Source organism: Streptomyces sp. NPDC094147, from assembly GCF_044764265.1.
Lineage (GTDB): Bacteria > Actinomycetota > Actinomycetes > Streptomycetales > Streptomycetaceae > Streptomyces.
On sequence record NZ_JBIWHT010000002.1, the window covers coordinates 223,607 to 413,171 of the forward strand.

Consider the following 189,565-nt stretch of genomic DNA (forward strand, 5'->3'; position numbering starts at 1 on the left):
GCCGGAAACGCTCACCGCCGCCGCAGTGGCCCCACGGGTGGGCGCGGTCCGGGTCGCGGAGGGCGAGGAGCTGCGTTCCGTGAGCCTGCCGGGGCTGACGCTGACGGTCCGCTCGCGCCCCGGCAGCCGGCCCGGCCTCGAACCCGCGCTGTACGTCCACGGGCTCGGCGGTTCCTCGCAGAACTGGTCGGCGCTGATGCGGCTGCTCGCCGACCGGGTGGACGGCGAGGCGCTCGACCTGCCCGGCTTCGGGGACTCCCCGCCGCCGGACGACGGCAACTACTCGGTCACCGGGCACGCCCGCGCCGTGATCCGTCTGCTCGACTCGGCCGGCCGGGGCCCGGTCCACCTCATCGCCAACTCGCTGGGCGGCGCCGTCTCGACCCGGATCGCGGCCCTGCGCCCCGATCTGGTGCGCACCCTGACGCTCATCTCGCCCGCGCTGCCGGAGATCCGGGTCCAGCGCAACGCCTGGCCGACCGCGCTGGTCGCGCTGCCGGGCGTGGCCTCCCTGTTCGCCAGGCTGACCCGGCACTGGAGTCCCGAGGACCGCACCCGCGGGGTGATGGCGCTCTGCTACGGCGACCCCGGGCGAGTGAGCCCCGAGGGGTTCGAGGCCGCGGTGGAGGAGATGCGGCGGCGCCTCGAACTGCCCTACTTCTGGGACGCGATGGCCCGATCCGCCCGGGGCATCGTGGACGCGTACACCCTGGGCGGCCAGCACGGACTGTGGAGGCAGGCGGAGCGGGTGCTCGCGCCGACGCTGCTCGTGTACGGCGGGCGCGACCAGCTCGTCTCGTACCGGATGGCCCGCAGAGCGGCGGCCGCCTTCCGCAACGCACGACTGCTCACGCTGCCCGACGCCGGGCACGTGGCGATGATGGAGTACCCCGAGACGGTCGCCCAGGCCGTACGGGAGCTGCTCGACGCGAGCGGTGACGGACACCGCGGTGACGACCGAGAAAACAGGAGCTGATCCGGGGCGTGGGACGACACAGCCGACCCAAGGGCTCCAGCGGGCCAGCACCCACGGCCGAGGCGCCCGCGGCGCCGCGCGCCGAGCAGACCGTCACCGCGGGCAGCGGCCGGCGCCGGCGCCACACCCCGGGCGACGGCCCCGCCGCCCAGCACCAGGGCGGCACCCCCGCGTTCGGCACCCCGCAGGTGCGCGGCGGACACCCGCAGCACCACGAGGGCGGGGGCGGCTGGGGCGGGCCCGAGTATGACGCGTCGGCCCACGGGCCGGGCCCGGTGCAGCAGAGTCCGCACGCCGAGGTGCCCCGCATACCGGGCCCGCGCCGCGAGTACACCGAGGCCTTCGAGGACCGGCCCGCCACGGACACCGGGGCGCGGCGCACCGTCGGTCCGGCCGCCCCGTTCGTCCCGGCGCAGGACGAGCCGGGGACGCCCGAGCCCACCGCCAAGGGCGGCAAGGGGTCCAAGGGGCGGACGTTCACCGGGATCGCGGCCGCCGCGGTGACCACCGTCCTTGCGGTCGTGGTCGCCGGGCAGGTCGCCTCCGACGGCCAGGGTCACGATGTCGCGGGCAGGTCGGCGGGCGACAACGGCCGCGACGGGCAGGGCGATACGGCCTCCCGCGGCAACGGGCGGGCCACCCCGTCGGTCGAGCCGGCTGCCGCGACGTACGAGCAGCAGATGGCCCGGCAGTTCCCGCTCGACGCGAAGCTCACCGCGTCCGGCCGGTTCGACGCGGTGCCCGGGTTCGAGGCGGCGCCCGGCAAGGGGCGCAAGTACCGCTACCGGGTCGACATCGAGCAGGGTCTCGGTCTGGACGGCGGGCTGTTCGCCGAGGCCGTGCAGAAGACCCTCAACGACGACCGGAGCTGGTCGCATTCCGGCGCGATGACCTTCGAGCGGATCTCGTCCGGCAAGCCGGACTTCGTGATCACCCTGGCGAGCCCGGGGACCACCGGCACCTGGTGCGCCAAGTCCGGGCTCGACACCACCGAGGACAACGTCTCCTGCGACTCGGCCGCCACCGACCGCGTGATGATCAACGCCTACCGGTGGGCGCAGGGCTCGGTCACCTACGGCGCGCAGGCGATGCACACGTACCGGCAGATGCTCATCAACCACGAGGTCGGCCACCGGCTCGGGCACAACCATGTGAGCTGCCGCACGCCCGGCACCCTCGCCCCGGTGATGCAGCAGCAGACCAAGTCCCTGGACATAGAGGGGATCAAGTGCCTGCCCAACCCGTGGGTGTATCCCGAGGGTTGATCCGGCCGGGGAGCGGCCTGTTCACGATGTGGGACGGCTGTCTCATTCTCGGTTGACAGTGAACAGCGGGTCGTCCATATTTCTCGGCATGTCGCACCGTCACGCCGCCTCCGAACGCGCCGCCATTGAGCTGGCGCTCATCGGCGTGACCGGGCACAGCGTGGCCGACATCCTCTGTCGCTGACGCCCGCCCGCGCGCGTTCGACTTCCCCTTTTCCCATTTTGCGCCCGGGTATTTCCGTGCTTCCGCACGGATTCCGCACGCGGGCGCAGCCACCCCCCTTTCTTCCTTTCGGTGCTGTGCGCGTGCTGTGGGCGCCCGCGATTCCCGCTCTGCCAGAGCAGTCACCGAGAGGTCTACTTCCGATGCGTCACACGTCCATTCCGTCGGGGAATGTCGCACGAGCGGCAGCGATAGCCGTGGTTCTCGCCGTGGGCGCCGTCGCCTGCGGCCCCGAGGGCGGCGGCGCCAAGGACGCCGGAGCCGGCGCGTCCGGCACGCCCCACAAGGGCGGCACGCTCAGCGTCCTCAACAACGAGGCGCAGACCGCCTTCGACCCGGCGAGGCTCTACACCTCCGGTGGCGGCAACGTCCCCTCGCTCGTCTTCCGCACCCTGACCACCCGCAACCGCGCGAACGGCGCCGAGGGCACCAAGGTCGTCCCCGACCTCGCCACCGACACCGGAAAGCCCAACGCGGACGCCACCGTGTGGACGTACACGCTCAAGGACGGGCTGAAGTACGAGGACGGCAGCCCCATCACCACCGCCGACATCAAGTACGGCATCGAGCGCTCCTTCTCCGCCGAACTCTCCGGCGGCGCACCGTACTTGAGGGACTGGCTGGTCGGCGGCGCAAAGTACGAGGGCCCCTACAAGGACGGCGGCAAGGGCCTCGACTCGATCCAGACGCCCGACGCCAAGACCATCGTGTTCCACCTGAACAAGCCCGAGGGCGAGTTCCCCTTCCTCGCCACCCAGACGCAGTTCGCGCCCGTCCCCAAGGCCAAGGACAACGGCACCAAGTACGCGGAGCACCCCGTCTCCTCGGGCCCGTACAAGGTGGTCAAGAACGAGAACGACGGCGAGCACCTGGTGCTCGACCGCAACCCCAACTGGTCCGGGGCGACCGACACCCAGCGCAAGGCCTACCCCGACACCATCGACGTACGCTCCGGGCTCGACCAGGCCGTCATCAACCAGCGGCTCTCCGCGTCGCAGGGCCCGGACGCGGCCGCCGTCACCACCGACACCAACCTGGGCCCCGCCGAACTCGCCAAGGTGACGAGCGACAAGCAGCTCGCGGCCCGGGTCGGCACCGGGCACTTCGGCTACACCAACTACATCGCGTTCAACCCGAACGTGAAGCCGTTCGACAACCCGAAGGTCCGCCAGGCCATCGCGTACGCCGTCGACCGCACCTCGGCCGTCAACGCCGTGGGCGGCTCCTCGCTCGCCGAGGCCGCCACCACCTTCCTGCCCAACCAGAAGGCCTTCGGGTACACCCCGTACGACCCCTTCCCGGCGGGCGCGTCCGGCAACGCCGACAAGGCCAGGGAGCTCCTGAAGGAGGCGGGCTTCCCCGACGGTCTGACCGTCACGCTCACCCACTCCAACGCCAAGGGCGGCCCCAAGGGACCCGAGGTCGCCACCGCCCTCCAGGACGCCCTGAAGAAGGCGGGCATCACCGTCAAGCTCCAGGGCCTGGAAGGCAACGACTACAACGACACCGTGGCCAGCGTGAAGAAGGAGCCCGGCTTCTTCCTGCGCGGCTGGGGCGCCGACTGGCCCTCCGGCGGCCCGTTCCTCGCGCCGATCTTCGACGGCCGCCAGATCGTCCAGGACGGCGCCAACTTCAACACCGGCTTCCTGAACGAACCCTCGGTCAACAGCGAGATCGACCAGATCAACAAGCTGACCGACCTCGCCGCGGCAGCGCCGCGCTGGGGCGCGCTCGACAAGAAGATCGGCGAACAGGCCGTGGTCGTGCCGCTGTTCCACCCGGTCTACAAGCGGCTCGTCGGCAAGGACGTCAAGAACGTCGTCATCAGCGACTGGACCGGCGTGCTCGACGTCTCCCAGATCGCGGTCAAGTAGCCATGTCCGAAGCCCTGTTGGCCACCGGGGCGGGGGCCGTCGCGCCCGCCCCGGGCGGCCGTCTGTTCTGGCGGCGGCTGCGTGCCCAGCGCGCGGTCACCGCCGCCGCGGCCGTCTTCGCCCTGCTCGTCCTCGTCGCGCTCGCGGCGCCCCTGCTCACCGCCCTGGAGGGCCAGGACCCCAACGCCTTCCACCCCGCGCTCGTCGACTCGGCCAGCGGCGGCGTCCCGATCGGCTCCTTCGGCGGGGTCAGCGCCGAGCACTGGCTCGGCGTCGAACCGCAGACCGGCCGCGACCTGTTCGCCCGGATCGTGTACGGCGCCCGGGTCTCGCTCGGGGTCGCCTTCGTCGCCACCCTCATCCAGGTCGCGCTCGGCGTGGGACTCGGCTTGTTCGCGGCCCTCGGCGGCCGCTGGGCCGACCAGATCGTCAGCCGCGTCACCGACGTGGCGGCCGCGCTGCCCATGCTCGTCATCACCCTCGGCCTGCTCGCCGTGGCCCCCGCCTCGATCCCGCGACCGGTCCTGATCACCCTGATCATCGCCGGGCTCGGCTGGTTCGGCACCTCGAAGATCGTGCGCGCGGGCGCCCTCACGCTCAAGACGCTCGACCACGTCTCGGCGGCGCGGCTCAGCGGCTGGGGCACCTGGGCGATCGCCCGCCGCGAGCTGCTGCCCGCGCTCGCCGCGCCCGTCATCACGTACGCCGTACTCCTTGTCCCCACCAATGTGGTGGCCGAGGCGGCACTGTCCTTCCTCGGCGTCGGCATCAAACCGCCCACGCCGTCCTGGGGGCAGATGCTCACCGACGCCAACACCTGGTACCAGGCGGCCCCGACGTATCTGCTCCTTCCGGCCGGGCTGCTGTTCATCACGGTCCTCTCGCTGACGGTGATCGGCGAGGGAGTGCGCACGGCACTGGACCCGCGGGCGGCCTCGCGGCTGCGCGTCGGCGTCAAGTCGCGCGCCGGCAGCAAATCCCTTAAGGAGAAGGCAAGTTGACAGGCTTTCTGCTGAGGCGGATCGCCGGAGCCGCCTTCGTGCTCCTCGCCCTCTCCGTCATCGTCTACCTCGTCTTCTACGTGGCCCCCGGCAACGTCGCCCAGATCGTCTGCGGCGAACGCTGCTCCCCGCAGCAAGTCGCCCTGGTCCACGACAAGTTGGGGCTCGGCGACCCGCTGTACGTCCAGTACGGCCACTTCATCCAGGGCATCTTCGCCGGCCGCGACTTCTCGTCCGGCACCGGCACGGTGCACTGCTCCGCGCCCTGCCTCGGCCAGTCCTACCGCACCGACGAGCAGGTCACCGGCCTCATCCTCGGCAAGCTCCCGGTCACCGGATCGCTGGTCGTCGGCGCGTTCGCGCTGTGGCTGCTGCTCGGCGTCGGAACCGGGCTGCTGTCCGCGTGGAAGCGCGGCGGAGTGATCGAGCGGCTGCTCACCTGGCTGACCCTGGCGGGCACCTCCACGCCGGTGTTCGTCATCGGCCTTCTGCTGATCATCATCCTGTGCTCCACCCTGCAATGGCTGCCCTTCCCGCAGTACGTGCCCTTCACGGACAGCCCCCAGCAGTGGTTCTGGGGACTGCTGCTTCCCTGGTTCTCGCTCGCGCTGATCGAATCGGCCAAGTACGCCCGGCTGACCCGCAGTTCGATGCTGGAGACGCTCGCCGAGGACCATGTGCGCACCTTCCGGGCGTACGGACTGACCGAGCGGGCCATCGTCGGGCGCCATGCGCTGCGCGGCGCGGTCGCCCCCGTGATCGCGCTCACCGCGCTGGACGCGGGCACCATGTTCGGCAGCGCGGTGCTCACCGAGACGCTCTTCGGCATCCCCGGCATCGGCCGGCAACTCGTGCAGTCCGTGCGCACGGTCGACCTGCCGGTGGTGGTCGGAGTGGTCCTGACCACCGGATTCTTCGTGGTGCTTGCCAATGCGGTCGCGGACGTCCTGTACGCGATGGCGGACCGACGGGTGGTGCTGTCATGACCGACGCTCCGATGAAGCCCGGGGTGGATTCTCCGGTGGAAGCTCTGGTCGAGGTCACCGACCTCGGGATCTCCTTCGGGGAGGTGCGGGCCGTCGACGGGCTCTCCTTCACGCTGGCCCCCGGCGCCGCGCTCGGCGTCGTCGGCGAGTCCGGCTCCGGCAAGAGCGCGTCCGCGTACGCGCTGCTCGGACTGCACCGGGGGACGGGCGCCCGGGTCACCGGCTCGGTACGGGTGGCCGGGGTCGACGTGGAGGCCGCGTCCGACGCCGAACTCCGTTCCCTGCGGGGCGGGTTGGCGGCGATGGTCTTCCAGGACCCGCTGTCCTCGCTCGACCCGTACTACACGATCGGCGACCAGATCGCCGAGGTGTACCGGGTGCACAAGGGCGGCTCGCGCCGGGCCGCCCGAGCCCGCGCGGTCTCCGTCCTGGACCGGGTCGGCATCCCGGACGCGGCCCGCAAGTCGCGTTCGCGCCCGCACGAGTTCAGCGGCGGCATGCGCCAGCGCGCCCTCATCGCGATGGCCCTCGCGTGCGAGCCGCGTCTGCTGATCGCGGACGAGCCGACGACGGCGCTTGACGTGACCGTCCAGGCGCAGATCCTCGACCTGCTGCACGAACTGCGCCGCGAGACGGGCCTGGGGCTGCTCCTCGTCACCCATGACGTGGGGGTCGCCGCGGAGAGCGTGTCCGAGGTGCTGGTGATGCGGGCGGGGCGGGAGGTGGAGCGGGGGCCGGTGGGCGCCGTGCTGGGCTCTCCGAGGGAGCCCTACACGAGGGAGCTCTTGGCCGCGGTCCCGAGGATTTCCCCCACCCCGCCCCTTCCCGAACCGGGGCTCCGCCCCAGACGGGGGTCCGGGGGCGGAGCCTCCGGTGCACGGTCCGCAGGCGACGTCGTGCTGGAGGCGAACGGGCTTCGCAAATCCTTCGGGCGCGGCCGGGCCGCGTTCACCGCCGTCGACGGGGTCAGCCTGAAAGTGCACCGGGGCGAAACCCTCGGCATCGTCGGCGAGAGCGGCAGCGGCAAGACCACCCTGGGCCGCATGCTCGTCGGGCTCCTTGAGCCGAGTGCGGGGGACGTGAAGAACACCGGCTCCGTGCAGATGGTCTTCCAGGACCCCGTCTCCTCGCTCAACCCCCGCCGCTCGATCGGCGAGTCCGTCGCCGATCCGCTGCGGGCGGCCGGCCGGCGGGACGAGGCGGCGGTCCGGGCCCGGGTCGGCGAGCTCCTTGAGCGGGTCGGGCTCGATCCGGACCGGTACGACAGCTACCCGCACGAGTTCAGCGGCGGGCAGCGCCAGCGCGTCGGGATCGCGCGGGCGCTGGCCGCCGAGCCGCAGCTGATCGTGTGCGACGAACCCGTATCGGCCCTCGATGTGACGACCCAGGCCCAAGTCACCGCGCTGCTCGCCGAGTTGCAGCGCGAACTCGGTCTCGCGCTGGTCTTCGTCGCGCACGACCTCGCCGTGGTGCGGCAGGTCAGCGACCGGGTCGCCGTGATGCGGCAGGGGCGGATCGTGGAGGAGGGCGAGGTGGACGCCGTGTACGGGGCGCCCCGGGACCCGTACACCCGGCAGCTGCTGGCGGCCGTGCCCTCGCTGGATCCCGCGCTGGCCGCGGAGCGCCGCGCGGCCCGCCGCGAGCTGCGCGAGACGCCCCGCCAGGAGGTGGCAGCAGCATAGCCGTGCGTAACCGGATCGACCCGTAGCGCGACTGAACGCCACCAGGTCGGGAAAGTTACGTGCATTCACCCCTTCCGGTGGCGCGATGGACAACCGTCCGTCGCGCCACCGGCATGTCCGCATACGTTCTTCCCGCTGCGAGTCGCCGTTGCCAACGGTGGCCGCCCACAAGGGAGATCGGGGGTGTGCACATGCGGATCGGACTGCTCACGGACGGTGGTTTTCCGTACCCGACCGGTGAGTCCAGGCTGTGGTGCGACCGGCTCGTGCGCGGGCTCGCGCGGCACGAGTTCGACATATACGTGCTGAGCGGCAGCGCGGACCAGGAGGAACAGGGCCCGGCCGACCTGCCGTCCCAGGTGCGCCGGGTGCGCACCGCCCCGCTCTGGTCCGGGCCCGACGCGCGGCACCCGGCCCTGGGCCGCTTCGGGCGCCGTGAACGGCGCGAGTTCGCCGCGCACTTCGGGCGGCTCGCCAGCGCGATCTGCACCGAAGACGCGACCGGCGCCGAACCCGACGGCTTCACCGAGGGGCTCTACGGACTGGCCGCCCTCGCCCGGGAGCACGGCGGACTCGGCGGCGAACTGCGTTCGGAGACGGCCGTCCGCATCCTGGAATCCGCCTGCCGCGCGCCCGGCGCGAACCGCGCCGTACAGGCCGCCCGGGTCCCCGACCACCTCGCCTTCGCGAGCCTCCTGGAGCGCACCCTGCGCCCGCTGTCGCTCGACTGGTACGGCGACGACGCGCTCGGCGCGGTCGACCTCAGCCACGCCGCGTCCGGCGGCCGCGCGGCCCTGCCGGGCCTCCTGGCCAAACGCTTCTGCGGAGTCCCCCTCCTGGTCACCGAGTACGGCGTCCAGGTCCGCGCCCAGTACCTCGCCAACGCCCGGCTCCCCGTTCCCGTACGGGCCCTGCACGCGGCCTTCCAACGCCGCCTCGCCGCCGAGGTGTACGCGCAGGCCGCCCTCATCACCCCCGGCAACACCCACGCCCGGCGCTGGCAGGAGCGCTGCGGAGCCGACCGCGCCAAGCTGCGCACGGTCTACCCCGGGATGTCCGCCGACCGGTTCCACGCCGTGGGGGAGGGCGCGTACGGCGGCGACCCGAACACCCTGGTGTGGGTGGGGCGGATCGAGCCCGCCAAGGACCTCATCGCGCTGCTGCACGCCTTCGCCGAGGTCCGCAAGGCCGAGCCCGAGGCCCGGCTGCGACTGATCGCCGCGCCCGTGCGGGGCCCCGAGGCCGTCACCTACCTCGCCCACTGCCGCGCGCTGGCCGCCCAGCTCTTCCCCGACGAGGCCGCCGACGCCCACGCGGTCGGCGACAACCCCGTGTCGTTCGAGGAGATCGGCGGCCCCGAGGCCCCCGAACTCGCCGACGCGTACGCGGCCGGAAGCGTCGTCGTCCTGTCCAGCGTGGTCGAGGGCTTCCCGGTCAGCCTGGTCGAGGCCATGTTCTGCGGCCGGGCCACCGTCTCCACCGACGCGGGCGCCGTGGTCGAAGTCATCGGCGGTACCGGCCTGGTGGTGCCGCCGCGCAACCCGCGCGCCCTCGCCGATGCCTGCGTGGCGCTGCTGCGCGACCCCGAGCGCCGCGCGCGCCTGGGCGCCGCCGCCCGCGCCCGCGCGCTCGAACTGTTCACCGTCGAGCAGAACCTGGCGGCATTTCGCGGCATTTACCTGGAGCTCATGTCGCACAACCCGGTCCACCGCGAGAGCGGGGACGACTCCGGCGGGCCCCAGCCCTTCGCACACCCCGCCGAGGCCCATGTGCCGGGACGCTGGGCGGCCCCGACCGCGGCCCGCGTACCGGCCGCCCCTGGCAGCCCGGGACCGAGCTGGGCGGGCGGCCCGCTCGCGGTCCTGACCGAGAAACGCGCCAAGGCGGAAGATGAGGCGGGCGCATGACCGACATCCCCGCCGCCCCGGCCACCGGCACCGCCTGGGGCGCACGCTCGAAGGACGCCCTCGCCTCCGCACCCGCCGCCGCGAGCCGCCCCACCACCCGGCGCGGCCCCGCCGATCCCGTCAGGGCGCTCATGCACCGCCACCGCGAACTCTGCGAGCGGGCCGTCGACCCGCTGGAGATCGCGGCGGGCCTCGAAGCGCACGGCGTCACCGACCGCACCGCCGCCCGCTTCCGGCACCGGGACGTCTTCTCCCTCGCCGAAGAGCTGTACGCCCGGGTCCCGCGCGACACCGAAACACCCTCCCCCGTACGGGAGTTGACCCGGCAGCCCGCCGGATGGGCCCTGCTCGCACTGCTGCCCGGAGCCGTCTGCGCCCTCGCCGTCACGGGCGTACGGCTCACCGACGGCGGAGCCCGCCCGGCAGCTGTCGCCCTCGGGACGGCCGCCGTCGTGGCGGCCCTGGCGCTGGCCCTGCGGCGCGGCCCCCTGCGCGCCGAGCCGCACACCGGTCCGGCCGGGCGGCTCTGCACCGCCTGGCTCGTGGCGTACGCGATCGGCGGCGACGGGCTGCTCGGCGAGGCCGTCCGCGGCGGCCCCGACGGGGCCTGGGCGCTCGACCCGGCGGCGGCCACCGGCCTCGCGTTCGCCGTCGCCCCCGCGATCTGGTGCGCCCACCTCTTCTCCGTACAGGCCCGCAAGACGCTCGCCTCCAGCCGGGGCCTCGCCGAGTTCGCCGGGCGCTCGCGGCCGCTCCTGATGGGGAGCGTGGTGCTGTTCCTCGGCGGGCTCGCCGCCTGCCTGGCGGCGGCTCAACTGGCGTACGGAACCGGCCTGTTGGTGTCGGCCGCCGCGCTAGGGGCGCTGCTCTGGACGGCCCGGCTGCTCGCCGTGCACGGGTTCGCCGGGGCCGCCGCGAAGGTGCTCGCCGCCGCCTGCTGCACCGAACTGTTCGCGCTCGCCTCCGTGTTCGCGGGCCGGCTGCCCGGCTGCGGCTTCCTCGCGCGGCCCGTCAAGACCGCCGTCGAGACCTGGGGCGCCGCAGCCGTGCCGGCCGCCGTGTGCGCCGCCGCCGCCCTCGCCCTGCTCGTCCGCGCCACCGCGGTCCTGGCCCGCGCCTCGGCCCACTCCGACCAGTGAGGCGTCCCACGACGGAGCGCCCACCCCACCGAAGCACCGACCTCGCCCGGTCACGTCACGAGCGGGCGACAAGGCATTGAAGGAGAACGACACATGACCGCCCTGCCACCGGCCACACGCCGCCCGCACGGAAGGATCGCGCGATGAGGGTGCTGCTGCTCGGTGCCAATGGATACCTCGGCCGGTTCGTCGCCGACCGCCTGCTCGCCGACCCCGCCGTGCAGCTCACCGCCCTCGGGCGCGGCGACGACGCCGACGTGCGCTTCGACCTCGCCACCGGCAGCCCGGGAGCCCTCACCCGCTTCCTGGACGCCGTGCACCCCGGGGTCGTCGTCAACTGCGCGGGCGCCACCCGCGGCGGCGCCCGCGAACTGACCCGGCACAACACCGTCGCCGTCGCCACCGTCTGCGAGGCCCTGCGGCGCAGCGGCTGCGGCGCCCGCCTGGTGCAGATCGGCTGCGCCTCGGAGTACGGGCCCTCGCAGCCCGGCTCCTCGACCGCCGAGGACGCGGTGCCGCGCCCCGGCGGACCGTACGGCGTCTCCAAGCTCGCCGCGACCGAACTGGTCCTCGGCTCCGGGCTCGACGCGATCGTGCTGCGCGTCTTCTCGCCCGTGGGACCCGGCACGCCCGCGGGCTCCCCGCTGGGCCGGCTCGCCGAGGCGATGCGGCGGGCGATGCAGTCCGGCGACGGCGAGCTCAAGCTCGGCGGACTCGGGGTGCAGCGGGACTTCGTGGACGTACGCGATGTGGCGCGGGCCGTGCACGCGGCCTCGCTCTCCGCCGCACAGGGCGTGGTCAACATCGGCACCGGACGCTCGGTGAAGCTCCGCGACGCGGCCGCCGTCCTGGCCAGGGTCGCGGGCTACGCGGGCGCCCTGCACGAACTGGACGGCCCGCCCGTGATGCGGCCCGGCCTCATCGGATCCCCACGTTCCGGTGACGCCGCGCTGGAGCACCTCGCCGCGCCCGCGCCGTACCCCGACGGCTGCGGAAGCTGGCAGCAGGCCGATGTGCGCACCGCGCGGGACCGGCTCGGCTGGCGGCCCCGGATCAACCTGGAGGAATCCCTCGCGGACATCTGGATGGAGGCGGCATGCCGAATCTGACCCGGCTCGCGGGACAGCGGGCGGCGACCGGCGCAGCCCGGCTCGGCCTCGGCGTCCCCGGCTACGCCCACCCGCTGGTCGCCCCCGTCGAATGGGCCGAACTCACCCGCCCCGGAACGCCGTTGCACTGGACCGTGCTCAACGTGTCCGGCGGGGTTCCGGGCGGCCCCGGCAGCCGGCCCGACCCGCACTGTCTGGAAGCCGCCGGAAAACTGCGCAACGCGGGCATCCGGGTGCTGGGCCACCTCGACACGGCGTACGGCACCCGCTCCTTCGCCGAGCAGATCTCCGAGGCCCACCGCTACCTCGACTGGTACCGGGTCGACGGCTTCCTCCTCGACCGATGTCCCACGGAGCGAGACGACCTGCCCGAAATGCGGAAGACCGCCGGAACGCTGCGGGCCCTGTGCGATGACGCCCACCTGGTGTTCGGGCACGGGACACATCCGTACCCCGGCTACGCGGAGGCCGCCGACCAGCTCGTCACCTTCAGCGGGTCGTGGGTCGACTACCGCTGGTCACAGGTGGCCGAATGGACCGCGGACCACCCGCCCGAGCGCTTCTGCCACCTGGTCCACGGCGTGCCCAGAACCCGTCTGGAAGAGGCGCTGCGGATCGCCCGCTGGCAGGGCGCGGGCACGATCTACTTCACGGACCGCGCCGACCACTCCCGCCGGGGAAGCGGACAAATCAACCCGTTCGAGGCGCTGCCCGGCTACTGGGACGAAATCGTCTCGCGGATCGGACCTGGTATCTCGGAATGAGGGGACGCGTGGCAGTGTTACGCAGAGAACAACCGTACTGACTTACCGACCAACGGAGTATCCGTGTCGCTGCCACCCCTGGTCGAGCCAGCAGCTGAGCTCACCGTAGACGAGGTCCGCAGGTATTCGCGCCACCTGATCATCCCCGACGTCGGGATGGACGGGCAGAAGCGGCTGAAGAACGCGAAGGTGCTCGCCGTGGGCGCCGGCGGTCTCGGCTCTCCGGCCCTGATGTACCTGGCCGCCGCCGGTGTCGGCACGCTCGGCATCGTGGAGTTCGACGAGGTCGACGAGTCGAACCTGCAGCGGCAGATCATCCACAGCCAGGCCGACATCGGCCGTTCCAAGGCCGAGTCGGCCCGGGAAAGCGTGCTGGGCATCAACCCGTACGTGAACGTGATCCTCCACGAAGAGCGGCTCGAAGCCGAGAACGTGATGGAGATCTTCTCCCAGTACGACCTGATCGTGGACGGCACGGACAACTTCGCGACGCGCTACCTCGTCAACGACGCCTGCGTCCTCCTGAACAAGCCGTACGTATGGGGTTCGATCTACCGCTTCGACGGCCAGGCCTCGGTCTTCTGGTCCGAGCACGGCCCCTGCTACCGCTGCCTGTACCCGGAGCCCCCGCCGCCGGGCATGGTCCCGAGCTGCGCCGAGGGCGGCGTGCTCGGCGTGCTCTGCGCGTCGATCGGCTCGATCCAGGTCACCGAGGCGATCAAGGTCCTCACGGGCGTCGGCGAGCCGCTGGTCGGCCGTCTGATGATCTACGACGCCCTGGAGATGCAGTACCGCCAGGTCAAGGTCCGCAAGGACCCCGACTGCGCGGTCTGCGGTCCGAACGCGACCGTCACCGAGCTCATCGACTACGAGGCCTTCTGCGGTGTCGTGTCCGAGGAGGCCCAGGAGGCGGCCATGGGCTCGACGATCACTCCCAAGCAGCTCAAGGAGTGGATCGACGCCGACGAGAAGATCGAGATCATCGACGTCCGCGAGCCGAACGAGTACGAGATCGTCTCCATCCCCGGCGCCAAGCTGATCCCGAAGAACGAGTTCCTGATGGGTACGGCCCTTGAGTCGCTGCCCCAGGACAAGCGCATCGTCCTGCACTGCAAGACGGGCGTCCGCTCGGCGGAGGTCCTCGCGGTCCTCAAGGCCGCGGGCTTCGCGGACGCGGTGCACGTGGGCGGCGGCGTGATCGGCTGGGTCAACCAGATCGAGCCGGAGAAGCCGATCTACTAGCCGGCACTGCTCACAGCTGACCGAGGGGCCGGCCCGCACGGAAGGTGCGGACCGGCCCCTTTGCCGTCGCCCTACTGGCAGACCGCTCCGGCCGCCGGGACCTTCCCGTCCAGCAGGTAGGAATTCACGGCACCCTGGACGCATTTGTCGCCGCTGTTGTACGCGCCGTGGCCCTGGCCCTTGTACGTGAGCTCCACGCCGACGCCCGGACCGAGCTTGTCCACCATGTTCTTGGCGCCCGCGTACGGGGTGGCCGGGTCGCCGGTGTTGCCGATGACCAGGATGGGGGCGGCGCCGGGCGCGCTCACGTCGGGGGTGTCCCACTGTCCGGGCACCGGCCACGAGGAGCAGCCCATGAGGCCCCAGGCCATGAAGGTGCCGAAAACGGGTGAGGCGCGCTGGAACTCGGGGAGCGCGGCCTTCGTTTGCTCCAGTGAGTAACGCTCCTTGAAATCAGCACAGTTGATGGCGGCGTTGGCCGCCTGGATGTTGCTGTACGTGCCGTCCTTGCCGCGCCCGTTCATGGCGTCCGACAGGGCGAGGAGCAGGGCGCCGTTGCCGCCCTCCGCCTCGTCGACGCCCTGCTCCAGGAGTTGCCAGTAGTCCTTGGAGTAGAGCGCCTGGGCGATGCCGTTGGTGGCCTGCGTCCGGGTGAGCGTGCGGCCGCTGTTGCCGGCCGGGATGGGCTTGTTGTCGAGCCCGGCGAGCAGCTTGACGATGACGTCCTCGACCTCCTTGACGTCGGCGCCGCGCAGCAGGCACTTGTCACCGCGGTTGACGCAGTCCTGGGCGAAGTTGTCGAGGGCGAGCTGGAAGCCCTTGGCCTGGCCGAGCGCGCCCTGCTTGGCGTTGCTCGTGGGGTCGACCACGGCGTCGAAGACGGCCCGCCCGATGTTCCCCGGGAAGAGGTGGGCGTAGACGCCGCCGAGCTCTGTTCCGTACGAAATCCCCATGTAGTACAGCTTCTTGTCGCCGAGCACGTGGCGCAGCAGGTCCATGTCGCGGGCGGCTTCGGTGGTGCCGACGTGGGGGAGCACCTTGCCGGAGTTGTCCTGGCAGGCGGTGGCGAACGACTTGAGGCCTTCGACGTACGTCTTCTCCTTGGCCGCGTCGTCGGGGGTGGCGTCCTGGGCGAAGTACGTGTCGAGCTGGGAGTCGTTCTCGCAGCGCACGGGGGCGCTGGCGCCGACCCCGCGCGGGTCGAAGCTGACCAGGTCGTAGCGGGCGCGCAGGGCCTCGTAGTCGCCCGCGGCGGCGGGCAGCGTGGTCACGCCCGAGCCACCGGGTCCGCCGAAGTTGAAGATGAGCGAGCCGATGCGCTGGGCCTTGTCGCCGGCCTCGGTGCGGATCAGGGCCAGGTCGACGGTGCCCGCCTGCGGGTTGCCGTAGTCGAGCGGTGCCTTCATGGTGGCGCACGTCCACTGGGCGCCGCCGGGCAGCGGGGAGGGCGCGGAACCACTGCCCTCCGCGGGGGTGGGCGCGGGGCACGCCTTCCAGCTCAGCTTCTGCGTGGCGAGCTCGGCCGGGTCGGCGGCGGCGGAGCCGACCCCGTTGTCGTCCTTGCCCCCGCCGGAACAGCCGATGGCGGCGAGCAGTACGGCAGCGACGCTGAACGCGGCGGCCCGGGTCCGCCTGCGCGGGTCAGGGTGGTGTTCCATCCCCCCATCCTGCGGGGGCTGAGCGCGGGCTGCGCGAGTGGGACGGCCAACCGGGGGCTGCGCCCCCGAAGGGGTCTGGGGCGGAGCCCCAGGCAGGGGGCCCGGACGCTTACCCCGCTCGGAGCGCTCGCCTGCCCGCCGCCACCCCCATGGCGGCCGCCGAGTGCGGCCGCCGAGTGCGGGCGCCGAGTGCGGGCGCCGGGTCGGACAGGGCCGCGGCGCCGGTGGACGACGTACGGGCGGATCGGGCTGGAGGGTGAACAGCGGGCGGAACCAGATGGAGATGCCCTCGCGGTAGTTGTAACCGCCCGTCGCGCCCGTGGAGTTGAGGGCGGTCGCCGTCAGGTCGAGGACGACGGCGCCGAGCAGGAACGCGTACATCAGGCGGTCGCCGCGCAGGGTCGCCCTGCGCACCGCCGCAACCCGGAGGCGCCGGCAGACCAGGATCGCGATGCCGACGGCCGCCACGGCGCCCGCGACCGCGCCCGTCGACACCGCCATCAGGTGGTACGTGTGGTCGCTCACGCCGACCGCGTCCGTCCAGCTCCGCGGGATCAACAGGCCCACCACATGGCCGAGTACGACGAAGAGCATGCCGAAGTGGAAGAGCGGCGAACCGATGCGCAGGAGGCGGGACTCGTGCACCTGCGAGGAGTGGGTGGTCCAGCCGAACCCGTCGTGCCGGGCCCGCCGGACCGTCCCCGCTATCAGGAGCGCGAACGAAACATAGGGCAGTGCGCCCCACAGGAGCAGGTCCATCAGGATGCCTTCCGCTCGGGGAAACCCGGCCAGGCGAGTTCGACGCCGGGGCCGAAGGGCTCCGGGCCGATGCTCGCCGTCCCCTTCCTCGCCGGTACGTTCCTGGGGCACCCCGGGTGGTCGCACGCGCCGCTGCTCGTGGCCTGGTGCTCGGCTACCTCGCGACCCACCACGCCCAGCAGTGGCTGCGGCTGAGCAGGATCTCCCGCAACCCGAAGGCGCCGCGCCGCCACGCCCGCCCGGCGCTGTGCGTCGCCGCCGCGGCGGCCTTCGGCTTCTCGCTCGCCGTACCGCACCCGTGGCTGCTGCTCGCGGCTTGCTGCGCGGCGCCGTTCATCGCCGTCAACACGCTCTACGCGTACCGCAATCGCGAGCGGGCCCTGCTCAACGGGCTCGCGGCGGTGGCGCCGGCCTGCGCGATGCTGCTCGTGGCCCTGCTGGCGATGGTGCCGGCGGTGTTCCAGCCGGGCCGGGAACGGTGCCGGCTGCCTTCCGGGCGGTGCTGCCCGCAGTCGAACCGCAGCCCCCGCCCGCAGCTACAACTGCCCCTTCCTGGTGAGGTAGTTGAAGCACAGCCACCCCGGCAGCACAGGCAACCAGAACGTGAGCAACCGGTACAGCAGCACCGCGGACGTGGCGGTCTCGGCCGTCATGCCCGCGATGGTCAGCGCCGTGGACAGCGCCAGCTCGACGGCGCCGACACCGCCCGGGGTCGGCGCGGCGGATCCGAGCGCGTTGGCGGTCAGGAAGACCACCGCGACGCTCGCATAGCTCAGGGTGTGCGGACTGCCGGTGCCGAACGCCCGGATCGACGCGTCCAGACACATCACGAACACACCGGTCAGGAGCAGCATGCCGCCGATCCCGGTGAGCAGCTTCTGCGGCCGCTGGAGCACGTCGAGCATGCGCGGCACCACACCGGCGAACAGCGAGCGGACCCGGCTGACCACGAACTTCCGCAGGAACGGGACCGCCGTCACCACCAGGATCAGCACGGCCGCGGTGAGCAGGCCCGCGATCACCGTCCGGGACGGCGACAGCTCCGAGGTCTGCTCGGTGCCGGTCACATAGCCGAAGACCAGCAGCAGCGAGATGTGCGAGGCGAGCCCGAACAGCTGCGACGCGCCGACGCTCGCCACCGCGAGCCCCGGACGCACCCCCGCGCGCTGGAGGAACCGCGTGTTGAGGGCGACACCCCCGACCGCCGCGGGCGCCACCAGCTTCACGAAGGACCCCGCGACCTGTGCGACGACCGCCCGCCGGAACGGCACCCGCTCGGGTACGAAGCCGAGCAGGCTGGCCGCCGCCGCCGGGTAGGACAGCGCGGAGAACAGCACGGCCGCCGCGACCCAGCCCCACTGGGCGTTCGCGATCAGATCGCCGAACTTGATGTTGGTGAGCTGCACCAGGAGGAAGTACGCGGCGAAGGCCCCGGCCACGAAACTGATCAGCGTCTTCACCTTGATGCGTTCCAGGCGCACCGGCTCCACCGGGGCCTGCGGGCGGATCAGCAGCACCTGGTGGCGGATCTGGGTGAGCAGATCGTCCTCGTGGGCCTGCTCCAGGGCCTCGTCGATGGCCAGCTTCTCGGCCTTCTTCCCGGCCCGTACCGCCTTGCGGTCGTCGGCGGGCGCGACGGCCTCGGGATGGGCCGCGGCCTCCTTGGCGGCGGCCGCCTCCGCCGCCTTCGCCTCCTTCGCGGCGTCCGAGGCCTCGATGACCGCCTCGCGTTCGCGCTGGGCCTGCTCCCGGCCGAGCTTGCGCAGCGTCGCGCGGGTGGAGCGGGGGAGCGCGATGGGCTGGAGCAGCGGGAGGCTGTCGGCGACCGCGTCCGGGCCGAGCACGTCGAGGGCGGACGCCACCGAGCGTTCGGCGCCGACCCGCAGGCCGAGCGTGGTGAGCAGCTGGGCGATGTCCATCCGGAGCACAATGTCGCCGGCCGCGATCTCACCGCCGCGCAGATCGGTCACGATCACGCTGCCGGAACGATCCACCAGGATCGCGTCGCCGGCCAGCCTGCGATGCGCGATCCGCCGCGACTGGAGCGCCTCCACCTGCCGCCAGGTCTCGCGCAGCAACTCGTCGGTGATCTCCTTGTCCTCCAGGGAGTCCAGGGAGCGGCCGCCGGTGTGCTCGTACACCAGCATCACGGCGTCCGGGCCGAGCTCGGAGGTGGCGATCAGCTTGGGCGCGTTCGCCCCGGCCGCGATCGCCGCGTACGCGAGGAGCGCCTCCTGCTCCAGGGCCTGCCTCAGCGACTGGATGGAGCGGCGGGTGGTGATGGAACGCAGCGTCAGACGGCGCCACACCCGGTAGAAGAAGCCCTGCGCCTGCTGCTCGCGGTCGACCACCGTCACATCGAGCGGCGGCCCGTCCTCCAGCGTGACCAGATAGCGCCGGCCGCGCTCGCCCTGCTCCATCGAGTCCGGTACGTCCTCGGCGCGCATCGCGGTCACCGGGTTGAAGCCGACGTGCCGCAGCCCCGCGAGCAGGGTCTGCCCGGTGGGCCGCACATTGGGCGAGCCGACCGCGTAGAGCGTGCCGTACGCGACGGTCCAGCCGATCAGGATCGTCACGACGATCGAGAACGGCGTGGTCTGCCCGCCGACGAGCACCGCGAAGGAGTTGAGCAGCAGCACGCCCCACAGCGCCACCCGCCACCGCGGTCTGCGGGCCATGCCGACGGCCGTCATATAGGCGATGACGGGGGCGAGATAGCCGTGCACGGGGTCGGTGAGGGCGCCCGAGGCGGCCTGCCGGGTCAGCGCCTGGGTGATCGAGCCGGGCGCGGACTTGGCGACCCACAGGTCCGTGGCGAGGGCGACGCCGTGGGCGAGGACCGCGGCCAGCACGCCGTCCGCGATCCGCAGCCCGTCACGTTTGATCAGCCGCTCGATGGCGAAGGCGACGGGCAGCACCAGGACGGCGATGCTGGAGGTCAGCCCGGCGAGGCGGATGAGGACGTCGGGGGTGCCGACGGTCCCCTTGGTGATGTCGTCCTCCAGACCGGAGGTGGTGCCGTGCGCGAACGCGGCGACGGCCAGTACGACGGCGATCGCGAGCACACCGGTGAGCAGCCGGAGCAGGTCCGAGGGGCGGTGCACCCGGGCCGGCAGCAGCGGCTCGTCGACGGAGACGCGCTCGACGGATCCGGAGGTGTCCTCGCACCGGCCGTCGGGGGACTTCTCACCGGGGTCGGTGCTGCTGGGCTGCGTGCTGCCGGGCTCGTCCGGTTCTTTGGGCTCGTCGGGGCAGTCCCGGCCCTCGTGGGCGTTCCGCTCCTCGCCGCCCTCGGGGTCCTGGGCGCCGGTTCCGGTGGGGCCGTCGGTGGTGGGGGTCCCGGCGTCGGCCGTCGGCTCGGGGGCTTCGGGTGCGGCGGGGCGCCGCCCCGACCCAGGGGTGCTGCTTGCCGCCGCGTCGGGTGGCTGCACGCCCCGCTCCTTCGCTGTCTCGTCCGTCTTGTCTCTGTCTCGTATCACCGGTCACCGCCCGCATGATGGTGGCATGACCAGACGCCCCCGGGGGGCATCAGGGTGCATTGCTCGGGCACGCGCGGTGTGAGTTGCGCCCCTTTGCCGCCGCGAGACGGGACCCGGGGCCGCTGTCGGTGGCGTACGGCAGGATGGAGCGGATGAGCGAGGAGCATACGGACCGGGCGGGCGGAGCGCTCCCCGAGGTCCCGGAATACGCGGAACGGGTGCTGGACGTCGCCGAGCGCATCCCGCCCGGTCGGGTGATGACGTACGGGGACGTTGCCGAATGGCTGGGCGAGGGCGGGCCGCGCCAGGTCGGCCGGGTCATGGCGCTCTACGGCGGCGCGGTGCCGTGGTGGCGGGTGGTGCGGGCGGACGGCGCGCTGCTGCCCGGCCACGAACTGCGCGCCCTGGAGCACTACCGGGACGAGGCCACGCCGCTGCGCGAGGCGGGCCGGTCCGCCGAGGGCCATCTGCCGCGGCTCGACATGAAGCGGGCCCGCTGGGACGGCTCCGGCGGCGGGCCCGGCGGCGCAGCGGCTCATGTGTGACAGCTTCCGGCATCCGGCGCCGCCGGGGGCGGCCTGAGGACCGTACGGATGACTCGCTGCGTTCCCGGTGCGGTTCGGCGTACCGTCGAGGGCCCGCACCCGCGGCGCGGACCTCGTAACCACCATCACGACCAGCACACCCACCAGGACCGGCGATCCACGTGAGCTCCTCCTCTTCCACCGGGCGTACGGCGTACCAGCAGGTACGCCGGGCGACCCCGGGCGCGTACCGACTGGTGCGTACCCCGCCGGACCCGGTGGATCCCCCCCTCCTTGACGCACCCCAGCGCAGGGTGGTTGACCACCGGACGGGTCCCCTTCTGGTGCTCGCGGGGCCCGGCACCGGCAAGACCACCACCCTGGTCGAGGCGGTCGCGGCCCGGGTGGCGGCCGGTACGGATCCCGAACGCATCCTGGTCCTCACCTTCAGCCGCAAGGCCGCGGTCGAGCTCCGCGACCGCATGGCGCTGCGGCTCGGCGCCGGCGCCAAGGGCCCGCAGGCCACCACCTTCCACTCGTACTGCTACGCGCTCGTGCGCGCCCACCAGGACGCCGAACTGTTCCGCGAGCCGCTGCGGCTGCTGTCCGGTCCCGAACAGGACGTGGCGGTACGCGATCTCCTGGCCGGCCAGCTCGATCTGGAGCGCACCGGCCTCGCGCAGGTGAGCTGGCCCGACGAACTGCGCGCCTGCCTGACCACGCGCGGCTTCGCCGACGAGGTGCGCGCGGTGCTCGCCCGCAGCCGCGAACTGGGCCTCGGCCCCGACGCGCTGGCCGACTTCGCGCGCCGGGCCGGGCGCCCGGACTGGACGGCGGCGTCGGCGTTCCTCGCCGAATACCTCGACGTCCTCGACCTCCAGGGCGTCCTGGACTACGCGGAGCTCGTGCACCGCGCGGTGCTCCTCGCCGAACGCATCGCGCTGCCCTCCTATGACGCCGTGTTCGTCGACGAGTACCAGGACACCGACCCGGCACAGGTACGGCTGCTGCGGGCGCTGGCGGGCGGCTCGGGCACCCTGGTCGCCTTCGGCGACCCCGACCAGTCGATCTACACCTTCCGCGGCGCCGACATCAACGGCATCCTCGACTTCCCCGACGCCTTCGCCCGCGCGGACGGGACCCCGGCGCCGGTGGAAGTCCTTACCACCTCCCGCCGCTCCGGCAAGACCCTGCTCGAAGCGACCCGGCTGCTGACCCGCCGCATGCCGCTGCCGCGCCTGCCCGCCGAACAGGTCCGCGCGCACCGCGAGTTGACGCCCACCCGCGCGGGCGGCCGCGTGGAGGCCCACACCTATCCCACGGCCTCCACCGAGCTGGACAACATCGCGGACCTCCTGCGCCGCGCCCACCTCGAAGAGGGCGTCCCCTGGCGGGAGATGGCGGTCCTGGTCCGGGCGGGCACCCGCACCATCCCGGCGCTGCGCCGCGCCCTGACCGCGGCGGGCATCCCCCTGGACACCTCGGGCGCCGACACCCCGCTGCGCCACGAACCGGCGGTGGGTCCGCTCCTTGTGGCGCTGCGCGCGGCAGCACTGGCCGGCACAGCTGCGGTCCCGGCCGAGCCCGAGCCGTCGACCGAGCCGGCCGAACCCTCCGCGGACCGGGCCGCACCCCCCGCCTGGCTCGACCCCGAGACCGCCCACACCCTGCTCACCTCCCCGCTGGGCGGCATGGACACCGCCGACCTGCGCCGCCTGGCCCGCGCCCTGCGCGACGAGGAGCGGGCCGCGGGCACCCGCCTCCCGGCCCCCTCGGACGTGCTGCTCGCCCGCGCCCTGGCCGAGCCCGAACGGCTCGTCGCGCACGACCCCTCGTACGCCCGCGGCGCGCAGCGCCTCGCCGCGCTGCTGCGCAAGGCCCGCGAGCTCCTGGCGGGCGGCGGCACCGCTGCCGAGGCCCTGTGGGAGCTGTGGAACGGCACCCCCTGGCCGCAGCGCCTGGAACGCGCGGCGCTGCGCGGCGGCGCCGGCGGCCGGAGCGCCGACCGCGATCTCGACGCGGTGTGCGCCCTGTTCGACACCGCGGCCCGCGCCGAGGAGCGCACCGGTGGCCGGGGCGCGCTCAACTTCCTCGAAGAGGTCGACGCCCAGGACATAGCGGCCGACACCCTGACCCGCGGGGCCGCCCGCCCGGACGCGGTACGCGTCATGACCGCCCACCGCGCCAAGGGCCTGGAGTGGAGCCTGGTCGTGGTCGCCTGCGTCCAGGAGGGACTCTGGCCCGATCTGCGCCGCCGCGGCTCCCTCCTCGAAGCCGACCGCATCGGCCGCGACGGCCTCGCCGAACCGCTCACCCCGGGCGCGCTCCTCGCCGAGGAACGACGCCTCTTCTATGTCGCGGCCACCCGCGCCCGCGACCGCCTGATCGTCACCGCCGTGAAGGCCGCGGCCGACGACGGCGATCAGCCGTCCCGCTTCCTGACCGAACTGGGCGTCGAACCGCGCGACACGACCGGCCGCCCCCGCCGCCCGCTCGCCATCGCCCCGCTCGTCGCCGAACTGCGCGCCACCACCGTCGACCCGCAGGCCTCCGACGCGCTGCGCGAGGCGGCCGCCGAGCGCCTCGCACGGCTGGCCGCGCTGACCGACGACGAGGACCGGCCGCTGGTCCCCGCGGCGCATCCGTACCGCTGGTGGGGCCTGTACGAGCCGACCCGTTCGCAGGTTCCGCTGCGGGACCGCGACACCCCGGTCGTGCTGTCCGGCAGCGCCCTCGACCAGCTCGCCAACACCTGCGCGCTCCAGTGGTTCCTGGGCCGCGAGGTGAAGGCGGACGCGCCCGCCACCGCCGCCCAGGGCTTCGGCAACGTCGTGCACGTCCTCGCCGACGAGGTGGCGTCCGGCCGCACGCCCGCCGACCTCGCCGTCCTGATGGAGCGCCTCGACTCCGTATGGGACGCGCTCGCCTTCGACGCGCCCTGGAAGTCCGTCCAGGAGAAGCAGAACGCCCGCGCCGCCCTGGAGCGCTTCCTCCAGTGGCACACCCTGGACCGCGCCGGGCGCACCCCGGTCGCCACGGAACACGACTTCGACGTGACCCTGGAGGCGGGGGAGTACGAGGTGCGCATCCGGGGCTCCATGGACCGGGTCGAGCAGGACGTCGAGGGCCGCGCGTACGTGGTCGACTTCAAGACCGGCAAGCAGGCGCCCACCGCCGCCGAGGTCGCCGCCCACCCGCAGCTCGCCGTCTACCAGCTCGCCGTCCGCGAGGGCGCGGTGGACGAGGCCTTCGCGGGCCGCCGCCCCGACCCCGGCGGCGCCGAACTCGTCCACCTGCGCCAGCCCGCCCCCAAACGCGAGGGCGGCGACGCCCATCCGAAGGTCCAGGCGCAGCAGCCGCTGGCGGGCGAGTGGGTGGGCGACCTGCTGGCCACCGCGGCGGGCCGGGTCCTGGACGAGCACTTCACCCCGACCCCCGGCACCCACTGCACCCACTGCGCGTTCCGGGCGTCGTGCACGGCCCAGCCGGAGGGGCGGCAGGTGGTGGAGTAGAAGGCTCCGCTTTCGGCCCGGGGGACTTCGCCCCGCCCCGCTGTCAGTGCCCCCGACTACCCTTCCTGACGTGCCCACCCACCTCAGCGACCCCGAAGAGCTCAAAGAGCTCCTCGGCATCCCCTTCACCCCGGAGCAGACGGCCTGCATCACCGCCCCGCCCGCCCCGCAGGTCGTCGTGGCCGGAGCCGGCTCCGGCAAGACGACGGTCATGGCGGCCCGGGTCGTGTGGCTGGTGGGCACCGGCCAGGTCGCACCCGAGCAGGTCCTGGGCCTGACCTTCACCAACAAGGCCGCGGGCGAGCTCGCCGACCGCGTGCGCACCGCGCTGATCAGGGCGGGCATCACGGACCCGGACGCCCCGGAGCCGGAGCAGGGCGAGCCCGGCATCTCCACGTACCACGCCTTCGCGGGCCGCCTCCTGACCGACCACGGCCTGCGCATAGGCCTGGAGCCCACGTCCCGGCTGCTCGCCGACGCCACCCGCTTCCAGCTCGCCGCCCGCGTGCTCCGCGAGGCCCCGGGCCCGTATCCGGCGCTGACCAAGTCGTTCGCCTCCCTGGTCAGCGACCTCCTCGCGCTGGACGCCGAGCTCGCGGAACATCTCGTACGCCCCGAACGGCTGGCCGCGTACGACCAGGAACTGCTGCGCACCCTCGCCCACGCCAAGCTCACCAACGCCGAGCTGCGCAAGGTCCCCGAGGCCGCCGGGGCCCGGCTCGAACTGCTCGACCTCACCACCCGCTACCGGGCCGCCAAGAAGAGCCGCGACCTGCTGGACTTCGGCGACCAGATCGCGCTCTCCGCCGAGCTCGCCCTCACCCGCCCCGAGGTCGGCCGGATCCTGCGCGAGGAGTTCCGGGTGGTCCTCCTGGACGAGTACCAGGACACCTCCGTCGCCCAGCGCCGCCTGCTCGCCGCGCTCTTCGGCGGCGGCACCGGCCACGCCGTGACCGCGGTGGGCGACCCCTGCCAGGCCATCTACGGCTGGCGCGGCGCCTCGGTCGCCAACCTGGACGACTTCCCCCGCCACTTCCCGCACGCCGACGGCCGCCCGGCCACCCGCTACTCCCTCTCCGAGAACCGCCGCAGCGGCGGCCGCCTCCTGGACCTCGCCAACTCCCTTGCCGCGCCGCTGCGTTCGATGCACGAAGGCGTGCAGGCGCTGCGCCCGGCCCCCGGCGCCGAGCGGGACGGAAGCGTCCGCATCGCCCTGCTCGACACCCACGAGCAGGAGATCGAGTGGCTCGCCGACTCGATCGCCCACCTGGTGCGCACCGGCAAGGCGCCCGGCGAGATCGCCGTCCTGTGCCGTACGGCGGGCGACTTCCCGCAGATCCAGGGCGCGTTGGTGGCCCGGGACGTCCCCGTCGAGGTCGTGGGCCTGTCCGGGCTCCTCCACCTGCCCGAGGTCGCCGACCTCGTCGCGGTCTGCGAAGTCCTCCAGGACCCGGGCGCCAACGCCTCCCTCGTACGGATCCTGACCGGCCCGCGCTGGCGCATCGGCCCCCGCGACCTGGCGCTGCTCGGCCGCCGCGCCCGCAACCTCGTACGCCGCACCCCGGGCGGCTCCGACGATGCCGACCAGCGCCTCGCCGACGCCGTCGAAGGGGTCGACCCTGCCGAGGTGATCTCGCTGGCCGACGCCCTGGACACCTTCCTCGAAAGCACCGAGGACGACGAGCTCCCCTTCTCCGCCGAGGCCCGCGTCCGCTTCGCCCGGCTCGCCGCCGAACTGCGCGACCTGCGCCGCTCGCTCGCCGATCCGCTCATGGACGTACTGCACCGCGTCCTGACCGTCACCGGCCTCGAAGTCGAACTGTCGGCGTCCCCGCACGCGCTGGCCGCCCGCCGCCGCGAGACGCTCTCCGGGTTCCTCGACACGGCGGCCGGCTTCGCCGCGCTCGACGGCGAGGCCTCGCTGCTCGCCTTCCTCGGATTCCTGCGCACGGCCGCCCAGTACGAGAAGGGCCTGGACAACGCGCTGCCCGGCGGCGAGAACACGGTCAAGGTCCTCACCGCCCACAAGTCCAAGGGGCTGGAGTGGGATGTCGTCGCCGTCCCCGGCCTGGTCACCGGAACGTTCCCCTCCACCCAGTCGCGCGAGGCCTGGACCGCCCAGGCGAAGGTCCTCCCGCACGCCCTGCGCGGCGACGCCCCGACGCTGCCCGTCGTCGGCGAGTGGGACGCGAAGGGCCTCAAGTCCTTCAAGGAGGACATGAAGGAGCACCAGCACACCGAGGAACTGCGCCTGGGATACGTCACGTTCACCCGTCCCCGCACCCTGCTGCTCGGCTCGGGCCACTGGTGGGGCCCGAGCCAGAAGAAGCCCCGGGGCCCCTCCGCCTTCCTGCACGCGCTGTACGGGCACTGCGCGGCTGGCCACGGCGAGATCGAGGCCTGGGCGGACGAACCGGCCGAGGACGCCGAGAACCCGGCCCTCCACGAGTCCGCGACCACCTACGCCTGGCCGCTCCCGCTCGACCCGGAATCCCTGGCCCGCCGCCGCGCGGCGGCGGAGCGCGTCCTGGCTCACTTGGCGGCCCCGGCGGCGGAGGCCGCGTACGAAGAGCATGCCCATAGCACCGACCAGGAGGCGCCCTATGGCGACGCCTCTTATGACGCCTCTTATGACGCCTCTTATGAGGAGGCGGCCTCTTACGACGACGCCCCTTACGACGACCCCTCTTATGAGGAGGCGGCCTCTTACGACGACGCCCCTTACGACGACCCCTCTTATGAGGACGAGCCGTTCCCTCCTGACGATGAAGAGGAGTTCGGCGTCCATGCCGACGCGGCCGACGACTGGGACCTCCTGCCCGCCGAGCGCCCGGCCACCGTTCCGACCGACGAGGCCCGGGTGGAGCACGCCCGCAGCGAGCCCGGCAGCGACACCGGGGCGCGCGGTCATGCCCCCGCTGCGGTGTCCGTCCCCGCCCCCCGCCTGACCCCCGAGGACCGCCGCACCCTGCACTCCTGGGACCGCGATCTGGAGGCGCTCACCACCGAGCTCCGGCGGGCCCGCGCCACCACCCGAGACGTTCCGCTGCCGGCCTCGCTCACCGCGTCCGAGCTGCTGAGGCTGGCCGCCGACCCCGACGGCTTCGCCAGGGACCTGGCCCGCCCCATGCCGCGCCGCCCGCAGCCGGCCGCCCGCCGGGGCACCCGGTTCCACGCCTGGGTGGAGTCCCGCTTCGAGGAACTCCCGCTGCCCATGCTCGGCCCCGACGAACTGCCCGGGGCGGACGACATCGAGGCCGACATCGCGGACGAGCGGGACCTGGCCGCCCTCAAGGAGGCCTTCGAGCGCACCCCGTACGCGGCCCGCACCCCGTTCCGCACCGAGGCCCCCATCCAGCTGACCCTCGCGGGCCGGGTGATCCGGGGCCGGATCGACGCGGTGTACAAGGAGGGCGACGGCGCCTCGGCGACGTACGAGATCGTGGACTGGAAGACCGGCCGGGAGGCCACCGCCGACCCCCTCCAGCTGGCGGTCTACCGGGTCGCCTGGTCCGAGCAACTGGGCATCCCGCTGGAGGCGGTGGGGGCCGCGTTCGTGTACGTACGCACAGGTGAGACGGTCCGTCCGACTCGGCTGCCGGGCCGCGCCGAGCTGACGGCGATCCTGCTGGGGGAGAGTCCGAGGAGCGGACCGGAGGACGAGCCACCACCCCCGGCCGGATAGGCTCAAGGACATGAGCGAGACCCCGGACAGCGCCGTCCAGACCGCCACCGCGACGGTGCGCACGTACATCGAGCAGCACCGCGCCGCCTTCCTCGAAGACCTCGCGGAGTGGCTGCGCATCCCGTCCGTGTCGGCCCAGCCCGACCACGACGCCGACGTACGGCGCAGTGCCGACTGGCTCGCCGCCAAGCTCAGGGAGACCGGCTTCCCGGTCGCCGAGATCCTGGACACCCCGGGCGCCCCCGCCGTCTACGCCGAGTGGCCCTCGGGCGAGCCGGGCGCGCCCACCGTCCTGGTCTACGGCCACCACGACGTGCAGCCCGCGGCCCGCGAGGACGGCTGGCACACCGACCCGTTCGAGCCGGTGATCACCGACGGCCGGATGTACGGGCGCGGCGCGGCCGACGACAAGGGCCAGGTGTTCTTCCACACCCTCGGGGTCCGCGCGCACCTGGCGGCCACCGGCCGCACCGCCCCCGCCGTCAACCTGAAGCTCCTGATCGAGGGTGAGGAGGAGTCGGGTTCGCCGCACTTCCGGGCCCTGGTCGAGCAGCACGCCGAGCGCCTCGCGGCCGACGCCGTGATCGTGTCCGACACCGGCATGTGGTCCGAGGACACCCCCACCGTGTGCACCGGCATGCGCGGCCTCGCCGAGTGCGAGATCCGGCTGTACGGACCCGCCCAGGACATCCACTCCGGTTCGTTCGGCGGCGCGGTCCCCAACCCGGCGACGGCCGCCGCCCGCCTGGTCGCGGCCCTGCACGACGCTGACGAGCACGTCACCGTGCCCGGCTTCTACGAGGGCATCGCCGAGCTGACCGACGTCGAGCGCGAGCTCTTCGCCGAGCTGCCCTTCGACGAGGCCGAATGGCTGCGCACCGCCAAGTCGGGGGCGACCCTCGGCGAGGCCGGGTTCTCCACCCTTGAGCGGATCTGGGCCCGCCCGACCGCCGAGGTCAACGGCATCGGCGGCGGCTACCAGGGCCCCGGCGGCAAGACGGTCATCCCGTCCTCGGCGATGGTGAAGCTGTCGTTCCGGCTGGTCGCGGGCCAGGACCCCGAGCGGATCGAGAAGCTCGTCACCGCCTGGGCGGCCGAGCGGATCCCCGCCGGGATCCGGCACGAGATCACCTGGAGCGCGGGCACCCGCCCGTGCCTGACCCCGCTCGGCCACCCGGCACTCCAGTCCGTCGTACGCGCCATGGCCGAGGCCTTCGGCAAGAAGGTCCGCTTCACCCGCGAGGGAGGCTCGGGCCCCGCCGCCGACCTTCAGGACGTACTGGCCGCGCCCGTCCTGTTCCTCGGGATCTCGGTCCCCTCCGACGGCTGGCACGCGCCCAACGAGAAGGTCGAACTGGACCTGCTGTTCAAGGGCGTCGAGACCACGGCCCACCTGTGGAGCGACCTCGCCGCCACAACAGCCTGATCCACCGGCTGACAGACATCGCTGAACACACCATCCACCCGGGGGAGTTGGAAGCACCTGTGAGCACCACCAGCAGTGAAGCCATCACGGACCGGCCGATCGGGCTCGCCACGCCCATCGGCCTCACCGAGCGCAGCGGCATCGACCGCGCGGCCCACCACCGCCTCGACGAGGCCTGGCTGGCGGCCGCCTGGAGTCACCCGACGACCCGGGTCTTCGTGGTGTCCGGCGGCCAGGTCCTGGTCGACGACGCTTCCGACGGCCGCACCGAGATCGTCATGACCCCGGCCTTCGAGGCCCCGGTCACCGAGACCCACCGCTACTTCCTGGGCACCGACGAGGACGGCGTCAGCTACTTCGCCCTCCAGAAGGACGCCCTGCCCGGCCGCATGGACCAGTCGGCGCGGCCCGCCGGGCTGCGCGAGGCGGGCCTGCTGCTGTCTCCCCGCGACGCGGGCCTGCTGGTGCATGCCGTCGCCCTGGAGAACTGGCAGCGCCTGCACCGCTTCTGCTCCCGCTGCGGAGAGCGCACCGTCATCGCGGCGGCCGGCCACATCCGCCGCTGCCCGGCCTGCGGGGCCGAGCACTACCCGCGCACCGACCCCGCGGTGATCATGCTGGTCACCGACGAGCAGGACCGCGCGCTGCTAGGCCGCCAGGTGCACTGGCCCGAAGGCCGCTTCTCCACCCTGGCGGGCTTCGTGGAGCCCGGCGAATCCATCGAGCAGTCGGTCCGCCGCGAGGTCTTCGAGGAGGCCGGCGTCACGGTCGGCCCGGTCGAGTACGTCGCCAGCCAGCCCTGGCCCTTCCCGTCCAGCCTGATGCTCGGCTTCATGGCCAAGGCCACCTCGTCCGAGATCAACGTGGACGGCGAGGAGATCCACGAGGCCCGCTGGTTCTCCCGCGAGGACCTGACCGCCGCCTTCGAATCCGGCGAGGTCCTGCCCCCGTACGGCATCTCGATCGCGGCCCGCCTCATCGAGCTCTGGTACGGCAAGCCCCTGCCGAAGCCGACCCACTGACCCGGCCTCGCACATACGGAAGGCCCCCGTCCGGGATGCGGACGGGGGCCTTCCGGCACATTGAGGGCGACCGGTGTCAGACGCCGATCTTCTGCTTGACCTGCGCGAGCGACGGGTTGGTCAGCGTGGAGCCGTCGTGGAAGAGGACGGTCGGCACCGTCTGGTTGCCGCCGTTGGCCTTCTCCACGAACGCCGCCGACTCCGGGTCGTGCTCGATGTTGACCTCGGTGTACGCGATGCCCTCGCGGTCCATCTGCTTCTTCAGCCGCTGGCAGTAGCCGCACCAAGTGGTGCTGTACATCGTCACAGTGCCCGGCATGTCTCTCGCGCTCCTCTGTATCGCTGACTGGCGTGCGCGCCCCGCCCAATGCGGTTCCGCACCGCCTAGAACGTACGGGACCCGACCGCCATTCCCGCATGTGACCGAATCGCCACGGACGGCCGCCGGGCCGTATCGCGGCCGTTCGGGCCGGGGCGTTGCCGCGTCCGGCCCGGCGTCCGGCCGGCATTAGTACGACTTCTGGCTCCCCCTGTGGACAACGCGGCGCATCCGTCCCGGCCGACCTGGCAGCATGGCGGGGTGACAGCAGCAACGCACTCCACTCTCTTCCCGCAGGTCCCCGACACGGCGGACGCGGTGCTCGACGGGCTCGACCCCGAGCAGCGCGAGGTCGCGACGGCCCTGCACGGGCCGGTGTGCGTGCTGGCCGGCGCCGGCACCGGCAAGACCCGCGCGATCACCCACCGGATCGCCTACGGGGTGCGCGCCGGGATCCTCCAGCCGTCCAGCGTGCTGGCCGTCACGTTCACCAATCGCGCGGCCGGCGAGATGCGCGGCCGGCTGCGCCAGCTCGGCGCGGGCGGCGTCCAGGCCCGCACCTTCCACTCGGCGGCCCTGCGCCAGCTCCAGTACTTCTGGCCCAAGGCGGTCGGCGGCGAGCTGCCCCGGCTTGTCGAGCGCAAGGTTCAACTGGTCGCCGAGGCGGGCGCCCGCTGCCGGGTCCGGCTCGACCGCAACGAGCTGCGCGATGTGACGGGCGAGATCGAGTGGGCGAAGGTCACCCAGACCGTCCCGGCCGACTACCCGGCGGCCGTCGCCAAACTGCACCGGGACGCGCCCCGCGACCCGGCCGAGATCGCGCAGATCTATGCGATGTACGAGCAGCTCAAGCAGGACCGTGGGGTGATCGACTTCGAGGACGTGCTGCTCCTGACGGTCGGCGTGCTCCAGGACCGGCACGACATCGCGGACCAGATCCGCCGCCAGTACCAGCACTTCGTGGTGGACGAGTACCAGGACGTCAGCCCCCTCCAGCAGCGCCTCCTGGAGCTGTGGCTGGGCGACCGCGACAACCTGTGCGTGGTCGGCGACGCCAGCCAGACCATCTACTCCTTTACCGGCGCCACCCCCGACCACCTGCTGAACTTCCGCACCCGCCACCCGGGCGCGACCGTGGTGAAGCTGGTCCGGGACTACCGCTCCACCCCTCAGGTGGTGCACCTCGCCAACGGACTGCTCGGCCAGGCGAGCGGCCGCGCCGCCGAGCACCGGCTCGAACTGGTCTCGCAGCGCGAGGCGGGCCCCGAGCCGGTCTACACGGAGTACGGCGACGAGCCCGCCGAGGCCGAGGGCGTCGCCCGGCGCATCCGCGACCTGATCGCCTCCGGGGTCTCGGCCGGCCAGATCGCCGTGCTCTACCGCATCAACGCCCAGTCCGAGATCTACGAGCAGGCCCTCGCCGACGCGGGCGTGCCCTACCAACTGCGCGGCGCCGAGCGGTTCTTCGAGCGCCCCGAGGTGAGGGAGGCGGGCATCGCGCTGCGCGGCGCCGCCAGAGCAGGCGGCAACGACTCGCTGCTCGACGACGCGGTGGACCTGCCCTCCCAGGTGCGGGCGGTCCTCGGCACCAAGGGCTGGACCGCCGCGCCCCCGGCGGGTTCGGGCTCGGTCCGCGACAAGTGGGAGTCGCTCGCCGCCCTGGTCCGCCTCGCCGAGGACTACGAGCGGGCCAGGCCGGGCGCGAGCCTCTCCGACCTGGTGGCCGAGCTGGACGAGCGGGCCGCCGCCCAGCACGCCCCGACCGTCGAGGGCGTCACCCTCGCCTCGCTGCACGCGGCCAAGGGCCTGGAGTGGGACGCCGTGTTCCTGGTCGGCCTCACCGAGGGCATGATGCCGATCACGTACGCCAAGACGGACGAGCAGATCGAGGAGGAGCGCCGGCTGCTGTACGTCGGCGTCACCCGGGCCCGGTTCCACCTCGCGCTGTCCTGGTCGCTCTCCCGGTCTCCCGGCGGCCGGGCCTCCCGCCGCCCCAGCCGCTTCCTGAACGGCCTGCGGCCGGGCTCGGCGGGCCGCGGAGCCCGCTCGGCCCCGGCCGGCGCCGACGGCATCGAACGCGGGCCGGCCGCCCGCAAGCGCACCCGCCGGGGCCCGGTGCTGTGCCGGGTGTGCGGGAAAACACTCACCGAAGCCGGCGAGATGAAGCTGATGCGCTGCGAGGACTGCCCCTCGGACATGGACGAGGCGCTGTACGAGCGGCTCCGCGACTGGCGCTCCCACCAGGCACAGCGGCAGGGCATGCCGCCCTACGTCGTCTTCACGGACAAGACGCTCATGGCGATCGCCGAGGCCGTGCCGTCCACCGGCCACGAGCTCGCGGTGATCTCCGGCGTCGGCGCCCGCAAGCTGGACCGCTACGGCACCGATGTCCTGGCCATCTGCGCAGGTGAGGAGCCTGGAGGAGACGACGAGGAGACCTCATGAAAACTCGTCGAAAAAATAGTTTGCGCCCGCCCCAGGAATCCCCATAGGTTCTTAACCACGGAAACAGGAGCTTCTCCGAAGCCCGGTCTCCGTGCTGTACTTAGCTGTACTTATCCGAATACGCATGGGATCAGGCCCCCGGGCCGAAGTCCCCGAGACGCCGAGAGGAGGCGAGACCAGTGGCCAGCTACATCGAGATCAACACCAGCTTCATCAGCACCAAAGTGACGGACCGCTCGGTCGTCGCCACCTGCACGCTCGGCTCCTCGTTCCAGGGCACCGGTCTGTCCACCGGCGTCTCCGGTCTGCTCGGCCTCTCCGCCGTCATCCCGGCCGCTCTGGCGAGCCTCCCCGTGCGTGATGAGCGCAATGAGCGGCCGATTGAGGCGCCGGGAGCAGCAGTAGCGAAGGGACGGGCTCAGGCCCACGCCTTTGCCGCGACCGGTGCCGGAGCCGAGAAGCAGACGAAGCAGTACCAGCACCACACGATGTGGGCCTTCCGTGGGCTCGAACCCTGGAGTGATCCAGCCTGATCCAGATCAGGCAGGCGCCTTCAGGGCCGCGGAACCCCACCCGGGATCCGCGGCCCTTCTGTTTGTCCCGAACGGGACGGATGGAGCGAAGGGGGCCTCGGTGCCAGCCGAAACCCGGCCGACCGGCCGGACCGACACAGCCGAACAAGACGAGGAAGAGAAACCACCGTGCAACTCGAAGCGCACGCCCCGTCCGTACCGCCCGCCCCGACTCTTCCCCCGCCCGGTCTCACGGAGGACCCCGCCTTGACTCCCCTCACCGCGCTCACCGCGCTCGACGACGCCATCGAGAACCTCGGCGTACCCGTCCCCTGCCGCTCCTTCGACCCGGAGGTCTTCTTCGCCGAGTCGCCGGCCGATGTCGAGTACGCCAAGTCGCTCTGCCAGACCTGCCCCCTGATGGCCGCCTGCCTCGCGGGTGCCAAGGAGCGGCGCGAGCCGTGGGGCGTCTGGGGCGGCGAGCTCTTCGTCCAGGGTGTTGTCGTTGCCCGCAAGCGGCCGCGCGGCCGTCCGCGCAAGAACCCGGTCGCCGCATGAACCGCCCCGGCACCATCGACCATCCCCGAACGAACGACCCCCAGAAGCAGGCCCCGATGACGACGTCCGCCAGCGAGCCCACCGGCTCCGCGACCCCAGACTTCACCACCACCGGCGCGAACGAGTCGCGTCAGAACAGGACCCTCGAAATGCAACTCATGCCAGAAGCCCTGGCTCGTGCGCATATGCACCAGCTCCGGCAGGAAGCCGACGCGGAGCGCCAGGCCCTGCGCCTGGTCGCCGCCCGGCGCATGCAGCGGCGCGCCGAGCGCGCGTCGATGCGTGCCCGCCGTGCCCTGGCCATGGCCGTCATGCACTGACGGCCGGTGCCGGTCGGCACGACCGGGAAAACGGAAACGAGATGCGGGGGCCGGTCCGAACGGACCGGCCCCCGCGGTGCGTTGTGCCCGGCAAAGCGCCGGGCGCGGCGGTATCGTCGCGAGGTGGACGACCAGAATCGGCCGATGGCCGAAACCATCGTGTGCGCTCACTGCGGGACCCCGGCCCCTGCCGGGGGCCCACCGCCGACCTGGACCTACTCGGTCGAGAACGGCACCGGCCGCTACTACTGCGACGACTGCGCCCGCGCCAACATCAGGGCCATCGAGGGCCGGCTCGACGCCGCCTGGTGGTAGCGGCCGGAGCTGCCCCCGGTCACGCCTCCTCGGCCGCCTCCTGTTCCTGAGCCGCGTCCGCCAGGAACCCGGGCATCCACTCCTCCAACTCGTCCCGCATCCGTACCGTCGCGTCCAGCTGGCACAGCACCCCGATGGTGGACAGCGTCACGCGGTGTATCAGCAGATACGACGGCGGCAGGTTGAGCTGCTTGCCCAGCTGGTGCGCGGGGGATCGGGGATCGGCGATCCGGGCCGCCTGACCGCGCATCCAGCCCCGGCTGAAGGTGAACTCGTCGGCCTGCGCCGGCTCGATGATCGGCAGCAGGTAGTCGAGGACCGCGTCCGGGTCGAGGTCGATGGACTCCTTGACGAAGCCCTCCCCGCGCAGCAGCTCGTACACCGCCTCGGCCCTGCCCTCCAGCGTCATCCGCAGGGACTCGCCGATGGTCCGGGGCAGCCCGCCGGGCAGCCGGTCCACCGTGCCGAAGTCCAGGACGCCGAGCCGCCACGGGCCGCCCTCCTTCTGCGGCGGGAGCAGCCGGAAGTTGCCCGGATGCGGATCCGCGTGCAGCAGCCCGGTCCTCGCCGGGCCCGAGAACAGGAACCGGGTCAGCAACTGCCCTGCCCTGTCCCGCTGTTCGGGAGTGCCGTCGTTGATGACCTCCGACAGCGGTATCCCGTCGATCCACTCGGTCACCAGAACCTGGTCGCTCTGGTGCACCACGTCGGGCACCACCACATCGGTGTCGCCCGCGAACTCCGCCGCGTGCTCCCGCTGGGCCCGCGCCTCCAGTTCGTAGTCGAGCTCCTCCGAGACCCGGTCGCGCAGCTCGGAGATGAGCGGCTTGATGTCCATCCCCGGAATCAGCGGCCCGAGCAGCCGGGCGAACCGGCTGAGCTGGGTCAGATCCGACAGCAGTGCTTCACCCGCCCCCGGGTACTGCACCTTGACGGCCACCTCGCGACCGTCGTGCCAGACCGCCCGGTGCACCTGCCCGATCGAGGCGGCGGCCGCCGGCTTCTCTTCGAACTCCAGGAACAATTCCCGCCAGTCCGCGCCGATCCGCTCCGCCAGTACGGCATGGACCGTGCGGGTCGGCATAGGTGGCGCCGCCTCCTGGAGCTTGGTCAGGGCGGCCCGGTAGGGACCCGCGACCTCCTCCGGCAGGGCCGACTCGAAGACGGACAGCGCCTGCCCGAACTTCATCGCACCGCCCTTGAGTTCGCCCAAGACCTTGAAGAGCTGCTCGGCGGTGCGCTGCTGGAGCTCGCGGGCGACCAGTTCCGCCGACTTCCCGCCGATCCGCTTGCCCAGGCCCCAGGTGGCCCGGCCCGCGAAGCCGAGCGGCAGCGCGGCCAGCTTGGCGGTCCGGGTGACCGCCTTCCGGGGAAGATCAGACATGCGCCCCTCCAAATCCCAGACAGCCGCGCCCTCACGGGCGATACCCGGCCATTGTGTCCTGTGGCCCGGCAGCCCCCGAGGCCTGCTCCCCCTGAGTGTTCCCAACGGCGCCGCAGAAGCAGTCGCGGTGCGGCTCGACCGGCCTGGCCCGCCAGTCGAGCTGCGGCAGCGAGGCCTCCCAGCGGCTGCCCGTACTCGCGGGCAGGTCGCCGTCGAGGAACGCCAGCGCGTGCGCGGCCGCTAGACCCGCCACCGCGGTCGCGAGCGCCAGGTCGCAGGCCGGAACGGCGCTGCGCTGCCGCCCCGAGCGCCACTGCGCCAACAGCCGCGGCCAGCCCGGATCGCGCTCGGCGCGGCCGAGCGAGAGGCACCCCGCGCACCCCGTGCCGCCCGGCAGGACCAGCGGCCCCACCACCCCCGTCGCCTCCACAACTCCCGCATACAGATGGGGGATTCCGGCGCCGACCCAGTCCTCGGCGTCCGCCGTGTTCGGCGCGTACACATCGAGTCCCTCGCGCGGAGCCACGACGACAAGGGACAGCCCGGCCGGCTCCGTGTCCTGCCCCTGGCGCGGCGGACCGCCCGGCGTGGTCTGCCGCACCAGGTGGCGCGCCGCGATCGCCCGCCGCTCGCCGACGGCCCGCTCGGGCAGTCCGCCCGGCGCCACATCGCCCGGCCGTACGACGCCGCCGTCGAGGACATCGACCTGCCCCACCCCCGCGCCCGCCAGCAGGGAGGCGATGGTCGCGCCGACCCGCCCGGCGCCCCGCACCTGGACCCGCATCGCCCGGCGGGCCGCCAGCCGCCCGGTCGCGCCGCCCGGCTCCGGATGGACCAGGGAGAGGGAAGCCAGATCCGGCCGTAGTCGCTCCAGCGTGCCCGTCCGATTCCGTAACGCATCGGCCGCCGGACCGCCGGCCGTCGGATCGTCCACCACGCCCGCCGCCGTCAACCGCTCGACCAGCTCGTCCACTTGGGCGGGCGGCATGTTCAGACCGCGCGCCCGCTCGTAGAGGAAGGGCAGGCCCTGTGCGCCGTCGAGCAACTCCAGGAAATGGCCCGTCGCGGGGTCCACCGGCGAGACGACCACCGCCTGCGCGGGCGTGATCCCGAACTGCACGGTCTGCCGGTCCCGCCAGGCCCGGCGCAGTGCCGGCTTCAGCATCGGATGCATCGTCGAACCCCCGTCGTCGTGCGAGCCCGCACGTTCCTGAGGCCTGCTCGATCGCGGGCCGTCGTGCGGCATGGGGTCAGAATGCACGGCCCCGCCGAGCGGCGTGAAAAGTTGTCCACAGGCGAGGGGTATTAGTCATTCGAATGCTGCACACCAGCGGATGGATCATGGCTCAACCGTCCCGGAGGCGGGACTTCGCCCACTGACAGCGGGTAACGTCGGGGCGTGCCCGCCGACCCCCTGCAGAGTGCCGGAAGCCCGCAGCGCAGCCCGAACCGCCTGCCGCCACGCGGTTCGGCGACGAGCGCGGTCGAGGTCCGCCGCAGCACCCGGCGCAGCAGAACGGTCTCCGCGTACCGCGAGGGCGACCGCACCATCGTGCTGATCCCGGCCCGGATGTCCGAGGCCGAGGAGCAGCGCTGGGTGGGCGTGATGCTCGACAAGCTGGCGGCGCAGGAGAGCAAGCGCATGCTGGGCGATGCGGAACTCACCGAGCGCGCCGAGCGTTTGTCCGAGCAGTACTTCGACGGCCGGGCCCGCCCCGCCTCGGTGCGCTGGGTGACCAACCAGAACACCCGCTGGGGCTCCTGCACTCCCGCCGAGGGCAGTATCCGCCTCTCCCACCGGCTGCAGGGCATGCCGGAGTACGTCGTCGACTATGTGCTCGTCCACGAGCTGGCCCACCTCCTGGTGCCCGGTCACGGCCCCCGGTTCTGGCAGCTCCTCGACGCCTATCCGCGCACCGAGCGGGCCCGCGGTTACCTGGAGGGCGTGGTGGCCGCCGACCGCCTTCCGCATCTGCCCGCGGCCCGCGACGAGTAGAAGACGAGTAGGACTCGGCGGTTCTGTACCTAATGTGTACCGGCTTGGCCGATTGTCCGAGGCAGCCGTTAGCCTGGCGCGACGCATTCACCTCGGGATGGGGGACGGTCGGTACGCATGGCCAGGGAATTCCAGCGCGGCCACAAGGCCAAGGTCAGTGATCTCACGGCGGGGACGGATCTGTACGTAGGCGTGCAGATCGGTGCTGCCGGGCTGACCTTCGACATCAGCTGCTTCGGCCTCGACGCGAACGAGCGGCTGTCCGACGACCGTTACTTCGTCTTCTTCAACCAGCCGAAGTCGCCCGAGGAGTCGATCCAGCTCCTCGGCGCCCAGGCCGGTGACACCGAGTCGTTCCGCGTCACCCTGGACCGCGTCCCGCCGAGCGTCCACAAGCTCTCCTTCACCGCGACCATCGACGGCGCGGGACAGATGTCGCAGATCGGCCCGGGGTACATCAGGGTCGTCGCCGGTGGCGAGGAAGTGGTCCGGTATTCCTTCACCGGTGCGGAGTTCAGCACCGAACGGGCCCTCATGCTCGGCGACTTCTACCTGAAGGACGTCTGGCGCTTCGCAGCCGTCGGCCAGGGGTTCGACGGGGGACTCGAAGCGCTCCTGAAGAACTTCGGCGGTGAGGTCCTGGAGGAAGAGGAGCCCGCGGCGCCGCCGCAACAGCCGCAGGCCGCGGCCCCCGGTTTCGCTCCGCCACCCCAAGTCGCCGCGCCCGCCCCGCAGTTCGGGGCTCCGGCGCAGGCCCCACAGCCCGCCCCTTCCTTCTCGGCGCCCGTACCCGCCCCCTCCTTTCCGGCTCCCGCCACCCCGCAGCACTACGCAGCGCCGCCGCAGGGATCGCCGCCGCCCCCGCCCCCCGCGCCCAGCCAGCAGATCCACGCCGCGCCGACCATTGCCGCGCCGATGCACCTGCCGCCCGGCACCATCCCGCATCCGCCCGCCCCGACGCCGTACGCGCAGCCGCACGGACAGCCGCCGCAGCAGCCCCAGTTCGGCCAGGTGCCCGGCCCGATCCCGGGTCAGGTGCCGCCACCGGGCACCCCCGCGCCGTACGGTCAGCCGGGGCCCTATGGCCAACCCGCCCCCTACGGCCGGCCGCAGGGCATGCCGCAGGCCGGCGGCGGCCTCCACAGCGCCATCCAGATGTACAAGGAACTGCCCACCGGCCGGCGCTGGACCTCGCAGAACAAGCAGCTGGTCCGCGTCGACCTCGGCGCGGGCGGCCAACCGGTCCTCGCCCGCCAGGGCAGCATGGTCATGTACCAGGGCAAGGTCGACTTCGGCTACAAGGGAGCCGGATTCGCCGGCCGGATCGTCGGCAACGCGACCGGCCAGGAAATGCAGTTGATGCGCTGCACCGGCCGCGGTCAGGTCTTCCTCGCCGAGAACAGCGCCTATCTGCACCCCATCGAGCTCCAGGGCGACGGCATCTGCGTCTCCTCCGAGAACGTCCTGGCCTTCGACGAGTCCCTCCAGTACGAGGTCCGTCGCATCGAGGGGCACGGCATTCCCGGCGGCGCCCTGTTCACCATGCTGTTCCAGGGCACCGGCACCGTCGTCGTGATGACCCACGGCACCCCGGTGGTGCTGCCGGTCACCCCGACCACGTTCGCCGACAGCGACGCGATCGTCGCCTGGTCCGCCGCGTCCCAGGTGATCGTCTCCAGCCAGGTCAGGATGCGCCGCAACGCCTATCCGGGAGACAGCGGCGAGTCCGTCAACCTCCAGTTCCGGGGCGCCCCCGGCAACTTCATCATCGTCCAGCCGTACGAGGTCTGAGGGAGCCCGAACAATGAACCAGCAGCTCGCGGGCTATGCCCCCACCCCCGTCGCGGCCCGGATGGAGAACCACGGCAGCGCCATGCTGAAGGTGGCCATGGCCACCGGCCAGGACCTGCTCGCCCGGGTCGGCTCGATGGTCGCCTACGAGGGCTTCATCCAGTACGAGCCCAATCCGCCCGCCGTGCGCCAGATGGCCCGGGACTGGATCACCGGCGAGGGTGCCCCGTTGATGAAGTGCACCGGCGACGGGCTGCTCTACCTCGCCGACTACGGGGCCAACGTCGTGATCGTCCACCTCGACAACGACGCGCTCTCCGTCAACGGCACCAATGTGCTCGCCTTCGACGCGAGCCTCCAGTGGGGCGTCGAACGGGTCAAGGGGCTCGCCAAGTTCGCGGGCCAGGGCCTGTTCAACGTGAAGATCTCCGGCACCGGCTGGGTCGCCCTGACCTCGCGCGGCACCCCGGTCGTCGTCGACTGCGGCAGCGGCGAGGACGAGACGTACGTCGACCCGGACGCGCTGGTCGCCTGGTCCCCGAACCTGAAGGTGAAGGGCAAGCGCAGCTTCAAGGCGTCCTCGCTGATCGGCCGGGGCAGCGGAGAGGCGTACCAGATGGCCTTCTCGGGCCAGGGCATCGTCGTCGTACAGCCGAGTGAGGACAGCACGGACCGCCTGCGGGCCCGGGGCTGAGGGGGAGACACCAATGCAGAGCCCGCTTTTCAGCCACACCGAGCAGCAGTCCCAGGAGCGGTACACCGCGCAGAACCCGCAGTTGCTGCGGGCCGTGCTCACCGGCCACGACGACATCCTGGCCCGCAAGGGCTCGATGGTCGCCTACCAGGGGCTGATGGAGTTCGACGGCGAGTACCAGTCGCAGGGCCGGCAGAGCGCCCGCGCCCGGACCGGCGAGGGCCTGGACCTGATGCGGGTGTCCGGGCAGGGCACGGTCTACCTCGCCAACCTGGCCCAGCACGTCCACATAGTGGACGTCGACCGGGACGGTCTGACCGTCGACAGCGGCTACGTCCTCGCCATGGACTCCTCGCTGCACTACGAAGTCATCGCCGTGGACAGCCAGTACGGGATCTCCGGCACCGGCAAGTACCAGCTCAACATCACCGGCACCGGCAAGGTCGTCCTGATGACCTCGGGCCAGCCGCTGATGCTCCAGGTCACGCCCGACAAGTACGTGAACGCGGACGCGGACGCGATCGTCGCCTGGTCGACCTCGCTCCGGGTGCAGATGCAGGCGCAGACCCACTCCACCGGAGTCTGGCGGCGCCGCGGCACCACGGGCGAGGGCTGGGAACTGAGCTTCCTGGGCCAGGGTTTCGCCCTCGTCCAGCCGAGCGAGGTGCTGCCGCCGCAGAACGCGGTGATCGGCCAGGGCCTGCGCGCCCAGTACGGCATGGGCCAGCAGGGCGCCCACGCGCAGAACCAGGGCAACGTCTGGAGCTAGCCCCCGGCGGGCACGAGGAAGGGGCATGAGTAAGGGGCGCCCGCAATGGCGAACGCCCCTTACTCATAAGGCAGTTACGGCCGGACCGTAACGCCGTTACAGCCGGGCGCGGGTCGCCTCCACCAGCCGTACGACCGACTCGTCGGCCACCTCCGCGACCTCGTCGTAGCCGAACCAGCGCAGGTCCAGGGACTCGTCGCTGATCGCCTCGACCGCGCCGGCCGGGGCCAGCGCCGCGTACTGGACGTCCAGGTGCCAGTGGCAGGGCGCCGGGATGGCGTGCCGGTCGAGCCGTACGGGACCGCCCGCGAGCAGCGTGAGACCGGTGACGCCCGACTCCTCGCGGGCCTCGCGCAGGGCGGCGGCCGTCAGCGAGGTGTCCTCGGGCTCGCAGTGGCCGCCCATCTGGAGCCACATGTTCAGCTTCTTGTGCAGCGTCAGCAGCACCCGGCCCCGCTCGCGGTCCACGACCAGCGCGCTGGCCGTGAGGTGACCGGCCCCGCAGGCCTTCCACATCCCGTCCGGATGCGCCGACAGATGGTCCAGGTAGACCTGGCGCAGCTCGGGCTGGCCCTCGTACGCCTTCAGTACGAGGACCGCGTCGTCATGCAGGCTCACTTGTTCAGATCGCCCTTGCCGTCGCTGTCGGTGCCCGCCTGGTCCTCGCCGGGCTTGTCCTTCTTGAGCGACGGGCCGTTCTGCTCGGCGGCCTCGCCCAGCATCTTGTCCAGCTCCGAGAAGTCGAGGTGCTCCCGGTGCACGAAGCCGTCCGGGTCGTCCAGGTCGGAGGCGGTCGGCAGCATGTCCGGGTGCTCCCACAGGTCGTCCCGGCCGTCCACGCCGCGCGCGTCGGTGAGCGAGGCCCACAGGCGCGAGGCGTCCCGCAGCCGGCGCGGACGCAGCTCAAGGCCGATCAGCGTGGCGAAGGTCTGCTCGGCCGGGCCGCCGGTCGCCCGGCGCCTGCGCAGCATCTCGCGCAGCGCGTCCGCCGAGGTCAGCCGGGGCTTCGCGGCCTCGTGGACCACCGCGTCCACCCAGCCCTCGACCAGCGCGAGCGCCGTCTCCAGACGGGCCAGGGCGGCCTTCTGCTCCGGGGTGTCCTCCGGCTGGAACAGACCCTGCTGGAGGGCCTCCTGCAACTGCTCCGGGTTGGACACGTCGAGCTGGCCGACGGCGTCCTCCAGCTTCGCCGTGTCTACCTTGATGCCGCGCGCATAGCCCTCGACCGCACCGAACAGATGCGAGCGCAGCCACGGCACATGGGCGAAGAGCCGCTGGTGGGCGGCCTCGCGCAGGGCCAGATACAGCCGGATCTCGTCCTTGGGGACGCCCAGGTCCTTGCCGAACGCCTCGATGTTCAGCGGAAGGAGCGCGGCCTTGCCCGCCGGGCCGAGCGGCAGCCCGATGTCCGTCGAGCCGACGACCTCGCCCGCGAGCACGCCCACGGCCTGCCCGATCTGCTGGCCGAACATGGCGCCGCCCATGGAGCGCATCATGCCGATCAGCGGGCCCGCCATGGCCTGCATCTCCTCGGGCAGGACGCCGCCCATGGCCGCACCGACGCGCTCGGCGACCGGGTCGACCAGTTCCTTCCAGGCCGGCTGGGTGGCTTCGACCCACTCCGCGCGGCTCCACGCCACGGCGGTGGTGGAACCCGACGGCAGCGACGTCACGCCGTCCAGCCACACGTCGGCGAGGCGCACGGCCTCCTCGACGGCGGCGCGCTCGGCGGGACCGACGCTCTCGTCCTTGGTGCCGTCGGCGGTGCCCTGGGCGACCGTCTGGCGGGCGATCTGCTTGGCCATGTCCCAGTTCACGGGACCGCCCTCGTAGCTCAGCATCTGGCCGAGCTGCTGGAAGGCGGCGCCCAGGTCGTTCGGGTTCATCGAACCGAACATCGCGGCGAACGGATTGTCTCCGCCGCCCGCACCCGGGAAGCCGAAGGGGTTGCCGCCCTGGCCACCGGCACCCTGGCCACCACCGGCAGGGTCCTTCTTCTTGCCGTCGCCGTTCTCCGGCTCCTCCGGCGGAAGGCCGAATCCGAATGGGGTGTCACTCACGGGTTTCCTCGGCTCGTTAGGCCGTCGGCTCCTGCCGACGGCGGCTGCCCCACAACACCACCAGCGTAGACATCCGAGCCGGATAAGGGCTCGGTGCTCCGCCGCCTCGCGGCCTGCGGCAGGATGGACGCCACCTGGTACGCACGCGTCATTAACGTACGTACTGAAGACAACCGCTGGAGACGCCCGGTGAGTTCCCCAGATCCGCAGGTTCGCGCAGCGCGAAACCTCTCAACCTCCACATCGCGCGGTCCCGTCGTCGCCGTGACCGGTGCCGCGTCCGGGATCGGCGCCCTGCTGACCGCGCGGCTCGCCGCCTCCGACGAGGTCAAGCAGGTCGTCGCCATCGACGAGCGCCGGGGCGAGGTCTCCGAGGCGACCTGGCACATCCTGGACGTCCGGGACCCGGCGATCGCGGAGAAGCTGCGGGGCGCGGACGTCGTCGTGCACCTGGCGCTCGACCTCGATCTGGAGACCGACTCGGCGGCCCGCACGGCGTACAACGTGCGCGGCACCCAGACGGTGCTGACCGCTGCGGCCGCCGCGGGCGTGCACCGGGTGGTCCTGTGCACCTCGGCGATGGTCTACGGGGCGCTGCCCGACAACGACATCCCGCTCTCCGAGGACGCCGAGCTGCGGGCCACCGCCGAGGCGACCGGCGTCGGCGACCTCCTGGAGATCGAGCGCCTCGGGCGGCGCGCACCCCGCGCGCACCCCGGTCTGAACGTCACGGTGGTAAGGCCCGCCGTCCTGGTGGGCGGTACTGACACCGCGCTCACCCGGTACTTCGAGTCGCCGCGTCTTCTGGTGGTCGCCGGATCCCGTCCGACCTGGCAGTTCTGCCATGTCGAGGACCTGTGCAGCGCCCTGGAGTACGCCGCCCTGGAGAAGGTCGACGGGGAGTTCGCGGTCGGCTGCGACGGCTGGCTGGAGCAGGAGGAGGTCGAGGAGCTCAGCGGCATCCGCCGCATGGAGCTGCCCTCCGCGGTGGCCCTGGGGGCCGCGGCCCGGCTGCACCGGATCGGGCTCACGCCGTCGCCCGCGGGCGACCTCGCGTACACGATGCACCCGTGGGTGGTCAGCGTCGGGCGGCTGCACGACGCGGGCTGGCGGCCCCGCTGGACCAACGAGGAAGTGCTCGCCGAACTCCTCGAAGAGGCCGCCGGCCGGCACACCGTCGCGGGCCGCAGGCTCGGCCGCAAGGACGCCACCGCCGCCGGGGCCGCGGGCGCGACCGTCGCGCTGCTCGGCGCCGCCGCCGTGGTGCGCAGGGCCCGTAAGCGCCGGGGTCTGTAGGACCCTCCTACGGAGGGCCCAGGCACCCGGGCGAAAGAGCTATTCCGGGATGTCGGTCCCGTGCGGCACGATGGGACCATGGCACGCACGTACCCCGACCACCCCGGCGAGCAGCCGGCGCAGGACCCCATCCGGCTCCTCGCGATCCGTGACACACCGCTCTCCGTGGACGAGGTCTTCGCCGCCGCCGGTGATGCGGCGGCGGGCGGCACCACGCTCTTCGTCGGCACCGTGCGCAATCACGACGGCGGTTCGGACGTCGACAAGCTCGGGTACTCCTGCCACCCCTCCGCCGAGGCGGAGATGCGCCGGATCGCCGAGAAGGTGATCCGCGACCACCCGGTCCGCGCGCTGGCCGCCGTCCACCGTGTGGGCGAACTGGAGGTCGGCGATATCGCGGTCGTCGTCGCGGTCTCCTGCCCGCACCGCGGAGAGGCCTTCGAGGCCTGCCGGATGCTGATCGACGCCCTCAAGCACGAGGTCCCGATCTGGAAGCACCAGACGTTCTCGGACGGTACGGACGAGTGGGTCGGCGCGTAGCGCCGTCGTTGACGGGCGACGGCGGGCGGGCCGGCGCGCAGCACTGCCGTTGGCCGGCAGCACCCGCTCGGCCGCTCGGCCGATCTGAAACCCCGTCGAGTGGCATGCGCCCCGATTTGCGTAACCGGCCCCCTGGCGTGAGCGTTGAACCGGCGGATGACTAATCTGCTGATCTGTCAGTTGCGGTCGCTCATTGGGGACGGGAGGTCGGAATGGCTGCACTCGTCTGGCTGCTGATTCCGCTTTTCGCTGCTGTCGGCGCGGCGATATGGGCGCGGTGGGTCGCCCGCGATCGCACTTCCGGCGATGTAGCTGAACTCGCCGGGTACAGCCGGTTCCGTGAAGCGATGGAGAAATCCCACTCCGGATCCGACGCCGCCTGAGCGTTTCCGACCGGCGCCGAGCGCCTCGCGCTCGTACGCGGTCGCCAACAACCCCGTACGGACCGGCCCCAGGGGTGGGCGCACAGAACGGTCCCGTACTGTCGTTCCATGCCACGCCGCACCGCGACGATGCTCGCCTCCACCCTCGTCCTGATCGCGCTGCTCTGCGCCGGCGTGCTCATCAAAGTGCCGTACTCCGAGATGTCTCCCGGGCCCACCGTGAACACGCTCGGTGACTCCGGCGGCGAGCCGGTGCTGCAGATCTCCGGCCACAAGACGTACCCGACGACCGGGCACCTCAACATGACGACGGTCAGGGTCACCGGTGCGGACTACCGGATGAACCTCGTCGAGGCGGTCTACGGCTGGCTGGCGCACGACAGCGTGGTGGTCCCGCACGACACGCTCTACCCGGGCGGCAAGACCGACGAGCAGTCCAACCAGGAGAACGCCGAGGAGTTCAGCCAGTCCCAGGAGAGCGCGAAGGTCGCGGCCCTGAACGAGCTGGCCATCCCGGTGAAGAACTGGGTCATCGTCTCCTCGGTCGTCAAGGGCAGCCCCGCCGAGGGCAAGCTGCACGCCGGTGACGCCATCAAGGCCGTCGACGGCACCGGGGTCACCAAGCCCGCCGATGTCGCGGCCCTGGTCACCAAGCACAAGCCCGGCCAGAACGTGGTCTTCACGATCATCCCGGCCAAGGAGGCGGAGGCCGCCAAGAAGGCGGGCAAGGAGCCCGAGGGCGGCGAGAACCTCACCATCACCACCGAGAAGGCGTCGGACGGCGACCGCGCGATCGTGGGCATCCAGGCCGGGACCGACCACGCCTTCCCGTTCTCGGTCGACATCAAGCTCGCGGACGTCGGCGGCCCCAGCGCGGGCCTGATGTTCTCGCTCGGCATCGTGGACAAGCTGACGCCCGAGGACCTGACCGGCGGGAAGTTCGTCGCCGGCACCGGCACGATCGACGACGCAGGCAAGGTCGGCCCGATCGGCGGCATCGAGATGAAGCTGATCGGCGCGCGCCAGGCGGGCGCCCGCTACTTCCTGACGCCCAAGGACAACTGCGCGGCCGCGGCGTCGGACATTCCCGCGGGGCTCACCCTGGTGAAGGTGGACAGCATCCACGACGCCCGGCAGTCCCTGGACAAGATCCGCACGGGGGACACGGCCGGACTGCCGAGCTGCTCGGCCAAGTGACGCCGGCCGCGCCCCCGCACGGTCGCTAGGCGAAGGTCGCGGCCAGTGCCTCGGCGAGGCCCGGCACCAGATCGGGGCCGGTCAGGACCTCCGTGGGGGAGTCCTTCTCGCGCAGCCGGATGGCGGACTCGCGGGCTCCGCCGCGCAGCACCGCCACCGTCATCCGCACCTCCTGGCGGTCGGGGTGGGCGGCCACCCACTTGGCCAGCTGCTTGTCGCTGAGGCCCTCGGGCACGGAGGCCTCGGCCGACGGGGGCAGCATCTGGCGCTCCACGGTGATCGCGCAGCCGGCCACCGAGTCGGGCCACTCAATGGTGCCGAGGAACCTGTCCAGCGGCTTGTTCGCCGGGATCTCCTCCTGCTCGATCGGGGTGAGACCGGAGACGGCCGCGTCGTCGGCGGGCGAGACCAGGCCGGGCGCCTGGGCGCGGAGCTTCGCGGTGTCGACGAGCGCGAAAAGGCGGGCCGGCTTGTCCCAGCCCAGACCGGATGCGTACTCGTCGATTTCGAGCACCGCGCGGGTGAGCGGGCTCGCGGCCATCGGGGGGCCGGAGGGGGAAACGTTGGACATGGACAACATCCTGCCCTCTTTCACCCCCCGATCGGGAACTGAGTAAAGCCTCAGTAAGTTGCATGAGTGGGCTCTACGATCGCGGGGCCCGCCCATACGACAGCGAACTTCGAGGTGCGCACCTTGGCTTTCCAGATGCCGGACCGCGGCTCAGGCCCGTCCGGGCCACGGATCAGAGTCGGCCGGCCGTCCCGCCGGGTCCGGACCCTGCTCATGACACTGGGCATTCTGGCCGTGCTCGCCATGGCCTTCGTCATGTTCGCCGGGTTCTGGACCGACTGGCTCTGGTACCGCTCGGTCCACTACTCGTCGGTCTTCACCACCCAGCTGTGGACCAAGATCGGTCTGTTCTGCGTCTTCGGACTGCTGATGGCGGTCGCCGTCGGCCTGAACATCTGGCTGGCGCACCGGCTGCGGCCGCCGCTCAGCGCGATGTCCCTGGAGCAGCAGAGCCTGGACCGCTACCGGATGGGCATCGCCCCGTACAAGAAGTGGATGCTGCTCGGGATCACCGCTCTCGTCGGGCTCATCGCCGGCGCCTCCGCCTCCGGTCAGTGGCGCACCTGGCTGATGTGGGTCAACGGGGTGCCGTTCGGTCAGAAGGACCCCCAGTTCAAGCTGGACGTGTCGTTCTACGCCTTCGACCTGCCCTGGTACCGCTTCATGCTCGGCTTCGGTTTCGCCGCCGCCGTGCTGTCGCTGATCGCCGCCGCCCTGACGCACTACCTGTACGGCGGTCTGCGCGTCACCAGCCCCGGCGCGCGCGCCACCGGAGCCGCCACCGGGCACCTCTCGGTGCTGCTCGGCGTCTTCGTGCTGCTGAAGGCCGTGGCGTACTGGCTGGACCGGTACGGCCTCGCGGTGAAGTCCAGTGACTTCAAGGCGACCAACAACTGGACGGGCCTTCGGTACGTCGACGCCAACGCGTATCTGCCGGCGAAGACCATCCTGTTCTGCATCGCGGTCATCTGCGCCGCGCTCTTCTTCGCGACCCTGTGGCGCCGCACCTGGCAGCTGCCCGTCATCGGCTTTGGCCTGATGGTGCTGTCGGCGATCCTGATCGGCGGGCTCTACCCGGCGATCGTGCAGAAGTTCCAGGTCCAGCCCAACGAGCAGGCCAAGGAAGCCCCGTACATCCAGAAGAACATCGATGCCACCCGCAAGGCGTACGGCATCGACAGCGCGGACGTGACGGACTACAAGGGCACGACCGACGCGAAGGACAACCCCAAGCTGCGCTCGGACGCCGACTCGGCGGCCAGCTACCGGCTCATCGACCCCAACGTTGTCTCGCCCGCCTTCCAGCAGCTCCAGCAGGAGCGGAAGTACTACCAGTTCCCCTCGACCCTGGACGTGGACCGCTACACGGACAAGGACGGCAAGGAGCAGGACACCGTCATCGGGCTGCGCGAGCTCAACCTCAAGGGCATCGACAAGCGCAACTGGATCAACGACCACTTCACCTACACCCACGGCTTCGGCGCGATCGCGGCCAAGGGCACCAGCGTGGACGTCAATGGCGCGCCGGACTTCACCGAGTCCGGGCTGCCCACCAGCGGCCAGCTCAAGGACTACCAGCAGCGCATCTACTACGGCGAGAAGACCGATCAGTACTCGATCGTCGGCGGGCCCCAGAAGGAGCTCGACTACGAGAGCGAGGGCAAGGGCCAGGAGACGACGAGCTTCGCCGGCAAGGGCGGGGTCAGCCTCTCCAACCCCTTCAACCGGGCCGCGTACGCCGTCACCCTGAACGAGCCGCAGATCCTCTACTCGGGGGCCATCGGCAAGGGCTCGAAGATCCTCTACAACCGCACCCCGAAGGAGCGCGTCGAGGCGGTCGCGCCCTGGCTGACCATCGACGGCGACGCCTACCCGGCGGTCGTCGGCAAGCGCATCCAGTGGGTGGTCGACGCGTACACGACGACCAACGGCTACCCCTACGCCTCGCGCACCACGCTCGGCGAGACCACCACCGACTCGCTGACCGACAACCAGCGCGCGGTGATGGCCCAGCAGAACCAGGTCAACTACATCCGCAACTCGGTGAAGGCGACCGTCGACGCGTACGACGGCACGGTCACGCTGTACCAGTGGGACGACAAGGACCCGGTCCTCAAGACCTGGATGAAGGCGTTCCCCGGCACGGTGAAGGCCAAGTCCGAGATCCCCTCCGAGCTCCTCGCGCACCTGCGGTACCCGCAGGACATGTTCAAGGTCCAGCGCGAGCTGCTGACCCGATACCACGTCACCAACCCCGCGCAGTTCTACAGCGGCAGTGACGCCTGGCAGGTTCCGGACGACCCGACCAACAAGGACAACAGCGCGGTTCCGCCGTACTACCTGTCCATGAAGATGCCGGGTGCCGAGGCCGAGGGGAAGAAGTTCTCGCTGACGACGACGTTCACGCCCAACGGCCGCCCCAACCTGGGCGGTTTCATGGCGGTCGACGCGGACGCCGCGAGCAAGGACTACGGCAGGATCAGACTGCTCCGGGTCACCGACAACGTGCAGGGCCCGCAGCAGGTGCAGAGCAAGCTGAACGGTCTGCCCGAAGTCGCCGAGTTCGTACGGAACTTGAGAGGAACCGACTCCGAGATCGACTACGGCAACCTGCTGACCGTGCCGCTCGGCGGCGGCTTCCTCTACATCGAGCCGGTGTACGCGCGCGGCGGCAGCGCCAACTATCCGCTCCTGAAGAAGGTCGGCGTCTCCTACGGTGACAAGACCGTCTTCAAGGACAACCTGGCGGACGCGCTGAGCGCGGTCTTCGGCGCGGACGGGGCGACACCGCCGCCCACGACCACGCCACCGACCACCACACCGCCGGCCACCACGCCCCCGGCCACCGGGAACGCCACCGTGGACCAGGCCATCAAGGACGCCCAGAAGGCGTACGACGACGGCCAGAAGGCGCTCAGTGCGGGCGACTGGAAGGCCTACGGCGACGCCCAGAAGGCGCTCCAGGACGCCCTGAAGCACGCGGCCGACGCGGAGGCGAAGGCGACCAAACCCAAGAGCTGACCTGGTCAGAGGGCCACCCCGCGCCGTGGTAGCGTTGTGTTTACCGACGCGGGGTGGAGCAGCTCGGTAGCTCGCTGGGCTCATAACCCAGAGGTCGCAGGTTCAAATCCTGTCCCCGCTACTCACTGACGAGGGCCCGGATCCTTTCAAGGATCCGGGCCCTCGTCGCGTGCTGCCCTCCGGCCGGGCGGGGGCTGCCCGATTACCACCGTCTGGAACCGGCCGGTGTGAAAACTGCTCTACCCGGGGGGAGTTGGGCGCAACGGGTTTGGCTTGTCTCTCTGTGGGCATGTCGACAAAACGCTGAAGTGACCTCACTGGCTGCGGTATACCAGGTGTACGGCGGTTGCGGGTGGTGCGACGATGGTATTTATGGGGGACAGGGCAACTCTGTTGGAGACAGGGCGGTTTGTGCAGACACGCTCCGATGAGGACGCTGACACCGCTGACGCCGAGACCGAGGCGCGGCACCGGCGTGCCGCCGACAGCGGCGACGCCGAGTCGATGAGCGTCCTCGGCTCGCTGCTGCTGCGCCGCGGCGACCTGGACGGCGCCGAGCACTATCTGCGCGGCGCCACCGCGGTGGGGGACCGGGCCGCCGCCAACAATCTGGGTGTTCTGCTCCACCAGCGCGGCTACGCGGACGAGGCCGCCGGCTGGTGGCGCATCGCCGCCGTCGCCGGATCCGCGGCCGCGGCGCACGCGCTGGGCCGGCACTACCGCGAGCGCGGCGACGAGCCCGCCGCCGAGTACTGGCTGCGCCAGTCCGCCGAACAGGGCCACGCGCTCGGCGCGTACGCCCTCGCCGACCTGCTGGAACACCGCAGCGACGTGGGCGCAGAGCGCTGGCTGCGCGCCGCCGCCGAGCAGGGCCACCGCGAGGCGGCCTACCGTCTCGCCCGCCTCATCGACCACCGTTCGGAGGGCGAGGCGGGCGGCGAGGGCCCCGGTGACATCGCTGTCGCGGAGGCGCCGGAGAGCGAGGGGGCGGCCGAGGAGGCCGAGCCCTGGTACCGGCAGGCCGCAGCCCGCGGCCACCGCCGGGCCGCGCTGCACCTCGGCGCGATCCTGGAGAAGCGCGGCGAGCTCAAGGAGGCGGGCCGCTGGTACCTGACCTCCGCCAAGGACGGCGAGGCGAAGGCCGCCTGCGCGCTCGGCTTCCTGCTGCGCGACGCGGGCGACGAGGAGAGCGCCGCCGTGTGGTGGCTGCGCGCAGCCCAGGACGGCGACGGCAACGCCGCCAACGCGCTGGGCGCGCTGCACGCAGCGCGCGGCGAGCAGCAGACCGCCGAGCGCTGGTACCGGGCCGCGATGAGCGCCGGGGACGTGAACGGGGCGTACAACCTCGGCCTGCTCTGCGCCGCCCAGAACCGGACGGCGCAGGCCGAGCAGTGGTACCGCAGGGCGGCGTACGCCGGGCACCGCGAGGCAGCCAACGCCCTGGCCATCCTGCTGCTCCAGGCCGGCGACGCGACCGGCGCCGAGCCCTGGTTCTCCAAGGCCGCCGAAGCGGGCAGCGTGGACGCCGCCTTCAACCTGGGCATCCTCTTCGCGAGCCGCGACGACGACCGTACGGCCCTGAAGTGGTACGAGCGGGCCGCGGCCGCCGGGCACACCGACGCGGCGCTCCAGGTCGGCATCGCGCTGCTGCGGGACGGCGAGGAGCACGCCGCCGAGCGCCACCTGCGGTGCGCGGCCGGCGGCGGCAGCGCGGAGGCCGCCTTCCGGCTCGCCACCCTGCTCGACGCGCGGCAGCCGCCGCCGGGGCCGCCCGCGCTCGGCGAGCCGATGGCCGAGAAGACCGAGTGCGAGGAGTGGTACGAGCGGGCCGCCCAGCAGGGCCACCGCCGGGCCCAGGTCCGGGTCGGCATGCTCGCGGCGGCCCGGGGCGACCTGGAGGCGGCCGCGCGCTGGTACGGGGAGGCCGCCGACGCGGGCAGCCGCAACGGCGCCTTCAACCTCGGGCTGCTGCTCGCCCGCGAGGGCCGTGAGCGCGAGGCCGCCCTGTGGTGGACCCGCGCCGCCCAGGCCGGACACGGCCGGGCCGCGCTGCGCCTCGCCCTGCTCGCCGCCCGCCACGGCGAACTGACCGAGGGGCAGCGCTGGTGCGCGAAGGCGGTCGAGCTGGGCCCCGCGGAGGTCGCCGAACGGGCCGCACGGCTGCGCGAGGCACTGCACCAGGAACTCACGGCTTAGGGGGTGTCCGACCCTGCCCCACCGGACACCCCTGGGTGAACGCCCCGGTCGGGCCCGGCCGGGAACAGATTTGCGCTGGTCCACACCGTCCCGTAAGGTTGGGTTCACCGACGCGGGGTGGAGCAGCTCGGTAGCTCGCTGGGCTCATAACCCAGAGGTCGCAGGTTCAAATCCTGTCCCCGCTACTTGCAGGCCGAGGCCCGGATCCTTTGGGGGATCCGGGCCTCGGTCGTTTTCCGGATGCGGTCACATCGGACACGGGCGCATCATGCGCATATGGAGAAGCCCCCGGCAGGAGCCGGGGGCTTCTCCATATGCGTTCGTGCTCAGGCCGCCGCGCAATTCGGGCACGTTCCCCGGTAGGTGACCTCGACGGCCGAGATCGTGAAGCCGAAGCGCTCGGTGTCGGGGAGGTCGGCCAGCGGGTTGCCCTGGGGGTGGACGTCGCGGATCGCGCCGCACTGGGCGCACACCAGGTGCTGGTGGGGGCGGTGCGCGTTCGGGTCGTAGCGCTTGGCGCGGCGGTCCGTGGAGACCTCCAGGATCTCGCCCAGCGTCACCAGCTCACCCAGGGTGTTGTACACCGTCGCCCGGGAGATCTCGGGCAGTCGCTCCACCGCGCGCGCGTGCACCTCGTCCGCGGTCAGGTGCACATGGTCGCCGTCGAGGACCTCGGCCACGACTCGCCGCTGCGAGGTCATGCGCCAGCCGCGTCCGCGCAGTCGCTCCAACAGGTCACTCATGAACACCAGCCTAACAGGAGGAGGGGCCCAGTCCCGAACAGGTGTGGGTTTGGATGCTTACTTGACTTAGACAATGTCCATTGTAGGATCGGGATCGGCAAACGCCAAGGGACAGGACTCGCAGGAAATGACGCAGGAGGCGCACGTGACGCAGGGACCGCTCACCACGGAGGCCGGCGCGCCGGTGGCCGACAACCAGAACAGCGAGACCGCGGGCGTCGGCGGTCCGGTTCTGATCCAGGACCAGTCGCTGCTCGAAAAGCTCGCCCACTTCAACCGCGAGCGCATCCCGGAGCGCATCGTCCACGCGCGCGGTGCGGGCGCGTACGGCACGTTCACCCTCACCCGTGACGTCTCGCAGTGGACGCGCGCCAAGTTCCTCTCCGAGGTCGGCAAGCAGACCGAGACGTTCCTGCGCTTCTCCACCGTGGCGGGCAACCTCGGCTCCGCCGACGCCGTGCGCGACCCCCGCGGCTTCGCGCTGAAGTTCTACACGGAGGAGGGGAACTACGACCTGGTCGGGAACAACACGCCCGTCTTCTTCATCAAGGACGCGATCAAGTTCCCCGACTTCATCCACACCCAGAAGCGCGACCCGTACACGGGCAGCCAGGAGGCTGACAACGTATGGGACTTCTGGGGGCTGAGCCCCGAGTCGACGCACCAGGTGACCTGGCTGTTCGGTGACCGCGGCATCCCGGCGACGCTGCGCCACATGAACGGGTACGGCTCGCACACCTACCAGTGGAACAACGAGGCCGGCGAGGTCTTCTGGGTCAAGTACCACTTCAAGACCGACCAGGGCATCAAGAACCTCACCCAGGACGAGGCCAACAAGCTCGCCGGCGAGGACCCCGACAGTCACCAGCGCGACCTGCGCGAGGCCATCGAGCGCGGTGACTTCCCGTCCTGGACCGTGCAGGTGCAGATCATGCCGGCGGCCGACGCGGCGGCCTACCGCTTCAACCCGTTCGACCTCACCAAGGTGTGGCCGCACGCGGACTACCCGCCGATCGAGATCGGCAGGCTGGAGCTCAACCGCAACCCGGAGAACATCTTCGCCGAGGTCGAGCAGTCCATCTTCAGCCCGGCGCACTTCGTGCCCGGCATCGGTCCCTCCCCGGACAAGATGCTCCAGGGCCGTCTCTTCGCGTACGGCGACGCGCACCGCTACCGCGTCGGCATCAACGCCGACCACCTGCCGGTGAACCGCCCGCACGCCACCGAGGCGCGCACCAACTCCCGTGACGGCTACCTGTACGACGGCCGCCACAAGGGCGCGAAGAACTACGAGCCGAACAGCTTCGGCGGCCCCGCCCAGACGGACCGGCCGCTGTGGCAGTCGTCCTCCGTCACGGGTGGCACCGGCAACCACGAGGCCCCCGGTCATGCCGAGGACAATGACTTCGTGCAGGCCGGAAACCTCTACCGGCTGTACTCGGAGGACGAGAAGACCCGTCTGATCGACAACCTGGCGGGCTTCATCGCCAAGGTTTCGCGCGACGACATCGCAGAGCGTGCGATCAACAACTTCCGTCAGGCGGACGGTGACTTCGGCAAGCGGCTCGAAGCCGCGGTCCAGGCCCTTCGCGGCTGATCCACGGATCGCTTGCCGAGGATGGACAGGAGGCCGGCTCCCTTACGGGGGCCGGCCTACTGGTGTTCAGTTGGCCATGGCGCTCTCGCGCCGGGCCGGAGCCCAGCAGCGGATGATGTCCCGCACCGAGACGACGCCGACCGGGCCGTCGCCGTCCAGCACGATCAGATGCCGGAAACCGCCGTGCGTCATCGCCTCGGCGGCCTCCTGGAGGGTCCAGGACGGCGCCGCGAAGACGACGTCGGTGGTGGTGTGCTTGCTCGCCGTCTCAAGGTCGGGGTTCTGGCCCAGGCCCACGGAGTTGAGGATGTCGCGCTCGGTGAGGATGCCGAGGCCGCTGGTGTCGGGGTCGAGGACGATGGCCGAGCCGACCCGGCGCGCGGCCATCAGGCGGGCCGCCTGGCGGAGGGTGTGCGCGGGTCCGATGGTGAGGACCATCGTGCTCATGGCGTCACGGACGAGCATGGATGGAGCCACCTCCTTGGTGAATCCCGGTCCCGGAGCGGGCCGCCGCGGTCCGCTCAGGAATGAATTCACAAGTTCACAAGTGTGGGGACTCCTAGAGTCGCATCCAGACCGGCCGTCAACAAGGGGGTCGTAGAGGTCAGCCGTGGGGCGCGTAAAAGTACGACTCACGCCCCTCGTGAACCCCAGCCCCGCCGCGCGCCCCGGCGAAGCCCGCCGTGGCTACGCGCCGCCGTCCCCGAGGTAGCCGAGCAGCTCTTCGTGAAGCAGGCCGTTGGAGGCCGCCGCGTTGCCGCTGTGCGGGCCCGGCCGGCCGTCGAGACCGGTGAACGTGCCGCCGGCCTCCTGCACCACGATCACGTTCGCCGCCATGTCCCACATGGAGAGCTCCGGCTCCGCGCAGAAGTCCACCGAGCCCTCGGCGACCATCATGTACGGCCAGAAGTCGCCGTACGCCCGGGTGCGCCAGCACTCGCGGGTCAGGTCCAGGAAGTCGTCCAGCTTGCCCCGCTCCTCCCAGCCGCTCAGCGAGGAGTACGAGAACGACGCGTCGGCCAGCTTCGACACGCTGGACACCCTCAGCCGGGTCGCCGAGGTCAGGCTGCGGCCGGTGAACGCGCCGTGGCCCTTCGCCGCCCACCAGCGCCGGTTCAGCGCGGGCGCCGAGACCACTCCGACCACCGGCTGGAAGCCGCCCTCGCCCGCCTCCATCAGGGAGATCAGGGTCGCCCACACCGGCACGCCCCGGACGTAGTTCTTGGTGCCGTCGATCGGGTCGACCACCCAGCGGCGCGGACCCGTGCCCTCCAGGCCGAACTCCTCGCCGAGGATCGCGTCCCGCGGCCGGGCCCGCTGCAGATGACCCCGGATGAGCTCCTCGGCCGCCTTGTCGGCCTCGCTCACCGGCGTCATGTCCGGCTTGGTCTCGACCTTCAGGTCGAGGGCCTTGAACCGGTCCATGGTGGCCGCGTCGGCGGCGTCCGCGAGGACGTGGGCGAGACGCAGATCATCGTGATAGTCGGGCATGGCCCCACCGTAGCGATCGTCCGCGGTACGGACCACAGCGCCCGCCCCGCGGAACCGTCCGGGTGACCGCCCGCAGCGGCTCTTGACAGTGCCCCGGAGCGAGTCAACTCTGATGTCGGACCCACCGGACGCCCCCAGGGAGGCGACCATGCCCACAGCGCGGGAATCCTTGCTGGACGCCGCTCTCTCGGCGCTCGCGGGACTGCCGTGGTCGGGGGTGCGCATGGTGGACGTGGCGTCCGCCGCCGGGGTCTCGCGGCAGACGCTCTACAACGAGTTCGGCAGCAAGGAAGGTCTGGCCCGCGCGCTCGTGCGCCGGGAGGCCGATGTTTATCTGCGGGGCGTCGACAGAGTGCTCGCCGAGCACGCCGACCCCACCGACCGCCTGGTCCGCGTCGCCGAGTGGACGGTCGGCTCGGCCCGCTCCAGCGCTCTCGTACGGGCCCTGCTCACGGGCTGCTGGAGCGAACGGCTCCCGGCGCCCTCCCGCCGCACCACCGCCGCCGTGTCCGCGGTGCCCGCCCAGCGCCGCGCCGACGCCGGGGTGCCGGGCCCCGCCGAGCTGCTGGCCGCGGTACGGGACCGGGCGTGCGCGGCGCTGGAGAAGGAGGCGCCGGGCGCGGACCCGGTGGAGCTGTGGCGGTTCTGCGAGACGGCGGTGCGGCTCGGGCTCTCCTACGTCGTGGCCCGTGCCACGACGGGCGAGGGGCCCGCGGCTCACATCCGCGCGGTCCTCGCCGTCGTGCCCGTACGGCCAACGGGCTGAAGCGGAGCGCTACTTGACCCAGCCGACCTTGGCGTAGTCGGTGGCGGCGAGGCCGAACGCCCCGTAGTTCGCGAGCCCCTTGCGGACCGCGTCGATCTCCGGGCGCTGGTAGAGCTCGATGGAGTGGCCGAGCTTCCAGATCTCCTGGTCGGCCTCGTTGTAGAGCTTGATCGACTCGGCCTTGTCGGTGGTCTGGCCGGCCTTGGTCAGCAGCGCGTCGATCTCCGGCGAGCCGACCGAGCCGAAGTTCTGGAAGAGGTTCTTGCCCTCAGGCTGACGGAACACCGGCGTGAGCAACGTCTGGTAGACCGCGTCGGTGTTGCGGAAGCTGACGAGGTCGAAGTTGCCGGTGTTGACGAACTTGTTGAAGTAGTCGTTGGCCGGGACCTTCTTGATATTGACCTTCACGCCGACCGCGCCCAGCTGCTGCTGGACCAGCTGGGCCTGGTCGTCCTGGGCCGAGGTCCCGCCGGCGCTCAGCGTGTAGTCGAGGCTGAGCTCCTTGCCGTCCTTGGTGCGCGTCTTGCCGTCACCCGGGCTCTTCCAGCCCGCCTCGTCCAGCAGCTTGCCGGCCTTGGCGGGGTCGTACTTGTCGAACTCGCTGGAGTTGTCCTGGTACCCCTCCTGGTTCGGCATGAAGAAGTGGTTGTTCAGCGGCGCCAGTTGGAAGGAGAGGTCCTTGGCGAAGCTGGCGTTGATGCCCTTGCGGTCGACGGCCGCCTGCACGGCGTTGCGCACCTTGACGTCCTGGAGTGGGCCGTGGCCGGCGTTGAGGGTGATGTGCACCTCGTCCCAGCGGGCGCCGCGCCGGATCTCCGTGGTCGGGTCCTTCACCAGGCGCTTGTAGTCCTCGGGCAGCAGCGCGGGGGCCTCGTCGATCTCGTTGTTGAGGTACGCCTCGGTCTTGGCGGCGCTGTCGAGCACCCGGTAGACGATCGTGTCCAGCTTCGGCCGCTCGCCCCACCAGGCCGGGTCCGGCACCAGCGTGACGGTCTGCGCGGTCTTGTCGTACGCACCGACCTTGAAGGCGCCGGAGGTGACCACCGCCTTCTGCGACCAGCCCTTGTTGAACTTCTCCGGGGTGTCGATGTACGCGGCCGGGTACAGCGGGCCGAAGAGGCGCTGCCAGTCGGCGTACGGCCTGGTGAAGGTGACCTTCACGGTGTGCTCGTCGGCGCCCTGCTCGACCTTGGACACCTGGTCGTAGCCGGAGGTGTCGGCGGCCTCGTACGCCGGGTTCGAGCCGTTCAGCGCCTTCCACTGCGCCTCGAAGTCCTTCCAGCCCAGCGGTGTTCCGTCCGACCACTTGGCCTTCGGATTGAGCTGGTACTCGACCACCTGCGGGCTGGTGGAGACGACCTTCGCCGAGACGAGGAAGTTCGGGTCGAGGTGCTGGACGCCCTTGGCGTCGGGGTCGAACAGGTCCGGCATCACGGCCTTGATCAGGTCCTGCGCGTCGCCCTGCTGGCCGTCCACCTGGTTGATGTTGTACTGCGTGATCCACTGGTCGATGCCGAACCGCAGCGACCCGCCCTGCTTGAGCTCGCCCGCCGGGCGGACGTTGATGCTCTGCCCGTCGGCCTGCGGCGCCGCCTGCTTCTTCGCGGGCTTGTCGTCCTTGCCGGAGGAGCCGCAGCCGGACACCACCAAGGTGGCCGACAGGGCCGCGGCGATGGCGATGACGGTGGATCTGCGCATCGGGATACTTCCTCCGGATCGGGGCGGCCTGATCGAGGCCACAGCTTGCGCCGACGGTAGGGCGATCACACAGGTTGCGGCGAGGGGTGCCGGAACGCCGCCATACTTTCTTAGCATGTCCGCAACAAACAAGGGCCAAGCTGGATCAACAAGCCGACGCACAGCACCGATTGAGCCTGCCGCGGCCGTGATCCCCTGACGATCCCCTGCGGAGGCCAACACCCGTGGCTGCCTTCCTGGCGAAGCGACTCGGCTACTACGCCGCGCTGTTGCTCGCCGCCGTCTGCCTGTCCTATCTGCTCGCCTCGTACGCCCTCGACCCGCGCGCGTACTACGAGGGGCGCCAACCCCCCTTGTCCGCGGCCTCCGTCGACCACCACCTCACGGCCCTCGGCGTCAACGACCACACCCCGCTGCTCTCCCGCTTCACCACCTGGGCCGGGCACGCGCTCCGCGGCGACCTCGGGCAGACCATCGACGGGACCTCGGTGGGCGCCGAGTTCGGTCGGCGGATCGGGGTGAGCCTCAGGCTGCTGCTGCTCGGCACGATCGCCGGAACCGCGATCGGAGTGCTCGCGGGGGCCTGGACGGCGGTGCGCCAGTACCGGCTCTCCGACCGGGCCGTGACCCTGGCGTCGTTCGCGCTGCTCTCGACTCCCGTGTTCCTGCTGGCCGTTCTGCTCAAGATCGGCGCCATCTGGTTCAACCAGCAGACCGGCACCGAGGCCATCCAGTTCACCGGCGAGAGCACCCCGGGGGTGAACTCGGGATTCTGGACGGTGCTCAAGGACCGGGGCGTCCACCTCCTCCTGCCGACCGTCTCCATCGGGCTCGGCACCATCGCGAGCTACAGCCGCTACCAGCGCTCCACCATGCTCGACGTGCTCGGCTCCGACTACCTGCGCACGGCCGCCGCCAAGGGTCTCGGCCGGCGGACCGTCCTGCTCAAGCACGGCCTGCGCACCGCGCTCATCCCCATGTCGACGTACTTCAGCTACGGATTCCTCGCCCTGTTCACCGGCGCCACCTTCACCGAGACGATCTTCGGCTGGCACGGGATGGGCGAGTGGTTCATCTCCTCCATCGGCAAGAACGACGTCAACTCGGTCGTCGCCGTCAACGTGTTCGCCGCTGTGACGGTGCTCCTGTCCGGCTTCCTCGCGGACGTGCTGCACGCCGCGCTCGATCCGCGTATCCGCAACGCCTAGGAGTGCGTCGACCATGACCGCCGTCATCGAGAGCGCCCTCGGCGTCGAGCCCGCCCCCCGACCGGCCGGGCGGGCCACCGTCGTCCTGCGCCGCTTCGTACGCAACCGCGGCGCCCTGACCGGCGCGGTGCTGCTGCTCCTGCTCTTCCTGCTGGCCTTCGGCGGGCCGCTGATCAGCCCCTGGGACTACACCCACATCGACTACACCGCGCTGCGCGAGGCGCCGGGCGCCGACCACTGGTGGGGCACCAACCGCATCGGCCAGGACGTCTTCGCGCAGACCGTGCGCGGTCTCCAGAAGTCCCTGCTCATCGGCCTGCTCGTGGCCCTGTTCTCGACGGTGCTCGCCTCCCTGGTGGGCGCCTGCGCCGGGTACTTCGGGGGGTGGCCGGACCGGATCCTGATGTTCCTGGTCGACCTCCTCCTCGTCTTCCCGTCCTTCCTGATCATCGCGATCGTCTCGCCGCGGCTGCGCGGCGGCGGCTGGTTCGCCTTCGTCGGGCTGCTCGCCGTGTTCGGCTGGATGATCACGGCGCGGGTGGTGCGCTCGATGACGCTCTCCCTCAAGGAGCGCGAATTCGTCAGGGCCGCCGTCTACATGGGGGTCGGCCCCTTCCGGATCATCTGGCGGCACATCATCCCCAACCTCGCCTCGTTCCTCATCATCGACGCGACGATCGCGGTCGGCGGGGCCGTGATGAGCGAGACCGCGCTGTCCTACTTCGGGTTCGGCGTGCAGTCGCCGGACGTCTCGCTCGGCACGCTGATCGCGAGCAGCACGGGGGCGGCCGTCACATACCCCTGGATGTTCTTCTTCGCGGCCGGGCTGCTGATCGTGTTCGTACTGGCGGTGAACCTGGTGGGGGACGGGCTGCGGGACGCACTCGACCCGACAAGTCGCCGCAAGAACAAGGGAGTTGAGCGATGAGCGCCGATGTCCTCACGGTGCGGGACCTGGAGGTCGACTTCGACGGGGCGCCGGCCGTGCGCGGGGTCAGCTTCTCGCTGGCACGCGGCGAAGTCCTGGGCCTGGTGGGCGAGTCGGGGTCGGGGAAGTCCGCGACGGCCCTCGCGATGGTGGGGCTGCTTCCGTCGAACGCGACGGTACGGGGCTCGGTGCGGCTGGGCCCGGCCGAGCTGGTCGGTGCCTCGGACCGGGAGCTCTCGGCGGTGCGCGGCCGCCGGATCGGCATGGTGTTCCAGGACCCGCTCTCCGCGTTCACCCCCGTGTACCGGATCGGGGACCAGATCGCGGAGGCGGTCCGCGCGCACCAGGACGTGTCCAGGGAGCGGGCGCGGGCACGGGCCGTGGAACTGCTCGACCTGGTCGGTATACCCGAACCGGACGTACGGGCTGCGGCGTTCCCGCACGAGTTCTCCGGCGGGATGCGGCAGCGGGCCATGATCGCGATGGCGATGGCCAACGACCCCGATGTGCTGCTCGCGGACGAGCCGACGACGGCACTGGACGTGACCATCCAGGCCCAGATCCTCGACGTGCTGCGCACGGCCCAGCGGGAGACCGGGGCGGCGATGGTCCTGGTCAGCCACGACCTCGGGGTGATCGCGGGGGTGGCCGACCGGGTGGCGGTGATGTACGCGGGGCGGATGGTGGAGACGGGCCCGGTGGACGCGCTGTTCCCGGGGCCCGCGATGCCGTACACGATGGGGTTGATCGGGGCGGTGCCGCGCCTTGACCGGGCCGGGTCCGCCCTCGTGCCCATCCCGGGCTCGCCCCCCGGGGCGGGGGCCATGCTGGAAGGCTGCGCCTTCGCGCCTCGTTGCCCGCTGGCGGAGGACCGCTGCACGGAGGCGGTACCGCAGCTGCGGACCGTGGGCGCACCGGACCGAGATCAAGCCCGTCATGGGGGTCCCTCCCTGGCCCTCAAGGCCTTGGGGGAGATTGAGGACGCAGGGTGGGGGCGCACATCCAGCGCCGGTTCGGCAAAGAACCAGCCCCTCCGGCGATTGAGGAGCGGGGGTCCGGGGGCGGAGCCCCCGGGTGGGCTGGAGCACCTTGCGGCGTGCGTGAGGGCAGGGGAGATCGCGGAACAGGGGCTGGGCGTGCTCGATGTGTACCCCGTACCGCAGATACCCGAATCAGCCCAACGCGCCGCAGGCGAACCCGTGTTGAAGGTCGAGCGCCTCGTCAAGACCTTCCCCGTACTGAAGGGCGGCGCCTTCAAGCGGCGGGTCGGCACCGTGCACGCCGTCGACGGCGTGGACCTCGCCATCCGCGCCGGGGAGACGCTCGCGCTCGTCGGGGAGTCGGGATCCGGCAAGTCCACCACGCTGTTCGAGCTGCTCAGCCTCGAACGGCCCGAGGGTGGCGCGATCGAGCTGTTCGGGAAGGCGCCCGCGGGGCTGGGCAAGGCCGAGCGGCGGGCGCTGCGCGGGCAGGTGCAGATCGTGTTCCAGGACCCGATGGCCAGCCTCGACCCCCGGATGCCGGTCGGCGACATCATCGCCGAGCCGCTGCGCGCGCAGGGGGCCGACCGGGCGAGTGCCGCGCGGCGGATTCCGGAGCTGCTCGAACAGGTCGGACTCGACCCGGCCGCAGCCGAGCGCTTCCCGCACGAGTTCTCCGGCGGGCAGCGCCAGCGCATCGGCATCGCCCGCGCGCTGTCGGTCGAGCCGAAGCTCCTCGTACTGGACGAACCCGTATCGGCGCTGGACGTCTCCGTGCAGGCCGGAGTGCTCAACCTGCTGCGCCGCCTCAAGTCCGAACTGGGCCTCGCCTACCTCTTCGTGTCGCACGACCTGTCCGTCGTACGGCACATCGCGGACCGGGTGAGCGTCGTCTACCTGGGCCGGACCGTCGAGGCCGGCACCGTCGAGGACGTCTTCGAACGCCCCCGGCACCCCTACACCCAGGCCCTGCTCTCCGCCGTACCCGTGCCGGACCCGGAACGTGAGCGCGAGCGCCGGCGCGGCCGGATCCTGCTCGCCGGCGATCCGCCGAGCCCCACCCGCCGCTACGAGGGCTGCCGCTTCCGGGGCCGCTGTCCGGTGTACGTAACCCTGGAACCGGAGCAGCAGAAGCGCTGCGCGACGGAGGATCCGCGGCCGACGGCGCACGCCGCCGACCATGTGGCGGCCTGCCACTTCCCGCGCGTACGGGAGGTCGTGTAAGGGGTGGGCGGGATCAGTGCGCCGAGCCGGAGATCTGCAGGCCGATCACGCCCACGATCACCAGGGAGATCGACACCAGCTTGAGGGTCGAGACCACATCGCCCAGGAAGACCATGCCGTAGATCGCCGTCCCGGCGGCCCCGATGCCCGTCCACACCGCGTACGCCGGGCCCACGTCCAGCTTCTTCAGGGAGAGGGTCAGCAGTCCGAACGAACCGAGCGCGAACGCGGCGAAGGCGATGGTCGGCCACAGCCGGGTGAAACCGTGTGACAGCTTCAGACAGACGGCGAAGCCCGTTTCGAGGATTCCCGCCACCACGACCAGCAGCCACGCCATGTCCAGGGCCTCCCACAACGCATCGTCGTCGCTGACTGCATGGTCAACACTTGGTGCGATTATGCAACGGAGGGCATGGACACGCCCGTGGAACCAGGTCAGTCGCCCTCGCGCCGCTCGCGCGTCGCGAGCAGCCGGCGCAGCGAGTACAGCCGCGCGGGATCGGCGTGGCCGTCCGCCACCCACTGGTCGAGCGCGCACTCCGCCTCGTCGTGGCTGCAGGCGCGCGGACAGTTCTCGGTGCCCGGTACGAGGTCGGGGAAGGCCAGGATCACGCGGGACGGGTCGACGTGGTGCAGCCCGAAGGACCGTACGCCCGGAGTGTCGATGACCCAGCCGCCGTCCTGGCTGTCCAGGGGCAGCGCGAGCGCGGAGGTGGTGGTGTGGCGGCCGCGTCCGGTCACCGCGTTGACATGCCCGGTGATACGCCGCTGCGCCTCCGGGACGAGCGCGTTGACCAGCGTCGTCTTGCCGACGCCCGAGTGGCCGACGAACGCGGTGACCCGGCCGTGCAGTTGCTCGCGCACCCGGTCCGCCGCGTCGCCCTCGTACAGCTCCTCGCGCGAGGTGACGACGTATGGAACGCCCAACGCGCCGTACATCTCCAGGAGTTGGTCCGCCGGGGCGAGGTCGGACTTCGTCAGGACCAGCAGCGGCTCCAGGCCGCCGTCGTACGCCGCCACCAGACAGCGGTCGATGAGGCGGGGGCGCGGCTCGGGGTCGGCGAGGGCGGTGACGATGGCGAGCTGGTCGGCGTTGGCGACGACCACGCGCTCGTACGGATCGTCGTCGTCGGCCGTGCGCCGCAGGACCGAGACGCGCTTGCCGATCCGCACGATCCGCGCGAGCGTGTCCTTCTTGCCGGAGAGATCGCCGACGATGTCGACCCGGTCGCCCACCACCGCGGCCTTGCGGCCCAGTTCGCGGGCCTTCATGGCGTGGATGGTGCGGTCCCCGACCAGACAGGTCAGCCGGCCCCGGTCGACGGTGAGGACCATGCCCTCGGCGGCGTCCTCGTGCTTGGGGCGGATGCTGGTGCGGGGGCGGTTGCCCTTGGGGTTGGGGCGGACGCGGATGTCGTCCTCGTCCGGGTTCTTGCCGTAGCGGCGCATGATCCTCAGGCCCCGCTCAGCTTCCGGACCCTGCCAGCATCGAACTCCACATGTCCGGGAAGTCGGGCAGCGTCTTGGCGGTCGTCGCCACGTTCTCGATCTGTACGCCCTCGACGGCGAGGCCGATGATCGCGCCGGCGGTGGCCATCCGGTGGTCGTCGTAGGTGTGGAAGACGCCGCCGTGCAGCGGGCGCGGCTTGATGTGCAGACCGTCCTCGGTCTCCGTCACATCGCCGCCGAGCTCGTTGATCTCCTTGGTGAGCGCGGCCAGGCGGTCCGTCTCGTGCAGCCGCAGGTGCGCGACGCCGCGCAGCCTGGACGGGGAGTCGGCGAGGGCCGCGACGGCCGCGATGCCGGGGGTCAGCTCGCCGACCTCGCTCAGGTCCACGTCGATGCCGTGGATCTTGCCGGAGCCGGTGAACACCAGCCCGCGGTCGGTCAGTTGGCAGCTGCCGCCCATTTCCGTGAAGATCTCGCGCAGTTGGTCGCCGGGCTGGGTGGTGCGGATCGGCCAGTCGGGGACGACCACGGTGCCGCCCGTGACGAGGGCGGCGGCGAGGAACGGCTGGGCGTTGGAGAGGTCCGGCTCGACGGTGAGGTCGCGGCCGAGCAGCGCGGAGGGGGAGACCCGCCACATGTTCGGCTCGCCGCCGGTCTCCGGCTCGTCCACCTGGGCGCCCACGCAGCGCAGCATGTCGACCGTCATCCGGATGTGCGGCATCGAGGGGAGGGTGGCCCCGATGTGGCGCACCTCCACGCCCTGGTTGAAGCGCGGCGCCGAGAGCAGCAGCGCGGAGACGAACTGGGAAGAGGACGAGGCGTCGATCTCGACCCGGCCGCCTTCGAGGGCGCCCGCGCCGTGCACGGTCATCGGGAGCGCGCCGCGGTTGTCGTCGTCGATGCGGGCACCCAGCGCGCGCAGGCCGTTGATCACGCCGCCGAGCGGGCGCTCGTAGGAACGCGGGTCGCCGTCGAAGCGGATCGGGCCGTCGGCGAGGGCCGCGACCGGGGGCAGGAAGCGCATGACCGTACCGGCGTTGCCGACGTCGACCGTGGCCGGGCCGTGCAGACCGGCCGGGATCACCCGCCAGGCCTCGCCTGAGCCGTCCGGACCCACGCCCTCCTCGATGCCGACGCCCAGGGTGCGCAGGGCCTCCGCCATGAGAAGGGTGTCGCGGGAGCGCAGCGGGCGGCGCAGCCAGCCGGGCTCGGCGGCGAGCGCGGCCAGCACGAGCCCGCGGTTGGTGACCGATTTCGATCCGGGCACGGAGACCGTCGCGTCGACGGTTCCGCTCGCGAGAGGGGCGGGCCAGAGGGCGGGGTGCACGGGCGTTTCGGTCATGGTCCTCACTTTAGTGGGGCCGTGGACTAGAGACCGAGCAGCCAGCGGCCACCGCCGATCAGCGAACAGACAGAAACAGCGTGGAAAAGGAAGAGCCAGAGCGCCGGTGGTACGTGGGTGAGCCGGGCGAGCTGGTCGGCGTCCGAGTCGCCGTCATTGTGCCGGCGGCGCTTGCGCTGGAGCTCGAAGGCCGGGCGTACGCCGCCGAGCAGCAGGAACCACACGGCCGTGTACGCGAACACCGACTGGACGTCGGGGCCGGTCAGCCAGGAGATGAGCAGGAAGGCGGCGCCCGTCAGCACGACGGTGAGCACCCCGTACGCGTTGCGGATCATCACCAGCATGGCCAGGAGCAGCGCGGTCGCCAGCCACAGGAGGAGGGTGACGTGGTGGGCGGCGAGCAGCGCGGCCCCGCCGAGGCCCAGCAGCGGGGGCGCGGTGTAGCCGGCGGCGGCCGTGAGGATCATCCCCGGACCGTGCGGCTTGCCCCGGCTCACGGTGAGGCCGCTGGTGTCGGAGTGCAGCTGGATGCCGTCGAGGCGGCGGCCGGTGAGCAGTGCCACCAGACCGTGGCCGCCCTCGTGGGCGATGGTGATGGCGTTGCGGGAGACCCGCCACAGGCTGTGCGGGACGACGGCGGCGAGCGCGGCTATGCCGGTGGCGGCGACCAGCCACTGGGCCGGCGCGCTCTGGGTGCCGAAGAGCTGGAAGTCTTGCAGCGCGGACATTTCTGGGACGGCTCCTCATGGGGTATCGGCGCCGTGGCAGTGTGGCACCTATGTGCGGTAGGTATGCAGCGAGTCGCAAGCCCGAGGATCTCGCAGGAATCTTTGAAGTCGAGATGGGGGTCCCGGCCGAGACGCTGGTCCCCGACTGGAACGTGGCCCCGACGAAAGAGGTCTACGCGGTCTTGGAGCGCCCTATCAAGGACGCCGAGGACCGTCGTCCGGTTCGTCAGCTGCGCAAGCTGAAGTGGGGGCTCGTCCCGTCCTGGGCGAAATCTCCCGAGGGTGCGGCCCGGATGATCAACGCGCGTTCGGAGACCATCCACGAGAAGCCGTCGTTCAAGAAGGCGTTCGCGGCCCGCCGCTGCATCATCCCGGCGGACGGCTACTACGAGTGGGTCACCGGCGCCGGGGAGCGCGAGCTGGAGGTCGAGGGCCGGAAGAAGCGGCCGCGCAAGCAGCCGTACTTCGTGACCCCGGCGGACGGCTCGGTCTTCGCGATGGCCGGTGTGTACGAGTTCTGGCGCGACCGCACGCTGCCGGACGACCACCCCTCGGCCTGGTGGGTGACCTGCGCGGTGGTCACCACCGAGGCCGAGACGGGCCCGCTGGGCGTGGCCCCGGCCGAGGGCCCCGCCTCGCTGGCCGACATCCACCCGCGGATGCCGCTGATGCTGACCCCGGACCGCTGGTCGTCCTGGCTCGACCCGGCCCGTACGGACACGGAAGAACTGCGCGGTCTGCTCGTGCCGCCGCCGGGCGGTCTGATGCGGGCCTATCCGGTGTCGACGGCGGTCAGCAATGTCCGCAACAACGGTCCCGAGCTCCTGAAGGAACTGGAGGGCCCGGAGGAGGGCACGCTGTTCTGAGCGCCGGGAGCGCCGGGAGCGCCGGGGGCGGCTGGTCGGGGCGCGCGGCCGCCCATGTCGTACGCCGTCGTCGCCGGCCTGACGGCAGGATGGCCCCGTGACCAACAGCGAGATCATCCAGACCGGTGCCGGGGACGCGCGCATCACCTGGCACCCCGCGACGAAGGCCCGTGCGGTCCTTGCCGTGAGCCATGGCGCGGGCGGCGGCATCGAGGCCCGCGACCTCCAGGCGCTGGCCGCGGCCCTGCCGCCGCTCGGGGTGAGTGTGGCCCTGGTGGAGCAGCCCTGGCGGGTGGCGGGCAAGAAGGTGGCGCCGGCGCCCAGGACCCTGGACACCGGATGGCGCGACCTCTGGCCGGCCGTGGCGAAGCGGGGGCTGCCCGTCGTCGCGGGCGGTCGCAGCGCCGGGGCGCGGGTGGCCTGCCGCACGGCGGCGGAGCTCGGCGCGGCCGGAGTCCTCGCGCTGAGCTTCCCGCTGCACCTGCCGGGCAGGCCGGAGAAGTCGAGGGCGGCGGAACTGCTCGGGGCGGGCGTGCCCACCCTCGTCGTGCAGGGCGGCAACGACCCCTTCGGGAAGCCCGCCGAGTTCCCGGCGCCGGACGCCTTCCCCGAAGGGGCGTACGAACTGGTGGAAGTGCCGTTCGCGGACCACGGGTTCGCGGTCCCCAAGCGGGCCTCCCTCACCCAGGAGGAGGCGCTCGCGGTGATCACCGCGGCGGTCGGCGGATGGCTCGGCGCGCTGCCCGTCTGACACCGGGAATGCCGGCCGCGGGACCACTGTTATGGCGGACGTAGGGATACGCAGACCAGATGTGGAGAGGGAGTCCGTCGCATGGGATCGACCATCTGCCCCAGCCGCAAGGCCACCGCTGACCTGGAGTGGACGGTGCTTTCCGCGGCCGGAACCGCTCCTATTCGAGCGGCGGGCGGACCGGGTCGTCGTCTATCCTCCGATTCGAGCGGGTCCGCTTTCGGTCCCGCCGTAGCGTTCGAGGAGGTGGGTCCGGTCACAGGGACCGACGACGGCCACGTGGAAGAGACCACCGCCGAGCGCAACGCGCGCTTCGAGCGGGATGCGCTGGGCTACCTCGACCAGATGTACTCGGCCGCGCTGCGCATGACGCGCAATCCGGCCGATGCGGAAGATCTGGTCCAGGAGACGTACGCCAAGGCGTACGGGTCCTTCCACCAGTTCCGCGAGGGCACCAACCTGAAGGCTTGGCTCTACCGGATCCTCACCAACACCTTCATCAACTCCTACCGGAAGAAGCAGCGCGAGCCCCAGCGCAGCGCCGCCGAGGAGATCGAGGACTGGCAGCTCGCGCGCGCCGAGTCGCACATGTCGACGGGGCTGCGCTCCGCCGAGTCGCAGGCGCTCGACCACCTGCCGGACTCGGACGTGAAGTCGGCCCTTCAGGCCATCCCGGAAGAGTTCCGCATCGCCGTGTATCTCGCGGACGTAGAGGGCTTTGCGTACAAGGAGATCGCGGACATCATGGGTACTCCCATCGGTACAGTGATGTCCCGGCTGCACCGGGGCCGCCGCCAACTGCGCGGAATGCTGGAGGACTACGCCCGTGACCGCGGGCTCGTCCCGGCCGGCGCCGGCGAGTCGGACGAAGCGAAAGGCTCGGGCTCATGAGCTGCGGAGAGCCGCACGAGACGGACTGCTCTGAGGTCCTGGACCATCTCTACGAGTTCCTCGACCACGAGATGCCCGACAGCGACTGCAACAAGTTCGAGGTGCACTTCGAGGAGTGCTCTCCCTGCCTGGAGAAGTACGGGCTCGAACAGGCCGTGAAGAAGCTGGTGAAGCGCTGCTGCGGCTCGGACGACGTGCCGAGCGATCTGCGCTCCAAGGTGATGGGGCGGATCGATCTGATCCGGTCCGGCCAGGCCGTCCCCGAACAGGACGTGGTCACCGGCGAGGTGCCGACCCTCGACCGGGAGTGAACAGGCCTCGCAGGCAAGGAAGTTGAGAGCGGCCACGGCATACAGCCGTGGCCGCTCTCGTGCATCGGCCGAGGTCACCCGATGGTGCTAATCCCGGCGGCCCGAAACACCTCAATACGACCATGCGCCTGACCGCCGTCCCGTGCGGGCCTATTCTCCGGAGCCTGTAGGGGAAGGGGGTGTCATGGCCGGACCAGTGGGTCCCGTGCGCCTTCCGGTGGCGGCCCGCGCCGCCGTGACGGTCGCCGTCGCGGGAGCCCTCGTCTGCGCGCTGCCCGCACTCCACGGCCCCACCCCCTGGGCTGCCGCCGCGCTCCTCGCGGGCCTGTACGCGCTGTGCGAATGGCCCGCCCGCTGCCCGGTCCTCGCCGGCCGGGTGGCCGTGCCGATCGCCTCCGGCTCCTTCTTCCCGGTCCTGCTCGCCGCCGCCTTCCTGCTCCCGCCGTCGGCCGCCGCGCTCGTCGCGGTGCCGGGCGCGCTCATCTCGTACGCCGAGGAGCAGCCGCGCGCGGTGCGCCGGGCCTGGCGGGCCGCCCAGCTCGCGATCGCGGCCTCGGCGGCGGCCACGGCCCACGTACTGCTCGGCGGGCGGGCCGCGCTCGGCGGGCGCGGCCCGGCGACGGTCCCCGACTTCCCCTACGTGCTGCTGCCCGCCGGGGCCGCCGCGCTGGTGTTCTGCCTGGTCCTCACCGCGCTCGACGGGCTGATCCTGGCCACCGCTGAACGGCTGCCCGCCCGCACCGCCTGGCGCGGACTGCTGCTGCGCTCCCTCGCCCCGCACTGCGTGCACGGCCTCGCGGGCCTGATGATGGCCGTGCTCTGGCGCAGCCGCTTCGGGCCGCCCGCCGCGCTGTTCGTGCTGCTGCCCATGTACATCTCCTGCTGGGTCTTCGCCCAGTATCACCGCGAGCACGCCGCCCACCAGGCCACCATCCGCGCCCTCGTCCAGGCCGTCGACATCAAGGACAGGTACACCCGGGGCCACAGCGAACGGGTCGGCCGGGCCTCGGAGCTGATCGCGCGCGAACTCGGCATGGCGGAGGGGCGGTTGGAGGTCATCCGGTTCGCCGGGATCCTGCACGACGTGGGCAAGCTGGGGGTGCCCACCCGGGTGCTCCGGAAGGACGGGCCGCTCACCCCCCAGGAGCGGGCGGTCATCGAACTGCATCCCGAGTACGGCCACGAGATGGTGCGCGGCATCGGCTTCCTCGGCGAGGCGCGCTCGGCGATCCTGCACCACCACGAGCGGCTCGACGGGAGCGGGTATCCCTACGGCCTCGCCGGCACCCAGATCCCCGAGGCGGCCCGGGTGGTGGCGGTGGCCGACGCGTTCGACGCGATGACGTCGACGCGGTCCTACCGGCGGGCCCGGCCCGTCGCGGCGGCCGTCGCCGAGCTGGAGCGGTGTGCGGGGACGCAGTTCGATCCGGGGATGGTGCGGGCCCTGGTGCGGGCGCTGTCCCGGTACGGGTGGCACCTTGAGGTCACCGCGGACGAGGCGGCGGGTTCGGGGGCGCGCGGAAACGTACCGGCACCACTGGGGCCCGCGGCGGAGCCGCTGATGGGCGCAGCGCCCCCGGACCCCCGGTCCTCAAACGCCGGACGGGCCGAGATTTTTCCGCCCGGAGCGGTTGGGAAGGGCAGATGAAGCCACGGGCGCCCAGCGTCATCGCGGTGTACGCCGTCGCCGGAGCGCTCACCGCCTGGGCGCTCGGGGCGACGTTCCTCGGCGGGCTCGTCGAGCCCGGGGTCGCGGTGGCGTTCGGGGGGCTCGTCGTCGTGGGGGAGCTGGCCCGGTGGGGGGCCGGGGACGGGGAGCGGGAGCCCGCGCCGCTCGCCTCGGCGGGGGCGCTGGCCTACGCCCTGCTCGGGGAGAACGCCGGGCACGCCACCCGCCACGGGGTGCTCCAGGTGGTCGCCGTGGTGGTGGCCGCGGCCCTGGTCGGCTCCGTACCGCATCTGGCCGTGGGGCGCGGGCCCAGCCTGGACCAGGTGGCCCGGCGGGTGCTGACCGTCGCGTTCGCCGCCGTCTGTTTCCAGCCGCTCTACAACTCCAGGCTGCTGGACGACTGGTTCGGGCACGGACCGTACTTCGCGCTGGTGCTCCTGCTGCTGCTCGTGCTGACCGCGCTGTGCGACGCCGTGGTGGCCGCGCTGCTGCTGCACGCCCGCACCCCGTACCGGTTCGGGCCGCTGCTCCGCGACGAGCTGCGCGGGCTGCTCGGGATCGGGTCCGCCGTGTGCGCCACCGGAGCCGTGATCGCCCTCGCGGTCGCCGTCGCCGGGCTGTGGGCGCTGCCGGTGTTCTGCGTGCCGCTGCTCCTCACCCAGCTCGCCTTCCGGCGGTACGCGGCCGTGCGCACCACGTATCGCCAGACCATCACCTCACTGGCCCGCGCCACCGAGATCGCCGGATACACCCAGCCGGGCCACGCCCGCCGGGTCGCCGCGCTCAGCCGGGCCGTCGGGCGCGAGCTGGGCCTTTCCGAGCCGGAGCTGACCGTCCTGGAGTACGCGGCCCTCATGCACGACATCGGGCAGCTCTCTCTGCTCGACCCGGTGCCCGCCGGAGCCACCGCCCCGCTGCCCGCCACCGAGCAGCGCCGGATCGCGCTCCTCGGTGGAGCCGTGGTACGACAGACCGGGGTGCCCGCGGGCGTCGCGGTCATCGTCGAGCGGCAGGCCGACCCCTGGCGGGAGCAGCCGCTGCCCGCCCGGATCGTCCGCGCGGTCAACGCGTACGACGACCTCGCGGGCGGCTCCGCAGCCCCCGGCAGCTCACTGAACGCACTCGAACAGCTGCGGCTCGGCACCGGCCGCGACTACCACCCACAGGTCGTGGAATCCCTGGCACGCATCCTCGCCCGAGGCAGTCTGACCGCGGTGCCACCTGGGTAACCCAGGAGTAATGAGCGGCCTTCCGGCTGGGCATGGTTGGATGCGAAAGAACCCAGAAAACTGGGCGACCGTAAGACCGACCCGCTAGTCGGGGCCGGTCTGGGCAGGCGGGAATCGTGAGGATCTTCGGCAAGGGACGGCACCGGCCCTCCGCCTCGTGGCGGCAGGCCACAGACCGTGCGTTCACGCTGATCGGTGACGGCAGGTACGAGGACGCCGGGGCGCTGCTCACGCGCGCGGCGGACCTGGAGCCCTGGCTGTCCGAGTCCTGGTTCAACCTGGCGCTGCTGCACAAGTTCCGGCACGACTGGGAGCAGGCGCGGGCCGCCGGGCTGCGCGCCGTGGCCCTGCTCGACAAGGAGACCGGAGCCCCCGACTGGTGGAACGTCGGCATCGCGGCCACCGCCCTCCAGGACTGGCCGCTGGCCCGCCGCTCCTGGCAGGCGTACGGCCTGAAGGTGCCGGGCGAGGCCACCGGCAGCGGTGAGCCGGTCGGCATGGAGCTCGGCAGTGCCGCCGTGCGCCTCTCGCCGGAGGGCGAGGCCGAAGTGGTCTGGGGCCGCAGGCTCGACCCGGCCCGGATGGAGGTCCTCTCCATCCCGCTGCCGTCCTCCGGCCGCCGCTGGGGCGAGGTCGTGCTGCACGACGGCGTACCGCACGGCGAACGCACGACCGCCGCGGGCCCGTCCTTCCCGGTCTTCGACGAGATCGAGCTGTGGGCCCCCTCGCCCGTGCCCACCTGGGTGGTGCTGCTCGAAGCGGCCACCGAGGCCGACCGGGACGCCCTGGAGCGGCTCGCCGCCGACGCGGGCTTCGCCGCCGAGGACTGGTCCTCCTCCGTACGCCTGCTGTGCCGCGCCTGCTCCGAGTCCCGGATGCCCAGCGACGAGGGCGACGGCGAGCACCTCGACCCGCACGACCACAGCGAGCCCGGCCACCCCGGCCCGCTCGGCCACCGCACCTCCGGCGACCTGTGGGTACCCGAACGCGAATGCGGCATCGCGGCCCCCGCCGGCCTGGTCCGCGGGCTGCTCGACGGCTGGGTCGCCGACAATCCGGACAGCCGGGAGTGGCGGGATCTAGAAGAAGTCTGCTGAGCCGGGCCTTAGGCTGTACGGGATCGAATCGGGATTTCAGGAAGGCGTACGGCGGACATGGCGCAGCAGGAGACGGACCAGCAGGTCGAGAACGACGGGTTCGTCGTGGACACGGAGGACTGCGAGGCGCGCGAGCTGGCCTTCCGCGAGCGCGGCACCGCCCGCCCGATCACGGTCGTCGGCAACCCGGTGCTCCACAAGGAGTGCAAGGACGTCACCGAGTTCGACGGCGAGCTCGCCCGGCTGATCGACGACATGTTCGCCAGCCAGAAGGCGGCGGAGGGCGTGGGCCTGGCCGCCAACCAGATCGGTGTGGACCTCAAGGTCTTCGTCTACGACTGCATGGACGACGAAGGGGTGCGGCACGTCGGCGTCGTCTGCAACCCGGTCCTCGAAGAGCTCCCGGCCGAGCTGCGGGTCCTGGACGAGTCCAACGAGGGCTGCCTGTCGGTGCCGACCGCCTACGCCGAGCTGGCCCGCCCCGACTACGCGGTGGTCAGCGGCCAGGACGCCGAGGGCAACCCCGTCAAGGTGCGCGGCACCGGCTACTTCGCGCGCTGCCTCCAGCACGAGACGGACCACCTGTACGGCTACCTGTACATCGACCGCCTCTCCAAGCGCGACCGCAAGGACGCCCTGAAGCAGATGGCCGAGGGCACCGCCCGCTACGAGACGGTCCCGAACAACTGACGTACGCCATAAGCGATTTGAGGCCCCGCTCCCCCCGTGGGAGCGGGGCCTCAAGCCGTCGCGCGGACCGGCGGACTAGAAGTCCTCGTCGAAGCCCACCGAGCCCTCGACCGCCACCTGGTAGGCGGACGGACGGCGCTCGAAGAAGTTCGTCAGCTCCTGGACGCCCTGGAGCTCCATGAACGAGAACGGGTTCTGTGAGCCGTACACCGGCGCGAAGCCCAGGCGCGTCAGGCGCTGGTCGGCGACGCACTCCAGGTACTCGCGCATCGACTCGGTGTTCATGCCGGGCAGGCCGTCGCCGCACAGGTCGCGGCCGAACTGGAGCTCCGCCTCCACCGCTTCCTTGATCATGTCGGTGACCTGCTCCTGGAGCAGATCGTCGAAGAGCTCCGGCTCCTCCTTGCGGACGGTGTCCACGACCTCGAAGGCGAAGTTCATGTGCATCGTCTCGTCGCGGAACACCCAGTTGGTGCCGGTGGCCAGACCGTGCAGCAGACCCCGGCTGCGGAACCAGTACACGTACGCGAAGGCGCCGTAGAAGAACAGGCCCTCGATGCAGGCCGCGAAGCAGATCAGGTTGAGCAGGAAGCGACGGCGGTCGGCCTTGGTCTCAAGGCGTTCCAGCTTCTCGACCTCGTTGATCCACTTGAAGCAGAACTGCGCCTTCTCGCGGATCGAGGGGATCTCCTCGACCGCGTCGAACGCGGCCGCGCGGTCCTCCGGGTCGGGCAGATAGGTGTCGAGCAGCGTCAGATAGAACTGGACGTGCACGGCCTCCTCGAAGAGCTGACGGCTCAAGTAGAGCCGCGCTTCGGGGGAGTTGATGTGCTTGTAGAGCGTGAGGACGAGGTTGTTGGAGACGATCGAGTCCCCGGTGGCGAAGAAGGCCACCAGGCGTCCGATCATGTGCTGCTCACCCGGGGTGAGCTTCGCGAGGTCGGCGACGTCGGAGTGGAGGTCGACCTCCTCGACGGTCCAGGTGTTCTTGATCGCGTCCCGGTAGCGCTCGTAGAAGTCCGGGTAGCGCATGGGACGCAGGGTGAGCTCGAAGCCCGGGTCCAGGAGGTTCTTGTTCTCGGTGGTCATTTACTGGCACGCCTCGCAGGACTCGGGGTTTTCGAGGGAGCAGGCGATCGCGTCCGCGTCGGGGGCCGCCTGCTGCACGGGGATGGGGGTGGTGGCCTGGGCCGCGCGGGCGATGCGGGTCGCCGGGCGGGAGCGCAGGTAGTACGTCGTCTTCAGGCCCCGCTTCCAGGCGTACGCGTACATCGACGACAGCTTGCCGATGGTGGGCGTCTCCAGGAACAGGTTCAGCGACTGGGACTGGTCCAGGAACGGGGTGCGCGCGGCGGCCATGTCGATCAGGCCGCGCTGCGGGATCTCCCACGCCGTGCGGTACAGCGCGCGGATGTCGGCCGGGATCCAGCCGAAGTCCTGCACCGAGCCGCTGGCCTCGCGCAGCGCCTCGCGGGACTGGGCGTCCCACACACCGAGTTTCTTGAGGTCCGCCACCAAGTAGCCGTTCACCTGGAGGAATTCACCGCTCAGCGTCTCGCGCTTGAAGAGGTTGGAGACCTGCGGCTCGATGCACTCGTACACCCCGGCGATCGAGGCGATGGTGGCGGTCGGCGCGATCGCCAGGAGCAGCGAGTTGCGCATGCCGACCGCGGCGATGCGCTCGCGCAGGGCCGCCCAGCGCTCCGGCCAGTTCAGCTCGACGTCGTAGTGGTCGGGGTGCAGCACCCCGCGCGCGGTGCGGGTCCTGTCCCAGGCGGGCAGCGGGCCCGACCGCTCGGCGAGGTCGCAGGAGGCCTCGTACGCGGTCAGCATGATCCGCTCGGAGAGCTTGGTGGAGAGGGCCTTCGCCTCGGGGGAGTCGAAGGGGAGGCGCAGCTTGAAGAAGACGTCCTGGAGGCCCATCGCGCCCAGCCCCACCGGGCGCCACTTGGCGTTGGAGCGGCCCGCCTGCTCGGTCGGGTAGAAGTTGATGTCCACGACCCGGTCGAGGAAGGTCACGGCGGTGCGGACGGTCGAGTCGAGGCGCTCCCAGTCGATGGAGCCGTCGACCACGAACGCGCCCAGGTTGACCGAGCCGAGGTTGCAGACGGCCGTCTCGCCGTCGTCGGTCACCTCAAGGATCTCGGTGCACAGGTTGGAGGAGTGGACCGTGTGGCCCGGCTCCGCCGTCTGGTTGGCGGTGCGGTTGGAGGCGTCCTTGAACGTCATCCAGCCGTTGCCGGTCTGCGCGAGGGTGCGCATCATGCGGCCGTACAGGTCCCGTGCGGGCATCGTCTTCTGGGCGAGCCCGGCCGCCTCGGCCTTGCGGTAGGCGGCGTCGAACTCCTCGCCCCACAGGTCCACGAGCTCGGGCACGTCGGCGGGCGAGAACAGCGACCACTGGCCGTCCGCGTCGACGCGGCGCATGAACTCGTCGGGGATCCAGTGCGCGAGGTTCAGGTTGTGCGTACGCCGCTGGTCCTCGCCGGTGTTGTCGCGCAGCTCCAGGAACTCCTCGATGTCGGAGTGCCAGGTCTCCAGGTACACCGCCGCCGCGCCCTTGCGCCGGCCGCCCTGGTTGACGGCGGCGACCGAGGCGTCCAGCGTCTTGAGGAACGGCACGATGCCGTTGGAGTGCCCGTTGGTGCCCCGGATCAGCGAACCGCGGCTGCGGATGCGGGAGTACGAGAGCCCGATGCCGCCGGCGTGCTTGGAGAGGCGGGCGACCTGGTGGTAGCGGTCGTAGATGGAGTCCAGCTCGTCCAGCGGGGAGTCGAGGAGGTAGCAGGACGACATCTGGGGGTGGCGGGTGCCGGAGTTGAAGAGCGTGGGGGAGGACGGGAGGTAGTCCAGGCGGCTCATCAGGCCGTACAGGGACGCCACTTCGTCCAGGGCGCGCACCGAATCGTCCTCGGCGAGGCCGGACGCCACGCGCAGCATGAAGTGCTGGGGGGTCTCGATGACCTGGCGGGTGATCGGGTGGCGGAGCAGGTAGCGGGAGTAGAGGGTGCGCAGGCCGAAGTAGCCGAAGCGGTCGTCGGCGCCGTCGGCGAGCGAGGCCTCGACCAGGGCGTCGAGGCGGGCGGCGTGGGTGCGTACGAAGTCGGCGGTGCGGTCGGCGATCAGGCCCTCGCGGTGGCCGACCCCGACCGAGGCGGAGTACGACAACGCGCCCTGCCCGGCGGCTTCTTCGGCGATGGTGATCGTCAGGAGGCGGGCGGCGAGGCGGGAGTAGGCCGGGTCCTCGGAGATGAGCCCCGCGGCCGCCTCGGTGGCCAGGCCCCGCAGTTCCGCCTCGTCCGAGCGGGCGTTGCGGCCCCGGAGCGCGGCGGCGGCGACCCGGCCGGGGTCGGTGTCCGCGAGGTCGGCGGTGAGGTCGGTCAGGGTCCGCAGCAGCGCGGTCCCGGGCGCATCCGCCAGTTCTTCGGTGATCGCTGAAGCGGGATCCGCTGGGGCGATGGTCACGTGGGGGCACTCCCTCGCTCGGCACGGGGCCCTTCGGGGGAGGCGGAGGCGCGCGTCAGGGCAGGCCCGTGCGCGTCGTCCACCGGCCCAACCGCGAGGCCCGGACGTCTCGGCACCCGGTTCGGTCGAGCCGGATGCGCCGTCGGCAGGTCCTCGGACTCACAGGGTGCGACAAACCGCACCAAGTACACCGTTGCGGGACAGTTCCGGATTTCCACCGGATTCCCCTGCGGCGACAGCGAGGACGAGCATACATGTGGGGGGAGCCGGATGAGTAAGGCCCTACATGTTGTGTCGCCGTGCCCATTGAGACCGAGCCGTTCAAGGACTGGGTGCGCTGACCAACGCACATGGAAGGGCCGCCGCACCCTCCCGGATGCGGCGGCCCTTCGGCGTGCAGGTATGACCAGAACTCAGTGGGCCGCGCCCGCCGTCGCGGGCGGCAGGTCCGGGCTCACTCCCGGGTCGCCCGCGTCCGCCGTGTAGTCCGACGGTGAGGTCTCGTCCACGCCGTCCGGGGCCTTCAGCGCGCGCAGGACGAAGGTCAGGACCACGGTGACCACGACGTTCAGGACGAAGGCCGTGAGGCCGATGTAGCCGATCTCGCCGATGCCCGGGATCTCCTTCGAGGAGCCGCCGAAGTGCTTCTGGGTGGGCGAGGCGACGCCGTACGCCGCGAGCGTGCCGTACGCCATGCCGACCGCCCAGCCCGCGAGCAGCGCCCAGCGGTGGAACCAGCGGGTGAACAGGCCGCCGACCAGGGCCGGGAAGGTCTGCAGGATCCAGATGCCGCCGAGCAGCTGGAAGTTGATGGCCACGGTCTTGTCCATGGTCAGGACGAAGACCAGCGCGCCGACCTTCACCAGGAGCGAGACCAGCTTGGAGACCCGGGTCTCCTGCGCGGCCGTCGCGTCCGGCCTGATGAAGTCCTTGTAGATGTTGCGGGTGAACAGGTTCGCCGCCGCGATGGACATGATCGCCGCCGGGACCAGCGCGCCGATGCCGATCGCCGCGAAGGCCACGCCCGCGAACCAGTCCGGGAACATGTCCGCGAACAGCTGCGGGATCGCCAGCTGGCCGTTCTTGACGTTGACGCCCGCCGCGATCGCCATGAAGCCGAGCAGCGCCAGCAGGCCCAGCATCAGCGAGTACAGCGGCAGGATCGTGGTGTTGCGGCGGATGACGTTGCGGCTGCGCGAGGACAGCGTCGCGGTGATCGAGTGCGGGTACATGAAGAGCGCGAGCGCCGAGCCGAGCGCGAGGGTCGCGTACGTCCACTGGCTCGCCTCGCCGGGCGCGATCGCCCCGGTGGGCTTCCCGCCGGGCGGGCCCGCGAACTTGTGCTGCGCGGCGCTGAAGATGGCGTCGAAGCCGCCCAGCTTGATCGGGATGTAGATGATCGCCACCGCGATGACCAGGTAGATCAGCCCGTCCTTGACGAACGCGATCAGCGCGGGGGCGCGCAGCCCGGAGGAGTAGGTGTACGCCGCGAGCACCGCGAAGGCGATGAGCAGCGGCAGGTCCTTGACGAACCAGTTGGAGGACTCGCCGCCCACGCCCATGACGTCCAACACGGCCTGGATGCCGACCAGTTGGAGCGCGATGTACGGCATCGTGGCGAGGATGCCGGTGACCGCGACCGCGAGCGAGAGGCCCTTCGAGCCGAACCGGCCGCGCACGAAGTCCGAGGTGGTGACGTAGCCGTGCTTGTGCGAGACCGACCACAGGCGCGGCAGGAAGGTGAAGATCAGCGGGTAGACCAGGATCGTGTAGGGCACCGCGAAGAAGCCGGCCGCGCCCGCCGCGTACACCGCCGCCGGAACCGCGACGAAGGTGTACGCCGTGTAGAGGTCGCCGCCGAGCAGGAACCAGGTGACCCAGGTGCCGAACGACCGCCCGCCCAGGCCCCATTCGTCGAGGCTCTGCTCGTTCTCGGCCTTGCGCCAGCGGGCGGCCATGAAGCCGATGACCGTGACGGCCAGGAAGAAGAAGATGAAGACGCCGAGCGCGACGCCGTTCACGCCGTGCTTCACGCGGACGCACCCCCCTTCTTGTCGTCAGAGGTGCGCGAGCGCTGGTCGTGCTGCCAGAGCTTGTACGCGAGCATCGTGAGCGCGGTGGAAATCAGCACCCAGAGCATCTGGTACCAGTAGAAGAACGGGATGCCGCCGAGCTTCGGATCGGTCTTGGCGTACGAACTCACCCACAGCATCGCCACGAAGGGCGCGATCAGGCAGAGCGCGATGACCACGCGCAAGGGCGTGATCACCGGTCTCTTCACTTCCGTAGATTCCGGCATTGGGTGGCTCCGTCCCCTCACGATCACCTGTGCGTTGGATCACTTCGGTAATGCGCAGGAAATCTAGGGGACAGTGCCGACCAAGGGAACCCCCGTCCGGATAGCGGACGATGGCGGGGATGGGGGGAGGTGTGAGAGGTGCGGGACCGCCTCAGTCGGCCGGGCGCTTGAGTCTCGCCACGCTGCGTTGTCCCGGGGGCAACCCCCGGACCCCCGGCCGGGGGGCGTCAGTCCGTCGGGCGCTTGAGTCTCGCCACGAACTTGTACCGGTCGCCCCGGTACACCGACCGCACCCACTCCACCGGTTCGCCGTCGCCGTCGAGGGAGTGGCGGGACAGCATCAGCATCGGCAGGCCCACGTCGGTGCCGAGCAGTCCGGCCTCGCGCGGGGTGGCGAGCGAGGTCTCGATGGTCTCCTCGGCCTCCGCGAGGTGCACTCCGTACACCTCGGCGAGCGCGGTGTAGAGCGAGGTGTACTTGACCAGGGAGCGGCGCAGCGCGGGGAAGCGCTTGGCGGAGAGGTGCGTCGTCTCGATGGCCATCGGCTCGCCGCTCGCCAGGCGCAGCCGCTCGATGCGCAGGACCCGGCCGCCCGCGGCGATGTCGAGCAGTGCGGCCAGGGTGTCGTCGGCGGTGACGTAGCCGATGTCCAGGAGCTGCGAGGTCGGCTCCAGGCCCTGGGCCCTCATGTCCTCGGTGTACGAGGAGAGTTGGAGCGGCTGGGAGACCTTCGGCTTGGCGACGAAGGTGCCCTTGCCCTGGATGCGCTCCAGGCGGCCCTCGACGACCAGTTCCTGAAGGGCCTGGCGGACCGTGGTGCGGGAGGTGTCGAACTCGGCGGCGAGGGTGCGCTCGGGGGGCACCGGGGTGCCGGGCGGAAGGGTTTCCGTCATCTCCAGCAAGTGGCGCTTGAGGCGGTAGTACTTGGGCACGCGGGCGGTACGGACGCCGGCGCCCGCCTCCGTCTCGCTGCCGCTCCCGTCGGTGGCCATGGCCTGCCTTCCCGAGTGGTGCGCTGCTGCCGTCACCGGCTCCTCCGTCTGTCGCGGCTCACATGGTGGCACGGACCGGTCACGGGTCGTCGCCCTCCGTCAGGGTGTCGGTCCGGTAACGCGATCGACAGCCCTTCTTATACACCGCCGCGCGGCGGACGTGCGGGGGAGTGTGCAAGTTGGTCTAAACCATTAAAGCCCAGGTGGCGTTCCGGGGGCAGTCTCGGGTGGGCCGATCGGGGCCGTGGGGGGCGAGTTGCGGGGAGTCGTGGACGGTGAGGTGTCGGTCCGATAACGGACGCTCTCAGCGTTCTTATCGACCCTTGACACCCCTAAAGGTCTAGGCCAAGCTCCCGGTACTGGTCTAAACCATTAAAGACCAGATCCCAGCCCCACGGGCAGTACTCGTCGTATGTGGCATCGCGGTGGGCGGGGGGTTTCAGTCATCCCTGAGGAGAGTGGCGTGAAGCGCAAGCTCATCGCGGCGATCGGCGTCGCGGGCATCATGATCGGCGCCGCGGCCTGCGGCGGCAGTGGCAGCAAGACGGACGGCGCCGCCGGGGGCAGCGACGCCAAGGAGCTCACCGTCTGGCTGACGGTCGACGCGCAGAAGAACTGGCCCGAGCTGGTGAAGGCGGCCGACGACGCCATCGTCGCCAAGCACCCGGGCCTGAAGATCAATCACGAGTACTACGGCTGGCCGGACAAGAACGCCAAGCTGGACGCCGTCCTCGCCACCGACAAGGCGCCGGACGTGGTCGAGATGGGCAACTCCGAGATGCTCTCCTACTCGCTCAAGGGCGCGTTCGCCGAGGTCGACCCCTCGAAGTTCGACAACTCCGCCGCCTGGCTGGACGGCCTCAAGGCCTCCGTCACGTACAACGGCAAGACCTACGGCGTCCCCTACTACGCCGGTGGCCGCACGGCGATCTGGCGCAAGGACATCGCCGCCGAGTCGGGCGTCACCGCCGTCCCGAACACGTACGCCGAGCTGACCGCCGACCTGGACAAGATCCAGGCGAAGCAGGGCGACAAGTTCAGCGCCTGGTACCAGCCCACCCGCGACTGGTACGCGGCCATGTCCTTCGTGTACGACGCCGGCGGCTCCATCGCCAAGGAGGACGGCGGCAAGTTCAAGAGCAACCTGTCCTCGCCCGAGTCCCTCAAGGGCCTCACCGAGTTCAAGAACGTCGTCGACAAGTACATGAAGGGCGACAAGACGAAGGACGAGTCCGACCGTCCGATCGTCTACGGCCAGGGCAAGTCCGGCCTGGTCTTCAGCCCCGCCTGGGAGGGCGCCAACGCGGCCCTGCCCGAGAACGACAAGGTCGGCAAGCTCGCCGACAAGATCGAGAGCTTTGTGATGCCCGGCCCGTCCGGAAAGGCCATGCCGGTCTTCCTCGGCGGCTCCGACCTCGCCGTCCCGGTCAAGTCCAAGGCCCAGGGCCTCGCGGCCGAGTGGATCAACGCGCTCACCGGCACCCAGGGCCAGAAGGGCCTCGTCGCCAAGGGCAACCTGCCCAACAACAAGTCGGACCTCGCACCGCTGAAGTCGGACCCGAAGACGGCCGTCGCGGCCACCGCGGCCGAGTCCAGCTGGTTCGTCCCGATGGCGCCGGGCTGGGGCCAGGTCGAGAAGGCCCAGGTCCTGCAGACCATGCTGCAGAGCATCGGCACCGGCAAGCAGACGGTCGAGGCCGCCGCGAAGGACGCGGACGCCGCGATCGACAAGGTCATCAACACCAAGTGACCTTTTGGGCAGGGCCCCGTCGTGACGACGGGGCCCTGCCCGGCCAGTTCCAGAGAGGGATCACCAGGAGCGCGCGATGAGTGCCGCAGAGACAACCACCGCCAAGGTGCCGCCGGCGCGGCGCGACCCACTACCGGGTGCTGGATCCGGTCGACCCGGCAAGCCGGGCAAGAAGCGCGGCACGGGCGGAGGAGCGGCGGTGCCCTGGGCACTCCTCGCCCCCTGCCTGATCGTCCTCGCGCTCGTCCTCGGCTATCCGCTGGTCCGCCTCGTCACCCTGTCCTTCCAGAAGTTCGGGCAGCCGCAGCTGTGGGGCTTCCAGGCCGCCGAGTCGGTCGGCTTCGACAACTTCACCACCGTCCTCGGTGACGCCGAGTTCTGGCGCGTCGTCGTGCGCACCATCCTCTTCGCCGCCACCGCGGTCGTCCTGACCATGGTCATCGGCATGCTGATCGCCCTGCTGCTCCAGCGGGTGTCCGGCTGGGTCAAGACGCTCATCAACATTGCCCTGGTGGCGAGTTGGGGCATGCCCATCGTCGTGGCGATCACCGTCTTCAAGTGGATGTTCGACACCGACTTCGGCGTCCTCAACTGGCTGCTCAGCCAGCTGCCCGGCGTCGACCTGCACGGTCACAACTGGTTCGCCGACGGCACCCAGGGACTCGCCGTCATCATGCTGCTCGTGGTCTGGGGCGCGGTGCCGTTCGTCGTCATCACCCTCAGCGCCGGCCTCACCCAGGTCCCCAAGGAACTCGAAGAGGCCGCCCGGCTCGACGGCGCCGGCTCCTGGGGCGTGTTCCGGCACGTCACGCTGCCGATCCTCAAGCCCATCATCGTGATGCTCGCGACGCTCTCGGTCATCTGGGACATGGGCGTCTTCCCGCAGGTCTTCGTGATGCGCGGCGGCCACCCCGAGGCCGAGTTCCAGCTGCTCACCACGTACTCGTACGACAAGGCCTTCGTGGTCAACGACTACTCCCAGGGCTCCGCGATCGCCCTGCTCACCGTGATCCTGCTGCTCGGTGTGATCGCGGTCTACATGCGCCAGATGCTGAAGATCGGGGAAGTCGAGTGAGCTCCGCGATCGGAAAAGGAGGCGTAACGATGGCTGCCTCGACCGCCGCCGCGCGCAACAAGCCCGCCCGCAAGAAGACCAAGCTGGGCTGGAACCTGCTCGGCCTCCTGGTCTTCGTCACCGCGGGTTTCCCGGTCTACTGGATGCTGAACACGGCGTTCAAGCCGGCCAAGGACGCGATCGACCCCGACCCGCACCTGTTCCCGACCCACTTCACGCTCGACAACTTCAAGCGGGCGCTCCAGATCGGCGACTTCTGGGGATCGATCGGGCGGTCGCTGACCGTCTCCCTGGTCGTGGTCCTGATCGGCATCGCGGTCGGCCTGCTCGCCGCGCTCGCCATCTCCCGGTTCGCCTTCCGCGGCCGCAAGATCGTCATCGTCGGCATCCTCGCGGTCCAGATGGTGCCGCTCGTCGCCATGATCATCCCGGTCTTCCTGCTGCTCAACGACCTCGGCCAGTACGACAAGCTCTCGGGCCTGATCATCACGTACCTGACCTTCATCCTCCCCTTCACGGTGTGGACGCTGCGCGGATTCATCGTCAACGTCCCCAAGGAGCTGGAGGAGGCGGCCATGGTCGACGGCTGCAGCCGCACCGGCGCGTTCATCCGGGTGGTCTTCCCGCTGCTCGCCCCCGGCATGGTGGCGACCTCCGTCTACGGTTTCATCCAGGCGTGGAACGAGTACCTCTACGCCCTGATGCTGATGAGCCAGAACCACCAGACCGCGACCGTGTGGCTGTCCAACTTCACCACCCAGCACGGCACCGAGTACGCCCCGATGATGGCCGGTTCCACCATGATGGCCGTCCCCATCGTGGTGCTCTTCCTCCTCGTCCAGCGCAAGATGGCCGCGGGTCTGACGGCCGGCGCAGTGAAGGGATAACCCCGCCCCATGACGACAATGACCACGGGTTCCGACACGCTGACCCGCGATGCCCTCGCCGTCCTCCAGCCCGGGTTCGTCGGCACCAGCGCGCCCGACTGGCTGCTGCGCCGCATCGGCGAAGGGCTCGCCTCCGTCGGCCTGTTCGGCCGCAACATCGCGTCCGGGCCCCAAGTGGCCGAGCTCACGGCCCAGTTGAGGGCCGAGCGGGACGACCTCCTGGTCGCCATCGACGAGGAGGGCGGTGACGTCACCCGCATCGAGGTCCGCTCCGGCTCGTCCTTCCCCGGCAACCTCGCGCTCGGCGCGGTCGACGACGTGGACCTGACCCGCGAGGTCGCCCGCGAACTGGGCCGCCGGCTCGCCGAGTGCGGCGTCAACCTCAACTGGGCGCCGTCCGCCGACGTCAACTCCAACCCGGACAACCCGATCATCGGCGTACGGGCCTTCGGGGCCGAGCCCGATCTGGTGGCCCGCCACACGGCCGCCTACATCGAGGGCCTCCAGGCCGCCGGGGTCGCCGCCTGCACCAAGCACTTCCCCGGCCACGGCGACACCAACGTCGACTCGCACCACGCGATGCCCCGCATCGATGTGGACCTCGACACGCTGCACGCCCGTGAGCTGGTGCCTTTCCGCGCCGCGATCGCGGCGGGTTCCAAGTCGGTCATGAGTGCGCATATCCTTCTTCCCGCGCTCGACCCCGCCCGTCCCGCCACGCTCAGCCCGCGCATCCTCACCGGACTGCTGCGCGAGGAGCTCGGCTACGACGGGCTGATCGTCTCGGACGCGGTGGAGATGCAGGCCATCGCCGGGACGGTCGGCATCGAGCGAGGCTCCGTCCTCGCGATCGCGGCGGGCGCCGACGCCCTGTGCGTCGGCGGCGGCCTGGCCGACGAGGACACCGTGCTGCGGCTGCGCGACGCGCTGGTCACGGCGGTACGGGACGGCGAACTGGCCGAGGAACGCCTGGCCGACGCCGCCGCACGGGTGCGTGCGCTGGCGGCGTGGACCCAGCGGGCCAGGGGGGACGCGACGGCGCCGGGCGCGGCGGTGCAGGAGGGGACCGCGCCCGGCACCGGCAGCGACATCGGCCTGGTGGCCGCGCGCCGGGCCGCCCGCGTCACCGCCTCGCCGACGTGGCGCCCGGTCGAGTCGGCGCCGTACGTGGCGACCTTCACGCCCGTCATGAACATCGCGGTGAGCAGCGAGACCCCCTGGAGCATCGGCGGCGAGCTCGCCGCCCTGCTGCCCGGCACCGAGAGCGGGACCTACGGCACGGACAGCGCCGCCGCCGATGTGCTCGCGGCGGCGGGGGAGCGCCGGATCGTCGCGGTCGTACGCGATGAACACCGCCACCCCTGGATGGCGGCGGCCCTGGACGGCCTCCTCGCGGCCCGCCCGGACACGATCGTGGTCGAGATGGGCGTGCCCCGCGCCACCCCGCGCGGCGCGCTGCACATCGCCACGCACGGCGCGGCCCGGGTGTGCGGCCGCGCGGCGGCGGAGGCCATCGCGGGGGTCTAGCCCACACCTTCACGAGTACCGCAAGGGTCGAAGAGGCGGAGTGACAGCCGACGGGCTGTCCCTCCGCCCTTTGGCATGTCCGGGCCCCTGGTCCGCCCGTGCCACTCCCGGAGGTACGGACGCCCCGGTCCGGATGTCCGCGAGGGCAGATCCGCATGCCCCGGTCCGGCCGTGCGGGGCCTGCAAGGGGGGTGTGGCCTGGTGGTCTTCGTGCGTTTGACAGTATGTCAACCGATCTCTGTAATACGGGGGTTGACACCGCAAGTTGGTCTAGTCCAGTTTGGAAGAAAGCAAGTTCGGTGGATCTGCGAAAGATGCCGAGTCGCCTTGCTCGGCGACCCCGCACGCCTTTCCCCGTACCGCGCGTTTTCGCGGTGTGAGTGACCCTACGCGTTCGTAACATTCCTTTTCCTTCGCTGAATCGGGATGCGGGCGCACCGAAAGGGAACGCGGCCGGACAGCTGACGCCCTCCCAGGTCACCCCCCATTTCGAGCTTTGGAGCCCCTGCATGCCGACGCCCGGCCCTTATCTCTATCGAGCCTCTTCGGACACCCCCTACTTCAGCTCGGACGGCGGTGAGACGTATCTGGCCCGGACGCCGCTGAAGGACATCAAGAAATCCCGGCCACTGCGCGTGCTTTCCGAGGAGGACTTCACCTTCTGGCAGACCTACGGTTACGTGGTCGTGAAAGAGGCGATACCCGCCGCAGCGGCGCGGAGCCTGCTCGACTTCGCCTGGGAATTCCAGGGGCTCGATCCGGAACGGCCCGAAACCTGGTACGAGGAGCGGGAATTCGGCACGGACCTGGAACGGCATCTGCATGTCTACGGATTCGTGGAGGCCTACCACCACCAGCTCATCTGGGACAGCCGCCAGAGCCGGCGCGTGTACGACGCCTTCGTCGACGTGTGGGACTGCGAGGAGCTGTGGGTGACCCTGGACCGGCTCAACCTGAACCCGCCCAACGTCAAGAACCGCGACCGCGCGCTCATCGAACCCACTGACAAGGGCTTCGACATCGAGCTGCACTGGGACGTCGACACCACGCTCAGCGTGCTGCCGCAGCGGGTGCAGGGCATCATCGCGCTGAACGACACCAGCCCGGACCACGGCGGATTCCAGTGCTCGCCCGAGCTGTTCCGGCGGTTCGACCACTGGAAGACCGAGCAGCCGGCCGACCGCGACCCCGTCAGGCCCGCCGTCGACCGCGCCGAGTTCCCCGTGATCCGGCCCGAGCTCGCAGCCGGTGACCTGCTGATCTGGAACGGGATGCTGGCGCACGGCGTGGCCCGCAACAGCTCCGACAACGGTGTCCGCTCGGTCCAGTACCTCTCGATGATGCCGGCCCTTGAATCGGACGAGGAACTGCGGCGCTCCCGCGTCGACTCCTGGCGTCACCTCAGCACCCCGGACTGGAACAAGACGCTGGTCGGCGACGCGCGGCGGCACGAGTCCCTCAGGTACGGGCCCGCCGCGCTGAACGAGCTCGGCGCCAAGCTGCTCGGGCTCGAAACCTGGCGCGGGCAGCACGAGGAGCGGTCGACCGGAGAGCTGGCATGCGCAGAATCTGCCTGACCCTGCCCACGAACAGGCCCTGCGCCGAGACGATTTCGGTGATCGGCGCGGAGGCCGCGTACGCGGCCGAGCACTTCGGCGTCGAGGTGCACCTGCTGATCCTGGACTCCTGTGACGAGCACGCCTTCGCCGAGCACGCGCGGGCCGCGGCCGCACCGCACGGCGCGGCGAACGTGGTCGTGCACCATCTCGGCGAGGCGGCGCAGCGGGACTTCCTGCACCGGGTGATCCAGCGGGCCGCACTCCCCAAACCGGATCTGCTGCTCGACCTCATGCTGCCCGCCGACGTCTCGTACGGCGCCTGCACCAACCGCGCGTTCCTGATCGCGGCGGCGCTCGGATGCGCCTCCGTACACCGCAGGGACTCGGACAGCAGCTACCAGGTCCACGACGGCCGGCCCGTGTTCCCCATCCACCACGAGCTGCTCTCGCTAGGGAAGCGCGCGGCGGACGCCGTGCCCGGTGTCACGCGGAACCTGCTCGACGCGGCGGACGCCGACAAGCCCGTGGCCATGGTGGGCAGTTCCTTCGTGGGCGAGCTGTCGGTGGACATCGGCGAGATCCGGGAGCTCGACCCCGAGGTGTACTACGAGGTGGTCGGCCTGTGGGCCGAGGCCGGGGCGTCGGAGCGGGAGCGGCGCGAACTGGTCGAGGAGTCGTTCACCGGCGCCGGCACCGAGCCGTTCACCCAGGACGAGTCGACCCTGGGCACCCCCGACATCTGGCGGGTGGACATGTGCAACGTCGCGCTCGACCACGAGGTGTACGAGCGGGTGCCGCTGCTGCCCGCGACCAGCACCATCGGCAGCGACTACTTCCTGCTGCACCTGGTCCGCGACGCGACGCTGCCCGGGGTCGTGCACAACCGCCACATCGTGAACTACTACACCCCCGAGCGGCGCACCGTCCCCGGATTCACCGCCTACCAGCTCAGATTCACGAAGTTCCTGCTCTCGATGCTCTACCTCCACCCGGTCTACACCGCGATGGAGGCGGCGGGCGCGGCACTGCTCGACGAGCGGCACCACGTGCGCGCCGATGTGATCGCCCGCCTCGCCGGGCGCAGCGCCGCCGAGGACCGGGCCGAGAACGTCCGGCGGCTCGACGTCATCGACCGCCGCTACCGCCAACTGGGCGGCAGATACGCCGAGTTCGCCGACCATCTGGTGCCGCTGCGCGAGCGACTCCTGGACGAGGCCCAGGCCGACATCGAGGACTTCGCGCTGCTTGTCGAGGCGTGGGGGCCGCTGATCGCGGCCGGCCGGGCCGAGCCCGTGAGCGCCGGCGGCCGGACCCGGAGTGCCGACGATGCCTGAGAGCACCGCCCTGCGGGCCGCCCTGGCGGACGCCACCGACGACCGGATCATCTTCGACCTCACCGGGATCGAGGCCCAGTACGCGGCACTGCTGCGCGAACTGCCCGGCATCTCGGTCCGGTTCGCCATGAAGGCCTGTCCCGTGGACGAGGTGCTCGCCTGCCTCGCGGCGCAGGGCGCGGGCTTCGACGCGGCCGGCCCGCAGGAGATCGAGCAGGCCGTCAGAACCGGCGTACCCGTCGACCGGATCCACTACGGCAACACCATCAAGTCGGACGAGAACATCGCCGACGCGTACCGCATGGGCGTACGGGACTTCGCCACCGACAGCGTCGAGGACGTGGCGGCGATCGCCGCGCACGCCCCCGGCTCCCGGGTGTTCTGCCGGCTCGCCACCAGCGGCGACGGCGCGCTGTGGGGCCTGAGCCGGAAGTTCGGCTGCTCGGCCGACGACGCCGTGCTCGTCCTGGAGGCGGCGCGGGCGGCGGGCCTTGTGCCCTCGGGCCTGTCCGTGCACGTCGGCTCGCAGCAGATGACCTCCGAGGCCTGGCGCAGCGCGCTCGACCTGCTGGCCGACGTACTCGCGGCGGTGAACCGGCGGGGGATCCTGCTCGACCGGATCAACCTCGGTGGCGGACTGCCCGCGCTCGGCTGCCTCGACAAGCGGGGCCGGCCGCTCGACCCCCCGCTGGACAAGATGTTCGCGGTGCTCCGCGAAGGCATGCAGCGGCTGAGCGAGGAGTCGGCGTCGCCGCTGGAGTTCCTCGTGGAGCCGGGGCGCCATCTGGTCGCCGACCACGGCGCCATCCGGGCCCGTGTGTCCCGGCTCTCGTCCCGGCGGCAGCTGGACGGCGAGCGCCAGAACTGGCTGTACCTGAGCTGCGGAAAGTTCAACGGCCTGTACGAAATGGACGAGTTGCGGTACCGCCTGGAGTTCCCCGGCCACGAGGGCGGGGAGCGGGTCGGCGCCATGGTCGCCGGACCCACCTGCGACAGCGACGACGCCTATGCCCGCGAGGGCGGCCCCGTCCGGGTCCCCGCGGCCGCGGCCTCCGGGGACCCGGTCTGGATCCATTCCTGCGGCGCGTACGCCGTCGGCTACACGACCCGGGGTTTCAACGGCTTCGACCCGCTGCCGTACACCTGCATCGGAGGTTCGAAGTAGATGCTGCTGGACACCGACATCCGTATCCGGCCGCTGGCCGAGTCCGACTGGGACACGATCGTGGCCCTGGAGGCCGGCGCCTATGCCCAGGACGGCCTGTCCGAGGGGCGCGAGGCCCTCAAGTCCCGGCACGCTCCCGGTACTTGCTTCGTGATGGAGTACGAGGGACGCGTCGGCGGCTACCTCCTCGCGCTGCCCTACCCGCCGTTCTCCTGCCCCGATCTCAGCCGGGCCGAGGGGTCCGGCTTCCGCTCCCGCAACCTGCACGCGCACGACCTGGTGATCGCGAAGGAGCTGCGCGGCCGGGGTCTCGGCCCGCGCCTGCTCGGCCATCTCCTCGACGAGGCACGGGAGTTGGGATTCGAGCGGATCTCCATGGTGGCCGTCCGCGGCGCCGACGTCCTGTGGGCCCCGCTGGGCTACCGCGCCCACCCAGAGGTCGAGCTCCCGGCGGGCTACGGCACCAACGCGGTGTACATGTCCAGGGAAGTAGGCTGAATCCGCATGTTTCGCGTTCGCGATGAATACCGTCGATCGCAAGTGGCGATCGCGGCACTGTTCTGCTTCCTCGGTTTCCAGTACGCCACTTGGGTCTCCCGGATCCCCGCGCTCAAGACGCGGCTCGACCTGTCCGAGGCGGAGCTCGGCCTGCTCCTGATGGTCTGCGGGGCGGGCGCGGCCGCCTCCTTCCCGCTGGTGGCGATCCTGACGAAGCGGTTCGGCTCGCGCCGGCTCGCCGGCGTGTCGGCGCTCTGCCTCGGCCTGGTGCTGCTCGCCCTGGCGGTCACGCCGAACTATCCGGTCACGCTGCTGATCGTCTGCTGCGACGGCGTCGCCGTCGGCTGCCTGAACGTCGCGATGAACGCGCAGGCGGCCGCACTTGAGGTCAAGTACCGGCGCACCACCATGGCGAGGATGCACGCGACCTTCAGCGCCGGTTCGCTGTTCGCCGCACTCCTCGCCTCCGGCGTCACCACGGTGTCCTCGGCCCTGCCGGCCCACTTCGGCACGGCCGCGGCGCTGCTGGCGGTGCTGGTACTGGTGACCCGAGACGGTTTGCTGACGGAGGATCAGAAACCGGTGGAGCGGGCCGAGTCCACCGAGAGGAAGCGCCGGGGCGGGCTGACCCTGCCGACCCGGGTGACGATCTGGATGGGCCTGGCCATGGCGTTCGGCACCGTGACCGAGGGCGCCATGAACGACTGGTCGGCGCTCTATCTGAAGGACGTCGTCAACGCTGCGGCGGAACTGGCGCCCATGGGCATCGCCGTCGTCTCCGTCATGATGGTGCTCGCCCGCGTCTTCGCCGACGGCTGGCGCACCCGCTGGGGCGACGCGCGCATCGTCCGGGCCGGGAGCGCGCTGGCCGGCGTGGGCCTCGCCCTGGCCCTGCTGGTGGGCGGGGTGGTGCCGACCCTGCTCGGCTTCGCCTGCGTCGGGCTCGGCATCGCGGCCGTGACCCCGTGCGTGTACGTCGCCGCCGCCCGGCAGGGCTCGGACGCCCTGGCGCTGGTCGCGGCCATGGGCACGACGGGTCTGCTGGCCGGACCCGCGGTGATCGGCTTCATCGCCGGCGGCACCAGTCTGGTGTGGGGCATGGGCGCCGTCGCCGCGTCGGCGCTCGTGGTGTCCCTGTGCACGACCCGGATCCGCTTCCCGGTCCTGGCCGACGCCTGATCGCCGTCCGCATGCGACAGTGCCGGGCGCCCCTGAGCTGGGGCCGCCCGGCACTGTCGTATGCGTAAGGAGCCCTAAAGGCCCTGCCACACCGGCTTGTTGGCGAAGGTGTGCCGGAAGTAGGGGGCCAGCTTCAGCTTGGAGGCGGCGGCCTCGTCCACGACGACCGTCGCGTGCCGGTGCAGCTGGAGCGCGGAGGCGGGCACCACGGCCGCGACCGGACCCTCGACGGTCTGCGCGACCGCCTCGGCCTTGCCCTCTCCGGTGGCGAGCAGCACCAGGTGGCGGGCCTCCAGGATGGTGCCGATGCCCTGGGTGATCACGTGGTGCGGCACCTGGTCGATGTCGTTGTCGAAGAACCGCGCGTTGTCGACCCGGGTCTGCTCGGTCAGCGTCTTGATCCTGGTGCGCGAGGCGAGCGAGGAGCAGGGCTCGTTGAAGCCGATGTGCCCGTCGGTGCCGATGCCCAGGATCTGGAGGTCCACGCCGCCGGCCGAGGCCAGCGCCAGGTCGTACGCCTCGCACGCGGCCTGGACGTCCTCGGCGGAGCCGTCCGGGCCGATGAAGGAGTCCGGGCCGAGGCCGAGCGGCTCCACGACCTGGCGGATGACGGTGGCGCGGTAGGACTCGGGATGCCCGGCGGGCAGCCCGACGTACTCGTCCAGCTGGCAGACGCGGGCCCGCGTCACGTCCACGTCACCGGCGGCGACCTTGGCGGTCAGCGCGTCGTAGATCGGGATCGGGGTCGATCCGGTGGCCACCCCGAGCAGCGCGTCGGGCTTGCGGCGCCACAGGGCGGCGATCGACTCCGCGATGAGCTCGCCGCCTGCCTTGGCGTCCGGGACGATGACAACTTCCACGTGGGCCTGCCGATCTGGAGACGTGAAACTGCAACGGGCGTGGTATAGACCAATCTAGCAGAGCGGTGGGGCCTCCGGCCGGCGGTCGCGCCTGCTCCCATGGTCGACCGAACGGGTTGCCGGAACACATACGGAGACGGCCATTCGGAGGCACGGACGATGTCGCGACCGTCTCCCCGGTGATCGTGGTCGTCCCCGACGGCCGGGGCGCCGCCCTGTCCTCGCAGCCGTGTGCGGACTCCGTCCGGATCGGAGGCTCAGGCGAGCGAGCCGCCCGTGGCGTCGAGCCACTGGCCCGTGACCCAGCGGCCGTCGTCGGATGCCAGGAACGCCACCACGTCCGCGATGTCGGACGGCTCGCCGACCCGGCCGAGCGGCGAGCGCGCCGCCGTCGCCGCCCAGGCCTCGTCGCTGGCGCGCAGCCAGCTCGCGTTGATGTCCGTGTCGATGATCCCGGGCGCCACCGAGTTGACCGTGATCCCGCGCGGCCCGAGCACCTTCGACAGGTTCCGCGTGAACACGTCGAGCGCGCCCTTGGTCATGGCGTAGGTGAGCATCTCCGGCATCACGGCCGCGCGCGCGAGCCCGCTGGAGATGTTGACGACGCGCCCGCCGTCGCGCAGCCGGGTCAGACCGAGCTGGGTCACGAAGAACGGCGCCTTGGCGTTGACTGCGAAGAACCGGTCGTACGTCTCCTCGGGGACCTCGCCGAACGGCGCCGGGTGCCCGATGCCCGCGTTGTTCACCAGGATGTCGAGCCCGTCCGCCTGCCGGTCGAAGGCCTCCCACAGGGCGGCCGCGTCGCCCGGAACCCCCAGTTCCTGACCGACGGCGAACGCCGATCCGCCCGCCGCCTCGATGGCCGCGACCGTCTCCTTGGCCGCCGTCTCGTTCGTGCCGTAGTGCACGGCGACCCGCGCCCCGTCCCGGCCGAGCCGCTCGGCGATGCCCCGCCCGATGCCCCGGCTGCCGCCCGTGACCAGTGCCGTCTTCCCGTCGAGCGCGCCCATGGCTGCGCCCCCTTCCGCCCCGAAGAGTTCTGTAGCGGTCGCTACGGAAAGAACGTAACACATTCCCTAATGGCCGCTATAGAATCCGGGGCATGGCGACGAAACAGCGCGGGCGCCCCCGCTCCTTCGACCGGGAGAAGGCCCTGGAGCAGGCCACCATGGCGTTCTGGCGACAGGGTTACGAAGCCACCTCCGTCGCCGATCTGACCCGGGCCATGGGCATCGGCGCGCCCAGCCTCTACGCCGCCTTCGGCGACAAGCGGGCCCTCTTCGAGGAGGTCGTGCGCGCGTACGGAGCGACCTACGGCGGCTTCGCGGCGCGGGCCCTCGCCGAGGAGGCGACCGCCCGCGCCGGAGTCGCGCGCATGCTGCGCGAGGCCGCCGCCGAGTTCACCGACCCCGCTCACCCCTATGGCTGCATGGTGATCAGCGCCGCGGCCAACTGCACCACCGAGGCCGTCAGCGCCGCCCTGCGCGAGCAGCGCGAAGCCAACGTCGCCGCCATCGAGAGCCGGATCGCCGCGGACATCGCGGCCGGTCACCTCCCCGAACGCGCCGACGCCCGCACGCTCGCGCGGCTGAGCGGCGCGGTCTTCCAGGGCATGTCCCAGCAGGCCCGCGACGGGGCCACCCGCGAGGAGCTCGAAGCCGTCGCCGAGGCGGCCATGCTGGCGTGGCCGCGGTCTCGCTGAGACGGCTCGCGGACCCGCGCCGGACGCCGTACATTGCGTGGTGCACACGGATGGACAGGCAGAATGGTCTAGTCCACAATGAACACACCGACTTCCGCCCACCCCGCACAGGCGGGCGGAACCGAGGCCCGGCGCTCTCTGCCCTGACCGCGTCCGGACCTCACACCAGGCCGATGGGACCGCACACCCGTCGGCCGGCAGCTCGGGCTGCGGTGCCGGACGGGCCGAGGGTCCCGCCCCGGCGCCGCGGCCCGCAGTCATATCTGCCGGTTTTCGCAGGTACGCTCGCAGCGTGCCCTCCATGAACGACCTCGTACGCCAGCACACCGCTCTGAGTGAGTCCGACCTCGAGTGGCTGCATCTGCTGGTCTCGGAGTGGCAGCTGCTCTCCGACCTCTCCTTCGCCGACCTGGTGCTCTGGGTCCCCACCCTGGACGGCACGCGCTATGTGTCGGTCGCACAGATGCGCCCGAACACCGGCCCCACCTCCTACCAGGACGACATGGTCGGCCACCTCGTCCCGCGCGGCCGGCGCCCGCTGCTCGACGCCGCGCTCGACGAGGGCCGTATCGTGCGCGAGGGCGATCCGGAATGGCGCGAGGAGGTTCCGGTCCGCGTCGAGTCCATTCCGGTACGCCGTGAGGGGCGCGTCCTGGGCGTCATCGCGAGGAACACCAACCTGCTCACCGTCCGTACCCCCTCGCGGCTCGAACTGACCTACCTCCAGTCCGCCTCCGACCTCGCCCAGATGATCGCCGCCGGGTCCTTCCCCTTCCCCGGCCAGCAGGTCGACATGGACGCGTCGCCGCGCGCCGGAGACGGTCTGATCAGGCTCGACGCGGACGGCATCGTCCAGTACGCATCGCCCAACGCACTCTCCGCCTACCACCGGCTCGGCCTCGCCTCCGACCTCGTCGGGCACCACCTCGGCGAGCTCACCGCCCAACTCGCGCCGTCGCGCGGCCCGGTGGACGAAGCCATCGCCAAACTGGCCAGCGGCTATGCGCCGAGGGAGGCCGAGGTCGAGGGCAACGGCGGGGTGATCCAGCTGCGCGCCATTCCGCTCAAGCCGAAGGGGACGCGCATCGGCTCCCTCGTGCTGCTGCGCGACGTGACCGAACTGCGCCGCCGCGAGCGGGAGTTGATCACCAAGGACGCCACCATCCGGGAGATCCACCACCGGGTGAAGAACAACCTCCAGACGGTCGCGGCGCTGCTGAGGCTCCAGGCCCGGCGGATGGACTCCGACCAGGGCCGGGAGGCGCTCAACGAGGCGGTCAGGCGGGTCGGTTCGATCGCCATCGTGCACGAGACGCTGTCCCAGAACCTGGACGAGCGCGTCGAGTTCGACGAGATCGCCGACCGGGTGCTCGCCATGGTCGCCGAGATCTCGCCCGGCAAGGTCAACTGCCGCCGCACCGGCCGCTTCGGGATATTGGACGCCGAGGTCGCCACCCCGCTGTCCATGGTCCTGACCGAGGTGCTGCAGAACGCGCTGGAGCACGCCTTCGCCCCGGGGGAGCAGGGCTCGGTGGAGGTCGCGGCGCTGCGCGGCGGCACCCGCGAGGACTCCCGGCTGCTGATCACCGTGCGGGACGACGGCCGCGGACTGCCCGAGGGCTTCGATGCGCAGCGCACCGGAAACCTGGGCCTTCAGATCGTACGGACGCTGGTGGAGGGCGAGTTGGGCGGCAGCTTCGACATGGTGCCGGCGCCGGACCGCGGCACCAAGGTCGTGCTCGACATTCCCGTGGGGGCCGAGAAGTAGCAGTCCGTAGTCGGCGCCGAGGGCGCCACACGGCAGCGAGCCCCGAACCGAGGAACGGTTCGGGGCTCGAATGCTGTGGGGTACTGCTGCGCGCTGCGGCTCGGGGGGCGGTGAGTGCGTACGCTCTGTACGCGCCGCGCGGGGCTAAGGCAGGAAGGTGGGGGCTCAGGCGGTCGCGTTGCGCGCCCGGTTGCGAGCGGCACGGCGCTTCATCGCGCGGCGCTCGTCCTCGCTGAGGCCACCCCAGACGCCGGAGTCCTGGCCGGACTCAAGCGCCCACTGCAGGCACTGCTCCATGACGGGGCAGCGGCGGCAGACGGCCTTGGCTTCCTCGATCTGCAGCAGCGCAGGACCGGTGTTGCCGATGGGGAAGAACAGCTCGGGGTCTTCCTCACGACAAACGGCGTTGTGACGCCAGTCCATGGCTGCTACCTCTCTTGGTGTTACGTGCAGGGGGGCTTGTGAATGTGAACGCTTTCACGAATCCCTCAACAAGGGAAGGGCCATCTTCCAGTTGGACTGGTGGTGGTCCTGGTTTGAGGAGGGGTTCTGGCTTTCAGTGGAGGCCGGTGTTGCGGGCCGTCCCGATCGCCATGTAGAGATTCGCAAACCTCGGCGGCGGATACAACCCCTTCCGGAAAGTTTTTTTGGATTCCTCGGTGTCGACTGGGTCACAGTCGTACTTCCATGGGGTGGATGGCAGCCTAAACGTTCGAGTGAAAGGACTTTGGGCCCTTCCACTCACACAATCACACGCAGTGCACGGCGTACGCCTGTGAACGCGACGCTGCTACGCAGGCCCAGGTGGTCGCCGTCCATCTGGAAGGGGAGCGGCGCCTTGGAATGCAAGGTGAAGTCCGTCAGGTCGTGCAGTGATACCGCGTGCTTGCCGTGCGGACCCTTGTCGGGGGTCGAAGTGAGCAGCTGGGTCGCGTAACGGGTCGCCGTGGGCGTCGTCATCTTGTTCAGCGCGAGCACGTCCAGGCCCGAGTCGAAGGAGGCGTCGGGGGACGAGTACAGCGGACGATTGCCCAGGTAGGTGTAGGGAGAGGTGTTGCAGACTATCGACAGGACGAGGTCCTCGACGGGCTCGCCGTCCGGCCGCTCCAGCGTGATCTGGCCATGCCTGCGGTGCGGCTCGCCGAAGAACTGCCGGGCCACCTGGCGCAAATAGAGCGCGTGCGTCGACCGCTTTCCGCGCTCCCGCTGCTGTTCGACCCGGCCGACCACACCCGCGTCGAATCCGAACCCGGCACAGAACGTGAACCAGCGCGGCGGAACCCCCTCGTCCATGCTCCCCGGGACCCCGGAGGCGAGACCCAGGCTCACCGTCCGGTGCCGGTTCTCGCGCAGCGCGTCGAGAATGACACCGGTCGACTCCACAGCGTCATTGGGCAGGCCGAGCGCCCGCGCGAACACATTCGTCGAGCCGCCGGGAACCACCGCGAATTCGGGGAGTTCGGGGCGCGGGCCGTTGTGCAGCAGCCCGTTGACGACCTCGTTGACCGTGCCGTCGCCGCCGAGCGCCACCACCAGGTCGATGTCGCTGCTCTCGGCCGCCCGCCGCCCGAGGTCCCTGGCGTGCCCGCGGTACTCGGTGGTCACCGCCTCCAGCTTCATCTCGCTGGCCAGGGCATGGAGCAGGACGTCACGCGTGCGCGCACTGGTGGAGGTAGCCGCCGGGTTGACCACGAGAAGTGCACGCATGGGCGCCAGACTACCTACCGGGGGGTATCGGGGCGCACTTGGGCCGGACGGCTCCGGCCGGGCCGGGTGGGGCGGGCGGGACGGGGGCCGTCGGATCGCGGCGGGCTACCCTGGCCGGGTGAGTACTGAGCAGACCCCCGAAGCCCCCGCCGGACCGCGCCCCGGCCGGCTGACCGCCGCGGCGGCGCTGTCCGCGCTGGAAGGTCTCGCCCTGGTCGCCGGTGGCCTCTACTTGCTCGTGATGGGCCTGACCGGCAAGCCCGACCGGCCGACCCAGGCCGAAATGGGCGGTCTGACGCTGGTGGCCCTCGGCCTGATCCCGCTGATCGCGGCGCGCGGTCTGCTGCTCCGCCGTCGCTGGAGCCGCGGCCCCGCCATGATCACCCAGATCATGGCCCTGCCGGTCGCCTGGACGTTCCTCAACTCCGACGGGGCGCCGTGGATCCCGGCGGGTATTGCTCTCGCGGGGGTGGCCATCACCGGGCTGGTGCTGCTGGTGAACCCGGCTACGACCAAGGCGCTTGGCATCCGCGGGCCCATGCGGGACGCCTAGCACCCCTGTCGCCGAGGTACCGGGGGCGCCGCCCCCGGACCCCCGCTCCTCAATCTCCCCCAAAGCCTAAAGGGCCAGGGGGGACCCCCATGAGGGGCTCGATTTCGCTGCCCCGAGCCGGAGGGACAAGGCTGCCCTCCCGAGCCGGAGGGGCTCCATATGTAGGCCCTACTCCTCCACCAGCAGCTTCTCCCGTAGTTGGGCCAGGGTTCGGGCCAGCAGGCGGGAGACGTGCATCTGGGAGATGCCGACCTCCTGGGCGATCTGCGACTGGGTCATGTTCCCGAAGAAGCGCAGCAGCAGGATCCGCTTCTCGCGCGGCGGGAGGTCCTCAAGGAGCGGCTTGAGGGACTCGCGGTACTCGACTCCTTCGAGCGCCTCGTCCTCCGCGCCCAGGGTGTCCGCCACCGCGGGTGACTCGTCGTCCGTGTCCGGAACGTCGAGCGACAGCGTGGAGTAGGCGTTGGCCGACTCCAGGCCCTCCAGGACCTCTTCCTCCGAGATGCCGAGCCGCTCGGCCAGTTCGTGCACCGTCGGGGAGCGGCCGTGCTGCTGGGACAGTTCGGCCGTCGCCGTGGTGAGGGCCAGGCGCAGCTCCTGGAGCCTGCGCGGCACCCGCACCGCCCAGCCCTTGTCGCGGAAGTGCCGCTTGATCTCGCCGACGACGGTGGGCGTCGCGTACGTCGAGAACTCCACGCCCCGCTCGGGGTCGAAGCGGTCCACCGACTTGATCAGACCGATCGTGGCGACCTGGGTGAGGTCGTCCAGCGGCTCGCCCCGGTTGCGGAAGCGCCGCGCCAGGTGCTCGACCAGGGGCAGGTGCATCCGTACCAGCTGATTGCGCAGCTCGGCCTTCTCCGGCGAGCCGTCGGGCAGCTTGCGCAGCTCGATGAACATCGCCCGCGCCCCGCTGCGATCGTGTGGATCGTGATGCCTGTGCTCGGTGTGCTCGCTCATAAGGGCCGCCCGCTCTGCCTGCTCCGCCGCGTCCAAAACGCCATGTGGGCCATCCGCAGCGCTGTCCACCGGGTGCGGCCGGGCCTGCTGCTCCGGGATGCCCGCGGGGCGCACCGCCTCCGGGATGCGCTTGTCGTCCCGCACCGGACCCTCCCCGCTCACGCCGGTCCGGGTCCCGCGCCGCGCTGTTTGTACAGGCTGATGCAGACCGTACGGTCCTCGGCGACGGAGGAGTCGACCTTCCCGGCCAGTGCCGAGAGCACCGTCCAGGCGAAGGTGTCGCGCTCCGGGGCCCGGCCGTCCGTGGTCGGGGCCGAGACGGTGACTTCCAGTGAGTCGTCGACGAGGCGGAACACGCAGCTCAGTACCGATCCGGGGACCGCTTGCTGGAGCAGGATCGCGCAGGCCTCGTCGACCGCGATGCGCAGGTCCTCGATCTCGTCGAGGGTGAAGTCCAAACGTGCCGCGAGTCCGGCCGTGGCCGTACGCAGCACCGACAGGTAGGCACCCGCGGCCGGCAGCCGGACTTCCACGAAGTCCTGATTCCCGGGCTCGCCTGCGATCTGGGACACTCTCACCTCCAAGGTGGCACAAGCTCTATCGAGGCCCGAGGAGAGGGGAGGTCCCGGGGCCGTGGGTACGGGGGTCCGTACCTGGACTGGCGACGCTATCGCGATCCATAGTGCCCTGTCGCCGGAAGCCCTCCCGGCGGCTGTCACTCATGGTAAGCCTATGAGTACGGACAGTGGCTAGGGGTTTGCGGCGCCCAATTGCTGTGAACCGACGCCGGGTTGACGTACCCAGCCGCCGCGGGGTCGAACCTCCCCGGTCACACCAGTACGCCGTCCACGAAGCACCAGCGCCAGCTCTCGCCCGGCTCGAAGGTCCGCATCACCGCGTGCCCGGTCTCCTTGAAGTGTCCGGTCGCGTGCTGGTGGGGCGAGGAGTCGCAGCATCCCACGTGCCCGCAGACCAGACACAGCCGCAGCTGCACGGGGTGGGTGCCCTCCCGCAGGCACTCCGGGCAGCCGTCGCTCAGCGGGGCCGGCTCGGGGCGCGGCAGTTCTGCAACGTGCGGGCACTCGCTCATGATGGCCAGGTTACGACGGTGCGCGCGGCGCGGGTGAGTGGGGACGGACGGTTGTGATGGACGTATTGCCGCTGGTGGCGCTGATCGCGGCGAGCGCCGCGGTGGCGGGCGCGGCCCGCCGCACACCCGTACCGGCTCCCCTGCTCCTGGTCGCGGTCGGGCTGATCGGGGCGTACGTGCCGGGCGTCCCGCAGTACACCCTCGACCCGCACATCGTGCTGCCGCTGCTGCTGCCCCCGCTGCTGCACACGGCCGCGCTGGACAGCTCGTACCTCGATCTGCGCGCGAACATCCGGCCGGTGGCGCTGCTCTCCGTCGGCTACACGCTGTTCGCGACGGTCGTGGTCGGCTACCTGGCGTATCTGCTCGTGCCCGACCTTCCGCCGACCGCGGCGCTCGTCCTGGGCGCGGTGATCGCGCCGCCGGACGCGGTCGCGGCGACCGCCATCGCCCGCCGGCTGCGGCTGCCCGGCCGCATCACCACGATCCTCCAGGGCGAGTCCCTGGTGAACGACGCGACCGCGATCACCGCGTACAAGGTGGCGCTCGCGGCCGCCGTCGGCACGGGGGCCACCTGGGCGGGCGGGCTCAAGGAGTTCGCGCTGGCGTCGATCGGCGGGATCGGGGTGGGGCTCGTCCTCATGCTGCCGATCCACTGGCTGCGCCGCCACCTCGGCGAGGCGCTGCTCCAGAACACGTTGTCGCTGCTCATCCCGTTCGTCGCGTACGCGGCCGCCGAGCAGGTCGGGGCGTCCGGAGTGCTCGCGGTCGTGGTCGTCGCGCTCTACCTCGGCCACCGCTCCTGGCAGGTCGACTTCGCGACCCGGCTCCAGGAGGAGGCGGTGTGGAAGATGGTCGCCTTCGTCCTCGAATCGGCGGTGTTCGCGCTGATCGGACTGCAGATGCCGGTGGTCCTCAAGGGACTTGGGGAGTACGGGATGGGCGAGGCGGCGTGGTACGCGGCGGGTGTCTTCGCCCTCGTGGTGGCCGCGCGCTTCGTCTGGGTCTTCCCTGCCACGTTCCTGCCCCGTGCGCTGTCCGAGAAGCTCAGGCGGCGGGAGCCGGACACCGACTGGACGGCGCCGGTGATCGTCGGCTGGGCCGGGATGCGCGGGGTGGTCTCGCTCGCCATCGCCTTCTCGATCCCGCTGACCACGGCGAACGGCGAGGCCTTCCCCGCCCGCAACCTCGTCCTCTTCCTGACCTTCACCACGGTGATCGGCACGCTGGTCGTGCAGGGGCTCACGCTGCCCCCGCTGATCCGGCTGCTCAAGCTCCCCGGGCGGGACGCGCAGGCCGAGACGCTGGCCGAGGCGCAGGCCCAGAGCGAGGCCTCCCGGGCGGCGGAGGCCCGCCTCGATGAACTCCTCGCCGACGAACGCAACGCCCTCCCGCCGCCGCTCGCCGCCCGGCTGCGCACGGTCCTGGAGCGGCGCAGGAACGCGGTGTGGGAACGGCTGGGGGCGGTGAACGAGGCGACGGGGGAGTCGGCGGACGACACCTACCGGCGGCTGTCCCGCGCCATGATCGAAGCGGAACGCCAGGTCTTCGTGGAGCTGCGCGACGATCGCCGCATCGACGACGAACTGCTGCGGACGCTGCTGCGCAGGCTGGACCTGGAGGAGGCGGCGGCCTACCGGGAGGGCGAGGGGTAGCGCGCCGGACGGCACGGGGAGGTTCAAGGCCTGCCCGTGATCACGGCTGCCACCCGCGTTCCCCGCTCGAACGCCCCCTCCTGCGCCAGCGTCAGCAGCCCGTACAGCATCTTGGCCACGTACACCCGCTCCACCCCCACCCCGTGCCGCCCCTCGAAATCCACCGCGAACGCTTCGAGTTCGGGGGACGTACGGGCATAGCCTCCGCAGTGGAACCGCTCGTCCAGCGCCCAGTTCGCGGTGGCCGCGCCGAAGGCCTCGCACTGGAGGGTGCTTACGGCCTCGCCCAGGAAGCCCCCCTTGAGCACCGGCACCCCGATCGCCCGCTGGCCGGGCCCGAGGCCGGCGGCCAGTCCTGCCAGGGTGCCGCCGGTGCCGCAGGCCACCGCGACGACGTCCGCGAGTCCGCGCAGCTCTTCGCCCAGTGCCGTACAGCCGCGCACCGCAAGGGAGTTGCTGCCGCCCTCGGGCACGACGTAGGCGTCCCGGCCGAGCAGATCGAGCAGCCCCGCCAGGACGTCCGGCGCGGACTTGCGGCGGTAGGCCGACCGGTCCACGAAGTGGAGCCGCATGCCGTCCGCCGCGCACTGCGCGAGGGAGGGGTTGAGCGGACGCCCGGCCAGTTCGTCGCCGCGTACGACGCCGATGGTGGGGAAGCCGAGGAGCCGCCCGGCGGCGGCGGTCGCGCGGAGGTGGTTGGAGTAGGCACCACCGAAGGTGAGAACGGGGCGCCCGGCGGCTTCCCTCAGGTTCAGCGCCAGTTTGCGCCACTTGTTGCCGACCAGGTCCGGGTGGATCAGGTCGTCCCGCTTGAGGAGCAGGCGTACGCCGTGACGGGCGAAGCGCTCGTCCGGGGCTTCCTCCAGGGGGGAGGGGAGGCGGGGGGCGAGCGCTTCGGGGGTCATGCGTCCATTGTCACTTCAGGCGCTCGTGGACGCGTTCGCGCAGCCAGTCCATGGTGAAGCCGCGCGGGTCCACCTTCCCGACCTGCCATTCCTTGTGCCCGATGACGGAGCCCTCGGTCCAGCCGTAATGGCGGCAGATCACGGCGGCCGCCTTCTCGACGGCGTCGAGCTGGGCCTGCGGCCAGGGGTCCTGCCCATCTCCCAGGTTTTCGCATTCGAAACCGTAGAAGTGGGTGTTTCCGTCGGTGTCGTTCTTCTGCGGCGGCGGCAGCCGCTTCTCGGCGATCACGGCGCGCAGCACGTCGCCGTCGCCCGCGCCCGCGTGGTTGGCGCGGCCGTTGCCGACCAGGTGGACCGTGCCGTCCTTGGTGATCACGCCGTGGCAGAGCGGGCCCGGCAGGGAGTCGTAGCCGTCGTAGCAGATGCGGACCGTGGCGTCGGCGCCGCTGGTGGCGGTGTGGTGGATGACGACGCCGTTGATCGGTCCCCACCCGCCGTGGCCGGCCCGGTTGTGGCTGCGCCACTGGCCGACCTCGACCACGGTGAGGCCCTCGGCGCGCAGTGCGGCGAGGAACTGGTCTGCGGACAGGGGAGGGGCCATGGCCGCCTCCTTCCAGAGCAGTGCGGAATGTCTCGTACCGCTTGTACCCCGACTCCCGCTGTGGGGCGATCTGTTCGGTCCGCCGTGCGAGCCGATCCGGACAGCCGACGCCTCGGCTCCGCGCGTCAGTCCCGCGCGAGCCACAGGTCGGGGCCGAACACCTCGTAGTGGATGTCCGCCGCCGGTACGCCCTTGGCGAGCAACTGGGTGCGCACCGCGCGCATGAACGGGAGCGGGCCGCAGAGGTAGGCGCGGGTGCCGGACGGGACCGCCAGCGTCGTCAGGTCGACCAGGCCCGTGCGGTCGGCCGGGTGGCCGGGCTCCGGCGCCTCGTACCAGAAGTGGGCGGCGGCGTCCGGGAGTTCGGCGGTGAGCGCCGCGTGGTCGCCGCGCAGCGGGTGCTCGGCGGGGGAGCGGTCGGCGTGCACCACGGTCACCGGGGCGCGGTGCCCGGTGGCCGCCAGGTGGTCGAGCATCGACAGCATCGGGGTGCAGCCGATCCCGGCGGAGGCGAGCAGCAGCGGGGCGTCGCTCGCGTCGAGTACGAGATCGCCGTACGGGGCCGAGACGCGCAGCCGGTCGCCCTCGCGGAGGTGGGCGTGCAGATGGCCGGAGACCTCGCCGTCGGGGTCGCCCTGGACGCGCTTGACGGTGATCGAGCGGAGCGCGGAGCCGGGCGCCGAGCTCAGGCTGTACTGGCGTATCTGCCGTGCGCCGTCGGGGAGTTCGACCTGCACGGAGACGTACTGGCCGGGCTTGAAGGCGGGGGCCGGGGACCCGTCGGCGGGGCGCAGCCGGAAGGTGGCGCAGTCGGCGGTCTCCTCGGTGCGGCCCGCCACGGTCCACTCCCGCCAGACGTCTGAGGCGAGGACGCCCCGCTCCTCGTACAGCCGGGCCTCGATGACGGTCAGGGCGTTCGCCATCAGCCAGTACACCTCGTCCCAGGCCTCGGCGACCTCGGGCGTCACGGCCTCTGCGAGCACCTCGGCGATCGCGGCGAAGAGGTGCCGGTGGACGACCTGGTACTGGTCGGCGGTGACGCCGAGCGAGGCGTGCTTGTGGGCGATGCGGTTCAGCATCACGTCCGGGCGGTCCTCGGGGTGGTCCACGAGGTGGGTCGCGAAGGCGGCTATGGAGCCGGCGAGCGCCTGCTTCTGGAGGCCGGCGGCCTGGTTGCCCCGGTTGAACAGATCGCGCAGCAGCTCGGGGTGGGCGGCGAAGAGCCGCTCGTAGAAGCGCTCGGTGATGGTGCCGATGGCCGCCGAGACGGCGGGGAGGGTGGCGCGTACGGTCGCGGTCGACTTCTCCGACAGCATCGAGGGGCTCCTTGAATGGTTGGAGATAATTGGCATTTGAGATGCGTATTAGTGCGTATGCCGAGGGGCCGGGTCTTGGCTGACGGAGCGTCAGCGAGGGGTGAGGCCGATGAGCAGCGGGCCGGTCGGTGAGACGACGAGGTCGTCCACGGTGAGCTCGTCGAGCGAGGCGTAGAACGCCTCCTGCGCCCGGTGCAGCGCCCGGCGCAGCCGGCACGCCGCGGCCAGCGGGCAGGGCGTGGCGCCCTCGCACTCCACGACGTCGCCCGGCCCTTCGAGTTCGCGCACCAGGCCGCCCGCGGAGGCGAGATGGCCCGCCGCGGTGAGCGCGAGCCCGCCGCCCCGGCCGCGCCGCGCCTCGACGAGGCCGAGGTGCTGGAGGCGGGCGACGACCTTCGCGGTGTGGGTGTACGGGATGCGCATCGAGTCCGCGACCTCGCGCGTGGTGGGCGGGTCCTCGCCCGCCGCGCTCTCGATGACCGCGAGGCGCATCAGCACCCGCAGCGCCAGGTCGGTGAATCTCGTCAGCCGCATGCGGCCACCGTAGATAACTTGCATCTCGGATACAAATTACGGGCGGGTGGCGAGCCGGTGTATTCCGTCCGGGGGACGCAAGGGGCGGAAGGGGACTGTTCGAGCGCGATGACGACGGATGCCCGCTCGATTGGTCATCCAATCCCACTCATTTGAGTAATGGCGTCGGGACTCACCGTGATGGAAGGCTTCTTCACGCACTTCAGCTTCATGATCGTGAGAGCTCAGAAGGAGTCACATGTCGGTCGAGGCAGGTCCCGAGAACCGCGCCCAGCAGAGTCTCGGCACAGCCGCCGCGCGGAACTTGGCGACCACCACCAAGTCCGCCCCGCAGATGCAGGAGATCACCTCCCGTTGGCTGCTGCGGATGCTGCCATGGGTCCAGGTGCAAGGCGGTACGTACCGGGTCAACCGACGGCTGAGCTACACGGTCGGGGACGGACGGGTCGAGTTCATCCAGACCGGCGAGCGAGTCGCCGTCATCCCCGCCGAGCTGGGCGAGCTGCCCGCGCTGCGGGACTTCGAGGACGAGACCGCGCTCGGTGAGCTGGCCAACCGCTGCGAGCAGCGCCAGTACGCGGCGGGCGAGGTCATCGCCGTCGCGGGCGACGCCGCCGACCGGGTGTTCCTGCTCGCCCACGGCCGGGTCGAGAAGATCGGCACCGGCCAGTACGGCGACGAGACGGCCCTCGGCTTCCTCGCGGACGGGTCGTACTTCGGCGACCAGGCGCTGGTCTCCGTGGACGCCACCTGGGACTGGACGGTCCGGGCCACCACCGCGTGCACGGTCCTGGTGCTGAGCCGGGCCGACGTGCTCAACCTCGCGGAGCGCGCCGAGTCCCTCCAGGCGCACCTCACCTCGTTCTCGCAGCTGCCGGAACAGCGCACCAACCACCTCGGCGAAGCGGCGATCGACCTCTCCGCCGGCCATGTCGGCGAAGCCGTCATCCCGCACACCTACGTCGACTACGAGGGCTCGCCCCGCGAGTACGAACTCTCCGTCGCGCAGACGGTGCTCAAGGTCCACAGCCGGGTCGCCGACCTCTACAACCAGCCGATGAACCAGACCGAGCAGCAGTTGCGGCTCACGGTCGAGGCGCTGCGCGAGCGCCAGGAGCACGAGCTGGTCAACAACCGGGAGTTCGGCCTCCTGACCAACTGCGACTACGGCCAGCGCCTCCAGCCGCACGACGGGGTGCCCAGCCCCGACGACATGGACGAGCTGCTCTCGCGCCGGCGCGGATCCAAGCTCTTCCTCGCCCACCCGCGGGCCATCGCCGCCTTCGGGCGCGAGTGCAACAAGCGCGGTCTGGTGCCGGAGTCGGTGGAGGTCGCGGGCAACCACGTGCCGGCCTGGCGCGGGGTGCCGATCTTCCCGTGCAACAAGATCCCGGTGAGCGAGGCCCGTACGACCTCGATCATCTGCATGCGTACCGGAGAGGCCGAGCAGGGCGTCATCGGGCTCCAGCAGTCCGGCATCCCGGACGAGATCGAGCCGAGCCTGTCGGTCCGGTTCATGGGCATCGACGAGCAGGCGATCATCTCGTACCTGGTCACCGCGTACTACTCGGCCGCGATCCTGGTGCCCGACGCGCTCGGTGTCCTGGAGAACGTCGAGGTCAGCCGCTGGCGGTGAGCCTCCGGTCCGGGCGCGTCGCTCGCGGCGCGCCCGGCGTCGGCCGTCAACTCCGAGAAAGGGCACCCTAGTTGGCAATGTCGGAAGCCATTGAGGGCCGCGAGGCCGTTGATCTGCTGGAGCGGACCCGCACCGTCGTCAACCCTCAACTGCGCTCAGCCGTCGAGTCGTTGCCCGGCTCCATGCGGCGGGTCGCGATGTACCACTTCGGCTGGGAGCACGCCGACGGCACCCCGGCCCGCGGGCAGGCGGGCAAGGCGATCCGCCCGGCCCTCGTCCTCGCCGGATCCCGGGCGCTGGGCGGCGACCCCGAAGCGGCGGTACGGGCCGCGGCCGCCGTCGAACTGGTCCACAACTTCACGCTGCTGCACGACGACGTCATCGACGAGGACGCCACCCGCCGGCACCGCCCCACCGCCTGGACGGTCTTCGGCACGCCGGACGCCATCATCGTCGGGGACGCGCTGCACGCCCTCGCGCTGCGCCTGGTCGCCGACGACGCCCACCCCGCGGGGCCCGCCGCCTCCGCCCGGCTCGCGGCCTGCGTCATCGAACTCTGCGCGGGCCAGCAGGCCGACTGCGCCTTCGAGCAGCGGGGCCCGCAGGACGTCTCCCTCGACGAATGCCTCGGCATGGCGATGGCCAAGACCGGGGCGCTGCTCGGCTGCGCCTGCGCGCTGGGCGCGCTGTACGCGGGGGCGGGCGAGGAGGAGGTGGCCGCCATGGACGCGTTCGGCCGCGAGGCCGGGCTCGCCTTCCAGCTCATCGACGACCTGATCGGCATCTGGGGCGATCCGGGGCGCACCGGGAAACCCGTCGGCGCCGACCTCGCCGCCCACAAGAAGTCCCTGCCGGTCGTCGCCGCGCTCGGCTCGGGCACCCCCGCGGCGGCCGAACTGACCGAGCTGTACCGGGGGCCGATGGGGGCCACCGCCGTCCGCAGGGCCGCCGAGGCGGTCGACCGGGCGGGCGGCCGCGACTGGGCCCAGATCCATGCCGCCGACCGGATGGCCCGAGCGGTCGACCACCTCTCGCGCGCCGTCCCCGACCTGACGGCCGCGGGCGAACTCCTCGCCCTGGCCGAGTTCGTGACCCGCCGGACCCGCTGACGCGGGGGAGCGGCCCGCCCTTCCGAATGGCCCAGTGAAACAGGAGCCAAGTGGCCCCGACGCTGGGCCATTCCGCTTGGTTTGATGAGTTCATGCCCTCCCGATTCCTGCCGCCCGCCGGACCCGCCCGCTCTCTTGCCGCCGCCCAGCTCGTCAACTCCCTCGGCGACGGCGCCTATTACGTCACCTCGGCGCTGTACTTCAGCCGAGTCGTCGGCCTCTCGCCCACCCGCATCGGCCTCGGCCTCACGCTCGCCTGGGCCGTCGGCGCGCTGGCCGGGGTCCCGCTCGGCCGGCTCGCCGACCGGCGCGGACCGCGCACCGTCGCCGTACTGCTCGCCGCGGCCACCGGCGTCTCGGTCGCCGCCTTCCTGTTCGTCCGCGGCTTCCTCCCCTTCGTGCTGGCCGCCTGCTGCTACGCGACCGCGCAGACCGGCCTCGCCGCCGCCCGCCAGGCACTCCTGGCCGCGCTGGTCGCCCGCACGGACCGTACGCACGTCCTCGCGCACCTCCAGTCCACGCTGAATGCCGGGCTCGCCGTCGGCGCGGCGGGCGGCGGGGTCGCGCTGCACTACGGCACCCGCACCGCCTACCTCGCCGTGTTCGCCCTGGACGCGGCCGCCTTCCTGCTCTGCGCGCTGGTCCTGCTGCGGCTGCCCGCGGTGGCGCCGACGCCGGCCGCGCCCGGCCGGGGCCCGCGGTTCGAGGTGCTGCGCGACCGCCCGTACGCCCTCGTCACCTTCCTCAACATGCTGCTTCTGCTGCGGATGCCGCTGATCAGCCTCGCCATCCCGCTGTGGACGGTCACCCGCACCGACGCGCCGGGCTGGCTGGTCTCCGCGCTGCTCGTGCTCAACACCGGTGCGGTGATGCTCTTCCAGGTCCGTACCGCATCCGCCGTACGCGATCTGCCCAGTGCCGTACGGACCGTGGCGCGCGGCGGCGCCCTGATGCTGGCCTCCTGCGCGGTGTTCGCGCTCAGCGCCGCCGACGCGCCCGGCTGGGTCGCGGTGGTGGTGCTGCTCGTGGCGGGCGGGCTCCAGGTGGCGGGCGAGATGATGCAGTCCGCCGGCGCCTGGCAGATCGGCTTCGACCTGGCACCCGGCGCCCAGCAGGGCCAGTACCAGGGCTTCTTCGGGATGGGCGTGCCGCTGGCCAGGATGCTCGGCCCGCTGCTGCTCACCGCGCTGATCGTCGACTGGGGAGTGCCGGGCTGGCTGCTGCTCGGGGCGGTCTTCCTGGGCGCCGGGCGCGCTCTTGGCCCCGCGGTCCGCTGGGCGGAGCGGACCAACTCTGGGATCGTGGCCGTCAGTTGACATACGTACGGACACCGGCGGCGGGAGCGATGGGTATGGGTGGGGCGGAGAAGGGCGCGGGGATACGGCGGGCGGGACCGGACGACCGGGCGGCGGTGGTACGGATCCTGGACGAGGCGTTCCAGCACGACCCGGTGAGCAGCTGGGTCTTCCCCGACGAGGCGCGACGGCGCGAGGTGCACCACCTCCTGATGGCAGCCTTCCTCGAAGTCGCCCTCGCCGAGGGCCATGTGGACATCACCGAGGACGGTTCGGCGGCCGCACTGTGGCTCGACGTCCCCGCCGATCCGAAGGACGGCGACGACGACGGACCCGCGCAGCTGCGGGCCCTGGTCGACCCGGACAACGAGCGGATCGAGCAGATCGCCCACTCGACCGCCGCGGTCCATCCGCACGGCCGCGCCCACGCGTACCTCATGCTGATCGCGGTGACCCCGGATCGTCAGGGCGAGGGCCTGGGCGCCGCGCTGATCGCCCCCGTACTGAGGGAGTGCGACCGGGCGGGCCGCCCCGCCTACCTGGAGGCGAGCAGCGAGCGCAGCCCCCGGCTGTACGGGCGCCTGGGATTCGCCCCGCTGGGCGAGCCGCTGCGCCTGCCGGACGGGCCCTCGATGTACCCGATGTGGCGCGAGCCGCAGGCCTGACGGCGCGGCGGATCAACCCGGCACGATGCGGGACACGATGAGATCGATGAGCCGGGCGGTCTCCAGCGCCGCCAACTTCCGTCCGTGGCCGCCCTGTCCGAGGTGGTCGCCGAACACCCCGGGCAGCGTGAAGACGTCGACCAGCAGCCCGTTGATGGCCAGGTAGAGCAGCCGGACGGTGTCGGGGTCGCCCGGCATTCCGGAGTCGACGTGGAACTGGACGTTCGCCTCCAGGTCCGCGCGGATCGCCCGGGTCAGCTCCGCCCGCAACGCGGGCCGCCGGGTGGCTTCGAGGCGCAGCTCCAGCATGGCCAGGTACCCGGTGCGCTCGGCGGTCATCCGCCGCACCTGCCAGTGCATCAGCGAGGCGTAGAGCTCGCGCGACGGCCCTGGGCGCATCGCCTCGGCGACCGCCTCCGGGGCCGGTGCCATGCGTACGTGAATGTGCCGCCCGGCCTGGGTGAACAGGTCGTCCCTGCTGGTGAAGTAGTTGGACGAGGTGCCCGCGGGCACGCCCGCCTCGGCGTCCACGGCGCGGAACGTCAGCCCGCGCGCTCCCTCGCGCGCGAGCACTTCGATCGCCGCGTCGACGAGCGCGGTCCTGCGCTCGGGGTTCCTGGCCATGCCGTAACTCCTCTGCCGGAAAAGGGGATTGCGCAACCACTACATATGAAGCACTATAGCTGTCGTGGTCAGCAGGGAAGGCCGCACCCCCGAGATCGAAGAGGCCGGTTTGCGCAAGCTCTCGTACTTCATCGGAATGTCCCTCGACGGCTACATCGCGGGGCCCGATGACGAGGTCCAGTTCCTGCTGGACCAGATGTCCCCGGCGTACTTCGCGTACCTGAAGTCCGAGTGGCCGGAGACGATGGCGACCGCCGGCAGGCGGCACTTCGGCTTCGACGGCGCGGAGAACACGCGGTTCGACACCGTACTGATGGGCCGGGCCAGCTACGCCCTGGGCCTCAAGGACGGTGTGGTCAGCCCGTACGCCCATCTCCGGCAGTACGTCGTCTCCCGCAGCCTCACCCGATCGCCGGACCCCGCAGTCGAGTTGGTGCCCGGTGACCCGGTCGCCAAGGTCCGCGAGCTGAAGGAGCGGGACGGCCTCGGCATCTGGCTGTGCGGTGGCGGCAATCTGGCCGGTCAACTGGCCGAGGAGATCGACGAGCTGGTGATCAAGACGTATCCGGTGCTCGCGGGTGCCGGAATCCGGGTGCTGGACGGGGAGTTCACGCCTCGTCAGTTCGAACTCGTCTGGTCCCGCTCGTTCGACAACGGGGCGGTCGTGTCGAAGTACGCAAGGAAGCGGTAACACTCATTTCGGTCACCCCCTGTGACGAACAGCAGGGTGCGCCGCTAATCTCCGCCCATGACACCACAGTCATGGGCGGGTTGGTACCGGGACCGCCTAGGATCCGAAGCGCTGACGATCACCACTGACGGGACGCAACTGCGGACCCGGATCAGGGGGGTCGACTTCGCCGGAGCGAGCTTCGACTCGCTCGGCCCGGTACCGGGGATACCGACGGAGAGCGGCACCTTCGCGCTCTACGGCGGGAACCTCCGCGATTTCGTACTCGAATGGGACATGCCCGTGCCCGTCGCCTCCGACGACGGCGCGGTCCAGCAGGCCACCCTCAGCTGCCTGCTCTCCCTCAAACCGCCGGAGCCCGACCTCGGGGTCGCCCTGCACTTCGGGGGAGCGGTCTACGCGAGCGGCCGGGCCGAGCTGGACTTCGGCTCGGTACTGAACGACATCCGCCGCCAACTCCCGTCCGGCGCAAGCCTCCAGCGGTCCGCCCTGGACACGATCTAGTCCCCCTGCTCGTTCGCGGCCGTCGCGGACCGGGGAGTCCCCATGACTCCCGGGTGCGCGGCGGCCGCTCTGCGTGCTGCCCCTTCCTTGGCCCCCATTGTTCTACTACTATGCGAACAAGGAGGTTTTCGATGAATCGTGTCCGGTACCGCCTGGTGGCCGTCTCCGTACTGCCGTTCCTGCTCGCGATGGCCGTCGACCTGGCGGTCTTCGCGCTCCTTCGGGACCGATTGCCCACCCGGCTCGCCAGTCACTTCACCGCCGGGGGCAGTTCCGACTCCACGGAGAGCCGCGACTCGTACGTGGTGTTCGTCATCGTGCTGAACACCGGGCTCGCCGCGCTGTGGAGCGTGGTCGCGATGACCGCGGACCTGGCCGTGCGCGGGGGGCGGTGGATGATCGGGGTCGGGTACGCGCTGGCCGGCCTCGTCGGCTATCTCGTGGCCGCGGTGCTGGTCGTCAACGTCGACGCGGCCGATCCGACGCGGGTGAGCATGCCGCCGTGGCACCCCGCCGTCGCCGCGTGCGTCGCGCTGCTGGCGGCCGGGCTCGGCCGGCTGCTCACGCTGATGCTGCCCCTGCCGGCACCGCCGCCGCCCTCGGGCGCCGGCGAGCCCGAGCGGATCGACCTGGCCGAGGGCGAAGTGGCGGGCTGGATGCGCCGGGCGCCCTCGCGGGTGCTGCTCGGTGTCGGGGTGGCGCTGATCGCCGGGTGCGTCGTCACGCTGTACGTGGCGGGCTGGTCCCGCGCCCTCCTTCCGCTGCTGGCCGCCCTGGGCTGCCTCGCCTTCTCCTGCCCGTACGTCACCGTCGACCGGCACGGACTGACCGCGCGGCCGACGGTGCTGCCGTGGCCGCGGATCCGGGTGCCGCTCTCCGACGTAGACCGGGCGACCAGCCAGGAGGTCAATGTCCCTTCGGAGTACGGGGGTTGGGGCTACCGGTTCCGACCGGGCAGGTCGGCGCTCGTCCTGCGGTCGGGTGAGGCGATCGTGGTGCGGCGGCGCAGCGGGCGGGAGTTCGCGGTGACGGTGGACGACTCGGCGACGGGCGCCGCGCTGCTCAACACCCTGGCCCACCGAGAGACCCCGGGGCGCTGATGCTGTTCCGCGTCGACCCCGCATCGCCCCAGCCGCTGGGCGACCAGATCGCGGCCTCGGTACGCCGCGCGATCGCCGAGGGCACGGTAACCCCGGGCGACCGCCTCCCCGCGGCCCGCGCCCTGGCGGACTCGCTGGGTGTCAACGTCCATACGGTGCTGAGGGGTTACCAGCGCCTGAGGGAGGAGGGCCTGATCGAACTCCGCCGGGGGCGGGGGGCGGTGGTCGTGGACGACGCGGGGGCGCGGGGGCGGGCGACGCTGATGCTGAGGGTGCGCGAACTCGTCGACCAGGCACGGGAGTTGGGCCTGACAGAGGAGGAGGTGCTGGGGCTGGTGAGGAAGGGGCTGGCGTGAGGGGTGCGGGTAGCGGCAATGCGTCCGCAACTCCCCCAACGCGTCCGCGACTCCCTTAATACGTCTGCAACTCCACCAGGTTCCCGTCCGGGTCGAGGACATGGGCCGCCCGCAGGCCCGGCCCCCACTCCGGCAGATCGCGGGCCGCGGCCACCACGGCACCGCCGGCCTCCGCGCAGAGTGCGGCCGCCGAGTCGAGCGCCTCCGGCGAAGCCACGTGGATCACCAGGGAGCCGCCCCCGCCGGGCACCCGGGCCTCCCCGAGCGCGGCGACCATCGCGGACCGGGTGAACAGCGCGAGTGCGGTACGCCCGTCGGCCGCGTCCCAACTGGCGTAGCCGGACGACGCGTTGCCCCGCGCCAGGGTGCAGCCGGTGAGCCCGGGAAGCACCGCGTCGTAGAAGCGGAACGCCGGTTCGTAACGGTCCACGAGGAGCCGGGGGTACGGAGGTTCCATGCGTCCGAACCTAACCCGGAAGAGGACCTTCCGCCGTGTGCCGGTCGTCACGCACCCGGGCTGCCCTCCGAGCGGCCCGCGAGACGGCGGGCGATCTCCCGGGCGCAGGCCATGGATTCGGCTCCCGCCGAGTCGACCTCGACGTCGTACCGCACGCCCCGGTGCACCGACTCGGCCTGCGCGCGGGCCATGCCGGGGACCCGGTCGCCCCGGGCGATCTCGCGGGCCGCCGCGGTGTCGGGGTCGCAGCGCACGCCGACCCACAGCGCGTCGAGCCCGTCGAGGGCGTGCAGCCACCGCTTCTGCCCGTCGGCACCGTCGAGGAACACCTCGTCCAGTACGACGCGGGCCCCGGCCCGCACCATCGCGGCGACCCCCTGCATCCAGGCGTCCGAAAGCCGCCGGTACTCGGGCCCCACGGTCACCGAGCCGTCCGCCCCGACATCGAGCCCTTCCCCGCCGTCCCGCAGCGAGGCGGGCATGGCCCCGGCCAGCGAATCCACCCCGAACGTCAGCCAGGCCCCGGGCAGCACCGCCTGCAGACACCGGGCGATCCCGGACTTCCCGGAACTCGACCCGCCGTTGAGCACGACCACCCGGCACCGCGGCAACCCCACTCGATCCGTCACGGCGCCAACGTAGGCCGACATCCCCTTGCTCGCCCAACCGTTTTTCCCAGCCAACGCGAAGAGGCCCGGCCGGTGTCCGGCCGAGCCTCTTCGGTGTCCGCTCCGCCCCGCGCGTCCGTGGACGCGGCAGGGCGGAGCCGACTCGGCCTTGGGTCAGGCCTTCTTGGTCTCCAAGTAAACGGCCGGGTCGGCGACCTGCGGGGATCTTTCCTCCAGGTCGCTGACCTGGCCTTTTAGCGATTGGTGGCGATGGGGTGCGACGGTCTTCAGCGGGTGTCTTGCGGACTGTGTGCGGACTGCTGGTTTGTGGCTTCGCTGGCGTGGACGGACTCTCTCCTCAGTTCCGGAGGTCCCTGACCATGACCGCGTACAGCGGAGAGTCGGCGAACGGTCGTTGCTCGCCGACCTTCGCGTACTCCCACGTCTCGTAGAGCGACTGCACCTTGGGGTGTGTCACGTCGACCAGGAGCACGGCCAGGTCCTCGGTGCGCTCCTTCAGCAGCGCCTCGTGGAGACGCTCGGAGATGCCCTGCTTGCGCCAGTGGAGGCGGACCATCACCTCGGACACTGCGTATGTGGAGGTGTAACCGTGGTCAGGTTCGTAGCTGGTGGATCGCCACCACTCGCGGCCAGGGGCGAGCGGGGCGCCGTAAGCGAAGCCGACCGTTTCGTCGCCGTCGTACGCCACGACGCAGGAGAAGCCCTCCATGACTGTCCAGTGGTCGACGAACCAGGCGAAACGCTGGTGGAACGGATCGTCCATCTGGTCGGCGTAGGCGTCGGTGTGGACGTCGATGAGTACCTGCCGGAAGCCTTCAGGGAGTTGTCCGTGCTGGAAGTGACGCAAGTCGATCACGCTCGGCTCCATTCGGCTCGCATACGGTCTGCCCAGTCTCGTGCGTAGGTAGTGGAGGGGGCCATGACGAACAGGTCCCGGTGGAAGTCGCCGATGAGGGTGCGCATCCGGCCGGGTAGCCGGGTGTCACCCATGATCGTGAAGACGTCGGTGGCGGTCGTCGTGGCCTGCTCGGCGTCGCCCTGGTGCAGTTGTGCGAGGGCGAGCTGGGCGGTGGCCAGCGCGCGGTTCCGGCAGAAGGCGGGCGGGATCTTGGCCAGGGCGCGGTGGGCCATGGCCTCCGCATGGACGAAGCGGTCGCTGTGGTAGTGGACGATCGCGCCAAGATGATCGAGTTCGGCTTGGCCGTAGAAGGCCGTCCAGCGGGGCCGCTCGCGTCGGGATGCTTTGGCAAGTGTGTCCTGAGCGGATCCGAGGGAGCGTAGGGCGCTGCGGGCATCTCCAAGGCTCGCGTAGGCCAGAGCGACGCGGACACGTCCCAGCGAGTCGAAGAACGGATCTGTGCGGGCTGCCGTGCAGGCGTGTGCGGCTTGCGCCGCCGCAAGGGCCTCGGGCCAGTTCCGGCGCTGGTAGGCGAGCATCGAGTGGTTGACCCAGACGCGCATCTCGGTCGGGCCGTCCTGGGAGAGCCCTGCGTACGTCGTGGACTGGTTCAGGTACTTCTGTGCCTGGTCGAGGTTGCGGGCGTCGATGCAGGACCAGGCGGCGATGGTGGTGTACTCGGCGGCCAGGGCGTAGAGGGCTCGGCGGACGCGTTCGCCCGCGTTCCGTTGTTGCAGTTCCATGACGCCGTTGCGGCCCTTGAGGGCGGCCTTTTCCAGCTGTGTATGGCCGCCCTGACGGTCGTCTGATTCGACGAGGGCGTTCATCCCGGCGGCGGCGCGGGTCACGTCCGACACGCCGACTGAGCGGCGCTGGGCCACGAAGGGAACGGCGGCAGCCGCCGTCCCGGTGGCGGAGGTGATGAAGGTGCGACGCCGCACGGGGTCCTCCTGCGGGTGTTGCATGGCGCGTGGTGCGCTGAACCCTAAGTCCTGGACAGGACAATCGAACACCCGCTCAAGGGCGGCACACGTACGTCCGATGGGGCGCCGCGAAGTTCCGTTGAGCAGGTTGCGGACTGTCCGGGCGGAGACGTCACCGTTCCTGCCGGTGATCTCAGCCAGCGCGGTGTTCATTCGGTCCGCCAATTCATCTTGCGTGAGCCCGAGTTCGTCCATCCGGCTCTTGAGGATGGCGTTCGCTCCCATAGCGCCGACCGTAACCCTGCGGTCGCTGGCCGAGCCAGCTCCGATGTCACCAGAAGGCAAAGTCTTCCGGTGTCATGAGGCCGGTCGGCACAGGACCTTTCCTGTCCTTCTTCTGCCGCTGGCCGTTGACTCGGTAGCAGTCGTCGAGCGGGCACAAGCTTCCCCCTCTCGACGGAGCGGAGGAAAGCCTGCCCGACGCCCCATGTGCGGGCGGGTGCCCCCACCCACCGGAGGGATGACCCCGTGACCATGTCCGCTTCCGCCAGGCCCGCTGCGGACGGCGCACCGGGCTACACCGAGACCATGCCGTGCGAGCCGGAGTCCGCCCTCCGTGCCCGCCTGCTCGTCTCTGCCGCTCTCAACGCCTGGGGCATAGCGGAGCTGGCCGATGTCGGGATGCTGGTCGTCTCGGAGTTGGTCAACAACGCCGTCACCCACACACGGTGTCGCGTCGTTCGTGTCGTGGTCCGGCAGGAACCCGGTGGCTTGGTACGGATCGGTGTCGCCGATAAGTGCCGTGCCGTTCCGGAGATGGCCCTCCCTGACGATGATTCCGAAGGCGGGCGCGGTCTGGTCCTCGTGGACGCCGTGTGCTGGAGATGGGGCTATGAGCGACGTAGCTGGGGCAAGCTCGTCTGGGCCCAGCTACGGGCATCGGGCTCATGCTGACCCCGCGCGTCTCCTTACGGCTCCTGTCCCCAGAGGAGCTGACCGACGTATCCCAACCAGACGCCTGCGTGGAACTCGCATTCGCCCCCATGCGCATGCTTGATGGGCCCGGCGCGGCGACGCTGCCGACGTCCTTCCGTATCACGCCCGCCGATCTCGTGTGGCTCCACGCCGAATCAGGCACGGCGCTCGGCGAGATACGCACGGAGGTGCTCCGCGCCGAGAGGGCGTGGCGGCGGCAGCTCGCTGACTGGCACGAAGAAGGCCGCCGAGCCGTGGAGGCGCGGACACCGGACGTGACTCTTCTACGGCGGGTCCTCGATGGGCTCCACAGGCCCGACCTTGCCCCATCGATGGCCCATGGCAGCCCAGCGCTCGTCCGACTTCCGTCCGAGGCATCTCGGCCCCATCAGCTGCCTGGCGGGTGACCAAGGCGGAAGCGAAGTGCAGAATCCGACAGAGAGGGACACCGTGTTCAACTACATGGATCGCTTTCCCACCGGCAGTCCGCTGCCGCAGGGGCACATGACCACCTTCCCGTGGGGCCTGCGCCGCCTCGCCCCGTACCCGCCCGTCGAGGGGCACGAGTACGCGCGTTTGGCGCTGGATGCGCAGACGCAGACTGCCCGCTACTTCGATGCGTCCGGTGCATCGGTGATGGCACCGGGGCATGGCACTTCATCCGGCACGAACCCCCCGACCGGCACCACAGGGCAGGGTGACCGGGCCGGTGGCGATGCTCCCGACAGCGACACCGGGAACGACACCGACCAGTGAGGAACGATGAGCGTCCGGTCCTGGTCGTCACGAACCTCGACGACCCGACCGCCGATTTCGTGATCGCTGAGCTGCATGGCCGGGGTGTCCCGGTCGTGCGGTTCGACTCCGGTGACTTCCCGGCCACCCTCTCGTGCTCGGCCTTCATCGGCGACACCAACACCTGGCGCGGAAGCGTGCAGACCCCCAGCAGGAGTGCTGAGTTGGGATCAGTGAGGTCCCTGTACTACCGGCGCCCTTCAGGGTTCGCATTCCCCCATTTGGGTCGGCAGGAAGAGCGGTTCGCCGTGGCCCAGGCCCGCTACGGTCTCGGTGGCATCCTGACCTCCCTGCCCGGCTGCCTTTACGTCAACCATCCCAACCGAATCGGCGACGCGGAGTACAAGCCCTCCGGTCTCTCCGCCGCAGCAGCGGCCGGGTTCAGGCTGCCCTCGACGTTGATCACCAACGTGCCGGATGATGCGCGAACGTTCATCAAGCGGCACGGCCCGGCCATCTTCAAGCCGATCTCGGTGCCGCTCTACCTGGTCGACGGCAAGGCTCAGACGGTTCCGGTGGAGGAGGTGACAGCCGACGAGATCGACGACACAGTCGCCGGCACCATGCATCTCTTCCAGGCTCGCGTGGACAAGGTTGCGGACGTGCGGGTCACGGTCATCGGCGAGCGGGTCTTCGCGGTGCGGATCGACTCCGGCCTTCTCGACTGGCGGACCGACTACAGCACCCACACGTACACCCCGATCACCGCACCGCCTGCGGCCGAGTCGGCGATACGGGCCTATCTGCGGCACTTCGGCCTCATCTTCGGCGCATTCGACTTCGCCCTGACCGAGTCTGGGGAATGGATCTTCATCGAGTGCAACCCTTCCGGACAGTGGGCATGGATGGAGCCGCCGACCGGCCTGCCCCTGACCGCCACACTCGCCGACCTCCTGGAAGGAGGACTCCGTGACCATTGAGCCGGATGCCGAGCCAGCCGTGTCGGAGCTTCGCCGACAGCTCGCGGGCCAACTGGAGAAGGGCGGCTGGCTGCGGTCGCCCCAGTGGCGGGCCGCCGTGGAAGCCGTACCCCGCCACGTCTTCGTCCCACGCTTCTACCGCGAGAGCGGCGCCCCCGGCATCACCACGTACGAGCCGGTCACCCCAGAGGCCGTCGGCCGGGAGGAGTGGCTTCGCCTCGTCTACACCGACGAGACGTGGATGACTCAGTTCGACGGCCGCGACATCGACTGGAATGACCCCCAGGCGATCAGCAACGCCGTCCCCACCTCCTCGTCCACGCTCCCGAGCCTGGTCGTCCGGATGCTCGAAGAGCTGGACGTGCAGGAGGGCATGTCCGTACTGGAGATCGGCACCGGCACCGGCTACTCGACGGCGCTGATGTGCCACCGGCTCGGCAGCAGGGCGGTGACGTCGATCGAAACGGACGAAGGCGTGGCACGGCGGGCTCGTGAGGCCCTCACCCAGTGCGGCTACAGCCCTGGCCTTCTGGTGGCGGACGGCCGCGCCGGCCACTCGGAGCGAGCCCCGTACGACCGGCTGATCGCCACATGTGGACTGCGCAATGTCCCCTCCGCCTGGCTGGATCAGGTACGGCCAGGCGGCGTCATCCTCACCACCTTGCGCGGCTGGATGCGCTCCCTCGGTCTGGTCAAACTCGTCGTCGCCCGGGACAGCGCGAGCGGCTGGTTCAGCGAGGACGACCCGAGCTTCATGATCGCCCGCCAGCAGGACGCGCCGGAAAGCCTCGGCATGGTCCCAGGGCGGGACGACGGCACGAGGCGGGAGGCGATGTATGGTCCGGAAGTCCTCACGGGCTCCGGCTCCGCCTTCATGGCTCAACTCGCCGCGCCGGATGCGCGCTTCTTCTCCATGCCGAGCGAGGGCGGTCCGGTCAGTACGTTCGTCCTGGACAGCATCACTGGCTCCTTTGCCGTCCTCACCCCTTCGGAGAACGGCTGGCAGGTGCGCCAGGGCGGCCCGCGCCGTGTCTGGGACGCCATCGAGTCGGCAGTCGCCACGTGGGAGGGGTACGGCTCCCCGGGCACCTCCGCGTTCGGCGTCACCATCTCCCACGAGGCGCAGGCAGTCTGGCTCGGGAGCCCGAATGGTCCTCAGTGGCCGCTACCCTCCTGAGAACACCGCCACCGAGGCAAGGAACGGCAGGATGGACGACGAGCCGCTGAAGGACTATGCGGAGCGGCGTGACGCGAAGATCGGTCGACTGCGTGCCGTGCCTGTTGTCTCCAGCACGGGGCCGAGGGGGTCGCACGTGGCCCCGGATGCGCCACGTGCCATCGAGCGGTGGAACGGGTACGCGTGGGAGCCCTACGGGTTCGCCTCCAATCTGGCCGAGGCGCAGGCCATGCTCTTCCCGGAGACCAACGAGCCTCCGCCCCCAGGGCCGGTGCCGAAGCCACTTGGCTCAGGCACCGGCAGGCACCGAAAGCCCCCGGTACCCAGGCCCAAGGGCCGCTGAGGGGCGACTGCTGTTATCGGTGCCGTCCGCGCTCCGTCGCCTTTTCGCGCACCGAAGCAGACGCGGTCTGCGGGGCGGGCGTCACGGGCGCGGCACCACGGGGGCTCTGCCTGCGTGCTGCCTGCGCGCGCCTGTTGGGATACGTCGCGATGCGCCAGTTGAGGACCTCGGCGGGGCGTTCGGCGGTGCCGAGTTCGCGCTCGGCGGCCACTTCGGCGAGGAGTCGGCCAGGGCTGTGGCCAGCGCTCTCGGCATGGGCGAGCGTAGTGACCAGGGCGGCCCAGGTGGGATCGGCGAGGATGCGGTCGGCGTGGTCGGGGACGACCTGGCGAACGGTGGCCTCGAAACGCTGGACCGTCTGGGATCGTGGGGTGCGTCGGGCCAGTCCCGCCAGGACAGGCTCGGCGGCTTGACGGTAGCTGGCCTGGAGATGGCGGACGGTCTGCTCGGCTGCCGCTGCCTGCTGTTCGTGGCCGCGCTGTGCGTGCCAGTGGGCGGCGGCGCGGGCCAGGTGGAGGGCGGCGAAGATGAGGGCGACGGTGAGCCCGCCCGGGATGTTGGGGGCGTAGGCGAGTTCCTTGGCGGCTTGGCGTAGTTCGGCGGCGCCCTGGTGGTCGGCCCGGATGGCCGAGCGGCGAGCCCGGTTGAATGCCCGTGCCGCTGCTTCGAGCTCGGCTTGGGGCGGGCCCGGCGTGGTGCGGGCGAGGTTGTGAAGGGTGTCGCCATAGGCGTCCAGGTAGCCCTGGACGATGGCGTCGTCGCCGGAGCCGAGCACCGTGCGGGCGACGCGTACGGCGGTTTCCGTACGGCGCCACGAGTCGGACGGATCCGCCACGGGATGGGGCCGGTCGGCCACGTCCTGGGCTGGGAGGCGTTCGCGCAGGCGGTCGTAGGACAGATCGGGCGCGAGTTTGGAGCCACCGAACCAGATGGTGTCGCCAGGCGCGGCCAGGCTGTAACCGGTCACCTGGCCGGTCTCGGGGCCGATGCGCGGCTTGACCTGGATGCCCAGTGACCGGAGCACGGTGAAGTAGTCGTCGATGCCGCACACGGCGGCGGCGACGGCGTATGCCTGCTCGCGCAGCCACTCTCGCGTGGTCACATCCTGGCCCTGGCGCTCGGCCTTGGCCCGCTCCGCCCCGGTGGGCGTCTTGGGCGCGGTCAGGTCGCCGGACTTGAGGCGGCGCAGCCCGAACTCGGCCTCGATCTTCCGGCATTCCTTCTGGGCCCGCCAGCCGTCGCGGTTCGTGCGCGGGCGGCGCCCGTCGGCGCGCACGGTGGTGGCCAGGATGTGAATGTGGTCCTCCGCGTGCCGCACCGCGATCCACCGGCACGCCTGGTCATCGCCCTCGGGCGCGATGCCGGTGGCCGCGACGACACGGCGGGCGACCTCGGCCCACTCCGTATCGGTCAGGTAGCGGTCGCCCGGCGCGGTGCGTACCGGGCAGTGCCACACGTGCTTCGGCGGCTTCTTGCCGCCCAGCTCGCGGGTGCGCAGGTCGACGTGGTGGTCGAGGCGGCGGGCGAGCTGGGTGTAGGTGGCCTCGGGGTTGCGGCCGGGGTCGGGGGCGCCGGCCATGTCCCAGGCCGCCACGATGTGCGGATCGATGTGCTCGTCGCGGCGGCCCGGTCCGTAGAGGTAGTTGATCAGGCCGCGGGTGTCGGAGCCGGTGGAGACGTCAGGAACCATGGGCGGCCCCTTCCGCCACGAACTCGTCCATCACCTCGTAGCTGCGTTGGACGGCCTGGTCAACGCGGTCGAGGACGGCCTCGGCCTGGTCGGGTATCGCGCCGGAGTGGATGGCGCCCATGATCTGGTTGAGGTTGGTGCCGATGCGATTCAGCGCCTTGGTGTGCGCCTCGACAGCCTCCACCAGCGGGCGGATCGGATCGTCCTCCGGGCTGCCTGTCATGTGCGCCTTATCGAGTGCCACCGCGAGGGCGGCGTCGCCGACGAACCCGGCGAACTTCTGACGGCGCCGCTTGGCCGCCTCGTCGATGATGCGGACCGCAGTCGGGGTGAAGCGGATCTTCTTCTCCTGGTCGCGGTTCTCGCCTGTGCGCTTGCGGTTCATGCGGGTGGGCAGCGCGGGGGCGTCGGGCTCACGCCACGAGGGCTGCTCAACGGGCAGCGGAGTCTGGGCAGGTGACTCGGGCTGCGGGGCGACGATGTCGGCAGGCAGCTCGTCGTGTACAGCGGGAGTGTTGGCGGCGGACGCGGCGTCGGGCTTGGTCACCCCCTCCTCCGGCTCGGGTGCCCGCTGGCGCCCGGCCTCCTCCTCCGCCACCCCAGGGGCGGGGGCAAGCGCGGACGAAGCCCCATTAGGGGCTCGAACGCTCCAGCTTGCTGCTGTTCGTCGGCCCAGGCTGAACCATCCCCGGCGGCGGGAGGAAGTGGGGTCGGTGTCGTTGTCAGTGTGCATGGTGGTGCTCCGGTGGCGAGGGGGTGCGGGCGGTGTCGCATGCGTCGCACGCCTGGTCAGCGCAGGTACGGACGGCCGGGCGGGTACGGAGGCGTCCGTCCCGCCAAGGGCGTCCGTCCCCGCGCTGACCTGCGCGGGGACGGTTGCGCCGCAGTGCTACGGATTACGCTCTGGTGGGGTCAGAGAGCGCGTTTGGGCCTGGCAGGACCGCCGGGCGGGCCGATGGGCAGCGATCCAGCCGGGGCGGCGGGCGGCTTGCCCTGGGCCGGACGTGCGGCCACCGTGCCGCGGGCGGGCTCGGGTGCCGCCTCGACGAGGTCGGGGCAGTTGCGGGCCCAGGCGTCCAGGAACCGGTTGCGGGCGTATGCCTTGGCCTGCCTGCCCTCCTCGAAACGGTGGTTGGCCGGGTTGATGCCGAAGTCCCGCAGCAGGATGCCCAGGTGGTAGGCGTTCAGCCCCTTGGTACCGTGCTCCGCCCACGGGGCCTCGGCGTCCTGGATCAGCGCGGCGACCAGGTCCCGGGAGGGCAGAGCCACGGGGTTGCCGTTGGCCTCGAAGATGCGGTGGATGTCGCGCAGCAGCCGCGTCTTCAGGCTGGACTGCTCGTCCTGCACGGCCTCGTGCCGGGTCATGGCCACACACGCGGCGCGGGCGCGTGCGGGCCAGTGGCCGCCAGCCAGGTCGGCGACGACGACCAGCGGCTCCCAGGTGTCCGCCGCCCGGTCCTCCACCGGCATATCCGGCACCATGCGGGCTGCCTGCCCGCGCTGCGGGCCCAGCCAGGCGGTCAGCTTGTCGCGCAGCGCGTTGAGTTCCGGCACCGAATCCCGCAACCGGAACGAAGCGACCTTCTCGCCCGTCTTGCGCTTCTGCATCCGTAGCACGACCGCCCGGTCCATGATCGTGTCCGGGAGGTCGCCGATCCCGGCGAGCGCGGCCATGGCGAAGGTCGGGTACTGGGTCGGCTTGTGCTCGGGCCCGGAGATGCGCCAGGCGGGCCGGTTGCGCTGATGCCCGGCATTCAGCAGGCCGCGCAGGTCCTCCTTGTCTCCTGCCTTGGGGCCGAAGATGGTGTCGGCCTCGTCCACCAGCAGGGTGGGCGGGTTCTTGCCGATGACGCGGTAGATGACGGCCGTGGTGATGTTCACGGTCATCATCGGCTGGTGCACGGTCTCGTGGAGCACGTCCAGGACGCGGGACTTGCCGCAGCCCTTCGTCGGGCCCACCACCGCCAGACGCGGCGCGTGCTGCAGAGCGGTCTGGATGTGCGTGGCCGCCACCCACAGGGTGACCGCGGTCAGCGCCTCCTCGCTGGGCAGCACCACGTACTTGCCGACCGCTGACCGCAACTCGTCAAGCAGCGCGGCCCCGTCGCCGGATGTCGGTTTGGCGTGGTCCGCCGGTCCGGACGGCTCTCCCGGACCGGTCCGCGGGCCTTGGTCCGGTCCGCCAGCGTGGTCCGGTGAGGGGACGTTGGTCCGCTCAGCGGCGGGGATACCGGCCCGGTTCCCGTCGCGCGGACCAGTATCCGGCGACTGGTCCGTACCGTCGCGGACCACCGGACCAGCGGGAGCGGACCGCTGCATGTCGTGCGGACCATCCTGGTCCGCAGCGCCCGGTCCGGTCCGCGCGCCACTGACCTGCGCCTCTTCCACGAGCGTGGGTATCCGGTCCGGCAACGGGATTGCGGTCGGTAGGGCTTCGGCGGTCCGGTCCGCGACCGCTGCACGGTGCGGACCAGTCTGCGGACCAGAGTCATCCGGCGCGTGCGGTCCGGCGGACCGGCCTTCGTCGCGGTCCGCATCACGCGGACCAAACCCTTGGCCGGGCACCGCCACCGGCGGCCAGGCCGCCTTGCGCTCGGTGCGCTCGGTGCGCTCGGCGTAGGAGGCGGGGGATGCGTTCGAAATGCGCGAGGACGTAGAGTCCTCCATAGACGTTCCTCTCCGGTGAGAGGCAGGACGGGCAAGGTCCCGCCCCTCACCAGCTCGTTCGTTCAGAGATGGGCGATGCAATGGGGAATCTCCGGCCCTCGGCGTTGGCTCGCCGAGGGCCGCTGCAGTGGGTGGCCGTGTCGGCGCCTCACGAGGCCAAGCCCCACTCGCCCCGCCCCTCGGTCAGCGCCTGCTCGTAGCGCAGCAGCTCCGTCTCGGGGTACAGCACGCGCTTCCCGATCTTGATGCCGCGCGGGCCTTTCCCGATCTGGCGCCAGTAGCGGACCGTGCTCTCGGACGTGCGGTAGCGCTCGGCTACCTCGGAGGTGGTCAGGTGTCGCATGTTTCCCAATCGACTAGCGGGCAATTCGTCATGGGTAAGTGGTAGCACGCGATCCCGGGTTAGCCAAATCGGGTAGCATGTGATTCAATTTGGATAGAGATGGTCAAGGGTGGAGGTTCGATGGCAGGCGACAAGGCGGACAGCGGCGAGGTGCCGCTGCTCTACAGCGAAGGGAACGTGGCCGCGCGTGTGGCACTGGAGCGCGAGGTGAGGGGGTGGAGTACCACCGAACTGGCGGAGCGTGTGACCAAAGCCGGTGTGAAGCTGAACCAGACCGCCGTCTGGCGCATCGAAAACGGCAACCCCCGCCGTCGTATCAACCTCGACGAGGCGCTCGGCTTCGCCCGAGTCTTCGAGCTACCTCTCGAAGAGCTGATGTCCCCGCCCTTGGAGGGGCTGGACGTCGACGGCAGACGGCTTGTGCAGGAAGCCGTCGAAGCCTTCTACGAGTCTCGTGACGTCCAGGACCGCCTGCACCACGCCGTCGTAGCGATCGCCGAGCACATCAAGACGCACCCCGAAAGCTCACGCGCCATCCACGAGCAGTGCCTGCGCCTCATGGGCGACGAACGCGACGCTCGCACCCTGACCGACGACATAGAACACGGCGCCTACTACCGCTGACCCCCAACGAGAGGAACCCACTTGGCGAACATCCAGAAGCGCCCCAACGGCAAATGGCGGGCCCGCTACCGCGACCTCGACGGCAAGGAGCACGCTCGCCACTTCGACCGCAAGCTCGACGCCCAGCGGTGGCTCGACGAGGTCACGACCAGCATGGTCACCGGCCTGTACGTCGACCCGCGCGCCGGAAAGATCTCCTTCGAGAAGTACGCGGCGAAGTGGGAAGGTGAGCAGATCGCGGGTGAGGCCGGCGCCCGCATCACCGACAACGCGCTGCGCGTGCATCTGATACCCGCGCTCGGCTCCTACGCGATGGCGTCTCTGCGCAGGACCCACATCCAGGCCCTCTTCAAGAAGCTCTCCGAGCAACTGGGGCCCGGCAGCGTGCGCAACATCTATGACGTCCTCGTCCGCGTCATGACGGCCGCCGTCGAAGACAAGGTCATTCCCACCAGCCCCTGCAAGCGGATCACCCTCCCGCTCATAACCGACGAGGAGATCACTCCGCCCACTGTCGCGCAGGTCCGGGCGATGGCCGCTGTCATGCCGCCGTACCTCCGCGCGGCGATCGTCGTCCTGGCCGGATCAGGCTTGCGCATAGGCGAGTTGCTCGGCCTGAAGGTCTCGGACATCGACTTCAAGAACGGCACCATTCGCGTCGAGCGGCAGCGCCTCCAGTCCGGCCTGATCGGCCCGCCGAAGACCGGCAAGTCCCGGCGTACGGTCCCGGTCGGCGAGGTCGTCATCGACGCGCTCCTGGCGCATCTCGCCGCGCGGCCCTCGAAGGAGTGGCTGTTCACCATGGAGGAGTACGAACCCCTCAACTACCGCCGCTGGAAGACCGAATGGAACTGCGCTCGCAAGGAGCTGCAGAAGGCGGAGAACAAGGCGGCCGAGCGCCAGAGACGCAAGCCCGTCGAGCTTCCGCACATGACGACCCACGACCTGCGGCACTTCTTCGCCTCCGCCCTCATCGCCGGCGGGGCGAGCGTCAAGCAGGTCCAGCTCGTCCTCGGCCACGCATCCGCGGTCATCACCCTGCGGACCTATGCGCATCTCTGGCCGGGAGAAGAAGACCGCACCCGGACCGTCATGGACGCCGTTCTCGGCGGCCTGCGGACCGGGTGCGGACAGGTGGCTGACGTGACCCGCGAAACCGCAGGTCAGACGGCCTGACCAAAGATCAAGCCTTCTTGGTCTCCCAGAAGATGCGGTCGATCTCGGCGATGAGTTCGAGCGCCTTCTCGCCGGTCTTCGGGTCGGTCGACGCCTTGGCGGCCGAGAGGGCCTTCAGGGTGTCGTTGACCAGCTGGTGGAGCTGGGGGTACTTCTCGAAGTGCGGCGGCTTGAAGTAGTCGCTCCACAGCACGGAGACGTGGTGCTTCGCGAGCTCCGCACGCTGCTCCTTGATGACCACGGCACGGGCACGGAAGTGCGCGTCCTCGTTGGCCTGGTACTTCTCCTGCACGGCCTTGACCGACTCCGCCTCGATGCGGGCCTGGGCCGGGTCGTACACGCCGCAGGGCAGGTCGCAGTGCGCGCTGACCTTCACCTTGGGGGCAAACAGGCGGGAAAGCATTGAGCTGTCCTTCCTCGTGATCGTCTTCTCAGGTGGGACATTACTCGGTGAGAGACGGGTTTTCGCGGGTGCCCCCATGGGCTTAGGTCAAAAGTCCAGGGTCACCATGGGACTCGTGGCGGAACGTACCGTGGGACCGGTGGCGGGGTGCCGACGGCCAAAAGGTGGGTGGCGTATGACGGATGAGGGGCGGGAGACGAGGGTGCCGTTGGGGATCGCCGAGGTCCTGGGGACCTCGATGGTGCCCACGCTGCTGCACGGGGACCAACTGCTGGTCCACTACGGGGCCGGGCTGCGGGCCGGCGACGTGGCGGTGCTGCGCCACCCGTTGCAGCAGGACCTGCTCATCGTCAAGCGGCTGATGGAGTTGCGCGAGAGCGGCTGGTGGGTGCTCGGGGACAACACCGGCGACGAGGTCGTCGACAGCCGGGCCTTCGGTGCCGTGCCGGTCGAGCTCGTGCTCGGCCGGGTGCGCGGACGGTACCGGCCGATGACGGCCGGGCGCCGGCGCACCGTCGGCTACTTGGCGTCCTGGGCCGTCTCCTCGGTGCGGCCGGTGTTCTCCGACCGCTCGGTCTCCAGGCGCTTGCGGGCCCGGTAGGCGGCCACATTGGCCCGGGTCGCGCAGCGGTCCGAGCAGTAGCGGCGCGAGCGGTTGGTCGAGGTGTCGAGGTAGGCGTTGCGGCAGGGCGCCGCCTGGCACAGGCCGAGCCGGTCGACCCCGTACTCCGTGAGGTGGAAGGCCAGGCCCATCGAGGCGATCGCGGCGTAGCCCGCCGTCGCGTTCGAGGGGTGGTCGGCCAGGTGCATGTGCCACAGCGGGCGGTCGTCCTCGTCCCGGTGGTCGTGGCCGGACACCTGGGGGCTGACCGGGAATTCGAGCAGCAGCGAGTTGAGCAGGTCCACCGCCTGGACCTCCTCGCCCTGGTCCGCCGCCTCGAAGACCGCCCGCAGCCGGGCCCGTACCGAGCGGAAGCGCGTCACGTCCGCGTCCGTCGCCCGGCGGGCCGCCGACTGGTTCCCGCCGAACAGTTCGCGCACCGCGTCGACCGAGGTCAGCACGTCCTTGTTGCGGGCCGGCTCCTCGGTGTTGACCAAGCGCACGGCATAGTCCGAGTAATAGGCCAGTTCCACTTGTAGTCCTTACGGCGGCGGTCTAGGGTCTGAGGCGTTCCAGGTAACGGCTGAGTACCCTTCGAGGGTATTACAGAGCGGCTTCCAAGGAGGGATTACGGTGTCGGAGACTGTCACTGGGGCCGGTACGAGCACCGACTGGCGGGGCTGGCAGGACAGCTGGGACCGGCAGCAGGAGTGGTACATGCCCGACCGCGAGGAGCGCTTCCGGGTCATGCTCGACATGGTCGAGGCCTGCGTCGGTCCCGCGCCGCGCGTGCTCGACCTCGCGTGCGGTACGGGGAGTATTACGGACCGGCTCCTCAAGAGGTTCCCGGACGCGGTCAGTACGGGCGTCGATCTGGACCCCGCGCTCCTCGCCATCGCCGAGGGCACCTTCGCCGGCGACGACCGGGCCACCTTCGTGACCGCCGACCTCAAGGACCCGGGGTGGACCGCGCTGCTTCCGCATGACTCGTACGACGCGGTACTCACCGCGACCGCCCTGCACTGGCTGCACAGCGACCCGCTCGCCGCGCTGTACGGGCAGGTCGCCGGGCTGGTGCGGGACGGCGGGGTGTTCATGAACGCCGACCACATGATCGAGCCCGCGACCCCGCGCATCAACGCGGCCGAACGGGCCCACCGGCACGCCGGGATGGAGCGCGCCAAGGCCGGCGGCGCGCTCGACTGGGCCGACTGGTGGGCGCTGGCCGCCCAGGACCCCGTACTGGCCGGACCGACCGCCCGGCGGTACGAGATCTACGGCGAGCACGCCGACGGCGACATGCCACCGGCCCGCTGGCACGCCGAGACCCTGCGCGCGGCCGGCTTCGCCGAGGCGCGGCCCGTCTGGGCCTCGCCCTCGGACACGCTGCTGCTCGCCCTCAAATAGCGACAAGTGGCAGCAGAAGAAGGATGGTTACGGGATCGCTCCCGTAACCACCCTTCTTCGTGGGGCTATTTCGTGGGGCTATGTGGTGACGCCGTTGCGCGGCGGTGTCACAGCACCTTCGACAGGAACGACTTCGTCCGGTCGTGCTGGGGGTTCGTCAGGACGTCGCGCGGGTGGCCGGATTCGACCACCACGCCGTCGTCCATGAAGACCAGCGAGTCGCCGACCTCGCGCGCGAAGCCCATCTCGTGGGTGACCACGATCATCGTCATGCCGTCCTCGGCGAGGCCGCGCATGACGTCCAGGACGTCGCCCACCAGCTCGGGGTCGAGCGCCGAGGTCGGCTCGTCGAAGAGCATCAGCTTCGGCTGCATCGCAAGCGCGCGGGCGATCGCCACGCGCTGCTGCTGGCCGCCGGAGAGCTGCGAGGGGTAGTTGCCCGCCTTGTCGGCGAGGCCCACCCGGTCGAGCAGCTTGAGGGCCCGCTCGCGGGCCACCGCCTTCGACTCCCGCTTGACCTGGACCGGCGCCTCCATGACGTTCTCGACGGCCGTCATGTGCGGGAACAGGTTGAAGCGCTGGAAGACCATGCCGATGTCCCGCCGCTTGCGGGCGACTTCGCTGTCCTTCAGCTCGTACAGCTTGTCACCCTTCTGGCGGTACCCGACCAGCTCGCCGTCGACGTAAAGGCGACCGGCGTTGATCTGCTCCAGGTGGTTGATGCACCGCAGGAAGGTCGACTTGCCCGAGCCGGACGGGCCGATCAGGCAGAACACCTCGCCCTCGGCCACCTCCAGATCGATGCCCTTGAGGATGTGGGCGGGGCCGAACGACTTGTGGACGCCCTCCGCCTTGACCATCGGTTGTGCAGTCATGGGGTCACCGCCGCCAGTTGGTAAGGGAGAGCAGGTTCCGCTTGATGCGCGCCAGCGGCGTGGGCGGCAGGGAGCGCAGCGAACCTCGGGCGAAACGGCGCTCCAGGTAGTACTGGCCGACGCTGAACACACTGGTCAGGGCCAGGTACCAGAGAGAGGCGAGGAAGAGCATCTCCATCACCGCGAACGAGGTCGCGGCGACGTCCTGGGCGCTGCGCAGCAGATCCTGGTACTGGACGGCGACGACCAGCGACGACGTCTTCAGCATGTTGATGAACTCGTTGCCCGTCGGCGGGATGATCACCCGCATCGACTGGGGCAGCACCACCCGGCGCATGGTCTGCGTCTGGGTCATGCCGAGCGCGTGCGAGGCCTCGGTCTGGCCCTCGTCGACCGACTGGATGCCGGCCCGGACGATCTCCGCCATGTACGCGCCCTCGTTCAGGCCGAGGCCGAGCAGGGCGGCGAGGAACGGAGTCATGACCGCGGTCATGTAGTCCTTGTAGAACCCGAGGTTCAGGATCGGGAAGATCAGCGCCAGGTTGAACCAGATCAGCAGCTGCACATAGACCGGCGTGCCGCGGAAGAACCAGATGTACAGCCAGGCGACCGAGCTGGTCACCGGGTTCTTCGAGAGCCGCATCACGGCGAACAGCACACCCAGCACCAGGCCCACGGCCATGGAGACCACGCTGATGAGGATGGTGTGCCACAGGCCGGTCAGGATGCTGGGGTCGAACAGCTTGTCCGTGACGGTCGCCCAGCGCACATTGCCCTGGGAGAACGCGTACCCGAGCGCGCCGAGCACGGCGACGACGAGTACGGCGCTGATCCAGCGCCCGTAGTGGCGTACCGGGATGGCACGGATGATGTCCGGCGGGACCTGCTCCGGGGCGGCGTCCGCCGACCCCGGAGTCTTGTCGAGCTTGTCAGTCACAGCGACTGCCCTTCAGTGGTGCGCGGGTCAGGAGCCGCCGTTGATGGCTGCCTTGGTGACGGCGCCCTGTGCGCCGCCCCACTTGTCGACGGCCGCCTTGTAGGTGCCGTCGGCGATGATCGCGTCCAGCGCCGCCGAGAGGGCGTCACGCAGCTGGGTGTTCTTCTTGTCCACCGCGATGCCGAAGGGGCCCGCGTCCGACTGGTTGGCGACCGACTCGAAGTCGGCGCCGCCGCCCGCGGTCTTCGCGATGTACGCGGCGACGGGGGAGTCGTTCAGGTCGGCGACGGCGCCGCCGGCCTTGACCCGGGTCTGCGCCTCGGCGTCGGTCGCGAAGGCCTCGAAGGACAGGTCGCCCTTGTTGTTCTGCTTGCACTTGGCGGCGAGGTCCTTGGCGGCCTGCTCGTACGTCGTGCCGCGCTGCACGGCGATCTTCTTGCCGCACAGGTCGTCGGTGGACTTGATGCCCTCCGGGTTGCCCTTCTTGACCAGGATGCCGGTGCTCGCCGTGTAGTAGTCGACGAAGTCGACACCCGTACCGGTCTTCTTGCCGCTCTTGTCAAGACCCTCCTGGCGGGCCTTGGTGTCGCTCACCGAGGACATGACGGCGTCGTAGCGGCCGGTCGGCAGCGCGCCGAGCAGGGTGTCGAAGGTGCCGCTGGTGAAGTCGAACGTCACCCCGAGCTGTTTGCCGAGGGCGGCGGCGATGTCGGGGTCGATGCCGACGATGGTGTCGCCCTGCTTGAACTCCATGGGGGCGTACGTGGCATCCGTCCCGACCTTGATCACGCCGGCCTTCTGGATGTTCGCGGGCAGCTTCGAGAAGAGCGGGGCGGACTTCGAGGCCCCGCCCGGGGACGCGCTCGACGACCCCTTCTTGGTCTGGTCACCGCAGCCGGTGACCAGCAGGGCGCCCGCGACCGCGATCGCGCCGACCGCGGCAATCCGGGACTTGGCGGCGGTCGTACGGCGGGTGGTGCTTGCGGTCATGGTCGGGTTCCTCCGGCAGATGTGAAGTGGAGTGGCCATGGAGCGCGTAGACGATCTACGCACAGGTCCTGGGCGGTGGTCGTGCACGCGTCCTCGGGTGTCGCGACCGCGGTGTGAACCGCGTGTGAAGTCGCATCTTGCCATTCGGACCCCGGAAATCAGGGTCGCAGCCATGTCAAAATCGGATAACGGGTCACCCCCGAATCCCGGCAGCCCGGCACACCGCAGCTCCGCGGGCCGGAACACATGCGGAGAACACTCGCAGGGGCCGGAGAATCTCCGGTTCATCTCGCGTTGTGGACATGTTCCATGGCGCATGGCCGACTTGTCGCGACATCGCACCAAGAGTCGTGGCACCGTACCGGGACCGCTTGCGACGGAGTATCGGCGCTGGGCCAATATGGACTCGTCGGCGGACGCCTCCGTCCGGTAAGAAGGATCCTTACACCCCTCATCCGGGGCTCAGGGCGCGTGTGCGGCGCGCCCGCGCGTACGTACCTCCACCCCGCGGGGCGGGCCAACCGCCCTCAGCGGGGAACGTACGCGGGTCCGCCCACCCCTCCTCAACAAGGAGTGGCCACCCTCAACTGATGAAGACTTAAGGGGTCAACACAATGGCAGCGGAGATCGTCAATCCTCGCAGCGACAGCAGCACGGAGGGGTCTGACGAGCCCTTCGACCCGGCCTTCGCGCTCCACCGGGGCGGCAAGATGGCCGTTCAGGCCACCGTGCCCATCCGCGACAAGGACGACCTGTCCCTCGCGTACACGCCGGGCGTGGCCAAGGTGTGCACCGCGATCGCGGAGAACCCGGAGCTGGTTCACGACTACACCTGGAAGTCGCAGGTCGTCGCCGTCGTGACGGACGGTACCGCGGTGCTCGGACTCGGCGACATCGGTCCGGAGGCGTCCCTTCCGGTCATGGAGGGGAAGGCCATCCTCTTCAAGCAGTTCGGCGGCGTCGACGCGGTGCCCATCGCGCTGGCCACCACCGACACCGACGAGATCATCGAGACCGTCGTCCGCCTCGCGCCGTCCTTCGGCGGGGTGAACCTGGAGGACATCTCCGCCCCGCGCTGCTTCGAGATCGAGCGCCGGCTGCAGGAGGCCCTGGACATCCCGGTCTTCCACGACGACCAGCACGGCACGGCCGTGGTCACCCTGGCCGCCCTGCGCAACGCCGCGAAGCTCACCGGGCGCACCCTCGGCGAACTGCGCGCGGTGATCTCCGGGGCCGGCGCCGCCGGTGTGGCCATCGCCAAGTTCCTCCTGGAAGCGGGCCTCGGCGATGTGGCGGTCGCCGACCGCAAGGGCATCGTCAGCACCGACCGCACCGACCTGACCGACGTCAAGCGCGAGCTCGCCGAGCTCACCAACAAGGCGGGCCTGACCGGCCCCCTGGAGACCGCGCTCGCGGGCGCCGACGTCTTCATCGGCGTCTCCGGCGGTACGGTCCCCGAGCCCGCGGTCGCCTCCATGGCACCGGGTGCCTTCGTCTTCGCGATGGCCAACCCGAACCCCGAGGTGCACCCCGACATCGCGCACAAGTACGCCTCGGTCGTGGCCACCGGCCGCTCGGATTACCCGAACCAGATCAACAACGTCCTCGCCTTCCCCGGCATCTTCGCGGGCGCCCTCCAGGTCCGGGCCTCCCGGATCACCGAGGGCATGAAGATCGCCGCGGCGAACGCGCTGGCCGACGTCGTGGGCGACCAGCTCGCCGCGGACTACGTCATCCCGTCCCCGTTCGACGAGCGGGTCGCCCCGGCCGTCACGGCGGCGGTGGCGGCGGCCGCCCGCGCGGAGGGCGTCGCGCGCCGGTAGTACGTTCCGGGGTTCTGCTCACGGAGCCGTGCCGGGTTTCCCTTCGGGGGAGCCCGGCACGGCTTTTTGCCGTTCTTCCCGGCGTGCGGGGTGTCACAGTCGTGGGAGGTTCCGGCGGCCGGGCCGCGCGCCCTATGGTCAGGGCCATGTTCGCCGCCTACGCCGCCCGCATCGACCGTGACCAGCCGCTCAGCGGCCTTGAGTTGGGGGAGCGTCCGGCCCCCGAGGTACGCCCCGGCTGGGCCCTCGTCGACGTACGGGCCGCCTCCCTCAACCACCACGACGTCTGGTCGCTGCGCGGCGTCGGCCTCACCGAGGACAAGCTGCCGATGATCCTCGGCTGCGACGCTGCCGGGGTCGACCAGGACGGCAACGAGGTCGTCCTCCACTCCGTGATCGGCCAGACCGGGCACGGCGTCGGCCCCACCGAGGGCCGCTCGATCCTCACCGAGAAGTACCAGGGCACCTTCGCCGAGCAGGTCGCCGTGCCCACCTGGAACGTACTGCCGAAGCCCAAGGAGCTGAGCTTCGCGGAGGCGGCGTGCCTGCCGACCGCGTGGCTGACGGCGTACCGGATGCTGTTCACCAACGCCGGTGTCCGGCCCGGCGATTCGGTCCTGGTGCAGGGCGCCGGGGGCGGGGTCGCCACCGCCGCGATCGTGCTCGGCAAGGCCGCGGGGCTCCGCGTCTTCGCGACCAGCCGCGACGAGTACAAGCGCAAGCGGGCCGTGGAACTGGGCGCGGTCGACGCGTACGAGCCCGGTGCGCGGCTGCCGCAGCGCGTCGACGCCGTGATCGAGACGGTGGGCGCGGCGACCTGGTCCCACTCGGTCAAGTCGCTGCGCCCCGGCGGCACTCTGGTCATCTCGGGTGCCACCAGCGGCGACCGCCCCGCGCACGCCGAACTGACCCGCATCTTCTTCCTGGAGCTGAAGGTCGTGGGCTCGACGATGGGCACGAAGGACGAGCTGGAGGACCTGCTCGCGTTCTGCTCGGCGACGGGCGTACGTCCCGTCATCGACGAGGTGCTCCCGCTGGACCGGGCGCGCGAGGGCTTCCAGAAGGTGGCGTCGGGGGACGTGTTCGGGAAGGTGGTCCTCTCCGTGGGGTGAGGTGCGGTTGCCGTCGGGGGAGGGGCTGATGGCCGCGGTCCCGCGCGTACGAGTGCGCGGGGGCCGCAGCCTTTCATGTGGGCTCGATGTCAACTTTGGTTGACTAGCCCGGGGTGTCAATGTACGTTGACATGCATGACCGAGGCCACCGATCTCGCCGCACGAGCCGGCGACCGCGACCCGAGGGTCGGACTACGAGCCGTCGCCGCGCTGCGCCGGCTCCTGGAACAGCTCGAATCCGTACAGGTGCGCAGCGCCCGCAACCAGGGCTGGTCCTGGCAGGAAATCGCCGCCGAGCTGGGGGTCAGCCGGCAGGCCGTACACAAGAAGCACGGGAGGCATTGATGTTCGAGCGATTCACGACGAATGCCCGTGGAGTGGTGGAGGGCGCGGTCGGCCACGCCGCCCGTGCGGGGTCGGCGGTGGTGACCGAGGAACACCTGCTCCTCGCCCTCCTCGACCGCGAGGGCAGCAAGGCGGCCTTCGCGCTCACCTCCCTCGGCGTCACCGACCGGCGTGCCGAGGTCACCGCCGCCCTGGCGGACGCGCGACGCCGGGGCGGCATGTCCAAGGCGGACGTGAACGCCCTGGCCGGGCTCGGCATCTCCGTCGAGGAGATCGTCGCGAGGGCGGAGGAAGCACACGGCCCCGGCGCCCTGTCCGACGCCACCCCCGGCAAGGCATGGCCGTCGGGCCGGCCGTCCTTCACGAGGGAGTCGAAGAAGGTCCTGGAGAAGTCCCTGAGGATGGCGGTCGCCCGCAAGCAGAAGCAGATCGGCGACGAGCACATGCTGCTCGCGCTGACGGCGATGCCGGGAGTGGTGGCGGAGGTGCTGGCGGAGTACGGGGGGACGTACGGGGGTGTGGAACGGGTGCTGTTCGGGGCGGGGGCCTGAGGGGCCCTTATTGCTCCACCCGCCGGCCCCTTCTTGGGTGTTGGGCCGCGCGGGCCGCTGTTGGCTGGGGGTTGCGGGGGCGGAGCTCCCGCTGGGGTCGAGGGGTGGACCTCCCGGGGGTCCGGCGGGCAGCCCCCGGGGTTGGCCTTCCCGGTCCTGAGCAACGGGCAGGCGGGTGGGCACACCCCCGGGCTGTGGCGGAGCCCCGGGGTTGGCCTTCTTCGCCCCGGGGCACGGGAACGCCCCGCCCCGCTAAGCCCCCCGCGGCCGCAGGCTCGCGCTGATGTGGGCCGCCGTCGCCGACAACTGGCGGCGGGCCTCCCACAGTTGGGCCTCCGTCACCCCGTGGTCCCGCGCCGCATCCCGGATGTCGTCCCGGAACCGGTCGAGCAGCCGGTCGAGATCCCGCGCGGGATTGTCGGACGGCTCCTCCCGGGCCCACTCCGGCTCCGGTGCGGCCGGCTTGCCGAGGTCCACCCGCTCGTCGCCGGCATCCGGGCCGCCCCGCCCGAACCGCCCCAGCTCCTTGGTGATCTCCGCGAGCCCCTCCCGTACGCCCGTCGGCCAGTCGCCCCGCGCAAAGTGCTCCTGCACCTGCCGCTGCACGTCCTTGGCGACCCGCTGCATCTCGTCGCGCGCCCTGTCCTGGGCCTCCTTGGCCTGGCGGCGCGCCTGCTGTGCCTCGTCGCGGGCCCGCCGGGACTCGTCCTTCGCGCGGCGCGCCTGCTCCTTCCACTCCTGCTTGGCGCGCTTGAACTCCTCCTTCGCCTGCTGCCAGGCCTCGCTCTCGCCCCAGGCGCTGTCGAAGAAGTCGGAGGCCTCGGGGAAGCCCTTCCGGGCCCCTCGGCCGGCGCCGGCCGAGCCCTGTCCCGTACGCGTCTCTCGTGCCGCGCGGCGCATGTCGTCGCGCAGGCTGCCCGCCGCACCGCGTACGTCGTCGCGGATCTCGGCGGCGAGTTCGGAGACGGATTCGCGGATCTCCAGCTCCAGATCGGCGAGTTCACCGCCCCGGCCCGCCAACTCCGCGCGCCCGGCATCGGTGATCGAGTACACCTTGCGGCCGCCCTCGGTGGTGTGCGTGACCAGCCCCTCGGCCTCCAGCTTGGCGAGCCGCGGGTAAACGGTGCCGGCGCTGGGCGCGTACAGCCCCTGGAAGCGCTCTTCGAGCAGGCGGATCACTTCGTACCCGTGGCGCGGCGCCTCGTCAAGGAGCTTGAGGAGGTAGAGGCGGAGGCGGCCGTGGGCGAAGACGGGGGGCATGTCAGAGCACCTTCTTGTTCGTCGAGTCGGCGGACCCGGACCGGTCACTGGGGTCATGAGAAGCGCGGTCGCTCGGGGCACCGGCAGGAGGCGCGTCCTCAACCGGAGTGTCCTCTATCGGACCGGCCCCAATCGGAGCATCCTCTACCGGAGTGTCCTCAATCGGAGCGTCCTCGATCGGACCGCCCCCGACAGGGCCGTCCTCCGGTACGTAGTCCTCCTCGCCCGCCGGCCGCCGCAGCAGCGCGATGGACCCGGACACCGTCGTCGCCTTGAGCGTGCCGTTGCCCGCTCCCAGTGTCCCGATGATCCTCTTGGTGCCCCACTGCCCGCTGACCCGCAGGTCGTCGAAGCCGTTGGAGACGGCGCCGCTCGTCGTGCTGGCCTCGATCCGGGCGTCGGCCGGGTGCGGCAGCCGCACCGCGACCTCGCCCGCGACGGTGGTCAGCCGGATGTCGGTCGGCCTCCCGTCGGGGGTGAGGTCGAGGACCATGTCGCCCTTGACCGTCTCGGCGTGGATGCGGGGCCCCGCCCCCTCGATCACGGTCAGGCCCCCGGACACCGACTTGAACCGCAGCTCGCCGGTGACCCCGTGGGCCTCCAGCGCGCCGGTGACGGACTCGGCCACGACCGGGCCGGAGAGGCCGACCAGCGTGGTGTCGCCGCTGACGCCGCGCACCTCCGTGCGGCCCCGGATGCCCGAGACCACCGCGCCCGCGCCCACCGTGCCGACCTCGACGTCCGTACCGGCCGGGACCGCGAGCGAGACCTCCGCGCTGCGGTTCCAGCCCCGGCGGTCCAGCATCTTGAGGAACCCCCGCCAGGGCAGGTCCTCGTACGCGATGGTGAGCGTCGACCCCTCGCGGGTCACGATCAGCGGTGGCCCGTGGACGGCCGAGACCTCCAGGCGAGCGGAACTTTCCTCGCTGCCCACGACGTTGACCGTTCCGTTGAATATGCGCACTTTGAGCGTGGTCACCGGCGCGTCGAAAGTGAACTTCCGCGGCTCCGAGACGGCCCACGTGGACTCGGACATGGTGCTGACCTCCTGGGCACTGCGAGTGGTGCTGCGACTGGACCTGCTGAGTGGTGCTGCGCGTGGCTACTCCAAGACGCAACATATCGCGTCTCTCGATAGACACGATATATCGCGCTTCGGGAAAGTCAAGGCGCGGGTCCGGAGTGGAAGCCGACGGGGGCCCACCTCGGGCCCTCCGGACGCCCCAGTGCGCCCCAATAGGGGGAAATCACCGCAAATATGGCCTAGCGTATGGATCATGCCCGACGCCTCTGCCGCTTCCCCCGGAGCTCTGCTCCTCTGCCGGGCCGAGCCCCCGGCGGTCCGGCCGGTCGCCCATCTGCTGCGCGAAAAGATGCTGCTCGCCCCGGCGGGCGACGGCTGGAGCGTGCTCGTCCCCGCGACCAAGCCCTGGCTGACCGGGGCCGACCCCGTGGACCAGGTGCTCGCGGGCTGGGCGGGCGCGCTCACGGTCGGTGCGGGCTGGCCCGCGCTCGCCCTGTGGTGGGACGAGTCCCGGGCGGGCTATACCCTGGCCTCGGGCTTTCGCCGTACGGTCGGCTACGTCTGGCTGTCGGACGGCACTCCGGTCGGCGAGGACGAGGCGATGCGCACGTTCGCGGCCCGGCTCGGCCTCGACCCGGTCTTCGACGTGGAGGCCCTCGGCGGGCTGACCCGCCCCGATTCGGCCGCCGACGCCCGCGCCCGGCTCCTCGGCCTGATCGCGGTCCTGGCCCGCACGGGCGTCGCCCTGCCCGCCGGTCTCACCCCGGGCGAACCGACCGACCGGCTGCGGTCGGTGGCCATCGCGCAGGGCGCCGAAACCATCGAGTGGTCCGGCTGGCGCGATGCCGTACGCGCCGAACTCGACGCGGTCGAGGAGAGCCCACTGGGCCCCTGGGTACGCGGCCCCAAGGCACGCGCCCTGGGCGCCGCCCAGCTCGCTGTGGGCATTCCGCTCGCCGCCTGGGGCCTGCGCCGCCACAGCGGGGGCTGGACGGCGGCGGGCGTGATCCTGATCGCCCACGGGGCGCTGAGCCTGGCGTACGACCGGATGCGCGCCCGCCCCTGCGACTGACGCGTATTACGCGTCCTGGCCCACCGGGTTCACTCGTCCTCGTCCTCGTCGTCGAGCCGCGCCAGCCACGTGGCGAGACGCTCGACCGGAACCTCGAAGTCCGGGTTCAGATCGACGAAGGTACGCAACTGCTCGGCGAGCCACTCGAAGGTGACCTCCTCCTCGCCGCGCCGCTTCTCCAGCTCCTCGATGCCGCGGTCGGTGAAGTACACAACTTGCTCCTGAGACGTACCGGATGTTCGGCCCCAGGGTATCCGGGCGGCCGGGCGGGTTACGTTTGATGCCCGGGACGGCTGACGGAGGTGGCTTCGGATGTTCGGTGGGCTCGACGAGCTTTTCGCACCCGGTCGACGGCACACGGAAGAGGAGCGCCGGCGCCTGGAGATCACGCTCGACGAGGTCGGCGACGCCGATCCGGGGCGCGGGCCGATAGATCTGACCAGTGGAAGCGTGGTCATACGGGTGCCCCCGGCCCGGGGCGCCGAGGACGAGCCCGAGCCCGAGGACTAGTACCCGCTACGCCGGAGGGCCCGGCATCCCGAGTCGATCGGGATGCCGGGCCCTCCGGCTGCGTACGGCAGGGGCGGACTAGGCCTCGAAGACCTCGTTCACCAGCTGCTCCTGCTCCTGCTCGTGGCGCTTCTTCGAACCCACCGCCGGGGACGAGCCGTGCGGGCGCGAGATGCGGCGCAGGCGCTCGCCGTGCGGCACGTCCGCGCCGACGGCCAGGTCCAGGTGGTCGATCAGGTTGAGCGCGATGAACGGCCAGGCACCCTGGTTCGCCGGCTCCTCCTGGGCCCACAGGTACTTCTCGGCGTTCGGGAACTTCGCGATCTCCGCCTGGAGCTCGGCACCCGGCAGCGGGTACAGACGCTCGATACGGATAATCGCCGTGTTGGCAGCCGCAGCGTCCGTCGCGCCGCGCCTCTCGCGCTCGGCGGCCAGGTCGTAGTAGACCTTGCCCGCGCAGAAGACGACCTTGCGGACCGCGTTCGGGTCCACGTGCTCGTCGCCGATCACCGGGCGGAAGCCGCCGTTGGTGAACTCCTCCGCCTTCGACGCCGCCGCCTTCAGACGCAGCATCGACTTCGGGGTGAAGACGATCAGCGGCTTGTGGTGCGGGTTGTGGACCTGCCAGCGCAGCAGGTGGAAGTAGTTCGACGGGAGCGTCGGCATCGCGACCGTCATGTTGTTCTGCGCGCACATCTGGAGGAAGCGCTCCGGGCGGGCGGACGAGTGGTCCGGGCCCTGGCCCTCGTAGCCGTGCGGCAGCAGCAGCGTGACGCCGGAGGTCTGGCCCCACTTCTGCTCCGCCGACGAGATGAACTCGTCCACCACCGTCTGGGCGCCGTTGACGAAGTCGCCGAACTGCGCCTCCCACATCACCAGGGACTCGGGACGGGCCAGCGAGTAGCCGTACTCGAAGCCCATCGCCGCGTACTCGGAGAGCAGCGAGTCGTAGACGTTGTAGCGCGCCTGGTCGTCGGAGAGGTACAGCAGCGGCGTGTAGTCCTCGCCCGTGACCTGGTCGACCAGGACCGCGTGGCGCTGGCCGAAGGTGCCGCGGCGGGTGTCCTGGCCGGACAGCCGGACCGGGACGCCCTCCATGAGCAGCGAGCCGATGGCGAGGGTCTCGCCCATGCCCCAGTCGATCGTGCCGTCCTCGACCGAAGCCGCGCGGCGCTGCATCTGCGGCATCAGACGCGGGTGGACGGTGATCCGCTCCGGGATGTTCACCTGCGACTCGGCGATGCGCTTGACGACCTCCTGGGAGACCGCCGTGGAGACCGCGACCGGGAACTGCGCCTGCGCGTCGGAGGAGGGGATCTCGCCCGGCGCCGAGGTGGCCTCGCGGACCTCCGCGAACACCTTCTCCAGCTGGCCCTGGAAGTCCTGCAGGGCCTGCTCGGCCTCTTCCAGGGTGATGTCGCCGCGACCGATGAGCGACTCGGTGTACAGCTTGCGCACCGAGCGCTTCTTGTCGATCAGGTTGTACATCTGCGGGTTGGTGAACTGCGGGTTGTCGCCCTCGTTGTGACCGCGGCGGCGGTAGCAGATGAGGTCGATCACGACGTCCTTGTTGAACGTCTGGCGGAACTCGAAGGCGAGCCGCGCGACGCGGACCACGGCCTCCGGGTCGTCGCCGTTCACGTGGATGATCGGCGCCTCGATCATGCGGGCCACGTCGGTGGCGTACATGGACGAGCGCGACGACTCCGGGGCGGCGGTGAAGCCGACCTGGTTGTTGATCACGATGTGCACGGTGCCGCCGGTGCGGTAGCCGCGCAGCTGCGACATGTTCAGCGTCTCGGCGACGACACCCTGGCCGGCGAAGGCCGCGTCACCGTGCAGGGCGACCGGCAGGACCGTGAAGTCCGTGCCGCCCTTGTTGATGACGTCCTGCTTGGCGCGGGCGACACCTTCGAGGACCGGGTCGACCGCCTCCAGGTGCGAGGGGTTCGCGACGAGGGAGACCTTGATCTGCTCGCCGTCCAGGCCCGTGAAGGTGCCGGAGGCGCCCAGGTGGTACTTCACGTCGCCGGAGCCGTGCATCGACTTCGGGTCGAGGTTGCCCTCGAACTCGCGGAAGATCTGCGCGTACGACTTGCCGACGATGTTGGCGAGCACGTTCAGCCGGCCGCGGTGGGCCATGCCGATGACGACCTCGTCGAGCCGCGCCTCGGCGGCGGAGTCGATCACCGCGTCGAGCAGCGGGATCACGGACTCCCCGCCCTCCAGCGAGAACCGCTTCTGGCCGACGTACTTCGTCTGCAGGAAGGTCTCGAACGCCTCGGCCGCGTTCAGGCGGCGCAGGATGCGCAGCTGCTCCTCGCGCTCCGGCTTGGAGTGCGAGCGCTCGACGCGGTCCTGGATCCACTTGCGCTGCTTGGGGTCCTGGATGTGCATGAACTCGATGCCGGTGGTGCGGCAGTACGAGTCGCGCAGCACGCCGAGCACGTCGCGCAGCTTCATCAGGGACTTGCCGGCGAACCCGCCGACCGCGAACTCCCGCTCCAGGTCCCACAGGGTGAGGCCGTGCTCGGTGATGTCCAGGTCGGGGTGCTTGCGCTGGCGGTACTCCAGCGGGTCGGTGTCGGCCATGACGTGGCCGCGGACCCGGTAGGAGTGGATCAGCTCGAAGACGCGGGCGGCCTTGGTGACGTCGTCGTCGTGCGAGGCGTCGATGTCCTTGAGCCAGCGGACCGGCTCGTAGGGGATGCGCAGCGCCTCGAAGATGTCGTCGTAGAAGCCGCCGTCGCCGAGGAGGTAGTTCGCGACGACCCGCAGGAACTCGCCGGAGGCGGCACCCTGGATGACCCGGTGGTCGTACGTCGAGGTGAGGGTCATCACCTTCGAGATGCCCAGCTTGTTCAGGGTGTCCTGGGAGGTGCCCTGGAACTCGGCCGGGTAGTCCATCGAGCCGACGCCCATGATGACCGACTGACCGGGCATCAGGCGGGGGACCGAGTGGACGGTGCCGAGGCCGCCCGGGTTGGTGAGGGAGACCGTCACGCCCGTGAAGTCGTCCATCGTCAGCTTGTTGTTGCGGGCGCGGCGGACGATGTCCTCGTACGCCTGCCAGAACTCGAAGAAGTTGAGCGTCTCGGCCTTCTTGATGCCGGCGACGACGAGCTGGCGGTCGCCGTTCGGCTTCACCAGGTCGATGGCCAGGCCGAAGTTCACGTGCTCCGGCTTGACCAGGGTCGGCTTGCCGTCCTTCTCCACGAAGGAGTGGTTCATCGACGGCATGGCCTTGATGGCCTGCACCATGGCGTAGCCGATGAGGTGGGTGAAGGAGACCTTCCCGCCCCGGGCGCGCTTGAGGTGGTTGTTGATGACGATGCGGTTGTCGAACAGAAGCTTCACCGGGACGGCGCGGACGGACGTGGCCGTCGGCATCTCCAGCGAGGCGTTCATGTTCTTGGCGACCGCGGCGGCGGGGCCGCGCAGCGTCACGTACTCGGGACCGGCCGGGGCCTCGGTCGCCTCGGTCGCCTCGGCCGCCTTGGCGGCGGGCTTGGCGGCGGGCTTGGCGGGCGCGGCAGCGGCCGCGGGCTTCGCCGGAGCCGGAGCGGCCGCCGGGGTGGCCGGCGCCGCGGGTGCCGGGGCGGCCTGGACCGGAGCGGCGGGTACGGCCGGGGCAGGGGCCGCAGGCGCGGCTGCCGCAGCCCCCGCGGCTGCGGCGGGTGCACCAGGGGTGCGCGCGGCGTCGGCCGCCCCAGTGGAGCCGGTGCTTGCACCGGAGGGCTTGTCCGCCGTGCCGGTGCTACCCGGCTTGTAGTCGGCGAAGAAGTCCCACCAGGCACGGTCGACCGAATTGGGGTCCTGGAGGTACTGCTGATAGATCTCGTCGACAAGCCACTCATTGGCACCGAAGCCGGCCGCAGGGTTCTTGCCCTGCCCGTCTTGGTCGGTCGAGACGCTCGAATTACTGGGGGACTGAGACGACACGGCGGTAACCGCCCTCTTCCGCTTCACAAGGTGATGGACAGCGGAAATAAAGGCTACGCCTCCCTGGCCTGGACGTGCAGGCCGGGCATGCCACAGTCGCGTAAGTCACACCGAAGGGCGGGTTTCGCGGCTTGAAATGGCGGGAAACAAGCGTGGTTCCGCTTCTCCGCGAGCCGCTTCGGGTATGCGACAGCGTGGCTGCGACCCCCTGGCCCGCACCCCTGATCGACCGCTTCCGCTGAACACCACGCAGAACGGCTGCTTCCGGTTCGAACTTTACGTCAACTTTGCTGCCGGGGGATGCCCGGGAGGGTGACCTGGATCCGGCAGCCCCGGGCGGATTCGGCCACGCCGATCCGGCCACCGTGGAGATCCACCGCCCAGCGCGCGATCGCGAGGCCCAGACCGGTGCCGCCGTCGCTGCCCGGACCGTGCGGCGAGGGCGCGGTGCCCCGGTTGAAGCGCTCGAAGACGCGGTGCCACTCCGACTGCGGAATGCCGGGCCCCTCGTCGAGGACCTCCAGGTCGAGCGACTCGGGATGCGGGCCGCGGCGGGCCCGTACGGTCACGCGGCCGTGCGGCGGGGAGTGCTTGACGGCGTTGTCGATGAGGTTGGCGACCACCTGGTGCAGCCGCTCGGCGTCCGCGTGCGCGGTCAGCTCGGGCGGCGACACGTCCAGGTGGAGATGGACGTCGGCGCGCTGGTGGTTGCCCGAGCCGGAGGACAGGCGGCGCTGGGCGGCCGCCAGATTGGCCTCCTTGAGGACACCCGACAGATACGGCCACACCTCGAAGCGGTGGGCGCGCAGCGTCACGACGCCGTTGTCGAGGCGGGAGAGGTCCAGCAGGGTCTCGACGAGGCGGCCGAGGCGTTCGGTCTGCTTGAGCGCCGTGCGCATCGTCTCGGGGTCGGCGGCCGACACCCCGTCCACGACGTTCTCCAGGACCGCGCGCAGCGCCGCGATGGGCGTGCGCAGCTCGTGCGAGACATTCGCCACGAGCTCCTTGCGGTGCCGGTCCACGGCCTCCAGGTCGTCCGCCATGCGGTTGATGGTGCCCGCGAGGTCGCCGAGTTCGTCGCGGCGGTCGGCGCCGCGCACCCGGCGCGTGTAGTCGCCGTGCGAGATGGCGCGGGCGACGGTGTTCATCTCGTCCAGCGGGGCGGTGAGCCCGTGGGCGACGAACTGGGTGATCAACAGGGTCGCTATCACCGAGAACACCGTGATGAAACGGAGCTCGGTGCGGGTCTGCAGCGCCACCATGAGCAGCCCGGTGGTGATGAAGACGGAGACCACGACCAGCGAGCCCAGCTTGGTCTTGATCGAAATGGAGACCGACCGCAGTCCGGCCCTGATCCGGCCGCCGAGCCCGCGCCGCATCCGGGCGAAGGCGTCGCGTCTGGCCGGCTCGTCCCAGCCGGGCCGCTCGCCGCTGCCCCGCAGCTGCCGGGCCCGGTCTCCGGCCCGGCTCATGGCGCCGGGGTCTCCAGGGCGTACCCGACGCCGTGGACGGTACGGATGCGCTCGGCCCCGATCTTCCGGCGCAGCGCCTTGATGTGGCTGTCCACGGTGCGGGTGCCGGACGCGTCGGCCCAGTCCCACACCTCGGCCAGCAGCTGCTCGCGGGAGAGCACGGCGCGCGGGGTGTTCGCCAGACAGCTCAGCAGGTCGAACTCGGTCGGCGTCAGGTGGACGTCCTCGCCGCGCACCCGCACCCGGCGCTGGGCGTGGTCGATCTCCAGCTCGCCGAGGCGCAGTATGCCGGTGCGCGGGGTGGCGGCGGCCAGCGCCGCCCGCTCCACCCGGCGCAGCAGGACGTGCACCCGGGCCGCGAGCTCGCGCATCGAGAACGGCTTGGTCATGTAGTCGTCGGCGCCGACGCCGAGCCCGACGAGCATGTCCGTCTCGTCGTCGCGAGCCGTCAGCATGAGGACCGGCACCGGCCGGCGGGCCTGGACCCGGCGGCAGACCTCCAGGCCGTCGAAGCCCGGCAGCATGATGTCGAGGACCATCAGGTCCGGCTGCCAGGCCTCGGCCGTGTCGACGGCGGCGGGGCCGTCGACGGCCGTCTGCACCTGGAAGCCCTCGGCCCGCAGACGGGCCGCGATGGCGTCGACGATCGTCGTGTCGTCCTCGACGACCAGCACCCTGCGCTGGGCGCCGGGGGTCGCCGCGACGCCGTTGTGCCCGGTGTGTGTCTGCTCCATCGGTTGCCCCGCCCTGCTGTGCTCGCCCGGGGATCCGTGGGGTGATCCCCTGTGTCGGTCAGAGACTAGAGGCACCTTCCGTCTCTCGGCTACGCAGGGCGAACGCCGAGATGGACCACGTCAGGGACGCCCCGGGCAACTCGCACCTCTTCGGTATGTACCCCGGTGAACCCGGCATTCCGGAGAGCCTGTTCAAAGGCCGCGGACGGCTGTGCGGACCAGAGGGCGAGCACCCCGCCGGGGTTCAACCGCCGTGCGCAGTGGGCGAGTCCGGCCGGCGAGTAGAGCCCGCCGTTGCCCTCCGTGACGGTCCAGTCGGGCCCGTTGTCGATGTCGAGGCAGAGCGCGTCGTAGGTGTCCTGTGCCGTACGTACGTAATCGACCAGATCGGCATGGATGATCCGGGTACGGGAATCGGACAGAGCCGGGCCCGAAATGGCGCCGAGCGGGCCCGAGCGGTGCCAGTCGATGATCGCCTGTTCCCTCTCCAGGACGGCGACTTGGCCCCAGCGCGCGTCCCGCACGGCGTGGGCGAGCGAGAAGCCGACGCCGAGTCCGCCGATCAGCAGGGAGGGTTTCGCGCCGCCCGCCGGAAGTGTGTCGTACGCCGCATCGATGAGGAGGCGTTCCGAGCGGCCGTCCGAAGTGTCCATGAGGAAGCACCCGTTGGCGATGATCTCGAAATGCGCTCCGCGCTGCCGCAGCACGACTTCCCCGTGGGGTCCCTGGCGCCGGTCGAGGGTGGCGATGTCGTCCATGGCTGCGAGGATGCCCGCCCGTCGGTGCCGGCGCACCCGGATTCCCGGTCACCGCCCCGGATCGCCCCCGCGGACCACACCGGTGGCCCACCCCGGGCCGGGAGAGACCGGCCGTGGACGCACAGGAAGCGTTAAAGGTTGTCCGGTGTGGCGCACGCCATAGACGGGCCCGGATCCGTTCGCGGAGGGTAAGCGTTGTAGGGACGTAAGCGAGTACGGAACACGGCCGGGGACGCGGACGTGGCTCGACGATTCGGGGCGGCGCACGCCGTGCCCCGGGGAAGGGGCCCCACCCCGGTGCACCCGCTCGAATCCGCCGAGCCCGCCGCCACGGCCGGCCTCCTTGAGGTGGTCCCGCCGCAGCGGCCCAGGATCGAGCCCGCCGACGTGCCGGTCTCCGGCGTACGGACCGGGCTCGCCCGGGTCCGCGAGCTCCTGCCCTCGCCGGCGTCGACGCCGTTCACGTTCGGCTACGCCCTGCTGCTCCTGGCGACCTCGCTGTACACCGAGTACGGCGACCCGCACACCGTGGACGCCCTGCTCCAGGAGTCGAGCACCGATGTGGCCCATCTGCTGACGGCGCCGGTCCCCGCCCTGTTCGCGAGCGCGCTGTGGATCGCCGGGGGCATCGGGTCGCCGTACGCGCTGGTCTTCGTCTTCGTGCTCGCCGCGCTGGAGCGCCGCATAGGCGGCTGGCGCACGGCGGGCGTCTTCCTGCTCGGCCATGTGGTGGCGACCCTGGCCACCGAGGTCCCGGTCGCGCTGTCGGTGCTGGCCGGGTACCTCCCGGAGAGTTCGCTGCACCGGCTGGACTACGGCATCAGCTTCGGCCTGATGGCGACCGTGGGCGCACTCGCCGGCCTGCTCGCACCGGCCCTGCGCTGGTGCGCGCTGGGCGCGGTGAGCGTGCTGCTGGCGCTGGACCTGCTGGCGATGGTGGAGCCCCTCGCGGCGTGGGGCCACCCGGTTGCCCTCCTCGCGGGCGTGGCGTGCTGGCCGGCGGTGCGCACGGCCGGTGCTCGCCCCGGAAACTGAGGGGCCGAGCCCGGTCGGGCCCGTGTCGGTGTCAGGCCGGTGTCGGCTGGAAGTACAGGCTCGCCATCGGTGAGTGGGTCTGCCAGCCCAGGGACGCGTAGAGGGAGCGGCCCTCCGGGGTGCCGACCAGGATGCCGGTGGTGGCGCCCGCCTCGTACGCCGCGTTCTGGAGCGTCCGCATGACCAGGCTGCCCAGGCCCCGGCGCTGGTGCTCGGGGGCCGTCTCGATCTGGTCGGCGACGGCCGTCGGGCCCGCCTGGGCGATCTGGCCGCGCGCCGCGAAGTGGCCCTCGTCCGTGCGGACGAGGACGCGCGTGACGCCGGCGCGGGTCCAGGTCGTGAGGGTGTATCCGGCCGGAACGGCGGGCCGCTCGGCGGCGAGCGGGACCGTCATCAGATGGCCGGGCTTGTCGAAGTGCCAGCCCTCGCCCAGCCAGGGCCGCACCGTGTCGTCGGTGGCGAACAGCTTCAGCCAGGTCCCGGGCGCGCTGGTCGCGGCCACGAGCGCGCGCACATCGGCCTCGGCGGGCGCGGGAAGCACATGGCGCGACACGTGGTTGAGGTGTCCGGCGTCGATCGTCCAGCCCCATGGCCGGTCGATGGGGTCCGAGGTCCCGCGCGACACGATCCAGCCGTCGATCCAGGCCCGCACGAGCGTGCCGACCGCGGCTTCACCCGTCACTGTCGCTGTCACTGCCAACCCCCTGTATGTAATGGCTGAAGTTCGACGGCAAGTCTTACATAGAGCAGCTCGCGGGTGTGATCGCTCAGAGCGAACAGCCCCTGGGGAACATTCCTCGACTCACATGCATTGAGTCGGCATAGCTCAACTTGACTGCCGAAGGGGAGATCATGGCTACCGAGTCCACGGCGTACACACCGATCAGCCTGCCCGTGCTGCCGCTCGACGACGAGGTCGTGCTGCCCGGCATGGTGGTGCCGCTCGACCTGTCCGACGCCGATGTCCGGGCCGCCGTCGAGGCCGCCCAGGCCGGTGCGCACGGCGGTCCGGGCAAGCCGCAGGTGCTGCTGGTGCCGCGGATCGACGGCACGTACGCCGCGACCGGTGTGCTCGGGACCGTCGAGCAGGTCGGACGGCTTTCCGACGGCGACCCGGGCGCCCTCATCCGGGGCCGCCACCGGGTGCGGATCGGAGCCGGGACCACCGGACCCGGCGCCGCGCTCTGGGTGGAGGGCACCCGGGTCGAGGAGACCCTCGCCGACCCCCTGCCCGGACACGTCACCGAACTCGTCAAGGAATACAAGGCGCTCGCCACCAACTGGCTGAAGAAGCGCGGTGCTTGGCAGGTCGTCGACCGGGTGCAGCAGATCGAGGGCGTGTCCGCGCTCGCCGACAACTCCGGCTACTCGCCGTTCCTGACCACCGCCCAGAAGGTCGAGCTCCTGGAGACCGCCGACCCGGTCGCCCGCCTCAAGCTCGCCACCGAGCACCTGCGCGACCACCTCGCCGAGCAGGACGTCGCCGAGTCCATCGCCAAGGACGTACAGGAAGGCGTGGACAAGCAGCAGCGCGAGTTCCTGCTGCGCCGCCAGCTCGACGCCGTACGCAAGGAGCTGCGCGAGCTCAACGGCGAGGGCGGCGAGGAGGACGAGAGCGACGACTACCGCGCCCGCGTCGAGGCCGCCGACCTCCCCGAGAAGGTCCGCGAGGCCGCGCTCAAGGAGGTCGACAAGCTGGAGCGCTCCAGCGACCAGTCGCCCGAGGGCTCCTGGATCAGGACCTGGCTGGACACCGTCCTCGAACTGCCGTGGAACGAGACCACCGAGGACGTGTACGACATTCGGGGCGCCAGGGCGATCCTGGACGCCGAGCACGCGGGCCTGCAGGACGTGAAGGAGCGGATCACCGAATACCTGGCGGTGCGCAAGCGGCGTGCCGACCGGGGGCTCGGGGTCGTGGGCGGCCGCCGCGGCGGCGCCGTCCTCGCGCTCGTCGGCCCGCCCGGCGTCGGCAAGACCTCGCTGGGCGAGTCCGTGGCGCACGCGATGGGACGCAAGTTCGTGCGCGTCGCGCTCGGCGGCGTACGGGACGAGGCCGAGATCCGCGGACACCGCCGTACGTACGTCGGCGCCCTGCCCGGCCGGATCGTGCGGGCCATCAAGGAGGCCGGGTCCATGAACCCGGTCGTGCTGCTCGACGAGATCGACAAGGTGGGCTCCGACTTCCGGGGCGACCCGGCGGCCGCGCTGCTCGAAGTCCTCGACCCGGCGCAGAACCACACCTTCCGCGACCACTACCTGGAGGTCGAACTCGACCTGAGCGACGTGGTCTTCCTCGCCACCGCCAACGTCCTCGAAGCCATCCCCGAGGCGCTGCTCGACCGCATGGAACTGGTCAGGCTCGACGGCTACACCGAGGACGAGAAGGTCGTCATCGCCCGGGACCACCTGCTGCCGCGCCAGCTGGAGCGGGCCGGTCTGGAGTCCGGCGAGGTCGTGCTCGAAGACGCCTCGCTGCGCAAGCTCGCGGGGGAGTACACGAGGGAGGCGGGCGTCCGGAACCTGGAGCGCTCGATCGCCCGGCTGCTCCGCAAGGTGGCCGCGCAGCACGAACTGGGCGGCCAGGAGCTGCCGTTCACCATCGCCCCCGACGATCTGCGCAAGCTGATCGGGCGCCCGCACCACGTGCCCGAGTCCGCCCAGGACCCGGCCGAGCGGCGCACCGCGGTACCGGGCGTGGCCACCGGCCTCGCCGTCACCGGGGCGGGCGGCGACGTCCTGTTCGTGGAGGCCTCCCTCGCCGACCCGGAGACGGGCGCGGCGGGCCTGACCCTGACCGGTCAGCTCGGCGACGTGATGAAGGAGTCCGCGCAGATCGCGCTGAGCTTCCTGCGCTCGCACGGGGCCGAACTGGAGCTCGCGGTGGGCGACTTGAAGGACCGGGGCGTGCACGTCCACTTCCCGGCGGGCGCGGTCCCCAAGGACGGACCGAGCGCGGGCATCACCCTGGTCACCGCGCTGTCCTCGCTGCTGTCCGGGCGGCTGGTCCGTACGGATGTGGCGATGACCGGCGAGGTGTCGCTGACCGGACGGGTGCTGCCGATCGGCGGCCTCAAGCAGAAGCTGCTCGCCGCGCACCGTGCCGGGATCACTACCGTGGTGATCCCCAAGCGGAACGAGGCGGACCTCGACGATGTGCCGGCGGAGGTCCTGGAGAAGCTGGAGGTGCACCCGGTGACGGATGTCCGTCAGGTCCTGGAGATCGCGCTCTCCCCGGCGGAGCTGCCGGTCGCGGCGGCTGCCTAGTACGGCGCGGTCGCCGGAGGGGGTTCCTCAGGCGTGCGTGGCCCGCTCGTACAGCGAGCGGGCCTTCGTGTCGAACAGGGCGGCCGTCGACTCGACATCCGTGTCGCCGCCGCTCAGGACGCCGATGATCCGCCCCATCCGGTCCGGGTCCCGGTAGTCGAGCAGCCAGGGGCTGCCGCTCGTGCCGACCCAGAAGCCGCCGCACGTCATGCGCATCATCGCGGCGGCGTCGGGGTCCCGGTGGGTGTCGGTGGTGCACATGACCGGCCGGTTGTCGGGGTTGTGGTCCTCCTCCGGATAACCGATCACGGTCACCCGCTCGTCGGGGGCCGCGCCCCACTCGGGCGTCGAGGAGCCGACCACGCTCTGCACGCTCCGGCCCTTGGCGTCCGGGTCGACCGTGAGGAAGGCGTAGTCCACCGCGTCCTCGTGGTTCTCGGACCACTTGTCGTCGATTTGCACGGCCCGCACCTTCCACTTCCCGTACGGGTACGTGCCCTTGGCGGCGCCGGAGAAGCCGGGCGCGAACTCCAGGCCGTCGAGCGGGCCGGCCGCGCAGTGTGCCGCGGTGGCGATGACGTTGCCCCGCGGGCTGTCCACGACGCTCGCGGTGCAGTAGTGGTCGTCGCCGTTGAGCAGTACGCCGACCGACGGCATCCTGGGCGCCGCGACCGCGGTGGTCTGCGTGCCGAGCGGCGAGGACTCGGGAGTGCTGCTCGGAGAGCTGTCCGACTGCGGCGACGAGGCCGCCGGCCCGCCGCATCCCGCGCCGCCGACCGCGACGACCGCGACCAGGGCCACCGCCCGCCACACCACTCCCAACCTGAGCATGCCCCCCATCCTTACTCATGCCGCGCGCGGGATGGGGTCAGGTGTGCGGACGGTGGTTCGTTCGGGGGCGGCGAAAAGCCCCCGGCGCCGGGGCGCCGGGGGCCGTGTTCGCCGCGAAAGGTGCTGGTCAGCCGTTGGCCAGCGCCTGGAGTCGGTCGTACGCGCCGTTGAACCTGGAGTGGTCGCCGACCGTCGGGCCGGACGAGGTGTACTGCCACATCGTGTAAAAGCCCCAGCCGGCCGGCAGCGTGCCCGGGTCGGTGTTGTAGCGGGCGATCCAGAGCGGGTTGGTGGAGCCGAAGGCGCCCGAGTCGCCGGTGCACTCGCTCCACCAGCTGGCCGCGGTGTAGATCACCGCGTCGCGGCCGGTACGGGCCCGGTACTGGCCCAGGAAGTCGCTGATCCAGCCGACCATCCCGGCCGCCGACTTGCCGTAACAGGCCGCGCCGTACGGGTTCCACTCGATGTCGAGCGCGCCCGGCAGGGTCAGTCCGTCGCCGGACCAGCCGCCGCCGTGGTCCACGAAGTAGTCGGCCTGGGTGGCGCCGCTCGTCGTGTCCGGGGTCGCGAAGTGGTAGGCGCCGCGGATCATGCCGACGTCGTACGAGCCGTTGTACTGCTGCGCGAAGTAGGGGTTCCGGTAGTACGTGCCCTCGGTGGCCTTGACGTAGGCCCACTTCACGCCGCTGTTCCACAGGGTGGACCAGTCGACGTTGCCGTTGTGGCTGCTGGTGTCGACGCCCTCTGTCTGCGCGGTCTGCGCCGCGCGCTGATCGCGCGGCAGACCGCCCACGCCGTCGTGCGCGGCGACGCCCATGCCCAGGGTCGCGGAGCCGCGGACCGGGGTGTCGGCGGCCCGCACCGGAGTGTCGGCGGCCCCCGACGTTTCGGTGAATCCGAGGACGAGGGCGAGGGAGGAGAGGAGGATCCCGGCCGCGGTGACGGTGCCGCGGCGGGCCGTTCCGGATCTGTGCACGGGCATTGCGTGCCTCCGAAAGGCTCGGTGGGGCTGGGGACTTGACCGGCCCTGTCGACATGCCGAGGTGTCGCTGTGGACATGTCAGAAAAGACGCTACGCACGTAGACCACCGGCGCGAAAGAGGCTTCGGGCTGTGCCGTTGGTTCAGACCTGTGACGGCGGCGACACGCTGCGACGACTGCGTGGCCTGGAAGAAACTTTCATCCGGCGTTGGCCCGGTCGTCATGCCCGGCCGCGCCGCGGATACCGAGACCCGGCCGGAAGGTACCGGCCGACGGGCGTGCCCGGTGCACAGCGGGCTGGGAAATACTGTGCCGTCACGACACACCACGGGATGGGAGCCGATGTGCACGGTCCGGACCAGGAGTTCCTCGCGCTCGAACGCGAGCTGGCGGTCTTTCTGCGGCGGGCCAGGGCCTCGTCCGGCGAGATGGCCCGCGAGGTTCACCCCGAGCTGGAGCCGGCGGCGTACGGCCTGCTCGTACGCCTCGACGAGGCGGGGCCGCAGCGTGCGACCGAGCTCGCCGGGTACTTCGGTGTCGGCAAGGCGACGATGAGCCGCCAGCTCCATGCCCTGGAGGACCTCGGGCTCGTCGCCCGCGAGCCCGACCCGGCGGACGGGCGGGCGTCCCTGGTCCGCATCACGCAGGAGGGCGAGGCGCGGTTCGGGCGGGTGCGCGACGCGCGGCGCGAGCGGTACGTCCGCAAGCTGGCGGGCTGGGACCGGGCCGAGATCTCCGAACTGGCCCGCCTGCTCCGCCAGCTGAACGCGGCGGCGGAAAGCTGACCGCCGGGGGCGGGGAACAGGCCGGGCGGAGCCCCCTACGGCTCCGCCACCACCACCGTCGCGTCGTCGTGCCGCTTCCCGCCCCTCACGAACACCCGCTCCACGTCCGCCGATTCCAGCTCCCGCACCCGCTCGATCAGCCCCTGTGCCCCCGCCTTGCGGACCAGCGCCACGCAGTCCGCCCAGGAACCCTCGCGGAACTTCTCGACCCAGCGGGTCGCCCCGTCGGTGAGGGCGAGGACCGTACGCACCGAGGCGAGCGGCTCGCGGCCGGTCACCGCGCGGGCGGCCACCGACGGGTCCGCGGCCGCCGTGAAGAAGCCGCCCTCCTTGTTGCGGACCAGCGCGTCGGCCACCGCCTCGGTGGCCAGCGACGCCGGGGGCAGCCGGTCGATGCGGTCGTCGAGGACGGCCCGCACCGTGCCCCCGGGGGATTCGAGGAGCAGCGCCGAGTCCGACAGGACGAGGTACTCCAGCTCGGCCGCGTCCCAACGCGCCAGCACCACCGTTGCCTGAGGCGTGCGCGGGTGAGAAAGGTCACAGGTGTCGCTGTGCGCGTCGGCGGTGCGTCGAATGGACTCGGCCAAGATTTCGGTCAGCGTCATATCCCGCCGCGAAGCCGACAGTTCGGTCAAAGCGCCGCCGAGCCGGGCGGTGAACCAGGGCACGTCGTGCACACAGTCGCCATTGCCGGGCGGCGGCGTCACGCCGTCGAGGACGACGAGCAGACCGCCCAGGCCGGACGCGGGCAGTGCGGTGGCGGCCCAGTCCTCATTGGGGCGGGCGGGGTCTCCGGAGGTGGTGGCGAGCTCCATGCGCATGCCGGCCAGTCTGCACGACGCCTTCACCGGGTCTCCATGGCCGCCGCCGCGTGGCGAACGTCCCGTCAATTGGCCTGTACCAGCGGGCGAACTGCGGGATTTCGGGTGGAATCCGCTGCTCCGCCGAGCTGTGGGCGGGCATCCTGCCAAAGGCCGCGCGGAAGTTCCAACCGGCGTCGCGCACGAGCGGGGCCGCGCATTCCGCGGGAGTTGATGGTCAACTCCCGAGTGATGTTGACTCGTTCAGGTGGCCGAGCAGTGACTACTCGTCATGACCAGTCGTCACCTTGGCTTCCTTGGTGGACTGGCGAACACGAGTGAAGATTGAGAGCACCGGTGCAGAACAAGCGGCCTCGGGGCAGCGACGGCACACGCGCAGAACGCACCGCACGGGTGCGGAGCCGCCTGGTCGTCTCCGTCGCCGTTGTCTCCCTCACGGTGCTCGGAGCCGGTGCGCCCGCCCTCGTCACGGCCTCCGCGGACCTCACGGACTCCCAGCACCTGGTCACCCTCGCCCAGCTCAACCAGCAGGCGGTCAGCCTCGCCCACGCGCTCGGTGACGAGCGGGACGGCGTCACGCAGTACGTCGCGGGCGGCCGGGCGAGCGGCAAGGACGGGGCGCTCAAGGAACCCGCGGCCCGCGTCGACCGCCAGATCGACGAGATCCGCGCCACCGCGCCCGCCGGCCTCGCGCGCGATCTCGCCACCGTGCCGGCCGTCCGCCGCACCGCGCTGACCGGCAAGGGCTCGGCCCTGGAGGCGCAGCAGGCGTACTCCGACGTCATCGCCAAGCTGCTCTCCATCGCCGACGAGCTCGCCGACCGCACGCCCCCGCGCGCCGCCCGGGCCGTCCGGGCGCCGGGCGCGCTCGGACGGGCCGTCGAGCAGGCCTCGGCCACCCGGGGGCTGCTGCTCGGCGCGCTCTCGGTGCCGTCCGCGCCGACCGTCAAGGTGTACGACCCGGTCACCGGCAAGTACGTACAGAAGGAGAAGGAGGGCGGCGACGCGGGCCGGGGGCGGGACGGGCTGAGCGCCGCCGCCCAGCAGGCGCACGTGCGCGAGCAGTCCGCGCTGGCCGACTTCGACCAGGCCGCCGGCGCGGACGCCCGCGACAAGGTCGCCAGCACCGTCGCCGGGCCCGAGGTGGACGCCGCCGACGGATTTCTCACCCGCCTCACCGACCAGCCCCAGCTCACCCCCGCCGAGCGGAAGTCCGACCCGGTCGCGGTCGGCGCCGCGCTCTCCGCGAGGATCGACCGGATGCGCGGCGCCGAGGCGGCCCTCGCCACCTCCGAGGCCAAGCGGTTCGAGCAGCTGCGGGACGACGACGTGACCGCCCTGGAGATCCGGATCGGCCTGATCGGCGCGCTGCTGCTGCTCGCCATCGGGGTCTCCTCGGCCACCGCCCGCAGCCTGACCCGCCCGCTCGCCGTGCTGCGGCTCGGCTCGGCCCGGCTCGCCGAGGCGTCCGAAGCCCCCGAGACCGCAGAGCCGGTGCGCTTCACCGGTCGCAACGACGAGTTCGCCCAGGTCGTACGGTCCCTCAACGAGCTGCACCGCAAGCTCCTCGACCAGCACGCGCGGGCCGCCGAGCTGGACCAGGATCTCGCCCGGCAGCGCGGCCGCCAGTCCCGCCTCGCCGCCGAGAAGGGCGAACTCCTCGGCCAGGTGCGGGAGTTGGCTGCCGAGCTGGAGCGGTCCCAGGGCACCGTCAAGCACGCCTTCGTCAATCTCGCGCTGCGCAGCCTCGGCCTGATCGAGCGCCAGCTCGCCGTCATCGAGACCCTGGAGGAGCGCGAGGAGGACCCGGACCAGCTCGCCGTCCTCTTCAAGCTCGACCACATGGCCACGGTCATCCGCCGCCACGGCGAGAACCTCCTGGTCCTGGCCGGCACCGAGCACCACCACAACCACCCGGGCCCGGTGCCGCTGGTCGACGTGATGCGGGCCGCGGTCAGCGAGATCGAACGGTACGAGCGCGTCGCCATCCAGGCCCTGCCGCCGCACGCCCAGGTCGCCGGTTTCGCCGCCGACGACCTGAGCCACCTGGTCGCCGAGCTCCTTGAGAACGCCACCTCCTTCTCGCCGCCCGAGGCCCAAGTGACGCTCTCCGGCTGGCAGTTGGAGGGCGGCGAGATCATGCTCTCGGTCCAGGACGAGGGCATAGGGGTGCCCCCGGAGCGGCGCGCCGAGCTGAACCGGCGGCTCATCGACCCGTCCTCGTACGAACCCGGCGAGCCCGGCACCGAGGCGGGCGGCCTCGGTCTGCACGTCTCGGCGCTGCTCGCGCGCAGGCACGGCGTGCGCATCGAACTGCGCGAGCAGAAGCAGGGCGGCGTCGCGGCGGTCGTGGTGCTGCCCGAGCCGATCCTGCCGGTCGCGCCGCCGACGGCCCTGCCGCACACGATGACCGTGCCGGGCGGCGCGCCCCGGTTCACGCTGCCGGGCGCGCTCGCCGAGGCCAACTCCAATGTGCTGCCGGAGCGTACGGAACGGTCCGGGGAGGTGGCGAGGCCCGCCCCTGCGGAGCCCGCCGAACCCGCCGAGCCCGCCGAGCCCGCCGAGTCCGAAGCGGTCCCCGTCGACGAGCCGACGTTCGAGATGCGGCTTCCCGACCCTCGCCCGGCCGAGCCCGAGCCGCCCGAGCAGCGGGTCACGGACAAGGGGCTGCCCAAGCGGACCCCCAAAGTGGTGCAGGCCGGGCCCGCAACGTCGCAGGAGCGCAAGGGCGGCACCGACGCCGCCGAGGCGCTGCGGCGCAGGCTCGGCGGTTTCCAGCAGGGCGCGAAGGAAGGCCGCCGCGACGTGGCGGCGGAAATCGAAGAGACGCAACAGCAGGCAGACACGGGGGAGACAGTCGAGGAGGTACGCAGATGAGTGCGACCGGCACCGGTACCGGCAGGGCCGGTAGCGGCACGTCTGGCACCGGCACGATCGGAGCGAGCACCGAGGCCCGCAATCTGCAGTGGCTGCTCGGGAACCTGGTCGAGGAGGTGCCAGGGCTCATCTCCGTAGCGGTCGTCTCGTCGGACGGGCTGCTGCTGCTCTCCTCCGACCCGGAGCAGCGGCAGGTCACCGTCAGCCGCACGGGCCCGCGCGGCTCCAGCGCCGACCTCGCCACCATCGTTTCCGGCATCGGCAGCCTGACCGTCGGGGCCGCCCGGCTCATGGACGGCGGCAACGTCAAGCAGACGATGGTCACGATGGAGGAGGGCAGCGTCTTCGTCATGGCCATCAGCGACGGCTCGCTGCTCGGCGTGCACGCCACCCCGGACTGCGACATGAGCGTGGTCGCGTACCACATGGCGCTCTTCGTGGGCCGCGCCGGACACGTTCTGACCCCCGAAGTCCGCAGCGAGCTGCGCCAGTCGATGGAGGCCGCCCAGTGACCCCGCCCGCCGCGAAACCCGCGAGGCTCCCGGTGCGCGGAGCGGACCGCAAGCCCGCCCGCGTCCGCCCGTACTCGCTCACCGGCGGCCGCACCCGCTTCGGCCACGTCCTCCTGGTGGAGACGTTCGTCGCGGCGATCGAGGCGCCCCCCGAGCGCAAGGAACTCGGCGGCAGCCAGGCGCGGATCATGCCGGAGATGCTGGCCATCGTGGAGATCTGCCGCGCCATGCGCACGGTCGCCGAGATCTCCGCGCTCCTGAAGATGCCGCTCGGCGTGGTGCGTGTGCTGCTCAGCGACCTGGCCGACCAGGGAAGGATCCGTGTGTACGGGACCGGGCACAGCTCGGGACAGCCCGACCGCGCACTGCTCGAAAGGGTGCTGAGTGGACTCCGCCGCCGCCTCTGAACTCCTCGGTCCCGACGAGGAGTTGCTCCCCTGGCAGCAGGACCGCAGCCGGGCCCCCATCGCGACGAAGGTCGTGGTCGCGGGCGGCTTCGGCGTGGGCAAGACCACCTTCGTCTCCTCGGTCTCCGAGATCACCCCGCTCCAGACCGAGGCGGTGATGACCCGGGCCAGCGAGGCCACCGACGACCTGACGGCGACCCCGGAGAAGCTGACCACCACGGTCGCCATGGACTTCGGCCGCATCACCCTGGACGACGACCTCGTCCTGTACGTGTTCGGCACGCCGGGGCAGCAGCGGTTCTGGTTCATGTGGGACGACATCGTGCGCGGCGCGATCGGTGCGGTCGTGCTCGCCGACACCCGGCGCCTGTCGGACTGCTTCCCCGCGCTCGACTACTTCGAGAGCTGCGGACTTCCGTACATCGTGGCCGTCAACCACTTCGAGGGCACCGAGTCCTTCGAGGCCGACGACGTGCGCGAGGCGCTCACCGTGCCGCCGCGCATCCCGGTGCTGATCATGGACGCGCGCAACCGGACCACGGTGATCGAGTCCCTGCTCGGCCTGGTGGGCCACGCCCTGGAAGCCTGCCCCGAATAGCCCCCCCACGCTCGCTACGCACCCACGGAGAACGGACCCGCATGCGGAGAATACTCATAGTCGGCGCCGGTCAGTCCGGTCTTCAGCTGGCCCTCGGACTCCAGGCGCAGGGGTACGAGGTCACCCTGATGTCCAACCGCACGGCGGACGAGATCCGGTCCGGCCGGGTCATGTCCACGCAGTGCATGTTCCACACCGCGCTCCAGCACGAGCGCGACCTCGCGGTGAACTTCTGGGAGTCCCAGGCCCCGCGCATCGAGGGCCTCGGCGTCTCGGTCGCCGCGCCCGACTCCTCCCGTGCCGTCGACTGGGTGGGGAAGCTCGACGGCATCGCGCAGTCCGTCGACCAGCGGGTCAAGATGGCCGGCTGGATGGAGGCCTTCGCCCAGCGCGGCGGCCAGCTGGTCATCCACGGCGCGGCCGTCTCCGACCTCGACTTCTTCGCCCGCACCTACGACCTGGTCCTGGTCTCCGCGGGCAAGGGCGAGCTCGTCTCGATGTTCGGCCGCGACGCCTCCCGCTCCCCGTACGCCGAGCCGCAGCGCGCGCTCGCCGTCTCCTACGTCCACGGGCTCGGCCCCCGCCCCGAGCACCCCGAGATGGACGCGGTCCGCTGCAATCTGGTCCCGGGGGTGGGCGAGCTCTTCGTCATGCCGACCCTGACCACCTCGGGCCGCGCGGACATCCTGTTCTGGGAGGGCGTCCCCGGCGGCCCCGTCGACGTGTTCAACGGCGTGAAGGATCCCGGAGAGCACCTGGCGCTCACGCTGGAATTGATGGAGAAGTTCACGCCCTGGGAGTACGCGCGGGCCACCGAGGTCGAACTCACCGACGCGGGCGGCACGTTGGCGGGCCGCTACGCTCCGACGGTCCGCAACCCGATCGGCCGGCTGCCCGGCGGCGGACTGGTGCTCGGCGTCGCCGACGTGGTCGTCGCCAACGACCCGATCACCGGCCAGGGCTCCAACTCGGCCGCCAAGTGCGCCGCTTCGTACCTCTCCTCGATCGTGGAGCACGGTGACGCGGAGTTCGACGAGGCGTGGATGCGGGCCGCCTTCGACCGGTACTGGGACACCGCCCAGCACGTGGTGAAGTGGACCAACGCGATGCTCGGCGTCCCCCCGGAGCACGTCCTGAACCTGATCGGCGCGGCGGGTCAACTCCCGCCCGTGGCCGACCGGTTCGCCAACGGCTTCGACAACCCGGCGGACTTCGAGAACTTCTTCTTCGACCCGGAGAAGGCGGGCGCCTACCTCGCCGAGGTAGCGGGCGCCTAGTCCTCCTTGGGCCCGGACTCCGCCGAGTAGCCCGCGTCCGCTCCCTCCGCCGCGGCCTCCGGGAGCCTCGGGGGCCGGTACCAGGACAGCGGGGCCGCCGCCGGGTCCGGGCGGACCGCGCCGAGGAGGGGGTTCGCGGCGATCGGGGAGACCTTGACGCGGGTGCCGGGGCGGGGGGCCTGCACCACAAGACCGTCGCCCAGGTACATCGCCACATGGGTGGCCTTGGGGAAGTAGATCACCAGGTCGCCGGGGCGCAGCGAGGTCAGCGGGACGCGCGGCAGTTCGGCCCACTGCTCCTGGCTGGTGCGCGGGATCGAGCGGCCCGCGTGCGCCCACGCCTGTGAGGTGAGCCCCGAGCAGTCGTAGGACTCGGGGCCCTCGGCGCCCCACACGTACGGCTTGCCGATCTGGTCGACGGCGTACGTGAGCGCCCGGTCGCCCTCGGACGACGGCGCCCGCCGGCCGCTCAGCGCACCCGAGGCGAGCAGGCTCTGCTGCGCCTTGGCCGTGCCCTGCCGCTCCAGCCGGGCGAGCTCGGCCAGCTGGTCGAGGGTGAGGCCGGCGAGCAACTGCTCCACCGCCTTGAGGCGGAGCTCGACGTCCTCCTTCGCCTGTTGCTGCCGCCTCGCCAGCGCCTGCTGCTCCTCCAGCGCCTTGCGCGAGGCCTCCGCGAGCTCGGTGGCCTGCCGCTCGCCGCGGGTGAGGCGGGCCACCGAGGCCTGGCGTTCGCGGGCGGCGCGGTCGAGCAGTCGGCGCTGGTCGAGCGCACTCTGCGGATCGCGGGCCAGCAACATCCGTACGTACGTGGAGAGTTCGCCGCGGCCCTGGTACTGCGCGCGGGCCAGCTGCCCGGCGGCGCCGCGGCTGCGCGCCAGCGCGGTCCGGGCGTCGGCCAGCGAACCCGCCAGCCTCTGCTGCTCGGCCTCGCGCCGCTTCAGCTCGACATCGGCGGTCTTGTACGCCTCGGTCGCCTCCTCCGTCTGCTGGTACAGCGTCTGGAGCCGGACCAGGAGCGAGGCCGTCGAGGTCTCGGGCGGCTGCGCGGGCAGCGCGGCGGAGGACTCGCCGGGCGGCTGCGGCACGGCCGCCGCCCGCGGGGCCACCGCCGCCGTCACCAGCGCCGTGGCGACGGCCGCCGCCGTGCACACCGAGCGCACGCGACCTGACATGTGCTCACCTCCGGTCAGGGGACGGCCGGTCCGGCCCCATCGGATCGTGGCACGGGCGATCGCAACAATCTCCGCGAGAAGGGTGAATGGGGTATTCGGCTCACTCGTGCGGCGGCAGCCCGGTGCGGCGGCTTGCGCCGCCGCCCTTGCGCGTCCACGGCCAGCGGCGCGGCTCGCGGCCCTCGGGCACGTAGGTGTACTTCCAGCCGCGCGGCAACCCGAGCCGCTTGCTGTGGGAAGCCGGTTCGAGCCGGTAGGCGTACACCGTCGCCGGCCCGCCGTCCGGGTCCGGCACGGGCACCTCGTACCACTGCGGCGGCCTGCCGGTCGGGCCGGTCAGTACCGGCAGGACGCGCCCGTCGAGGGGGCCGCCCACAAAGAGGGTGTTCTCGCTTCGCACCCCTCAAGTCTCACAGCAGGTGCGCGGCCCCGCTCACGACGGGTATGACCCGGCGGGCCAGGACACCGGCCGCGCCCTCGGCGGACTCCTGGGCCAGCGCGGCCCTCACCACCGCCGCGGTCTGCTCGTCGGTGGTGGCCGTCGCGGTGAGCAGCGCCACCAGATGGTCCACCAGCCAGTCGCGCAGCTCGGGCAGCGGCGGCTGCTTGTCCTCGTCCAGCCAGATGAGGGAGGCCGCCTCGACCGCCGCGATCCAGGTGCGCACCATCATCCGCAGCCGCGGGCCCGGCGCCGCCACCTGGAGGTGGACCAGGATCTGCTCGGCCGCGGCCCGCCGCACCTCGTCCACGATCGCCGTCGTGCGGGACGTCTCGGCCACGCTGCCGCCCTGGAGCAGCGCCGAGAACCCCGCGTCGTGCTGGTCGACGAAGGCGAGGTAGCGGTCCAGGGCACGGGCCAGGCGCCGGGTGAGCGGGCCGCTCTGCACCTCGGCGAAGCACAGCTCCAGTTCGTCGGCGGCCGAACGCAGCGCCACCTCGTACAACTGCTGCTTGCCGCCCGGGAAGTAGCGGTAGACCAGCGGCCGCGACACCCCGGCCGCCTCGGCCACGTCGTCCAGGGAGACGTCCTCCGGCGCCCGGTGCGCGAAGAGCGAGAGCGCCGCGCCGAGGAGTTGGGTGCGGCGCTCCTCGACGCTGAGCCTGCGGTACGCGGGGGTGGTGGGGGAGGCCATGGATGCAGCGTAATCCCCGCGATGGCCCGTTATGCCAGGAGTCCCGAGCTCTTCCAGAGCCGTCGGCTCACTCCGTTCAGTACGCCTATGTCGTCCAGGAATTCGGTCAGGCGGCCCGCGCCGCTGCGCATGACCTCGCGGCGGTGGCCGCTCGCCTTCACCTGGGCCACGGCCTGCCCGCGGTCCAGGCCCACGTTCTCGTACACCTTCGGGTTGACGAAGCAGGTGGCGAAGACGCGGGCCGCCTCGCCGCAGCTGACCCGGGTCAACTCCCGTTCCCAGCACGGCGCGGTGACCATCTGGCGCCTCAACTCCTCGCGGGCGTACCGGACATGGCGCGCCTCCTCGACCACGTGGATGCGGGTCACGCCGCGCACCAGGGTCTGGACGCGCTCGTCCGGGAAGGTCAGGCGCTGCATCCAGTCGAGGATCTCCTCGCCGAGCAGGGTGGCCGCGAAGGAGCCCGGGGTGGTGGAGACGGTCTTCAGGACTCGGGCGAGGTTGTGGTAGAGGCGCGGCACCGGGTACGACGGTGCGCCGCCCTTCTTGATCATGCGGGCGAACATCATCGAGTGGCGGCACTCGTCCGCGATCTCGGTGAGCGCGTACCGGACGTGGTTGCTGGTGAGCGACTTGTCGTAGATGTGCCGTACGAGCAGCTGCATCAGGATGATCTCGAACCAGATGCCGAGCGAGGCGAGCGAGGCGGCCTCGTGTCGGGCCAGGTCCATGCGCTGCTCCTCGGACATCCTGCGCCACAGCGGGGTGTCGTACAGCGAGACGAGCTCCGGCGGCCAGAACCACTTCCCGTCCTCGACGGGGGCGTCCCAGTCCAGTTCCCGGTCCGGGTCGAAGGAGTGCTTGGCGGACGATTCGAGCAGCCGCTCGGCGACCTGCTCGCGGTCCCTGAGCAGGCCCAGTGCGTCGCGGAGCGCATCGCGTTCGGTCACGGTAGTCATGGCGAGGGGCACCTCGTGGCTGGGTTACCGGGGGTCGCCTCTTATGAGACTCTGCGTCAGCAAGCCCGTCAATCCCTTGTGCGCGACTTGTTGACCCGGCGTCTACCACCATGTGAACCTGCCAACTGCACAACGTTGTGCAGAAGTTGGGCCGCCCGTCGAGCCGCCGGCGGTCCGCGACGTGAAGGAGCCGCACGTGTCGACGCACGACCTGTACGTGAAGGGCCCGCAGGAACCCTGGCAGGTGCCGGCCTCCGGCGCCGCCCGCTTCAACTGGGACTACGACGACGGGCGCGACCGGCTGCTCGCCCTCTACCAGAAGGGCAAGGACAAGCAGTGGGACGGCGCCAAGCGCATCGACTGGGACCTGGAGGTCGACCCGTACGACGCGCTCGGCACCCCGGACGAGGCGATGACCCTGTACGGCAGCCGGTACTGGGACAGGATGACCGAGCAGAACAAGGGCGATCTGCGCCGGCACTACGCCTCCTGGCAGTTCAGCCAGTTCCTGCACGGTGAGCAGGGCGCGATGATCTGCGCGGCCCGCATCGTGGAGTCCGTCCCCGACCTGGACGCCAAGTTCTACTCCGCGACCCAGACCATGGACGAGGCCCGGCACGCCGAGATCTACTCCCGCTTCCTGCACGAGAAGATCGGCATGCTCTACCCGATCAACGACAACCTCCAGGGGCTGCTCGGCGACACCCTGCGCGACTCGCGCTGGGACATGCCGTACCTGGGCATGCAGGTCCTGATCGAGGGGCTGGCCCTCGCGGCCTTCGGCATGATCAGGGACACCACGGACAAGCCGCTGCCCAAGCAGATCCTCGCCTACGTCATGCAGGACGAGGCCCGCCACGTGGCCTTCGGGCGGATGGCGCTGCGCGACTACTACCGGCAACTGTCGGACGCGGAGCTGCGCGAACGCGAGGAATTCGTCATCGAGGGCTGCTACCTGATGCGCGACCGGCTGCGCGGGGTGGAGGTCCTGGAGAACTTCGGCATCCCGAAGAAGGAGGCCGAGCAGCTGAGCGAGGAGAGCGAGTTCCTGCACCTGTTCAGGAAGCTGCTCTTCAGCCGCATCGTCCCCTGCGTGAAGGACATCGGCCTGTGGGGCGAGCGCCTGCAGAAGGCGTACGTCGACATGGGCGTCTTCGACCTCGGCGACTCCAACCTGGACCTCCTGATGACCCAGGACGAGGAGATCGCCGACCAACTGGACCGCGAACGCTTCGCGGCGGAGGAGGCGGCGAGGGTGTCGGAGGTGGAGGGGGCGATCGCGGACGGGGCGGTCTGAGCGGCTCCGGTCGCCGGTCGCGCCGCCTTCGTGTCAACGGAGCGACCGGCTTGCACTCTTTCGTGCGGCAATCTCGGATTGCCGCTGGGTAGGCTGATCGTGCGAGACAGACTCTGCCGCATGGGAGCAATCATGAGCGCCGCACGCGAGTACGGGCTTGACGACCAGTACGGGCTTGACGACCAGTACGAGTGGGTCCGCCCGCCGGTGGGTGGCTGGACGGCGGACGACCTGGACCGGCTTCCGAATCTCCCTCCGCACACGGAGCTGATCGACGGGAGTCTTGTCTTCATGAGTCCGCAGACCAATTTCCATTCGCTCGCCATGCGCCTGCTGGAGTTCACGCTGCTGGCCCTGGCGCCGGATGACCTGGACGTCATTCGGGAGATGAGCATCAGGCTCGACAAGCGAAACCGACCTGAGCCCGACGTCCTGGTGTTTCGCGCGGACGCGCGTAGAGGGCCACGTCAGACTTGGTACCGCGCCGAAGAGGTGGTCGTCGCCATCGAGGTGGTCTCGGCGGACTCCGAGGCGCGTGACCGCGAGGTCAAGCCCCAGAAGTACGCGAAGGCGGGAATCCCCCACTTTTGGCGGGTCGAAGAGAATGACGGCATTCCCGTGGTGTACGTGTACGAGCTCGACCCGGCAACCGATGAGTACACCCTGACGGGCATCCATCACGACGAGCTCAAGCTGATGGTCCCCTTCCCGATCAGTATCGATCTCACCGCGATCAACCGCCGTCCCCCGTACGCCTAGTGGTGCCCTACTGCCCACGCGCCAGCGCCGCCTCCATGACCGCCTTCGCGATCGGGGCCGCGTCCCCGCCGCCGCTGACGTCGCCGCGCTTCACCGCCGCGTCCTCGACCACCACCGCCACCGCGACCGCCGGCCGGCCCGAGTCGTCGGATCGGGCCCAGGAGATGAACCAGGCGTACGGGGTGCCGATGTTGCCGACGCCGTTCTGGGCGGTGCCGGTCTTGCCGCCCACCGTCGCGCCGGGGATCGCCGCGCTCATGCCGGTCCCGTTCTTCACCACGTCCACCATCAGCTGCTGCAACTGGAGCGCGGTCGAGGGATTCATCGCCCGCCGGTAGGTCCGCTGACCGGTCGTGGCGACCGTCCTGCCCCGCGCGGTCGTCGTACGGTCCACCAGATAGGGGTACTTGAGGTCCCCGCCGTTGGCGACCGCCGCCGAGACCATCGCCATCTGGAGCGGCGTGGCCGTCGTGTCGAACTGGCCGATGGAGGAGAGCGCCAGCTGGTCCGGGCTCATCCGGGTGTCGAAGTTCGACTTGGCGACGCCCGACGGAATCCTGATCCTGGTGTCGTTGAAGCCGAACCTCCCCACCGCGTCCAGCATTCCGGCAAGTCCCACCTTCACCCCGAGCCCCGCCATCACCGTGTTGCAGGAGACGGTGACCGCGTACGCGAGGGAGGCGTCCTCGCAGCCGCTCGCCTCGTTGGGGAGCGTGGTGTTCGAGTTCGGCAGCACATAGGGATCGGGCGTGTTGGTGGGCGCGTTGATGTCCGTGACCGCCCCCGCGTCGAGCGCGGCCGCCGCCGTCACGATCTTGAAGGTGGAGCCGGGCGGATAGGTCTGCCGGATCGCCCGGTTCAGCATGGGCTGGTCGGGGTCCTTGGTGAGCCGCGACCAGGTGCCGGCCACCGCCCGGCCCGTCCCCGACAGCACCCCGGGATCGTAGGAAGGGCTGCTGACCAGCGCCAGGATCCTGCCGGTCGAGGGCTCGACCGCCGCCACCGCGCCCTTCTTGCCGGCCAGACCGTCGTACGCGGCCTTCTGCATCGACGCCTTGATGGTGGTGACGGCCCGCCCGCCGGAGTGCCGGCCGCGGGTGAGGTCGTTCCACAGCGGGAACGGCGACAGGAGCGAGGAGGCGCCAGAGAGGACGGCGTCCTCGGCGTTCTCGATCAGCGTCGTGCCGTACGTCTGCGAGGAGTACCCGGTGACCGGCGCGTACATCGGGCCGTTCTTGTACGTCCGCTCGTACCGCAGCGGCTGGCGGGTGTCCTTCGATCCGGTGATGCTCTCCTCGCCGACCACGATCGCGCCGCGCGGATGGTGGTAACGGGCCATGGCCACCCGGCGGTTGGCCGGGTTGTCGTCGAGCCCGTCGGCCTGGAAGACCTGGACGCGGGCCGCGTTGACGAGCAGCGCCACGAGCAGTACGAGGCAGAAGCCGGCCGCCCGCCGGATGTATCGGATCACTTGCCGCCCCCCTTCACCGGGTTCACCGGGTTCACTGGGGGACGCTCCCGCGCGATGACGCCCGGTTCGACCGCGGGCAGCGGGCGCCGGGCCCAGTCACTGATCCGGATGAGCAGCGCCACGATGATCCAGTTGGTGACCACGGACGAGCCGCCCTGCGCGAGGAACGGCATCGCCATGCCGGTGAGCGGGATGAGCCCCATCACGCCGCCCGCGATCACGAACACCTGGAGGGCCAGGATCGAGGCGAGGCCGATCGCGAGCAGCCGCCCGAACGGGCCGCTCAGCCAGAGCCCGGCCCGGTAGCCCCGGGCCACCAGCAACGCGTACAGCAGGAAGATCGCGGTCAGTCCTGCCAGGCCCAGCTCCTCGCCGGCCGTGGCCAGGATGAAGTCGGACTTCGCGGCGAAGCCGATCAGGACGGAGTGGCCGAGGCCGAGCCCCGCGCCGAGCATCCCGCCGGCCGCGAAGGCGAACAGCGACTGGACGAGCTGGCTGGGGCCGAGGCCCGCCTCGATGGTGGCGTACGGGTTCAGCCAGTCGGTGACGCGGCTGTGCACATGGGGTTCCAGCATGCCGACCACCGCCGCGCCGACCGACGCGAGCAGCAGCCCCACCGCGATCCACCCGATGCGCCCGGTCGCCACGTACAGCATGATCACGAAGAGGCCGAAGAACAGCAGCGAGGTGCCGAGGTCGCGTTCGAGGACCAGGACGCCCACGCTCAGCAGCCAGATCGCCACGATCGGCCCGAGCACGCGCCCGGTGGGCAGCTGGAGCCGCCAGATCTTGCGGCCGGCGTACGCGAGGGCGCTGCGGTTGGCCGCGAGGTAGGCGGCGAAGAAGACCACGAGCAGGACCTTGGCGAACTCCGCGGGCTGGAAGGAGAAGCCGGCCACCCGGATCCAGATCTTGGCGCCGTTGACCGCCGGGAAGAAGACCGGGACCAGCATCAGTCCCAGCGCGGCGGCCACCGAGAGGTAGGCGTAGCGCTGCAGGACGCGGTGGTCGCGCAGCACCAGGACGACGGCGATGAACAGGACGAACCCGAGCGTCGACCAGACCAGCTGGGTGGGGGCCGCCCGGCTGCCCGGGGTCTCCAGGTCGAGCCGGTAGATCAGCACCAGGCCGAGCCCGTTGAGCAGCACCGCGATCGGCAGCAGCAGCGGATCGGCGTACGGGGCGCCGAAGCGGACCACGAGGTGGGCGAGGAGCGCGAGCAGGCCGAGCCCGGCGCCGTAGCGCGCGGCGTCCGGCGGCACGGCGCCGGTCTTGGCGAGGCCCACGTCGACGTAGCCGAACACCACGAGGAGTACGGCACCGACGAGCAGGGAGAGTTCGACGCCCCGCTGCTTGGGGCGGCGCAGCTCGGGCGGGTGGGCGTCCGCCGCCGACGGTGCGGTCATGGCAGGCAACGTAGCAAGACACCGGCCATATGTCCGTGTATGTCATAGGGTGCCGAACGGAATGCATGACGGTCCGTCAAGGAGGAGCCTGCGCCATGGGGCCCGTGGAGTTCATCGTCCTCGCCTTTCCCGAGGAGCAGTTGAGGGCGCAGGCGGTCGCCGCGCTCGGCGCCCTGCGCAGGTCCGGCGCCGTCTGCCTGATCGACGCGCTGGTCATCACCAAGACCGCGAGCGGCGAGGTGCTGGCCGCCGAACTGGATGAGTACGAGGAGCTCCAGGGCCTCCTCGGCGGGCGGGACGCGGCCCGGCTCATCGGCCCCGAGGACGTCGCCGAGTCGGCCGGGCTGCTCGACCGGGGCAACTGCGCCCTGCTCGTCCTGATCGAACACCTGTGGGCGGCGGAGGCGGCCGACGCGGTCCGCGCGGCGGGCGGCCGCATCGCGGCCTCGGTACGGATCCCGCAGGCGCGGCTCGCCGAGGTGAAAGCGGGGCTCGCGGCACTGGACGGGGCCCCTTCGACCGCTGCATCGGAGGCCTGAGCCATGTTCGTCCGACCCATCCGTCCCGAGGAGCAGCCCCTGTCGCGCCCGGAGGGTGCGCCGCTGCTGCGCGGTCTGCTGTCCAACAGCCCCTCCTACGCCGCCGACCGGCAGGCGCGTGCCGCTGCCGTGCCGCCCGCGCCGGTGGCCGCGGGCGGCACGGAGATCGCGGACCGGCTGACCCGGCTGGGTGACATGGCCAGGGAAGGGCTGCTCACACCCGAGGAGTTCGCGGCCGCGAAGTCCAGACTGCTCGGGGGCTGACGGTCAGCACCAGCGGGGCGAGGGCCCGATGTTGTCGATGTAGAACGCGGAGCCCCAGGCCCAGGTGCCGTCGGTGAGCAGATACCAGCGGTCGTTCCCGTTGACCTCGTCGCCGTAGGTCTTGCAGAAGATGTGCACGATCGAGCCGTACGGCGCCATGCCGACGATCCTGCTGCCGCGGGTGGGCCGATCGCGCAGGAGCAGGCCGGACTTGGCGGTGACGCGGCCCTCGAACTCGTGGTGGACGGGCTCCCCGGCGACGGCGGGGCCGGCCGCGGTGAGGGTGGCGACGGCGCCGGCGGCCAGCACGAGGCCGAGCGCGGCAAGGGGGGAGCGCAGGGACATGGATGCCTCCTGGAAGGGGCGGGGCCGCTGGTGAACGACCCTCAACTCGCCTGCCTCACATTAAATTCGCCACTGGGAGACCGCAAAGCGTCACTCCGGGTGCCGGCCCGCCCCGGTCTCGGGGGTGCCGGGTGCCTCGGAGCGGGCGTACTCGGGGAGTTCGAGCCGGGCCACCGCCCCGCCGTCCGAGGCGTTGGCGAAGGTCAGCCGGGCGCCGATCACGGCCGCCTGCCCCACCGCGATGGTGAGCCCGAGCCCGTGCCCCTTGCTCCCGGCGTCGGTGCGGAAGCGCTGCGGCCCGTGGTCGAGCAGGTACTCCGGGTAGCCCGCACCATGATCGCGGACGGTGATGACCGGGCCGTGCACCGTGAGCTCGACCGGGGCCTTGCCGTGCTTGTGCGCGTTGGCGACCAGATTGCCGATCACCCGTTCCAGGCGGCGCTTGTCGGTCTCCACGCAGGCGTCCGACACCACCGTGAGGGTGGTGTCCTGCTCGGCGGTCCCCGAGGCGACCGAGGCGCGCACCACCCGCTCCACCACCGGGGCCAGATGCTGGAGATCCAGGTCGACCCGCTCACTGCCCGCGTCGAGCCGGGAGATCTCCAGGAGGTCCTCGGTGAGCGAGCGCATCGCCTGCACCCGGTCGCGCACCAGCTCGGCCGGGCGCCCCTCGGGGAGCAGCTCGGCGGCGGCGTGCAGACCGGTCAGCGGGGTACGCAGCTCGTGCGCCACATCGGCGGTGAAGCGCTGCTCGCTGAGCAGCTTGCCCTGGAGGGTGGAGGCCATGGTGTCCAGGGCGCCGGCCACCGTGGCCACCTCGTCCTGCGGGCGCGAGGGGTCCCTGGTGCGGGGGTCGTTGACCCGGGCGTCGAGATCGCCCGCGTCGATCCGGCGGGCCACCGTCGCCGTCTGGTGCAGCCGCCGGGTGATCCGGGTGACCGCGAAGACGCCGACCAGGAGGGTCGCGCCGATGGCCAGGAAGGACGAGCCGAAGATGGCCTTGTCGAGGCCGTTGATGGTGCGGGCGCTCTGGGTGTAGTCGATCTCGGCGGCGATCGACTTGCCGTCGGCCGGGCCCGCCGCCCACATCGTCGGGCGGCCCTTGTCGTCGTCGACCAGGGTGGCGCGCTTGCCGGAGACGGCGAGCGCGCGCAGCGAGTCGGGCAGCTCGGGCGGGTCGATGCCGGCGCCGGGCGGCAGCTGCTCGCCCGCCTCGTACATCCGGGTGACCTCGCTCAGCTTGTCGAGCGCCTTGCCGCGGGCCTCGCCGACGGTCTGGCGGGTCACCGACACATGCACCAGGACGCCGAGCAGCGTCGCGAGCGCGCAGCACATCACGGTGATGAACACCGCGGCCTTCCAGGTGAGCGTCGCCGTCCAGGCGGGCAGCGGCATGCGCGGCAGCCGCGCTATGCGGGGCGGCTTCATGGCGCGTCCGCCGGGGGAGTGGCCGGCGGGCTCGCCGTCGGCGGCTTCTTCTTCGGCGACGGCCCCGACTGCCCGGCGCCGGACGGAGCGGGATGCTTGCCGCCGCCGTTTCCCTTGCCCGGCTTGGTGCGCACGATCTCGTCCCGGGTGGGCAGCATCGCCTGCTGGTGGTCGTCCCAGGACCACGCGGTGCGGTACTCGTATCCGGGCATGCCGTCCGCCACCGAGCGCACGATGACGTCGCGGCCGGCCACGTCTACGCGGGTGGCCTGCTCGGAGGTGGCCATGATGCGGATCAGCCCGCCGTCCTTGGCCGCCGTGTAGCAGCGCACGGCCAGCTGCTGGGCCGGCATCCGGATGCCCAGGATCAGCTCGTCCTTGCCGTCCCCGGTCAGATCCCGGTAGTACGGCTGGAGCAGCGGGCAGCTGCCCGGCTTCTGCTTGCAGGCGTCGAGCTGCTTGACGGTCTCCTCGTACAGGCCGTCGCTGCCGCTGTAGGTGTTGGGGTGGGCCTTCACCTCGGCCTGCACCACCGCGAGCGGGTCCAGTCTGCGGACGTCGCCGCCGGGCACCTTGATCCCGGGCACCTGCTCCGCGTTCGGGCCGAAGTCGTTGGGGGTCGCCGTCGCCGGCGGCAGATCGGGCCACAGCCGTATCGGGCCGACGGCGGTCGGTGTCCTGCCCGCACTCTGCAGATGGCCGGCCCCGCCGCAGCCGGACAGCACCAGGACACCCACTGCGGTCAGCAGGGGTGCGGTGAGTGCGATGCGGCGGTGGCGGGTCAAGGTGCTCCTGTCGTGCGGGAACCCAGGCTATTTCACCTTCCGCCGGATCCTCGCCGGAGGCCCCGGAATTATCGGGCCTTCACCAGGTCTGCATAGAAGATGATGTTGGCCGAGCGGTGACCGTCCTCGATGGGGCCGCCGCAGGTGATGAGGCGGAGCTCGGGGCGCTCGGTCTTCCCATAAACCTTATTCGTTGGGAAGTCCTTTTTGTCCACCTGCTGAGTTTCCCTGATCTTGAAGACGGCGGTCGAGCCGTCCGCCCTGCCGACCTCGATCGCGTCGCCGACCTTCATGTCCTTCACGTTGCGCATCAGTGCCGGGCCGTTCGCCGTGTCGTAGTGCGCGACCAGGACCGAGGCCCCCTTCTCGCCCGGTGTGACGCTGCCCGTGTACCAGCCGGCCTGCTCGGCCCGGTCGACCGGCGGGACCTCCAGCTCCTGCGCCGAGTCCACCCCGAGCCGCAGCACCGGGCTCGCGTCGACCCCCGCGGAGGGGATGACGAGCCGGGTCGGTTCGGAGGCGCGCAGCGGGTCGGCCTGGGCGGCGGCCTGCGGGGCGGCGGCGTTCTGCACCCTGACGTCGGGGGCCTTGGCGGCCGTGGCCGGGGCGCAGGCCAGCAGCCCGCCGCCGACGCTGAGGGCGAGCACGGAAGCGGCCGCGATCCTGGCGGTACGGGGCATGGTGGGCGTGGTCATGCATACGACGCTAAATGTCCGCCATTGCGGCTTTGCCGCGCATACGTAACAGCCTGCCGTACACGAGCAGGCGGTGTTGTTACCGCGCGGCGGCCCGCCGCCCCCTACTGCTGGTACGGGTTCTGCCCGTGCATCTGGCCCGGCTGCGGCTGCTGCCCGTACGCCTGCTGCGGCGCGACCGACTGTGCGAGCAGAGCGTCGGCCTGCTCCTTGGTGATCTGCTGCTCAAGGCCGCAGAAGGTGCACTGGGTGCGGAACTTCGTGGAGAAGGGGAACAGCGGGACGAAGAACAGCGTGAACTTCGTGACGTACTTGCGCAGCGCGTGCGCGGAAGGATTTCCGCAGTTGCCGCACACCAGCGTGAGCATCGCGAGCTGGTAGAGATAGCGACGGGTGCCAAAGATGATCATTGAGTGTTCCCCTCCCGGAATCCTGCGTTCATGCCGCGCGCCAGGTGTCGTGGCCGTGACCGCCCTGCGTCCATCGCGTTGTGACGACGCCCACCCGACTTATTGCCCTCACGGGCATCGGGCTGTTCCCATGGTCGGGGTGGGGTGATGGGGCATGGCAGGACTGCGGGTGACACCGGTGCACCGGCACGGACAGGCGCGACTGTACGTCAGCCTGCCGGACGGGCGCAGCGTCGCCTGGTACGACCGCGACACCGGGCACGTCTCCCTGCTGCTCGCCGACCGCAGGGACGAGGTGCTCGCCGCGCTGCGCCCCTATGTCGTCGGGGAGCCCGTCGTCGGGCCGCCGCCGGTGCCGACCCCGGCCGACCTGGCGAGGCTCTCCCTCCACCCGGACGACGACCTCGCCCCGAACCGGCCCGGCGAGGCGCTCCTGACCGAGCTGGAACGGTACGGATCCGCGCACCGCTTCCGGGCCGACCCCCGGCGCCGCGAGCTGGCCGCACAGCAGCTCGCCGGGGCCGCCCTCGAACGGCTCGAAGCCGCGGGCTGGCGGGTCCTGCACTCGGTCCCGCTGCCCGGCGAGGCCAGGATCGACCACCTCCTCGTCGGCCCGGCGGGCGTCCTCACCGTCCACGCCCTGAACACCCGGCGCCACCGGGTGCGGATCGCCGACCCGCTGGTGACCGTGGGCCACGCGGCCCCGGTGCCGCTCCTGCGCGGCGCCCGCCACGAGGCCGAACGTGCCTCCCTCGCGCTGGCGGCCGCGGTGCGCCCGGTGCTGGTCCTGGTCGGCGCGGACCGGGTGGAGCCCGGCCCGCCCGAAGTCCACGACGTACGGGTCCTCAAGGACACCGAGATCCCGGACCTCGCCCGCCTCGGCGGCGTACTCAAACCGGCGGACGTGGAGGCCCTGTACTGGACGGCACGGGACCGCAGGACCTGGCTGCGGGTCTGACGCGGGCCTCGGCCTTGACGCCAGGGCCTTTCAACCGGCGGCCCCCTCCTCCCCGCCCTCGGTCCCCTCCGCCTCGCGCAGCCGCAGCACCACCGCCCCGGCGTGCCGCGTGGTCGCCCACTCGACCTCCGCGAGCAGCCCCGCCCGCACCGCCCGGTACGCCACCTCGCCGAGCCCCGCCGCGACCGCCGTCCCGGTGCCCTCCGCCACCAGCGGGGCCAGTGCCCGCCCGGCCTCCGCGCGCAGGGCGGCGGACAGCGGGCCCGACACCACCGGCACGTCGTCGTCGGGCAGCACCAGGACGAGCGCGGCCGGGCGGGACGGGCTCCCGGTGTGGCCGACCACCACCGCCTCGCGGGTGTCGGTGTGCCGCAGCTTGCGCCAGGCGCGGTGCCCGGCCCGGTACGGGGCGTCGAGCCGCTTGGCCACCAGACCCTCGATGCCGCTCGCGGGCAGCGTCTCGTACCAGGTCAGCGCGGTCTCGGCCGAGGTCGTCATCGGCACCGCCTGGAGCGGCGGGCCCAGCGGGGCCAGGATCTCCAGGAGCCGCGCGCGTCGCCGCTCGTACGGCAGGGCCCGCACGTCCCGGCCGCCGTCCGCCAGGAGGTCGAAGGCGGCGTACGAGGCCGGCAGGCGGCGGGCGAGGAGGGGGGCCCGCGCCGCGGTGGCGGCGGCCCGGCGCTGGACGGCGGCGAAGTCGGTGCGCCCGCCGGTCCACACCACGACCTCCCCGTCGAGCACCGTGCCGGGCGCCAACTCCCTTGCCGCGTCGGCCAGATCGGGGAAGGCGGCCGTGATGATCCGCCCCGAGCGGGCTTGGAGCACGACCCGCTCGGCCTGCCGGAACACCACCATCCGGTGCCCGTCGAACTTCGGCTCGTACGCCCACCCCGCCCCGCGCGGCAGCGTCCCCACCGCCTCCGCGAGGGCGACGGTGAGCGGCGGCCGCAGCGGCGCCGCGTTCACGGCAGGCGGCCCGCCCGGTTGAGGTTGATCAGCGGGCCCAGCAGATCGCCGTCCCGTTCCAGGCGGGGCCCGATGTCCCCGATCAGGAACGTCAGGTCGGCCGGGGCGGCGCACGACTCGACCTCCTGCCAGGAGACCGGCGCCGACACAGTGGGCCGCTCCTTGGCGCGCACGGTGTAGGGCGTGGCGGTGGTCTTCGCGGCGGCGTTCTGGCTGAAGTCGATGAACACCTTGCCGGGCCGCAGCGCCTTCGCCATCTTGTGGGTGACCAGGCCCGCAAGTGCTGCCTCCGCCTCCCTGGCCAGCGTCTTCGCGTACGCCGCGACCTGCTCGGACGGGGTCGGCTCAAGGGGGGCGAGCAGATGCAGCCCCTTGGAGCCCGAGGTCTTGGCGTACGCGTGCAGCCCGTCCGCCGCGAGGCGCTCGCGCAGCCACCGTGCCACCGCGCAGCACTCGACGATGCTCGCGGGCGCGCCCGGGTCCAGGTCGAGGACCAGCCGGTCGGCCAGGGCGGGTGCGTCCGCCTGCCACTGCGGGGTGTGGAACTCCACCACCAGGTTCGCCGCCCACATCAGCGTCGCCAGGTCGGACACCACGACCTGCCGGGCCGCCCTGCTCTCCGAGCGCGGCACCTCGGCGATCTTCACCCAGGAGGGGGTGCCCGGCGGCGGGTTCTTGGTGAAGAAGTGCTGGCCCGCCGGGCCGTCCGGGAAGCGCAGGAACGACACCGGGCGGTTGTGCAGATGCGCCAGGAGCGCCCCGGCGACGGACGCGCAGTAGTGCAGCAGCTCGCCCTTGGTGGTGCCGGTCGCCGGGTACAGCACCTTCTCCAGATTCGAGAGGGGGATCCGCCGCCCCTCCACCTCCGTGATCGGCGTCATACGATGAGAGTCCCACGAACCACGCGAACCACCCTCCTCGGGGACGAAGAGGAGAAACCGTGCGATCAATCTGGAACGGTGCGATTTCGTTCGGCCTGGTCAGCATCCCGATCAAGCTCGTGAATGCCACCGAGAACCATTCGATCTCGTTTCGCCAGATCCACCCGGCGGACGGCGGCCGGGTCCGCTACCGCAAGGTGTGCGAGCTGGACGGCGAGGAGCTGGACGCCGCCGACATCGGCAAGGCGTACGAGGACGCCGACGGCTCGCTGATCCCGATCACCGACGCCGATCTGGCCTCCCTGCCGCTGCCCACCGCCAGGACGATCGAGATCGTCGCCTTCGTGCCGGGCGACTCGATCGACCCGCTCCAGATGGACGCCGCCTACTACCTCTCCGCCAATGGCGTGCCCGCCGCGAAGCCGTACACCCTGCTGCGCGAGGCCCTCAAGCGGAGCCGGAAGGTCGCCATCGCCAAGTTCGCCCTGCGCGGGCGGGAGCGGCTGGGCATGCTGCGGGTGGTAGACGACGTGATCGCGATGCACGGGCTGCTCTGGCCGGACGAGATCCGCGCCCGCGAAGGCGTCGCCCCCGAGACCGACGTCAGCGTGCGCGAGGCCGAACTCGACCTGGCCGACGCCCTGATGGACACCCTCGGCGAGGTCGATGTGTCGACCCTGCACGACGACTACCGTACGGCCGTCGAGGAACTCATCGCCGCCAAGGCGGACGGCGCCCTCATTCCCGCGGAGGTGGCCCCGGCCTCCGGCGGTGGCAAGGTCATCGACCTGATGGCCGCGTTGGAGAACAGTGTCAAGGCCGCGAAGGCCTCCCGCGGCGAGGGCGAGGCGGCGGGCGACGGCGGGGCGGTCGCCGAGGTCACCCGGCTCAGCCCGCGCAAGTCCGCGGCCCGCGGGAGCGCACCCGCGAAGAAGACGGCGGCGAAGCAGGCGGCCCCGGCGAAGAAGACCGCCGCGAAGAGCACCCCGGTGAAGAGCACCGCCGCCAAGAAGTCCGCCGCGGCGAGCCCCAAGTCCACCGGGGCGAAGAAGTCCACGGCCACCACCGCGGGGAAGACCGCGGCGAAGAAGACCGCGAGCCCGAAGAAGCGCGCCAGCGCCTGAGCGCACGCTCACGGCACGTGGCGTCGATTCGGTAACGGAAGGATTGCGCCGTGCCCGCGCTGGCGAGATGGATGCCCAAGGCGTGTGAAAGGGGTGCGGCCATGGTGCGAAGAACCCGGGAGGGCCACACCCCCACCGAGGAGCAGTACCGTCCGGCTCCCGTCGTGCTCTCCGTACTGCCGTACGCCGTGCTCGCGCTGGTCGTCGTGGCCAACCTGATCGCGGGGCCCGGCGTCGGACTGCTGCCGCTGGTCTCGCTCGGCCCCGCCTTCGCGGGCCTGGTCGGCGGCTGGCGGCGCACCGTCGCCATCGGGCTGCTCGCCCTGGCCGCCGGGGTCGGGCTCGGGATCTACAGCGACCTCTTCGCGGAGCGCCGGGGCTTCGCCACGCTCGCCGCGGTCGTCGGGGTGACCGCGGCGGGCGTGGCCGGGGCCGTGATGCGCCAGCGCCGCGAGGCCGAACTCGCCGGCGTGCGCTCCATCGCCGAGGTCGCCCAGCGCGTCCTGCTGCGGCCGGTGCCGCGCAGCGCGGGCCATCTGCGCGCGGCGGTCTCGTACACCTCGGCGGTCGCGGAGGCCGCGATCGGCGGGGACCTGTACGAGGTGGTGTCCGCGCCCGAGGGGGTGCGCGTGATCATCGGGGACGTACAGGGCAAGGGCCTGGAAGCGGTGGAGACGGCGGCCGTGGTGCTCGGCGCGTTCCGGGAGGCCGCGCACGACGAGCCGGACCTGACGGGCGTCGGCGCGCGGGTGGAGCGGGCGGCCGAACGGGCCCTGCAGGGCGAGAAGTTCGTCACCGCCATCATCGCCGAACTCGACCCCGTGAACGGGGCGGTGTTCCTCAACTACGGCCATCCGCCACCCCTGTTGGTACGCGCCGACGGCTCGGTGTCCTTCCCCGAACCCGCTTACGCACTGCCGCTCGGCCTCGGGCTCGGCTCGGGGGACGGCCCGCAGCCCTTCAAGGTCGCCTTCGCCCCCGGGGACCAGCTCCTGCTCTACACCGACGGCGTCACCGAGGCCCGCGACCGGGCGGGCACCTTCTACCCCCTCGGCGCCCGCACGCTCCTCCTCAAGGACCCCGACCCCGAAGCGGCGCTGGAGGCCCTGCGGCGCGACCTGATCCAGCACTCGGAGGGACCGCTGCACGACGACGCGGCGATGCTCCTGCTCCGCCACCGCGAACAGCTCGGGCCACCGTGAAGTGCCGCGCCCCTTTGGGGCTCAGCCCTGTGGTGCGCTCGGCCCCTCCAAGTGCGCCGTCAGCTTCTCCAGCATCGGCCACGTTTCCGCGTCCGTGCCGTCGCCGAGCGGGTAGTGGAGCGCGGGGGCGCTGTCGGGGCCGAGTTGGACCGGGCGCAGGGCCAGGGGCGGGCGGCGGGCGTGGAAGAGGCCGGCCTTCGCCACCCCGTCCGCGCCCAGCGTGTACGACACCGGGATCGGCGGCGCCTCGAAGTGCGCCGGCACCGCCAGGTCGCGGCGGGCCCGGCGCAGCGAGACGAGCATGTGGGTCAGGCCGTGTTCGGCGGCCAGCGTCTTCGCGAGCGACTCCACCGCGTCCAGCGGGGGTGCCTCGTCCGCGCCGTACCCGAGGGTGAGGGTGGCGTCCGCCGCCACGCCCCGCTCGACCCGGCTGATCCGGAGCCCGGCCAGCGCGGGCCGGGCGGGGTCCCCGACGGCGAGCAGGTGGGTGGGCTCGGGGGCCCGATCCCGGGCGAGGTCGGTCAACTGCCGTGCGGACCAAGGGAGGTTGATCGGTTCGGCGGTGCTCCAGCCGGCCGGGGCCGCGCCGGTCAGCGACTGCCAGGCGGTCTCCAGGGCGCGGCCGAGCACCAGGTTCTCGTCCGCGTTGTGCACGGTGCGGAACGCGACGGTCAGCTGCCGCTCGGAGGTGAGTGCGGGCGAGCCGAACGCCTCGGCCAGGACGGCCTCGCCCGATTCCGTGGCGGCCGGTGCGAAGGTGCCGTCCTGCCAGCGCAGCACCGCCCCGGACAGCCCGTCGTAGTAGCCGCAGTCGGGGTCCTTCACCACCCAGCGGTTGGGGGCGCCGGTCAGTGCCGTACGCAGCGGAAGGCTGAGCCGCACGCCCGGCGGGGTCACGATCTGGAGGGCGCGGCGGCTCTCGACGGTGGCGCGCAGGATGTGCGAGAGCCAGGCGCTCAGCGCGATGACCGGCCGGTCGCAGATGACGACCGCGGTCGACTCGGTGAGCACGTCCACCGTCGGATGGGCCCCGCCGGCCGCGGGGCGCGCGCTCACCTCGCCGTCCCGGCCGACCGGGACGACCTCGGTGCTCGCGGCGCCGGGCGGCCAGGCGGTGCCGCCGAGCAGCAGGGTGAGCCGCCCCGCCACCGAACCCGCGAGCCGTTCCGCCTCGGGCAGCGCGGTGGAGGCCCGCACCTCCGTCCACCAGAACGGGCCCTGGGGAGACGGGACTTGACCGCCGAGGAGGCGCTCCGCCTCGCCGGGCACCTGCACGAGCAGCGGCGCTTCGAGCGAGACGAGCGGCCGTCCGTCCGCCGCGCAGAGCTGGACCACCGCCTCGTCGTGGCCGGTGTCGACGGCGAGGCCGGGGCCGCCGGCGTAGAGCCCCGCGAGCAGGGCCCAGGTGTCGGGCATCTTCGGGGTGAGGGCGATGACGTCCTTGGTCACGAGTGCTCTGCTTCTTCCGGCTGGTGCGCGAGGGCGGTCTGGACGAGCTGGTGGCGGCGGCCGCGGCGGACCAGATAGCCGCGGCCCGGCGGCTGCGCGGACGCGTACAGACCGGGGAACAACTGGCCCTCGGTACGGTCGCCCGTCATCACCAGGGCCGCGGTGCCGGTCTCGCGCAGGGTGGTCAGGAACGGTTCGTACAGCGCGCGCGAGGAACCCGCGACACGGCGGGCCACCACGAAGTGCAGCCCGATGTCCTGCGCGGAGGAGATGTACGGCAGGAACGGCGCGAGCGGCTGCTGGCCCGCGGTGGTGAGGATGTCGTAGTCGTCGACGAGGACGACGATGCGCGGACCGCTGAACGCGGGCCCCTCCGGCAGCGCGTCGTGGTCGACGCTCTCGTCCGGCAGGCGCTTCTCCAGCTCGGTGGCGATCCCCGCGGCGAGCCCCGCACTGATCTTCGCGTTGTGCGCATAGCCCCCGCGGTACGGCTCGGGCACCACGCCGCGCAGCCCGCGGCGCGGGTCGAACACCGCGAAGACCAGCTCCTCGTCGCTGTAGCGGGCGGTGAACTGCTGGGCGATGAGCTTGAGCAGATTGGTCTTGCCGCACTCGTTGTCGCCGAGGATCAGCAGATGCTGGTCGTGCTCGAACAGATCGAGGAGTACGGGGTCCAGGGCGTCCTGGTCGACCGCGATGGGGATCCGCCTCGGCTCGGCGGCCGCCGACGGCAGCCGCTGCGCGGGCAGCCTGGTCGGCAACACCCGTACGGGAGAGGCGAGTTCACCGTGCCAGGTGGCCTTGACGGTGCGGGCCGCGTCCTCCAGGGCGGGGCCCAGGTCGGTCACCGAGGCCACCGAGTCGGTGCGCGGCAGCGCGGCCTGCGCGAACAGCTTGCCGTTGGTCAGCACGCGCCCGGGGGTGTCCACGGCGAGCGTCTCGGACAGCTTGCGGTCGATCGCCGAGTCGGACGGGTCGTTGAGCCGCAGCTCCAGCTGGGTGCCGAACATCGACTGGGTGGCGATCCGCACGTCGTTCCAGCGCAGCATGCCCGCCACGATGTGGATGCCGTAGCCGCTGCCGCGCTTGAGCAGATCGGCCACCGCGTCGTCCAGATCGGCGAACTCGTCGCGCAGCGCGCCGTACCCGTCCACGAGCAGGACGACATCGGTCGAGCCGAGCTCGGGCAGCCGGCCCTGGGCGCGCAGGCCGCGCAGCTCGTCCACCGAGTCGATGCCGTGCTCGCGGAATAGCGCCTCCCGGGCGGCGAGCATGGCCCGCACCTCGGCGACGGTCCGCGCGGCCCGCTCGTGGTCGGCCCGCCCGGCGATCCCGCCGACGTGCGGAAGACCGGCAAGGGCGGCCAGACCGCCACCCACCAGGTCGAGCCCGTACAGGGCCACTTGGGCCGGGGTGTGGGTCAGGGCCAGCGAGAGCGCGATGGTGCGCAGCAGGGTGGTCTTGCCGGACTGGGGGCCGCCGATGACGGCCACATGCCCGCCGGCCACCGTCAGATCGAGCGTCCAGGGCCCCTGCCACTGCCGGCCCGGATCGTCGAGGAGGCCGAGCGGCACCCGCATGGGTCCGGGGCGGTGGCTGAGCTGGATGCCGCGCTCGGAGACCTGGAGCGGGCCCGCGGCGGAATCGAGGCTGATGGCCGACGGCAGCGGGGGCAGCCAGATCCGGCGCACCGGCTCGGCGGCCGCGCGCAGCTGGTCGACCATCGCCGACATGACGGTCGGCCCGGTCTCCCGCTCCCGCATCGCCGGCTCGGCCGCCGAGTCCGAACTCTCCTCTTCGGTAAGGGAGTTGAACGTCTCGTACGGCCAGGCGAGCGGGGTGTCGTCCTGCTGTTCCAGGACGGCGGGACCCCGGTAGGCGCCGGAGACGTACCCCGCCTTGAAGCGCTCGTACGTCGAGGTGTCGACCTTCAGATAGCCGAAGCCGGGCAGCGGCGGCAGGTTGAAGGCGTCCGTCGTGTCCAGGACCGTGCGCGACTCGTCGGCGGAGAAGGTCCGCAGGCCGAGACGGTAGGAGAGGTAGGTGTCGAGGCCCTTGAGCCTGCCGCCCTCGATGCGCTGGCTCGAAAGCAGCAGATGTACGCCGATGGAGCGGCCGATCCGGCCGATCGACAGGAACAGGTCGATGAAGTCCGGCTTGGCGGTGAGGAGTTCACCGAACTCGTCGATCACCACGAAGAGGTGGGGGAGCGGTTCGAGCTCGGGCCGCTCCGCGCGCAGCGCGGCGTAGTGCCCGATGTCGGCGACGTTGCCCGCGTCCTTCAGGACCTGCTGACGCCGCTTGACCTCGCCCGCGAGGCTCGTGTGCACCCGCTCCACGAGGCCCGCCTGGTTCTCCAGGTTGGTGATGACGCCCGCCACGTGCGGCAGCTCCGCGAACGGCGCGAACGTCGCACCGCCCTTGTAGTCGACCAGGACCAGCGCCAGATCCTCCGGCGGGTGCGCGGCGACCAGCGCGAGCACCAGGGTGCGGAGCAGCTCGCTCTTGCCGGAGCCGGTCGCGCCCACGCACAGGCCGTGCGGGCCCATGCCCAGCTCGGAGGACTCCTTCAGGTCGAGCAGCACCGGCTGGTGCCGGTCGTCCAGGCCGATCGGCACCCGCAGGAACGCCCGCTCGCCGCGCGGCGCCCACAGCCGGTCGATGTCCAGATCCGCCGGGTCCTCGATGCCGAGCAACTGCGGGAAGTCCACCGGGCCGGTCACCGGGGTGCCCTCGGCCACCGACTCGGCGGAGAGCCGCAGCGGCGCCAGCATGCGCGCGAGGCCCTCGGCCCCGGCCCGGCTCACCTCGTCGGAGAGCCCGTAGGACAGCGGCGGCCTCGGACCGGCCGGATCGCGCAGATCCTCGACCGTGATCCGGTCGCCCTCCACACTGATCCGCACGCTCACCTGGTCCGGTTCGTGCACCTGCTGCTCAAGGAGGTGCAGCACCGTCACACCCATGTCCGTGAGACCGACCGCCGTGTCCGGGCGGGGCAGTTCATCGGCGGTGGCGCCGTACTCGTCGCTCACCACGAGCAGCCGGTCGATCATCCCCAGCGCGTTGCGGTCGGACAGGCCCCGGCGCACCTCCGCCGCGTACGACGCCCGCTGCCGCAGATCCGTACGCATCAGCCGGGCCAGCTGCGGCAGGCTCGGCGCGATACGCCGCGCGGCCACCGGGCCGTCGCTCTCCAGCGCGTCCAGGACATGGGGCAGCCACTTGGCCCACTCCCAGTCCTCCAGCCGCTCGCCCGGCACGCCGAGCGCGATCGCCAGATCGTCCGGGGCGTGCGTGACGGCCGCCTGGACGAGCAGCGCCCGCGCGACCCGCAGCACCCCCTCGCGGTCGCCGACCACGCTCACGTTCCCGGCCCGGTCGAGCGGCACCGTCAGCGGCGACTCGGTGGCGGTGGCGTACCGGGCCACCAGCGCCCGCGCCTCGTTCAGCATGAACGGGTCCGGCGGAGTCAGCACACCCCCGCTGCTGTTCTGCCCGATCGACAGATCCTGCGTCGGTACGGTGCCGGTGCCCACCCGCACCCGCAGGAAGTCCGCGTCGCCGCGCCGCCGCTCCCACAGCCGCGCCGGATCCCGCAGCAGGTCGTACAGCGCCTGCGGCGGCGGGTTGAGCAGCCGCGCCTGGAGCCTGGACTCCCGCTCCACGGCGCCGAGTTCCTCGCGCTGCTCCTCCAGGTATTCGAGGTAGCGCTCGCGCTGGGTGCGCCGGGTGCGCTGGGCCTTGCCCCGCTGGGACAGGAACAGCGCGACCGCGCCGAGCAGCGCCACGACCAGGACGATGGCGCCGAGCCCTGCGAACTGGCTGTTGCGGATCACCGTCATCATGATGACCGAGCTCATCACTCCGGCCATCGGGAGCAGCGCGGTGGCGGCCCCGCCCGTCTTGCCCTCGGGAAGGTTCGGCGGCGGCTCGATGGCGCGCGGCGCCGCGGGGGCGGCCGGCCGGGTGGAGCGCGCCGGGCGGTGGATCTGATGCAGCGTCATCGCACCCTCACCGCCCGCTCCATTGCCTCGGCGGCCAGCGAAACGGCGGCCTGCCTGGTCGCCCGGCCGAGCAGTGCGGTCTGGATGGGGCCTCCCTGGGCCAGATGCCGGTCGTAGGGGACCGGAAGCACGGTGACGCCCGCCTCCCGCAGATGCGCGGTGGCGGCCTTCAAGTCCAGTGTCATGTCGGGGGAGTTGGCGGTGAGCGCCACCACCGTGGTGGCCAGCGCCGAGTGCGGGAGGTGACCGAGCCAGTCCAGGACGACCCGGGTGGCGCCGACGCCCTCCGCGGTCATCGGCGCGACCACGATCCGGGCGTGCGCGGTGTCCATCGCGGTACGCGCCACCTCGCCGGGCAGCGTCTCGCAGTCCACCACGGTCACCGCGAAGTACCGCCGCAGCGCGAGCGTCACGGTGCGGTACGTCCGCATGCTCAGCGGTGCGCCGAGGCGGCCCTGGCTCGCGGGCAGCAGCCAGCCGCCGTCCGCGACCGGCACGAGATAGCCGGTGACATCGGTCAACTGCATGGCCGGGGTGAGGATGTGGGCGAGATCGGCGCAGGACCAGCGCACCGATTCGGCGCCGAGCCGGACCGGCAGCGTACCGAGCGCACCGTCCGCCTCCAGGGCGAGCACCGGATCGTGCCGGTAGTGGTTGAAGCTCCGGGCGAGCAGCGCGGCCACCGTCGTCTTGCCGACCCCGCCGCGGATCGAGGTGACCGCGATGACCCGTCCGGTCGTCACGGGCTGCTGCAACTCGCGCCCGATCCGCGTCTCCTCGGCCACGTCCTGCGCGGCCGATGAGGTGAGCTTGCGCACCGACCGCCCGGCCCGCTTCGTCACCGGGTCCCCGTGCACGGCCTTCCCGAGCGCCACGGCGAGCCGCGGATCGACGGTGGGCACGGACTCGGGGGTGGCCATGGGCACGGCCGCCTGCCCACCGGGCATGCGGAGCTCGGGCAGGGTGGCGGGCCGGGCGTCCGGGGCACCGGGTCCGTACTGCGCGGCGGCGCGTGCGGCCGCGACGGCGTCGAGCCGGGGGGAGGGGGGCTGGTGGGGATCCGTTCCTGCCGTGCCGGGTGCGTCCCGGTGAGGGCCCGTCTCAACGGGCCCCGCGGGTTCCTGGGAGGGCGGGACCTGGCGGGGGTCCGCGCTCGCCGTACCGGGGGCGTCAACGCCGCTCGCGGGAAGCCCAGTACGCGGCTCGCGGGAGGCGGACGCGCCGCGCGGTTCGGCCCGGGGTATCCGGAACGTCCCCTCCGCCGGGCCCGCATACGGCTGTCCGGCCAACTCCTCCGAGTCACCCGCGTCCGGCCGCGCATCCGGCCGCGCGTCCGGCTCCGCCGGGCCCCCCGCGTTCAGCTCGCGCAGCACATCGCGCTGCCAGTCCTCGCCCACAGCCACATCCCGACCCTTACGCATACTTACGCGAACGTGCCGAGCAGACGCCCGTACACCCCGAACACCCCGAGCACCAGCGGGAACAGCGCGATCACGCCGATCGATTCCAGCGCGTCGCCGAACCGCCGCAGCCGGACCCGTACATGGTCCGCGGGCTGGACGACGAGGACCGCGACCGGTACCACCGCGAGGACCACGAGCAGCGCCAGCGGGCCGACCGCACCGGTGCGCTCCCACCAGACCCAGGCCAGCCGTCCGGCCACCGCGGCCGCCGCCGCGAACAGCCCCACGACCTCGGCGACCAGCGGATAGGCCCGCGCGCGCAGGGCGAGGACCACCGCGACGACCGAGGCGAGCGGCACCGTCCACACGGTAGGCGCTCGCAGCACCAGGATCCCGGCGACCGCCGCGCAGGCCGCCACGACCACCGTGGCGAGCGCGAGCCCGCGATGCGTGGCCGCGAGCGCGGTCGACACCTGGTAGCGGCTCACCGACGCGCCGCCGGAGCGCCGGTCGTCCAGGCCCGAGAGCCCGGACGCCATCAGCGCGAGGCGCGGCAGCACCCCGAGCACCACCGCCGACACGATCACCACGATCGCCCCGGCCCGCGCCTGCCCGACCGCCGTACCGGCCCCGGACTGCACCGCGATCACGGTCTCCCAGCAGAGCCCGCCCCCGGCGACCGCCCCGGCGCCGATGAGCCCGCCCCGCCCGAGCGGCGAGAACACCCCGAGCAGCGCCAGCGCCACCACCACCGCACCCGCGACCGCGCCGAGCCGCGCCCCGCCCGGCCAGCCGTACGCATCGGACAGCGTCCACGCCCCGAGCACGGCCAGCACCCCGGCCGTGACGATCAGCGTGGTCGCGGGCCCGCGCCGACCGGTCCGCCCGAGCACCGCCCCGACGACCGCCCCGAGCGCGGCGACGGCGAGCAGCACCCCGCCGACGGCCGGCAGCGCGAACTCCTCGCGCGCCAGCATCCCGGCCGCCAGCGCCCAGCCGACCGTCGCGAGCCCGGCGACCGCCCGCCGCGCGGCGGGCCGCCAGCGCCAGGCCCGTACGTCCAGATCGTCGGCGGCCTCGTCGGTGACGTCGTGCACCACCGGCGCCGAAGGCGCGTCCTCGACCCGCACCAGACGCAGCACCGCCCCGTCCGGCACGCCCGCCGAGGCCAGCGTGGCGTCCTGGGCGAGTACCGAACCGTCGGCCGTCGTCAGATGGCGCAGCATCGGCCGGCCGCCCGGACCGTCGCCGAGCAGCCGCATGATTTCGGGCAGCAGCAGCCCAATTGGCTCTTCGGACGGCAGAACGAGATCCACCCGACGCTGTTCCCCGACCAGAGTGACCCGGCTCAATGCCGTACGGCTCAGAGATCCCGTAGCTATCACGCGTGCGAACCTATCATCGGGCCGAAGACTTCACGGCGGGTGAAGAAGCGGGCTGAGAAGCGGGCGAAGAGGGTGCCGAAGACGGCTGAACCGAAGTCCCGTACGGCGTCTTGCCGATGAGCTTGTGCGAAATGAACGACCAGCCGACGCATCCCGCGCACAGCACCGCCGCAATCACAATTCCGGCAAATACCTTGCCGAGTCGCTCGTCGACCGACCGCCGCCCCCGCTGCCCCCCGAACAGAAGGGCATCGCGAAGCCGCCGGCGTCGTACCGAAACCGACTCCAGCAATTGGCTGTCGTAGTCCTGCGCGGCAGTCATGCCCGAGCAATCTCCTTAGGATCCTGCACATTCCGCACGGCAATCCTGCCGATGCGGACCGGAATTACGGGCGTTCGCGGAGCTTCGCGGTCACCGCGGCGACGAAGGAGTCCGCCTCCTGCTCGGTGATCTCCACGTGGTCGATCTCGTTGTGGCCGAGTTCGTAGAGCCGGAGATACTCGGTCGGCTCCCACCTGAGATTCCGGGTGAACGCCTCGTCGTACGCGACCCCGTCAAGGAAACGGCGTCGGACGATACCGCGCGGACTGCTCCGCGGATAGCCCTCGCCGATCTTCGCGTAGTACGTGATGTGCCGCGACGCAGGGTCGATCACCCGCACATCGGCGCCCCGGCCGTTCAGCCACAACTCCAGTTCCCGGCCGCCGACTTCGCGGCGCTGCTCACCGCTCTCCACAACCATCGGCCCGTACACCGTGCCCGACAGGCCCTCGACGACGGTGTGTTCGTCGACCACGACGCGGAACGAAGTCTCCTTCACCGAGGCACCGGTGAGGTCCGCGCCCTGCAACAGGGTGCCGAGCAGCGAGGCGCCGTTGAGCCGCGCGCCGCGCAGCAGGGCGCCCCGGGCGTCGCTCTCGTACAGCTCGGCGCTGCCCAGATCCGCGCCGTCCAGCTTCGCCCGCCGCAAGGAGGCCTCGTCCAGGACGGCCTTGACGAGGCAGGCGCCCGTCAGGTCGGCGTCGTCGAGCACCGCGCCTTCCATATGGGCCCGGTAGAGATCCGTGCCCACGAGCACCGCGTCCCTGAGCACGGCCTCGGCCAGCATGCCGCCGCCGAAATCGGCGCCGGACAGGTCGGCGGACGTCAGATCGAGCCTGTCGCCGGCGAGCAGCGAACCCGGTTGCTCGACCCACTCGCGGAGCGCGGCCACCGCTTCCGGGTCCTTCGGCATGGCCCGGACGATCCGCTGCTCGCCCTCGTCACGGATACCAGACAACCCGATCACTCCACCCATGGTCTTCGACAATTGCCCTGACATCGTCAATAGCGGCCTGATCGGCATTGCGCATGTCGAGAATGACCTTGCGCTTCCTGTTCACGATCTGGTCCTCCAGCTTTCGCACCCAGCCCCCGTTGTTCGCGGGATCGTACGCACCCTTGAACGGCAGGGACTTGTCGCGCACGTTATTGAGGGGAGGCCAGTCGGAGTGTACGCCCTTGATGTCGTAGAACTCCCCGGCGCTCGGCGAGTACAGGTCACCCTGATTGGCACCGGGCGGACGCTGGATATCGGAGGGCAGCTTGCCGCTCTCCCGCATGTCGAGAGCGACCCGCGCCTCGTCCATCTCCGACGGCTTGACCTTCCCCTTGTGGTCGGGGTCCTGCTTCAAGACGTCGAAATCGTGGTCGTACTTCTTCTCCAGCGCCTGGAGATGCGAATCGTGCACCGCACGCTCGGCGGGAGTCAGTTCCGGCGGAGGACCATTCCCATGGACGGAAGCATCGCCGTGCTGAGTGTGCTCGACATGGGGAGCCTCCGGCAATGCCGAACCGTGCGGGGCATGACCGAGATCAATGTGAAGATCCCCGGCCCCGTGCGGCACCGGCACCTTGCCGAACAATTCGCTCTGCTCGGCCCGGATGGCCGCGAGGGCGTCGTGGGAAACCCCGGGCAACCGCTCCTTCTCGTAGAGAACATGGCCGTCCATCTTGGCCGTGAAGCTCTCCGGGGTGTGGAACTGCACCTCGAAGACCTGGCCCGAAACCGGGTCGCGCCAGGTCGAGTTGATGCCCTTGTAGCCCGCGCTGTCCCAGGTGTTCTTGAACGTGACGTTCTCGAACCCCCGGCCGCGGAAGTCGTCGACCGCCTGCTGCACGCCGTGCGCGTAGTCCTTGGCGGGCAGCTCGACCGTGTACCGCAGCGAGTCCTTGACGCCGCCGAGCGCGTCCTCGGGCCGGAGCATCGGATCGTCGTGCAGCGCCGTCGCGATCTTGCGCTTGAGCGAGTCCTCGCCCTTCAGGCGGTACTCCAGGCCGTTGAGCTTCCCGTGGTCCACCCGGTCGGCGGCCGACTTCACGGCGTCGGTGATGCCCGGCTCGGCCGACTGGGCCCGGTGCATGAACTGGTCGGCGGCCGTGTTGGCATGTGGATCCAGGTGCAGCCCCTGCGGCCCCTCCCAGGAACCGTCGGGCAGATTGCCGCGCGGCTCGGCGGGCCCGTCCGGCAGATGCGAGCCACCGGAGACCGGGGGACCCCCGGCATCGCCGCCACCACCCGCAGCTCCACTGGACGCCCCCGAGTCGCCGGGGTGCGTACCGCCGCTGTGCCCACCCGTGCCGAGATCTCCGTGCGAGGGCCCGGAACCGGGTGTGCCGTGCGCGGGGCCGGAGTTGTGCGACCCGGCCGGGGGCTCATGACTGGCGGAGGGCCCGAGGTCGTGGGCGGTGCCGCCGGGGGCGCGGCCCAGGTCGTTGGCCGTGCCGCCGGGCACGTGCTCCGGCACCGCGTTCTCGCCCGGGTGCGCGCCGACCAGGGCGGGCGCCCGGTGCGGAAGGGAGCTCTTGAGCTGGGCGATCTGGTCGGCGGAGAGCTCGACGTGGGCGGGGACCTCGGTGCCGTCCGGCTTGGAGACCTTGCCGTCGCTGAGGTCCAGGCGGCTGCCGCCGGGCCATTCCGCGTAGTTGCCCTTGATGACGGGCACGTCCTCGGTGCCGAGCTTGATGTCGTTGAGGTGTCCGAGGCCGGGGAGGGCGTCTTTGTAGGTGCCGGTGTAGATGTTTTTGAGTCCGCTGAGGAGGTCGCCGAC

General features: G+C 71.4%; 173 protein-coding genes, 2 tRNA genes, 2 pseudogenes and 1 riboswitch (1 of these 178 only partly in view). Of the genes and pseudogenes, 99 read left to right on the top strand and 78 right to left on the bottom strand.

The genetic code is table 11. The features are described from left to right. The 12 genes from ACIQ8J_RS06450 to moeZ all read left to right on the top strand — a co-directional run. On the top strand, positions 1–976 hold the 3' portion of the coding sequence (locus tag ACIQ8J_RS06450) for an alpha/beta fold hydrolase (RefSeq protein WP_403267069.1). It extends 17 nt beyond the left edge of the window; only the last 976 of its 993 coding nucleotides appear in the window; its start codon lies off the left edge, out of view; the stop codon is at positions 974–976. 8 nt (positions 977–984) lie between these two features. Next, complete coding sequence (locus ACIQ8J_RS06455; protein WP_403267066.1) at positions 985–2,241, top strand: DUF3152 domain-containing protein; 1,257 nt, start codon at positions 985–987, stop codon at positions 2,239–2,241. An 88-nt stretch (positions 2,242–2,329) separates the two neighbouring features. Continuing rightward, positions 2,330–2,425, top strand: coding sequence for an Ms4533A family Cys-rich leader peptide (locus tag ACIQ8J_RS06460; RefSeq protein WP_329463189.1), 96 nt, complete (start codon positions 2,330–2,332; stop codon positions 2,423–2,425). A 182-nt stretch (positions 2,426–2,607) separates the two neighbouring features. Beyond that, positions 2,608–4,338, top strand: coding sequence for an ABC transporter substrate-binding protein (locus ACIQ8J_RS06465; protein ID WP_403267063.1), 1,731 nt, complete (start codon positions 2,608–2,610; stop codon positions 4,336–4,338). 2 nt (positions 4,339–4,340) lie between these two features. Then, positions 4,341–5,339, top strand: a complete 999-nt coding sequence (locus tag ACIQ8J_RS06470) for an ABC transporter permease (RefSeq protein WP_403267060.1) — start codon at positions 4,341–4,343, stop codon at positions 5,337–5,339. Further along, a complete protein-coding gene (locus tag ACIQ8J_RS06475) occupies positions 5,336–6,325 on the top strand; it encodes an ABC transporter permease (RefSeq protein ID WP_403267057.1) in 990 nt (329 codons plus the stop codon). Before ACIQ8J_RS06470 ends, ACIQ8J_RS06475 begins: the two co-directional genes overlap by 4 nt. Further along, positions 6,322–8,007, top strand: a complete 1,686-nt coding sequence (locus ACIQ8J_RS06480; RefSeq protein WP_403267054.1) for a dipeptide ABC transporter ATP-binding protein — start codon at positions 6,322–6,324, stop codon at positions 8,005–8,007. Before ACIQ8J_RS06475 ends, ACIQ8J_RS06480 begins: the two co-directional genes overlap by 4 nt. 191 nt (positions 8,008–8,198) lie before the next feature. Further along, on the top strand, positions 8,199–9,914 hold the full coding sequence (locus ACIQ8J_RS06485; protein ID WP_403267052.1) for a DUF3492 domain-containing protein: 1,716 nt from the start codon (positions 8,199–8,201) through the stop codon (positions 9,912–9,914). Next, on the top strand, positions 9,911–11,053 hold the full coding sequence (locus ACIQ8J_RS06490; protein WP_403267049.1) for a hypothetical protein: 1,143 nt from the start codon (positions 9,911–9,913) through the stop codon (positions 11,051–11,053). Before ACIQ8J_RS06485 ends, ACIQ8J_RS06490 begins: the two co-directional genes overlap by 4 nt. Positions 11,054–11,196: 143 nt before the next feature. Beyond that, on the top strand, positions 11,197–12,162 hold the full coding sequence (locus tag ACIQ8J_RS06495) for an NAD-dependent epimerase/dehydratase family protein (RefSeq protein ID WP_403267046.1): 966 nt from the start codon (positions 11,197–11,199) through the stop codon (positions 12,160–12,162). Then, positions 12,150–12,926 carry a spherulation-specific family 4 protein gene (locus tag ACIQ8J_RS06500; RefSeq protein WP_403267043.1) on the top strand — a complete coding sequence of 259 codons (777 nt, stop codon included), beginning with the start codon at positions 12,150–12,152 and terminating at the stop codon, positions 12,924–12,926. Before ACIQ8J_RS06495 ends, ACIQ8J_RS06500 begins: the two co-directional genes overlap by 13 nt. Positions 12,927–12,989: 63 nt before the next feature. Continuing rightward, a complete protein-coding gene (gene moeZ, locus ACIQ8J_RS06505; protein ID WP_403267041.1) occupies positions 12,990–14,168 on the top strand; it encodes an adenylyltransferase/sulfurtransferase MoeZ in 1,179 nt (392 codons plus the stop codon). A 71-nt stretch (positions 14,169–14,239) separates the two neighbouring features. Here the strand turns inward: moeZ and ACIQ8J_RS06510 are convergent, their stop codons facing one another. Together ACIQ8J_RS06510 and narI are read right to left on the bottom strand one after the other, a co-directional pair. Next, positions 14,240–15,826, bottom strand: coding sequence for an alpha/beta hydrolase (locus ACIQ8J_RS06510; protein WP_403267762.1), 1,587 nt, complete (start codon positions 15,824–15,826; stop codon positions 14,240–14,242). Positions 15,827–16,078: 252 nt separating this feature from the next. After that, positions 16,079–16,585: pseudogene (gene narI / locus ACIQ8J_RS06515) on the bottom strand (respiratory nitrate reductase subunit gamma); the annotation flags it as partial. Between the two features lie 146 nt (positions 16,586–16,731). On the opposite strand from narI, the pseudogene ACIQ8J_RS06520 reads away from it, so the two are divergent. Continuing rightward, positions 16,732–16,959 (top strand): annotated as a pseudogene (locus ACIQ8J_RS06520) (YwiC-like family protein); the annotation flags it as partial. Between the two features lie 162 nt (positions 16,960–17,121). On the opposite strand, the gene ACIQ8J_RS06525 reads toward ACIQ8J_RS06520, so the two are convergent. After that, entirely contained in the window at positions 17,122–20,064 is a 2,943-nt protein-coding gene (locus ACIQ8J_RS06525) for a lysylphosphatidylglycerol synthase domain-containing protein (protein ID WP_403267038.1), read from the bottom strand. 152 nt (positions 20,065–20,216) lie between these two features. Here ACIQ8J_RS06525 and ACIQ8J_RS06530 point away from each other — a divergent pair, with 152 nt between their 5' ends. The 5 genes from ACIQ8J_RS06530 (at position 20,217) to nudC (ending at position 30,233) form a co-directional block, all read left to right on the top strand. After that, positions 20,217–20,609, top strand: a complete 393-nt coding sequence (locus tag ACIQ8J_RS06530) for an MGMT family protein (RefSeq protein ID WP_403267035.1) — start codon at positions 20,217–20,219, stop codon at positions 20,607–20,609. Positions 20,610–20,770: 161 nt separating this feature from the next. After that, positions 20,771–24,100: an ATP-dependent helicase gene (locus ACIQ8J_RS06535; protein ID WP_403267032.1), complete on the top strand. Its 3,330-nt coding sequence runs from the start codon at positions 20,771–20,773 to the stop codon at positions 24,098–24,100. Positions 24,101–24,170: 70 nt separating this feature from the next. Then, positions 24,171–27,785 (top strand): UvrD-helicase domain-containing protein, encoded by a 3,615-nt coding sequence (locus tag ACIQ8J_RS06540; protein WP_403267030.1) that lies wholly within the window; start codon positions 24,171–24,173, stop codon positions 27,783–27,785. Positions 27,786–27,795: 10 nt separating this feature from the next. Then, positions 27,796–29,211: a dipeptidase gene (locus ACIQ8J_RS06545; protein WP_403267027.1), complete on the top strand. Its 1,416-nt coding sequence runs from the start codon at positions 27,796–27,798 to the stop codon at positions 29,209–29,211. Positions 29,212–29,270: 59 nt separating this feature from the next. Beyond that, on the top strand, positions 29,271–30,233 hold the full coding sequence (gene nudC / locus ACIQ8J_RS06550) for an NAD(+) diphosphatase (RefSeq protein WP_403267024.1): 963 nt from the start codon (positions 29,271–29,273) through the stop codon (positions 30,231–30,233). Positions 30,234–30,309: 76 nt separating this feature from the next. On the opposite strand, the gene ACIQ8J_RS06555 is transcribed toward nudC, so the two are convergent. Then, positions 30,310–30,552 (bottom strand): mycoredoxin, encoded by a 243-nt coding sequence (locus ACIQ8J_RS06555; RefSeq protein WP_366345363.1) that lies wholly within the window; start codon positions 30,550–30,552, stop codon positions 30,310–30,312. A gap of 261 nt (positions 30,553–30,813) precedes the next feature. Between ACIQ8J_RS06555 and ACIQ8J_RS06560 the strand changes: the two genes are divergently transcribed. From ACIQ8J_RS06560 to ACIQ8J_RS06580, 5 genes are all read left to right on the top strand, one after another. Beyond that, positions 30,814–32,997 (top strand): ATP-dependent DNA helicase UvrD2, encoded by a 2,184-nt coding sequence (locus ACIQ8J_RS06560; RefSeq protein ID WP_403267021.1) that lies wholly within the window; start codon positions 30,814–30,816, stop codon positions 32,995–32,997. A 179-nt stretch (positions 32,998–33,176) separates the two neighbouring features. Continuing rightward, on the top strand, positions 33,177–33,530 hold the full coding sequence (locus ACIQ8J_RS06565) for a hypothetical protein (RefSeq protein ID WP_403267019.1): 354 nt from the start codon (positions 33,177–33,179) through the stop codon (positions 33,528–33,530). A 168-nt stretch (positions 33,531–33,698) separates the two neighbouring features. Further along, positions 33,699–34,067: a WhiB family transcriptional regulator gene (locus ACIQ8J_RS06570; protein WP_053729898.1), complete on the top strand. Its 369-nt coding sequence runs from the start codon at positions 33,699–33,701 to the stop codon at positions 34,065–34,067. Next, a complete protein-coding gene (locus ACIQ8J_RS06575) occupies positions 34,064–34,387 on the top strand; it encodes a hypothetical protein (RefSeq protein WP_403267015.1) in 324 nt (107 codons plus the stop codon). Before ACIQ8J_RS06570 ends, ACIQ8J_RS06575 begins: the two co-directional genes overlap by 4 nt. A gap of 144 nt (positions 34,388–34,531) precedes the next feature. Continuing rightward, a complete protein-coding gene (locus ACIQ8J_RS06580) occupies positions 34,532–34,702 on the top strand; it encodes a hypothetical protein (RefSeq protein ID WP_403267012.1) in 171 nt (56 codons plus the stop codon). 19 nt (positions 34,703–34,721) lie between these two features. On the opposite strand, the gene ACIQ8J_RS06585 is transcribed toward ACIQ8J_RS06580, so the two are convergent. Beyond that, on the bottom strand, positions 34,722–36,086 hold the full coding sequence (locus tag ACIQ8J_RS06585; protein ID WP_403267010.1) for an ABC1 kinase family protein: 1,365 nt from the start codon (positions 36,084–36,086) through the stop codon (positions 34,722–34,724). Between the two features lie 31 nt (positions 36,087–36,117). Then, on the bottom strand, positions 36,118–37,260 hold the full coding sequence (locus tag ACIQ8J_RS06590; RefSeq protein ID WP_403267007.1) for a ThiF family adenylyltransferase: 1,143 nt from the start codon (positions 37,258–37,260) through the stop codon (positions 36,118–36,120). A gap of 225 nt (positions 37,261–37,485) precedes the next feature. On the opposite strand from ACIQ8J_RS06590, the gene ACIQ8J_RS06595 reads away from it, so the two are divergent. The 4 genes from ACIQ8J_RS06595 (at position 37,486) to ACIQ8J_RS06610 (ending at position 41,336) form a co-directional block, all read left to right on the top strand. Continuing rightward, positions 37,486–38,082: a M48 family metallopeptidase gene (locus tag ACIQ8J_RS06595; protein ID WP_403267004.1), complete on the top strand. Its 597-nt coding sequence runs from the start codon at positions 37,486–37,488 to the stop codon at positions 38,080–38,082. 117 nt (positions 38,083–38,199) lie between these two features. Continuing rightward, positions 38,200–39,873, top strand: coding sequence for a TerD family protein (locus tag ACIQ8J_RS06600; RefSeq protein ID WP_403267001.1), 1,674 nt, complete (start codon positions 38,200–38,202; stop codon positions 39,871–39,873). A gap of 13 nt (positions 39,874–39,886) precedes the next feature. Then, a complete protein-coding gene (locus tag ACIQ8J_RS06605; protein ID WP_403266998.1) occupies positions 39,887–40,567 on the top strand; it encodes an AIM24 family protein in 681 nt (226 codons plus the stop codon). A 13-nt stretch (positions 40,568–40,580) separates the two neighbouring features. Then, positions 40,581–41,336 carry an AIM24 family protein gene (locus ACIQ8J_RS06610; protein WP_403266995.1) on the top strand — a complete coding sequence of 252 codons (756 nt, stop codon included), beginning with the start codon at positions 40,581–40,583 and terminating at the stop codon, positions 41,334–41,336. Positions 41,337–41,432: 96 nt separating this feature from the next. Here ACIQ8J_RS06610 and ACIQ8J_RS06615 read toward each other — a convergent pair whose 3' ends face one another. Then, on the bottom strand, positions 41,433–41,954 hold the full coding sequence (locus ACIQ8J_RS06615) for an NUDIX hydrolase (RefSeq protein ID WP_403266992.1): 522 nt from the start codon (positions 41,952–41,954) through the stop codon (positions 41,433–41,435). After that, positions 41,951–43,396, bottom strand: coding sequence for a zinc-dependent metalloprotease (locus ACIQ8J_RS06620; RefSeq protein WP_403266989.1), 1,446 nt, complete (start codon positions 43,394–43,396; stop codon positions 41,951–41,953). The genes ACIQ8J_RS06615 and ACIQ8J_RS06620 overlap by 4 nt, the downstream gene beginning before the upstream one ends. Before the next feature lie 189 nt (positions 43,397–43,585). Here ACIQ8J_RS06620 and ACIQ8J_RS06625 point away from each other — a divergent pair, with 189 nt between their 5' ends. From ACIQ8J_RS06625 to ACIQ8J_RS06640, 4 genes are all read left to right on the top strand, one after another. Continuing rightward, on the top strand, positions 43,586–44,692 hold the full coding sequence (locus ACIQ8J_RS06625; RefSeq protein ID WP_399053897.1) for an SDR family oxidoreductase: 1,107 nt from the start codon (positions 43,586–43,588) through the stop codon (positions 44,690–44,692). A gap of 78 nt (positions 44,693–44,770) precedes the next feature. Next, positions 44,771–45,232, top strand: coding sequence for a molybdenum cofactor biosynthesis protein MoaE (locus ACIQ8J_RS06630; protein ID WP_403266986.1), 462 nt, complete (start codon positions 44,771–44,773; stop codon positions 45,230–45,232). A 212-nt stretch (positions 45,233–45,444) separates the two neighbouring features. Continuing rightward, positions 45,445–45,615: a hypothetical protein gene (locus ACIQ8J_RS06635; protein WP_403266983.1), complete on the top strand. Its 171-nt coding sequence runs from the start codon at positions 45,445–45,447 to the stop codon at positions 45,613–45,615. Positions 45,616–45,723: 108 nt separating this feature from the next. Then, complete coding sequence (locus ACIQ8J_RS06640) at positions 45,724–46,812, top strand: PDZ domain-containing protein (RefSeq protein WP_403266981.1); 1,089 nt, start codon at positions 45,724–45,726, stop codon at positions 46,810–46,812. Positions 46,813–46,837: 25 nt separating this feature from the next. Here the strand turns inward: ACIQ8J_RS06640 and ACIQ8J_RS06645 are convergent, their stop codons facing one another. Then, positions 46,838–47,383, bottom strand: coding sequence for a PPA1309 family protein (locus ACIQ8J_RS06645; protein WP_403266978.1), 546 nt, complete (start codon positions 47,381–47,383; stop codon positions 46,838–46,840). Positions 47,384–47,518: 135 nt separating this feature from the next. Between ACIQ8J_RS06645 and ACIQ8J_RS06650 the strand changes: the two genes are divergently transcribed. The 4 genes from ACIQ8J_RS06650 (at position 47,519) to ACIQ8J_RS06665 (ending at position 52,785) form a co-directional block, all read left to right on the top strand. Next, entirely contained in the window at positions 47,519–50,404 is a 2,886-nt protein-coding gene (locus tag ACIQ8J_RS06650; RefSeq protein ID WP_403267759.1) for a UPF0182 family protein, read from the top strand. Positions 50,405–50,451: 47 nt separating this feature from the next. Further along, positions 50,452–50,525: transfer RNA gene (locus tag ACIQ8J_RS06655), tRNA-Met, on the top strand. 242 nt (positions 50,526–50,767) lie between these two features. Next, positions 50,768–52,600: a sel1 repeat family protein gene (locus ACIQ8J_RS06660; RefSeq protein WP_403266975.1), complete on the top strand. Its 1,833-nt coding sequence runs from the start codon at positions 50,768–50,770 to the stop codon at positions 52,598–52,600. A gap of 111 nt (positions 52,601–52,711) precedes the next feature. Then, positions 52,712–52,785, top strand: a tRNA-Met gene (locus ACIQ8J_RS06665). A gap of 141 nt (positions 52,786–52,926) precedes the next feature. Here the strand turns inward: ACIQ8J_RS06665 and ACIQ8J_RS06670 are convergent. Then, entirely contained in the window at positions 52,927–53,343 is a 417-nt protein-coding gene (locus tag ACIQ8J_RS06670) for a Fur family transcriptional regulator (RefSeq protein ID WP_403266972.1), read from the bottom strand. A gap of 127 nt (positions 53,344–53,470) precedes the next feature. Between ACIQ8J_RS06670 and ACIQ8J_RS06675 the strand changes: the two genes are divergently transcribed. Next, the gene (locus ACIQ8J_RS06675; RefSeq protein ID WP_403266969.1) at positions 53,471–54,940 is read left to right on the top strand and encodes a catalase; all 1,470 of its coding nucleotides are present in this window, start codon (positions 53,471–53,473) and stop codon (positions 54,938–54,940) included. A 66-nt stretch (positions 54,941–55,006) separates the two neighbouring features. Here the strand turns inward: ACIQ8J_RS06675 and ACIQ8J_RS06680 are convergent, their stop codons facing one another. Both ACIQ8J_RS06680 and hisN read right to left on the bottom strand, forming a co-directional pair. Continuing rightward, positions 55,007–55,405: a cyclic nucleotide-binding/CBS domain-containing protein gene (locus ACIQ8J_RS06680; RefSeq protein ID WP_403266966.1), complete on the bottom strand. Its 399-nt coding sequence runs from the start codon at positions 55,403–55,405 to the stop codon at positions 55,007–55,009. A gap of 222 nt (positions 55,406–55,627) precedes the next feature. Beyond that, positions 55,628–56,431, bottom strand: coding sequence for a histidinol-phosphatase (gene hisN, locus ACIQ8J_RS06685; RefSeq protein WP_403266964.1), 804 nt, complete (start codon positions 56,429–56,431; stop codon positions 55,628–55,630). Positions 56,432–56,579: 148 nt separating this feature from the next. Here hisN and ACIQ8J_RS06690 point away from each other — a divergent pair, with 148 nt between their 5' ends. Further along, complete coding sequence (locus tag ACIQ8J_RS06690; RefSeq protein WP_403266961.1) at positions 56,580–57,197, top strand: TetR/AcrR family transcriptional regulator; 618 nt, start codon at positions 56,580–56,582, stop codon at positions 57,195–57,197. 9 nt (positions 57,198–57,206) lie between these two features. Here ACIQ8J_RS06690 and ACIQ8J_RS06695 read toward each other — a convergent pair whose 3' ends face one another. Further along, entirely contained in the window at positions 57,207–58,895 is a 1,689-nt protein-coding gene (locus tag ACIQ8J_RS06695; RefSeq protein ID WP_403266959.1) for an ABC transporter family substrate-binding protein, read from the bottom strand. 224 nt (positions 58,896–59,119) lie between these two features. On the opposite strand from ACIQ8J_RS06695, the gene ACIQ8J_RS06700 reads away from it, so the two are divergent. The 3 genes from ACIQ8J_RS06700 to ACIQ8J_RS06710 are packed head-to-tail and all read left to right on the top strand — an operon-like array spanning position 59,120 to position 63,235. Beyond that, positions 59,120–60,103, top strand: coding sequence for an ABC transporter permease (locus tag ACIQ8J_RS06700; RefSeq protein WP_403266957.1), 984 nt, complete (start codon positions 59,120–59,122; stop codon positions 60,101–60,103). 13 nt (positions 60,104–60,116) lie between these two features. Continuing rightward, positions 60,117–61,031, top strand: coding sequence for an ABC transporter permease (locus ACIQ8J_RS06705; protein WP_403266954.1), 915 nt, complete (start codon positions 60,117–60,119; stop codon positions 61,029–61,031). Further along, entirely contained in the window at positions 61,028–63,235 is a 2,208-nt protein-coding gene (locus ACIQ8J_RS06710) for a dipeptide ABC transporter ATP-binding protein (protein WP_403266951.1), read from the top strand. The genes ACIQ8J_RS06705 and ACIQ8J_RS06710 overlap by 4 nt, the downstream gene beginning before the upstream one ends. A gap of 13 nt (positions 63,236–63,248) precedes the next feature. Here ACIQ8J_RS06710 and ACIQ8J_RS06715 read toward each other — a convergent pair whose 3' ends face one another. The 4 genes from ACIQ8J_RS06715 to ACIQ8J_RS06730 form a co-directional block, all read right to left on the bottom strand. Beyond that, positions 63,249–63,572, bottom strand: coding sequence for a multidrug efflux SMR transporter (locus ACIQ8J_RS06715; RefSeq protein WP_114038981.1), 324 nt, complete (start codon positions 63,570–63,572; stop codon positions 63,249–63,251). 98 nt (positions 63,573–63,670) lie between these two features. Then, positions 63,671–64,684 (bottom strand): ribosome small subunit-dependent GTPase A, encoded by a 1,014-nt coding sequence (gene rsgA, locus ACIQ8J_RS06720; RefSeq protein ID WP_403266948.1) that lies wholly within the window; start codon positions 64,682–64,684, stop codon positions 63,671–63,673. A gap of 16 nt (positions 64,685–64,700) precedes the next feature. Beyond that, a complete protein-coding gene (gene aroA / locus ACIQ8J_RS06725; protein WP_403266945.1) occupies positions 64,701–66,026 on the bottom strand; it encodes a 3-phosphoshikimate 1-carboxyvinyltransferase in 1,326 nt (441 codons plus the stop codon). Positions 66,027–66,052: 26 nt separating this feature from the next. Continuing rightward, a complete protein-coding gene (locus ACIQ8J_RS06730) occupies positions 66,053–66,754 on the bottom strand; it encodes a M50 family metallopeptidase (protein WP_403266943.1) in 702 nt (233 codons plus the stop codon). Between the two features lie 50 nt (positions 66,755–66,804). On the opposite strand from ACIQ8J_RS06730, the gene ACIQ8J_RS06735 reads away from it, so the two are divergent. The 8 genes from ACIQ8J_RS06735 to def all read left to right on the top strand — a co-directional run bounded on the left by ACIQ8J_RS06735 (position 66,805) and on the right by def (position 74,258). After that, positions 66,805–67,620, top strand: coding sequence for an SOS response-associated peptidase (locus tag ACIQ8J_RS06735; RefSeq protein WP_403266940.1), 816 nt, complete (start codon positions 66,805–66,807; stop codon positions 67,618–67,620). Positions 67,621–67,717: 97 nt separating this feature from the next. After that, the gene (locus ACIQ8J_RS06740) at positions 67,718–68,371 is read left to right on the top strand and encodes an alpha/beta family hydrolase (protein WP_403266937.1); all 654 of its coding nucleotides are present in this window, start codon (positions 67,718–67,720) and stop codon (positions 68,369–68,371) included. Between the two features lie 246 nt (positions 68,372–68,617). After that, positions 68,618–69,262 carry a sigma-70 family RNA polymerase sigma factor gene (locus ACIQ8J_RS06745; RefSeq protein WP_053729873.1) on the top strand — a complete coding sequence of 215 codons (645 nt, stop codon included), beginning with the start codon at positions 68,618–68,620 and terminating at the stop codon, positions 69,260–69,262. Beyond that, positions 69,259–69,573, top strand: a complete 315-nt coding sequence (rsrA, locus tag ACIQ8J_RS06750; protein ID WP_403266934.1) for a mycothiol system anti-sigma-R factor — start codon at positions 69,259–69,261, stop codon at positions 69,571–69,573. Before ACIQ8J_RS06745 ends, rsrA begins: the two co-directional genes overlap by 4 nt. A gap of 184 nt (positions 69,574–69,757) precedes the next feature. Further along, a complete protein-coding gene (locus ACIQ8J_RS06755) occupies positions 69,758–71,221 on the top strand; it encodes an HD-GYP domain-containing protein (protein WP_403266931.1) in 1,464 nt (487 codons plus the stop codon). Next, positions 71,218–72,471 carry an HD-GYP domain-containing protein gene (locus tag ACIQ8J_RS06760; protein ID WP_403266929.1) on the top strand — a complete coding sequence of 418 codons (1,254 nt, stop codon included), beginning with the start codon at positions 71,218–71,220 and terminating at the stop codon, positions 72,469–72,471. Before ACIQ8J_RS06755 ends, ACIQ8J_RS06760 begins: the two co-directional genes overlap by 4 nt. A gap of 116 nt (positions 72,472–72,587) precedes the next feature. Beyond that, positions 72,588–73,568 carry a tetratricopeptide repeat protein gene (locus tag ACIQ8J_RS06765; protein WP_403266927.1) on the top strand — a complete coding sequence of 327 codons (981 nt, stop codon included), beginning with the start codon at positions 72,588–72,590 and terminating at the stop codon, positions 73,566–73,568. A 57-nt stretch (positions 73,569–73,625) separates the two neighbouring features. Further along, entirely contained in the window at positions 73,626–74,258 is a 633-nt protein-coding gene (def, locus tag ACIQ8J_RS06770; protein WP_403266924.1) for a peptide deformylase, read from the top strand. Positions 74,259–74,333: 75 nt separating this feature from the next. Here the strand turns inward: def and ACIQ8J_RS06775 are convergent, their stop codons facing one another. From ACIQ8J_RS06775 to ACIQ8J_RS06795, 5 genes are all read right to left on the bottom strand, one after another. Beyond that, a complete protein-coding gene (locus ACIQ8J_RS06775; RefSeq protein ID WP_403266921.1) occupies positions 74,334–75,347 on the bottom strand; it encodes a ribonucleotide-diphosphate reductase subunit beta in 1,014 nt (337 codons plus the stop codon). After that, positions 75,348–77,723: a ribonucleoside-diphosphate reductase subunit alpha gene (locus ACIQ8J_RS06780; RefSeq protein WP_403266918.1), complete on the bottom strand. Its 2,376-nt coding sequence runs from the start codon at positions 77,721–77,723 to the stop codon at positions 75,348–75,350. Positions 77,724–77,849: 126 nt separating this feature from the next. Next, positions 77,850–77,992: riboswitch (cobalamin riboswitch) on the bottom strand. Positions 77,993–78,136: 144 nt separating this feature from the next. Then, a complete protein-coding gene (mctP, locus tag ACIQ8J_RS06785; protein WP_403266915.1) occupies positions 78,137–79,756 on the bottom strand; it encodes a monocarboxylate uptake permease MctP in 1,620 nt (539 codons plus the stop codon). After that, entirely contained in the window at positions 79,753–80,022 is a 270-nt protein-coding gene (locus tag ACIQ8J_RS06790) for a DUF3311 domain-containing protein (RefSeq protein ID WP_403266913.1), read from the bottom strand. The genes mctP and ACIQ8J_RS06790 overlap by 4 nt, the downstream gene beginning before the upstream one ends. A gap of 227 nt (positions 80,023–80,249) precedes the next feature. After that, positions 80,250–81,014 carry a GntR family transcriptional regulator gene (locus ACIQ8J_RS06795; RefSeq protein WP_403267757.1) on the bottom strand — a complete coding sequence of 255 codons (765 nt, stop codon included), beginning with the start codon at positions 81,012–81,014 and terminating at the stop codon, positions 80,250–80,252. 463 nt (positions 81,015–81,477) lie between these two features. Here ACIQ8J_RS06795 and ACIQ8J_RS06800 point away from each other — a divergent pair, with 463 nt between their 5' ends. From ACIQ8J_RS06800 to ACIQ8J_RS06840, 9 genes are all read left to right on the top strand, one after another. Beyond that, a complete protein-coding gene (locus tag ACIQ8J_RS06800) occupies positions 81,478–82,764 on the top strand; it encodes an extracellular solute-binding protein (RefSeq protein ID WP_403266911.1) in 1,287 nt (428 codons plus the stop codon). 76 nt (positions 82,765–82,840) lie between these two features. Next, positions 82,841–83,839: a carbohydrate ABC transporter permease gene (locus ACIQ8J_RS06805; protein WP_403266908.1), complete on the top strand. Its 999-nt coding sequence runs from the start codon at positions 82,841–82,843 to the stop codon at positions 83,837–83,839. 29 nt (positions 83,840–83,868) lie between these two features. After that, on the top strand, positions 83,869–84,726 hold the full coding sequence (locus ACIQ8J_RS06810; RefSeq protein ID WP_403266905.1) for a carbohydrate ABC transporter permease: 858 nt from the start codon (positions 83,869–83,871) through the stop codon (positions 84,724–84,726). 9 nt (positions 84,727–84,735) lie between these two features. Then, a complete protein-coding gene (locus tag ACIQ8J_RS06815; protein ID WP_403266903.1) occupies positions 84,736–86,253 on the top strand; it encodes a glycoside hydrolase family 3 protein in 1,518 nt (505 codons plus the stop codon). Between the two features lie 509 nt (positions 86,254–86,762). Continuing rightward, positions 86,763–87,830 (top strand): phytanoyl-CoA dioxygenase family protein, encoded by a 1,068-nt coding sequence (locus ACIQ8J_RS06820; protein ID WP_403266900.1) that lies wholly within the window; start codon positions 86,763–86,765, stop codon positions 87,828–87,830. Continuing rightward, positions 87,812–89,146, top strand: a complete 1,335-nt coding sequence (locus ACIQ8J_RS06825; protein WP_403607756.1) for a DUF6271 family protein — start codon at positions 87,812–87,814, stop codon at positions 89,144–89,146. The genes ACIQ8J_RS06820 and ACIQ8J_RS06825 overlap by 19 nt, the downstream gene beginning before the upstream one ends. Next, entirely contained in the window at positions 89,139–90,311 is a 1,173-nt protein-coding gene (locus tag ACIQ8J_RS06830; RefSeq protein ID WP_403266895.1) for a type III PLP-dependent enzyme, read from the top strand. Before ACIQ8J_RS06825 ends, ACIQ8J_RS06830 begins: the two co-directional genes overlap by 8 nt. Continuing rightward, the gene (locus tag ACIQ8J_RS06835) at positions 90,312–90,809 is read left to right on the top strand and encodes a GNAT family N-acetyltransferase (RefSeq protein ID WP_403266892.1); all 498 of its coding nucleotides are present in this window, start codon (positions 90,312–90,314) and stop codon (positions 90,807–90,809) included. A gap of 6 nt (positions 90,810–90,815) precedes the next feature. Further along, the gene (locus tag ACIQ8J_RS06840; RefSeq protein ID WP_403266889.1) at positions 90,816–91,988 is read left to right on the top strand and encodes an MFS transporter; all 1,173 of its coding nucleotides are present in this window, start codon (positions 90,816–90,818) and stop codon (positions 91,986–91,988) included. A 74-nt stretch (positions 91,989–92,062) separates the two neighbouring features. On the opposite strand, the gene nagB is transcribed toward ACIQ8J_RS06840, so the two are convergent. Together nagB and ACIQ8J_RS06850 are read right to left on the bottom strand one after the other, a co-directional pair. After that, positions 92,063–92,848, bottom strand: coding sequence for a glucosamine-6-phosphate deaminase (gene nagB, locus ACIQ8J_RS06845; RefSeq protein WP_403266886.1), 786 nt, complete (start codon positions 92,846–92,848; stop codon positions 92,063–92,065). A 257-nt stretch (positions 92,849–93,105) separates the two neighbouring features. Continuing rightward, positions 93,106–93,858 carry an SDR family oxidoreductase gene (locus ACIQ8J_RS06850; RefSeq protein ID WP_403266883.1) on the bottom strand — a complete coding sequence of 251 codons (753 nt, stop codon included), beginning with the start codon at positions 93,856–93,858 and terminating at the stop codon, positions 93,106–93,108. Positions 93,859–93,950: 92 nt separating this feature from the next. Between ACIQ8J_RS06850 and ACIQ8J_RS06855 the strand changes: the two genes are divergently transcribed. After that, entirely contained in the window at positions 93,951–94,550 is a 600-nt protein-coding gene (locus tag ACIQ8J_RS06855; RefSeq protein ID WP_403266880.1) for a TetR/AcrR family transcriptional regulator, read from the top strand. Positions 94,551–94,851: 301 nt separating this feature from the next. Beyond that, positions 94,852–96,318, top strand: a complete 1,467-nt coding sequence (locus ACIQ8J_RS06860) for a sensor histidine kinase (protein ID WP_403267755.1) — start codon at positions 94,852–94,854, stop codon at positions 96,316–96,318. Between the two features lie 165 nt (positions 96,319–96,483). On the opposite strand, the gene ACIQ8J_RS06865 is transcribed toward ACIQ8J_RS06860, so the two are convergent. Both ACIQ8J_RS06865 and ACIQ8J_RS06870 read right to left on the bottom strand, forming a co-directional pair. After that, complete coding sequence (locus ACIQ8J_RS06865) at positions 96,484–96,741, bottom strand: WhiB family transcriptional regulator (RefSeq protein ID WP_004937597.1); 258 nt, start codon at positions 96,739–96,741, stop codon at positions 96,484–96,486. Positions 96,742–97,059: 318 nt separating this feature from the next. Then, positions 97,060–98,025 (bottom strand): diacylglycerol/lipid kinase family protein, encoded by a 966-nt coding sequence (locus ACIQ8J_RS06870; protein ID WP_403266878.1) that lies wholly within the window; start codon positions 98,023–98,025, stop codon positions 97,060–97,062. A 118-nt stretch (positions 98,026–98,143) separates the two neighbouring features. On the opposite strand from ACIQ8J_RS06870, the gene ACIQ8J_RS06875 reads away from it, so the two are divergent. Continuing rightward, positions 98,144–98,578: a hypothetical protein gene (locus ACIQ8J_RS06875; RefSeq protein WP_403266875.1), complete on the top strand. Its 435-nt coding sequence runs from the start codon at positions 98,144–98,146 to the stop codon at positions 98,576–98,578. A gap of 168 nt (positions 98,579–98,746) precedes the next feature. Here ACIQ8J_RS06875 and ACIQ8J_RS06880 read toward each other — a convergent pair whose 3' ends face one another. The 3 genes from ACIQ8J_RS06880 to ACIQ8J_RS06890 form a co-directional block, all read right to left on the bottom strand. Further along, entirely contained in the window at positions 98,747–99,679 is a 933-nt protein-coding gene (locus ACIQ8J_RS06880; RefSeq protein WP_403266872.1) for an RNA polymerase sigma factor SigF, read from the bottom strand. Between the two features lie 14 nt (positions 99,680–99,693). Beyond that, entirely contained in the window at positions 99,694–100,107 is a 414-nt protein-coding gene (locus ACIQ8J_RS06885) for an anti-sigma regulatory factor (protein ID WP_329463120.1), read from the bottom strand. Between the two features lie 257 nt (positions 100,108–100,364). Further along, on the bottom strand, positions 100,365–100,625 hold the full coding sequence (locus ACIQ8J_RS06890) for a UBP-type zinc finger domain-containing protein (RefSeq protein ID WP_403266869.1): 261 nt from the start codon (positions 100,623–100,625) through the stop codon (positions 100,365–100,367). Between the two features lie 56 nt (positions 100,626–100,681). Between ACIQ8J_RS06890 and ACIQ8J_RS06895 the strand changes: the two genes are divergently transcribed. Further along, complete coding sequence (locus ACIQ8J_RS06895) at positions 100,682–102,280, top strand: Na+/H+ antiporter (RefSeq protein ID WP_403266866.1); 1,599 nt, start codon at positions 100,682–100,684, stop codon at positions 102,278–102,280. Positions 102,281–102,303: 23 nt separating this feature from the next. Here the strand turns inward: ACIQ8J_RS06895 and ACIQ8J_RS06900 are convergent, their stop codons facing one another. The 4 genes from ACIQ8J_RS06900 to ACIQ8J_RS06915 all read right to left on the bottom strand — a co-directional run bounded on the left by ACIQ8J_RS06900 (position 102,304) and on the right by ACIQ8J_RS06915 (position 105,636). Next, complete coding sequence (locus ACIQ8J_RS06900; protein ID WP_403266863.1) at positions 102,304–103,185, bottom strand: 1-aminocyclopropane-1-carboxylate deaminase/D-cysteine desulfhydrase; 882 nt, start codon at positions 103,183–103,185, stop codon at positions 102,304–102,306. Between the two features lie 10 nt (positions 103,186–103,195). Further along, positions 103,196–103,786: an N-acetylmuramoyl-L-alanine amidase gene (locus tag ACIQ8J_RS06905; protein WP_403266860.1), complete on the bottom strand. Its 591-nt coding sequence runs from the start codon at positions 103,784–103,786 to the stop codon at positions 103,196–103,198. Positions 103,787–103,911: 125 nt separating this feature from the next. Beyond that, positions 103,912–105,102, bottom strand: a complete 1,191-nt coding sequence (locus ACIQ8J_RS06910) for a globin domain-containing protein (protein WP_403266858.1) — start codon at positions 105,100–105,102, stop codon at positions 103,912–103,914. A 90-nt stretch (positions 105,103–105,192) separates the two neighbouring features. Next, on the bottom strand, positions 105,193–105,636 hold the full coding sequence (locus tag ACIQ8J_RS06915) for an RrF2 family transcriptional regulator (RefSeq protein ID WP_403266855.1): 444 nt from the start codon (positions 105,634–105,636) through the stop codon (positions 105,193–105,195). A 238-nt stretch (positions 105,637–105,874) separates the two neighbouring features. On the opposite strand from ACIQ8J_RS06915, the gene ACIQ8J_RS06920 reads away from it, so the two are divergent. From ACIQ8J_RS06920 to ACIQ8J_RS06935, 4 genes are all read left to right on the top strand, one after another. After that, positions 105,875–107,272 (top strand): family 2B encapsulin nanocompartment shell protein, encoded by a 1,398-nt coding sequence (locus ACIQ8J_RS06920; protein WP_403266852.1) that lies wholly within the window; start codon positions 105,875–105,877, stop codon positions 107,270–107,272. Between the two features lie 77 nt (positions 107,273–107,349). Then, positions 107,350–108,381 carry a family 2 encapsulin nanocompartment cargo protein polyprenyl transferase gene (locus tag ACIQ8J_RS06925; RefSeq protein WP_403266849.1) on the top strand — a complete coding sequence of 344 codons (1,032 nt, stop codon included), beginning with the start codon at positions 107,350–107,352 and terminating at the stop codon, positions 108,379–108,381. 92 nt (positions 108,382–108,473) lie between these two features. After that, on the top strand, positions 108,474–109,697 hold the full coding sequence (locus ACIQ8J_RS06930; RefSeq protein ID WP_403266847.1) for an MFS transporter: 1,224 nt from the start codon (positions 108,474–108,476) through the stop codon (positions 109,695–109,697). 35 nt (positions 109,698–109,732) lie between these two features. Further along, a complete protein-coding gene (locus ACIQ8J_RS06935) occupies positions 109,733–110,341 on the top strand; it encodes a GNAT family N-acetyltransferase (RefSeq protein ID WP_403266844.1) in 609 nt (202 codons plus the stop codon). A gap of 12 nt (positions 110,342–110,353) precedes the next feature. Here ACIQ8J_RS06935 and ACIQ8J_RS06940 read toward each other — a convergent pair whose 3' ends face one another. Further along, positions 110,354–110,965, bottom strand: coding sequence for a TetR/AcrR family transcriptional regulator (locus tag ACIQ8J_RS06940; RefSeq protein ID WP_403266841.1), 612 nt, complete (start codon positions 110,963–110,965; stop codon positions 110,354–110,356). Between the two features lie 64 nt (positions 110,966–111,029). Here ACIQ8J_RS06940 and ACIQ8J_RS06945 point away from each other — a divergent pair, with 64 nt between their 5' ends. The 4 genes from ACIQ8J_RS06945 (at position 111,030) to ACIQ8J_RS06960 (ending at position 113,616) form a co-directional block, all read left to right on the top strand. Next, entirely contained in the window at positions 111,030–111,656 is a 627-nt protein-coding gene (locus ACIQ8J_RS06945) for a dihydrofolate reductase family protein (protein WP_403266838.1), read from the top strand. A gap of 57 nt (positions 111,657–111,713) precedes the next feature. Beyond that, positions 111,714–112,160, top strand: a complete 447-nt coding sequence (locus tag ACIQ8J_RS06950; protein ID WP_403266836.1) for a DUF6304 family protein — start codon at positions 111,714–111,716, stop codon at positions 112,158–112,160. Positions 112,161–112,291: 131 nt separating this feature from the next. Continuing rightward, positions 112,292–113,260: a DUF1648 domain-containing protein gene (locus tag ACIQ8J_RS06955; protein ID WP_403266833.1), complete on the top strand. Its 969-nt coding sequence runs from the start codon at positions 112,292–112,294 to the stop codon at positions 113,258–113,260. Continuing rightward, entirely contained in the window at positions 113,260–113,616 is a 357-nt protein-coding gene (locus tag ACIQ8J_RS06960) for a GntR family transcriptional regulator (RefSeq protein WP_403266831.1), read from the top strand. The genes ACIQ8J_RS06955 and ACIQ8J_RS06960 overlap by 1 nt, the downstream gene beginning before the upstream one ends. Before the next feature lie 55 nt (positions 113,617–113,671). Here the strand turns inward: ACIQ8J_RS06960 and ACIQ8J_RS06965 are convergent, their stop codons facing one another. The 4 genes from ACIQ8J_RS06965 to ACIQ8J_RS06980 all read right to left on the bottom strand — a co-directional run bounded on the left by ACIQ8J_RS06965 (position 113,672) and on the right by ACIQ8J_RS06980 (position 116,808). Next, complete coding sequence (locus tag ACIQ8J_RS06965; RefSeq protein WP_403266828.1) at positions 113,672–114,073, bottom strand: glyoxalase/bleomycin resistance/extradiol dioxygenase family protein; 402 nt, start codon at positions 114,071–114,073, stop codon at positions 113,672–113,674. Between the two features lie 47 nt (positions 114,074–114,120). Beyond that, entirely contained in the window at positions 114,121–114,669 is a 549-nt protein-coding gene (cpt, locus tag ACIQ8J_RS06970) for a chloramphenicol phosphotransferase CPT (RefSeq protein WP_403267752.1), read from the bottom strand. 370 nt (positions 114,670–115,039) lie between these two features. Continuing rightward, on the bottom strand, positions 115,040–115,570 hold the full coding sequence (locus ACIQ8J_RS06975) for a GNAT family N-acetyltransferase (protein WP_403266825.1): 531 nt from the start codon (positions 115,568–115,570) through the stop codon (positions 115,040–115,042). Further along, the gene (locus ACIQ8J_RS06980; protein ID WP_403607758.1) at positions 115,555–116,808 is read right to left on the bottom strand and encodes a helix-turn-helix domain-containing protein; all 1,254 of its coding nucleotides are present in this window, start codon (positions 116,806–116,808) and stop codon (positions 115,555–115,557) included. Before ACIQ8J_RS06980 ends, ACIQ8J_RS06975 begins: the two co-directional genes overlap by 16 nt. A gap of 249 nt (positions 116,809–117,057) precedes the next feature. On the opposite strand from ACIQ8J_RS06980, the gene ACIQ8J_RS06985 reads away from it, so the two are divergent. The 5 genes from ACIQ8J_RS06985 (at position 117,058) to ACIQ8J_RS07005 (ending at position 120,733) form a co-directional block, all read left to right on the top strand. Beyond that, the gene (locus ACIQ8J_RS06985; RefSeq protein WP_403267749.1) at positions 117,058–117,477 is read left to right on the top strand and encodes an ATP-binding protein; all 420 of its coding nucleotides are present in this window, start codon (positions 117,058–117,060) and stop codon (positions 117,475–117,477) included. Between the two features lie 471 nt (positions 117,478–117,948). Further along, positions 117,949–118,254 carry a putative ATP-grasp-modified RiPP gene (tgmA, locus tag ACIQ8J_RS06990; protein WP_403266819.1) on the top strand — a complete coding sequence of 102 codons (306 nt, stop codon included), beginning with the start codon at positions 117,949–117,951 and terminating at the stop codon, positions 118,252–118,254. Next, positions 118,251–119,213, top strand: a complete 963-nt coding sequence (gene tgmB, locus ACIQ8J_RS06995; RefSeq protein ID WP_403266816.1) for an ATP-grasp ribosomal peptide maturase — start codon at positions 118,251–118,253, stop codon at positions 119,211–119,213. The genes tgmA and tgmB overlap by 4 nt, the downstream gene beginning before the upstream one ends. Next, entirely contained in the window at positions 119,203–120,390 is a 1,188-nt protein-coding gene (gene tgmC / locus ACIQ8J_RS07000) for an ATP-grasp peptide maturase system methyltransferase (RefSeq protein WP_403266813.1), read from the top strand. Before tgmB ends, tgmC begins: the two co-directional genes overlap by 11 nt. 31 nt (positions 120,391–120,421) lie before the next feature. Next, entirely contained in the window at positions 120,422–120,733 is a 312-nt protein-coding gene (locus ACIQ8J_RS07005) for a DUF6087 family protein (protein ID WP_403266810.1), read from the top strand. Between the two features lie 13 nt (positions 120,734–120,746). On the opposite strand, the gene ACIQ8J_RS07010 is transcribed toward ACIQ8J_RS07005, so the two are convergent. The 4 genes from ACIQ8J_RS07010 to ACIQ8J_RS07025 all read right to left on the bottom strand — a co-directional run bounded on the left by ACIQ8J_RS07010 (position 120,747) and on the right by ACIQ8J_RS07025 (position 125,433). Further along, a complete protein-coding gene (locus ACIQ8J_RS07010) occupies positions 120,747–122,423 on the bottom strand; it encodes a relaxase/mobilization nuclease domain-containing protein (RefSeq protein WP_403266808.1) in 1,677 nt (558 codons plus the stop codon). After that, positions 122,413–123,021, bottom strand: coding sequence for a hypothetical protein (locus ACIQ8J_RS07015; protein ID WP_403266805.1), 609 nt, complete (start codon positions 123,019–123,021; stop codon positions 122,413–122,415). Before ACIQ8J_RS07015 ends, ACIQ8J_RS07010 begins: the two co-directional genes overlap by 11 nt. Before the next feature lie 314 nt (positions 123,022–123,335). Further along, entirely contained in the window at positions 123,336–124,505 is a 1,170-nt protein-coding gene (locus tag ACIQ8J_RS07020) for a DUF3631 domain-containing protein (RefSeq protein ID WP_403267746.1), read from the bottom strand. Between the two features lie 733 nt (positions 124,506–125,238). Continuing rightward, positions 125,239–125,433: a helix-turn-helix transcriptional regulator gene (locus ACIQ8J_RS07025; protein ID WP_403266802.1), complete on the bottom strand. Its 195-nt coding sequence runs from the start codon at positions 125,431–125,433 to the stop codon at positions 125,239–125,241. A gap of 120 nt (positions 125,434–125,553) precedes the next feature. Between ACIQ8J_RS07025 and ACIQ8J_RS07030 the strand changes: the two genes are divergently transcribed. Together ACIQ8J_RS07030 and ACIQ8J_RS07035 are read left to right on the top strand one after the other, a co-directional pair. Further along, complete coding sequence (locus tag ACIQ8J_RS07030) at positions 125,554–126,057, top strand: helix-turn-helix transcriptional regulator (RefSeq protein WP_403266800.1); 504 nt, start codon at positions 125,554–125,556, stop codon at positions 126,055–126,057. A gap of 21 nt (positions 126,058–126,078) precedes the next feature. Continuing rightward, positions 126,079–127,233 carry a tyrosine-type recombinase/integrase gene (locus ACIQ8J_RS07035; protein ID WP_403266797.1) on the top strand — a complete coding sequence of 385 codons (1,155 nt, stop codon included), beginning with the start codon at positions 126,079–126,081 and terminating at the stop codon, positions 127,231–127,233. A 7-nt stretch (positions 127,234–127,240) separates the two neighbouring features. Here the strand turns inward: ACIQ8J_RS07035 and sodN are convergent, their stop codons facing one another. Then, complete coding sequence (sodN, locus tag ACIQ8J_RS07040; protein WP_403266794.1) at positions 127,241–127,636, bottom strand: superoxide dismutase, Ni; 396 nt, start codon at positions 127,634–127,636, stop codon at positions 127,241–127,243. A gap of 175 nt (positions 127,637–127,811) precedes the next feature. Between sodN and sodX the strand changes: the two genes are divergently transcribed. After that, the gene (gene sodX, locus ACIQ8J_RS07045; RefSeq protein WP_403266791.1) at positions 127,812–128,237 is read left to right on the top strand and encodes a nickel-type superoxide dismutase maturation protease; all 426 of its coding nucleotides are present in this window, start codon (positions 127,812–127,814) and stop codon (positions 128,235–128,237) included. Here the strand turns inward: sodX and ACIQ8J_RS07050 are convergent. Continuing rightward, complete coding sequence (locus tag ACIQ8J_RS07050; RefSeq protein WP_403266788.1) at positions 128,156–128,770, bottom strand: CGNR zinc finger domain-containing protein; 615 nt, start codon at positions 128,768–128,770, stop codon at positions 128,156–128,158. The genes sodX and ACIQ8J_RS07050 overlap by 82 nt on opposite strands. A gap of 100 nt (positions 128,771–128,870) precedes the next feature. On the opposite strand from ACIQ8J_RS07050, the gene ACIQ8J_RS07055 reads away from it, so the two are divergent. Beyond that, a complete protein-coding gene (locus tag ACIQ8J_RS07055) occupies positions 128,871–129,644 on the top strand; it encodes a class I SAM-dependent methyltransferase (protein WP_403266785.1) in 774 nt (257 codons plus the stop codon). 107 nt (positions 129,645–129,751) lie between these two features. Here ACIQ8J_RS07055 and ACIQ8J_RS07060 read toward each other — a convergent pair whose 3' ends face one another. The 3 genes from ACIQ8J_RS07060 to ACIQ8J_RS07070 are packed head-to-tail and all read right to left on the bottom strand — an operon-like array spanning position 129,752 to position 132,446. Then, positions 129,752–130,519 (bottom strand): amino acid ABC transporter ATP-binding protein, encoded by a 768-nt coding sequence (locus ACIQ8J_RS07060; RefSeq protein ID WP_403266782.1) that lies wholly within the window; start codon positions 130,517–130,519, stop codon positions 129,752–129,754. Positions 130,520–130,523: 4 nt separating this feature from the next. Further along, positions 130,524–131,456 (bottom strand): ABC transporter permease subunit, encoded by a 933-nt coding sequence (locus ACIQ8J_RS07065; RefSeq protein ID WP_403266779.1) that lies wholly within the window; start codon positions 131,454–131,456, stop codon positions 130,524–130,526. A 27-nt stretch (positions 131,457–131,483) separates the two neighbouring features. Then, entirely contained in the window at positions 131,484–132,446 is a 963-nt protein-coding gene (locus ACIQ8J_RS07070) for an ABC transporter substrate-binding protein (RefSeq protein WP_403266776.1), read from the bottom strand. A 614-nt stretch (positions 132,447–133,060) separates the two neighbouring features. Here ACIQ8J_RS07070 and ACIQ8J_RS07075 point away from each other — a divergent pair. From ACIQ8J_RS07075 to ACIQ8J_RS07090, 4 genes are all read left to right on the top strand, one after another. Beyond that, positions 133,061–134,269, top strand: a complete 1,209-nt coding sequence (locus ACIQ8J_RS07075) for an NADP-dependent malic enzyme (protein WP_403266773.1) — start codon at positions 133,061–133,063, stop codon at positions 134,267–134,269. 146 nt (positions 134,270–134,415) lie between these two features. Next, positions 134,416–135,381 carry a zinc-binding dehydrogenase gene (locus tag ACIQ8J_RS07080; RefSeq protein ID WP_403266771.1) on the top strand — a complete coding sequence of 322 codons (966 nt, stop codon included), beginning with the start codon at positions 134,416–134,418 and terminating at the stop codon, positions 135,379–135,381. 135 nt (positions 135,382–135,516) lie between these two features. Next, positions 135,517–135,726 carry a helix-turn-helix domain-containing protein gene (locus tag ACIQ8J_RS07085; RefSeq protein ID WP_399053811.1) on the top strand — a complete coding sequence of 70 codons (210 nt, stop codon included), beginning with the start codon at positions 135,517–135,519 and terminating at the stop codon, positions 135,724–135,726. Next, a complete protein-coding gene (locus ACIQ8J_RS07090) occupies positions 135,726–136,277 on the top strand; it encodes a Clp protease N-terminal domain-containing protein (protein ID WP_403266768.1) in 552 nt (183 codons plus the stop codon). Before ACIQ8J_RS07085 ends, ACIQ8J_RS07090 begins: the two co-directional genes overlap by 1 nt. A 252-nt stretch (positions 136,278–136,529) precedes the next feature. On the opposite strand, the gene ACIQ8J_RS07095 is transcribed toward ACIQ8J_RS07090, so the two are convergent. Both ACIQ8J_RS07095 and ACIQ8J_RS07100 read right to left on the bottom strand, forming a co-directional pair. Next, positions 136,530–137,537, bottom strand: a complete 1,008-nt coding sequence (locus tag ACIQ8J_RS07095; RefSeq protein WP_403266765.1) for a helix-turn-helix transcriptional regulator — start codon at positions 137,535–137,537, stop codon at positions 136,530–136,532. 1 nt (position 137,538) lies between these two features. Further along, complete coding sequence (locus ACIQ8J_RS07100) at positions 137,539–138,573, bottom strand: DUF4097 family beta strand repeat-containing protein (protein ID WP_403266762.1); 1,035 nt, start codon at positions 138,571–138,573, stop codon at positions 137,539–137,541. A 241-nt stretch (positions 138,574–138,814) separates the two neighbouring features. On the opposite strand from ACIQ8J_RS07100, the gene ACIQ8J_RS07105 reads away from it, so the two are divergent. Next, positions 138,815–139,633, top strand: coding sequence for a hypothetical protein (locus ACIQ8J_RS07105; RefSeq protein ID WP_403266759.1), 819 nt, complete (start codon positions 138,815–138,817; stop codon positions 139,631–139,633). Between the two features lie 29 nt (positions 139,634–139,662). On the opposite strand, the gene ACIQ8J_RS07110 is transcribed toward ACIQ8J_RS07105, so the two are convergent. Continuing rightward, entirely contained in the window at positions 139,663–139,845 is a 183-nt protein-coding gene (locus ACIQ8J_RS07110) for a DUF6104 family protein (RefSeq protein WP_003961784.1), read from the bottom strand. A gap of 100 nt (positions 139,846–139,945) precedes the next feature. Between ACIQ8J_RS07110 and ACIQ8J_RS07115 the strand changes: the two genes are divergently transcribed. Further along, positions 139,946–140,143 carry a DUF6191 domain-containing protein gene (locus tag ACIQ8J_RS07115; RefSeq protein WP_403266756.1) on the top strand — a complete coding sequence of 66 codons (198 nt, stop codon included), beginning with the start codon at positions 139,946–139,948 and terminating at the stop codon, positions 140,141–140,143. Between the two features lie 78 nt (positions 140,144–140,221). On the opposite strand, the gene ACIQ8J_RS07120 is transcribed toward ACIQ8J_RS07115, so the two are convergent. From ACIQ8J_RS07120 to ACIQ8J_RS07135, 4 genes are all read right to left on the bottom strand, one after another. Continuing rightward, positions 140,222–144,085 (bottom strand): multifunctional oxoglutarate decarboxylase/oxoglutarate dehydrogenase thiamine pyrophosphate-binding subunit/dihydrolipoyllysine-residue succinyltransferase subunit, encoded by a 3,864-nt coding sequence (locus ACIQ8J_RS07120; protein WP_403266754.1) that lies wholly within the window; start codon positions 144,083–144,085, stop codon positions 140,222–140,224. A gap of 281 nt (positions 144,086–144,366) precedes the next feature. Beyond that, positions 144,367–145,464, bottom strand: a complete 1,098-nt coding sequence (locus tag ACIQ8J_RS07125; protein WP_403267743.1) for an ATP-binding protein — start codon at positions 145,462–145,464, stop codon at positions 144,367–144,369. Positions 145,465–145,553: 89 nt separating this feature from the next. After that, complete coding sequence (locus ACIQ8J_RS07130) at positions 145,554–146,291, bottom strand: response regulator transcription factor (RefSeq protein WP_329463074.1); 738 nt, start codon at positions 146,289–146,291, stop codon at positions 145,554–145,556. Between the two features lie 89 nt (positions 146,292–146,380). Further along, positions 146,381–147,049 (bottom strand): spermidine synthase, encoded by a 669-nt coding sequence (locus ACIQ8J_RS07135; protein ID WP_403266751.1) that lies wholly within the window; start codon positions 147,047–147,049, stop codon positions 146,381–146,383. A gap of 297 nt (positions 147,050–147,346) precedes the next feature. Between ACIQ8J_RS07135 and ACIQ8J_RS07140 the strand changes: the two genes are divergently transcribed. Further along, positions 147,347–148,084: a rhomboid-like protein gene (locus ACIQ8J_RS07140; RefSeq protein WP_403266749.1), complete on the top strand. Its 738-nt coding sequence runs from the start codon at positions 147,347–147,349 to the stop codon at positions 148,082–148,084. A 31-nt stretch (positions 148,085–148,115) separates the two neighbouring features. Here the strand turns inward: ACIQ8J_RS07140 and ACIQ8J_RS07145 are convergent, their stop codons facing one another. Then, positions 148,116–148,778 carry a GNAT family N-acetyltransferase gene (locus ACIQ8J_RS07145; RefSeq protein WP_403266746.1) on the bottom strand — a complete coding sequence of 221 codons (663 nt, stop codon included), beginning with the start codon at positions 148,776–148,778 and terminating at the stop codon, positions 148,116–148,118. Between the two features lie 158 nt (positions 148,779–148,936). Between ACIQ8J_RS07145 and lon the strand changes: the two genes are divergently transcribed. Then, complete coding sequence (gene lon / locus ACIQ8J_RS07150; RefSeq protein ID WP_403266743.1) at positions 148,937–151,351, top strand: endopeptidase La; 2,415 nt, start codon at positions 148,937–148,939, stop codon at positions 151,349–151,351. A 27-nt stretch (positions 151,352–151,378) separates the two neighbouring features. Here the strand turns inward: lon and ACIQ8J_RS07155 are convergent, their stop codons facing one another. Further along, complete coding sequence (locus tag ACIQ8J_RS07155) at positions 151,379–152,182, bottom strand: trypsin-like serine peptidase (RefSeq protein WP_403266741.1); 804 nt, start codon at positions 152,180–152,182, stop codon at positions 151,379–151,381. Positions 152,183–152,309: 127 nt separating this feature from the next. Continuing rightward, positions 152,310–153,164 (bottom strand): lysozyme, encoded by an 855-nt coding sequence (locus ACIQ8J_RS07160; protein WP_403266738.1) that lies wholly within the window; start codon positions 153,162–153,164, stop codon positions 152,310–152,312. Between the two features lie 331 nt (positions 153,165–153,495). Here ACIQ8J_RS07160 and ACIQ8J_RS07165 point away from each other — a divergent pair, with 331 nt between their 5' ends. After that, positions 153,496–153,948, top strand: a complete 453-nt coding sequence (locus tag ACIQ8J_RS07165) for a MarR family winged helix-turn-helix transcriptional regulator (RefSeq protein WP_403266735.1) — start codon at positions 153,496–153,498, stop codon at positions 153,946–153,948. Positions 153,949–153,983: 35 nt separating this feature from the next. Here ACIQ8J_RS07165 and ACIQ8J_RS07170 read toward each other — a convergent pair whose 3' ends face one another. Beyond that, positions 153,984–154,769, bottom strand: coding sequence for a hypothetical protein (locus ACIQ8J_RS07170; RefSeq protein WP_403266732.1), 786 nt, complete (start codon positions 154,767–154,769; stop codon positions 153,984–153,986). A 336-nt stretch (positions 154,770–155,105) separates the two neighbouring features. On the opposite strand from ACIQ8J_RS07170, the gene ACIQ8J_RS07175 reads away from it, so the two are divergent. Genes ACIQ8J_RS07175 through ACIQ8J_RS07195 form a run of 5 tightly spaced genes read left to right on the top strand, consistent with a single transcriptional unit; the run spans position 155,106 to position 160,440 of the window. Beyond that, positions 155,106–157,646: a nitrate- and nitrite sensing domain-containing protein gene (locus ACIQ8J_RS07175; protein WP_403266729.1), complete on the top strand. Its 2,541-nt coding sequence runs from the start codon at positions 155,106–155,108 to the stop codon at positions 157,644–157,646. Then, positions 157,643–158,158, top strand: coding sequence for a roadblock/LC7 domain-containing protein (locus tag ACIQ8J_RS07180; protein WP_403266726.1), 516 nt, complete (start codon positions 157,643–157,645; stop codon positions 158,156–158,158). Before ACIQ8J_RS07175 ends, ACIQ8J_RS07180 begins: the two co-directional genes overlap by 4 nt. Next, positions 158,155–158,565: a DUF742 domain-containing protein gene (locus ACIQ8J_RS07185; protein ID WP_403266723.1), complete on the top strand. Its 411-nt coding sequence runs from the start codon at positions 158,155–158,157 to the stop codon at positions 158,563–158,565. The genes ACIQ8J_RS07180 and ACIQ8J_RS07185 overlap by 4 nt, the downstream gene beginning before the upstream one ends. Next, positions 158,543–159,163, top strand: coding sequence for a GTP-binding protein (locus tag ACIQ8J_RS07190; RefSeq protein ID WP_403266720.1), 621 nt, complete (start codon positions 158,543–158,545; stop codon positions 159,161–159,163). Before ACIQ8J_RS07185 ends, ACIQ8J_RS07190 begins: the two co-directional genes overlap by 23 nt. 41 nt (positions 159,164–159,204) lie before the next feature. Further along, positions 159,205–160,440: a styrene monooxygenase/indole monooxygenase family protein gene (locus tag ACIQ8J_RS07195; protein WP_403266717.1), complete on the top strand. Its 1,236-nt coding sequence runs from the start codon at positions 159,205–159,207 to the stop codon at positions 160,438–160,440. Here ACIQ8J_RS07195 and ACIQ8J_RS07200 read toward each other — a convergent pair. From ACIQ8J_RS07200 to ACIQ8J_RS07215, 4 genes are all read right to left on the bottom strand, one after another. Continuing rightward, a complete protein-coding gene (locus ACIQ8J_RS07200) occupies positions 160,437–161,612 on the bottom strand; it encodes a C40 family peptidase (RefSeq protein ID WP_403266714.1) in 1,176 nt (391 codons plus the stop codon). The two genes, ACIQ8J_RS07195 and ACIQ8J_RS07200, sit on opposite strands and share 4 nt — an antisense overlap. A 100-nt stretch (positions 161,613–161,712) precedes the next feature. Then, positions 161,713–162,012 carry a hypothetical protein gene (locus tag ACIQ8J_RS07205; RefSeq protein ID WP_403266711.1) on the bottom strand — a complete coding sequence of 100 codons (300 nt, stop codon included), beginning with the start codon at positions 162,010–162,012 and terminating at the stop codon, positions 161,713–161,715. Positions 162,013–162,022: 10 nt separating this feature from the next. Next, the gene (locus tag ACIQ8J_RS07210) at positions 162,023–162,745 is read right to left on the bottom strand and encodes a TetR/AcrR family transcriptional regulator (protein ID WP_403266708.1); all 723 of its coding nucleotides are present in this window, start codon (positions 162,743–162,745) and stop codon (positions 162,023–162,025) included. 29 nt (positions 162,746–162,774) lie between these two features. After that, on the bottom strand, positions 162,775–163,704 hold the full coding sequence (locus tag ACIQ8J_RS07215; protein ID WP_403266705.1) for a diiron oxygenase: 930 nt from the start codon (positions 163,702–163,704) through the stop codon (positions 162,775–162,777). 196 nt (positions 163,705–163,900) lie between these two features. Between ACIQ8J_RS07215 and ACIQ8J_RS07220 the strand changes: the two genes are divergently transcribed. Both ACIQ8J_RS07220 and ACIQ8J_RS07225 read left to right on the top strand, forming a co-directional pair. After that, entirely contained in the window at positions 163,901–165,001 is a 1,101-nt protein-coding gene (locus ACIQ8J_RS07220) for a ferritin-like domain-containing protein (protein WP_403266702.1), read from the top strand. A 132-nt stretch (positions 165,002–165,133) separates the two neighbouring features. Further along, on the top strand, positions 165,134–165,760 hold the full coding sequence (locus ACIQ8J_RS07225; protein ID WP_403266699.1) for a Uma2 family endonuclease: 627 nt from the start codon (positions 165,134–165,136) through the stop codon (positions 165,758–165,760). Positions 165,761–165,767: 7 nt separating this feature from the next. Here ACIQ8J_RS07225 and ACIQ8J_RS07230 read toward each other — a convergent pair whose 3' ends face one another. Both ACIQ8J_RS07230 and ACIQ8J_RS07235 read right to left on the bottom strand, forming a co-directional pair. Next, on the bottom strand, positions 165,768–167,231 hold the full coding sequence (locus ACIQ8J_RS07230) for a penicillin-binding transpeptidase domain-containing protein (RefSeq protein ID WP_403266696.1): 1,464 nt from the start codon (positions 167,229–167,231) through the stop codon (positions 165,768–165,770). After that, positions 167,228–168,637: an FtsW/RodA/SpoVE family cell cycle protein gene (locus ACIQ8J_RS07235; RefSeq protein WP_403266693.1), complete on the bottom strand. Its 1,410-nt coding sequence runs from the start codon at positions 168,635–168,637 to the stop codon at positions 167,228–167,230. The genes ACIQ8J_RS07230 and ACIQ8J_RS07235 overlap by 4 nt, the downstream gene beginning before the upstream one ends. Positions 168,638–168,732: 95 nt before the next feature. On the opposite strand from ACIQ8J_RS07235, the gene ACIQ8J_RS07240 reads away from it, so the two are divergent. Together ACIQ8J_RS07240 and ACIQ8J_RS07245 are read left to right on the top strand one after the other, a co-directional pair. Continuing rightward, a complete protein-coding gene (locus tag ACIQ8J_RS07240) occupies positions 168,733–169,176 on the top strand; it encodes a DUF6325 family protein (RefSeq protein ID WP_403266690.1) in 444 nt (147 codons plus the stop codon). A 3-nt stretch (positions 169,177–169,179) separates the two neighbouring features. Beyond that, complete coding sequence (locus tag ACIQ8J_RS07245) at positions 169,180–169,440, top strand: SHOCT domain-containing protein (protein ID WP_403266687.1); 261 nt, start codon at positions 169,180–169,182, stop codon at positions 169,438–169,440. A gap of 3 nt (positions 169,441–169,443) precedes the next feature. Here the strand turns inward: ACIQ8J_RS07245 and ACIQ8J_RS07250 are convergent, their stop codons facing one another. The 5 genes from ACIQ8J_RS07250 to ACIQ8J_RS07270 all read right to left on the bottom strand — a co-directional run bounded on the left by ACIQ8J_RS07250 (position 169,444) and on the right by ACIQ8J_RS07270 (position 173,103). Then, positions 169,444–169,785, bottom strand: a complete 342-nt coding sequence (locus tag ACIQ8J_RS07250; RefSeq protein WP_403266684.1) for an SH3 domain-containing protein — start codon at positions 169,783–169,785, stop codon at positions 169,444–169,446. A gap of 90 nt (positions 169,786–169,875) precedes the next feature. Next, positions 169,876–171,213: an ATP-binding protein gene (locus tag ACIQ8J_RS07255; RefSeq protein ID WP_403266681.1), complete on the bottom strand. Its 1,338-nt coding sequence runs from the start codon at positions 171,211–171,213 to the stop codon at positions 169,876–169,878. Beyond that, positions 171,210–171,998, bottom strand: coding sequence for a hypothetical protein (locus tag ACIQ8J_RS07260; protein WP_403266678.1), 789 nt, complete (start codon positions 171,996–171,998; stop codon positions 171,210–171,212). The genes ACIQ8J_RS07255 and ACIQ8J_RS07260 overlap by 4 nt, the downstream gene beginning before the upstream one ends. A 68-nt stretch (positions 171,999–172,066) precedes the next feature. Next, entirely contained in the window at positions 172,067–172,693 is a 627-nt protein-coding gene (locus tag ACIQ8J_RS07265; RefSeq protein WP_403266675.1) for a class F sortase, read from the bottom strand. A gap of 104 nt (positions 172,694–172,797) precedes the next feature. After that, on the bottom strand, positions 172,798–173,103 hold the full coding sequence (locus tag ACIQ8J_RS07270; RefSeq protein WP_403266673.1) for a zinc-ribbon domain-containing protein: 306 nt from the start codon (positions 173,101–173,103) through the stop codon (positions 172,798–172,800). A gap of 154 nt (positions 173,104–173,257) precedes the next feature. Between ACIQ8J_RS07270 and ACIQ8J_RS07275 the strand changes: the two genes are divergently transcribed. Next, positions 173,258–174,061: a nuclease-related domain-containing protein gene (locus tag ACIQ8J_RS07275; RefSeq protein ID WP_403266670.1), complete on the top strand. Its 804-nt coding sequence runs from the start codon at positions 173,258–173,260 to the stop codon at positions 174,059–174,061. Positions 174,062–174,091: 30 nt separating this feature from the next. Here ACIQ8J_RS07275 and ACIQ8J_RS07280 read toward each other — a convergent pair whose 3' ends face one another. Both ACIQ8J_RS07280 and ligD read right to left on the bottom strand, forming a co-directional pair. Further along, positions 174,092–175,027, bottom strand: coding sequence for an ATP-dependent DNA ligase (locus ACIQ8J_RS07280; protein ID WP_403266667.1), 936 nt, complete (start codon positions 175,025–175,027; stop codon positions 174,092–174,094). After that, positions 175,024–175,908 carry a non-homologous end-joining DNA ligase gene (gene ligD / locus ACIQ8J_RS07285; protein ID WP_403266664.1) on the bottom strand — a complete coding sequence of 295 codons (885 nt, stop codon included), beginning with the start codon at positions 175,906–175,908 and terminating at the stop codon, positions 175,024–175,026. The genes ACIQ8J_RS07280 and ligD overlap by 4 nt, the downstream gene beginning before the upstream one ends. Before the next feature lie 59 nt (positions 175,909–175,967). Here ligD and ACIQ8J_RS07290 point away from each other — a divergent pair, with 59 nt between their 5' ends. Both ACIQ8J_RS07290 and ACIQ8J_RS07295 read left to right on the top strand, forming a co-directional pair. After that, complete coding sequence (locus tag ACIQ8J_RS07290) at positions 175,968–177,032, top strand: Ku protein (protein WP_403266661.1); 1,065 nt, start codon at positions 175,968–175,970, stop codon at positions 177,030–177,032. Positions 177,033–177,133: 101 nt separating this feature from the next. Beyond that, complete coding sequence (locus ACIQ8J_RS07295; protein ID WP_403266659.1) at positions 177,134–178,234, top strand: PP2C family protein-serine/threonine phosphatase; 1,101 nt, start codon at positions 177,134–177,136, stop codon at positions 178,232–178,234. Between the two features lie 21 nt (positions 178,235–178,255). On the opposite strand, the gene ACIQ8J_RS07300 is transcribed toward ACIQ8J_RS07295, so the two are convergent. The 7 genes from ACIQ8J_RS07300 to ACIQ8J_RS07330 all read right to left on the bottom strand — a co-directional run. Beyond that, positions 178,256–179,683, bottom strand: coding sequence for a DUF6177 family protein (locus ACIQ8J_RS07300; RefSeq protein WP_403266657.1), 1,428 nt, complete (start codon positions 179,681–179,683; stop codon positions 178,256–178,258). Next, the gene (gene eccCa / locus ACIQ8J_RS07305) at positions 179,680–183,687 is read right to left on the bottom strand and encodes a type VII secretion protein EccCa (RefSeq protein WP_403266654.1); all 4,008 of its coding nucleotides are present in this window, start codon (positions 183,685–183,687) and stop codon (positions 179,680–179,682) included. The genes ACIQ8J_RS07300 and eccCa overlap by 4 nt, the downstream gene beginning before the upstream one ends. Further along, positions 183,684–185,090: a type VII secretion protein gene (locus ACIQ8J_RS07310; RefSeq protein WP_403266651.1), complete on the bottom strand. Its 1,407-nt coding sequence runs from the start codon at positions 185,088–185,090 to the stop codon at positions 183,684–183,686. Before ACIQ8J_RS07310 ends, eccCa begins: the two co-directional genes overlap by 4 nt. Before the next feature lie 20 nt (positions 185,091–185,110). Then, the gene (gene eccD, locus ACIQ8J_RS07315) at positions 185,111–186,475 is read right to left on the bottom strand and encodes a type VII secretion integral membrane protein EccD (protein ID WP_403266648.1); all 1,365 of its coding nucleotides are present in this window, start codon (positions 186,473–186,475) and stop codon (positions 185,111–185,113) included. 13 nt (positions 186,476–186,488) lie between these two features. Next, positions 186,489–186,797, bottom strand: a complete 309-nt coding sequence (locus tag ACIQ8J_RS07320; protein ID WP_399053767.1) for a hypothetical protein — start codon at positions 186,795–186,797, stop codon at positions 186,489–186,491. Between the two features lie 64 nt (positions 186,798–186,861). Continuing rightward, positions 186,862–187,755, bottom strand: coding sequence for a pentapeptide repeat-containing protein (locus tag ACIQ8J_RS07325; RefSeq protein WP_403266645.1), 894 nt, complete (start codon positions 187,753–187,755; stop codon positions 186,862–186,864). Then, a partial coding sequence (locus ACIQ8J_RS07330) for a hypothetical protein (protein WP_403266642.1) occupies positions 187,739–189,565 on the bottom strand: 1,827 nt, incomplete at its 5' end. The genes ACIQ8J_RS07325 and ACIQ8J_RS07330, both read right to left, overlap by 17 nt.

Excerpts from the sequence above, each read along its gene's own strand:
- ACIQ8J_RS06650 (WP_403267759.1), top strand. The coding sequence starts at position 47,519 with ATGCCGGACCGCGGCTCAGGCCCGTCCGGGCCACGGATCAGAGTCGGC.
- ACIQ8J_RS06950 (WP_403266836.1), top strand. The coding sequence starts at position 111,714 with ATGACACCACAGTCATGGGCGGGTTGGTACCGGGACCGCCTAGGATCC.
- ACIQ8J_RS06775 (WP_403266921.1), bottom strand. The coding sequence starts at position 75,347 with ATGACCACCGAGAACAAGAACCTCCTGGACCCGGGCTTCGAGCTCACC.
- ACIQ8J_RS06590 (WP_403267007.1), bottom strand. The coding sequence starts at position 37,260 with ATGCATCCGATGCTGAAGCCGGCACTGCGCCGGGCCTGGCGGGACCGG.
- ACIQ8J_RS06895 (WP_403266866.1), top strand. The coding sequence starts at position 100,682 with ATGGACGTATTGCCGCTGGTGGCGCTGATCGCGGCGAGCGCCGCGGTG.
- ACIQ8J_RS06495 (WP_403267046.1), top strand. The coding sequence starts at position 11,197 with ATGAGGGTGCTGCTGCTCGGTGCCAATGGATACCTCGGCCGGTTCGTC.
- ACIQ8J_RS06585 (WP_403267010.1), bottom strand. The coding sequence starts at position 36,086 with ATGTCTGATCTTCCCCGGAAGGCGGTCACCCGGACCGCCAAGCTGGCC.
- ACIQ8J_RS06695 (WP_403266959.1), bottom strand. The coding sequence starts at position 58,895 with ATGCGCAGATCCACCGTCATCGCCATCGCCGCGGCCCTGTCGGCCACC.
- ACIQ8J_RS06580 (WP_403267012.1), top strand. The coding sequence starts at position 34,532 with ATGGCCGAAACCATCGTGTGCGCTCACTGCGGGACCCCGGCCCCTGCC.
- ACIQ8J_RS07105 (WP_403266759.1), top strand. The coding sequence starts at position 138,815 with ATGCCCGACGCCTCTGCCGCTTCCCCCGGAGCTCTGCTCCTCTGCCGG.
- ACIQ8J_RS07180 (WP_403266726.1), top strand. The coding sequence starts at position 157,643 with ATGAGTGCGACCGGCACCGGTACCGGCAGGGCCGGTAGCGGCACGTCT.
- ACIQ8J_RS07255 (WP_403266681.1), bottom strand. The coding sequence starts at position 171,213 with ATGAAGCCGCCCCGCATAGCGCGGCTGCCGCGCATGCCGCTGCCCGCC.
- ACIQ8J_RS07095 (WP_403266765.1), bottom strand. The coding sequence starts at position 137,537 with ATGCCCCCCGTCTTCGCCCACGGCCGCCTCCGCCTCTACCTCCTCAAG.
- ACIQ8J_RS06670 (WP_403266972.1), bottom strand. The coding sequence starts at position 53,343 with ATGAGTGACCTGTTGGAGCGACTGCGCGGACGCGGCTGGCGCATGACC.
- ACIQ8J_RS07075 (WP_403266773.1), top strand. The coding sequence starts at position 133,061 with ATGGCAGCGGAGATCGTCAATCCTCGCAGCGACAGCAGCACGGAGGGG.
- ACIQ8J_RS07170 (WP_403266732.1), bottom strand. The coding sequence starts at position 154,769 with ATGCGCATGGAGCTCGCCACCACCTCCGGAGACCCCGCCCGCCCCAAT.
- rsgA (WP_403266948.1), bottom strand. The coding sequence starts at position 64,684 with ATGCGCCGCTACGGCAAGAACCCGGACGAGGACGACATCCGCGTCCGC.
- ACIQ8J_RS06490 (WP_403267049.1), top strand. The coding sequence starts at position 9,911 with ATGACCGACATCCCCGCCGCCCCGGCCACCGGCACCGCCTGGGGCGCA.
- ACIQ8J_RS07070 (WP_403266776.1), bottom strand. The coding sequence starts at position 132,446 with ATGACCGCAAGCACCACCCGCCGTACGACCGCCGCCAAGTCCCGGATT.
- ACIQ8J_RS06840 (WP_403266889.1), top strand. The coding sequence starts at position 90,816 with ATGTTTCGCGTTCGCGATGAATACCGTCGATCGCAAGTGGCGATCGCG.
- ACIQ8J_RS06805 (WP_403266908.1), top strand. The coding sequence starts at position 82,841 with ATGAGTGCCGCAGAGACAACCACCGCCAAGGTGCCGCCGGCGCGGCGC.
- ACIQ8J_RS06830 (WP_403266895.1), top strand. The coding sequence starts at position 89,139 with ATGCCTGAGAGCACCGCCCTGCGGGCCGCCCTGGCGGACGCCACCGAC.
- ACIQ8J_RS06920 (WP_403266852.1), top strand. The coding sequence starts at position 105,875 with ATGTCGGTCGAGGCAGGTCCCGAGAACCGCGCCCAGCAGAGTCTCGGC.
- ACIQ8J_RS06600 (WP_403267001.1), top strand. The coding sequence starts at position 38,200 with ATGGCCAGGGAATTCCAGCGCGGCCACAAGGCCAAGGTCAGTGATCTC.
- ACIQ8J_RS06815 (WP_403266903.1), top strand. The coding sequence starts at position 84,736 with ATGACGACAATGACCACGGGTTCCGACACGCTGACCCGCGATGCCCTC.
- ACIQ8J_RS07245 (WP_403266687.1), top strand. The coding sequence starts at position 169,180 with ATGTTCGTCCGACCCATCCGTCCCGAGGAGCAGCCCCTGTCGCGCCCG.
- ACIQ8J_RS06630 (WP_403266986.1), top strand. The coding sequence starts at position 44,771 with ATGGCACGCACGTACCCCGACCACCCCGGCGAGCAGCCGGCGCAGGAC.
- ACIQ8J_RS06715 (WP_114038981.1), bottom strand. The coding sequence starts at position 63,572 with ATGGCGTGGCTGCTGGTCGTGGTGGCGGGAATCCTCGAAACGGGCTTC.
- ACIQ8J_RS06500 (WP_403267043.1), top strand. The coding sequence starts at position 12,150 with ATGCCGAATCTGACCCGGCTCGCGGGACAGCGGGCGGCGACCGGCGCA.
- ACIQ8J_RS06860 (WP_403267755.1), top strand. The coding sequence starts at position 94,852 with ATGAACGACCTCGTACGCCAGCACACCGCTCTGAGTGAGTCCGACCTC.
- ACIQ8J_RS07240 (WP_403266690.1), top strand. The coding sequence starts at position 168,733 with ATGGGGCCCGTGGAGTTCATCGTCCTCGCCTTTCCCGAGGAGCAGTTG.
- ACIQ8J_RS07080 (WP_403266771.1), top strand. The coding sequence starts at position 134,416 with ATGTTCGCCGCCTACGCCGCCCGCATCGACCGTGACCAGCCGCTCAGC.
- ACIQ8J_RS06865 (WP_004937597.1), bottom strand. The coding sequence starts at position 96,741 with ATGGACTGGCGTCACAACGCCGTTTGTCGTGAGGAAGACCCCGAGCTG.
- sodN (WP_403266794.1), bottom strand. The coding sequence starts at position 127,636 with ATGCTTTCCCGCCTGTTTGCCCCCAAGGTGAAGGTCAGCGCGCACTGC.
- ACIQ8J_RS07210 (WP_403266708.1), bottom strand. The coding sequence starts at position 162,745 with ATGGCCTCCCCCACCACCCCCGCGTACCGCAGGCTCAGCGTCGAGGAG.
- ACIQ8J_RS06530 (WP_403267035.1), top strand. The coding sequence starts at position 20,217 with ATGAGCGAGGAGCATACGGACCGGGCGGGCGGAGCGCTCCCCGAGGTC.
- ACIQ8J_RS06790 (WP_403266913.1), bottom strand. The coding sequence starts at position 80,022 with ATGCCGGAATCTACGGAAGTGAAGAGACCGGTGATCACGCCCTTGCGC.
- ACIQ8J_RS07115 (WP_403266756.1), top strand. The coding sequence starts at position 139,946 with ATGTTCGGTGGGCTCGACGAGCTTTTCGCACCCGGTCGACGGCACACG.
- ACIQ8J_RS06645 (WP_403266978.1), bottom strand. The coding sequence starts at position 47,383 with ATGTCCAACGTTTCCCCCTCCGGCCCCCCGATGGCCGCGAGCCCGCTC.
- hisN (WP_403266964.1), bottom strand. The coding sequence starts at position 56,431 with ATGCCCGACTATCACGATGATCTGCGTCTCGCCCACGTCCTCGCGGAC.
- ACIQ8J_RS07005 (WP_403266810.1), top strand. The coding sequence starts at position 120,422 with ATGGACGACGAGCCGCTGAAGGACTATGCGGAGCGGCGTGACGCGAAG.
- ACIQ8J_RS07275 (WP_403266670.1), top strand. The coding sequence starts at position 173,258 with ATGGCAGGACTGCGGGTGACACCGGTGCACCGGCACGGACAGGCGCGA.
- ACIQ8J_RS06460 (WP_329463189.1), top strand. The coding sequence starts at position 2,330 with ATGTCGCACCGTCACGCCGCCTCCGAACGCGCCGCCATTGAGCTGGCG.
- ACIQ8J_RS06900 (WP_403266863.1), bottom strand. The coding sequence starts at position 103,185 with ATGACCCCCGAAGCGCTCGCCCCCCGCCTCCCCTCCCCCCTGGAGGAA.
- ACIQ8J_RS06705 (WP_403266954.1), top strand. The coding sequence starts at position 60,117 with ATGACCGCCGTCATCGAGAGCGCCCTCGGCGTCGAGCCCGCCCCCCGA.
- ACIQ8J_RS06545 (WP_403267027.1), top strand. The coding sequence starts at position 27,796 with ATGAGCGAGACCCCGGACAGCGCCGTCCAGACCGCCACCGCGACGGTG.
- ACIQ8J_RS07235 (WP_403266693.1), bottom strand. The coding sequence starts at position 168,637 with ATGACCGCACCGTCGGCGGCGGACGCCCACCCGCCCGAGCTGCGCCGC.
- ACIQ8J_RS06825 (WP_403607756.1), top strand. The coding sequence starts at position 87,812 with ATGCGCAGAATCTGCCTGACCCTGCCCACGAACAGGCCCTGCGCCGAG.
- ACIQ8J_RS07165 (WP_403266735.1), top strand. The coding sequence starts at position 153,496 with ATGGGAGCCGATGTGCACGGTCCGGACCAGGAGTTCCTCGCGCTCGAA.
- ACIQ8J_RS06480 (WP_403267054.1), top strand. The coding sequence starts at position 6,322 with ATGACCGACGCTCCGATGAAGCCCGGGGTGGATTCTCCGGTGGAAGCT.
- sodX (WP_403266791.1), top strand. The coding sequence starts at position 127,812 with ATGACGGATGAGGGGCGGGAGACGAGGGTGCCGTTGGGGATCGCCGAG.
- ACIQ8J_RS06810 (WP_403266905.1), top strand. The coding sequence starts at position 83,869 with ATGGCTGCCTCGACCGCCGCCGCGCGCAACAAGCCCGCCCGCAAGAAG.
- ACIQ8J_RS06755 (WP_403266931.1), top strand. The coding sequence starts at position 69,758 with ATGGCCGGACCAGTGGGTCCCGTGCGCCTTCCGGTGGCGGCCCGCGCC.
- eccCa (WP_403266654.1), bottom strand. The coding sequence starts at position 183,687 with ATGACGCTGCATCAGATCCACCGCCCGGCGCGCTCCACCCGGCCGGCC.
- ACIQ8J_RS07250 (WP_403266684.1), bottom strand. The coding sequence starts at position 169,785 with ATGTCCCTGCGCTCCCCCCTTGCCGCGCTCGGCCTCGTGCTGGCCGCC.
- ACIQ8J_RS06730 (WP_403266943.1), bottom strand. The coding sequence starts at position 66,754 with ATGTCCGCGCTGCAAGACTTCCAGCTCTTCGGCACCCAGAGCGCGCCG.
- ACIQ8J_RS06605 (WP_403266998.1), top strand. The coding sequence starts at position 39,887 with ATGAACCAGCAGCTCGCGGGCTATGCCCCCACCCCCGTCGCGGCCCGG.
- ACIQ8J_RS07060 (WP_403266782.1), bottom strand. The coding sequence starts at position 130,519 with ATGACTGCACAACCGATGGTCAAGGCGGAGGGCGTCCACAAGTCGTTC.
- ACIQ8J_RS06940 (WP_403266841.1), bottom strand. The coding sequence starts at position 110,965 with ATGGCCAGGAACCCCGAGCGCAGGACCGCGCTCGTCGACGCGGCGATC.
- ACIQ8J_RS06955 (WP_403266833.1), top strand. The coding sequence starts at position 112,292 with ATGAATCGTGTCCGGTACCGCCTGGTGGCCGTCTCCGTACTGCCGTTC.
- ACIQ8J_RS06680 (WP_403266966.1), bottom strand. The coding sequence starts at position 55,405 with ATGCTCGTCCGTGACGCCATGAGCACGATGGTCCTCACCATCGGACCC.
- def (WP_403266924.1), top strand. The coding sequence starts at position 73,626 with ATGGCGCAGCAGGAGACGGACCAGCAGGTCGAGAACGACGGGTTCGTC.
- ACIQ8J_RS07130 (WP_329463074.1), bottom strand. The coding sequence starts at position 146,291 with ATGGAGCAGACACACACCGGGCACAACGGCGTCGCGGCGACCCCCGGC.
- ACIQ8J_RS06555 (WP_366345363.1), bottom strand. The coding sequence starts at position 30,552 with ATGCCGGGCACTGTGACGATGTACAGCACCACTTGGTGCGGCTACTGC.
- ACIQ8J_RS07215 (WP_403266705.1), bottom strand. The coding sequence starts at position 163,704 with ATGACTACCGTGACCGAACGCGATGCGCTCCGCGACGCACTGGGCCTG.
- ACIQ8J_RS07160 (WP_403266738.1), bottom strand. The coding sequence starts at position 153,164 with ATGCCCGTGCACAGATCCGGAACGGCCCGCCGCGGCACCGTCACCGCG.
- ACIQ8J_RS06820 (WP_403266900.1), top strand. The coding sequence starts at position 86,763 with ATGCCGACGCCCGGCCCTTATCTCTATCGAGCCTCTTCGGACACCCCC.
- ACIQ8J_RS06915 (WP_403266855.1), bottom strand. The coding sequence starts at position 105,636 with ATGCGGCTGACGAGATTCACCGACCTGGCGCTGCGGGTGCTGATGCGC.
- ACIQ8J_RS07125 (WP_403267743.1), bottom strand. The coding sequence starts at position 145,464 with ATGCGGCGCGGGCTCGGCGGCCGGATCAGGGCCGGACTGCGGTCGGTC.
- ACIQ8J_RS06985 (WP_403267749.1), top strand. The coding sequence starts at position 117,058 with ATGTCCGCTTCCGCCAGGCCCGCTGCGGACGGCGCACCGGGCTACACC.
- lon (WP_403266743.1), top strand. The coding sequence starts at position 148,937 with ATGGCTACCGAGTCCACGGCGTACACACCGATCAGCCTGCCCGTGCTG.
- ACIQ8J_RS06975 (WP_403266825.1), bottom strand. The coding sequence starts at position 115,570 with ATGGAGCCGAGCGTGATCGACTTGCGTCACTTCCAGCACGGACAACTC.
- ACIQ8J_RS07320 (WP_399053767.1), bottom strand. The coding sequence starts at position 186,797 with ATGACTGCCGCGCAGGACTACGACAGCCAATTGCTGGAGTCGGTTTCG.
- ACIQ8J_RS06470 (WP_403267060.1), top strand. The coding sequence starts at position 4,341 with ATGTCCGAAGCCCTGTTGGCCACCGGGGCGGGGGCCGTCGCGCCCGCC.
- ACIQ8J_RS06485 (WP_403267052.1), top strand. The coding sequence starts at position 8,199 with ATGCGGATCGGACTGCTCACGGACGGTGGTTTTCCGTACCCGACCGGT.
- ACIQ8J_RS06850 (WP_403266883.1), bottom strand. The coding sequence starts at position 93,858 with ATGGGCGCGCTCGACGGGAAGACGGCACTGGTCACGGGCGGCAGCCGG.
- ligD (WP_403266664.1), bottom strand. The coding sequence starts at position 175,908 with ATGACGCCGATCACGGAGGTGGAGGGGCGGCGGATCCCCCTCTCGAAT.
- rsrA (WP_403266934.1), top strand. The coding sequence starts at position 69,259 with ATGAGCTGCGGAGAGCCGCACGAGACGGACTGCTCTGAGGTCCTGGAC.
- ACIQ8J_RS06640 (WP_403266981.1), top strand. The coding sequence starts at position 45,724 with ATGCCACGCCGCACCGCGACGATGCTCGCCTCCACCCTCGTCCTGATC.
- ACIQ8J_RS07100 (WP_403266762.1), bottom strand. The coding sequence starts at position 138,573 with ATGTCCGAGTCCACGTGGGCCGTCTCGGAGCCGCGGAAGTTCACTTTC.
- ACIQ8J_RS07265 (WP_403266675.1), bottom strand. The coding sequence starts at position 172,693 with ATGACCACGCCCACCATGCCCCGTACCGCCAGGATCGCGGCCGCTTCC.
- ACIQ8J_RS07085 (WP_399053811.1), top strand. The coding sequence starts at position 135,517 with ATGACCGAGGCCACCGATCTCGCCGCACGAGCCGGCGACCGCGACCCG.
- ACIQ8J_RS07030 (WP_403266800.1), top strand. The coding sequence starts at position 125,554 with ATGGCAGGCGACAAGGCGGACAGCGGCGAGGTGCCGCTGCTCTACAGC.
- ACIQ8J_RS06575 (WP_403267015.1), top strand. The coding sequence starts at position 34,064 with ATGAACCGCCCCGGCACCATCGACCATCCCCGAACGAACGACCCCCAG.
- ACIQ8J_RS06675 (WP_403266969.1), top strand. The coding sequence starts at position 53,471 with ATGACGCAGGAGGCGCACGTGACGCAGGGACCGCTCACCACGGAGGCC.
- ACIQ8J_RS06935 (WP_403266844.1), top strand. The coding sequence starts at position 109,733 with ATGGGTGGGGCGGAGAAGGGCGCGGGGATACGGCGGGCGGGACCGGAC.
- ACIQ8J_RS06610 (WP_403266995.1), top strand. The coding sequence starts at position 40,581 with ATGCAGAGCCCGCTTTTCAGCCACACCGAGCAGCAGTCCCAGGAGCGG.
- ACIQ8J_RS06835 (WP_403266892.1), top strand. The coding sequence starts at position 90,312 with ATGCTGCTGGACACCGACATCCGTATCCGGCCGCTGGCCGAGTCCGAC.
- ACIQ8J_RS06905 (WP_403266860.1), bottom strand. The coding sequence starts at position 103,786 with ATGGCCCCTCCCCTGTCCGCAGACCAGTTCCTCGCCGCACTGCGCGCC.
- ACIQ8J_RS06735 (WP_403266940.1), top strand. The coding sequence starts at position 66,805 with ATGTGCGGTAGGTATGCAGCGAGTCGCAAGCCCGAGGATCTCGCAGGA.
- ACIQ8J_RS06795 (WP_403267757.1), bottom strand. The coding sequence starts at position 81,014 with ATGGCCACCGACGGGAGCGGCAGCGAGACGGAGGCGGGCGCCGGCGTC.
- ACIQ8J_RS06930 (WP_403266847.1), top strand. The coding sequence starts at position 108,474 with ATGCCCTCCCGATTCCTGCCGCCCGCCGGACCCGCCCGCTCTCTTGCC.
- ACIQ8J_RS07195 (WP_403266717.1), top strand. The coding sequence starts at position 159,205 with ATGCGGAGAATACTCATAGTCGGCGCCGGTCAGTCCGGTCTTCAGCTG.
- ACIQ8J_RS07135 (WP_403266751.1), bottom strand. The coding sequence starts at position 147,049 with ATGGACGACATCGCCACCCTCGACCGGCGCCAGGGACCCCACGGGGAA.
- ACIQ8J_RS06960 (WP_403266831.1), top strand. The coding sequence starts at position 113,260 with ATGCTGTTCCGCGTCGACCCCGCATCGCCCCAGCCGCTGGGCGACCAG.
- ACIQ8J_RS07090 (WP_403266768.1), top strand. The coding sequence starts at position 135,726 with ATGTTCGAGCGATTCACGACGAATGCCCGTGGAGTGGTGGAGGGCGCG.
- ACIQ8J_RS06635 (WP_403266983.1), top strand. The coding sequence starts at position 45,445 with ATGGCTGCACTCGTCTGGCTGCTGATTCCGCTTTTCGCTGCTGTCGGC.
- ACIQ8J_RS06855 (WP_403266880.1), top strand. The coding sequence starts at position 93,951 with ATGGCGACGAAACAGCGCGGGCGCCCCCGCTCCTTCGACCGGGAGAAG.
- ACIQ8J_RS06965 (WP_403266828.1), bottom strand. The coding sequence starts at position 114,073 with ATGGAACCTCCGTACCCCCGGCTCCTCGTGGACCGTTACGAACCGGCG.
- ACIQ8J_RS06760 (WP_403266929.1), top strand. The coding sequence starts at position 71,218 with ATGAAGCCACGGGCGCCCAGCGTCATCGCGGTGTACGCCGTCGCCGGA.
- ACIQ8J_RS07200 (WP_403266714.1), bottom strand. The coding sequence starts at position 161,612 with ATGTCAGGTCGCGTGCGCTCGGTGTGCACGGCGGCGGCCGTCGCCACG.
- ACIQ8J_RS06925 (WP_403266849.1), top strand. The coding sequence starts at position 107,350 with ATGTCGGAAGCCATTGAGGGCCGCGAGGCCGTTGATCTGCTGGAGCGG.
- ACIQ8J_RS06910 (WP_403266858.1), bottom strand. The coding sequence starts at position 105,102 with ATGCTGTCGGAGAAGTCGACCGCGACCGTACGCGCCACCCTCCCCGCC.
- ACIQ8J_RS07025 (WP_403266802.1), bottom strand. The coding sequence starts at position 125,433 with ATGCGACACCTGACCACCTCCGAGGTAGCCGAGCGCTACCGCACGTCC.
- ACIQ8J_RS07295 (WP_403266659.1), top strand. The coding sequence starts at position 177,134 with ATGGTGCGAAGAACCCGGGAGGGCCACACCCCCACCGAGGAGCAGTAC.
- ACIQ8J_RS07270 (WP_403266673.1), bottom strand. The coding sequence starts at position 173,103 with ATGATCATCTTTGGCACCCGTCGCTATCTCTACCAGCTCGCGATGCTC.
- ACIQ8J_RS06710 (WP_403266951.1), top strand. The coding sequence starts at position 61,028 with ATGAGCGCCGATGTCCTCACGGTGCGGGACCTGGAGGTCGACTTCGAC.
- ACIQ8J_RS07010 (WP_403266808.1), bottom strand. The coding sequence starts at position 122,423 with ATGGTTCCTGACGTCTCCACCGGCTCCGACACCCGCGGCCTGATCAAC.
- ACIQ8J_RS06690 (WP_403266961.1), top strand. The coding sequence starts at position 56,580 with ATGCCCACAGCGCGGGAATCCTTGCTGGACGCCGCTCTCTCGGCGCTC.
- ACIQ8J_RS06890 (WP_403266869.1), bottom strand. The coding sequence starts at position 100,625 with ATGAGCGAGTGCCCGCACGTTGCAGAACTGCCGCGCCCCGAGCCGGCC.
- ACIQ8J_RS07155 (WP_403266741.1), bottom strand. The coding sequence starts at position 152,182 with ATGCTCAGGTTGGGAGTGGTGTGGCGGGCGGTGGCCCTGGTCGCGGTC.
- ACIQ8J_RS07225 (WP_403266699.1), top strand. The coding sequence starts at position 165,134 with ATGAGCGCCGCACGCGAGTACGGGCTTGACGACCAGTACGGGCTTGAC.
- ACIQ8J_RS06465 (WP_403267063.1), top strand. The coding sequence starts at position 2,608 with ATGCGTCACACGTCCATTCCGTCGGGGAATGTCGCACGAGCGGCAGCG.
- ACIQ8J_RS06980 (WP_403607758.1), bottom strand. The coding sequence starts at position 116,808 with ATGGGAGCGAACGCCATCCTCAAGAGCCGGATGGACGAACTCGGGCTC.
- ACIQ8J_RS06870 (WP_403266878.1), bottom strand. The coding sequence starts at position 98,025 with ATGCGTGCACTTCTCGTGGTCAACCCGGCGGCTACCTCCACCAGTGCG.
- aroA (WP_403266945.1), bottom strand. The coding sequence starts at position 66,026 with ATGACCGAAACGCCCGTGCACCCCGCCCTCTGGCCCGCCCCTCTCGCG.
- ACIQ8J_RS06660 (WP_403266975.1), top strand. The coding sequence starts at position 50,768 with ATGGTATTTATGGGGGACAGGGCAACTCTGTTGGAGACAGGGCGGTTT.
- ACIQ8J_RS06510 (WP_403267762.1), bottom strand. The coding sequence starts at position 15,826 with ATGGAACACCACCCTGACCCGCGCAGGCGGACCCGGGCCGCCGCGTTC.